The following is a 230686-nucleotide window of genomic DNA, read 5'->3' as shown; positions in this document are numbered from 1 at the left end:
AAAGTAGAAGAGCATATACACAAAGAAGGCGAAGCCCATTCGGAACACGCAGAAGGCGAAGAAGAAGGACACAATGAAATTCACTTTAAAGCCATTGAAGTAGTTCCTGGCACTACAGATTTAGGTTATACCGAAGTCAAATTGGTTGGGGAAATTCCTGCGGATGCAAAAATAGTAATCAAAGGGGCGTTCTATCTATTAGCAACTTCTAAAGGAGGTGGAGAACACGAACACTAACTAATACTTTAATGTTATGAAAATTAACACAATAATGCCAAGTATTCTAATTCCTTTTTATAAAAAAGAGTTAGAAGCATTCAAGGACAATTTACAGATAGATAACCTAAATATGGCTTGGTATCACTTAGAGCGGGCGCACATTATAGGGCAAAAGTATCCTTATGAGCATTCCTATGTGCATTGGAAAATGTTGCAATTTGGCTTTAAAATAAAAAGTACCAGAGAGGTAATCGGACAAATACCAAGATTACTCATTGGAGGCGTTAAGTCATTTGTAGGTCATATTCCGGTGGGTAATACAGGTGGTTCAAATGTGCCACCATTAAAATCGATGGAAATACCAAAAGACATTCAGGAAATTATCAATGCTAATTCTTAAAATAATCCAATATGGAACATCAGCATAAATACGATGCAACAGGTAAGCAGCTATGCTGCACACTTGAGGATAAAATAAATCACGAAAGCGAGAAGCATTCTGATGACGATGGTCATAATCACGAACATTCGCACGAAAGTACAAGTACTTTTAAAATGTTTGTCCCGGCGATTATAAGCTTTACATTGTTACTTGTGGCAATAGGTTTTGATAATTATTTTACTCAAACGTGGTTTAAGGGTTGGGTGCGAATTGGGTGGTATATTTTAGCTTATATTCCTGTCGGTTTACCGGTAGTAAAAGAAGCCGTAGGAAGTATGCGCAAAGGCGAAATATTTTCAGAGTTTCTATTAATGAGTATTGCAACTATTGGAGCATTTGCTATTGGTGAATACCCCGAAGGTGTTGCGGTAATGCTATTTTATGCCATTGGAGAAATATTCCAAACATTAGCCGTTACAAGAGCAAAATCCAATATTAAATCGTTACTTGACCAGCGACCGGATGAAGTAACCATTCTTGAAAATAAGATGGCTAAAATCATAAAAGCTTCGGAAGCTAAAATTGGAGATATTATTCAGCTTAAAGCAGGGGAGAAATTGGGTTTAGATGGTGAACTGCTTTCTGAAACGGCATCCTTCAACACAGCGGCTTTAACAGGAGAAAGTAAACCCGATACAAAAAGTAAAGGCGAAACAGTTTTAGCGGGAATGATAAATCTGAATACTGTTTCGCAAGTAAAAGTAACCACGGCATATACAGACAGTAAGCTAAGTAAAATTTTAGAATTAGTACAAAATGCCACCGCACAAAAAGCACATACAGAACTATTCATAAGGAAGTTTGCCAAAATTTATACGCCTATTGTAGTGTTTTTAGCTGTTGCTATTTGTGTTTTGCCAATGCTGTTTGTTGATAATTATGTTTTTAGTGAATGGCTATACAGAGCTCTAGTATTCTTGGTTATTTCGTGCCCTTGCGCTTTAGTAATCAGTATTCCGTTAGGATATTTTGGAGGAATTGGTGCAGCCAGTAAAAACGGAATCCTTTTCAAAGGAAGCAATTTTCTTGATGTAATGGCAACTATTCAGAACGTAGTAATGGACAAAACCGGAACAATGACCGAAGGCGTTTTTAATGTTCAGGAGGTTGTCATTAAGCCAGAATTCGATAAAAATGAAATTTTACGAATGGTCAATGCACTTGAAGGACAAAGTACCCATCCTGTTGCTACAGCTATTCATCAATTTGTTGGAACAATTGATACATCAATAGTTTTGCAAAATACAGAAGAGATATCAGGTCACGGATTAAAAGCCACTGTAAACGGCAAAGAATTATTGGTTGGTAATTTCAAACTGATGGACAAATTTTCTATTTCGTATGATATTGATCCAACAAGTATTGTTTATACTTTAATCGCTATTGCATACGATTCTAAATTTGCGGGATACATTACCATTGCCGATAGTATCAAAGAAGATGCTCAAATTACCATTGAAATGCTCAAATCGTTAGGTGTCAAAACAACAATGTTAAGTGGCGATAAAAATACAGTGGTACAATTTGTAGCTCAAAAACTCGGAATTGTCAATGCCTTTGGCGATTTACTTCCCGAAGACAAGGTAAACAAGGTAAAAGAAATTAAGTCTAAAAAGGAAACCGTCGCTTTTGTTGGTGATGGTGTAAACGATGCTCCGGTAGTAGCTTTAAGTGATGTAGGTATTGCTATGGGAGGATTAGGAAGCGATGCCACCATAGAAACGGCTGATGTAGTGATACAAGACGATAAACCAAGTAAAATTGCAATGGCAATCAATATTGGGAAACAAACTAAAAAAATTGTGTGGCAAAATATTGGATTAGCATTTACCGTAAAAGCGATTGTGCTTATACTCGGTGCAGGAGGTTTAGCCACGATGTGGGAAGCCGTTTTTGCCGATGTAGGTGTGGCTTTATTGGCAATCCTTAATGCGGTTCGGATTCAAAAAATGAAATTTTAAGTGTTAGTTATATTATTCAAATGAAAGAGATGTTTGCTGTAATAAGTAAGCATCTTTTTTTTTGCATAATAGTCATTATCTCATTCAGCTACACAAAAACTGTCTTTAGTCCAAGTATTCCTAAAGCAAGTTCTTTGTTTGCTTCATTTCGCTAATTTCCTTAAGTGTAATTATTAATCGTTTCATTTATTATGTGAGTAGCTCAGTAGAATTATTTGCCAACGCTCTAAAAAAAATACTGTCACAGTTTTTAGTACAAAAACACATATGCTTCGCAACTTGTGCCAGTAATTTTTTTCCCCAAGCTGTGTTACATAATGCAGTCTTATAGTTCATGCCAGACCTAGTTATTGTATTTTTGGAAAGCCAAGCACTATAAGATGTCATTATGTAAAACAGCCGCGCAGGGTAGTGGCTCCAGGGCAACATTTTTGGCAGCTTCCATCGCACCAACCAGCTACCAAAAACACCGCCCTTCGCCACTACCTTTAACAAGCGCAGTTTTTCAACAGAAATTTTTAGGCTAAATTCATTCCAGAAGAAGTTTCCGTTTCCTGTTTTTAGCTTCTTTGTGTTTAAAGCGGTAGTGTTTGCATTGCCTTTGTAAGCGCTGTAACAATTCCTAAGCAACTTTTCTCTTTAATTCAAGTTAATCCCACCGCAGAAACCAAACAGCACCCACAAAGCCAAATTTTGCCCGCATAAGTATTGTTTCTTTATTTGCCAGTAGCATTGCCATAATTGGTTTCACGCCAGCTCAATGCCTTACAATTCCATAATCACAATTTCTTGTAAACGAAGTTCGGAATATTGTACACCTATAAAGGCATCAAGCCGGCATAAAACCAATCAGAAGACCTTTAGTTGACAAATAAAGAAACAATACCCATGCTTCCGCTACTGCCACCGCACTAGGAGTGGTTTATAGTTATTTTTTGGAGATGCCTTCCATTTTCAGAACAAAAACCTCACTGCATACTGCTAACTGTTCACTGAACACTGCTTTTGGCATCCCCAAAAATCAAGTCCTAAGAAAGAGTTACAAATTTTTGGGCATTTTGAAACGCACTCTGGTTTTACTGACAAGTTTCTTTTATTCAAAATGCCCAAAAATTTCTAACCCTTTCAAGACGATTAGCTCTCAATTCATGAAGATCAGGATTTCAGAAGAAACAATTCGTAATCAAAACAAAAAAGAGAAAAAAAGAAGGCAAAGATTAGTTCCGGTCTTCAAAAAAGCAAGTTCAAACCCTACGGGTTTCTGTAAAAATCTCCACCCATCCGGGTAGTATTTTTCCAGAAAAACTTGCTTTTCTGAACCCCTCCACAGGGGTAGTAGGCTTTCTTTTTTACTCTTTTTTCTTTTGAAAAAAATGTTGTGTAAGGAAGGGACTGAGCATTAAACTAAAATCCGAAGCCATGATAAATTACATCGTTAAAACCCACAGAAAGGACACTATTTACAGCAAACCTCATTTATTTATCCTTAACAAAGGACTTAACAGCGGTAAACCGCAGAAGGAACCATTTACAAATAGCTTTGTACTCATTTTCCAAAACGAAGAAGATTGCGAAAATATCTACTGGGTAACTTTCAGTTTATGGAAATCAAAATTTTGGCATCAATTTTTAATAGGTTCTGTTATTCCTTTTATTCGATTGCAGGAATTTAAAAAAGAGTTATTTCCAAGAGTAACAGAAATTTATGAAGATTACGAACAGCACAAAAAAAACATTCAGGCATTACGCCTTTTGGAATTAAAGGAAAAGCAATTTCACGAAAATATCAATCTTATTAATGATTTGCGTAGAACTATCCTGTACAGGTACTGTAAGCGATAAAGTAAAAGCCAATAACATAACCAGCCTATGACACTATTTATTTTGTACCAAACAGATGTTTGGAAAACCAAATCATCGAGAATTTATTTTGGAATATTCGACAGCAGAATTAAAGCCGTCGATATTGCAAAGTATAACGGATTGTATACTTCAGATGCTGAGGTAGTAATTGAAGAAGTAACGTTAAATCAATTTCAGGAAGGATAGCATACAAAAAAGCCTGATCACGTGACCAGGCTTTCTAATTATCCGGAAAAGGTTACCAATCAAAACCGGATGGTTGCTGAGTACATCGAAGCACTATTTATTTTTGAATTTTGTCAGCCTCTTTAATAGTAACGAGACTGTAAAACTTACAATTGCTCCGACAATTGCCAAAACAATCGTTTTTAAAATATCTTCGGAACTGATATTAGGCACTATACTTAAAACGGTTCCGGCTGCAGTTCCCGCATGGATTGAATTATTTGATTCCATCACGAGGTAAATATTTGTTTTCTTCCTGCAGTCGTTTTACAATTTCCTGCTCACGCTTTGCATCATCATCAACCGTAACCTGACTTACAGCAGATAATACAGTACCAGCAACTGCAGCATAACCAGCTACTGTAACTACAATCGCAGGCAAAGCTACTGGAGCAGCAACAATGCTACCACTTACCGCCAATAATGCTAAACCTACGGTTCTCAAAACTCTGAAAAACTTTGGTGTTGGAGCCTTAGCTCTCTCTACAATGTTCATAAATTCTCTATTTTAAGATTAGACACTATTACAATCCACTTACAGAAACCAAAGCCAATGGGTTAAAAGCCCCATTTTTCAAAGGATACATTTGACCATTTACCTGTTGATAGAACTCAATCCCTAATGCTAAAAATAAAGGATGTGTACTATTCGCAGTTACCAAATTCGTTTGACTGATAGCGGCAGTTGCTGTAGTATCCCAAGGCAAAATAGCCGTTTCGGAATGAGCTTCAACAAAAGTTTCTGCTTCAAAATCGATTTCAGTACCCGCAGAAATAATTTTAAAGTGCGTTGTTCCAGTTGGTGCAGCAATCATATTCGATGGTATAAATGAAGCCAAATCAACTTTGATTTCCCCAGTTACTCTATCAATGGTTGCTACAAAAGGAGCAAATAAACTGGTTCCCAACTTTCCTCTAATGTTGAATTCAAAACCTGCCAGCAATTCAGCCTCACCATCGATAACATTTCTTAAACCACGCTCGCTGGTTGTGTCAGCCTGAATAACTTTTACCATTCGCTGCGTCAATCGGCTTACCATTCTACCATCGGCAGAATTTAAAAGCAAACCTCTTAATGATGTTCTCAAAACCTTACCGGCTTTTCCGGCTCTTCCAAACTCAGAACCGTTTTCTCTTGTTCTCTGAAAAGCTGGATCACTCGCAATTCTGCTCGCATCAATTCCGCCTTTTTCTCGAGCCAAATGCCCGTCTTGTGTTTTATAAAAAGTAATATCCCCGATAGTACCTTTTAGTTTAATTATGCCTTTCTGTCTAGCCATAATATTTTAAATAGATTAGATTAATAATTCGTGTTCAAATTCATAAATCTTCATCTTGTTGCAACAATTCCTGAAGGATTTGAGAACAAATATTATAATTAATAAAACACTTTAATTAATCATATTAAACCAAATGACATCAAATGATATAAATGTCCAAACAAAACATAAATGACCATCGAAAACGATTCTAATAATTATCTATTTTAGCTCTTCAAGACAACAAATAGAGTATAGCAAAGCCATATCAAAAGCATAGATAAAGTATGAAATCAGAGCCTAAAAGAGTATGTATTTACCCAAAGGACATACAACGTATTACAGGGAAAAGTTACCGTCAAAGTACAAGACTTCTCCAGAAGATAAAGGAGGGTTTAAATAAGTCCAAAGACAACTTTGTAAGTATTGAAGAGTTCTGTCAATATGCAGGCTTAAAGTATGAAGATATTGAACAGCATATTATTGGCTAAAAGGTATATTAAAGAAATATTCTAGGCGATAAATTTTTAGTAAATCGCCTAGAATATTAATTATGCTTGTTTGGTTTGAAGATTTTGTATTGATAATTTTTGCTTTAGTATAGCCATATCATCGCTCACTCTCTTGTCTACAATCTTAGCATAGTGCTGAGTAGTTCTAAGACTTTTATGACCAAGCATTTTACTTACACTTTCAATTGGCACGCCATTAGTAAGTGTTACAGAGGTTGCAAAAGAGTGTCTAGCCATATGGAAGGTTATTTCTTTTGGAATGCCGCAGACGTCTCCAATTTCTTTTAGATAGCTATTCATTTTCTGATTGCTCAATACTGGCAGAATTCTGTCCTCATTTATGCATTTCGGGTGGTCGGAATACTTCTCTATCAATTCTTCCGCAATAGGGAGTAAGGGTATTTTAGAGCGAGTATCTGTTTTTTGTCTGTTTTTGAATATCCATTTATTTCCATCGATGCCAATTCCCAAATGGTCTTTTCGTAATTGTTGCACATCGATATATGCCAAGCCGGTAAAACAACAGAAAATAAATATATCCTTTACTAATTCCAGACGAGTATTAGGGAACTTTTTAGTGTAGATTTTTTGTATCTCTTCTTCGGTCAGAAACTCTTTATCAACTTCAATAACTTTTCCTTCATATCTGCTAAAAGGATTCTTTTCTAACCAATCATTATTTAAACAGATTTTTATAATTTTTCTGAAATTACGAACATACTTCACGGATGTATTATTACTGCAGTTTTTTACGCTTCTTAAATAGAATTCAAGTTCAGTAATGAAGCAATGGTCTATTTTATCAATTCTAATATCCGTGGCATTGAATTTCCATTGAAGAAAGTTCTGAATATGATTTAAAGTAACCTCAAAGCGCTGTAATGTTCCTGGAGCATATTTCTTACCTAAAAGCTCTTTCATTTTATTATTATGATCTTGAAAGACCGGTATCAACATTCTATGATTCTTATTTTTCTCAAGTAGTATCGATTGAAAATTTTCGATGGATAATTCCTCTTCTTTATGTAGTAATTCCATTTCTGCACTCAAAACCTTAGATCTCATCATATCAAGGTAACTATTGATTGAACGAGCTTCTTCTGTATTACCTTTCATTTTAGCTAGTTCAGATGACCATTTCGTTTTTTCTATGAATTTTTTAGAACTAAATTCCAGTCGTTGGCCATTTACAGTTAGTCGAACATAAATTGGTAATTTGCCGTTAGCATTCACTTTTGTGCTTTTAGCATAAAAATGAAGAGTGATTTTTGTTTTCATAATGGTAACCTTTTAATTATTATTCAATTTAAATTTCTGAGTAATAACAAACAAGATGTACATCATTTGAACCGAATAGTGAACAGGCTGATAGTACAGTGTTTGTAAGGCTTAAGTGAATTTAGCGAGACCCTAAATCTGAGAATTTTTAAGGGTCTCGATTTTTCCCCTTAAGATTTAAGATTGAATGAATATTTTGAAAGTACCTAAAAAGCAAAAACCCAGTAAAATCATAAGATTTACTGGGTTTTGATACCGTTTGTTTTTTTATTTGTGGGGAGAGCAGGATTCGAACCTGCGAAGATGTAATCAGCGGATTTACAGTCCGCCCTCGTTGGCCGCTTGAGTATCTCCCCATGGCCTTAACAAGTGTTTGTGCTTGTTTGTTTCGGTTGCAAATATAGAACTGTTTTCTCAGTATCCAAACATATTTCAAAGATAATTTATAACTTTTTTTTAATGTATTGGGAGTGAATAAAATAAAAAAATCTCCCTGAGGAGATTTTTTAAATATTTTGGTTGAAGAGCGGTTTATTTAGCTAATAACTCTGCGATTTTTGCTTTTAATTCAGCACCTTTTAAGTCTTTTCCAACGATTTTACCCGAAGCATCAAGAATAAAAGTTGCCGGAATTGATTTTACGTTGTACTGCTTCGCGATCGGATCTTCCCAAAATTTCAAATTGGAAACCTGTGTCCAGGCTAATTTGTCTTTTGCGATAGCATCTTTCCATTTATCGGCATCTTTATCTAATGAAACGCCAATGATGTTTAATCCTTTTGCATGAAACTCATTGTATAATGCAACTACATTCGGGTTTTCAGCACGACAAGGTCCGCACCATGAAGCCCAAAAATCAATAATGGTTACTTTTCCTAATGATTCTTTTAACGAAACCATTTTTCCTTCCGGATTCGGCGCTGAAAAGTTTGGAGCAGTATTACCTGTATTCACTGCTTTCTGGCTGTTTACAAACTCACTTACGCGAATACCGCTTTTTGTTTTTTTGATATCTGATGATAAAGCATTGTATAATTTTACAATTTTATCAGCCTCTAAAGTTTGTCTTCCGATAAAGTTTTCCAATAAAAGTGAAGAAAGGAATATTGTTGGGTTTTTTTCAGCAAAAGTTTCGGAAAACTTATCCATGTCTTTCTGAAAAACCATGTTTTGTTTGGTAAGTGAATTCATTACCGCAGTGTCATTTGCTTTTCTTGCGTCAATAAATTTTTGTTGGTTACTTTTTTGGAAAGCAATCATTTTTTTGTAGATAACGCTTGAACCGTCGTTGTATTCCTGGAATTTATCGTTGTTGTTGGTGCCGCTGATTTTGGATTTCTGGATAGTATCTTTATCTACAGTGATGTTTATTTCCCCGTTTTCAAGGATGAAAGGTACCATGCCGTTGTTTATGCTTTCAACCATGATGAAGCCGATTTCAGGTCCTTCGGTAAATTCACCTTTGAATTCGAATTTTCCGTTTTCAATTTTTACAGTGTCTTTTGAAACAGGACCCATTTCATTCTGAACCTGTAATATTGCCATTTTTCCGTTTTCGATACCTTCAGCTTTACCGGTAATCAGGTATTCGTTGTCTCCAATTTTATTGCATGAGGCTAAGATGGATAATCCGGCTAATAAAAGAAGTTTTTTGGTCATAATCAGTTGTTTTTTATTTAGGAATCCGCAGATTCATTTTGCATTTATTTGTTAGCGGTGCAAAAGTATTTATTTTTTTCACCTGTTAATAATCTGCACTGCTAATTTTTTGTTAGTATTTAAATAATAAAAATCAGACAAGTGTCTGATTTTTACTTTGTGATAATTTATATTTCAAACCCGATGATCTTTTATTTCAGGGTGGAAGGACATACAAATTGCGTTAACGGTACTCCGGCATTACGAATTCCGCTGATTCCTTTTTCCACATTAATCATATTGTGAAAACCACGTGATTTCAGGATGGAAGCCATAATTACAGAACGGTATCCACCGGCACAGTGCAGATAGAATTCTTCTGTTTTAGGTACTTCGGAAAGATGACTGTTTACAAAATCCAATGGAATATTTACTGCATTCTCAACGTGTTCAGCCATGTATTCTCCCGGTTTTCTTGAATCGATAATCGGATGTTTTGTTTGATCTTTTTCCGTAGCGAATTGTTCGGGAGAAATCGAAGCAATGCTATCAGTTTCAAAACCTGCTGCTTTCCATGATTCCAGTCCACCTTTCAGGTATCCAAGACAATTATCGAAGCCTACACGTGCTAAACGGGTAATAGCTTCTTCTTCTTTCCCTTCCGGTGCAATTAATAAAATAGGTTGTTTAACGTCCATAATCAAAGCGCCAACCCATGGGGCAAAGTTTCCGTGTAACCCAATAAATATGGAATTAGGAACGTGTTCTTTAACGAAATCATTTTCGTGGCGCACATCCAGAATTAAAGCCTCCGATTGATTTGCTACTGTTTCAAATGCAGCGGGCTCTAAAGCGGTATTGGCTTTGGTCATGATGGTTTCTAAGCTGTCATATCCCTGAATATTCATTAAAACGTTTTGAGGGAAATAGGCTGGAGGTGCACTAAGGCCTTCCAGTAATTCCTTGGTAAACTCTTCTTTGGTCATGTCGGCACGCAAAGCATAGTTTACTTTTTTCTGGTTTCCTAAAGTATCTGTGGTTTCTTTACTCATGTTTTTTCCGCAGGCACTACCGGCACCGTGATTTGGATACACGATAAGATCGTCCGACAACGGCATGATTTTGTTGCGAAGCGAATCGAATAACATTCCGGCCAGTTTTTCCTGAGTTAAATCGGTTACGAGTTTCTGAGCCAAATCAGGTCTTCCCACATCACCTATAAATAAAGTGTCTCCGGTGATGATTCCGCGTTGGATATCGTTTTCGTCAATTAAAAGGTATGTGGTGCTTTCCAGTGTATGACCCGGTGTATGAAGGGCTTTGATCGTGTAATTTCCGATTTTAAATTCCTGGTTGTCTTCGGCTATGATGGCTTCGAAACTTGGTTTTGCGGTCGGACCGTATACAATCTGAGCACCTGTTTTATTTGCTAAATCTAAATGACCAGAGACGAAATCGGCGTGGAAATGCGTTTCAAAAATGTATTTGATTTTTGCATTGTCTTTTGCCGCTTTATCGATATATGATTGTACTTCACGAAGCGGATCAAAAATAGCGGCTTCACCATTATTTTCAATATAATACGCTGCATGAGCAATACATCCGGTATAAATTTGTTCTATTTTCATATCAGTATTCTAATTTTGTGTAAAGGTAATTCAATATTTAAAAATAAGAGTAACATTGGTTACAGTTTGAGAAATTCTTTAGATAAGATAAAGAGTGCCATCAGTAATACAAAGTAACCAAACCCTTTTTTAAGTTGCGCTTCATTTAAGAACTTATTAAGATATATTCCGATAAAAATACCGATAACGGATAATGAAGTGAAACTGATCAGAAAGCGCCAGTCAATTTCCAGTGTCTGTATGTCTCCGATAAATCCGATCAGGGAATTCAGGGCAATAATGAACAGGGAAGTGGCAACCGCATTTCGCATGGGTAGTTTTCCGAAAAACACCAATGAAGGAATGATTAGGAAGCCACCACCAGCCCCTACCAGTCCGATTAAAATTCCAACGCTGAACGTTTGTGCGATAAAAAGCAATTTTGATTCTTCTTTAGTGTTTTCAAAGTCATTTAATTTCTTTTTTCTCAGCATGGATAAGGATGCAAAAAACATGATGACGGCAAAAAACAGCATTAAAAAGGCTTCTTTGCTTAAGCTGAAATCTGAAAAAGAGAAAATGGTATCGGGCAGTTGCGGAACCAGAAAGCGTCGGGTTAAGTAAACTGCTGTAAAGGATGGGATGGCAAAAAGGAATCCTTTTTTGATATCCACAAAACCCTTAAAAAAATTTTGTGTGGCACCAAACGCCGAGGTTGTTCCTACGATAAACAATGAATAAGCTGTTGCTGTAATCGGGCTGTAGCTTAAAATGTAAACCAAAATCGGAACCGTGAGTATGGAGCCGCCTCCACCGGTGAGTCCGAGTATTAGTCCTATCAGTAAAGCACCGATGTAACCTATTATTTCCATTAAAATTGCAGTATTTCTATTTTATTGCGGTTCAGTTTTATTTTTCCTTCCAGTTCCAGGCTTTTTAACAAACGGGAAATTACTACGCGGGAAGTGTGCATGTCTGTTGCAATTTCCTGATGCGTGTTGGCAATTTCCGAAGTGCCTAAAACCTTTGCCTTGTCGGTAAGGTATTTGTACAGGCGCTCATCCATCTTCATGAAAGCCAAAGTATCAATAGCCTCCAGCATTTCAAGCAGGCGTACATTGTAACTTTCGAAGACAAAATTACGCCACGATTTGTATTTTACCAGCCATTCTTCCATTTTTTCAATTGGAATCATGATTAAATCGCCGTCGGTTTCGGAAATTGCCATTATTTTGCTCTTGTTTTTTCCGAGGCAACAGGTTAAAGTCATGGCACAAGTATCCCCGCGTTCCAAAAAGTACAGGAGCAATTCATCGCCGTTTTCATCTTCGCGCAGAATTTTTATGGCTCCGTTTAAGAGTATCGGCATAAATTTTATCTGTTCGCCAATCTCAATCAGAATTTCATCCTGACGAAATTTACGGTGAATACCCACAGAAGCGATTTCCTTTAGCAATTCATCTTCGAATAAATAGGAGTACGATTCTTTTAATAACTGATACATATCATGTTTTTTTACAAATATAAGATTTTGAAAAGCCTTGTTAAGTAACTTTTGTTACTAATGTTGCGATTACTTTATGAATTGCTTATCAGGTATTACCAATTTGTTAATTTGTATTGCATTTTATTGCCAAAAATGATTTTAGGTTTATTTAAAAACCATATATTTGCTTGCTTTTTTCAGAGCAAGAAATAAAACAAATAAAAAAGAATAAGTTGTAAATCATTAAAATTATGGCAACAACAGCTAAGCCCCAGCCGAGCATGTATGAAAACGTTAAGATTCAGTTTGACAAAGCTGCTAACGTTATGGGATTGGATGAAACGGTAAAAAAAATCCTTTCGTCTACAAATAATGAAATTATAGTTAACTTTCCTGTGAAAATGGATAACGGAACTGTAGAAGTGTTTACAGGATACCGTGTTCAACATAACAATGTATTAGGTCCTTACAAAGGAGGATTGCGTTACCACCCGACTGTTGATATTGATGCAGCAAGAGCATTGGCAACCTGGATGACATGGAAAACATCTTTAGCCGGACTTCCTTACGGAGGTGGAAAAGGAGGGATTCAATTAGATCCTAAAAAATATTCTCAGGGAGAATTAGAGCGTATTACGCGTCGTTTTACTTATGCATTAGGTGATAACATCGGTCCTGAGCACGATATTCCTGCGCCGGACGTGAATACAAACGCACAAATGATGGCTTGGATTGCAGATACTTACATGTCTACAAAATCTCCGGCTGAGCGTTCTAAAAACCAACACGTAGTTACAGGAAAACCTGTAGGTTCAGGAGGTTTGGAAGGTCGTGACCGTGCAACAGGATTCGGAGTAGTGGTTACTTTGGAATCATGGGCAAAATTAAGAAACACTTCTTTGGAAGGAAAAAGATATATCGTTCAGGGATTTGGTAACGTAGGATACTGGGCAGCACACTTTATGAACAAAAACGGAGCAATCCTAGTTGGTGTTCAGGATGCTACAGGAACTATCTACAATCCGGAAGGAATTGATCCTGAGGCGTTATTACGTTTCCAGGCGGATAACGGAACTATTTCAGGTTTCAAAAACACTCAGGATTATACATCATCTGAATTCTTCGGAATTGACTGTGACGTAATCATTCCTGCTGCTTTGGGTAATCAGATTACAGAAGCAAATGCCGATTCGGTAAAAGCTAAAGTAATCGCTGAAGGTGCAAACGGACCTACAGATACAGAAGGAGAAGCTATTTTATTAGCAAAAGGAGTTGAAATTATTCCGGACATCCTATGTAACTCAGGAGGTGTAATCGGTTCTTACTTTGAGTGGTTGCAAAACCGTAACGGAGAAATCTGGACTATGGATGATGTGATCATCAAATTAAGAAAGAAAATGGAAGACGCTTTCAACCGAGTTGTTATTACTGCAGGACAATACAAAACTGACTGGAGAACAGCGGCTTACATTCAGGCGTTAGTGCGTATTGAAATGGCATACAAACAAAGAGGTATCTTCCCATAATTGATACTCTTATCTGATAAAAAAAACCATCTTGTTACCCGTAACGAGATGGTTTTTTTATTTCCGATAAGTTGAATTTTTCTTTGCGTTCCTTGCGAAAAACCTAGCGCTCTTTGCGGTTAGATTTTAAATAACACTAAACAACAAAGTCATCCATCCGATAACAAGCAATAATCCGCCAAGCGGAGTAACCGGACCAAGGAAACGCCATTTGTTACCATTCATAGCAGTAAGGCATAATCCGTAGATGCTGAAAGAGAACAATAGTATTCCTATGATAAAACACCAGCCGATACTTTGCTCCAAAGCCGTTTCAAAAGTCAGCAATTGAGGAAGAATCAGTAATACTATTGCGTGATACATTTGGTATTTCACTCCGGTTTCAAAGCTTTTGAGTAAATCATCACTCATTCGTTTCTTTAGGGCATGTGCGCCAAAAGCACCGAAAATAACAGCTAATCCTGCATATAAAGCGCCAAAAGCCAAAACGGTTTCTTTCATAAGTATAGTTTTTTCAAAGATAAATAAATCTGGCATTTTTACTGTATAGAAGCATTTATAGTTAAATTCTAAAACTTTATCTTTGTCGCCATGCAAAAAACCTACAACAAAACCAATTTCCACAAACACACCTTCTGCATTTACAGGGAAGTTCCTCTAGCAGAAATCGATGGTTTAAAACTCGGTTACACCAGCAAATCGGGGAGCAGTTATTATTTCACGGAAAAAGGGCTGTTCAGAGTTTCCAACCATTGGGGTCGTGCAGCTAATTGTCGTTGGCGATTATTGCCTTTAGCCGAGGGAACTTCATCGAGAACGAAAGTCGGTTATGCTGATTGGACGGACTTTTATCCCAACAACGATCATGAAAAACTGTTTTATATCGAAGTAAATTGGGAGAAAACTGAAGTTAGTTTTCAGCATCAGGCAAATCCGGATTACAAAGGGAATGCCCAACTTCGAAATGCTGCTGAAACCGCTAAGGTAATCCGGCAAATTAACGAGGTAATTACCACCGAAAATTGGGCAAAATATCTTAAATTTGATAGTATAATTACGTTGCGAAAAGAAGTGATACAACAGTTGATAACCTCCAATGAGTCATTTCTTGATATAAAGCGAAAAATAGGAGAGCGGTATGGGACGACGCAATGAAACCAATCGTTTGGCACACAAAAAGAAAGTGGACCAAAAGAAAACCAGAGAACAAGAAGCGGCGCAGCTTCGAAAAGAAAAACTCAAAGCCATAGCGCAGCAGTTTAAAGAAAAAAACAGTTAATGCCAATACAATGCAAATCAATTACACCCCAATAAGAAGCACCATTCAACAAGCAATAGATTTAATTGTAGCCAAGAAAAACAAGAAAGCACAGGTTAAATTAACTGCTGCAGACGAAATTATTACCGAGTTGATAGATCATGCCAAATCGGATGAAGACATTATCGAAATCAGTCGTTATCAGGTATTGCTTAATCAATTGCATCAGAAGATTAATGAGTAGTTAAGTTATGAGTTATAATTGTTAACCATCAGTGTTAACCATCAGCGTTTTCTTGACTCTTGACTCTAGACTCTTGGCTCTTGACTCTATTATCTATTTTCTCCCATCTATTATCCCTTTATCCATGCAAAACTGTTACTGTGGTTCCGGAAAACCATTCGCCAATTGTTGTGAACTATATATCTCAGGTAAAGAAAAAGCACCTACTGCCGAAGCACTGATGCGTTCGCGTTATTCGGCGTATTGTACGCAACAGGCAGATTATCTTGTGGCTACCACGCACCAATCCACACGTCGCTATCACAATAAGAAAGACATTTTGGCTTGGTCTAAGGAAAACAGTTGGATTAAGCTGGAAATCATTGCAGCAACTGAAAATACGGTTGAGTTTAAGGCTTATTTTATGGATAACCGTTTGAAAAACCATATCCATCACGAGAAATCCACTTTCAGGAAAGAAGGTGACAGTTGGTTTTATGTGGATGGTGTTTTCAATGAGGCAATCCGATAATGGCATCAGCTGTTTCTTTTCGGCCTAAGATAAATTCTTTTAAGAATACGTTTTGTATTTTTAAGGAAGTGCCGCTGTCGGAAACAGAAAACCTTGAACAACAGTTTAAAAGCGAATCGGGGAGTGCTTATTTTTATACAGAAGAGGGGATGTATCGTCTTTCCAATCATTGGGGACGTCTTGCAAACAGTAAGTGGCGGTTATTACTCATGAATCCCGCTACAGAATCTAAAATCAAATTGGGCTTTGCAAAATGGGAGGATTTCTATCCCGATAATGCTTCGGAAAAACTATATTATATCGAAGCCGATTTTGAAAATCATACCGCGAACTATTATCACAAAAACGGTCCGGATTATAACGGAACGACACTTTTGCGTACTACCGCCGAAACCCGGAAACGCTTAAAAAACATCCGCAACATTCTGACTCTGACCCAATGGGCAAAGCATTACAATCAGGATATTGAAGTGCTTCGAAAAAGGATTGTGACCGAACTAATCAATACCGATAAACCTCTCGAAACGATAAAAAGGGAGATGCTATAATTGTTCTCGAAGTTAAAAAAGTGATCCCTGAATTCCTTCCTGCGGATTACCGTGAAACGGAAAAATATCGGTGACTCTATACTGTTTTATGCTTTCGTCGAACGTTCTGATTACCACACTGTCACACAAGAAATTTACATTTATGGATGTGAAAACGCTTTTGGCTATGCCAAGTTTTTCGGGAGATAATTGTCGGGCTATGGACAAGTGTGGATCGTCGCTTTTATGCAGATTTTTGATGATAAGCGAATCGTTAATCCTTTTCATAATCGGTTTCATCCGGTTTTTGGAAACTTCATCCGGAGCTATGAAAAAGGCACCGTTTGGGTAGGATCCAAAACCCGTCAGGTGTACTTCAACCGGATCAAAACCATCACACAGTCTGATTAATTGTTGTTTGACTTTGGCAATCCCCGCCTCCGAAGCTTTGAACTCGCAAACGGTAATGTGTCCCTCCGAATTCTTACTGTGAAACCACCCCACTTTAGCAGCAAGGTCTTCCTTCATCGTCTTAACCAAAGCGTTTATTTCTTCCGACGGATATATGGCAACCGAATAATGTCCTTCCATAGTTGTTTGTATCTGTATCAAAAGTAGTAATTAGTTGGTAATGTAGTGGTATCAAAACCTTTGTTACATGGTATTGAAACGCAGATTTTGCATATGGTCGCAGATTATTAATATTACTATGAGTTGATTTTTTTGGAAGTGGAACGCAAATGACAAGGATGCCAGCAACGCAGATTTAAACGGATTTAGAAATCTGTGGCTATCCGTAAAATCCGCGTCATCTGCGTTGCAAATTCATATCGTATAAATTCCAAAAAATTAAAAAACACCACATTAACTAATTTTTCTTAAATTTGAGAAAAGCACTACGCACTATGACCGTAAAACCAGAACAACGCAGTACCATATTCAGCCATTTAGACGGTCTTGTAACCGTACCGGTTGCCTACTCATTATACCAAAATAACGTGCTCGATACTTTGCTGACAACCAAAACCATCAGTTTAAAAGATCTGACGGAACAGTTCAAAGCAAACGAAGGCTATCTTAATGTTGCGCTGCGAACACTTGCTTCTCAAGGGTTTCTGGATTATTCGGTTAACAATGCTACTGGTGAAATAACTGTTAGTATCAATGACAGAAGCGAATATGCTTTTTCACTTTTTCCTTTGTACAAAGACGTTGTTGCGTTACTTCAAAACTCCAATTTGTTTACGAGTGTTCATATTGCTACGGCCTCGATTCCGCAATTGCAGACTGTTTTTTCGAAATACGAGCAACGCTTCGGAATTACTTTTTCAGATAATCCGAAAGAAAAAGCATTACAGGAACAGGTACTGAATCATATTGAAGGTTATTTGGTCGGACCGATTATCGTCAGTTTGGGGATGACCGGAATGTTTCATAAATACTTCATGGAAACGTCTTTCCGTCCTGAAGAATTCCACAAAGAACCCGAAGTTTTTAAAATCATCCTCGATTTCTTTACTCACTTAAATTGGTTTACCCTTAAGAACGGCAACTATCAGTTTACTGAAACCGGACTTTTTTTCGCCAAACGGGCTACTGCCTACGGGGTAACTGTTTCCTATTTGCCGATGTTTAAAGTGATGGACGAATTGCTGTTTGGTAACCCGTCTGTGTTGCGAAATATAGCCGTAAACGAAGACGAACTTCATGTGAACCGGGAAATGAACGTTTGGGGCAGTGGGGGAGCGCATACGACTTACTTTAAAATAGTTGATGAAATTATCATCGAAATCTTCAATAAACCCATACAGGAACAACCTAAAGGTATCTTAGACATGGGATGTGGCAACGGCGCTTTTCTGGAGCATATATTTGATGTGATTGAACGCCAGACACTGCGCGGTAAAATGCTCGATGAACATCCCTTATTTTTGGTAGGAGCCGATTATAACCAAGCCGCTTTAAAAGTTACGAGAGCGAATTTAATTAAAGCCGATATCTGGGCAAAAGTCATTTGGGGCGATATCGGAAGACCCGATTTACTGGCGCAGGATTTACAGGAAAACTATAACATCGATTTGAAAGACTTGCTGAATGTCAGAACATTTTTAGATCATAACCGCATTTGGGAAGAACCAACAACCAAGACTGAAAACAGAGTCAGCACTTCTACTGGAGCCTTTGCACATCGGGGTAAACGTATCAGTAATAATGATGTGGAAGATAATCTACTGGATCATTTTAACAAATGGGCTCCTTATGTGCACAAGTTTGGCTTGCTCATTATCGAATTGCATACCATTGCGCCAGAGCTTACGGCTGCCAATCTCGGTAAAACTGCTGCTACTGCCTATGATGCTACTCATGGTTTCTCAGATCAGTATATTGTTGAAATAGATGTTCTTCATAAAATAGCTGGTGAATCCGGCTTAAAACCCGATCCTCAATACTTCAGGAAATTCCCGAATACGGAGTACGCAACGGTTAGTATTAATTTGTTGAAGGGATGATTTTCTTATTTTCCCTTGGTTAATGTTTTGTCTTGTTCCGTAAGATGCCTCCGCTGGCTTCTTTAATGTATTGAATGTACATAAAGGCATTGGGATCAACTTCGCCGATTTCGTTTTTAATTCGAAGGAGTTCGAGTCGTGTGACTACCGTTACGACGATATCACAATTATGCCTTACTTCGAAAGTATCCGGCAAATAACCACGCTCGCCTTTGATGATGGTAATTCCTTTTCCAAACTTTTTTACAATCAATGATTTTATTTTATCGCTTTCAGAAGAAATGATGTGCAGGGAAGTATATTGTTCCAAGCCATGTACAATGTAATCCAGCGATTTAATTGCCGCGAAATAAGTTACAATCGAATACAAAGCCGTGGAAATGCCAAAGGCTATGGCGGCCGCCAGAAATATAAGGGTGTTCAGGCCAAAAATGACTTCCGAAACGTTAAGTCCGATTTTACGGGTGGTGAGCAAGGCAAGAATTTCGATGCCATCAGCTGTGGAACCACTTCGTATGCAAAGCCCCATCCCGATGCCAATCAAACAGCCACCAAATAAGGCAATCAATAATTTATCGGAAGTAACGGCTTCAATATGAACAAAATTAATACTGATGGCTATTAATAGTACGGTTAAAAAACTTTGTACAGCAAAGGTTTTACCTAGCATTCGACGACCTAAAAATATAAAAGGGATGTTTAAAAGCACCACCAATACACCAAAAGGGAAATACGTAATTTTATGGATTAGGATGGAAACACCGATGATACCGCCATCCAAAAACTTGTTGGGTATCATGAACCCTTTTAACGCCAAGGTTATAAAAGCCACCCCCATAAGGTTTAAAAAAATGTTTTTAAAATGCAGTATTTCTTTCCAGTTAATGGTATTGTGATAAGCATTCATAAACAGTATTTTTGGTTTGCTGATTTTAAATTTACTGATTATTAAGTTGTAAGAATTAATTATCTGTTAAATAACGATATAAGTGCTTTATTTGTCTGTTAATTGCATTGTTTTACACGCCTGTCCTTAGAATTCTTACTTTAAACGAGATTCTATTTAATACGTTTAGTAGTATTAAAAAAAGGCTTATATTTGATATTCTTTTGATTTAAGTCCCTTAATTACAACCTATTGTGCTTTTTGGTGAATTTCATACAACTTTTAGTAATTTAAAATCACAAAGCAATGGGCAAAAAAGTAGAAATTACGTTAACAGTAGATGCTGCAACGTTATTTGGATTGAGTAATCCAAGTCAGGATCAGGTAGATGCAGAATGTTCAATTTCCGACGACAACAGCGGAAATTCTCCTACCGGAAAAATTGAAGATTTTACCTCACAGGTTTACCTCGACAACGATGTGAAATGGAAAGGTTATACAAGTGACAACGGTTATTCGGTTGCCATAGACAGTATTGTTTACGAACCGGAGTCTTCAGATCCTAACGATGTTGATTTTTTTACCGTTACAACCATAAATGGTTCGGGGGGAAGATCGGGAAACGCAACAGCTAAGGTTAAAAACGACAGCCTACTGAACGGAAAAATAGACGAGTACACCATCAACTTCAGTGTATACAATCAGCAAGGGGATTCAAAACCGTTCCATATCGATCCTAAATTAGCCGCCAATCCGTAATGAATGCAAACGCCTTGAAATATTGCAGTAGAGGCTTTTTATTCTTCTTTTTTTTGGTGTGCCCGATTTTCAGTTTGTTCTCTCAAAATCAAAAAGTAGCCGATAGTCTTTTACTAATTTACAAGAGGAACAACCTGTCCACTCCCGAAAAATTAGAACTGCTCCGGAACCTGTCTTTCAACGAAGTGACTAATCTGGAGCAGTCTCTGAAATATGCGGATGAGCTTATCGCACTGGCTAAATCTGAAAAGAATTACCTGTATCTGAGCAGGGGTTATTATCAAAAAGGGAATAAAAACAGGGTAGCCGGAAATCTGAAACAGGCACTTGCCGCTTTTTTCAAAAGTAGGGAAGCCGCACAAAAAGCCCAACATCCCATTCTCGAAGGACTTTCGATTTCGGCCATTGCCGATGTCTACTCGGTTATGGGAAACTCCGCTAATGCGGAATCCTACTATAATCAAGCGGCCCAAATTTTACGTAAAACCGACGATACCATCTCATTAGCAACTACCTTGTTGAATGCCGGTGAGGAGTACACCAAAAACAACAAATTTAAAGCGGCTTTAGAGCGATTCAAAGAAGCCGGTATCCTCTTTAAAAAAGCAAAATACGCTTCCGGAGAAGCCTATACCTTAGGGAATATGGGAATGATTTTTGCCAAACAAGGAAAAGATAATCTGGCGCTGGAGTATATTAAGCAATCCATTGCAATGCTGGAGGAACAGGAAGATTATTATGCTATTTCGGACTATCTGACCTATATGTCGGATATTTATCTGAAAAAAAATGAAATACCCAAAGCACTGGAATTTGCAAAAAGAAGTCTGGAGTTGGCTCAAAAACATCAACTTAAAGATCAAATCAGTAATTCCAATTTAAAACTTTCGGAACTCTTTGAGAAATCAGGGAAGTTGTCGGCATCCTATCATCACTACAAAAACTACATTCTCTATAGGGACAGTGTAACCAACCTTAAAACGGTACAGCAAATGGCCGATTTGAGAACCAATTATGAAATCTCCCAAAAACAAACCGAAGTAGATTTGCTTCACGAGCAAAAAAGGAATCAGCAGCTAATTGCCGGTTCAACAACCCTGGCCACCTTTTTAATTGTATTATTGGCTATCGGTTTGTACAGACGCTACCGGTTTATTAAAAAAACCAATTTGATTATTGAAGCCGAGAAGCAACGTTCGGATACTTTATTGCTCAACATTCTTCCGGAAGAAACGGCTCATGAATTAAAACAAAACGGTAAAGTACAGGCTAAGAAATTCGATTCGGTTTCGGTATTGTTTACCGATTTTAAAGACTTTACGCAATATGCCGAGAATTTAACCCCCGAAAAACTCGTGGAAAGTGTCGATTACTATTTCTCCAAGTTTGATGAAATCATTGAAAAATACAACCTGGAAAAAATCAAAACGGTTGGTGACAGCTACATGTGTGCTGCAGGGCTTCCGTTTCCCACGTCAGATCATGCCAATAAGATGCTTTTAGCCGCTCAGGAAATAGCCGCTTTTGTAAAAAAAGCCCAGACTACCGAACTGTTTTTGCATACACCTTATCAAATACGAATAGGTATCCACTCGGGACCAGTCGTGGCTGGGGTAGTGGGTACCAAAAAATTTGCCTACGACATTTGGGGGGACACCGTAAACATTGCCTCTCGTATGGAATCGAATTCCGAGCCGGGCCGCATCAACATTTCGGAAAACACCTATCAGCTCATTAAAGAGCATTTTCACTGCACTTTTCGAGGCGAAATCGAGGTGAAAAATAAAGGCATGATGAAAATGTATTTCGTGGATGCCTGATCTGATTTTGATTGCTGCAAATTATACAGACGGGTTTGCTACAGACGGGTTTCAAACCCGTCTCTACGCGTAAACGCGAACAATATAATTTCCATTCAGAAATGCTGCAGGATCAATCTGGCTTTGCAGGATTGCTCCACTGAGGGAATTCTCCAACAAAAGTTGAGCGGCCTGTGCTAAAGGTGCTGCTGTGGTAGTTTGAATGGCTCTTAGCTGATGATTTCCGACTTTTTGGGGAAAGATTCGCTTCGAAATTTCCCTTCGGCGTAAGATTCCTGAGGCATCTTTGCCTTCTACTGCAGCATACAAAACAATCTGATCGTCTTCGATGTGCGGAATTATGGTTTCCATTTTTTCCTGTAAACCTTTAATGGCATCCTCTGAATTGTTTAAAGATTTCAATTGTTCTTCTACCCAAGCATAATGTCCCGGATGACGCAGGGTTTTGTAGTCAAGCGAACGCACTTTTCCGGATAAGGCATCGGGTAAATCGGCAGCACCTCCTGAAGTCAGGTCTTCTTCATAAGTGATTCCGTCAATGATAATGGTGGCTCTTTCCGATAAGGAAGGAAGAGTCGCTTTTTTGTAATCCCGAAGCGCAATGGCATCTTTCAGGTACTCGGTAGCCACACCCACGGGACTCCACGTAAAGCCGTAAAAATGAGGAGCGACAGCATGATTGGTAAGGGCCCCGACTTTAAATTCAAGTTTGTCGGCTTTTTCTACACGGAAGTCATTGCAAAATTGTTGGAACATCCCATGTGCAAGTAAATCAATGTAGCCGGGAGCCAGACCGGTTTGAAGTACAAAACCTGTTTTGGCATCTTTTGCCAGTTCCATAATCGCTTCGGTTTCTGCCACATATTCTGTTAAATTGGCATAATGCATATGGAAATCTTTGGCAAACTGTGCTATTCTGAGGCTCTGACTACCGGGTAGGCAGTCCAGGATAATATCACCTTCATCAAACAGGGCTTTCATTTCATCGGTAATGCCATTTTCAGGTAGGTAAAAACCCTGCACAGAACATGGTTTTGTGGCACCTTCGGTAATCCATTGGGCTACTTTTTCGGCTTTGCCCTGTATGCGGTCTCCGATGAAAATGGTGGGATGAACCTCACTCCATTCCATCAATAATAAACCTACCGCTTCGGCAATGCCACCGGCTCCTGCAATGATAATCGTGTGGTGTTTTTTCATGTGTTACTGTTTCTGGTATGATTAGCCGAACTAAAGATAACAATTTTTCCTTCAAAACGATTATGTAAGTATTGTTGTTTGCCAATGTTTACAGTTTCGATAATATTGGTATCACTTTCTTTGTAAAATGAAATGAGGATAATCAGTTTATCCTATTTTTTACATGAAGTTCTAATGTAAGGGAAGAGAAATCGTAAATGTGCTTCCTTGCCCTTCCTGACTCGATACACTTATCTTTCCGTTGTGTTTGTCAACGTATTCGTTTACCAGTAACAATCCGAGACCGGAACTGTATTCCGATTCCGTTCCCTTTCTGTTTGTTTTCTCAGACAGCGAGAACAGGTTTTGCAACATTTTTTCATTCATACCGATCCCACTGTCCTTTACGGTTATTTGAATGGTTTTTTCCGGACCAATCTCTGATGTAATTTCAATGCTTCCGCCACGGGGAGTGAATTTATATGCATTTGAAATCAGATTTCTGAAAATAGCATTCAGCATGTGTTTGTCGGCCATAATCTCCTTTATATCAGAAAGATTTGTACTTACATTGAGGTTTTTTGCCTTAAATGATTCTTCCATAGTATCGAGGATGAATGAAATTTGCTCATTGAGATTGATCTTTGCAGGATGGAATTTTACCGCGCCATTTTGCATTTGGGCCCATTCTAAAAGGTTTTCAAGCAATGAGAAGAGATTTCGTGCTGATGTATTCATCAGGGAGATAAAATGTTTAATTTCCTCAATACTCATTGACTGCATGTCGGTCAGAAGCAAGTCGGTTAATCCAAGAAAACCATTAAACGGACTGCGTAAATCGTGGGCAATGATGGAAAAGAACTTATCTTTTTCGGCATTGATCAGTTTCAGATTATTTTCATTTTCCTTCAATGCCTGTTGAACCCTGATAATTTCAGTGATGTCGCGGGAGTAACTTAAAACGGAGATTACCTTTCCTTCGTTGTCAAATTCGGGAATCAGACTCCAGTCAACATGGGTTTCACCTCCTTTAATTGCCACAACTTCTTTAAGTTCTTTACCGCTAGCGAAGACCTCTTCTATCTTTGCGTCCCAATAGGCGTATTCGGCTTCAGGAAATCCGAGATCCTCATGTGTTTTTCCAATGAAGGTTTCCGGCGGCATTCCAAAATATGGAATAGTTGCATGATTTGCGTATAAGTGCCTGTATTTCCTGTCAAAACGCATGATTAAATCATTAGAACTTTCTGTCAGCGTTCTATAGTTTTCTTCGCTTTGGTATAATTCTGATTCCAGTTGTTTTTCAATGGTAATGTCTCTCGCTATGGCGTAAATTCGGTTATCTGTCGGATTGATTTTTCCTTTCCATTCCAGCCATTTATAATCACCGTCAATTGTTTTATAGCGATAAACGAAATTAATTATTTCTTTACTTTTTAATTGTTTTTTAAATTGAATGAGTGTGGTTTCAATATCGTCAGGATGAACAAAATCGATGAATTTTTTTCCAATTAAATCCTTTTGTGGATATCCTAATGTGGTTTCCCAGGCCGGGTTTAGTTCTTCAATGATACCGTCGACGGATGCCACACAGAAAAGATCCGGACTGGTGTTGAAGAATATTTCCAGAGTGTCACGTGTTGGACGATTATGATTGCGGGATTCGTCAGACATTAGTGTTTGTGGTTTGGGTTAGGTCCTTACAAAAATAAATGTTTTTTTCAGAGCACAATGGTTGAATTAACTGCTGAGAGTTATTTCAACTCAGTCTGAATTGAATCGTTTGAGGAAGTGATTCGGATAAGGAAACCTGAACAATAATAAAAAAATCTTACAAGTTTTGTTCTTTTTGGAATTCGTTGAGAACTGTGTCTTTGAATAATGACTTAAAACGATTTGCGTAATGGAAAGGCTAATTTCCCTGTAGCCTGATAAATATTCTTTTCAGCAATGCCTTACCATCCATTTTGGATTTCGGAACTTCAACGGCTTTCAGTCCTTGCGGAGAATCGACAAACTGATAACTGAAGGCAAACTGTAAATCGTCCGGATTGTCGTTCAAAAGTCCGAAACGAAGGTCGTTAAAGTATACCTTTTCTTTGTTTTGAGTCACAAGGTACCAGCCTTCGCTGATGACCTGTAGCTTTTTAAAGTCGGCATTATCTTTTAAGGAAACCTCCAAAGCGGTGTTTTTAGGATAGTTGGTAAATGCTACAGGTTGTGTGTCGAAAAGTGAATAATCACCCAAAAGATATCCTTCTTTGGTGGCTACATTGGCGTTCCAAAGGATAAGGTTAAAAGCCGATGGTTTCACCATAATTTCATTATAAGTAATGTTTTGCGTTGCCAAAGCCTTTTCGAATTTGTGAAGCGCATACAATTTGATGCCGAATGCCAGCAACAAATATCCCGTGCTGAGAAACAAGCATCTGCGAGTATATTTAGTTCGAAGTTCATTGTTTTTGGTACGCCAAACCATGATTAAAAAAACCATGAACGGTATAGTATAGAGCGGGTCAATTACAAAGATGCTGTTCAGGGAATAGCGGTAGGGCAGCGGCCACAGTATTTGGGTGCCCCAGGTGGTGCACATATCCAGTAATGGGTGCGTGATCAGGCACCAAAAGGCCATCCGGGAAGCTGTTTTAAAGGATATCCGTCGCTTTTCGATCCGAGCGATCAGCCATCCCAATATTGGGGAAAGAAACAAAATAAACAGTAAGGAGTGACTCATTCCACGGTGAATCATCATGGCGTCTAAGGGATTGAGGAATTTACCCACGACCACATCCAAATCGGGGATAGTGCCCAATATGGCGCCATAAACAAATCCACGGTTTTGAAGTTTTTTTCCGGCACATACTTCGGCTACGGCAATACCTAATACTATTTGGGTGAGTGAATCCATGGTACAAAGGTAAAAGGAATTACAGAATAATTTTGACAAAAAGACTGTGTGTAAGGTGGGATTTAAAACGGGAAGTACTGAAACGGGTTCCGTTTTTCACAGCTTCATCCGGAACTTGTGTCAGGATGTCATATAAAAAGAAGAAGATGCTGAAAACGAGTTCAATATAAGAACGTTATTTCTTCGTATAGCCTTTTTGCGTTAGGGATAGAGGCAGCATCCTTTTGCGGAGTGTAACGGAGTAAAAGATAGAGCCGAAAGCCCGACCTCGTTGCTCAACAGAACTTCTTGTAAAAACAGAAAGACATTCTGCAACGAGGGAACGCCCTCAAAAAAAAAACCGTCACTTTGCGGGTAACGGATTTAAGATAATCTCATATCTATTCATTATTTCTTATGACCATTCATAGTAATAACATATTTGAGGATTAATTCCTGATTTTTTTCATCGATGGCATTAGGGTGTTTTTTGTTTACTTTTTTCACCATCCCCGGAACGATTTTTTGCCATTGCGTTTCGGTAAATTTAGTTGGGTTTTTCAGTTTGTGGCATTCGACACAGTGTTGTTCATACATTGCTTTGCCCTGATTCAGCTCTTCCAGGGTGTAATCAGGATATTTTGACTGCATTCTGTCGACATCAGGCTGAGTTGGAGTCACCAATTTTACAGCACAGCTTGTTATTATTAAAGCTGCAGATAAGGTAAGAATGATTTTTTTCATGGTTTTTGGCTGGTTTTGTTGTTAATCAAAATCTGTTGGTATTATAAAAATACTAAAAATTGTACAAACCAGTGATTTTCAGTTCATACTATTTAAAAAACTAATTGCATATCGTACGGAAAAACCGTATAACTTTAAAACCGTGTCGTTTATCGTAACACTTTGATTTAGAATATGTAAAGTTGTAAATTTATAAGTCAGATAAACAATTAGGTATATGGCTTATATTGACTATTATGCCGTTTTAGGTGTTCCGAAAACCGCTACTGCCGAAGAAATAAAAAAGGCTTATCGCAAACTCGCCAGGACGTATCATCCCGATGTGAACCCTAACAAAGAAGAAGCGGCCCATAAATTCAAGGAAGTTAATGAAGCCAATGAGGTGTTAAGTGATCCCGAAAAACGAAAAAAATTCGACCAATACGGTGAACATTGGGAACACGCCGAACAGTATGAGGAAGCCCGACGACAGCAACAAGGCGCTGGTGGCGGAGGATATCAGTACCATCAGGGTGCGGAAGGTTTTGATGATTATGAAGCCTTTTCGGATTTTTTCGGTTCCATGTTCGGTAAACAGGGAAGGACGAAGACTAAAGGGTTTAAAGGGCAGGATGTTTCGGCAACGCTGCATTTAAAGTTAACGGACATTCTTATCACTCAGAAACAGGTGCTGGAGGTAAACGATAAAAAGATACGCATTACCATTCCTGCTGGTGTGGCTAACGGACAAACGATAAAGATTTCAGGCCACGGCGGTAAAGGGTATAATAACGGACCTAATGGCGATTTGTACATTACGTTTGACATTGTAAACAACACTTCTTTTGAAGTGAAAGGCAACGACTTGTATACTTCTGTTTCGATCAGTCTTTACGATGCTCTTTTGGGTGGGGATGTAATTGTAGAAACCCTTAGCGGAAAAGTGAAAGTACCCATTGCTCCCGAAACAGAGAACAACAAAAAGGTAAAACTGCGGGGAAAAGGGCTGCCGGTTTATAGGAAAGAAGGGGAATTCGGGGATTTGTATGTTACTTATTCAGTAGTGCTTCCCAAGCATTTATCCGACAAAGAAAAAGAACTCTTCGAGCAATTACGTAACATAAGAAAACAAGAGTCATGAGTGAACAAATTATAAAAATATCCGTTATTACTTTTTGTGAATATCATCAGATAGAACCCGATTTTGTATATGCATTACAGGAAAGCGGCCTTTTGGAATTACAGAAAGAGGAGGAAGAATTATACCTTATGAACCAACAGATCGATGCTCTGGAAAGGTACATTCGCATGCATTATGAACTGGGAATTAATCTCGAAGGACTGGAAGTTATCACCCGTTTACTGGCTCAAATGGAGGAGATGCAGACGGAGTTGAATATTTTGAAGCGGAAGTTTGGGGAGTGAGGAGAGGCGAGAGGCGAGAGGCGAGAGGCAAGAGGCGAGAGGCAAGAGGCGAGAGGCAAGAGGCGAGAGAATAGAGGCGAGAGAATAGAGGCGAGAGAATAGAGGCAAGAGAGAAGAGACAAGAGACAAGAGACAAGAGACAAGAGACAAGAGAATAGAGAATAGAGCTTATTGCCTATAGCTTATGGCGTACAGCTTATAAAGTTTAACCAATCATTTATAAATTATGAAATTCAACAGAAGAGCGAGCGCCAACTGGAAAGGCAGTGGCATGGAAGGTAAAGGTACCCTTACCACGCAGAGTACTACTTTAAACAATACCCAATACTCGTTTAAATCCAGATTTGAGGAAGGTGTTGGAACAAACCCCGAAGAACTTGTGGCAGCGGCACATTGCGGTTGTTTTGCCATGAAATTAAGTTTTTTGCTGGGTGATGCGGGTTTCGTGCCGGAAGATTTAAGTGTTGATGCCAAAGTTACTTTTGAAGACGGAGTGATTACGCACAGCCATCTGGATTTGAAAGCAAAAGTACCGGGTATCAGTGATGAGGTGTTTCAGAAAATTGCTTCCGAAGCCAAGGAAACCTGTCCGATATCTAAATCGCTGAGGGCTGAGATTAGTCTGACTGCAGGCTTGTTTTAACAGGGGGAAATCAAACCCAAAACTATATAAAAGCAAAAAGCCGAGGTGGAGCCCCCGACTTTTAAGTTGAACGTGTAACCACATTTCTGTGCGTTCGGGTACAAAAGTAAGACAATCTTTTGGATATCCTACTATTTTTATTAAAAATTCGAAATATAATCTGATGGCATCTATTTTTAAATTTATTATGATAGGAAAGTAGAAATAGTTACTTTTGGTGCGATTAAAAATCAGAATTATACACTTTTGAATTATGGTTAAGGATTTATTTGAAAGAATACAAAACAATAAAGGTCCGTTAGGTAAATGGGCTTCACAGGCAGAAGGTTACTATGTGTTTCCTAAATTGGAAGGTGAATTAGGACCAAGAATGAATTTCCACGGAAAAGAAATTCTAAACTGGTCAATTAATGACTATTTAGGTTTGGCAAACCATCCTGAGGTGCGTAAAGCAGATACAGATGCAGCAATGCAATTCGGTGCGGCTTATCCGATGGGTGCGCGTATGATGTCCGGTCACACAAAATACCATGAGCAACTTGAAAATGAATTGGCAGCTTTCGTGATGAAAGAAGCGGCTTATTTATTGAATTTCGGTTATCAGGGAATGGTGTCTATTATTGATGCTTTGGTAACTAAAAATGACATCATTGTTTACGATGTGGATTCTCACGCTTGTATTATCGATGGTGTTCGTTTGCACATGGGTAAGCGTTTTACTTATAAACACAACGATTTGGAAAGCATGGAGAAAAATCTTCAGCGTGCTACCAAAATGGCTACAGAAACCGGAGGCGGAATCTTATTCATTACAGAAGGTGTTTTCGGAATGCGCGGTCAGCAAGGTAAGCTGAAAGAAATCGTTGCCATGAAAGAAAAATACAACTTCCGTTTGTTGGTAGACGATGCGCATGGTTTCGGAACGCTTGGTAAAACAGGTGCCGGAGCAGGTGAGGAGCAGGGTTGTCAGGACGGAATTGATGTTTACTTCTCAACATTCGCAAAATCAATGGCAAACATTGGGGCTTTCGTAGCTGCAGATCAGGATATCATCGATTATTTGAAATACAATTTACGTTCGCAAATGTTCGCAAAAGCACTGCCAATGATTCAGACCATCGGTTCTTTGAAGCGTTTGGAGTTGTTGCGTAACTCTTCTGAAATTAAAGACAAACTTTGGGTAAACGTAAATGCGTTGCAAAACGGATTGAAAGAAAGAGGATTCAATATCGGAGATACCAATACGTGTATCACTCCGGTTTATCTTGAAGGATCTATTCCGGAAGCAATGGTGATGGTGAATGACCTTCGTGAAAATTACGGTATTTTCCTTTCGATTGTAGTATATCCTGTAATTCCGAAAGGCATTATCTTATTGCGTATGATCCCTACAGCATCTCATACGTTAGAGGATATCGAAGAAACGCTTGCTGCTTTCGAGGCTATTCGTGAGAAATTGGTAAACGGAACTTATAAACAAATTGCGGAACAAACTACGGTAGACGTTTCGTAATTATCTGATATTTCAATGATTAAAAAAACCATCCGTTTTTTCGGATGGTTTTTTTATTTTATAACATTGAGTGATTTTTTTCGTAAACTGATTGAGAGGTTTCATAAACCAAAAGGGAGTGTTCGGAAGTTTGGCGGAACAGTAACGATGTTTTCGGTCTATATTTGAACAAAATTAATGATGATGAAGACCCTGTTTAAAAATGATCGCACCGAAACCATGTTACTTATAGTGTACGCAATTCTGATTGTGTTGGTGCTGATTTCATTTTTATAGCCTTCCCTAATTACCGCTTTCGCTGAACAGGCAGCTAAATATCCATTCTGTAGGTTTTTCGACGTTTATGAATTTTCGGGTCGAAATTTTTCCAAAGATTATGCATGGCGTTATTTTCCAGTAATTCAGGAGTTCGGATAAACTTTTTGATTTTTTTCTCTTTGAAGACTTTATAAAAATCATCAAAAATGATAGCGGTTACTCCTTTGTTTTGATACTCTGGGTGTACGCCGATTAAATAGAAAACCACTTCTCTGGAATTCTTTTTCGCATTTAATAAATGTAGAAACCCAAATGGGAACAATTTGCCTTTTGCTTTTTGTAAGGCTGTTTCATAGGATGGCATTACAATGGTAAAAGCAACCATTTTATTGTTGCTGTCGACAATGAATTTTATGTATTCCGGATTAATAAAGCTTACATATTTTTTCTTGAAGTATTCCTTGGTTTCATCATTTATGGCAACGAAAGATTGTAAACTGGCGTAGGCTTCATTGAATAAGTCGAACATCTGATCCACATAAGGAAAGATGTCTGCGTTTTTTTTGAAATGAAGTGTTTTTAGTCCGTAACGCTCTTTGATCATTTTACTGGCACGCTGAAAAGGTGCCGGGTTGATGGCATCCATGGTGAACCAGCTTTCGTAGAATTCTTTTTCGGTGACCATTCCCAGTTTTTCAAAATGTTCCTTATAATAAGGCATGCTGTACCAGGAAATCATAGTTCCCAATTCGTCAAAACCTTCGGTTAAAACACCCACTTTGTCCAGATTTGAAAAACCCATCGGACCTTCAATATGATCCATGTTGTGTTTATGGCCAAGTTCCTGTGCTTTTCCCAATAGGGCTTTGGTTACTTCGATGTCGTCTATAACATCAAACCATCCGAAGCGTACTTTCTTTTTGCCTAACAGATTTACTTCGTCCCAGTTGATGATTGTGGCAATTTTGCCGGCAATTTTATTGTCTTTGTAAGCCAGATAAAAATGAACTTCCGCATTTTTAAACGCCGGATTTTTGGTGCGGTCAAAACCTTCCAGTTCATCGGCAATTATTGGCGGAATCCAATAAGGATTGTTTTTAAAAATTTCAAAGGAAAATAATACAAACTCCTTTAGTTCTTTTTGGGAACTGACTTCTTTAATTGTAATCATGGTTATTTAACTTCGTCGGAACGTTTTTTCTTTTCTTCTTCTACTTTTTTGGCTTTCGAATCTCCCTTAACTTCTTTTCCGTCTTTAATTTCAATCGGTTTGTAACCTTTGTCAAAACGCCATGAGAATCCTATAGCTCCGGTGAAAATGGAAGGTGTGTTTTTAATACTGGTTCCCAGGGAAGCGTCAATCTGCATGTTTTTCTTTATCAGATAGGCCGCGCCTCCGCGAAAAATACAATCGGCATACCAATCACTTTTGTATCCTTGATTTTCAAAGAAAACAGACCAATTTTGATTTATACCACGACTCAATGTTAAAATATAACCGTAGCTCGGATAATCAGTGGTGAACTTGTCGGCGATAATATTTGTGGTTAACACGGTTCGGCTTCCAAAGTGATTTTGTAATAACAGCATTACTTTCGGACTGAATTTAGGATCAGTAGGAAAGGTATAAGGATTATCACCTACATTAAAATTGGCACCGACATACCCACCAATAGCGGGTAATAAGGTTCTCCATTTAAATTTTTTATTGGCTTTCCAGCTGTAGATGTTCACTTTTTCTTTATAATTTTTCCAAGGATCATAAAATAAGTATTTTGCTCCAACAGTAAGTTGTTTGAATCCGTTTCGGTTTTCGTCTATAACTGGAGAAGTATAATTGTCGGTTTGGTACTGCATTTCGGCAATAAGCTCCAACTGCTCAAAAAAAGCACCGTAACGCAAGGCTAAATCCAATCCGAAACCTTTTGCTTCCCATTCCTGTAGGTTGTGCTTTTCTTTAATGTAATAGATGCCAGATTCTGCCTGAATTACTTTTTTGCCTATTGAAAAGGCACCAAAAGATTCTCCGGGGCGGTTGGAATTAATTTCATCGGTATATTGAGCAAATGTAATTCCTGAGGTAAAGAGCAATAAACCAAGAAGTTTCGTTTTAAATTGGAGCATGATTGCGTATTTTGTTTAAATTACGATAGGTAACAGTTGACCAAAAATAGTTAATTTATTATTATTTTAAGAAACAGATTTTATTTTTAAATGTAGCTTTGCTTAAATTTGACAAAATTTAGATTTAGGATGGAAACAGCATCACTTACAGGTTTGATAAAAGCCTTATTCTGGATACTCTTTATATACTATGCGTTAAAATTCGTAATGCGATTGTTAGCACCTTACTTTTTACAACAAGTGGTTAAGAAAGCCGAAGAGAATTTTAAGCAGCAACAGCAAAATTACCAGCAGCAGCAGTCGCAATCAAATACGCAATCATCTTCTCACGCCGAAATGCCGAAAGAAAAGAAGAAAGTTGGCGAGTATATTGATTTTGAAGAAATTGAATAGTTTAAATTAAAACGAATAACGGCCGAGTTATTCGTTTTCTTTTTTTAAAGGGTTTTTATTGTTATTTTAGCCTGATTTTTAAGCGAACAGAAGCAGAATAATATGAAAAACCTGAACAAGATTTACCCTTATTTGTTAGTCGTAATCGGCTTTGCAGTAATTTCCATACTCTATTTTTATCCGGTAATGCAGGGTAAAAAAGTATATCAGAGTGATATTGCCCAATACACCGGAATGGCAAAGGAGCAAAACGATTTCAGAAAAGAAACCGGAGAAGAACCTTATTGGACCAACAGTGCTTTTGGTGGAATGCCTACCTATCAGTTGGGAGCGAATTATCCGCATAATTATATCAAACAACTTGATAATTTTATTCGTTTTTTACCGCGTCCTGCGGATTATCTGTTCCTTTATTTTATTGGATTTTTCATTTTGCTGAAGTCTTTAAAAGTAGACAATCTCAAGGCCTTTTTTGGGGCACTTGCTTTCGGTTTTTCCACTTATATGATAATTATTCTGGGCGTTGGACACAACGCCAAAGCCCATGCGATTGCCTATATGCCGATGGTAGTGGCGGGTGTAATCATGGTGTATCAGAAACGATATATTGCTGGTGGATTGCTAACAATGATAGCTGTTGCTTTTGAAATAAATGCAAATCATTTCCAGATGACATACTACTTGTTGTTTTTATTATTGATGATTGCAGCATTTTTCATTATCCAGTACATCAGAAACAAAGATTTCAAAAGTATCGGAATCACCTCGGGGATATTTGCTTTAGCCGCTGTTTTGGCTATAGGGGCCAATGCAACGAACTTAATGGCAACGACCGAATATGCCGATTTCAGTATGAGAGGCAAAAGCGAGCTGACTTTCAATCCGGATGGCTCTAAGAATCAGACAACGTCATCAATGCCATATTATTATATCACGGAATACAGTTACGGAATAGCAGAAAGTTTAAATTTAATTTCACCACGTTTATTTGGTGGTTCGAATAATGAAAATGTTGGGGAAGATTCACCAATGTATGAATTTGTATCAGGACAAGGCGCTTCTCCAACAGAAGCAAAAGAATTCGCTTCATCGGTGCCAACCTATTGGGGAGATCAGCCTATAGTTGCAGCTCCCGCTTATATCGGAGCCATTGTTTTCTTCTTGTTTGTACTTGGCATGTTCATCGACAAACGAAAAATTAAGTATGCCTTTTTAGGTGGTGCCATTTTATCGCTACTGCTTTCCTGGGGTAAAAATTTCCCGATGCTGACCGATTTCTTCATTGATTATGTACCTATGTACGATAAATTCCGTGCTGTTTCCTCTATTCAGGTAGTATTGGAATTATGTATGCCAGTGATGGCTATTTTAGGGCTGCAGGCCTTTTTTAAAGCGGAGGAAAAAGAACGATTTAGAGGTTTATGGATGTCGGCAGCAACGGCATTGGGTGTTTTTGTGTTGCTTTTCATTTGTAAAGGAATGTTCAGTTTCAGTGGTGGAAGCGACAGTATGTATCTGCAGGCCTATGGCGAAATGGGAGGTCCGTTCGTACAAGCGTTAAAAGAACAGCGTCAGGCAATGTACACGTCCGATTTAATGCGTTCGGGAATATTGATTCTGTTGGCTGCAGGAACGCTTTGGTTCTTCATCAAAAATAAGGTATCGGAACTTACAGCCATAATCATCGTTGGTGTTTTAATGGTGGGTGATTTGTTCTTCGTAGATAAAAATTATGTCAACAATGATAGTTTCATTTCTGCCCGTCAAGCGGATATTCCGTTCGAACCGACTCCGGCAGATCAACATATTTTACAGGATACGGCACACTTTCGTGTTTATGAAATAGAAGGCAGACTGCAGGCCAGAACATCCTATTTCCATAAATCATTATCAGGTTACAGTGCAGTAAGACCAAGACGTATTGAGCAGTTGTATGATTATCAGATAGAAAAGAATAATATCAATGTACTGAACATGCTGAATGTGAAATACATCATTCAGAAAGACGAGCAAAGACAAGACGTACCGATGGTTAATCCGAATGCCAACGGCAATGCTTGGTTTGTGAATGAAGTCAAGTTGGTGAATTCAGCCGATGAGGAAATGAAAGCACTGGATAAACTGGATACAAAGAAAACTGCAATTGTGAACCAGAAAGATTTTGCAGGGGCAGTGAAAACGACTTTGTTCGCAAAAGACAGTTTGGCAACCATTCAGTTAAACGTTTACAAGCCGAATTATTTAAAATATACGTCAAACAATACAAATGCTGGATTGGCTGTTTTCTCGGAAATCTATTATCCGAAAGGATGGATTGCAACAATAGACGGTAAAGAAACTGATATTTTCTGCGCCGATTACGTGTTGAGAGCGATTAACGTTCCAGCCGGAAAACACACGATCGAATTCAAATTCCAACCGCAAGTAGTTAAAACCGGAAGTATGATTTCACTATTCAGTTTTATCGGAATGTTGTTATTGCTTGGTTTTGGTGTTTTTGCTGAGATGAGAAAGAGAAAAGAGCAGAAGTAGGGGCGAGAAGTAAGAAGCAAGAGATAAGAAGCAAGAGACAAGAAAAAGCGAAAAAATATTGAGAACGATTCTGTTAATAGCATTGGGTGGAGGTTTAGGCAGCGTTTTTCGTTACCTGACTTCTCAATTTGTGAATCGTTTTTTTCAGTTGTATTTTCCGTATGCTACGTTTATTACCAATGTTTTAGGTTGTTTTCTGATCGGATTGTTTTTGGGATGGTTGGAGAAAAATGATGTTACGCATCCCGATCTGAAATTCTTTCTGGTAACAGGATTTTGTGGAGGTTACACGACTTTTTCAACTTTTTCAAACGAAAATGTCCAGTTGTTTCAGGCAAATCAATCGGGAACCGCTTTTTTATATATCGGTTTAAGCGTGGTTCTGGGATTGGCAGCTACCTGGGGCGGATTGATGATTTCTAAACTATAATATGAAAAAAGTACTCATTATAACATATTACTGGCCACCCGCAGGCGGTCCCGGCGTGCAGCGTTGGTTAAAATTTGTGAAGTACTTGCCGGATTTTGGTATCGAACCCATCGTTTACATTCCGGAGAATCCGACCTATCCTTTATTGGATGAAAACTTATCAGGTGAAGTTTCCGAAAAGGTGACCATCCTCAAAAAGAAAATCATTGAGCCGTATGCCTGGGCTTCGGTATTTTCAAAAAAGAGTACTGAAAAAATCAGTTCCGGAATTATTCCGAATAAGAAAAAGCAATCGTTCCTTCAGAAGATGCTACTTTGGGTTCGGGGAAATCTGTTTATCCCGGATGCCAGAGTTCTGTGGGTAAAACCATCGGTGAAATATCTGAAAAAGTACATTCAGGAAAACGGAATCGAAACCATAATCACGACCGGACCACCACACAGTTTGCATTTGATAGGATTGCAATTAAAGCAGCAATGCAATGTAAAATGGATCGCCGATTTCCGTGACCCGTGGACAACCATCGGTTATCATAAAGAACTGAAATTATCGGCTTCCTCTGAAAAAAAACATAAAAAATTAGAATCGGAAGTAATGAATTCAGCCGATTTTCTGTTGGTAACCAGTCCGACGACCAAAAAGGAATTCGAAGCCATCACCTCAAAACCGATTCATGTAATTACCAATGGCTATGATGTTGAGAATATTAGCCGACAACCGTTGGACGAAAAATTCACTGTAGCGCACATTGGTTCGTTTTTATCGGAACGAAACCCAAGGGTTTTATGGAAAGCTTTGAACGAGTTGATTCAAGAAAACGACAGTTTCCAGGCCCGCTTCGAATTGAAACTGATCGGTGCTGTCAGTCAGGAAGTTTTGGATACGATTTCCGAATTTAAATTATCAGAATATGTGAATAATCTCGGCTATGTTTCGCATCAGGAAGCATTGGAACACCAACGAAAATCACAGGTTTTACTGCTTATTGAAATTGATTCAGAAGCCACGAAAAGCATCATTCCGGGGAAATTATTTGAATATATGGTTTCCGAACGACCAATTCTGGCTATCGGACCTAAAGACGCCGATTTTTCTGTAATCCTCAAACAAACCAATACCGGTGTTTTTGCGTTGTACGATGAAAAAGAAAAAGTAAAAGAAATTCTTCTGAATTACTTTAATTTGTATTTAGAGAACAATTTAAAAGTGTATCCGGTAGGTTTACAGCAGTACAGTCGCAAGAACCTGACTAAAGAACTGGCCTCGTTATTGCAATAAAAAATCCCGCATCACATCTCTGCTCTGCGGGATTCTAACTAAACTTAACCAACCAAATTTATTAACTATGTTCTTTTGTTTTTCTCAATTAGAGATTGTTCGTCTTTTTTAACAGTCTCGATTTCTTCTTTGCTCATTTTGGCTTTTGTTCCATCAGCTTTATAGTAGTAGTAATCGTCTTCGTTATAGCCTGAACCACTATCGTATCCGTAATCCATGTTGTCATAACCTCCGTTTCCGTTGTATACATAGGGAGAGTACAAATATGCATGGCTCCATCCGTTTACATAACCGATCACATCGATGATATGACCTCTTCTATCGTACATGATTCGCAGACCGCCTACTTGAGATAGCGCAAAACTGTTGTATCGCATATACACTGAACCCACGCGTTTTACCCTGTTGTACCCGTCGTAGTTGATAAACACGTTGCCTACGCGTCTTACTCTGCCAAAGTTATCGTGTTCCACTCGAACGCCATAGTTTGCGGGACCGTAATGAGTACGTACACCTGGTGCACCGTAAGTGGCATTTGCACTTTCGCGTCTTGGACCTGATGGACGGGTGTTGAAATCAAATTGTCCGTCTGGAAAAACATAGAATTCGATTCCGCGTTCCATGAACATAATAGGTTCTGCATTTCTGTAATCTACAGTGTGGCGGGGACCTTTTCCGTTTGTATCAGAAAAAACAGGGTTTTCTGACGCATGAGCCATACTTCCTACCAGAAGTACACTGGCTACTAAAAGAGTAATTTTCTTCATAATACAAAAATTTAATAGTTTACCTACTCGTATCGTTTTTCGGCATTCACGCTTCTGATTTTATTCAGATTTTGATTTGATAGGTAGTATCCAATATGCGTGCCAAAAATTAGGAACATCTTTGCTGAATTAGTAGTTTTGTATGTATGTTGCTGAAAATCAGGTTTGAAAAATGATAAAAAGTTTCCCTTCCTTTTTTGAAATGAGATTGCTATTTGATTTTAAACATTGAAAATAGCACAATGAGAATTTAATTGCCGCAGATTCGCAGATTTTCACATTGGTTTTTAATCTACAGATTTACGGTTTATTGGTCTCCAACAAAAGTATAACACTACGCACTTTTAGAGTTTTACTTTTCAAGTTCTAAAAACTTAACCACGAATTACACAAATTTTCACAAATTAATTCGTGCTAATTTGTGTAATTCGTGGCAAATATAAGCATCGCATTCCTGCAAAATAGGAGTGGTTTATTTTATTTTTTCCGCGAAAGCGATAATATGCCCGTCCGGATCGGAAAAATAACAAACCCGGTCGCCCCAATCCCGATCTTTGATCTCACTGATGATTTTCGCACCTGCTTTGACCGCATTTTCAAATTCAAACTGAATATCCTCGATATGAAAATACAATTCACAGCGGGGGATACCGTTCCCTTTTTCCGGATGAGGCGTTTTATCGGTTAAGATTTTTGCAATTCCGGCATTGGGCATTAATCCGATTTTTAAGTTTCCAGAAAGTGTAAATTCAGTCATACCGGGAACTTCCAGTGAAGGTTTTGTTCTGAAAATCGTTTCATAAAACCGGGAGCTTACCTCCTGATTGTGCACGTAAACAATGAATTCTGATGATAGTATTTGCTTCATAAATGATTTTAACGAGATTGAATCGAAAAATATAAAAAAATATCATCAATTAGTTAAATTTTTATAAATTCGTGAACCAAAACTAACTGACTTAACTAAAACTTATTGTAAAATGAACTTTTTAAAACAGAAAACGATACTGTTTTTATTGGTGATATCCGGTCTGCAAATCACCACAGCGCAGACCTTTATCCAACGATACGCTGATGTGGCCAATCAGACATCACAAGCCAATATTACAAACAACCTGACAGAGTATGAGGCTCTCGGTGTGAAACGGAGAGGAACCCAAGCCTTACAAAATACATTGAATTGGTTAAAAAACAAATATTTGAGTTATGGCTATACCGCCGGTCAGATGACAGAAGATAGCTTCGCCAACTCCACCTACACCTGTAAAAATTTAGTCCTGACAAAGATAGGAACAGTTTATCCAAATACATATGTAATTGTTTGCGGACACTACGATTCTATTACCGGAACTGGAACAAATGACAATGGCAGTGGCGTGGTTACGATACTGGAAATTGCACGTTTGCTGCAGAACATCCCTACGGAATATTCCATTAAGTTCATTAATTTTAGTGGGGAAGAAGATGGTCTTATAGGTAGCCAGCACTATGTGTCCTCTGTTGTAAACGGAACGAATCCAAAGATGGATATTCGTTTGGTTTTTAACATTGATGAAGTGGGAGGAAGAGCTGGAATGACAAACAATAATATCACATGCGAGAGAGATACCGGAAGTCCAACGAGTAATAATGCGACTTCAAACACGATGACGAATGAGTTAATTACGTGCGTTGGATTATATTCCCCGCTAAGCACTACATTATCCTATGCTTATGCCTCCGATTATATGCCTTTTGAAAACAATAATGAAATCATTACCGGATTTTTCGAAACCAACGAAACACCTTACGCACACACAGTAAATGATTTGCTGATAAATATGGATCCCGTATATAATTTTAACGTTGCCAAAGCTGCAACGGGTGCCATGTTGCATTTTGCCCGAGCGAGTACAACGTTGGCAAGCGAGACATTTAATACCGATTTCCAAATCAGTTTCTTTCCCAATCCGACAAAAGGGAAGCTGAATATTAACCTGGGAACGCTAAAGGAGAATAATTACACTTTTTCACTCATCGACATTCAGGGGAAAGAGGTTTATAAAGACTCAATTTCCAATGCGAAACAAATAGAAACTATAGATGTTTCCAGTTTCAGCAAGGGTGTTTATATGGGTGTTTTAGAAACTGAAAAAAACAGAATCACGAAAAAGATTGTCATTGAATAATACGTTTCTGCCTTAAGAAAGATTTTTTTGAGGAATTTTGACTAACCTGTCAATAAATAAAACCCATATAAACCGTCTGATTTAAAAACGGTGCATATGGGTTTTTTTGTATGTTTTGGAATTGAAAATTAGAATCTGATTCCTAAACCGATTTGGAATACAGAGTTTTTAATATCATCTCCTTCTCCGGTATCACCTATTTGAGTTAAACCGGCCTGGTATCTTGCATTAGCAAAAACAATATCCGATAATTCATAGTTCATACCGAAACCTAATCCGAAATCGGTGGATTTTAATAAATCATCCATGTCTTCACTTCCTGAAACGATACTGGATTTGTATTTTATTTTAGAATTAGCTAAAAAGCCAACGTATGGTCCTGCTTCCAATGAAAATTTATCAGCTACTTTATATTTGAACATTACCGGTACATTAATGTAATTTAATTTCATAGTAAGATCAAAATTATACCCTTCAATATTTTCTTCAGCTTTAGAACCCTGAGTGGAATACAATAATTCCGGTTGGATTGATAATTTATCAGCTACCGGAATTTCAACAAACAAACCGGCATTAAATCCAACATACATATTGGCATCACCGGCATCATCACCAACTATGTTGGCTAAATTCAGACCTGCTTTGACCCCGTAACTCACATCAGAAGTGTTTTTTGCTTTTTCCTGTGCATTTGCAAAACCAATAGTTAATACTGCTGCAACAGACAATACAAATTTTTTCATTTTATTGTTTTTAAAAATTTTCGCAAACGTAAGAAAAAATACCAAAATCTTGTTTTTTTTATGATAAAATCTTGCAGATTGTTGCAAAAAACTCGTAAAAAATTGTCTTAATTTTCGGATTAGTATGAGGTGTTAATTGTAATAATTTGAAGTACAGTTAATTGCTGAACAGGGATAGTTCTTTCCTCTGAAGTTTGATTACTAATAATCTGTCTGTATGTTCCCGATAGTGATGAAATCGGACTTTCCAATCACCGAAACAGAATCGAAAATGAGCTGTCAGTTATAGGGAGTTACAACTTTTGAGAGAAAACAAAATATTAAAAACCGGATCCAATCTGAGTTGTATCCGGTTAATAGTTCATAATTAAATTTTTTCTACAGTTTTTCTTTCAGATATGTCCCTGTAACGGATTTGGCATTTTTGGCAACTTCCTCCGGTGTACCGAAAGCAATCAGGTTTCCGCCGTTTTCGCCGCCTTCCGGTCCAATATCGATGATGTAATCGGCACATTTAATCAAATCCAGGTTGTGTTCGATCACGATAATGGAATGTCCTTTTTCAAGCAAAGCATCAAACGAAGCTAATAATTTCTTGATATCGTGGAAATGCAGTCCGGTTGTAGGTTCATCAAATACAAATAAGGCTTTTTCCTTGGTGGTACCTTTCACTAAAAAGGAAGCCAGTTTAATACGCTGTGCCTCCCCACCGGAAAGGGTAGAAGAGGATTGTCCCAATTGAACATATCCCAAACCAACATCCTGAAGAGGTTGTAATTTCTGAGTAATTTTGGTCTGATTATTACTGTTGAAAAACGCTATGGCATCATCAATGGTCATCGTTAGGATGTCATCAATGTTTTTGTTTTCGTAATTGACTTCCAGAATTTCCTTTTTGAAGCGTTTCCCACCACAGGTTTCACATTCCAGATGCACATCGGCCATGAATTGCATTTCAATGGTTACTTCACCGTCGCCTTTACAGGTTTCACAACGGCCGCCTTCCACATTAAACGAAAAATGTTTCGGCTGATAACCACGCATTTTCGACAATTGTTGTTTCGAGAACAGATCACGGATATCGTCATACGCTTTGATGTACGTCACCGGATTGGAGCGCGAACTTCTTCCAATCGGATTCTGATCGACATATTCAATGTGTTTTACATGAGAATAACTTCCGGCTAGTTCGGTAAACTGACCCGCTTTTTCACCAACACCTTCCAGTTTTTTCTGAATGGCAGGGAATAATATTTTTTTTACCAAGGTACTTTTTCCGCTTCCCGAAACACCGGTAATCACCGTCAGGCATTCTAACGGGAACGTAACATCAATGTTTTTTAAGTTGTTTTCACGAGCACCAATAACATCAATGTGATTTTTGAACTTGCGGCGTTTTTTCGGAACCTCTATCTGCATTTTACCGTTGAGATATTGTGCTGTGAGGGTCTCTTCTTTCAGAATTTCAGCATAGGTTCCCTGAGCGACCAATTCACCACCCAACGTTCCTGCTTCGGGACCGATGTCGATAATCATATCGGCCGCTTTCATGATGTCTTCATCGTGTTCCACCACAATTACGGTATTCCCTAAATTGCGCAAATCTTCCAAAACTTTTATAAGTCGTTCGGTGTCTTTCGGATGCAATCCAATACTCGGTTCGTCCAGAATATACATGGATCCCACTAAACTGCTTCCCAAAGATGTGGCTAGATTGATTCGCTGTGATTCTCCCCCGGAAAGTGTAGCCGAATTTCGGTTTAACGTCAGATAATTTAATCCGACTTCCTCCAAAAAGCGCAAACGGTTATTGATTTCGATTAAAAGGCGTTTGGCTACTTTTTCATCGTATTCGGATAAGGTTAATCCTTTAAAAAACTCGATTAGGTTTTTGATCGGCAAATCCACCAGATCCGAAATGGTTTTTCCGCCCACTTGTATGTAATTGGCTTCCGGACGCAAACGTTTTCCTTTGCAGACATTACATTTTGTTTTTCCGCGGTAACGCGATAACATTACGCGGTTCTGAATTTTATAGTTTTTCTCTTCCAATTCCTGAAAGAAAGCGTCCAATCCTACAAAATAGCTGTTTCCGTTCCAGATCAAAGCTTTTTGTTCGTTTGATAATTCGAAATAAGGTTTGTGAATCGGGAAATCGAAATGATGGCTGTTGTTCACCAACTGATCTCGGTACCAGCCCATGCTTTCGCCACGCCAAGGGTAAATGGCATTTTCATAGACGGAAAGTGCGGTGTTCGGTACTACCAATTCCTCATCAATGCCGATTACATTTCCGTAGCCTTCACATTTTGGGCAAGCGCCATAAGGATTGTTAAAACTGAAGAGGTGTACGTTAGGTTCCAGGAATGTGATTCCGTCCAATTCAAAGTTATTACTGAAAACAAAACGCTTTTCCGAATTTAATTCCTGAAGATAGCATTCGCCTTTTCCTTCGTAAAAAGCGGTCTGAACAGCATCGGCCAATCGGTTGTAAAATTCCTCTTCCTCTTTTACCACAATTCGGTCAATGATTAAGAGCACGTCTTTGTTATCCAGTGAATGTTGGTCGATTTCATCAAGGCGAACCATTTCATTGTTAACCAAAATACGTGCAAAACCTTGCTGCAGCAGTACTTTAAGTTTGTCTTCCAGTGCTCTGCCTTCCTCTAAATGAATAGGGGAGAGTAGCAGCCATTTACTTTCCAAATCGAAATTTTTAACTTCGAAAATGACATCACTAACCGTATGTTTTCTGACTTCGTTACCTGAAACTGGTGAAAAAGTTTTCCCAATTCGGGCATATAATAATTTCAGATAATCATAAATTTCAGTAGAAGTCCCAACAGTAGAACGTGCATTGGTAGTGTTGACTTTCTGTTCAATGGCAATGGCAGGAGCAATCCCTTTGATGTAGTCCACTTTGGGTTTGTCCAGTCGTCCTAAAAACTGACGGGCATAGGAAGACAAACTTTCAACGTAGCGGCGTTGTCCTTCGGCATATAGGGTGTCGAAAGCTAAACTTGATTTTCCGGAACCCGAAAGCCCTGTGATGACCACAAGTTTATTTCTCGGAATCGCCACATCCACATTTTTAAGGTTGTGAAGTTGTGCTCCTTTAATGATAATATTTTTCTTTGGTTCTAATGTTGTGATGTCAGTCTTCATGGAAAAATGTCGGTGAATTGCAAAGATAACTAAAAACCGATTTTTAATGAATTTGTTTCGGGATTATTAATGTATGTGTTAAACTGTGTTTTTTTTAATAATAGTCACTTTAAAATAGCGATATGCTTTTTTTGAGGTCGTTTTAATGAGGATATTGCATTTTTAAATGTTAAAATTTAAGGTATTATTTGTAGGATTGAAATATTTATTGTTATATTTGGTTCAGATTAATTCATAAAATAACATTGCCTATCGTATAAAAATACTTTTTAGAGATTACCAGAATCTATTCCCAAACCAAAAACTAAAAGGTATTATTATGGCTAATGTTGTACTTCCGGACGCAGTCCTAGTGAAAAATTATGTAGGCGGAGATGAAAATGCTTTAGCTACATTGATCGAGAGACACCAATCGAAAATTTTCGGGTTTATTTATTCCAAGGTAATGGACAGAGACGTTACCGAGGATATTTTTCAGGACACTTTCATTAAAGTCATTAAAACTTTAAAGACGAAAAATTATAACGAAGAAGGTAAGTTTTTGCCGTGGGTAATGCGTATTTCCCATAATCTTATAGTGGATTATTTCAGAAAAACTAAAAAAATGCCTTTCAACCGGGATACAGAGGAGTATTCTGTTTTTTCCCTCATGACGGATAACAGTCCGAATGTAGAGAGCAGAATAATCACGGAACAGGTTGAGGTTGATTTGCAGCGTTTGATAAACGAATTGCCGGACGATCAGCGCGAAGTTTTAGTGATGCGAATTTATGACGATTTGAGTTTCAAAGAAATTGCGGATTTAACGGGTGTAAGCATCAATACAGCCTTAGGCAGAATGCGTTATGCTTTAATGAACCTGAGAAAAGTTATCGAAAAAAATCAAATTATTCTAACCAATTAAACAATATTTATATCAGGATTGCGTTATTGTTTTATAATCAAAATATAAAGGCAATGGCAAAACTCTACTCTAAAAAGAAAAAAGCAACTCCCGAAATGGCACCTAAAAAGGACACAGTAGACTTTTTGCTCAGCTATTCTAAAGCATTGAGCATAACTAAGATAGGTGATTTAACTTTTGAGAATATTGCTAATTAGGAAAATGTCCCGGGAAAGAGATTTCGGGACATTTTTTATGGTTAAAAAATTTAGCCACGAATTCATGAATTAAAATTTGATAATTCGTGACTAATTCATTTCTTTATTTTAGAGTTTTGAGTATCTGTTTTTGTTTATAATAATCATCCAAAACCGATTTTCTCCCAACGGTTTTTGTGATGATGTCCTTTTCCAAATCCCAACCACGTGCAGGCGAATATTCCCTTCCGTACCAGATAATCTGGAGATGTAAATCATTCCATAATTCGCGCGGGAAAATTCGTTTGGCATCCTTTTCTGTTTGCTGAACATTTTTTCCTGTGGTTAAATTCCATCGGTACATCAATCTATGAATATGGGTGTCAACCGGAAAAGCCGGTACGCCGAAAGCCTGGCTCATCACTACGCTTGCCGTTTTATGTCCCACAGCCGGTAATGCTTCAAGGTCTTCAAAACTCTGCGGAACTTCCCCGTTGTGTTTGTCGATTAATATTTGTGATAAACCGTAGATACCTTTAGATTTCATAGGTGAAAGTCCGCACGGTTTTATGATTTCCTTGATTTCTTCCACCGAAAGTTTTACCATATCATACGGATTATCGGCTTTTGCAAAAAGTAGAGGAGTAATCTGGTTCACGCGAACATCCGTACATTGTGCCGAAAGTAAAACTGCAATCAGTAGAGTGTAGGGATCTTTATGATCAAGAGGAATCGGAATTTCCGGATAGTATTGGTTTAAAGTATCAATTACAAATTGCACTTTTTCGTCTTTTGTCATAGCGGTTTTACAAATATCAATTACGAATTGCGAAAATAAGTTTTCTTAGTCGATAAAACGCAATGAATAAGGAAAACCGCTAAATTTAGCTTAGCACCATAGTACCTTAGTGCCTCGAAAAAACTTTGTAACTTAGCCACTCAGAAACTCAGAAACTATCAAAATGACAACATTACAAAAAGGAGATAAAGCACCCAATTTTTCAGGACTAGATCAAGATGGGAAATTGCATTCGTTAACGGATTATGCCGGAAAAAAACTGGTGGTTTTCTTTTACCCGAAAGCCAACACACCGGGATGTACCGCAGAAGCCTGTGATTTAAGGGATAATTTTGAACGTTTTCAGGTAAATAATTATGCGCTTTTGGGTGTTAGTGCTGACAGTCAGAAAGCACAAGGGAAGTTTAAAGATAAATTTGATTTCCCGTTTCCGCTTTTAGCTGATGAAGATAAAAAAGTGATTGAAGCCTTTGGGGTTTGGGGACCTAAGAAATTTATGGGAAGAGAATTCGACGGGATTCACAGAACCACCTTTGTAATTGATGAAAAAGGAATCATCGAAGAAGTGATTTCCGCAGTGAAAACCAAAGTACACGCAGCTCAGATTTTAGGGAAGTAGTTTAGTGGTAAGTAATCAGTATTGAGTAATCAGTGTTCAGTTTGCGTACTGCAGGCTGAACACTGATTGCTTAATGCTTCAAGCTAATTCTTCTGTTCTTCTATAAGTGTTTTTTCGTTGTATCCGAAAAGATGGTTTTTCTTGATCAATCCTGCAATACCTTCCGGAAGCATGTCTTCCCAGCCTTCTTTACCCTTACTGATCATTTTTAATACTTCACGGGAGAAGATTTTAAGGTGATCTTTGTCGAAATCGGTTATGTCCATCACTTTTCCGTTGTAGGCAAAGAATTTGTACAGTTCTTTCATACGCGGATGTACTTTCAGGTTTTGGGAAGTTATGATTTCTCCATTTTCGTCTTCCATCGGATATAAAAATACTTTTAAATCACGATAGAATAACTTACCGAAAGCTTCCAGAATTCCTCCACTTAAATGGCGGTAATATTTTTCGTCGAAAATATCAATCAGGTTGCTTACACCCATCGCCAATCCCATACGGGCCTTGGTATATTCGGAGAAATATTCCACTACTTTATAATATTCCTGGAAGTTGGAAATCATAACGGTCTGGCCTAAGGAACAAAGCAATTCAGCTCTGTCCATAAAGTCAAGTTCATCGATTTCGCCTTCAGAACGTAAATTGGATAGTGTAATTTCAAAAACCACCAGGGCATTTTCTTTTTCGACTTTCTTTTCCTGAAGGAACATTTCCAGTGATTTCTCATACATGTCCATGTTTACTTTCGTAACCGGTCGGAAACTTCCTCGTAAGGCCAAAATGTTTTTCTTGTATAAAACGGCAGCCGGAAGCACGTTTTTCCCGTCCGGGCCAAACATAACCGCATCTGTCATTCCGTTTTTAACCAATTGTAAACTCATCAATCGGTTATCCACGTCTTTAAAACGCGGGCCGGAGAAGTTAATGGTATCGATTTCCAATTGGTCTTTATCCAAATGGTCGTATAAATAACGCAGTATTTTTTTAGGATCGTTGTATTTGTAAAACGCGCCATAAATAAGGTTAACTCCTAAAATACCAAGTGTTTCCTGTTGTAATTTGGAGTCGTTTTCTTTAAAACGAATGTGTAAAATGATTTCGTTGTATTCTTCATTCGGTTCTACCTGAAAATTGATTCCCACCCAACCGTGACCTTTAAACTGTTTGGCAAAATCGATGGTTGCTACAGTATTCGCATAACTGAAAAACATTTTATCAGGATGCTTTTCACGATCCAAACGTTCTTCAATCAGGCGGGTTTCATGGGTAAGCATTTTGCGCAGACGACTTTCGGTAACATAACGGCCGTCATCTTCCACGCCATAAATGGCATCACTGAAGTCTTTGTCGTAGGCAGACATTGCTTTTGCAATGGTATTTGACGCGCCTCCGGCACGGAAAAAATGTCTTACGGTTTCCTGTCCCGCACCAATTTCGGCAAATGTACCGTAAATGTTTCTGTTGAGGTTTATTCGTAATGCTTTATCTGCAATAGCCGGTATAACTTCAATCTCGCGATCTCCTTTTAATACGATTTCGCTGCCTATGTTCTTCATAATTCCATTATATATTGACAAAGTTAACAAAATAGCTATTTTTACAAAAGATAAATAATCCTATTTTTGTAAAAATCATAACTATTTTGAAAGTATATTTTTTAGGAACCGGAACTTCACAGGGTATTCCCGTAATAGGAAGCCATCATTCGGTGTGTTTAAGCAGTGATTTTAAAGACAAAAGATTGCGGGTGTCGGTTTGGATCCATTGGGAGGGATATTCTTTTGTGATTGATTGCGGTCCTGATTTCCGCCAGCAGATGTTAACCTCCAATTGTCATGATCTGGACGGAATCCTCTTTACACACGAACATGCGGATCACACAGCGGGTCTGGATGATATACGGCCTTATAACTTCAAGAAAGGTCCTCTTCCCATATTTGCAGATAAAAGAGTGATAACGAGTCTTAAAAGACGTTTCGATTATATATTTGAGACAGAAAACAGATATCCAGGTGCTCCGTCGGTAATTGTAAATGAGATTGAAAACGATAAGCCTTTTGCAATCGGAAATAAAACAGCGGTACCGATTTTGGTATGGCATGGCGATTTGCAGGTTTTTGGTTTCAGGGTGGATGATTTTGCATATTTAACCGATGTGAAAACGATAGATGCACACGAAATTGAAAAATTAAACGGTGTTAAGGTATTGGTAGTCAATGCGCTCAGGGAAGAACCGCATGCCACACATTTTAATTTGCAGGAAGCGTTGGATTTTATAGCTTTGATACAGCCTGAACGCGCCTATCTGACACACATAAGTCACCTGATGGGTTTCCATGAAGAAGTCGCAAAAAAATTGCCGAAAAATGTATTTTTGGCCTATGATAATTTAGAAATTACTATTTAAAAATGAAAAAAGCAGTTTTATATTTATTTATTTTATCCTTGTTGTTTAACGTGTTTCAGTATATGAATTCCACAAAAATTCTGAAAACTCAAAGCAAGGAAATTGAAAACGCAAAAGCGAAAACCAAAATGGTAAGGGATTCTTCCGATATTATTTACAATCAGATGGTGGATGCCAATTATTTCTCACTGGAAATGGATGATGAATCCATAAATTATTTTGAAAATTACAGTATTCCTGAATTGACGGAGAAGATAAAAAACGAATTATTGTCATTAAATGAGAAACCTAACGGAAATCCGTTGATTCCGTATGATCCGATTGACGGCAATAAATTCATTATTAACAAAATTAAAATTTTAAATCACCGTTGGATTATTGCTGATGTGTATAGCGGACAGATTCGTGGTGAAATTTTAATTAAATATTTTGTCAACGATAATAAGCCGACCGATTTTGAAACCATGGAGACAATTTTGCATCCCAAAAATGTTCCGGTACAATAATTTTATAGTAAATTAGCTTCTAGTATCCTTCTTAAATAATGATGACATGAAATCAGTTTTATCAATAATCCTGACAGCTTTACTGCTTACCTCCTGCGATTTTATCTTTAAGGATCATTCCAAAGATGATGAAATCGTCTTGGAGCAAAAGCCTGTTGTTTTGGGTACTGATAAAGACGAAAAGGGTTGTGTCACCTCGGCCGGATATATGTGGTCGCAAACTAAAAACAGGTGTATACGTGTATTCGAAGAGGGTTTCCGACTGACACCTTACAACACCGTTTCGGATTCTACAGAGGTTGACGAGGAACAGGCGACTTTAAACGCCTATGTTGTTTTTAATGAAGATAAATCGATAGCCGAATTGTTTTTACCCGACGCTAAAAATTCCCTCTTATTAAAACGGGAAAGTGAAGGGAAACCATATGTAAAAGCCGATTGGATGCTGGAAGCCTGGAAAGGATATGTGCTTAAGAAAGGCAATCAGGTTCAATATGTTTCGGCTGTTGCGGTAGAAAAGAAAATAACCGGCAGCGATGTTGGTGAATAAAAAAAGCTCCATTTTTTTGGAGCTTTTTATTTATGTGAAAAAATAATTTAACCGCAGATTTAAGGATTATCCTGATTAATCTGTGTAAATCATTTAAATTTGTGGCAAAATAAATTTACATTTTGTTGATTAAGGTATGCAAAAGCATTGAGGTCAATAATAGTTTATTATTCCAGCCAGTTTTTAAAATCGAAGAAATTCTGTGGTGCCACACCATGACCAACCGGATATTCTTTATACACAACATCCAATCCTAAATCTTTTAAATACTCGGGTGCTTTTCGTGCCCAGTCCACAGGAATTACCTGATCCGCAGTTCCGTGGGAAATGAAAAATTTCAGTTTGCCAATGTTGTTGTTTTGGAAGTTCTCTTTCACGATATCCAAATTCAGATAACCACTTAAAGCCACCACACGCTGTACTTTTTCCGGATAGGAAAGTGCTACCGAATAACTTAAAATCGTACCCTGACTGAAACCAACCAATGTAACGTTATTCGCGTCAATCGGATAATTTTCCACCAATTCGTCGATGAATGCTGCAATCAAATCGCGGGAAGCCCTTGCTTCGTCATTATCGGAGAATTTGTTTTCATCCGTATCAAAGTGAATTGCATACCACGCATTGCCATAAGGCGGAAGCGGGTAGGGAGCACGGGCCGAAATCACAAAATAGTCCTCCGGTAATTCCTGTGCGAAGGAGAATAAATCTTCTTCGTTACTGCCATAACCGTGCAATAATAATAAAAGCGGATTTTTCTCTTTTTTTAGTTTTGGTTCTCTAACGAGATGATATAAGGATAAATTCATGTTATGATAAGTTTTTAAACCATTTCTGGAAATGCTCTCCTACTAGCGGAATAAGCCTCATTTCGCCCTGAACAGCTCCAATAAATCCATAAATAAAAAGAACTGCAAAAAAAACATAAAAAGGAATGGATACAAACCAACTGTCGAAATAACCAATAAAATAGCCTAATATGTAAAAGGTAATGTTTAATCCGAAGGCCTGGCGAATATGGAAACCCGCAAACGAATTTTTAGGTTCCAGATTCATGAAAATAGCTATGATACTTCCTAAAATTGTGAAGTAGCTAATTATGGCAGTTGTTTTTCCTTCTTGTACCGAATTGTTTTCCATGACGAATTAGTTTAAAATCAATTGTCCGTTATTGTAGATTCCATAGGCACGTCCTTTCATCGGCTGACCTAAAAAGGCTGAATTTTTCGATTTGGAAAGAATGTTTTCTTTTCCGAATTCCCAGTTGCCGCCCGGAGTGAATAAAGAAAGAGAAGCTTTGTTTCCTTCTTTAACAGCTGTTTTTTCAATACCGAAAACGTTTTTTCCGTTGGTTAATTTGTCAACAATAACTTCGATTGGTAACACCGTTTGTAAGGCTCCGAACGCACTCTCCAATCCGATGGTTCCGTTTTTGGCGTTGTCGAATTCCATTTTCTTGTGTTCGATATCCAACGGATTATGGTCGGAAGTGATCACGTCAATCGTTCCGTCCAAAACTCCTTCAATCAAGGCTTTTCTGTGGTTTTCATCACGTAAAGGCGGTGTTACTTTGTATCTTGTGTCAAATCCGGTTAAAACTTCGTCAGTCAAAACTAAATTGTGAACCGCTACGCTACAAGTCACATTTAATCCTTTGGCTTTCGCCGATTGAATCAATGCAACCGATTTTGCCGATGAAATCGTAGGAATGTGCATTTTTCCACCTGTGTATTCCAATAAAAACAAGTTTCTGGCGATTTCCAGTTCTTCAGCCAAAGCCGGAATTCCTTTTAATCCCATTCGTGTGCTTACCAAACCTTCATGTACCACGCCGCTTCCTTTGATGGTTTTGTCTTGACAATAGGCAAGTACCAATCCGTCAAAATCCTGAACGTACTGCAATCCGATTTTTAACAGGTTGGCGTTGTCGGAATTCTTATTATAGTCACCGAAAGCAATTGCTCCGGCGTTTTTCATATCAAACATTTCGGCTAAATCGTTGCCTTCGCTGTTTTTAGTGAAAGCACCGATCGGGTGTAATTGTGTGGCAAATCCGTTAGCCTTATTTAGTACGAAACTTACCTGTGACTGATTGTCGATAACAGGAAGTGAGTTGGGTTGTAAAGCCACGTTGGTAAAACCGCTTTTTGCTGCTGTTGAAAGTCCGTTTGCAATGGTTTCACGGTCTTCAAATCCCGGTTCGCCAAAGGAAACCGATGCGTCAAACCATCCTTGTGAAACGTGAAGATTGTCCAATTCTACAAGGTCAAGATTCTCATCATTGGATAGATTCTGACCAATTTTTGTTATGATGCCATCGATAATTTTGATGTCGGCTTTTTGGTTGTGAAAAGCACTTTCGGTATCGATAATAGTTGTGTTTTTTAAAATTACGTTCATTTTACGAATTTTTGAATCAGTAGTTCGAGTACTAAAAATAGTAGTGTTGCCAGTATAAAATAGTTCCACACTTCGTTGCCTGTTCGCGACGAATGGATATCGTTGAAAACAGCTTCCACCGAAGTTACGGAAGTATAATTATCAAATATGTTGTCGTTTATCAGACCAAGATCACTTTCGGTTCTGGGATGATTGAAACTGATGTTTTTCAGTACTTCTTTGTTTTTCATCACCGAGAAATTACCCGACAGTTCCGGATAATCGCCAAAAGCCAACTTGATTTTATTGTTCAGGATTTGTTGCATCGGAATGAAATCAGAGTTCTCATTCGCAATAGTAACCACTTCATCTTTAGAAAGTAATGCGTCTAAAATCAGATTTTGGTTGTCACCGATGGTAAATGCAGAAATTCCCGTTTTCTGATTGCTTTGTGCCATGTTAAAAAACGTTGGTACAATCAAAGGCGAATTCTGAAAATTACTGTTGGTTTTATTTATCGGAGCCGAGAAAACATATAGATTCCCAATTTTATTCGTCACCGAACCCAAAAAGAATGACTGATCGGCATAACTTAAAACCGGTGAAGCATTTCCCTTTACACTAAATGAAGTAGTGACCTTCGGATATTGGAAATTATCGGTTTTCTTCTCAAAAACGGTTTGGTATAACGGATGATTGAACGCAATTTTCGTAATCTGTTTTTCCTGATTTTGCAGCGCTCCGAATTGAATTCCACCGAAATTGCCTAAAAAAGTGTTCAGATTCTGGGAGGTGCTTTCGGCAGACGGAATCAGAACCACATTACCGCCTTTTTCATAAAACGCTTTAAGTGTGGTCGTTAACGCTTGTGGGATATCTTTAATTTCGTTCAGGACAATTGCATCTTGTTTTTCAATGGCGTTGTAATCCAGGCCATTAAGTTCTGTCGAGGCGAAATTGAACTCATCCGAAGTGTAAATTCGGGACAGGAAATTGTTTTTCAGGCTTTCGCCGATGACAATCACATTCGATTTTTCCGGTTTTGAGATGCTGAAATAATAGGTGTTATCGTAGTTCAGACTGTTGTCTTCAATGGAAACGTGTCCGTGAAAGTCTTTTTTTGGTAAATTGAATTGTACCGATTTCTTGTTGTCTTCGAGTTTCGCTACCGTTTTTGCTACCAGATTTTTTCCGTTGTAGACTGACATCGGAATATCATTTTCAAGATCACCAAATCCTTTTACGTCGACTTTAATTTCATAAAACGTTTCGGATTGTCCGGTTATGGAAACCGCATCAATACTAGCATTGTTTTTATTTTCGGCTTTCGGAATCCAATAGTAAATAGGGGAATTTTCATCTAGTTTTTCAATGCTTTTCGATTGCGCATTCACGGCATCAGTAATGATGAAAATATCTTTAGGTGTATTGTGTTTCTTGGTTTCGATTTTTGTCAGCAGAAAATCCAACTGAAAAGGAGTCGCACTGTACTGCAGGTTTTGGAGGTCTTTCTGAATCGATTTGATGTCGGTATCCCAAAAGGTTTCGGTATTGGTAACCAATGAAAAACGCTGGTTTGCCGGCGTATCTTCCAGTAATTCCTGTACGGATCGTTTTAATAATTCGCCACGACTGCCTTTGGCCTGCATCGAAAAGGAATTGTCAAGGATAATGATCATTTCGTTTCCGGCATTGGTACTGTCTTTGGCTTTGAAAAAAGGCTGTGCAAAGGCGATAATCAAGCATGCCAATAAAAGCAAACGTGTTGCTAATAATAACCATTTTTTGATTTTGGAACTCTTTCGGGTTTGAATGCTGAGTTCTTTCAGGAACCGGACATTGGTGAAATATTCGGTTTTAAAGCGTCGTAACTGAAACAAATGCACCAAAATTGGTATCACCAATAAGAAAAGGAAATACAGAATTTCGGGATGTTTGAATTGCATTTATTTTTAAAGATTTTTCAAAGATAATCATTTTTAGTATTCAGTCGCAGTCATATTTAAGTTTTCAGTCGCAGTCACGGTTTTCAGGTTTTTACTGCTTACGATAACTGTTTACTGAGACTGAAAACTGAGACTATTTCTTCTTTCTCTTCGCAGCACGTTTACGTTCCACTGCACGATTGGTTGGTTTTGTTTTTCTTGGTTTTACCTTTCCGGGACCGCCAAGATTGACCTGTTTATTTTTATCCGATTTTTCATGAAATGCAGCGCCACCTTCCAGTTTTACCTTTTTCATCAGGAATTTGACTTTCTTCTTGTCTTTTTCAAATTCCAATCGTTTTTCTTCGATTTTAACATCTTCCGGAAGTGGAAGGATTTCCAGCTCTTTTTCCATCAAAAGTTCGGCTTCCACCTGGAATTCTTCTTCTGATGGTGCTATCATACTGATCGCAATACCTTCCTTATCGGCACGACCTGTACGACCGATTCGGTGAATGTATTGTTCCGGAACTTCCGAAAACTGCATATTGATTACATGTGTAATATCGGAAATATCCAAACCACGAGCCATGATATCTGTCGTTACGATTCCGCGGATTTCTCCTGCCTGAAAGCTGGCCATCGTGTTTAAACGGTAATTTTGCGATTTATTGGAATGGATCACACCAAATTGTCCGGGAAAATCTTCTTCCAGATGCTCCATTAAAATATCAGCAACTCTTTTGTTATTGATGAAAAGAAGGATGCGTTCCAAGGATTCATCCTGCGTTAACAAATGTTTCAGTAAGTTGACTTTCGTAAGGAAATTGGGAACGTGATAGGCAAATTGTTGAATTTTCTCCAATGGAGTTCCTGATTGTGCCAATGAAACTTCTTCCGGAAAATCGAAATATTCATCCAAAAGTTCATCCACTTCATCGGTCATGGTTGCCGAAAACAATATGTTCTGGCGTTTTGGACGCATCATGGAAAGGATGGAGGTAATTTGGAAACGGAAACCTAAATTCAGGATTTCATCGAATTCGTCAATAACCAATTTCTGCATTTCATCAAAACGAACAACGTTGTCTAATGCCAAGTCCATCATTCGTCCAGGTGTTCCCACTAAGACGTCAACCCCTTGATATACGGATGTTTTTTGGGTGTTGATGTTTACGCCTCCATAAACCCCTAAAACACGAACCGACATGTATTTGGTCAGTTTTTCCACTTCTTCGGCTACCTGAACCACCAATTCACGGGTAGGAACGATAATAACCACTTTCGGAGTGTGTGTAGGCGTGAATTTCCATTGTTTCAGGATGGGAAGTAAATAAGCATAGGTTTTACCGGTACCGGTTTGTGCAATTCCCATTACATCGCGTCCTGACATAATAACCGGGAAAGATTTTACCTGAATAGGCGTAGGGGTTGTTAAGCCCAAGTCATCTATGGCTTTTTGTAAGGATTTTGGAAGATTGAATTGCTCAAAAGTACTCATAAAACGTATATTTTGTGCAAAGATACGATTTCTCAGCCAGTTATCGCTAATTGGTTGTCATCGTTGTAAGTATCAGACAATCATTCGCGGCACATGAGGGTAATAAACCTTTTATTTGAAAGTGGTTTTATTTCAAAACCGTTTCTAATAAAAGTTTTACTTTTTCTATCAGTTCCTTCGGATCAAAGGGTTTCGCTATGAAATCATCAACCCCTAATTTTGATACTTCAATTACGGTCTGATCTTCTTTTCCCAATGCGGAAATCATTATAATTGGGATTTCCGGATAATTGGTTTTAGCAAAGAGTGTGATTTCAAGACCGGATTTGTAAGGCATCATGATATCTGAAATAATCAAATCCGGACGAAGCGCGCTTATTTTTTCGATTCCTTCAATGCCGTCTTTGGCAATATGGGTTTCAAAACCTTCTTTTTTCAGGAGAAAATCCAATATGTTGATGATAATTTTATCATCTTCAATAATTACTATTTTTTTCATGCGTATGTGGTATTTAATTTTGTGTTTAAAATTTATACTGAATTGAAAAAAACATATCAAATTCGCTTTGATAATTATCCGGCTTGTATTCCTGTCTGTTGAGTACTCCCTGTAATCCCAGGCAATAGTGTTTCCATAAAAGTATGTAATAACCTGCTCCGACCCTGAAGGAATTCAGTGAAACCCTTTGTTCAAATTGTCCCAAAGTCACTCTTTCGTCCGGAGAGGTTCCGTAACCGGCAATCAGGGTTGCATAGTCGAATTTTGTATCGAAATAATATCGTGCAGTTGCGGTAAAAGCCGGATACATTGTATCATTGTCCCATTGCCAATAGGATTTCAGATTAAACCAATACGAACCAACGTATTTTCCTATTCCCAATACTCCGGCATATAAATCACTATCGGCAGTTCTTATGTAGCGGGCTCCCAAATCACCTTCCCAGCCTTTTCCGAGATTCCGGAAGTAGGAGTAGGAGAGACGCAGTTTAGGGAAAACTATTTCATCGCTGAAAGCAGCATTGATAAACGAATAGCTTTTTTTGCTGTTCGTAAAATACGTTTCGAATTCATATTGGAATCCGGAGTTGATGCTGTTGCCGTATGAACGTCGGTCGGCGTAATTAACGCGTCCGATCAGGGTCAGTTTTTTTCGTTCGCGGACGTATTGTAATCCGACCAAATGCCACGGACCCACACCGTCGCGGTTAAAAGTGGTATAGTTGTAGCCTAAACCTATACGGTCTGAAACCGATTTCATTTTTAATTCGGTCAACTGATTTTGGAAAATCTTATCGTCGGGAAATTTTTCGGATACGGAATGTAAATAGGCTATTGTTTTTTCATCATCACGTTCCAGAGCGATAGCATCCAGTTTCAACAGATAAAATTCTTTTTCTTCCGGATAAAAGGAGATGGCTTTGTCTAAAACCGCAACCGCACTAGTGCTGTTTTTCTCTTCTATTTCCAATCTTGAAAGATAGCCGAAAGCTTCTTTATAGGTAGGATTTCGGGTTATAACATGGTTAAAGTAATAACGGGCGCTGTCTTTTTGTTGTGTAAGCCAGTGGGCTCTTCCCAAAAGAAGGTGAAAATCAAGATAATCGGGCGCATTTTTAATTCCTAAATGTGCTAACGTGATGGTTTTTGCATAATCTTTCTGCGTATTTAATTCGGATGCCGTTTTTACCAAAAGGCTGTCCGTGTCAATTTTTTGGGCTTGTAAATTGACAACATACAACAGGTTTAAAATGATTATAAATACTATCTTTTTCACTGTATCTGATTTGAATTAGTAAATCCTTTTCGTGACATGAGTCCCCATTTTTGTTCCTTTCTTGTCACGAAATTCCAATACCCTTTTAATGAGGCATAAACATTTAACGGATGATATATTATGGGTTCCAAAAACACCATCACTATTAAAGTGATAATCTCTTTGATACTGGAATAATGTTTGTAAATTAACTGATCCAACAGTACTGATAACAACGTTATTATCGTATAGAATAAATAGATAAAAGCACTGACTATCAAAAGGAAATCGTAGTTAATGTCGAAGAAAAATATGTCCAAAAGCAAGACGGTGAGTCCCATGACTTCCAATATCGGAACTGCAAATTCAAAGAAGACAAAATAGGGAAAGGCAAGTAATCCTGTTTTTCCGTATTTTGGATTAAGAAATATTTTTTTGTGTAAAGATAAAGTCTGAATTAAACCTCGTGCCCATCTGGTACGCTGTTTCATAAATAAATCCATGGTGCCGGGAACTTCTGTCCAGCAAAGTGTTTCGGGAATGTATTTGATGAGGAACTTTTCTTTTTTCTCATGCATAAATTTACGCATACGAGTAATTAGTTCGATGTCTTCTCCTAATGATTTATGCCAGTAGCCACCTACTTTAATCACCGTTTCTTTATCAAACATTCCCAGTCCTCCGGATACTAACAATAAACTGTTCATTTTACTCCAGGCCATTCTTCCGAATACAAAAGCCCTGATGTATTCCAATTCCTGAAATCTTGCAAAAAAGTTATCAGGATAATGCGATTCATAGAGTTCCCCGTCTTTAAACCTGCAGGAATTTGATGTACGTATGGTGGCTCCGGTTGCGATTACCTTTTCGGTATTTTCAAGGAATGGTTTTGCCAGGATGGCTACGGTGTCTTTTCGTAAGATGCAATCCACATCCGTACACAGGAAAAGCGAGTATTTTGCCGAATTGATGCCTGCATTGGAAGCATCGGCTTTACTGTTGCCGTTGAATTTATCAACAATCAACAATTTGGAATATATCGGATTTGTCGATTTGTAATGTCCCTTTACCAGTTGTGTTGGAATCTTTTCCTGATAAAAAAAATCAACTTTCACCAAACTGAATTCAGATATGAGTAATTCCAGAGAATTATCCGTACTGCCGTCATTAATGATGATGACTTCAAATTTCGGATATTCCTGTGAAAGTAATGATTTAACGTTATAAACAAGGGTAGCAGCCTCATTAAAAGCCGGAGCGATTATGGAAACCCCTACAGTATGGTTCGATTTAACCAATACGCCTTTGTGCAAATAGTATTTTGAGTTGTAGTATTTTTTAATGGCCAGATACGACAATAATGCCAACACCGTATAAAATATCACATAACTTATGGAATAATATGCTGCAAAAGTTTCAAAATGTTTTATAAAAAATTCTAACGTTTTCAATTCAGATAGGGGTTAGTAACATGTAATATTATTTTGCTGATGATGTTGTTTTGCGATTCATCATCTGAAGTAAATTTTGTAAAGTATTTTGAGTCGATTTTATTAATACAGTTTATAATTTCAAACTTGATTTCCAGATCATTTTCCTCTAATAAAATTTTCGAAGCAAATTCCACTGTTTTTTCATTCCCGATGATGCCCAATGTTTTTAAGCACGAAATTTTATTCCGTTTATTAGTTTCTTCCGGATAGTGTGCAATCAGAATATCGTTAGCTTCATAAAGGTTTAATTCTCTGATAGCCAATAATGTTTCTTTTCGGACCAAATTATCCGGGTTCTGTAACAAATGGGTTATTTGCGAAACGCTTAACTTCTCTCTATAGCGAATCATTAACTTCAGAGCCAGAATTACGATTGAATTGTTCTCGTGGTGTATCCATTTCACTATGTTTTTAGGAAGTGTGGATTTTTTCTGATAGATTATATCCAAAATCTTAAGTTCGTCGGCTCTTGAAATTTTCTCTGTGTATTCGTCTAAAACACCAAATTTTTCATCGGATAAGGCTATTGTGGCAATCAGTGCGTTTGAACGCAGGTATTTGTTTTTGCTTTTTAAAAAATACTTTAGTTGTCCCTTTTTAATTTTGTAATCCAAAACCTGATAATGGTAAATACCAAGTGATTTGAAATACCATCTTCTGTCATTAATCAATTTCTTGCTGTAACTATCCAATCCGAAATATTTGTAAATCAGTAAAATCTGATTTTGGTCGAATCCGTGGATATTTTGTTTAAATTGAATCAGTTTATTCAGAATCATGTGGCGACACCACTTTTTTTCATAGGGAATTGTGGATTTAAAATCCGCAATTTTTTTCTTTAATTCTTTAGCACTATATGTTGAAAAAATGATTTCTGTTAAAAAATCATTCACCAAAGTGTCAATCTTTTTTTTCTTGGTTGATACTTGTTCAGATTTGTAGCGGTTGGCAACCAGAAAAAATATCAGAGTAATTAAGATTAGAATAAAAATAGGTATTATGAAGAATTTTAACAGGATGAAAATGAATTCAGTTGTAAGGTAATTGTCTGAATATGAAAGGTTAAGACTGTTAAAATATTCTTCAGAGGGAAGGATCTCTAAATCCCCAGTTTTAGGGAACGCGTTTCGATTTTCATCATTAGTTAAGAACAAAAATACAGGTTTCATACAAATATATCACAAAATCAAGGTTATTTAGGTTTTTATATAACAGACTTGGGGATTTGTTTGAATAAAAATCAAAATTTCGTCAAATATAGAGATAAAATTGCTTAATAATTTGTTAACATTTAAAATTTGTTAGAATCCTTCAAAAATACCAAGGCCAAATAAGGCAAAATCGTATTTTACGGGATCGGTTGGGTCAAGAAGGCGTAAACTTGTATCCAATTCGGATAATGCTTTGAAATCGTTTTGTTTTCGTGTAAGCAATTCCAGTTTTCGGGCTACGTTTCCGGAATGAACATCAAGCGGACAGGATAATTTTGAAGGAGAAATACTTTTCCAGATTCCCAAATCGACACCTTTGTTGTCCTGACGGCACATCCAACGTAAATACATGTTTATGCGCTTGGCTGCCGAACCGTTCATTGGATCCGAAATATGTTTTTTAGTACGTGGCAAATGATCGATTTCGAAAAAAACTTTCTTGAATTCTGAAATACTCTTCTGCATCGAATTCATTTCCTGATTTTTGGCAAAAACCGCTTCAAGGCCGTTGTGATTATTGTAAATGTGTTGCAGACTTTTAACGAATCCAATGAAATCCTGACCGTTAAAGGTTCGGTGTACAAATGTGGAAAGACGTTCCAGATTGGCTTCATTGTGGGACATAATGAAATCATAAGGCGCATTTCCCATCAACTGCATCATTTTATTGGAGTTGCTAATAATCATTTTGCGATTTCCCCAGGCAATGGTGGCAGCCAAAAAACCCGCAATTTCAATGTCCTCTTTTTGGGTATAGAGATGCGGAATCTGTACCGGATCACTTTCGATAAAATTCGGATTATTATAAAGTTCGACTTTTTCGTCGAGAAAGGATTTTAATTCGAATGGACTCAAAGTTCAGGGAATAGATGATAGAAAATAGAAGCAAGAGACAAGAAGCAAGATTTAGAATGATTGTAATCATATCTTCACTAATTATGAACAACTAATTACTAACTTCTAATTACTAACTTCTAATTACTCATAATTTACTTAACCACTTCGTTCCGGATATCGCCGTCCACCATAATCAGTTTTCGGTCGGCCATGTTTGCCAATTCTTCGTTGTGAGTTACAATTACGAAGGTTTGTCCGAATTCGTCTCTGAGTTTAAAAAACAACTGATGTAAATTTTCGGCGGAATGTGTATCGAGATTTCCGGAAGGTTCATCGGCAAAAATAACGGCAGGCTTGTTAATTAAAGCTCTGGCGACGGCTACACGTTGCTGTTCACCTCCGGAAAGTTCTCCGGGTTTGTGGTCATAACGTTGCGATAACCCTAGATAATCCAGCAGTTTTTTGGCTTCTTCTTCCGTTTCTTTTTTACCTTTTCCGGCTATGAAGGCGGGGATACAAACGTTTTCAAGAGCTGTAAATTCGGGTAATAACTGATGAAACTGAAAAATGAATCCCAATTGTAAATTTCTGAATTTCGAGAGCGCCTTGTCATTCATCTTTAAAAGATTTTCACCATAGATGATCAACTCAGTTCCTTTCTCAACAGTTGGCTTGTCAAGTGTGCCCATGATCTGCAGTAAAGTCGTTTTCCCTGCTCCCGAAGCTCCCACGATAGATACAACTTCTCCTTTTTTAATGTGAAGGTTTACGCCCTTAAGGACATGCAGTTTATCGAAATTTTTATGTATGTTTTTTACCTGAATCATTACTTTCAATTTGTACAAAGAAACAAAGATTTGGGCAACTATTAAATCCATCCGTCCATAAAAATCGTAACTGATGTTATAAAGTTTCGTTAATTCAGTATTGTCGTTCAGTTATTGGGTAAATTTGTTAAATAAAAAAACAGGCTATGAAAACGTTATTTTTTAGTTGTTTTGCCCTTGTCGTTTTGTCTTGTGAAGCCAAAGAGAAAGGAAAAAGTGTCAGTAAAGAAAAGGAGATTGCAGTTATGGGAAATCAAAAAAACGAAACAGCAACATTTGCAGGCGGTTGTTTCTGGTGTACGGAAGCACTGTTTTTAGAACTTAAAGGTGTGGAGAAAGTCGTTTCAGGATATACTGGAGGCGCGGTTACGAATCCAACCTACGCGCAAGTTTGTGAAGGAACCACCGGTCATGCCGAGGCAATAGAAATTAAGTTTAATCCGGATTTGATTTCTTATGAGGATTTGCTTGAGGTGTTCTTTGCAACGCATGATCCAACTACATTAAACCGTCAGGGTGCCGATGTGGGAACTCAATACAGAAGCGAGATTTTTTATCACTCAGAAGCACAGAAAAAAGCGGCTGAAAATTTTATTCAGTTATTGAACGATCAAAATATCTACGGTAAAAAGGTGGTGACAAAAATTTCTTCAGCCAAAGTATTTTATGAGGCGGAGGATTACCATCAGAATTATTACAACCGAAATAAGAATCAGGGCTATTGCATGGCGGTTATCAGTCCGAAATTGGACAAACTCAGGAAGAACTACAAATCGAAGTTGAAATAGTGTTCAGTAATCAGTAATCAGTGTTCCGTTTTTTTTGAATTAAATGAAAAATACTTTCGATAGAGTAGTGAAAACCACATGGTTGAAAAAAGATTTGGTATTGGATTTGCCTTAGTTTTTGCAAACAATTTATAAATGACAGAACAAGTTCAGATAAAAGCACAAGCTGATAATCGAAAACGAAATCTTATTCTGGGGATTATTTTCGATTTGGTTGGATATGCTTCTTACGGAGTTCCGCTTGTGGCTGAAATTACCGATGTGATTTGGGCGCCGATAGCCGGTTTCATACTTTCCAGAATGTACAAAGGGGCCGTGGGAAGAGTCGGCGGTGTTTTAGAATTTGTGGAAGAATTAATTCCGGGAACGGATTTTATTCCGACGTTTACACTTACGTGGATTTATACTTATCTGATTAAGAAAGAAAAATAGAGAATAGAGAATAGAAGCAAGAGAATAGAGGTTTTATCGACCTCTTTTTTTATTTCCGAAGGCGTCTGCGATAAAACCAAGTTTCATACTGCGTAACATTTTGAAAACAAAATTTTTAAAAAAAGTGTGTTGGCCAAAAATTGTTCCGATGGTAACCAATAAAACTTTATAAACAGGTAAAATAATCAGGATATAAAGTGTCCAATACAATACCGGATGCAAATTATCTCTGGTAATGCCCAACCAGGTCAAGATAGGTTTTGAAAGAAAGGAAGCGGTGGTTCCGGTAATAGCAAAGACGACAAAGATAACCGCCATCTGCCAATTACTTTTTATTCCCCAACGCTGTTTTAAATTCGACATTTTTCAGAAATATGTCCAAAAATACAAATTATGGTCGAGGCGGAAAACCTCCGAGGCGAATATTATTTTTTATCTGAAAATAAACCAAATAATTATAAAGCAGATAATTCACTTCGTAGCCATAATCAGTTCCGTTCTGATAATCTATTTGCATAAGGAATAACTCGGCATCTTCTTTAGATTTTGGTGAACGCGCTCTGTTGTTCCATTCGATTACCCAAGGGATATTTCTGCTTTCCAGGTGTTTTTGGGAATAAAAATCACGTGGTTTTGCGGTACTTTGCAGCCAGGGTCTAAAACCGGAATCGATAATTATTACTTCGTATTCAATATCGGGATTGGCAATCCGTATCGTATCGCTCTCGACTTTTTCTGGGACTTTTTCTGCTACAGGCGCCGTTTTTTCTGCCGAAGATTTCTTGGTCGGATTACATCCAAACACCATCAGAATTAAGGTCAGGGCAACTATGTGAAATATTCTTTTCATCTTCATGAATTTTCTTATAAAGTTACTAAAAATCAGGTAGATGAGGGGTATATTTAACAAAAAAGCCAAACACGAATGTCTGGCTTTAAAAATTATATGCATTGCTTTATTTTCCGAACAGTTTTCCTAAAATTCCGCTCAAAAATCCTCCACTTTTACCTGAAAGGGCTGCAGTGGCATCATTCATGTCAACTTTACCATCCTTGTTCTGGTCTAAACCAAATTGACCTCCATATTTGGAAACGGCTTCCATTAATCCGGAATTTCCTCCGAGTGAATTTACGATATCCGAAACATTAAATCCCGGCTGATTCGGATCGTTGGCTTTTCCGATTAATGACCCCAAAACTTTCGGAATCATGCTTCCTGCAACTCCTGAAGCGGTATCACTGCTCAAACCGAATTTCTGTCCCAAATTACCCGAAAGCTGATCGGTTAACTGTTTTACAACTGGATTGGAAGCATCCACAGTACCGCCTTTTAATAATCCGGCTATATCGTTTACATTTCCTTCAGCCACCATGTTTTTGAGTCCGGACAGAATACTGTTTCCGGTTTCGTTCATAACAGCCTCATTGTGTTCGTTTGGAACCGATTGATTGTTTACAATGGCATCACCGCCAAATTGTTTTACTAATTCTGATATCTGATCTAACATTGAAATTGGTTTTAATGGTTGGATATCAAATTTAGCAAAAAATATTTACAAATTTGGTTAATCGTTCTTTAACAGACTGACAATCTGTGCAGCCAATTCAGTTCCGATTCGGTCCTGAGCTTCCAATGTTGCAGCACCAATGTGTGGTGTCATGGAAACCTTCGGATGCATCAGTACCTGAATGGCCGGAGTTGGTTCTTCCTCAAAAACATCCAATCCTGCAAAAAGTACTTTTCCTTCATCTAAAGCATCAATCAAAGCCACTTCATCGATAACGCCGCCTCTTGCACAATTGATGATACCAACACCGTTTTTCATCATTGCAAATTCTTCACTTCCAATTAAATGGTCTCCCATTGCTGGCGTATGAATGGTAATGAAATCGGAATGTTTAAAAATATCTTCAAGCGGTTCTGTTTCGATGTTAACATTGATAAACTGACCGTTATAGAAATCAACCTTGATAACGGCTTCGTCCACGTGTTTGTCGGTCGCCAGTACTTTCATACCTAAACCAAGTGCCATTCGTGCCACTTCACGACCGATACGGCCAAAACCGATAATTCCGATGGTTTTTCCGCGAAGTTCGATTCCGTCAGCATACGCTTTTTTCAGATTGTTGAATTGGGAATCACCCTCCAAAGGCATATTTCTGTTGGCATCGTGTAAGAAACGGGCTCCGGAGAACAAATGCGCGAAAACCAATTCGGCTACCGATTCTGATGAGGCAGCAGGTGTGTTGATTACGTGAATTCCTTTTTCCACGGCATGAGTCACATCGATATTATCCATTCCGACACCACCACGACCGATGATTTTTAATGACGGACAATTGTCGATGATATCCTGACGTACTTTAGTGGCACTACGCACCAAAAGCACATCAATGTTATTTGTATTAATATAATTGGCAACCTGTTCCTGTGCCACTTTGGTTGTTATAACTTCAAATCCGGCTTTTTCAAGAGCGATAATTCCGCTTTCTGAGAGACCGTCGTTTGCTAATATTTTCATTGTGTTAATTTGTTGATTTGATAATTTGGTTATTTGTTTTATCGGATGATCGATTGCTCAAATAACCAAATCAACTATATTTTGTTTTCTAATTCTTTCATTACGTCCACTAAAACCTGAACGCTTTCAATTGGTAAGGCATTGTACATCGATGCGCGGTAACCGCCTACAGAACGGTGTCCGCTGATTCCGGAAATTCCGGCTGCTTTCCACATCGAATCGAAAAGCGCAGTGTGATTTTCATCGGCCAGTAAGAAAGTTGCATTCATGTTTGAACGATCTTCTTTTACGGTAGTCCCTTTAAATAAAGGATTTCTGTCGATTTCGTCGTATAATAATTTAGCTTTAGCCTCGTTTAGTTTTTCGATAGCGGCAATTCCACCAAGGTTTTTTAACCATTGTAAGGTTAGGAGTGAGGTATAAATTGCAAAAACAGCAGGTGTATTGTACATACTTTCCTTTTCAATATGCTGCTGATAGTTCATGATATTCGGAATCGCTCTTCCGGTTTTACCAAGAATTTCTTCTTTTACGACAATCAGTGTTGTTCCGGCAGGACCCATGTTTTTTTGAGCTCCGGCATAAATCAAATCGAATTTTGAAAAATCCAATGTTCTGGAGAAGATATCCGAACTCATGTCGCAAACCATTGGAACATTGGTTTCCGGGAAGCTTTTCATCTGTGTTCCGAAAATCGTATTGTTACTGGTACAGTGGAAATAATCCGCATCTGCAGGAATGGAATACTCTTTTGGAATATAAGTATAATTGTCTGGTTTAGAAGATGCAACCACTACAGTTTCGCCGAATGGTTTTGCTTCTTTGATCGCACCGCTTGCCCACGTTCCGGTATCAAGATAGGCTGCTTTGCCGTCCACTTTCATTAGGTTATACGGAACGCGTAAAAACTCCATACTGGCACCACCTTGTAAAAACAAAGCCTGATAGCCTTTACCTGTTAATCCTAAAAGTTCCAAAGCCAAAGCTCTGGCTTCTTCCATTACGGCAACAAATGCCTTGTCTCTGTGGGAAATTTCCAATATGGACAATCCCATACCGTTGAAATCTAAAACCGCCTGTGCCGCTTTTTCAAATACTTCCTGAGGCAGAATACATGGTCCTGCGCTGAAATTATGTTTCTTCATGATTTAATCGTTGAAAACCTGGATTACTACTTCTTTTTCCACCAATTGGGTAAATTTACCATTAAAACGGGTTGCTTTCACCAAATGATTGTCGATCCAATGGTAGTTTCCGCCTCTTGGCTTTCCGAATAAGATGCTGTGGAATTTGAATCCGTGTTTGTTAAGCCATACTGTGGTTACTTCACGGTGTTCTTCAGTTCTGGAAGTGAAGAAGCAAATCTGATGGCCTTCGTCGTACCATTTGTTGATGGTTTCCAAGGCATCCGGGAAGGGTTCGCAGGTTGCCATTCTTTCCGGTTGTTCGTTAGGAACATCTTCCGTAATTGTACCGTCAATGTCAATGAGGTAGTTTTTAATCCCGTCTTGTAAAACCGGACTAATGTTGTCTTTGTGTTGTAATTGCATTATCGTTGTGTGTTTAATGCAAGCAAATTTCTTAAAAAAAAACGACTTCAGGGATAAAAAACGACATTTAGTATAATTAATATCATTTTCGGGATTAAAAAGCTATATTTTTGATAAAAATGAAATGGTATCGACATTATCTGCATAATCACATAATTTTGGTTTTTGTGATTTTCCAAAAGAAATGCTGCGATTTATCAAATTATTTGACACGATACACTGGATTTTTTCCGAATCTTCCAATAATTTACTTTTTACCGTCTCTAAATCATCGTAATATTCATAAAAAACGGATGAAATTGGGGAGGCGTAACTTGAATCTTCTTTTAATGTCAGGAATTCGTTATCCAGTAACGGAAACAGACTCATTAAAAATACGGCTTTGTTATAATCGTAATTGTTGGCATATTTTTCATAGTGAATGATATCGCCATATTCGTATATCGCCTCAAAAAACTGTTTAAAATCGTAGCCTTTAGGAACAAAAAGTTTGGAAACATTGCGACATCCCAATCCGAAATAACGGAAAATATCTTCACCCAATGCCACTAAATCTTCTTTGGATTCTTTTCCGTCCAAAACGGCAACGGAATTTCTGTTTTTACGAATTATACTCGGAACGTCTTTGAAATAATACTCGAAATAACGTGCCGTGTTGTTGCTTCCGGTGGCAATTACCGCATCGAAATTTTCTAATTTTCCTTCGACAAACTCTATATTATCCGCCATTTCAGAAGCAACGGCAATCAGGTAGTCGGCTAGAAACGGAAGTAACTTCTGATCGTTGGACGATGTTTTAACCAACACTTTATGACCGGTTATCAGTACCGATAAAAAATCGTGAAAACCTACCAGCGGAATATTTCCGGCAAGGATTAATCCGACTGTTTTTGGCTGAACATTTGAAAGATCATAAGCAGATAACCATTCGTTCAGATTTTCTTCAGTCAAGGCCTCCGCCCAGGAATTGATGGCATAATGTACCTGTTCCGGCGTAAACCATCCGTTATGACTTTGTGATAATTCAATCAGATCGATAAACTTGTCAAAGAATAAATCATTGTGTAAAACACCTTCTTTTCTGGCAGAGTTATCCAATGAAAACTGGCTTAAAAACTGACCTAATGCGATGAAAGCTGATTTTTTCTGATTGAGGTTCATATAATTTGTTTATGAAAGGTTTTGATTGTAATTTTGTGCAAAATTAAGCTTTTTTAGCATTGGACAACGTGCTTCATCGAATAAGCTTTTTTAACATTTAGGTATAATAGCTTTTGGCTTATGGCTTAAAGCATAAAGCAAAAAATAATGGCAATTATAATAACAGACGAATGTATCAACTGCGGGGCATGTGAACCGGAGTGCCCGAATACAGCAATATATGAAGGCGCAGACGATTGGAGATACAAAGACGGAACCAGTTTAAAAGGAAAAATTGTGCTTCCGGACGGTACTGAAGTGGACGCAGAAGCCGCTCAAACTCCGATTTCAGATGATATCTATTATATCGTTCCGGGCAAATGTACGGAATGTAAAGGTTTCCACGAAGAGCCGCAATGTGCTGCCGTTTGTCCGGTAGACTGTTGTGTTCCTGATGATAATCATGTGGAAAGCGAAGAAACGTTGCTAAACCGACAAGCGTTTTTGCATAACGAATAAGTTTTTTAAAAATTACTTCAAAAGCCTGAGCAGTTTAACGACTTTCAGGCCTTTTTATTGGTTTTATCAAAAATGAGAAAACCGCTTTGTAAAATGACAGATTTACGCAGCGGTTACTATTTTATTGATGAGTAAAACTATTTCAGGGTGACAGTACTGACATCAACGGTTATTTCTTTTAATCGCTTTTCAACTTCCGGAGTCATGGTTGATTGGTACCGACCGTTTAAATGTTTAGCAAGGAATTTTTCTGCTTCGGCGTACATGGCCATATTATTAACAGGTCTTGCAAAACCATGTCCCTCATCGGGTGCTAAAATATAAGAGACAGGAAATCCTCTGTCACGCAGTGCAACAACTATTTGATCCGATTCAGCTTTGTTCACTCTTGGGTCATTTGCTCCCTGTACTACCATTAGAGGTGTTTTAATTTTATTGGCATGGGTCAAAGGTGATTGTCGTACTAACTGTTCTTTGCCTTCAGGGGTTGTTGGGTCCCCCATTCTCAAATAAAACACTTTTCGAATTGATTCCCAATAAGGAGGGATGGAGTTGAGTAGCGTGTTCAGATTTGAAGGCCCTACAATGGAAACGGCTGCGGCATAAGTGTCTGGCGTGAATGTAACTCCGGCTAATGTTGCATATCCCCCGTAAGAGCCACCCATTATGCCGACTCTTTTAGGATCGGCAATGCCTTGGTTAATCAGGTATTTGACACCCCAAGTAATGTCGTCCTGCATTTTTTGTCCCCATTCATTATTCCCGGCATCAATAAATTTTTTGCCGTAGCCGGTCGAACCTCTGAAATTAGGGAGTAATACGGCATAACCTCTATTGGCTAAAAATTGCGGAAGCCCACCATACCCCCAATAAATTCGCGACCATGGACCGCCGTGAGGAACCACAATTAAAGGGAGATTTTTATGATCAACACCATTAGGTAGAACCAAAAAGGAGGGGATTTCCATTCCATCTGAAGATTTATAGGAAATGGAAGTCATTTTCGCTAAGTCTTTCATTGGGATTTTTGGTCTGGGTGAATATTGAAAAGCTGTTTTTTTTGTTGTCCTGTCGAAGAGATACACACTGCCCGGATTGATATCGCTTGAAACACTGAAAAGCCAGAGATTTTCTTCAAGGTTGGAAGAAAAGAAGGAAATATCATCATTAGGAAATGATTTTTGAATCATTTTATAATCATTTTCAAAACTTTTGTCTTTCCAGTAGATTCTTCGTCTGCTGTCGTTGTAAATTGTTGAAACGATTGATTTTGTTTTTTCGGAAAAATTAAGGCTATTTAAATCAACTTTGTTTAAAGGATCTTTTTCTACAAACTCTTCTTTTTTGGTTGTGGGATCTAATAGGATTAATTGTGAGAAGTTCAAATCATCACCTTTGTTGGTTACGATATAAATTTTCTTGTTGTCTTTGTCAAAAATGTAGGGATCAGACGATTCAAATGAATTGGTACTGTATATTTTTTCGAAGCCATTCTTTTCAACCCTTAATATATCGTTACTTCCGTCCTGATTGGAACGCGTGGCTAATCGTAAGTTACCGTCCCAGTCAAAAAGCCAGCCGGTAATTCTGTCGGTTTCTAAGTTTTTATAAATTAATGTTTTTTCTCCTGTTGAAATTTTTAATTTATAAAGATCATGCCATGCTTTATCGCGGTCGTTTAATCCTATGTAAATTATATCGGGATCCTTTAACGGAAGTTCATAAATATAAACCCTGACACCTTTTAAGTTTGTTAAGTCCTTACTTTTTGGCACATCTTGTCCTTTTTTTAAGGCTTCATTCGGGTCGATCGCATAAAGGTTGAAATTTTCATCGCCGCCTTTATCTTGAGAATACAGGATATACTTCCCGTTTCTGGACCAGAAGTAATTGGAAATCGGACGCAGTGTATCAGCTGAGACCGGTTTGGCTTTTTTGAAATCCTCGTCAGTTTTTTTTACCCATATGTTCCTCGTTCCCTTATAGGTTTTGATGAAAGAAATGAATTTACCGTCGGGTGACAATTGCGCTCCTGTAATTTCAGGATCTCCAAAAAACAACTCTCTGTCAATAATGGGAGGCAATTGCTTTTTTTGCGCCAAATTGGTTAGACTCATAAGAGCAAAACCAATGAAAAGAATAATCTTAATTTGTTTCATAATCCTAATAGTTTAATGTTACTTATGGCCAAATGGCTGTTTGCTTATGCAGAAATTACTAATGATAATGAAAAATATTGGTAGGGGAATTCTGAATTATGACTTAAAGATACTGTTTTTTAGAGATTTACGTTCTTTTTTACGTTAAGATGTGTTTTTATTCCGTTGATTTTTAGGTGTTTGTTGTTCTAAGTGATTTTGTATAAGTATGATTTTGATTTAAAACTTGTTTTGATTAGTAAAAAACATAAAAAAACCGCCCTGCAAATGCAAAAGCGGCTTTTAAACAAACTAAACCAATTTTAAAGTCAATTAATCCTTACGATTAAAAGCAATAAGCGTTTTCAGCCACAACTTTAGCTGCGATAGTTTCACGCAATGCTACAATGTTAGGCATGTTTGTATATTTTGTAAAACGGCGTAATCCCATTAACATCATGCGTTGTTCATCACCTTCGGCAAAAGAGGCAATACCTTCTTTCCCTTTTTGTGCGATGGTATCCACAGCGTGATATAAATACAATTGTGCCATGGCGATTTGTTCTTTCACATTATCGGCACCTTTTGATTTTGCTAATTTTTCAGTTCTAAGGATAGCACTTTCCGCCATGTAGATTTCGATCAGCATATCGGCTGCAGCCATTAATAATTGTTGGTGTGCTTCCAAATCCGGACCGTATTTCTGAACCGCTGAACCAGCTACCATTAAGAATGCTTTTTTCAGTTTTCCGATAAGTTCTTTTTCTTCGGCAAATAATTCGGAGTAATCAGGTGTTTCGAAAGAAGGAATTCCCATTAGTTCTTCGGCAACTTTCATCGCCGGCCCTAATAAATCCACGTGACCTTTCATTGCTTTTTTGATTAACATCCCAACGGAAAGCATACGGTTGATTTCGTTCGTACCTTCGTAAATACGAGCGATACGAGCATCTCTCCAGGCGGATTCCATCGGAGTGTCTTCTGAGAATCCCATACCGCCAAAGATTTGGATACCTTCATCGGTACAATTCTGAATATCTTCTGAAACGGCTACTTTTAAAATGGAACATTCGATGGCAAACTCTTCAACGCCTTTCAATTCGGCTTCGCTGTGCGAACTTCCTTCGGCATCGCGTGCTGCAATTCTTTGCTCAATGGCACCGCCAGCACGATAAGTAGCACTTTCTCCGGCATAAGCAGAAGCTGCCATTTCAGCTAGTTTTGAACGCACCGCTCCAAAATTGGCAATAGGAGTGTTAAACTGCATTCTTTCGTTAGCATATTTTACGGCACCGGTGATGGTTCTTCTTTGAGCATCCAGGCAGGCTGCAGCCAATTTTACACGACCTACGTTCAGTGCATTCATTGCTATTTTGAAACCTTCACCACGCCCGGCCAGCATATTTTCAGCAGGAACTACCGTGTCGCTGAAGAAAACCTGACGGGTAGAAGAGGCGCGGATTCCCAATTTATGCTCTTCCTCCCCAAGTGTGATTCCGTTTGGATTGGCAGCATCATATTCTACGATGAAACCGGTAATGTTTTTATCATTTTCGATTCTTGCGAAAACAATCATCAGGTGGCAGAAACCGGCATTGGAAATCCACATTTTCTGTCCGTTGATTTTATATGATTTTCCGTCGGCAGAAAGTTCCGCTTTCGTTTTTCCTGAATTCGCATCCGAACCCGCTCCCGGCTCTGTCAGACAGTATGAACCGAACCATTCACCTGAAGCTAATTTCGGAACGTATTTTTGTTTTTGTTCTTCGGTTCCGTATAATGTAATAGGCATGGTTCCAATTCCGGTATGTGCCCCAAAAGCAGTTGAAAACGAACCTGTTGCACCCGAAATGTAATCACAAACCAACATCGTGTTTACGAATCCCATCCCTAATCCGCCGTATTCTTCCGGAACAGCTACACCAAGAAAACCAAGTTCTCCGGCTTTTTTCATGCTCGCTTCCGTATAAGCATAATCTTTTTTCTCAAATTTGTCTTTATGTGCCCAAAGTTCCTTATCAACAAACTCTTTTACAGAGTCACGCATCATAAGCTGATCTTCGGTGAAATCTTCCGGTGTGAAAACGCTTTCGCATTTTGTTTCTTTTACAAGGAATTGACCTCCTCTTGTGATATCTTCCATAGTTTATGTTTTTAGACTTTTTAGATGCAATAACCAAGAATCAAGAAGTAAAACGTTAATAGAATTTAGATGAAAATAAGATATGAAGGAGGTTTGAAAAATTATACTTCATATCTCTAAGTTCTATTTTCTATTTCAATTCTAACTTACTAATGAAACTAGTCATCATCTTTTGAAATTCGATTATTTTGTTTTCTATTTCCTCTGTTTTTTCTTTTGATAAATACTCATTTTGAAGAGCTATCAGTAATTGTGTCTGTAATTCAAAAGAAGAACCCAGACTAATATTTAAATAATGTTGAAAATGTTTATTTCCTCTATTTGAACCTTCAGCAATATTTGATGGCATCGAAACCGAACATTTGTTCATTTGACTAATCAAGGAGTAAGTCTCAGATTTTGGAAATGTCTTGCATAATTTAAAGATATCGGATGTAATCTCCATAGATAGAATCCAAATCTTCAGATTTTTGAAGTTGTGGCGCATAATATTTTATTTTTGGCATATAATTTTTTCAGACTCTTTTTTCGAATCTAATATCTTGTCTCTTGTCTCTTGCTTCTTGTTCCCCTGCCTTTCTTTCCTACAACAACTCGTAAATTCCCGCAGTTCCCTGCCCGGTTCCCACACACATGGTTACCATTCCGTATTTGCTACCGCGGCGTTTCATTTCGTCGAACAATTGAACCGAAAGTTTTGCACCGGTACAACCCAGTGGGTGACCTAAGGCAATGGCGCCTCCGTTTACGTTCACGATATCCGGATTCAATCCCAATTCACGGATGACTGCTAACGATTGCGATGCGAAAGCCTCGTTTAATTCGAATAATTCGATGTCTTTTAATTGTAAACCGGCTTGTTTTACCGCTTTCGGAATGGCTTTAACCGGTCCGATTCCCATGATTCTAGGCTCAACTCCCGAAGAAGCGAAGTTGACCAATCGCGCAATCGGTTCAAGGTTTAATTCTTTTACCATTTCTTCCGACATTACCAGTACGAAAGCGGCTCCGTCACTCATTTGCGATGAGTTTCCGGCAGTTACCGAACCGTCAGCTGCGAAAACGGGTTTTAATTTGCCTAATGCTTCTTTGTTGGTATCGGCTCTCGGACCTTCGTCTTTGGTTACAACATATGATTTTGTTGCTTTTTTGCCGTTTTCATCGATATACACCTGTTCAACAGTTATTGGAACAATTTGTTTATCGAATTTGCCTTCTGCCTGAGCTTTTAATGCTTTCATATGTGAATTGTACGCGAACTCATCCTGATCTTCACGGGAAACGTTGAATTGTTTCGCAACCGCTTCGGCAGTTAATCCCATGCCCCAGTAATAATCTTCGTGACCAGCTGCCGCTGCTTTATAATCCGGAGTGGGTTTGTAACCTCCCATCGGAATATAACTCATGCTTTCGGCACCACCGGCAATGATACAATGTGCCATTCCTGACTGGATTTTAGCCGTAGCCATACCAATAGTTTCAATTCCCGATGCGCAATATCGGTTTACGGTTACGCCCGGGACATCGTCGATTTTTAATCCCATTAAGGAAATTAAACGGGCCATGTTTAAGCCTTGTTCGGCTTCCGGCATGGCGTTTCCAACCATTACGTCGTCGATTCGGGTTTTATCGAAGTCCGGCAATTCATTCATCATGTATTCGATGGTTTCGGCTGCCAGTTCATCCGGTCTTTTAAAACGGAACACTCCTTTTGGTGCTTTACCAACGGCGGTTCTGTATGCTTTTACTATATAGGCTGTTTTCATTTTTTCTTTTTTTGAGTGAAAAGAGACAAGAGTCAAGAGTCAAGATTGATTTATAAGCGAATTTTTCTTGTTTCTGTTTTCTTGCTTCTATTTTCTAATTACGCAACGGTTTTCCTTTGGTTAACATAAACTGAATTCGTTCCAGTGTTTTTCTTTCGGTACATAGCGATAAGAAAGCTTCACGTTCCAGATCCAATAAGTATTGTTCACTGACTAAGGTTGGTTCGGATAAATCACCACCCGCCATTACATACGCTAATTTGTTGGCAATTTTTCTGTCGTGTTCCGAGATGTATTGTCCGGCTTTCATCTGATCGGTTCCTACTAAGAACATTCCCAAAGCCTGTTTCCCCAAAACTTTAATGTCATTGCGTTTTACCGGTTGTGTATAACCTGCTTCGGCCATTAAAAGTGCGTGTTTTTTAGCTTCGGCAATCTGACGGTCTTTGTTTACTACCACTATATCTCTGCCTTTTTGAAGCACGCCGATATTGAAACCTTCGTAAGCAGAAGTGGCTACTTTTGCCATACCAACGGTTAGAAAATATTCTTGTAAAACGTTCAATTCGACATCGTTTTTACGGAATGTGTCGGAAGCTCTCAAAGCCATTTCCTTAGAACCACCACCGCCTGGAATTACTCCAACTCCAAATTCTACTAATCCGATATAGGTTTCTGCAGCTGCCACGGCTTTGTCAGCGTGCATTGTGAGCTCGCAACCACCGCCTAATGTCATTCCGTGAGGCGCGGCAATTACAGGTATTCCCGAATAGCGTAAACGCATCATGGTGTCCTGGAACATTTTGATGGCCATGTTTAATTCGTCATATTCCTGCTCGACGGCCATCATGAAAATCATGGCTAAATTGGCTCCGACAGAAAAATTCGCAGCCTGATTTCCGATAACTAAGCCCTGAAAGTCTTTTTCAGCCAATTCGATGGCTTTGTTGATACCCTGAATTACGCCGCCACCAATCGAATTCATTTTAGATTGGAATTCTAAGTTCAAAATTCCGTCTCCCAAATCGTGAACAACGGCTTCGCTGTTGCTCCATACTTTTTTACTTTCGCGGATGTTGTTCAGGATGATAAATGCATCTTGTCCCGGCACTTTTACTTGAGATTTTGAAGCAAGTGTATAATAATGCGTAGCGCCTTCTTTTACCGTATAGAAAGATTTGTTTCCGGAAGCAAGCATTTCAGTTACCCAGGCAGCCGGAGCAAGTCCTTCCGCTGTCATTAATTCGATTCCTTTTTCCACACCGATGGCATCCCAAATTTCGAACGGACCATTTTCCCAACCAAACCCGGCTTTCATGGCATCGTCAATTTTGTAGAAATCATCAGTAATTTCAGGAACTCTGTTGGAAACATACGCAAACATTGCCGAGAAACTTTTTCTGTAGAATTCACCTGCCTTATCGGTTCCTTTTACCAATACTTTAAAACGGTCGATAGGTTTATCAATCGTTTTGGTCATTTCCAAGGTGGCGAAAGAGGCTTTTTTAGCCGTTCTGTATTCTAGCGTATCTAAATCTAAAGATAAAATGTCTTTGTCAACTTTTTTGTAGAAACCTTGTCCTGTTTTGCTTCCCAACCAGTTGTTTTCGATCATTTTACTGATGAAATCCGGAAGTTTGAACAATTCGTGTGCTTCGTCAGTTGGGCAGTTTTCGTAGATTCCGTTGGCTACGTGAACCAAGGTGTCTAATCCAACTACGTCAACAGTTCTGAAAGTCGCTGATTTCGGTCTGCCAATAACCGGCCCCGTTAATTTGTCTACTTCTTCAATGGTGAGTCCCATTCCTTTTACTAAGTGGAATAAACTCTGAATTCCGAAGATACCAATTCGGTTTCCGATAAATGCCGGGGTGTCTTTGGCAACAACCGAAGTTTTACCTAAGAATTTTTCACCGTATTCGTTTAAGAAATCCAATACTTCCGTTGCCGTTTGGGGACCCGGAATGATTTCGAATAATTTTAAGTAACGCGCAGGGTTAAAGAAGTGTGTTCCGCAGAAATGTTTCTGGAAATCCTCGCTTCTTCCTTCGCTCATGAATTTTATTGGAATACCGGATGTGTTGGAAGTGATCAGTGTTCCCGGTTTTCTGTATTTTTCAATCTGTTCAAAAACAGACTTCTTTATGTCCAAACGTTCCACAACCACTTCGATGATCCAATCGCAGTCTTTGATTTTTTCCAAATCATCGGTGGTGTTTCCCGTTGTGATTCTTCCTGCAAATTTCTGATCGTAAATTGGGGAGGGATTTGATTTGAGGGCATTAGCCAAATGATCGTTTACCAGTCGGTTGCGAACCGCTTTATTTTCCAAAGTCAGACCCTTCTTTTGTTCCGTTTCGGTTAATTCTCTGGGAACAATATCGAGAAGTAAAACTTCAACTCCGATATTGGCAAAGTGACAAGCAATTCCGGATCCCATAATCCCGGATCCTACCACCGCTACTTTTTTGATAAGTCGTTTCATCTGTTTCTGTTAGTTTTTTTTGAAGTCTGATGTTAAGGTACAAAAGCAATTTTACCCAATCATCTGACATCGTTTATTTTATTGTTATTTGTTATCGTCTGTACTGAATATGTTTTTGTCGGCAATTAATTCATTGATGATTTCTGCAACTTCCATGAAACTGTTCAGTTGTTCGTCTGTTACATGTTTTTTTACCGTTTCATTAAATTTTAGTACGGTCGTTTTTGATAATTCTCTTTTTTCCTTTCCTAATTTGGTCAGATGAATTATGACACCGCGGCCGTCGGTTGGATTTTTCTTTCGGATAATCAATCCCTTTTCTTCCATTGATTTTAATGTCCTTGTCAGACTTGTCGGTTCCATTCCCATCCGGGTTCCGATAGCTGTTGAAGGCGTTCCTTTTTCCCGGTCGATACTAAGCAAAGCAAATCCGGTAGCCATTGTAGCCCCGTATTTCGTGGCTTCTTCATTGTACATTCTTGCAACTGCCTGCCACGTTGCTCTTAAGACATAGTCTATTGTTTTATCTTTCATGATTTTTTAAAAGGAATTCAAATATACAAATAAATACTATGCATGCATAATAAAAATGTATTATTTTTAAGTTAATTTAAAAAAAAACTCCTCAATCGAGAGGAGTTAGTGTGTTTTTAATCATTATTATAGATTTTATCATAAAGATATTGATATTTTTCTTTTATGATTTTACGTTTTAATTTCATGGTTGGCGTTAAATGTCCTCCGTCAATGGACCAGATTTCCGGAGTAAGCTCGATTTTTTTCACTTGTTCCCAGTTTCCGAATTTTTTATTCAGTTCTTCCACTTCTTCTTCGATACGTTGTTTTACGTCAGGATTTGAAGAGATTTCACCTTCGGTTGAACCAATAGAGATGCCTTTTAATTTTGCCCATTCTTTTACGAAGTCAAAATTCGGTTGTATGAAAGCGGCCGGCATTTTTTCACCGTCACCAATTACCATAATCTGTTCGATGAAACGGGATTGTTTTAAGGTGTTTTCCAAAACCTGCGGAGCAACATATTTTCCGCCTGAGGTTTTAAACATTTCTTTTTTACGGTCGGTGATTTTCAGGAAGCCTTCGGAATCGATTTCACCAATATCTCCTGTATGGAAGTAGCCCCCATTAAGAGCTTCATTGGTTTGGGTTTCGTCTTTGTAGTAGCCTATCATTACGTTAGGCCCTTTGCATAAGATTTCACCATCTTCAGCGATTTTTACTTCAACACCGTCCAGAACGCGACCTACGGTTCCGATTTTAAATCCTTTGTTTTTTTCTTCGTTTACTGAAATTACGGGTGATGTTTCTGTTAAACCGTAACCTTCCATGATTGGGATTCCTGCTGCGGCAAACACTCTTGTCAGTCTCGGCTGCAGTGCTGCACTTCCGGATACCATAAGTTCCAATTGTCCGCCAAGGCCTTCTTTCCATTTGCTGAAAATTAACTTTCGGGCAATTTTTAACTGGAATTCATACCACCAGCCATTGGCTTCGTATGGTTCGTAAACCAATCCCAAATCAATGGCCCAGAAGAATAATTTCTTTTTAATTCCGGTCAGATCGGCGCCTTTAGCATAGATTTTATCGTACACTTTTTCCAAAAGACGCGGCACGGCTGTCATTACATTAGGTTTCACCTCTTTCAGATTGTCACTCATCTTTTCAATACTTTCTGCAAAGTAAATGGAGATACCATAATATTGGTAGAGATACAAAATCATTCTTTCAAAAATATGGCAAACAGGTAAAAAGCTTAATCCGCGGCAATCGCCTGCTCTGAGTGGTACTCTCGGTGCACTCATCAATACATCGGATACAATATTCTGATGGCTTAACATGACGCCTTTTGGGCGACCCGTAGTACCCGAAGTATAAATAAGGGTAGCCAAATCGGTTGTTACAATGCTGTTTTTTCGTTCTTCAACAGCGTTCTGGTTAGATGTGTCTTCACCTAATTGTAAAACTTCTTTCCAGCTTTTACATCCCGGAATATCATTATAGGAATAAATTTCCTTTAGTGTTGGGACATTGTGTTTGATGGAATTTATTTTTGCGAAAACCTCACTGTCTGAAACGAAACAATATATTGATTCCGAGTGGTTTAATATGTATTCGTAATCCTCTGCTGAAATGGTTGGGTAAATAGGAACTGTCTGTGCTCCGGTTTGTAAAACACCGATGTCGGTAATGTTCCATTCGGTTCTGTTGTTGGAGGAAATGATAGCGATTTTATCATTTTTCTGAACTCCCATCCGAAGCAAACCACGGGAAATGGTATTCGCTTTATCCAGATATTCCTTAGTGGAAGTTTTAATCCATTCTCCGTTTTGTTTGGTAACGAGAGCATCCGATAAATTATATTTTTCCAGTTGATAGTAAGGAAAATCAAAAAGACGTGTGATTTGATTCATTTTCTAGGATTTTATTCCTGCAAATTATGAAAAATTAAATTTTATTGCAAAAAAAAAGAAAAATAGATTGATGTTTATTCTTTTTTACTGGTTTTTTGCTAAAATTTAATTATAAAGTGTTGGTAATTATTACTTTGTATTTTGTTCTTGATGAAGTCTTTATTCTTTAATTCGGTGAATTTGGTCTGTTTTTAATGTGTTTTTCATCTCAGTTCCTCAACTTGAAGAATTAAAAATAGGGCTTTGGAGGTTAAAATACTATGTAAGCATACTATATTTTGGTATTATTCCTCTGAAAAAAGTTAGGTATCAATTGTAAAATTCAGTGCTGAGGCTTAAAAGTTTATTAATCTTTTCCCAATGAGGCAGCAATCACTGTCTTATTTTGTATTTTTGGACGCTAAAAAAACTGATTTTCATTAACTTAACATGAAGAACTTCTTTCGTATAAAAGAATATAAAGCACTATTTTACAGGTTGTTGCTGGTGTATTTGTTCTATTTTATTGCCCGAATCTTATTTTTTATCTACAATTTCAGTTTGTTGAAAGTGGATTCTGTGAGCGAATTTTTCAGACTGGCTTATCACGGATTAACCTTTGACACTACCGCAATTCTTTACATAAACGGATTATTTATATTGTTTTCGGTTTTACCGTTATGGATCAATACGAAACACGGTTATCAGAAATTCCTGTTTTATCTCTATTTTGTAGCCAATTTAATTGCGTATGCGACGAATTTCATTGACCTGATTTATTATAAGTTCATCTATGCCCGTACCACCATAACGGTTTGGGATTCGTTAGAACATGAAAAAGACAAGTCAGCAATGATGTTCCGTTTTTTAATCAGTTATTGGCATGTGTATTTGTTGTTCTTTGTCATGGCAGCGCTTTGGATTTATCTGTACAAAAAAGTCAGAGTCATTCATGAACCCGTTACACACAGCAAAGTAAAATATTTCCCTTTTTCCTTTATTGGATTACTGGTTGTTGCTTTTTTATCGATTGGAGGAATACGAGGCGATTTTAAAAAGAGCACACGTCCATTAAATTTAATCGATGCCAACCGATATGTGGAAAAACCGCAACATGCTGACATTATTTTAAATACTCCGTTTGCCATCATCAGAACCATAGGAAAAACAAGTTTCAAGAAAATAAATCTGGTCGATAAAAGTGTCGTGGAAGCGAATTTTCAACCGATTAAGCACTATGGAAACAATCCAAAATCTACTCCGAATGTGGTATTGATTATCACAGAAAGTTTCGGAAGGGAATATTGGGGATCATTCAATAAAGATATGAATATTCCGGATTATCAGGGATATACCCCCTTTCTGGATTCGTTGGCGCAACACAGTATGATTTATACGAACGGTTTCGCAAACGGAAGTAAGTCCATTCACGGAATGTCATCCATTTTAGCGGGTGTTCCATCGTTTAGGGATGCCTTTACATCATCACCGTTTCCGAAACAGAAAATTCAATCGTTGGTTTCCTGTCTGAAAGAAATGGGATATGATACATCTTTCTTCCATGGTGCTCCAAATGGTTCGATGGGATTCTTAGGCTTCGGAAATATTCTTGGTTTTGATCATTATTACGGGAAAACCGAATTCAACAACGATGCTGAATTTGACGGGGTTTGGGGGATCTGGGATGAGCCTTTCCTTCAGTTCATGAAGCAGACGCTGGATAAGAAACAAAAACCGTTTTTCAGTACGGTATTTACGGTTTCCTCCCACGAACCTTATATAGTACCTGAAAAATACAAAAATAAGTTTCCGAAAGGGAATGTACCAATGCACCAGTGTGTGGGATATACCGATTATTCGTTTAAAAAATTCTTTGAAGAAGCTAAAAAGCAACCTTGGTTTAAAAACACGATTTTCATCATAACTGCCGATCATGGAAATCAGACGTATTACGATGAATATGAAAAAGTGGTCAACAGAACGGCTACACCAATCCTTATTTATAAACCCGACGGAAGCCTGAAAGGGGTTAATAAAGAATTAGCACAGCAGATTGATATTTATCCGACCATTTTAGACATGGTTGGCTATGATAAACCATTTAGAAGTTGGGGAAGAAGTCTGATTGGGGATACGAAAGTAAAACCGTATACGATTAACTTCAACGGAAATCTGTACCAATTTCAGCGCGGGAATTATATTTGCACTTTCGACGGAAAGAATGTGGTTGGATATTATGATATTAAGGATAAGGCTTTAGAGCGTAATTTGATTGCCAAACTGAATAAAGAAATGCTGGAAAACGGAGAAGCCTGTAAAGCTATTATACAGGATTACTTCGAAAGAATTATTGATCAGAAATTATATTATAAAAAATAAAGATGAAGAAGAAAATAGGCTTATTGGTTCTTTTGATTGTTGTGGCTGGAGTAGGGAAGTATGTTTACGATATGAACATCAACCACAACTTCGAAACCATCACGGAAGGAAAAGTATACAAAAGCGGCGTGATTCCTCCCGACGAGATTGAAAGCTATGTTAAAAAGTACAATATTAAGTCGATAGTCGATTTGAGAATGCCCGGAACCAATGATTTGGTTCTGAATCCTGAGCAACCGGGTGAATTGCAGCAGGAAAAAGAAGCTGTCGCAAAAATAAAAGGGGTGAATTATTACAGTAATCCATCAGATCAGGTGCCAACACAAGATAAAGTAGATTCGTTCCTGAAAATTATGGATAATCCGGACAATTACCCGGTTTTGATTCATTGTTATCACGGAACCGGTCGCGCCGAAATGTATTCGGCTTTATACCGAATCGAATATGAAGATGCAGACAGGGATGATGCCCGAGAAAGAACCCGATTTTTAACCAAATGGAGTTCGTTTGATTTGGGCAAGCCTAAAGGGGATTACCTTCATGCTTACGAAAGCCGAAAAGAGAAAGCTAAACTTGCTACAAAATAAAAAAAAGCCCCGATTTGTACATGCCCTAAAAGTAAGATACTATTTGGGGCTTTTTTTATGAATGATAACTAAAACTTCCAGATTTCCAATCGGTTACATAGCCAAAAATGATTAGCATCAGCAAAATAAATTCGATTGCTAAGAATAACAGAAAAAGGAACATTCGTAAACTGAATCCAAATTTTGTATACGAGTCTGAAAATGTTGAATAATAGCTGCGAATCGTATACGCGATTATGACAAGCGGAGTGAGATATCCGTCTAAAATACTAATGAAATAAAGGTATTTGATGAAATTTAAAAAGCCCGATGCATTGGAAAATGTAACTAAAATCAAAATTCCTAAAAAAGTAATTCCGGCAATTATAAAGTGTTCGCTTAAATTAAATTTTTTTCTTCTGAAAAGAATAAGACTGTTTAGGGCGAAAAAGGGAACGAAAGAAAGAATTATGCTTTTTGCATTCGAGGATATAAATTTTTCAAAACCATTCTTAATATGAGTATCTGTATTGGAAATTGAATAATATTCAGCCGAGATTTGGTCATAATAATGATTTAAGAAAAAATTCAAACCGAGCAGCAGTAAAATAAAATAAAACACATTGTAATACCGAATCCGTTTTCCGCCGATATAATCCAGTGCCGCTTTTCCAGGTCGGAGAAGCGCTTCTTTGGCGGTAAAAAGCATGCCTTTTTCAAAATGCCAGACACCGTGTAAAACGTCATGCATAATGAAATGTTTGAATGTAATGCGATGTGTGTCTGATTTTTGTCCGCACTCAGAACAGAACTTCCCCGCTAACGGCGTCTCACAGTTTAAGCAATTGTCATGATTCATAGCCAAATGAAAGAATTTTCGGCAATGATACAAAAAAAGCATCTTTAAAAAAAGATGCTTTTGTAAATAAAAGTGTATATTTTTTATTTTCTTGCTTCAATCCATTTACGGGCATTCACAAAGGCTTCGTGCCACGGAGTCACTTCGTCTTTTTGTCCGTTATCGGTATAATGCGCCCAGTTCCAAGGGAAAGTCGAACGCTCAATGTGTGGCATTGTTACCAAATGACGTCCGGTTTTATCACACATCATGGCTGTATTGAAGTCAGATCCGTTTGGATTTGCCGGATAAGCGTCGTACCCGTATTTTCCAACGATATTGTATTTTTCTTCGGCATACGGTAATTGGAATTTACCTTCACCATGCGAAACCCAAACACCTAAAGTAGCTCCTTCCAAAGTAGAAAGCATTACCGAGTTGTTTTTCTGTACCGTTACTGAAGTAAAGATACTTTCGTGTTTGCGACTGTCGTTATGAAACATTTTTCCGTGTACTTCGTGCTCCGGATTTACCAATTCCAATTCCATGAACAACTGACAACCGTTACAGATTCCAACCGATAAAGTATCTTCACGTTTGAAGAAGTTTTTCAGTGCCGTATTGGCTTTTTCGTTGTACAAGAACGCTCCAGCCCAACCTTTGGCAGAACCTAATACGTCTGAGTTCGAGAATCCTCCAACAGCTCCGATGAATTGAATATCTTCCAAGGTTTCACGACCCGAAATCAAATCGGTCATGTGAACGTCTTTTACGTCAAAACCTGCCAGATACATTGAATTCGCCATTTCGCGCTCGGAATTACTTCCTTTTTCACGGATGATGGCTGCTTTTGGTCTTGGTTTTGTATTGTCGATAACCGGTGCTTTTCCGTCAAAATGCGATGGGAAAGTATAGGTAAGCGGTTGGTTTTTGTAGTTGTTGTAGCGTGCCAAAGCGGTTCCGTTTTTCGATTGTTTCGAATCTAAAAGGAAAGACGTTTTGAACCACGTATCTCTCAATTTGGCAACATCGAAAGTAAACGAATCGGTGTTGTTTTTAATGGTAACCGATTTACCTTCCACAACCGAACCGATGTTGAATATTTCGATATTATTCTGAGCAAAAACAGCCTCAACCGAAGCATCCGCCTGGAAAACCACAGCGATATTTTCGTTAAATAATGCTTTTACCGTGTCTTTTTCTCCAAGGGAAGTTAAATCAAATGAAGCGCCTAAATTCACATCTGCAAAACACATTTCCAATAACGTAGTGATTAAACCACCGCTTCCGATATCGTGTCCGGCATTGATTTTACGGTCTTTAATTAAATCCTGAAGTGTATTGAAAGCAGATTTAAAATAAGCGGCATTTTTAATCGTAGGTACTTCCGAACCGATTTTGTTTAAAATCTGCGCGAATGAACTTCCTCCTAATTTGAAGTTGTCCTGAGATAAGTTGATATAGTAGATGTTTCCGCCGTTTCTTTGAAGAACTGGTTCAACAACTTTAGTAATATTAGAACAGTTTCCGGCAGCCGAAATAATAACCGTTCCCGGTGCAATTACTTCGTCATTCGGATATTTTTGTTTCATGGAAAGCGAATCTTTTCCGGTTGGAATGTTGATTCCCAATTCGATAGCGAAATCCGAACAACCTTTTACCGCTTCGTATAAACGGGCGTCTTCACCTTCGTTTTTACAAGCCCACATCCAGTTAGCAGAAAGCGAAACCGATTGTAAGTTGTCTTTTAGCGGAGCCCAAACCAAGTTGGATAAGGCTTCAGCAATTGCAGTCCTTGAACCCGCTACAGGATCAACCAAAGCCGAAATAGGCGAGTGGCCGATTGTTGTTGCAATACCTTCTTTTCCTTTGAAATCCAAGGCCATAACCCCAACATTGTTCAACGGTAATTGTAATGGTCCGGCACATTGTTGTTTCGCAACGCGTCCGCCCACACAACGGTCTACTTTATTGGTTAACCAGTCTTTACAAGCTACGGCTTCCAATTGCAATACCTGGTGCAAGTAGGTTGGAATACTTTCAGTTGTATAGGCTAAATCGGAATAATTTGTAGCAACTGTTTTGTCGGTCATGATGGTTTTTGGCGAACTTCCGAAGAAATCTTCCAAAGCATAATCCATCGGTTTTGCACCTGTCGATTTTGATTCGAACGTAAAACGGTGATCAGCAGTCACATCACCAACTTGATACATTGGGGAACGCTCTCTGTCAGCGATTTTTTGTAAAATATCAATATTTTCTTTTCCGATAACCAATCCCATTCTTTCCTGAGATTCGTTTCCGATGATTTCTTTAGCCGAAAGGGTAGGGTCCCCAACAGGTAATTTATCCAAATCGATTAATCCACCAGTTTCTTCCACCAATTCCGAAAGACAGTTCAAATGTCCGCCGGCACCGTGATCGTGAATAGATACGATTGGGTTGTTATCACTTTCCACCAAACCACGAATGGCATTGGCAGCACGTTTTTGCATTTCCGGATTGGAACGTTGGATGGCATTCAATTCGATTCCCGAACCAAACGCACCTGTATCTGCAGAAGAAACCGCAGCTCCACCCATTCCGATTCTGTAATTTTCTCCACCAAGAATTACGATTTTATCACCTTCCTGTGGTTTCTTTTTAATGGCTTGATCTAATTTTCCGAATCCGATTCCACCCGCCTGCATGATTACTTTATCGTAACCGATTTTGCGGTTGTTTTCCTCGTGCTCAAAAGTTAAAACCGAACCTGTAATTAACGGTTGCCCGAATTTGTTTCCGAAATCCGAAGCTCCGTTAGATGCTTTAATCAGAATGTCCATTGGTGTTTGGTACAACCAAGGTCTTGCATTCATGGTGTCTTCCCAAGGACGATCGTCTTCCAGTCTTGAGTAGGAAGTCATGTAAACTGCAGTTCCTGCTAAAGGCAATGAACCTTGTCCACCAGCTAAACGGTCACGAATTTCTCCTCCCGAACCTGTAGCAGCTCCGTTGAACGGTTCCACGGTAGTAGGGAAGTTGTGTGTTTCTGCTTTTAGGGAAAGAACCGAATCAAATTCTTTTTCCTGATAGAAATCAGGTTTGTCAGCACTTTTTGGTGCGAACTGAGTTACTTTTGGTCCTTTTACAAAAGCTACGTTGTCTTTATAAGCGGAAACAATATCGTTTGGATTTGTTTCCGATGTTTTCTTGATTAATTTGAATAGGGAAGTCGGTTTTTCCACACCATCAATCACAAATGTTCCGTTGAAGATTTTGTGACGGCAGTGCTCCGAATTGGCTTGCGAGAAAGCGAAAATCTCAGAATCCGTCAGTTTTCTGCCTAATTTAATAGATAAATTATTCAGATATTCCACTTCTTCCGGACTTAAAGCCAATCCTTCCGATTTGTTATAAGCATCAATATCCTCAATGTCCAAAATAGGCTCGGGTTGGATGTTGATTGTGTAAATGTCTTGGTTTAACTCCGAATATTTTTGAGAAATCATCGGGTCGAAATCGGTAAAATCAGCAGCAACTTTTTCAAATTCTTCAATTCTGATGATACCTGAAATACCCATATTCTGAGTGATTTCAACAGCATTGGTACTCCATGGCGTTACCATAGCGGCACGAGGTCCAACAAAAAAATCCGCAAGTACGGATTTCTCTATTTTATGTGCGTTGCCAAAAAGCCAGTTTAGTTTTGAGATGTCTTCAGTCGATAATTCGTTTTGCGTTTGGACTGCAAAAACAGTGTTCGTTTGGTTTCCGAAGAAATGGATCATGTTATTTCGGTTTTTTAGAGACAAATCTTGGACTTGTCTGTACAGTTTGTGTTGTTGTTTTTAAAGTGCAAATTTATTCTAAAAAAGTCAGTTAACAAAGTTTGTATTCATAAAAAAAGCACAAGATTTACCTTGTGCTTTTTACAGTAAAAATCCTTCAAAGATTATTTCTTTTTGGTCGACACGATTTCCATGTTTTTGAATTCTTTACCATCGTAACCGGTGTCGTACATTTCCATTTTACGGGTATTTTCATCAACTATGGTAATCGTTTCTCTCATTTTTTTGGTTTTTTTCGTAACCGGATCTACGCAGTCGCCTTCAAAACTGAACATTTTTGTGGCAGGATCGTATTTTCCTTTCATAATCATGATTCCGGTTCCCATATTGTCAATCCATGTGGAAGTGTACTCTTGAGTAGCGTTGTCATAAGCTAAAGTGCTTTTCCCTTCAAACGGTGCTCCCATAAAATTCCCTTTGTAAGTTCCCTCCTGATAACGTCCTCCCAATGCCATTTTATATTCGGCGGTGGTAGTGTTTTTCATTGGTTCGGCTCCGGCAGACATCCACATGGTCATGTCTCCGTTCCATGTCCCGTTTTCTGCCATCATCATTTTGTGGGCTTCACCAGGGGTGGCATATTCTGTCCAGGCTTTGGTAATAGCTGCCGAATCCGGAATTGCAGTGGCTGTTTCAGGCTCTGCGACTGGAGTTTCTGTTGTGGAAGCCGGTGCATCCCCTTTTTTCTCTTCGTCTTTTTTGCAGGCAATTAAGCTTAAAGAAGCAATTGCTAAAGTTAAAATTGTTTTGTTCATAATTATTTTTGGTTTTGGTTAATAATTAATTTGGAAAAACAATAGAATTGTAAGCGCCCATATCGGAAGGATCCTGTCTCGGATCTTCTAAAATGTCGACAGTCCCATCAGAAAAAGAAAAATCTGCAGTTCCGTTGGCAGCAGAATCATCTCCGATAATCAATTGATTCTTAGATGGGTTTTTGAAATCAGGCTTATTGGACGTTGAATTTAATGCAATGATACAACCCGGGTAATTAGCGGTATTGGCAATCGGATATAAAGGATCGGTTTCAAATTGCCCGAAATCAAAGAACTTAATCAGACAGTTTCTGAAATTGTAATTAAAACTTCCTGAACTTTCTTTTTTCAATGAAATTCCGTAGCTGCCTGATCCGTAAATGATACAATTTGTAAAATTAGCATTGGTAAGATCATAAGGGGTTTCTACGTCTCCGTTATCGATGTAAACCGGAACCTGATTCGGTCGTGGCCAATAATTGGCAAATGTACAGTGTGTAAAATTATAGTTTCCGCCGTTAGTACAGGCTAATCCTGCCTGACCGCAATTGTTAATAACGACATTTTGTCCGTTAATGGTAGCAGTTCGGGCTAATATTCCAAAATCGGAACAATTATAAATCTGAACCTCATTCAAATTCACTGTGCCTGCATTATTATCAATCAGTAAACCTACAGCGGCATTTTTAATAGTGGTATTTTTGAATGTGCCGTTACTGCCCTCTGTCATATAAATGGCTAACCATTGTCCCGGAACATCAGCAAAATCAGGTTCAAGACGATCGCTTTCAAAGACGATTTCGTTGTCTACAGTCACGTTTCCTTCCGCATCATAATCGGAAAAATCTCCGACTGAATTTATAGTGGCATTGCTTCCTATAATCAGACCGGAATCAGCATGGAAATGAATTTTAGCGCCCGGATCAATCTCTAAAGTTTCTAAAGAAGGAACTGCTGCAAAGCCATATATCACGTAGGGTTTTGTATTGTTCCAATGGTATTCATCACCGTTTACCGGATCATTATGGTCCAAAAAGAATCCGTATTCCTGTTCTCCGTTTATTGGAATTGTCTCGTACATTCCCTCACTGTCTCGTTTGGGATATAAAAAATAAGCATCTCTTACTAAAGTAACCAAATCAACGGTTTGAGGAGTCCCACTGATATTGTGAAATTCAATCTTATCGGTATAAAGGTATTCCGAATCCGGATTGGCATATTCGGTATAATCAATAGTAGTTTCGATGAAGATAAACATGCTGTCTTTGGCCAGTAATTCCACGTTATTGAATACTTTTCCGGGAATTCCGTCTACCATTAAACGGTATTTTGAATTCTCACCTTCACCCAGTTTCAGCGTTGGAATTTCAATATCTTTGTCACTGTTATTATAAACTTTAAGGGTGTAGGTGCTTGAACCGATATTGGTGAAAACCGTGTCCAGATAAACGGTTTGTTTTGAGAATTCAAGGCCACCGGTGCTGGGTTCAAATTCAAAATCCTGACGGCATGAGGTAAGTGATAATACAAATCCGATAAAAAGGATATAAATGTAATGACGCATAAAAAAAGCTTATTTTGGTAAAAGTATTGAAAAATTTTAAATTTTAGTGCAGATTGTCCTATCGTTATTAACGTTTTTTAAAACAAATTAGTTTAAATGCAGGTAGTTAATTTGATATTACATTTCATAAATTTACACATCTAAAGAAGAAACTATGTCATTTGATAAAGATAAAGTACTGGAACGATGCAATAATTACTGTTATAATACTTTGATGGAAACACTGGAGATGAAATTTACCGATGCCGGCGAAGATTTTCTGGTAGCAACCATGCCTGTTAATCCGAGAGTACATCAACCAATGGGTCTGTTGCATGGCGGTGCTTCAGTTGCTTTGGCAGAAAGCGTGGGCAGTGCGGCATCCATGATGTTTGTCAACCCGGAAAAGCAGGAAGTTCGCGGTATTGAAATTTCAGCAAATCACCTGCGAAGCAAACGGGAAGGAATGGTGACCGCCACTGCTAAAATTATTCACAAAGGTGCCAGTATTCATTTATGGGAAATCAGAATCGTTGACGAACACGAAAAACTGGTTTCGCTTTGCAAACTAACCACTATGGTTTTACCAAGAAAAAGATAAATATGACCGATTTATTTCTGAAAGTAAAAACGCATCAGGAGCAACAGCTTCCTTTTGTTTTGTATTCCAAGCCAAATGCTAAAGAGATTGTTGGGCTGTTTCAGCGCAATGATCATTTGTATTTCGTGGAATCGTTCGAGGAAAACGGATTTGTATTCGCGCCCTTCGACAGTGAAAATTACGTACTTTTACCGGAGAACCATCTGGATGTTATTGTCGAGCATTTTGAAAGTAATCCGACAGTCACTACGCCATCGGTTTTTTATGAGATGGACGAAAAAGCCAAACACGATTTTGAGCAAATGGTCGAAAAGGCTGTAGCCGATATTCATTCCGGACATTTTAAAAAAGTCGTGCTTTCCAGAGAAGAAATCGTGAATCTGGATCATTTTGATGTAACCGATTTTTTTCAGAAGCTTTTACATAATTATCCGCAGGCCTTTAAATATTGCTTTTTTCATCCGAAAGTAGGGTTGTGGATGGGGGCAACTCCGGAACAATTACTAAAAGTGAAGGATTTTGAAATTCACACCGTTGCCTTAGCGGGAACCAAAGTCAATAAAGGAAAAGAGGACGTTGTGTGGAAACAGAAAGAGAAAGACGAACAACAACTCGTAACCGATTTCATTCTGGAAAACCTCAAAGATCATGTTTCGGAGCAGATAGTTTCTAGTCCGTACACGGCTTATGCGGGGAATCTGCTGCATATTAAAACCGATATTTCCGCCAAGATGAATGACGCTAACAGTCTGAAACAGGTTTTGAAAATTTTGCATCCAACACCCGCCGTTTGTGGGTATCCGAAATTATTGGCCAAAGATTTTATCCTGCAGAACGAAGGATACGACAGAGAATATTATGCCGGTTTTTTAGGCGAACTGAACATGAATTTTGCCACCGGAAGGAGTGAAAATTCCGATTTGTTTGTCAACCTACGATGTATGAAAATAAAAGATAAAAAAGCGCATTTGTTTGTTGGTTGCGGAATTACGAAGGACAGTGATCCGGAAAAGGAGTTCCTTGAGACGGTTAATAAATCGATGACCATGAAAAAAATTCTGAATTAATATATGAAACTGGATATACTTGCTTTCGGGGCGCATCCCGATGATGTTGAACTGGGTTGTGGCGCGACGATTGCCAAAGAAATTTCGCTTGGAAAGAAGGTCGGCATTGTCGATTTGACCCGGGGAGAACTCGGTACGCGTGGTTCTGCTGATATACGGGATACGGAAGCGGCTAATGCTGCAGAAATTTTGGGGGTTACGATCCGTGAAAATTTAAGATTTCGCGACGGTTTTTTTGTGAATGATGAAAAGCATCAATTGGAAATTATTAAAATGATTAGAAAGTATAAACCCGAAATCGTGTTATGCAATGCTGTAGACGACCGTCATATTGACCACGCAAAAGGCAGCAAACTGGTTTCCGACGCTTGTTTTCTTTCAGGCTTGCGCCGAATCGAAACTGAGGTAAACGGTGAACCGCAGGAAGCGTGGCGACCCAATTTAGTCTACCATTATATTCAGTGGAAAAACATCGAACCCGATTTTGTAGTGGACGTAACCGGATTTACAGATAAAAAAGTGGAAGCTATTATGGCGTACAGTTCCCAATTTTACGAACCCAATTCGACCGAACCGATCACGCCGATCGCTACAAAAAACTTTATGGAGAGCCTGGTTTACCGTTCTCAGGACCTTGGAAGGCTCATCGGGACGGATTTTGGTGAAGGATTTACGGTTGAAAGATATTTGGCTGTCAATAGTTTAGGAGATTTGATATAATTTTTTTAAAAAATTATTTGCGAAAATAGATAAATGCCCTATATTTGCACCCGTAAACAAATGGTGATTGTAGCTCAGTTGGTTAGAGCGTCGGATTGTGGTTCCGAAGGTCGCGGGTTCGAGACCCGTCTTTCACCCTTACTTTTGAGGTTTAAAAAACTCAACAACGAAGCGGCTTAAAGCGATTTTTAAGCCGCTTTTTTTATGCCAAAAATCACAAAACTAATTGCCAACGCATACGATTACGCATACGATTTGAACGGTAAGAAAAAATACTCAGAACCAAAGATTTACGACGCTAACGGCGATCTGTCCAGGCGGTGGTATGTCTATTTCTCCTACCGAAACCCCGAAACCGGAAAACTCGAAAGACAGCCGACCATCGACACGGGAATAATGTCGTATAAGACACTTCGCGGTAGAAATAAAGCAATTAAACGATTAAGAGAAACAGTTCAGCTTATTTTGGAAAACGGTTATAATCCTTATGATGAAACTGACGTAATCGAGGAAGCAAGGAAATATACGGCTCCGGATGCAATAGATTTTATACTGAAATTAAAAGAAGGGCAAATTTCCGATTCCTATTATCGCGATTTCAAAAGTCGCTTAACGCAATTCAAAGACTGGCTTATAAATAACGGTTGGGAATATCGTTTCATAACTTCTGTAAATGAAGATGTTGTTATCAGCTACCTAAATTCAGTTGCTAAAAAGTCGAGCGCATCAAACCGGAATAACACAAGGAGTATCATTTCTGTGTTTTACACGGCTTTAGTGGATAATAGAATTGTTCAAGCAAATTTTATTGATAAAATTAATGTCATGACTTCTACCCCTGTAAGAAACAGGACTTATACAGTAAAACAAGAAGCTGAAATTTTTGAATTATTGGAAAAAAGCTATCCAACCTTATTACTGTTCATTAAATTCATTTCGTACAACTTTCTGCGTCCGGTTGAAGTCTGCCGCCTTAAAGTTGGTGATATCGATTTTATAAGCAGGCAACTTCATGTTAAAACAAAAACCAAAGCGGTAAAAACAAAGATCATTCCCCGAATTCTTTTTGATGAAATTCCGGATTTGTCAAAATTCTCAAAGAATGATTATTTGTTCGCTATGGATCAGATAGGTGGGAATTGGGAGACGGAAGATGATAATAAAAGAAATTACTATTCGAAGCAATTTAATAAAGTAAAAAAGGAATTCGGATTAGATGAAAATTACGGAATGTATAGTTTCAGACATACGTTTATAACCAAATTATACAGGGAGTTTCGAAAGGATTTAACCATTTTTGAAGCGGAAAGCAAACTAATGATGATAACCGGCCATGCAACTCACGAAGCTTTAAAAAAGTACCTGCGTGATATTGATGCAGAACTGCCGGATGATTACTCGGAATCGATTAAAAAAGCGAATGCAAAAAAGAAATAATTTATTATATTTGACATGCAGCTTCCATCGAGAGGAACCCGGAAAGGGCTTAACTTTTTAAAGTTAGTGGATATATACCCCGTATAATTGCGGAAAGCAAAAAGAGCCACTGGCTCTTTCGTTGCATAAGGGAAATTAGTAAATTTTTAAAAACTATGAAATCTAAAAACATGAATATATTTTATCTTTTAGCAATGATTTGTACTGTAGCGGCAATGTATTTTAGCTATTTAGCTGCAAAGAAAGATGGTGATGAAACTGAACAAAAATTAAATAAGACAATTAAGGATCAGGGAGAGCAAATACAGTCACTTACCTCAAAAAATATTGAATTATCCGAAAAAATAATTAAGCATACTAATCAAATTACTAGTCAAGGGAGTTACCCTCTTGCATTTCTTGGCCCATCGCAAAACAATGGTGCGCAAACGCAAATTCTCATCGGGCTTCAAGGAGAATATGCAATAAAAAATTTAACTGCTAAATTTGTCGTAATACCAGATTATTTAAATGTTAGTGGGATGGACATTCGGGTACTTGGTTTGGGAGTCAATCCAATTGATTTAGGCACGTTAAGACCAACTGAAATGAAAACCTTTTTTGTTGATACAACAACGAACGAAACAGCAATTACAATCTTTTTTAATTCTGATAATAACTCTTGGACAGAATCAATTAGAATTATAAAAAACCAAAACGGCAGGCAATCATTTTCTATTATACAAAGTGGAGAAGGGAAGTACATTTTTAGTAAGATCGATCCTAGTTTTCCAAAAAGTGACAAAGGAGAAATAGCTTTATGGAGTAATGGTACTATAAATATTAACGAATTACCCAACGCTTTGTAATATTATTATTCAATAAAACATTGAAAAAGGACTGATAAATATAAAAAAATCCCGAACAAAATGCCCGGGATAATTTCAACTAACTAACCTAAATTTACTACTTCTAAAGACCGAGGAAACTCAAAAATGACTTGTGTCTTTTTTTACTAACGCTTTTTTTCTTTGCTGCCGGTTTCTTTTTTTCGGTTTCTTTTTTCGCCGTTGCTACTTTTACAATTCGTCCTCCAGGAGCGTATTTATATCCTTTTTTTAATGTTCCGTCGACTTTTAAGCCTTCAACTTTAATTACTTTTCTACATACCGTTCTTGCGGTCTGATTTTTTTTTCGAGTGGTTTTTTTCTCTGTTGCCATAATGTGTGGTTTTAAATGGTTATTTATAATTGTATTACTTCTGTTGGTTCGGTTTCCTCAGCTTCTTCTCTCATTAAAGACTGTGTGAAAATATTGTATCTTAACTGATCTAGTGGTGTACTGGTATATCGGTGTTTATCCGGATAAATATAACTTAGTCGGTAGTCTGGGAATTTTTCCACGAACAGGATAACATCACCATCAAATTGATTTTTAGCACCGCCATACATTTTACCGTCAGAGGTTTGTTGAAAAATGAAAATAAATAGTTTCCCATCATATTTTTTTCTGAAATCCTGATCTAAATTTAAACGGCTGTCAATTTCCAGCATTTTACTCCAACTATCCACAATAATAACATCAAAATCTTTAATTGCGCTGTGAATAGTTTCAATGCCGTTTGGTAATTCACTATCGGCTGAAATGTTATCAATGTTTTGCGGCGCAATGTAATCCCTAACTTTGCCTTTAAACAAAGAACTTTCTTTTTGTTCTTCCAATGAGAATATTTTCACCCGATAATTAACCGCTAAGGCATTTGCAAACTGCAAAACCGCTCTTGTTTTACCGCCACCTTGCGGAGATGAAAGGGTAACAACTACACTTCCTTTTGGTTTAATTTCAATATCCCCAAACAATTCACCCACATCACCAGGAATGTCAAACAATTGATTTACTTCATCATTATTTAATAAATCTCTCAAAGTTTGATGTTTTGGGCTTACTTCCCGAATGATTTGAGCCTGTTTGTTCTGTACCAAAGGAACATGACTAACAGTGTCTCGAACCGCACTATTAATCTTTTCTGTTTGAGTAGAATGAACCACAACCGGCGCATGATTAACAATAGATGTATTTTGTACTTGTTTAACCGGTTCCGGTGCATCCAAAATTATAACTTCTTGATTTTCATATGTAGTTACATTTTCGAAATTTGGCGAATTCAATCCTTTTTCCGTATCTTTGTTTTCAGGAAGCGGTTTTTCCCCCTCGACTTTAGGACTGGTTACGGCCACCTCGCGGGATTTGCCGCTTTTTTTTATTTTACCAACTTCGACACTTTTAAGCTTTGTTTTCCTGTCCCTGTCTATAATAATTGAAATACGAACGTGTCTTTTCTTTTCGTCAATAGACAACTTTGATTTAAAGTTTAAATAACCCAACACATCCGGACTGTCTTTTTCTTTTCGATTGCCCCAATTGTTATACGTCGATTTTTTTATTAGTTCTTCCAAATGTTCTACTACTGCCGCTTTTTCGGAATACATAGGCTTCAACATTTTACGACCGGTATCGGTTACAAAAACAACTTCTTTCAAAGCGTTTTTTATTGAAACTTTCTTTCCTTTTAAATGGGAGTTGTAATAGTCCAGGGTAAAACGGCGAAGTTCTGCAACTGACATATTTCGGAATTTATCCGTGTCAATTGCAACGCCTTTTAAGCCCTTAAAAAGGGAAAAATTGTGTTTTTGATTTCGTAAGCTTTCTAATCGGTCATTGACAGATTTTACAAATTCATACCCTTTAGCGGTTAAAAATAATTCTTCGTCAAAGTAGAAATCATGTAAACGGCTTTTGTTTTTCAACACGCCTTTTTCATAATCGGATTCAATTAACTGATATTCATCTTCGCTCAGGTTTTCCGTTCTGTTTTTGAAATGCTTATAGATTATACTTGCTTGTAATTCCTTAATACCTTTGAAATTTGGCAAACTTAAAACGTCTTTTATTGCTGTGGCCACTGAAACGCTTTTAGGTTTATCGGCAAAGCTTTCCGGTGCTGCGGTTTCCTTTTTAGGTTTCGCCGGGAGTTTTGCTTTTGTCTTTTTATTTAAACCTTTTGTAAATAGAAACACGCCATTACTATCGGGTTGCAAAATATAATCGGCTATTTTTTGAGCGGCAGCACTTGCTTTAATAAAAAATCGATTGTCGTTTTTCATTTGCGTTAAGGCCTCGTTCCAACCTTTTAAATAGGCGGCATGGTTTTTATTGGTGTAGAAAATTATTCCCGCTTGGGAAGATAAAAACACCGCACCAAACTCCGCTACCAATTCTTCGAAGGCGTATTCCTTACGGATGGAAATATCCGGATTCCTGTTTAATCTGTTGGGAAGTAGGGTACTATGTGATAACTCATGCAATGCGGTTCGGTAGTAATCCTGGGAACTTTCGAAACTCTGAAAATCGGGTAATTGAATTAAATCGTTTTCTAAGTCAAAATAGGCTTTATTCCCGCCGTGCTTAATAGTGGGCTGCGGTTTTGGATAGTTTTTAATAATCAGATCAGCAGCTTCGATCGGTTTGTTATTTCCGGTGGTAACGATTTCGTTTTCAAGTTTTCCACGTAAAGGAAAATTATCCAAATCAAAATCGATTCCTTCAATATCATTGCCATTAAACACATTGTAATATTTTATAGCAAAAAATGATTCCGTTACCTCTTTGGTTTCTCCAGTTTCCTTTCCGAATTCGTCTCGTACTTGTTTGGTAACTTCTTTATCGTATTTTGTGTAATAAATTACCTCGTGGCCGATACTTCCTTTTTTAATGGTTCCACCAAGTTCCTGAACCTGTTTGAATGTTAAATAATAAGGGTTGTCAATTGGTTCAAAAATACCTCCCAAAACAATCTGATTGATTCCTTTGTATGGTTTTTTACTTTCAAAATTATATGCGATCAGATACCCTTTGGTTTTCCATTTCCTCACATAGTCTTCCTTTTTTGCCTTCTTTATCAGCTTAATCATTTTATCAGTTAGCATCTGATAAATGTCATTCGGAGAAACGGCTTTATTTAATCCGGAAACCTCTTCATTTTCGGAAGCTTCTTCGTAGTCTAAAAATTGAAAATCAGAAATAGATAACCCTCCAAGCCCGGAAACTTCCTGCACGGGGTTATCCACCTCCAGTGTAAATTCTTCACCATCCGGATAGGCTTCTAACAACGTCGAAATTCGGGAAACGATTTCGTGGTTTCCTTCTTTTTCCGCCTGGTGTTTTAGTTCTTCTAAATAATTACGGGAAACGGCAGCAGCGCCCAATCCGTTAAATTTGGATATTGCGTTTGGCATGGTTGGTTTGGTTGGTTTTAAATGGCTATAATTGCAAAGGCTGTTCTAATACATAGACTTCACCTAATGCTTCTACAACAACTTCCAGTTTAATGTTTTTGAAGTCATTGAGATTTTCAAATGTAGTTAATTCAGATAAAACTTGCAACATTGGCGATGCAACTAATATTTTTTGAACTACAATTGAACTGTAAGCCGGAATGGAAATTTCCGTCATGTTACTGTTGGCCTCACCGATGTAGGTATTATTGATAAAAACCCTGATTTTTTTCAGCGAAATTACACCTGCAGTAAACACGTCAAAGTCGATGTCAGTTCGATTGGTAAAACGAACCGCCAAATCAAAAAGCACCTGCGGGCCATTCAATCTTACATTTGAAATGTTGTCCGGCTTAAAATCCATTTCATTAATGACTTTGGTGTAGTCGTTTTTCTTTTTGAAAGCGAATAGGGTAGTGGCCAATGCGGCAACACCTACGACTTTTAATACTGTTTTCATATTCTAAAATCTGAAATTTGGTTCAAATATTGTTTTTGCTAAACCATTCCTTACGCAATGAGTATAGTTGGTTCTACAAAAATCATCTTCATTTGCTCTTGCTTCGATTTCCATGGGCATGTTATCATAACCGTATGAATTATACTGATTGTAGTAGTCAAAATAAAACTTAAACAATCCTTTTTCCTGATATTGTTTCCAGTGTATCAACTCATGTTCTAATAGCGCCTTATTTTCCTTTTGGCTTTCTAAAATATAAATTCCAAAGGGAGGAATCGTTTTTGCATTATAACCACCTGTTAAATTTTTACGGTAATAAACAGGTGGCCGTTTTTTCTTTTGTGATTCGTTATACAACGCAAATCCCAAAGCAGCCAAGATGCCTAAAGCGATAACCGGTTTCATTATATTTTTTTTACGTTTGCTGCAGAAACAAAAACATATTCATTAGGAGCAAGGAAAAACTCAATTTCTACAACGTAGTAATTTTTGGAAGGTGTTTGAGAGACAATTTTACCTATCTCATCTCCATATTTGAATGTTTTGTAATAGTTCTTATCCGACATTGAAAAACTTCCGTCAGCCATTTTGGTAGCCCATTTAGGTATAAGTCCCTCCCTTATATTTACCATTACGCTGCTACCTACTGCGATAGGGGCCTGATTGATATTTGGCAATGTTCCATACTGGTTTAAGGTGGTTTGTGTAACCCCTTTTTTAGCTACCAAGGCCCCTTCGGTTTGCGCACCGAAAATACCATCGGCAGTAACGCCTAATAACTTTTGCAGTTCTTTGGATTCTGCACCGTTTACGCCTTTTTTCAATAATTTGTTTTTATTGATCGTTACTGTTGGTGTTGTGGTTCCGTTGCTTGGAGGTGTTCCTCCATTTGTCGCTACTGGTGTAGTTGTCCCTTGATTGGTCTGTTCGAAGGCCTGTTCTTCTTTTTTTGGTTTTGTCAAAAAATATATGCCTATTGCGGCTACGGCAATTCCCGCAGGAATTAAAATTGATTTATCTACTTTCATCTTAAAAAAGTGTTTCAGGATTAATTAATGCGCCGGTTTTGGCGTTTCTAACTTCAACATGTACGTGGTTGGTCATGGTGGATGAATATTTGGAAGCGATGTTTTGCGCGATCCCTATTACCTGACCTTGTTTAACTGCGGTATTTGCCGCTACGGAAGCACTCATGTAAAAAATCTTCACATGATACTGGCTGTTTTTGATCTCAATGCCGGTCCAACGCAAATCGTCACCATAAGGGTAGGGGAAACGTGTTACCGTACCGGAAATAGGAGACGTTATTTTTTGCCCTGGAACGGTTTTAATATCAAGACCTTGGTGTACGCGGCTTCCTCGGCTGTCACCGAAGCCACCACAGCCCCAATCTTTATCACAACCTCTGCGAATGTTGTCGGCGGTTACTTTTGCAAATGCTTTATTGCTATTCATAAACAAATAGATTATTGTTGCGACACTAAGTATCGCAATAGGTTTTTTATAGTTCGCTAAATCAATCGTTGTTGTTTTCAATGGTATCGATGATTTTTTTTGAAAGTGTGATCTTCCGGATATAAAATCTAAGTACTAAATAGGCGGCGATGATTAAGAGCCAAAACCACCATTTAAAATAAATCGGTATCGCAATAATTTTTTGGTACCAGGTCTTTTCTGTAATGTTTTCTTTTTCCCGGTTGTGGTTTTGCTTAATCCCCTTAAAATGCGTACTTTCTTTGTTTTCTACCGGAATGCTCTCGGTTGTAATCAGTAATCCTTTGTTGGTTGATGAAATTTTTACTTTCGTAGTCCCGTTGTCAATCTCGTTTTCAAAAATGGGATTGTCTTTTCGCGTAGAATCATACGGATAGAAATTTCCAGTATGTACCGGAACCGATTTGGTTATTATCACTTCCGATTTTTCAATATCGATCACACTATCCTTTACGATTTCTTTTGTTTCAACAGATGAAGTTTCCACCGTTGTTTTTTTCGCACGGCAGGAAGCCAATAAAAGGAAAATCAGAATAATGCTGAACCAAAACAGTAAGCCGTAGGCCAAATGCTTGTTTGAATGGTTTTTATCGTTATCATATAAACTCATAATCTTATTTTTTTGAACAGTTGTTACATTTGTCAACCTGCGTTTTAAGAGCCACCTTCAGGGAGTTGATCTCCTCCTGCATCTGATTCATTTTCACGTTCGTGTCAATAATCATCTGATGGTATATTTTTTGCACGGCTTCTGCGGCCGAAGCTTCTGTGATTTTTGATTGCGCAATGCGTTCTTTTCTCGCTCCTAAAAAAGCAAAAACGCCCGTTCCTCCGAAAAGAGTTGAAAAAATGGCTAAAATTGTTTCTAATGACATGGTTGGTAGGTTTAAAATGGTTACTCTTTAATTCTTAATTCATTAAAATTTCGTAATCGTGAAAAAACAAACGGCGTTGTTCTTTGGTTATCAATCCTCTTTTGAAAATCGCGTACAGACAGAAGGGTAATCCGGTTATTTTTAACAGAGAAAAACGCTTCCAGCTTGCTTCGCCTTTTCCTAAATGTTCCATTTGCTTTGCGTACAACTTGTCGCAATACCATTTGGTATATAAATTAGCCGCTGCATTGAAAATCAAATATTGGTAATCATGAAGCATCGCATTAATATCTAAGCCCGGAATGTGATACAAATCTTTTACAATGGTTGCACCGTCAAAATCTTGGGGGAAATCACAGAAGTATTCGTATGCTTTTTCGTAAATACCTATTTGCATATCTGAATAGTTCCACAATTTCAAATAAGTAATTAACTTTTTGTGGCCTTCCGCTAAAGTTTCGGGGGATTGGTGGAAATATTTTGATTTGCTGCCTGTCATATTACTAACTCCCAATCAGTATAAGACGTTCCGTAATTTGTACCGTCTTCCATTTGCAACTGAAACAATGTAAATTCCGTCAATCTTTGGATTATATTTTGTTTCAAATGCACCATTGAATTCATTTCAGGAAGAGTACCTAATTCTGCAAACTCGATATCTTCCCACAATTTTGGATTTTGCTTAATATCATCAAGTTTTTGAACCTGATCGTTTTCATCTATAAAATAGTAATAGCCTATCGGTGTGATATTCAGTGCATCAATATCTAATCTCTCTATGATTAAATGAATGAATTCACTTCTTACACCTCTTTCAAAAGGGACCGTAAATTTTGTTTTGGTTCTTAGTCTTATCATCGCTAATTTTTATTAAAATATTTATTGTAATCAGAAGTAGCTAACCCACTTAGAGGAACAGGGATTTGCCTAAAGGATGCAGTATAGTCAAGACCTATTACACCTGACAATTTACAAAGCTTCAAATGGTTGTTTGGTACTCCATACAACGCTCCATTAGAAGCTCCTACTGTACCTGTAAATTTATCTGAACCTGTAAAGCTCATACCCACCAACTTAGTGGTATTATTCACTGGGTCTATCTCCAATATACGTGTAGCATTCAACGGCATACAATATATTTTTCCATTAGGAGCTAACGCCGAAGAATACCATTTATGCACACTGGTACCAAAACTATTACCTATTAGTGTAGTAGTTCCTGTAGCTGGGTCAAACATTAAAACCCTATCGGCTTTAGAAGGAGTGAAATAAATTTTCCCATTTAGTGCTAAAGTACAAGAAGCGTATCTACCAGCTCCCCCACCAAGAACATCTCCTACATAAGCAGTTGTGTCAGTTGTTGGGTCTAATTCTAAGATTCGGGTTGCGCTATACGGACAGAAATAGACTTTTCCATTATTCGCCAGCACTCCATTAAAAAACAGAGCTTGGCCAGCACTAAAAGTTTGTCCCACTAAGGAAGTGGTCAAAGTGCTGGGGTCTAATCTCATAACTCTAGTACTGTAATAAGGAGCTGAATAAATTATCCCGTTAGGCGCAAGAACCCCTCCGAACCACTTATAGTTACCTACATAAGTACTGCCTACTAACGTGGTAACTCCTGTAGCTGGGTCTAATTCCAAATACTGCTGCGCCACACCCGGAGTGAAATACACTTTCCCATTAGGGGCTAAAACGCCACCAACCCACTTAAAAGTTCCTGTTCCATAATCAGAACCGACTACTTGCCAATTATCAGTGCTTGGGTCTATTTCTAGGACTTTAGCAGCCGAGGCTGGAGGGCAATAAATTTTTCCATTAGGCGCTTGTACTCCGCAGTAATATTTAGAGGTGGTTACAAAGTCATCACCGATAGTCTTGGCTACATAAGTAAAAGGGTGATTTAGTAATGGATTCATCGTTGATTTTAGTAATTAGTGATATATAGCCTACTCACGGTTCCGAAAGTTACAATGGTGGCTCTTGAACCGGGCGCGCCGTTAAGAACCGCTGTCCCGTCCATTAAATTTAACGTTCTAGTAGGCCACTCAATAAATGTTATAGCACCTGTCCCTTCCTTGATGATTGTACACGTAAATCCGTCAAAGGAGTCAACAATAAAGTTTGCGATATTAACACCATTATTGATTACCAAGTTTCTCCCATTTATCGATTTACCGGAAACGAATGATGAAGCAAAAAGCGAGGTTGGTTCCATTAAATCAACCTTTAACTGAGGCGTGTTTAAATCATCAACCAATACTGCCACATCCATTGATAACTGCATTACCCAGCTAAACAACTTTTCGAGCATCATACCTTGAAGTTGCAACTCTGCAGGATCAGAAATTGAACCGTTCGTCACCTTGAAAAAAGTAGCTAATAACGTGTTTTGCGGTACGGGTGGTGCAGCAGGTGATCCGTTGGTTTCGCCACCGGCAATACGAACAAATGTCCCGTCAGTCGTAAAAACAGCAATGTCAATCCTTTCCAAATCGGCAGCGGCCGTATAAGGAACGTTTAAAACAACTTGTTCATAGTTTGTGTATTGAACGTTGTTAATCGTTCCAACCCAAGAGGGATTGAAAGTAAGCGTATTGCCAACTAAGGAAAACCCCGTGGTAACGTTGAATTCGTTATCGAGGGCTGCGACTTGTGAACTTGGTTTTTTATTTACTCCTATGGTTATCATTCTGAGTATTTTTGGTATAGTTTATAGGCTAAAAAAGAAAGTGCTGATATCCCTATAAGCGTTATTGCGATGCCTTTTTTTTTTCTGAAAAAGAAAATTTATTTAATCGGGAAATCCATCCGTCAAGGAATGCGCCGCCGATAGAATAATAATAAGAGTGTCTTGCTTTTTTTATTTCGTCAAATAGAACTTGTGAATTCACGCTATTGATAGCCTGAATAGTAATGTTTCCTATAATACCGTCCTGTGCTAAGTTTTTATGAAACTTTTGATTCAATATCCTTTGAATCATTATACCTGCACTTTGAGGGCCAGCATTTACAGCATGGTCAACAATGATATTTGCAACACTTTGGGAATTTATGCTGTCCGCTTTTAATTTATTCCAATACCAAAATTTATAAATATCTAACGCAGTGTTTTTTAACATGTTTTTCATGTCGGTTACACTTGGAGGTCTTTTAATCCAGACCTCATACGTTTTGGCTGCTATTCCGAAGTTTGTTCCAACTAATTGACCTAAACTATTGTAATTACCTGAATCATTAGACATTGATTGATAGCCGCCTTCGGCCTCCAACAATAATGGTATGAAATATGAAAATGATGCCATAATTTGATTTTTAAGTTAATTGAACAATCGGGACCTAAATCCCGATTGCGCAATTACACACGCTAACAATAAATACTACTTGAGAAGCAGTTTCTTTATATTTTTGCTTTTACCGTTTTGGTAACGGAAGCTTTTTTTTGTGAGTTCGCATATAGGGTTGTTACTCCCGCCGCTAAAATTGCAGTTACAGTAACGACACCAAGCCAGTTTACCGTTTCTTTTTTTATAAAAAGGTTATCCAGGGTAGTGCCTGTTACCGGATCGAGATCTTCACTCTTTCTAATATCAAAAATGACTGCTTGTACCGTTTTATCTTTATGTTCCGGTGCTGAAATTTTTAGATAGGATAGTTCTGAGGCAACACCCATTGAGAAATTTCCCTTACTGTCAGTAATGGCTTTGGCTGTGCCTCCAATTTCCTGAATGGTGGCACCCGGCAATGGTTCTCCGGCTAGAGTACTGAATATGGTTCCGATTACTATTTTCATAATTATAGGTAGTATGAATATCTTAGACGTAGGGTTTCGTAACTCTTAGCGCTCAACTCACTTTTAAGCCATACCTGAAGCGGTTCCAAAGGCAATGATCCAAATAGAGGATTCCAGTTAATCTGATTTCCGTATAGTGAATTGTAACTTCTTTTTCCAAAAGCCTGTATAACCTGAGCGAATTGTGTTAAAGACAGCCCTTGTAATGAATTGAAAATCAAATCTTCATCCGTACCTGAGTCCTTCATGGCATTGTACAGTTTTTCGGCAATGTTTTTTGCGTTAAAAACTACCGTGCCTGGATTCAAAACCCCTCCGTTTCCGGTTGGATCGTTAGAACCGTAACTTCCGGAAGTAGTGGTGCTGGTTGGTTTAAAAATGAACCAAGCTGCAATTCCAACAGCTAAGGCTATTCCGCCATATAATGCGTATTGTTTTTGTATTGGTGTCATTATTGATCGGTATTTACTTGTTTAAAAACTCCTGCAACTAAAAAGCGTAACTCGGCTAATTCTCCAGGATCGAACTGATCGTACAACCATTCTATAAGATTTCCTTCCGACTTATTAACCAGTGGAACGTGATCGAATGATTTTCGAATTCCGAAAGCGTTATAAATTTTCGTAAATCCGTTATAGTTCACTCCGTTAAGTTGCTGTTTTACTGCTTCAAAACCGTTACCCGCACCGTACATGGCTGTATAAATTGCTTCCGCTCTCGATTGTGCCGAAGCATCGCTTATATTGGCCGGAGGATAATTCGGGTTTAAGGCTCTTTTGTCGAACTTGTGCGTTATTTTATAATAAATAAAGTAACCCACGCCGGCAATTACCAAACCTTTCAGTAAAAAAGGAATGATGTCGATTGATTTTTCGATTGCTTTTTGTCCGGCGGGAGTAGCCGCCGCTACAACAATAGGATTACCTAATTTTTTCATGTTTTATAAAAACTTTTTAAGCATCTCTAATTTTTTAGGATTGGTTAACAACCCAATTACTTTAGTTTTTGCTTTTTCATCTTTTGAGAATTCGGCAACTGCTACAAGTTCTTTTGTTGATGCGTTTTTTAATAATGTTTCGATTGCTGCTCTTTTCTCAATTAAGTCAATCGCACTGGTTCCGGTGATGTTAATGCTGTCCTGCATGGGAGTTGATTAAAGCGTTAAGATTATTTATAAAATCCTCGTTTTTCATGTAGTACACAATCGAGCCTAAATAGTTCACCTGTTCATCCGAACAGTTGTTTGCTACAATTTGCATGAAGGACTGCTTTACCTCAGAAACATTGGCTGATGCCAAACCTGTGGCCATTTCGGCAGCACCGCCGCCTTTCATGCCGGCAAATGCACCGATAAGTTCAGGCGCTTTATCCATTAGCTTGCTAATGGCCTCACTGTCGAAAAAAGATTTCGTTTCTTTCTGTACGATCATTACGGCCAATTCTTTTTGCGCTTCTGCTGTGGAAAGCTTTGTCTTTAATTCACGGTTCTCATTGTCCAGGTTGCGGTTCTCTTGTTTTAAGTCCTTGTAATCTTCTTTTAATTCCGCATGAGCGACTTTAAGGTCTTCCAATCGTTCTGCTTTAAGCATTACACCCATAAGTTGTGCGCCATGCAAACCATATTGTTCAGGACTTGCAGGTACAGGTTGTACCGCGTATTGTTGAACGGAAGGGGCGGGAGCAGGAACCGGAACCGGAACATGTGAAACTACTGTCTCAGATTCCGTTTTTGCTTTAGGAGCGATAACAGGAAGTTTATATCCTGCCCCAACTTTTACGTTGGTTGCACCTTTTGTGGTTCTGTGTTCAATCCATACTTCAATATCTTGCGTTAGATTCCCTAACAAAAGTTTTAAGTATGCAATTAAATCTTCATTTGGAATATCAGAAAGAAAGATGTTTTGTTTTGATCCGATAACATTATCGGTCGCCAAATCAGACATTCTGATAAAGTTTGATGAAGGATTTTGTTTTAGAAACTGGATTGTATTACTTGTATTACTCATGTTTTGCGTGTGTGAGTTAATTTTGTGTGCAACTGCCTGAAGCTGTGTTCTCAATTACAGATACCCAATGGCAGAAAAGCATTTTGGTTTTGGTATCATCCGTAAATTGGATGTCAATTTCGTTTTGAAGAATAACTCCCGGTGCATAAACAGAGAAGTTCTCACCCGGAGCCAAAAGGACACCGTCTACCATAACTGGACTTTCGCCTTTATTGGTAAATGAAGGCACGTTCATTCCTTTCAATGAAAAGTTTGATTGAGAAGCCGTAATTGTTTTTTTCGAGAGATTTCCTTTTACTAACATGCCACTTCCGGTTTAAGGATCATGAATAACACTTGTACCTTTACATCGGTAGCGCGTGAATTTGTTAGTGCATTTAATGAAGCGGTGATTGTTTTTCCACCGTCAAGATCAATAGGGCGTAAGGATTCAACAAAGTTTCCTCCATTGGTTTTTTCAGAAAAACGTACATCGGCAGGTTTTAAAACTACTGTGCTGTTTTCTGAACAAGAAAGATTGATGATTTCGTTATCGTCGTTACCGCTTGTAACTGCGCCAATTGCAACGCATTTCCCGTCCGGTAGTCTTACTTCTGCTTCACCGGATGATGCCGCAGCCAATAAGGTAATAACAACCGTTACATATTCGAATCGTCTGTTCATTGGATTGGTTTTTTTAGAAAAAAAAGCCTGCCTCTATTAAAGACAGGCTTTTTACATGGTTGGTTTTAAATGGCTTTTGTGGTATTAGTCAACCTTTTTGGTTGTCTGAACTCCGTTTAGTCTTAAATAAACGTAGTGTTTCTTGGTGTTGTCTAAAACAACTGTTGGCGGGAACTTGATTTTGATTTCAATTTGTCTTTCGTCAACCAAATAACGTAAGGACTTCAATTGTTTGTATTCGTCAATAGAAGTGCGTCCCGTTTGAATATTGTGTACATCACGCACCGGTAAACGTAAAACATCACGTCCGTCTTGAGAGATAATCAATAAGGCGTTTTGTAATTCTTTCGGTGCCTTGGTATTGTACTCAATACTTCCCTCTAATCCGCTGTCAGTTGCGTGAGTAGCGTAGTTCAGTGCGATTTGGTCAAAAATAAATCCTCGGCCCGACTGCAATCTGTTTTTGTCGAATGAACAGATACCGTCGATTCTTTCCGTTTGAGCATCCATAAGGTCTATGGTTGAACCGCCGGAGATTTCTTTTTTCAGTTCTAATGTGTGGTCGTCCAATACAACCTTGTTTGATCTAAGATCGTCTCTTAATTGAACGGAAAGCCTTGTTGCTACTAATGCAAGGAACTCTAAGGCCATTGTAAAAAATGGTAAATTTCTCATTTTGTTTGATGTGGTTTTAAATGGTGTTTTTTTAATTGTTTTTTTGGAGGTTATACTCCTGCTGCCATTGGTCTTTCAACTGGCATGGCCGGCGCCCATTCTACTGTTGGGTTGCCTAATCTTGCAGTTGGATTAGCAGAGATGATTGGTGTCGCTACAGGTTGAAATGTGGAATGTCCTACGACTGCGTTCACGAATCTTCCGCTCACGGTAGCGTTGTCTTTCGGGTCAACGGTGGTTGCTAACATTTCTGTAGCATAATCCGCCCCTTGTTTGATTGCGGCTCCTACAAGTGCAGCTTGTACAGCCTGTCCGGTTGTGGTTTTTCCATCAACTGCCGCCGCGACTATTACTGCTCCTGCAGCAACTAAAATCTTTTTGTATTTAGTTGTGCTTTCCGGCATAATGGCCACGATACCGTCAGATAATTTCGCACCCGCAACCCCCGCGCCAACCGCTAATGCTGCGCTTCCGATTGTTTTTGAGTTTGGTTTTTTTAACATGGTTTTCTGTGGTTTTAAAATGGTTTTACTAATTTATTTCTGGTCTTTTTTGTCTTTTTTCCTTGTCGCGAAAAACAATATTGCTGCGGCTATTCCTAATCCGAGTAATAAGCCTCCGCCACCGCCTGTTGATTTTGAGGTTTCAAAAACCATTGTTTCGCCATTGGTTCTCGGTGGTGCGGAAGTGGTTGTTGTTACTTCTTTTGGCGGAACCATATCCGGTATCGGTATGGCATTAACCGGAGGAATTACCGTTGCATTGCCTTCTGATTTGGCCATTCGGTAATTATCAGCCAAAGCAGACACATTGCCATACATTGCAATAGGATCGTATTTGAAATTTGCCGTACTGGTATTAACCGTGTATTTTTCAACTGCGTAGCCCAATCCGGATAAGTATTGGTAGAACCTGTCTTCAACAATTTTGAACGCTTCATTCACTTTGGCTACCTGAGCCAAATGGGCGTTTGGTTTGAACTTGTTCGGGTTTGTCTTTATATAGGCTTTGAAAGCTGCCATTTCCGACAAACTGTTGTTTACAACCAAGAAAGGATCGTGTGATGTAAAAACGTTTAACAGCGACCCCATCAAAGCGTTATACTTTTTGTAATACGGTTCGAACTGGTAGGCAAACCAATTGTCCACCACGTTCATTTCCTCAAATTCCAGCAGTACGTCCATATTACTTGTCTGATTTTTTATTTAGCATATACAAGGCCCCAAGACATGAGGATATAAGAAGTACTATAGCACCACCACTTAAACCCGATTTAGTATCCGTTGCAGCTTGGGAGGTATTTGTACCTAAGGTTAGAACTGCTTCCGTTTGAGCGGCAGTAGGCTGTAGAGTAACGTTTTGCGGAACAAAACTGCCGTTTGCCACTTTCCATAAATCGGCTGTTGTGCTGATTGCCGGAACCGCAAAAGGTGAGAAGTCCAAACCTGTTGAACTTACTTTTACAATTGTGGTGTCCAGTAAAACATCAGCTTCAAAAATGATGTCCTGGATAACTTTATCGGCGTATGCGAAAAATTCTTCAACACCGATCATTTGCTCTTTGTTGGCGTTAACTGTGAATCCATTTGGATTTGTTTTCACGTACTCCAAAAACAAAGTCATTTTTGTCAATGCCGCATTAATGATTTTTAACTGTTCGTCTAAAGGTTTTTGACCAACAAATATTTCATTGCACGAATTGATTATTTTTTCGTAAAAAGGGGAGAAATAATTAGTTGCCCAACTTTCCACCATTGCCAATTCGGATTCGGTTAAAGTGTAATCTCTGATCGTTGCCGTTTTTGATGTACCGCAACCACCGTTTTGCTGAAGCCATGTAGAGAATTTTCCATAACATGATCCGTCAATAGTTTCCATTACCTGACTTATGGCATAACCAATAGTACCTAATGCTGAAATGTTGTTTTTAACTTTTCTCCATGCCCAGGCGCCGGCTTCGCTCCAAAATCCACCAAGTCCCTGCGGTTGTTCCTGACAGGCGCATGAAAGCCCGTAGCTTTCTGAATTATATGTTGAATTATTTTGCATTTTTAGTCGCTTTTGAAGTCATAATTTTATATCCGGCGTAAGCCAAAACACATCCTACTACTAATCCTGTTCCGGCCATACTGGTTTTGGGTTTTTCTCCCGCAGGTATGTATTCTCCGGTTGTGCCGTCATAAGTGCCTCCGTCTGTTATTGGAGTATTTGGATTGTTGCTTCCTGATGTGTATTGCTGTGCCGCAACTATCACTGTTTGTAAACCTGACAATACCGTTTGAGGGGTTAAAGCAGTAATATTTGTATTGCTTTCATAAATAAATTTTGTTACCTCAAAAGCAGGTATGTTTTTCGATAGAATAGGGTAATATGTGACCAATGGAATATCGAAAACAATATCTTGACCAACCCAAGTGGCCCATTCTCCGAAATAAGCTTCCTCTACATTACCTGATATGGAAACACGTCCGTATCTTTTTGTTCCGGTAGGAATGGAAGTAAAGTATTCTTTAAGCCAAATATCTAAGGCTTTAGTTACTGTATATCTGTAAAAATTATAAGTTTCGTGTGTGATTTTAAGGTTTTCTGCAGTGCAAGCCGATTGCCATCCTTCCGAACGTTTAGTTCCTGCTACAGAAGCGTTCCAAGTGGCTGTCCCGATAAACTTATTAATGTATAGCGCAAAATTCTTTGTATCTCCTTGTTGTAGTGCTAAATTGAATTTATCAATGTAACTGTGCAATCTTGCCAAAAGTCCCTCAATATCCGATTTTGCCCTTGTGGCATCATAGGAAGTACCTCCGTAACATGATAAAGGCTGAGAAAATAACGACTTTATGTTATCCATATTAAATGAGCCATTCAGTCCAAATGGTTGTTCAGCATTAGGCAACGTGTACAAAGTGTTCATATCGAAGTCATAACCCCCATACGCAGAAGCCAAACCCTGACCGCAGGTACATTCGGTACCCGGACAGGCTAACCCTCCGTAAATTGCCGGACTTGCCAGTCCTACATGTTTTAGTTTCATAGTATAATCGTATTTTTCGATGAAACTGACTTCTTTGTTATTGTGCGTTGTGGCATCAATTATCAGATACTTATTGTTTTGGGTTGGAACAATGACATAAACATGTGTCCAGTCATTAGGCATCATTCCGGGTTGTTTTACCTTTCTAAATGCGTGTGGTATAGAAAGACATTGTAAAATGGTGGATGCCAGTAGGGAATAAGTTTTACAGTCAAATCCTGTAACTCGGTTTTCCCAGGCGGCCGACGGCGCATACAAATGCTGTAGCTGTCCGTCTATTTTATACTGAAAATGGTGATAAAGCCATTTATATACATTCTCAACCGTTTCACTGATCGTTGCACCTAATAAAAGCGGTGCCACTTTTTTCATTTGGTGAGCGTAGGCGTATGCCCAAAGCGCCATGTATGCAAGTGTCTCATACGTGTCGCTGTACTCATTATCTGCTTCAAAGTATTGCTGCGTGCCTTCGCTTTTTGGAATTAACCCTTCGAATTCTCTACCGGATTGTAATTGCCTGTGTAACAAAGTGTCAATGAAGCTGCTCATGTTTACATTTTTTTCATGGTTCGTATTTTTTGATGAACGTTTTTAACTTTAACGGAGTGCTTAATCGGGAGCCAGGAACGTAAATTGAATTGCTACGTTTGAAACTCCCCTGTGATTAAGCTTTTCAATGAAAGAACTCATTAAACTTTGTCCAGAAGTGAGTGTAAATTTAAGCCCGTAAAAAAGTGAGGTTGACGGATTCCGTTGGATTCCGGTGCTTTCCGGTGCTTTCCGTTGGATTCTGTCGGATTCCGTCGCTTTTCGTCGGATTCTGTCGGATTTTTATTTTGTAGTGATTTTCTTTTTTAATAGTTTTGACATTGCCATTTAAAACCACCAAAAACATGAATATCACTTCTTTACCTACGGATGATTTGTGCGCAATGACGAAATCAGAACTATATCAAGAGTTTAGGAAATTTGGACGCGATGTGGTTCGTTTGGAAATGAACACTGTTATCGCCAAAGTACGTGGGGTTCCTTTAAAAGAAGCGAAAGTTCAAAAGGTTTTGAAGGGTGGGGAAGTTGCGGAACTTAGAAAACGTTTTGCATAAAAAAAACCACGCTAATTACGTGGTTCGTGTTGGTTAGTTATCTGAAAATAGTTTTGCATTTTCTTCGGGGATTGCTATTCTCATATTAACAATTTTTTCAGAAAAAAAACTACTGCTTTCTTTCACTGAGAGTATTATTCCATTATATTTTTTTACTTTTTGATCTAATTTTAACCTTTTCATTCTTATTTGGGTAATTTCCAATTCAAAAAGTATGTATTTTTTTCCGTCTATTTCTTGTTCTATTGTCATAATTTCTTGATTAATAAGTTTATACCGTTATTTATTAAATCTTTTGCTTCAAGTACTAAGGTTTCCAGTTTATCAGCTTTCAATTGCAGTTCTGTCTGCTTTTTTTGCTTCATTTCGATAATCCTGTTTAGCCGGGCGATGTCCTTTTTTTGCTCGATAGATTGTTCCAAAGCGAAAAATAAAACATCGTTTGCGTTTTTAAAACCCTGTTCCTGGGCTACCTGTTCCAGTTGCTTTTTTTGGGTAGGCGTGAAGCTGCGTATGTAGGTGGAATTCTTTATCATAGTATTGAATTGTAGATTATTTATATACTTTGAAAAAACTAACGGTTTTGGCACCGTTAGTTTCTTTTGGTTATTGGTTTAGATTATCTACTTTTTTAATATTATTGATGATTTCTTCAAGTTGATTACAGGTATCATCATTATATTCTACTATACTTCCGAAAGTACAACAACTACAATCACCTTCATTTATGTTGATATGACCTACCAATTCTACCTCACCGTTATCTTTTTTTACTATCATTCCGGCTCTTAAATCCATTTTGCCGTCGTATTTTTTGAATTTTATGTCCATACTACAACGATTTTAATTGTTGATCCAGGACTAACTTGTATTTTTCAAGAACGTGATTTTCATACTCAGTTCTGTTTTGTCCGTATATTGGCATGCAGCACATTAGTAAAATTGCAGCTTCGGATGCTTTGAGTGATAAAGTTGATCCTTTAGTGTTAGTGGATTCAATTTTTGTACGAAACAGGTACCATAAACGAAAAGCTACGTCGATTTCAATGATCGCTTCTAAAAACTCCATCATGGATTGAGTAGTGTTTCTGTACTTCGATTCTGCTATTTGGTGAAACTTAAATAATTCTGCTTGTAATACTTGCATTTCTTTCTCCTGGACTTTTTTTAATGTGATTTTATTCATTTTGGTGGGTTTAAATGGTTAGTTTTTTTGTGGAAATATCTTAATTGTTGCAAATCCAACTACTACGCCAATTGTGATAGTCGAAATTGTAGAAAGGTCACCTGGTTTGGTTTTAAAAAAGAATTCCATTATCGCTACAATAATAATTGTGACGACGAATATGAAAATGTATGCTTTTATTAACTTCTTCATTTGGTGGGTTTTAAATGGTTATTTTTTGATTCCGTAGGCTCCCCAATTTGATTTTGAAAAACAGCCTGTTTGTATTCTAAAATCTAAATTTTCATTTAGTTTCTTTCTGTAAAATAGTTTAGGTTCGCATTTTACTGTAACTATTTCGCCTTTATTAGTTTTGACTGTTAGAAGGTATTTTTCCGATTCGTGATTTGATGTTACTACCACTCCCATTTTGCCATTGCTGGTCATACCTACGCCGGTTCCGGTGCTATTGCTTTCAGCTACATAATGCTTATCGATTATTATCCCTGAATCATATTTTGGATATGATAATGCGCCATCAATACCAATATAAATAACACTTAAAATAAGCAACAAGAAGAAAGTTGCTAAAATTGGTACTTCTCTAAACATATCTCGTATCATATTTTTACTTTGTTGAGTGAATTAATTGGTTATTCTCATAAAACTGGATTACGTTGTATTTCCCGATTTTATCTTTCAGTCTTCCAAGCATGCCCCCGATAATTTGCATCGAGGGTTTGCGGTTTTCCTGTATGGGGGAGTAGAACACTTTGTTTTCCTCTTTATGGCCGGTTAGGACCACCATACGGATTTTGCTTTTTTCTTTTTCGTAGAATGGCATTATCGGGAGGCTTTTTTAAGTTTGTGTTTCATGTCGTTGTACTGTGCTTTTGCCTGTTCCAAAGATTTTGCAAAAACTCTTACACGGCCTTTTTCGAAATGAAATTCTTGGTTTCCCTGATCGAGTAATTCCTGTTCTTTTTTGGAGTAAGCTTCATTTGCTTTTTTGTCGGTGTAGTCATTCCACCATTTCTTTAAGTAGGGTAGTGCAAATGTTCTGATAATCAATATTACAAATAGAATATTGAAAAAAAATGATACGTAAATTGAAAAGTTGTAAAACATGGTTTTTGTGGTTTTAAATGGTTAAAAAATTATGCGACTTTTGATTTTTTTGATTGTAAAATTGCTTCGTAATTTGCTCGTATTAATGCTTTTGCACAATTTACTTCTACCGCATTTCCGATATATTTTTTTTGTTCTGTTTGAGTTCCTTTTAATTTGTAATCTTTTGGGAACCCTTGTATTTGCAATAATTCAGGGATTTTAAGCATTCTCATTTTTATATCAATAATCTCATAAGCACCCATGAATTCCTTAATTTTCACCATAGTTTCATTATCATCATCATAAATTGGAATTTCAAAATCACCTGTAGTAGTATTTACTAAGTAAAGCGGGGCTTTATCTTGTCTTGCAACAACGGTACAGCAAGGTTTTTCTACGTCAGTATTATTTCCTCCCCAAGCGGGATTTAAAATGAAATTTTGAGCCTTTACCAATGAAAATTTAGGGACCGCTGTAATAGTATCAATTGGTTTTTCAATTGATGAAGCAACTCCGGTTCCATATTGCTTATCTAAAAAAATTGTGGATGCCTTCGCAATCCTATCTTTAGTCGTTACGGTTGGTGAAGGTAATTCCAATGAATGTATTCCACCATTTCCGTAATAGGTATTTAAATGTGATGCAGTAACTATAGCGTGAGTTCCATTTGTGCAGATGGTACCCATTGGCTTGTCCAATGAATTTACTTTTTGATGAGGGTTTATTTTACCACCATTATAACGCTTGGTAAATGCATAATCACCTTTTGCGACAAATTTTAGAAGTCCAGCATAAATTCGTTTCAATGTGTTTTCTGAAAGCTCTTTTTTTCTTTCAAAAATGCTTATTCCTTCATCTTCCAAGTCTAATATTTCACGAACTGGCTTCCATTTTTCCATTGGAAACAATGGACTATCGATTTTATCTTTTGTATGTGATTGTTCAGGCCATGCTATTGATAAATCATGTTTTACAAATTGGATGAATAATCTTTCTCTTGATTGATATGATCCAAAATCAGCAGAATTTAAAATTTTAGAGTCGTGTTTAAACCCGTAATTACATACTTCGGTTATCCATTTCATATAATCTCGGCCTGCATTTCTGCTAATTGGCTTTCCATTTTCACAGAGTGGTCCCCATGCCATGAACTCCCTAACATTTTCAACATAGAAATAATCCGGATTTAACTCTTTTAGATACATAAACATGTGTTCTGCTAATGTTCTGCTATCTGCATTTCGTGGTTGTCCTCCTTTAGCTTTGCTGAAATTCGTACATTCAAGTGATGCCCATAGATTAATGATGCAATCAGGAAACTCTACTCTAAGTCTATTACATAAATATCTTAGTTTAATAACTACTTCAAAATCACGAATATCTTCAATGAAATGAAGTGTATCAGGGTGATTTTCAGCATGTGAGTTTATTGCATTAAGATCATGATTTACACAAGCTGCAACAAAACTGTTTGTTCCTGAAAAATGAATCCCTGAACTGGTACCACCGGCTCCGGAAAAAAGGTCAATCCAAAAAATAAGAGAAGTAGTTTCCTTGGGATTTATTACTGAATACACCCATTTAGTAAAATGATCAGTCTTTAATTCGAGATTGTAATCCTGGACTTGTATTAATGAATTCATATTAGAATAATGTTAGTTGTTCAAAAGGTTCATACGTTGTAATTTCCACTAAATCAGGATATAATGACTGATATTTATTAAGATATTCAATACCGGTTACGGTGAGTTTTGGAATATCCGGGAACCATTGTTTTAAAGTGGCCACTTTCTCCATAGCTGCATTGTAGATCATGTTACCTTTGCGGCTGTATTGCTCGTTTGGGTTTAGAAATTCTGCCATTAACAAGTATATTTCGTTGCTGAAAACTGCAATAAACGCTCGGTTAATTTTCCTTCGTACTGCTTTGGCAGGTTGTTTTTTACGTAGTCAAGCAAATCGTTAAGAGAAATTCTGTTATTGAAAAATCGTTTGAATACCTGATCGAATTTTTTAGCGTAATTGATACGCTCTTTACGGTGTTTTGCCTTACGGTTAACTTCATTTTCCTTTTGTTTTGCCGCTTCCTGATACGCTTTGTGCTTCAAGTAGGCTTTTTTGGTGTATTGGAACCCTATTTCTTTAGCTTCGGTACGTGTGAAGTCGAAATAATCACCCGGATAAAGCGTTTTTACGTCATATTTTGTAAACCATTTGTGAGCGTGGTTAAGTCTCCAACGGTATTCCTGCAATTTATCCACCATCAAATCTTTACGGTACAGGTGATTGTTGCCAATGAACATTTTTTGCATCCAGGCGTTGATTGCTTTTTTCCATGATCCAACAAATGGGGAAGAAGTGCGATACAAACGCGCTGCCGATTTCATAAATTCCTGAATAATAAGGCTTTTAAATTCCTCGCGTGTCATGGTTCCGTTCAAAGCTTCATGATACAGGACCCGAATATCAATCGGTTGGTAGTAGTTGAATTCTCCGGCGGCAAGTCTCACGGCTAATTCCTGTTCGTGAAGTAGGGTTTCTTTGAGTTTTTCCGATGAATCGCGCAAAACTTTAACATTTTCGGCCGCGCCCCTTGGTGAAACTTCTTTACCCTGCGGGTCATGTTCTTGTAAAAAAGAAATTAAAAGATCAGGCGCTTGCGCCGTTCCTAAATCCAGAGAATTGTTTTCAACATTCTCTTTTATTTTAATATTTATTTTATTAGTTCTTGTACACTCATTATAATAAACAGGTAAAACTTTCTTTTTTTCATTCGTAACATGTTGATTTTCAGTAGTAGCATAAGTCGACGAATAAGCGTCAAAAACAACTAAAATTTGACTGTTAATTTCGTATTTAACGGCTCTTTTTATTCCGGCGAAGAAGTAGTTTGTCAAAACTCCGGCCTCCTCTAAACGGTCTCTATGATTGCGTATCGTCTTGTTGCAAACGTCGATACTTTGAACACCGTTTCTTTGTAATTCAGTTACGTAGTTTGATTTTAGTGATAATGGCTTTACCGATTGCTTTTCGGTAGTGCCAATCCCCATGTAAAATTTTGTTTTTGAAGCTATTTGTTTAGAATAAAGGTGTAAAATTTGACCAAAAACAACTTCAGTACCGTACTTAACAAGTAGTAGGTTCTTTTTTTCGACACAAAGTCCACGTTCTGCATTGAATTCGTCTGCCAATTCATTGAATTCTACAGGTCTTTTTTTGCCGTTTTTCTTTAAAAAAATAGCTTTAAAACCTATCTGCATTTCGTTTAATCCGGCTTCAATGTTTTTTTTAACTACTTCATTATGCCTTTTAATGTCTTCGTTTTTCTCACGAATCAATTCGTTGTATTCTGCAATGTGGATACGGTAATTATCCATTGTTGCTGCAAAGGCTTTTTGATCTATATAAGGGTAAATTGCACATACGGTACGTGAATTCTCCGTGAATTGCGGGAATATAGTACGTGAAATGGTACGTGATTTACGTTCACGTGGTACGTGAGTGGTATGTGAATTATCTTTTTGTGGTACGTGGCCGGTACGCGACGTACCCTTTACGTTCCCGAATAGATCGGCCGCCATTATTCCGGCGTGCTGTATGTCGTTGGTTCTTTTTTGCATGGTGGTTGGTTGGTTTTAAATGGCAATGTTTTTATGAAAACTCTAAATGTTCATCTACTTTTTTTATGGTGGTTTTAAAAGGAAAATGATCTTCTGATATTTTTTCTATGGTTTGGATCAGGTATTTTGCCGTTGTCCAAACAACCCGCATTTCATCTTTAAATTGTATTTGTAAATCCAGTCGCTTCCCTTCATAATTTGATGGTACTATCCTAAATTTTAAAACAATTATTTCCTGATTTAGTAACTTTTCAATTTTTATTTTATCTCCTGTGAAATTTTCAATTACCGGTTTAATTCCGAAGTCTTTGAAGTTGTTCATCTGAAAGTAGTTTTTTTATTAAATTATTTGAGTTGCAGTGTACCGCCCATCCTAAATAAGAATCAATTGTACTTTTAGGCTTCTTCTTTTTTACTGCCCTTGCAAATCTTTTTTTGATTGATTTTCGAAGCAAAGTATATTCGTGGTAATGTTTATACCCTACGAAATCTATACCGCGGTCTTCCACTGCAAAAACCTGATAATTCCCTTTCACGGTTAGCTTTAAATTTTCAGACAGATATTGTTTGATCTCGGCCAATATCTCATGTAGAAAATCCTTGCTGTCAGAAAGTATTACAATATCATCCGCATACCGGAAATAATATTTCACCCGTTTATCTTCTTTTATCCAGTGATCGAAGTAACTCAGATAGAAATTTGCAAAGTATTGACTTAAATAATTCCCGATCGGTAAACCCGGTGCGCTGTCAATTATTTCATCCAGTAGCCAAAGTAAATCCGTGTCCTTGAATTTTTTACGCAATAGCATTTTTAAAATATCGTGGTCTACATTTGGATAAAACTTCTTAATGTCAAGTTTTAAACAATAGGTGGTACCCGAAACATCTTTCAACGCCTTTTTAAGGTTGTTGGATGCCTTATGGATTCCACGTCCCTTTATGCAGCTGTATGTATCTGCCGTGAAATTTGCTACGAAAATGGATTCCAATACATTCATTATGGCGTGATGGGTAATTCTATCCGGAAAATAGGGCAACCGATATACTTCACGCTCTTTTTGTTCATGCACTTTGAAAATATCGTACTTTGATGTTTGATACGTTCGGTTCTGTAGCGTTACCCGTAATTTCAAGAGGTCTTCTTCACGGTTTTTGTTGTGAAGCTTTACACCATACTGCTGTTGTTTGCCTTTTTGAGCAATTGCATCGGCCAGTCGAAGGTTTTCGATACTCGTTATTTGATGATATAAATTTCCTATTCGTTTCATGCCTTTGTTTTAAAAGGTCGTTTTCGTTTTTCAACTACCAGCGCCCTGTTAAGAGTGTTGTTTTTTGCTATGCGAGCAAGGTCTGTGATGTTTTAATTTTTTACATAGGTGCGCGCTGACATTCGAATTCGTATTCCAGTTATCGTAGTCGTTGTACGAGAAACTGACACCTGAAGGAGAACTACAGCAACTAACACCACACAACCCTTTTGTTTATTTTATTTCTCTCTGATACACCATGAAAGCTTTGTACAAATCCGGGTAATTTTCAAATATCGCTTTGGCTTTTTCTCTTGATTCAGAAACAAGGCGCGCGCCGACAAGCGAATACGTATTCCAGAGAACGAAGTCGTAGTACGAGAAACCGACACCCGAAGGAGAACCCATGTCGGCTACAGGTGAATATTTTCTTTGTTCATACTTCGTAAAGTCCGGTTGAAAATCAGGGTTTTCATGATCTACCACTACAAATAATTTTGCAATGGCAATAACCGCTTCAACGTGTCTTTCAGGTATTCCTGTAACTGTAACTGCATTTGCATCTAAATTTTCAAGTGCAAAAATTTCTTCAACTGTTTTGTGATCCTTCATTTTCAAAATATTATTTGGTTTGAATTTTTCTTTGGTAAACCATCATTTCCTTATAATCTTCATGGCATATTTCTGCAACATGCTTACCGGCTTCGCGGGATTCAGAAACAAGGCGCGCGCCGACAAGCGAACCCGCATTCCAGCGATCGCAGCCGCTGCACGAGAAACCGACACCCGAAGGAGAACCAGGTTCGAATATGTTTTCGTACTTATCTTGACGGTAATCACTGTAATCCGGTTCGAATTCAGGATTAACGGCATCATGGGCAATGCAAAGGTTGATAAATGCGTGTGCCGCTTTTAGATGTCTTTCAGGAACACCTGTAATTTTTACATCATCCGGATTAAAATTTTGCGAGGCGAAAGCTTCTGATTTTGAGTTGAATTTTTTCATCGTATTTAGTAATTAGGTTGTTCTTGATTGTTGGTACTGAGGTAAGAATTTTTCAACGGCATCAATCATATTTTCATAAGCTTCTGGCCCATGAAAAACAAGGCGCGCGCCGACATACGAAAACGAATACCAGTAAACGAAGACGTCGTACGAGAAACCGACACCCGAAGGAGAACCCATGACAAAACGAGGGTAGTATTTACGCGTATCGTCTGTAAAGTCAGGCATTCCTCCTCCGCAATAAGCTGCTACGATAAGTATTTCAAAAGCATTGGCTTTTTCATGTAGTTCAAAACCGTTCCATTTTTCATTAAATGCTTCTTCCGTAGTGTTGTTTAATTCAAAAATGTCCTGAATGGTTTGGATTCGCTCCCTGATATTTTTGATAAATACGTTTTTGCCAAATAGATTAGATAATAACTTTTTCCCTTTGGCATTAGTTGCTTCAAAGGCTTTTACTGCATTTTCTTTGCTGATTTGTAGTGTTTCCATGTTTATTATTTTGTTCTTTCGTTAACTTCACTCATTAATTTATCGATTTGCTCTTTAGTGTATTTTTCCTCATAGGATTTTAAAAGATATGAGGAAAACAACCTTTTAATGCTGTCACTATCCGTGTTTAAAGAATCCAATTCTATCATATCTACTTTCTTGCAGTCAAGATTTATAAATACATATTCATTTGATCGCAACATTTTAAAACAATGCTTCACTTTTATGAAAAAATCTTCTATTCGGTTTTTTGATTCGATGGTGGTTTTCTCTATCATTGGTTTATGGTGATTTAATTCAACAAAGCTTTACTCGGAACTACGGAAATTTTTAAAAATCGTTGTGCCGGGTTGTGGTTTAAAAAGGATATGCGGAATTGAAAGGTGGCGAAAATTGCGAGTATGGCTTTAATTTCCATTTGCAAATATTCATCGAAATGAAAGGTAATGTAGTTTTTATTGGTATCTTCCTGATATTCTACTGCAGCAACGCAAAGATAATTCGTTACCTGATCTACAGGTTGTTGTAAAAGAATTGGAAGTCTGTGAAGCGTGGGACGTTTGCCCACCTCCTGAATAGGAATGGTTTTTAACATAGTCATGGTTTTGGTTTTAAATGGTTTTTTTATTTTTCGAAGCGGTCAACCTTCGCGGTTATGATATTCTGATTAGGTGAGGTTACACTTTCCTTAACTTCAACTATTTCCCGAATTACATAATACAGAAATGTAGTAGTTTTTTTCGATTTTGCAACTTGTAATTCTGTACCCGGTTCTACAACCGTTTTATTTGTGATCCTAAACCTTATTTCCGGTTTTCGGCTAAATTCTTTCTCACTGGTTGGCCAAATGATTAATGTAAAATCGGGACCGTTTACTAATGTTTTCATAATCTCATTTATTTTTTCATTGTTCACCTATCGGGAGAGGGCAGCGGCACGGTATCAATCGGCCGGCCCTCAACGTCCAGGAATAGTACAGGTAACACCTGCGGGATCATATTATCACTATTCTTTAGATCGTGTTAAAAACTTGCTGCTTCACCCGTATGGGAGGGCTATCGGCCGATAACCAGTCGGCCAGCCCTCACCTGGGGGACTATGCAATCTTTAACGTGGTCGTAATATTTTACAGCAATCTTTTATATTATGGCTCATTTTTTGCTACTTTTGTTTTGTCGGGGTGGTTCCTGACAAACTTCTCACCTCATGGTGGGTTTTAAATGGTGAGCGCTGGGGTGGTTCCTGGCGCTCTTTTTTATTGGTTGGCTTTAAATGGTGGCGTCGGGGCTGTTTTTCGTTTTTTTCTGTCCATCAGTAATTTGTAAACTTTCTCATAACACTCTGCATACGTCCAAACCACTTCTTCCTCCTGTTTTCTTTTCGTTTGCTTTGGCTCTTTTGGTTTTGCTTCCTTTTGCAGCATAGTCAATAACCTTTCCAACTCACCCGGAGGGAGGGACATGGCTACGTTATATGCTGTTTCTGCTTTCATTTCTTACAAAATAATGTTAATTGGCACGGTTTTTAGTATTGTTTCGGCGAACAATTGTATAAACCATTTCATTGCCCAAATCAAATTCAGCAGCAACAATTGCAATTGCTTCCTTTTGCTTCATTTCTTTTAATAAAGAATCGTAACGCACTTTCATTTTTGCGTTTCTTTCCGATAAGAATTGTTTTAAAGTTTGCATTTTTTTGTATTTTGATACGACAATGTTACGATAAAAAATCGCATAAACAATAAAAAATCGCATTAAAACGATAAAAAATCGCATGAAAAATTATATAGGACTGAATATCAAGTATTTGTATGAAAAGAATTTTTTGTCGCAAGATGAGTTTGGAGAATTGTTTGGATTAAAAAAGAGTGTTATTGGAACTTATGTGAGGGAAAATTCAGTTCCAAAAATTGAAACGATTCAGAGAATTTGTAAAAATTTTGAAATATCGATCGATGATTTTGTAAACCGTCCTTTATCGGAAGTTTCCAAAATGAATATTGCAAAAGAACCGGAAAGTCATTACGGTCTTGAAAATGAATTGATGGCAACTAAAGATAAGATCATTGCTTTATTGGAAGCGGAAAACGAGCGTTTAAAAGAAACTATTACCGATTTGAAAAGCAAGAAAAGTAACTCGGCCTAAATATCACCAATTTTGGTGATGCAATATACCGGATTTCGGTGATGCGCCATATAGGGGAAAGGTAGTAATATTGCATGCCCAAATGCAATATTAAAATAATGCCCGAGTCCGCTAATACCTACGATAAAACCATTTTTTTACTAAAGGAAACCATTCATTTAAAAAACAAACATATCTCGTTACTGGAAGCCGATAACGAACGATTAAAAAAAGAAAATGCCAAACTGAAAAGTACCAATAAAAGAAGATTCGCGGCCTAAATTAAAAATCGTTTGGAAAAGCGAAAATTTCTTATAAATTTGACACTACTATTAATATGGGTAATTATTGCCTTTTTTTAACTATACACTTATGAAGAAATTTATTTTACCTTTTTTCCTTGGGGTTGTTGTAACCTCCGGAGTTGCTTTTAAAGCTGTGACTGATATTAAAAGAAATAGTGCTGAAGTTTATGAATCAGCTAAATTTAAGAATCTTTGTGTGTTTACCGATAGTAAACCGCTTATGCAGTACGATACGATAGGAAAGGTTCATATTAATCCTTATACAAGATTATATTATAGTGAAATAAGAGACAGGTTGTTAGAAAAATGCAATGAAAATTATCCTAAAGCGGATGGCTTTATTTTATCGAGAGGAAAAGATGGTAATGGGTATGATGGTCATGTGATTCAGTTTAAAAAATAGATTATGAAGCAATACTACTATGAGATAAACGGAATCCAAACCGGACCGGTTACAATCGAAGAACTCAAGAATGTAAATATTTCAAGAAATACCCTGATTTGGTTTGAGGGATTGGACAACTGGATTAAAGCAGGAGAAGACGAGGAACTTAGAGAAATTTTCAAAAGCATTCCTCCACCATTAAATAATTCTGCAACGCCACCACCGATAGCACAAGTAAATATTCCTTCAAAGAATAAAACTACGTTATTAGATAGTACGAAGGCTAAAGTGTTAATTGTCTGCTTTGCTACTGTAGTTACAGTCATTCTTTTCTTTTCATTTAGCGATAATGAAAGAACAGTAATAGAAAGACAGACGATCGACAATACTCAGCAAATTTCGAATCAACAAAATTTGATTGACGAGCAAAACGCGAGAATTGCAGAACAGGAGAGAGTGGAGGCGGAAAGGAAAGCACGTGAAGAAGCGGAACAAAAGAATTTGAAAATACAAGCGTTAAGAGCAGAATTAGATCGCGCTTATAGTTCTCTTGAAGCTTCAAGAAGAGATTTTGTAAAAAACTCTGAATTTCAATTATTAAGGAGTAGAAGCGAAAAACAAGCGCAATTAAACTTTATAAAATCTACGATAAAAGAATGGGAGGATGAAATTTTCCGAATAAGAGGCGAACTTACCAACTTGGGGGTAGATACACCGAAAGAGGAAATAGTTACCGAAGAAGTAGCGCCACCAGCCTCCTCTTTTCAATAATTTCCAGCGTACATTTTGCGCATACGATTTATTAAAATATAGTATTAATTACATCGCTTAAAGCCTGTAAAACCGTTGATTTATTTTAAATTTCAAATTGTGGTTCCGAAGGTCGCGGGTTCGAGACCCGTCTTTCACCCTTACTACTTTAAAAGCTTCGAGGAAACTCGGAGCTTTTTTTATTTAATTTATTTAAAGCTTCCAGCCTTTTAAAGGCTGGAAGCTTTAGAATTATAACAACGATTCTTAGGATTTGTACATCCTCCAAAAGCCCCGGATTGCGGTATGTTTTTTCATTCAAATAAAACCATATGATAACTATTTGTTTACGATTTGTTTTCATCGACTATGGATGTTAATCGTAATATTGCGGAATGATTTTGAATAAAAAAAATTTTTCGGATACTCAAATACACCTCTCAGAAATATGTAAAGCACTTGCAAGTCCTGTGCGAATCGCAATTTTGGAGCAAATTGCAGTTAAGGACGACTGTATTCAAAAAGAATTGGTAGAAGTAATGGGTTTGGCTCCAACAACAGTTCTTTCCCATCTGCAGGCTTTAAAAAAAGCGGGTTTACTAAAAGGCAGCGTATCTTCAGGAAGCAAATTATGTTATTGCATTGATTGGCAAACGCTGAATGATTTCAAAATTAATTTAGGGAATCTTCATGAGAAAATCACGTTGCATCACACCAAAGTATTTGAGAATAAAGGGAAGTGTATGTAGGTATTAAACAAAAAAAAAGGCAGATTTGTGTCTGTGTTTTTATCTCGCTGTTTTGTAGAAACTTATTTGCCGTCATACAAAATTTGGAACTAAGGGAGCTCACAGCTTTAGTTGATTTTTCATAAATGAAGTATTTTAATTGTAAATAATTTCTTTTAATTCTTATTTTTGACATATTAAATCCGATTCGGGAACAGAACCCTAAAAGAAATTAAAATTGGAAAATCAAAAGGATAGTACATTTGTACTGAAACAAAACAAAACCGCAAAAATTCTGCTTTCTTTCATTGTACTGTTTCTGCTATACCATGCTGCAGAATATTATATTATGTTTGAAAATAATGTGATGGTATTCTTTTTATTTCAGTTTGCCTTCTTTATTTCAGCATATCTTCTAGGTAACTGGTATTCTAAAAACGGATTAACCGCATGGGGATTGCCACTCTCAGCCAAATTGTTTAAACCGCTTTTAATCGGAATTGCAGTAGGAATACTGCTGTACGGAAGTACTTATCTTATTTCATTGGCTTTGGGTGTGGAAACTATCGAAAGTGTTCCTGATTTTACAACCGCCGTAAAAACAGTTTTGCCTTTTGCTTTTGGGGTGTTTTTCACTTCTTTCTCCGAAGATATTTTAACGAGGGGGCTCGTTTTTGCTCATCTGAATACTAAAGTAAAACCGCTGTTTCTGATTGTAATTTCGGCAATCATTTATCTGCTGAATCATATTTATCGTTTAAATGACGGTCTGGAATCACTGCTTTATATTTTTCTTTTAGGGATTCTTTTTATTATACCGGTAATTTATACGAAAAAATTATGGCTTACCGGAGGAATCCATTGGGGCGGCAACGTATTTTTCTTTTTTTTACACAATGTCATACAGAATCAGACGAACAGTAACCTTATTTCTGCAAATTATTTATTTGCCATCTGTATCGCACTTTTTATACCGATAGTGTGGTTCTTGTTTAAATCCAATTGTAATTCAAAAGTGACATGCCCGAATGTTGTCAGTTAATAAAGGCTTATAGTGTCGGTGTTTTGGAATCGTGTGCAAATGAGCCTTTACGTTATATTGATAAAATCCGCCTCGAGAAGCTACCGTGAGGACACAAATATTAAAAAAATATTTTAGCCACGAATTCACTAATTTATACAAATTGATTAGTGAATTCGTGGCTAAGTTTTTTAATAAGAATATGAAATCAGTGTAAATCTTTTCAATCTGCATCATCTGTATACTATTTTTTTAGCGATGTGTCTAGACGGTAGTCTCGGGAAGTAGTTTCATGAAAAATGAGGTTTTAAGTCTTTAATTAACTATTTGAATATGAATTCTTTCGTGTGTTTGATTCGGAGATACAACAAATTTGAGTAACTTTAAACTCCCTGACTCCGTAAACCTGAACGAGAGGTTGTCATAATGCTTTGGTATCAGTGCCAATTCAGGCTTTTGTCCCTTCATTAAACCGTTTGCAGCATGAACAGATTTTATAAATTAATGGTGTTGTGTTTGATTTTCTCCAGTTGTGAATCGCAAACAACAATGAAGCAAACTATCGATTTTAAAATTCAGAAGAGTATCTCCGAAACAATTGAAGGTTCATCTTCTGGCATTCCGTACAATCTGAATCAGCCAAATAAAAAGTGTGTGTTGCCAGCCATTCTGAACGAAGTGTCAGGACTCACGGATATTGATCTGGCTCATGTTGCCTGTGTTCAGGACGAAATCGGAACCGTATTTATTTATAATTTTCAGATCGACTCGATTATTGCCACACATAAGTTTGACAGTGTAGGTGATTTTGAAGGGCTGACCTTCACCGGAAAATCGCTTTTTATTCTGCGCAGTGACGGTCGTCTGACCGAATGGGAAAATTTCAACCTTAAAACGGGTGGGGCAGGAAGGGTTTCTCATTCAGTACTTCAGCTTCAGACGGCTAATAACGAGGGACTTTGCTTCGACAGCAGAAAGAACCGCTTGCTGATTGCTGCGAAAAGTAAACCCATGAACCATGATTACAAATCGGAGCGGTTTATTTATGAATTTGATTTGGAAAAAAACAAGCTGAACAGTAATCCTGCTTTTAGTATAAATACGATTGATTTGGAGACAGCGGCCAAGGAATTCGGTATTGTAAAGCAAAATACAACAGTGGAAGGAAGGGTCAAATCGTTCAATTTTCGGCCTTCAACTTTGGCGGTGCACCCGAAAACATCGGATATTTATATCATATCGGCGGCCGACAGATTACTTCTTGTAATCAATGAGCAGGGAAAAATCAGTTACATGGAACGGCTCAGTGCGGATTTATTTGCAAAAGCGGAGGGAATAACGTTCCTCAGTGACGGTACCATGATAATCACTAATGAAGCCGTTGACAAAGTTCCGACATTATTGGTGTATAAGCCAATCAATTGAGGAACCCGGCACGAAATTGAAATAGGTGCAAAGTGCTTGATATCAGAGAGGAATTAAAAGAACAGGCTGACTTAAATAGGTATATTGTGAAAATGAAAAAAAATGCGGTTAACGCTTTACTTTCGGAATATAAAAAAGCGATTTTGGAGCTGCAAAATGTGATTCGGAATATTTCTGACGAAAACCTTGCTTTAATTGCAGATGCTGAAACCCGCGACGAGGATTGTAAATCGATTCAGACGGTACTTGCACATGTTGTGAATTCCGGATACGGGTATTGCGTTTACATCCGGAACTCGAAAAACGATACTGCGGAACGTCCCCAAAAATTAATTCGTAAATCGGCGGAAGATTACATAACCGACTTGAATACTGTGCTGCAGTTTACAGATGAAACCTTTAAGGAGATTTACGATGAAGACCTGGAACGATTCAGCGAGCCGGAAAAAATGAAAACTTCTTGGGGGCAGTTTTACGATATTGAGCAATTGTTTGAGCATGCCATCGTACACATTTTGCGGCACCGACGACAAATTGAAAATTTTAAAACCAAATTGGCGATTTAATTTAGGAAGCAATCTTTAGGATTATACCATGAGTGCTGTGATAATTAAACCGTTATGCTGATGAAAAGTTTCGGGTAAACCCAAAGCTTTATTATTTATCAGATTTATTTTGGTCATTTTTCAAATTATTGATTGACTTTCCAAGTTCCTCCAATTCATAATCTAACTCCGTTTTAAAGTCCTCCCAATCGCTTTCGGTACTAATGAGGTAACTGTTAAGTTTTGTGTTTAATTCGGCGTTTTTCTTTTCAATCCGATCCACATTTTTCAGATAGGCATCATCGTCTTTTTTAGTTGCTTTTTTTATTTCCGATTTCAAATTGCTGATGCGTTTTTCATAGGCTTTGATTTTCGTATCGGTTTCAGCTTTATAGGCGGCCCACGCTACCTTGTCATCTTCGATAATCTTTTTGTTCCGCATCTCTTCTAAGATGGAGTCTTCCTCAGCTATTTTTGCGGCTTCCTGTATTCCTTCTCGTGTTATTTCATCGACTTCTGTATCATAATCGGCAGAGTCCGATTTACAGTTTATTACTATCATTCCTGCCGTAAAAATTGTTATTACCGGAATGAATATTGATTTTTTCATTTCTTTTACTGTTTAGTTTTCTGTTCTGTAAACCAAAAGATAAAATAGGTTGTACAATTCAAATGAAGAGTTATGTTTTTCGTAAATAGTAGGTTATACTTTGTTTTGGATTCGTTATTAATTTCGATTTTCAATAAACAAAAAAAATTGCCTCAAGAACATAAACCACCAATGACAGAAAGAATCGCACTAAACGCTGTATTGGTTGTGATGACAATACCCGTTTGTAAAATGGTTTCTGTTATTCCGGTTAAATTGTGTTTGAGGCAATCTCTCCTAAAAATTAGAACGAAGATGTAATTTTCAGGTGTAAAGTTAGGAAATTAAAGCAGTAATTGCTGCTTATCTCTTTGTAAATGTGATATAATTATGATTCAATTGTATTACTTGTGAATTTTTTGCTTTAATTGTATGATTTTGGTAATCAGTGAGTTGTGTTTTTTATTGGTTTCCCCGATCAAAAATCCGTAGGGTTTTAGCGGCTCGATATGGTCGCACAGGATTTTAATTATGGCGGTAATCGGGATGGCGAGGATGATACCCGGAATTCCCCAGAGCAGCTGCCCAAGTACAAGGGCTATTATGGTAAAAAGTGAATTGATTTTTACTTGCGGCCCAACGATTAACGGTTCAAGCACAAAACCCTGAATGAACTGAATTACGGCATAAATAGCAATAATTCCGCCAAGCATGGGAAAACTGGCGCCGTGCAATGCAGAAACCAATACAGTAAGCGTGGTGCCGGTTATGTTTCCGATAAAGGGAATGATTTCCAGTAAGCCGCAGAGAATTGCAAAGAAGATTGCGTTTTTAACACCAATGGCACTGAAGCCTATACTGTACATGATCCACAAACACACAATCATTTTTGAAATTCCAATCAGGTATTGCTGTGATATGTGGGAAGCGCTGTAAATAACTTTTTCCAATTCACTTTGTTGCGAAGCAGGTGCAAGTTTGAGGATAAAATTTTTGATGTGAGCGCGGGAATATAATAAAAAAAGAAAATAGACCGATACCAGAACAAAGTTGGTCACAATATAGGCAAGTGAGCCCGCGATTAGCTGCACGATGCTTGTGAATGAAGGCTGTTCGCTTTTCAGTATTTTAAACTGTTCCTCAACAGTAATCCCCAAATGGTCAAAGATATACTGCTGAACATACACTATAGCTTCAATGATTTTATGTTTTATGACGGCGATGTCTGCAATTACTTCGGAAACCTTCAGGGATAAAAGTAGTACTATTCCGGAGATAACAGACAACAATAATAGCAGGCACAAAAAAACGGCCAGTCCTTTCGATATTTTCTTCTTTTCCATCCATTTGCAGACAGGCAAAAAAAGCGTTGCCAAAAGACCTGCTATCAATAAAGGCATCAAAAAGACTTTAGAGTAATACAAACCGGCGACCCCTAAAAAAAGAAGTACTATTTTTTGTATGACCGAAGTATTGTTGATCGTCATAAGAGGATGTTGTTATCTGTTAAAAAACGGTGTTTTATATAACATTGACCGAAAAAACAATCATATAAATTTAGTAATTTTCGGCAAGAATATCTGACAAAGCACAGAAAAAGTTAAGTTTTACTTACTACTGGGCAGTTTTTTGTTGTGAACAGACTTTTTTCTTGAATTTTAAATAAAATCTTACTACTTTAGATGTAATCAATTACTAATCAATAACATTAAATTCATGGGATCATTTTTAATTACAAAGAGAGCAAACGGTGAATTCCTGTTTGTTTTAAAAGCAGGTAACGGACAGGTTATTTTAACTAGTGAATGGTATACCACTAAAGCAGCCTGCGACAACGGAATCGAATCGGTTAGGAAAAATTCGCAGGATGATGCACGGTTTGACCGGTTAGAATCGAAAAACGGAAAACCATACTTTAACTTAAAAGCCACTAACGGGCAAACCATCGGAACCAGTGAGATGTATGAATCGGTTGCCGCCCGTGAAAACGGAATCGAATCGGTAAAGAAAAATGCACCTGATGCTGAGGTAAAAGAAGATTTATAAGTGTATCGATATAAAATGAAAAGCTCCAAAATTAAATTGGAGCTTTTTTATTATTTACCGTCTTTATCAACCACCGGACGATTTTCGCTGTTGGCCAGTTTCCAGGCTAAGGCAAATGCCAGTTTGGCGCGTTTGGCTAACAGATCATACTCTATTTTGTCCGGAGTGTCTGTTGGTTTATGATAATCATCGTGAATTCCGTTGAAAAAGAAAATAGACGGAATTCCTTTTTTAGCAAAGTTATAATGATCCGAACGGTAGTAAATCTGTTCCGGATCGTTTCTGTCGTTGTATTTGTAGTCTAAACGCAGGTTTACGGTTTCTTTGTTCGCTTCTTCGTTCATTCGGTGTAAATCAGAACTCAAGCGATCAGAACCAATAACATAAATATAATTGTTATCATTCGGGTTTAAGTTATCGCGACGACCAATCATATCGATATTGATATCCGCAATGGTATTGGCAAGCGGAAACAACGGATTCTCTGAATAATATCTTGAACCGTGAAGTCCGTGTTCTTCCCCTGTAACATGAAGGAATAAAATGGAACGTTTTGGTCCGTGTCCGGCTTTCTTGGCTTCCATAAACGCTTTCGCAATTTCCATCACACCAACCGTTCCTGATCCGTCGTCATCGGCACCATTGTACACTTCTCCGTTTTTCATCCCCACATGATCGTAATGTGCGGAAATCACTAAAATTTCATCGGGTTTTTCAGAACCTTCAATAAATGCCCAGATGTTTTCAGAATCATTTAATTTCGGACTGAAACCTTTTTTCATGTATTCAGACGGAACTCTCTGGTAGAAACTGTCGGCTCCTTTCGGAAAAGAGATACCCATTTTTTTGTACTGGTTGATAATGTATTCCCCAGCTCTTTTCTGACCTGGTTCTCCGGTATTTCGACCTTCCATTTCATCCGAAGCGATTACATAAAGGTTTTTCTTTAAGTTGTCCGGACTTATGGAATTAAGATAGGTGTCAGGTGAACTTTTTTTACTTTCAGCCAGTTTCTGTTGCGAAGTACAACTCGCAAAACTTAACGAAAGGGCTAAACTCAGAAGGATTATCTTTTTCATATAGACATTGTATTTTTTCATTAGTAGCTAAAACGCAGATTTTGTTTCAAAAAAAAATAGTTTATTTAATGAATGCTGATGAAAGTATATAAACTGTAAAGTATAAGAATGATTAAAAGGGTGATGCTATTGGTCATGAATAAACAGGAACTTTTTATAAAAGAAATTATTTTGCTTTCGCCATAGAGTCTTTTATGGGCTTTGTAAAAATAAATTATCGGCCAAAACATGTAAACTGTCATCAGTAGTCCCTGAATAATTCCGAATATGAGCCAATCACTCATACTTAAAAGCCATTCCAACAGCATAAAAATACTTGTCAGTAAAAGCAGAAATGAAAAATAGTGTAAGGTAAAAATGCCGTGATCAAAATAATACCAACGCTTTTTTCCATGGAGTAACCACAACCAAAAAGCAAAAAGAGGCATGTAGAGAAAAAGGACTTTGGGTAAATTCCGTATAAAAAGTTCTACTCCCTTTTTGAAGGCTTCCCGCATCGTATTGTGTTCGGCAATCGAAACCATTCTTTTGGTAAACCAATAGTGCAGTTTTGATAATCTGTCTTTTTCAGGAAGTGATTTCTGAACCGAATCGAGTTCGCGTACCGATTTAAAACCGGCCATCCAGCCATATTCATCAACTTTTACTATGTTTTTTTGTTTGGGCAGGCTGTCATTGGTAAAATTAATATTCAATCCTTCATTCCCAGGTGTTTCTTTTATTACGATAGGGGCATCATTATTGGTGTACTTAATATTTAATCCTTCTTTTTTGGGAGCTTCTTTTATTACAACAGGGGCTTTTTCATCACCAATATTCATTTTATTTACGGGTATCAGCAAACCAGAGATGAAGAAGGTTACAAAACTTATGAAAATATACAGTTTGATAGGCACGACAAAACTTTTTCTTCTTCCGGAAAGATATTCCCGTGTTAATCGGGCAGGATGGAAGAGCAGGTATTTAATGGTTTTCCAGAAACCGCTGTCATAATGCACAAGATCTTCAACAACATGGGTGAACAGGTAATGGAATGACTTGCGGGTTTCGGTGTTTTCCTGTCCACATTCCGGGCAAAATCGGGCTTCCACTATGGTGCCACAGTTTAAGCATGTTTTGTCTTCCCGAAGTTTTCCTTTACTCATGGTTCAAAAATTAGGTACCGTAAATAAAGTTATGAATTTTTTTTCAAAGAAGTACTTTTCTTATTTTTATAAACGGTTATTTTATAAAAAAAAGCCCTCAAAATGAGAGCTTTATACTTCTTAGAAGTTCGGACTAAGATTGTATTTTTTATAGAAAGTATCAAGAACTTCAAGAACTTCATCTTCAGTATCCACGACTTTTACCAAGTCAAGGTCTTCAATATTGGCATTTTGTTCTTTGTCAATCATCACGTTTTTAACCCATTCCAGTAATCCTGTCCAGAATTCTCTTCCGACCAATATAATCGGGAATTTTCCAATTTTTTTGGTTTGGATTAAGGTAACCGCTTCGAAAAACTCATCCAAGGTTCCGAAACCACCCGGCATAACCACAAACCCCTGAGAATATTTTACGAACATTACTTTGCGGACAAAGAAATAATCGAAATTCAGGTTCTTGTCTTTGTCGATATATGGATTATGATGCTGTTCAAAAGGTAAATCGATGTTTAAGCCCACTGAAGTTCCTTTTCCAAGATAAGCTCCCTTATTTCCGGCTTCCATGATTCCGGGACCACCGCCTGTAATTACTCCGTATCCGGCCTGACTGATTTTATAAGCAATTTTTTCTGCCAGTATATAGTATTTGTTATCCGGTTTTGTTCTTGCCGAACCAAATATGGTAACGCAAGGACCAATCCGCCCCATAGATTCATATCCGTTAACGAACTCCGACATGATTTTAAAAATAGCCCAGGAGTCGTTAGCGCGTATTTCGTTCCAGGTTTTTCTTTTGAATTTATCCTGGATTTTGTCTTCGTCACTTAAAAAGTCGTCTTTCATCATCTTCCCGTTAAATTAGAGTTATACTACTAATTTAATTCTTTTTTCAGAAACTGCGCAGTATAACTTTTCTTATTTTTCACGATTTCTTCAGGGGTTCCTTTAGCGATCAACTCACCGCCGCCTTTTCCGCCTTCGTAACCGATATCGATAATATAATCGGCAAGTTTAATCACGTCCATGTTGTGTTCGATGATCAAAACAGTATTTCCTTTGTCTACCAGCTTGTTAATCACGTCCATCAATACACGTATGTCTTCAAAATGCAGTCCGGTTGTAGGTTCGTCAAGGATATAGAACGTATTTCCGGTATCTTTTTTAGATAATTCGGTTGCCAGTTTGATACGTTGTGCTTCTCCGCCGGAAAGTGTTGTACTTTGTTGCCCCAGCGTAATATAGCCCAATCCTACGTCTTGTATGGTTTTGATTTTACGATAGATTTTCGGAATGTTTTCAAAAAACGGAACCGCTTCATCAACCGTCATTGCCAATACATCCGAAATCGATTTTCCTTTATAACGGATTTCCAGTGTTTCCCGGTTAAAACGTTTGCCCTGACAGGTTTCGCATTCTACATAAACATCCGGAAGGAAACTCATCTCAATGGTTCTCACCCCCGAACCTTCACAGGTTTCACAACGTCCGCCGGAAACATTAAAGCTGAAACGCCCCGGTTTATACCCACGAATCATGGCTTCGGGAGTTTGGGTGTACAAACTTCTGATTTCCGAAAATACATCTGTATAAGTGGCCGGATTGGAACGTGGTGTACGCCCAATCGGACTTTGGTCAATATCAATTACTTTGTCGATATGTTCCAAACCTTCAATTTTTTTATAAGGCTGAGGTTTCTTAACCGCATTGAAGAAATGAGTGTTAAGGATTGGATAAAGCGTTTCGTTAATCAATGTCGATTTTCCGCTGCCCGATACTCCGGTAACACAAATGAGTTTGCCCAGAGGAAGTTCCACCGAAACATTCTTCAGGTTATTACCTGTCGCACCTGTTAGTTTCAGCACATTTCCGTTACCTTCCCGACGTTTTTCCGGAACCGCAATTTCCATTTTTCCGTTCAGGAATTGTGCTGTAATCGTATTTTCTTTGAGTAATTCTGCGGGTGTTCCTATGCTTATGATTTCTCCGCCAAAACGTCCTGCTTTCGGACCGATGTCAATCACATAATCGGCTCTTTCAATCATGTCTTTATCGTGTTCCACCACAATGACCGAGTTGCCGATGTCACGTAATTGCTCCAGTGAATGAATCAGTTTTTCATTATCGCGTTGATGTAATCCGATACTTGGCTCGTCTAAAATATATAAAACACCAACCAATTGTGAACCGATTTGCGTAGCCAGTCGAATACGTTGTGCCTCTCCACCGGAAAGTGATTTAGAACTTCGGTGCAATGCCAGATAATTCAATCCCACATCCACCAGAAACTGTAAGCGGGCTTTGATTTCCTTAACAACTTCTACCGCAATTGCTTTTTGTTTTTCAGATAAATCAGCGTCTAAATTTTCAAACCACGCGCTGAGTTCATCAATATCCATCGCCGATAATTCGCCAATGTTTTTTTCGTTGATTTTAAAATATAAGGATTCTTTTCGCAAACGGGTTCCGTGACATTCCGGACAATCGGTTTCGTCCATGAATTCTTTTGCCCATCGCTTTATGGAAGCCGAACCACTTTCTTCATATTGGTTTTTGATGAAATTCGAAATCCCTTCAAAATCGATTTTATAGTCTTTCGTAATTCCCATTACCTTGGAAACCACCGAGAATTTTTCGTTTCCGCCGTTCAGAATCATGTCCATCGCCGTTTCCGGAATGGATTCTATGGGATCGGTTAATTTGAATCCGTATTTTTCTCCGATAAATTCCAATTGTTTGAAAATCCAAGTGCTTTTCTGTTCTCCCAACGGAGCAAATCCTCCTTGTTTGATGGATAACTTCGGATTTGGAATGATTTTATTCAGATTGATTTCGTTCACCGTTCCCAAGCCGTTGCAATGCGGGCAGGCGCCTTTGGGCGAGTTGAACGAGAAGTTATTCGGCTCCGGATTCGGATAGGAGATTCCGGTGGTCGGACACATTAAATTCCGACTGAAATAACGCACTTCCTGACTTTCCTGTTCGATAATCATCATGATTCCGTCACCATGATACATCGCAACTTTGATGCTTTCGGTCAGACGTTTGTCTAAATCTTCCGTTGTGTCTATCGCCATTCGGTCGATAACGGTTTCGATATCGTGGGTTTTATAACGGTCCACTTTCATGCCGTATTCCAAATCCCTGATTTCACCGTCTACTCGAACTTTTACAAATCCTTGTTTCGAAATCTGTTCAAATAATTCACGGTAATGTCCTTTACGTGAACGGATTATCGGTGCTAATATGTTGATGCGCTTTCCGTTGAAATTCTCGAAAATAAGTTCCTTAATCTGCTCATCCGAATAGGAAACCATCTTCTCGCCGGTGTTATAACTATACGCTTCTCCGGCACGAGCAAACAGTAATCTGAGGAAATCGTAAATCTCGGTAATGGTTCCAACGGTGGAACGCGGACTTTTACTGGTGGTTTTCTGTTCGATTGCAATTACTGGGGAAAGTCCGTCTATTTTATCCACATCAGGTCGCTCCAAACCACCCAAAAACTGACGCGCGTAGGCCGAAAACGTTTCGATGTAACGGCGTTGTCCTTCGGCATAAATTGTGTCAAAAGCCAATGACGATTTTCCCGAACCCGAAAGCCCGGTAATCACCACAAGTTTTTCACGCGGAATGACAACATCAATATTTTTAAGATTATGAACGCGGGCGCCCATAACTTCAATAGTATCCTCGGTATTTAGCATAATTTATTGTGTAGTAGTGCAAAACGCAAAGGTACGGTTTTACAGTGAAATTACAGTGAGGAATAGAAAAGGTTGTGTTTTTTTACGATGGAAATCCTGTTTGTTTTTTCAGAGGTGTTTAATGCTGCTGATTTTGTGTACTTCGCTTACCGTTTAGCCCCGATGGGAGCAGTCTCGTCTTTTGGGACGAGATGCGGACAGCGGGAACAGGGTTTTGGAAAATGCGCAGACCATTCGCTCCAAATAAAAAAAAGTAATTTCGGGTACCAATACTGATTTATTCGATTCTAAACAATTTCAGTTTCTCGCGATACGCATCAAGAATGGCAACTTTGGTAACATAACCCAGGCATTTGTTGTCTTTCAGTACAAACAACTGTGAAGCATTGGAAGATTCAAATTTCTCCATGACCGTTTCCATGATTTCGTCATAATTGACTGTTGCTGCGGGTCTTTCGATGATGTCGCTTAACAAGGTGTATTTCACCTGAAAAGCGTTAAAAATGATAGGGCGAATCGAATCAAAATGAATCACCCCAACAAAAGAATCCTGTTCGTTAACCACCGGAAATACCGATTGTTTTGTTTCCGATAATGATTTCACCACATCATCCAGTTTTGAAGAAGAAGTAATGGAGACAAAATCTGTCTGAATGAGTTTTGATAAATCGATGGAGGAAAGGATATTTTTATCTTTATCAGAGGTGAAAACGGTTCCGGTATTGGCCAGGTTTTTAATATCCATGGAATGTCCTTCCATATTTTTGGAAATAATAAAACTGATGGAAGAAACGATTAAAAGCGGCACCATTAAGCCGTAACCGCCCGTGATTTCTGCAATCAGGAAAATGGCAGTTAAAGGGGAATGGAACAAACCGCTTAAAACGCCAGCCATTCCCACAACAGAAAAATTACTGATTGGTAAATCTTTGTCGATTCCGGTGAGCTGGAAAAATTTGGCCACAAAAAAACCAAGATACGAACCCACAAAAAGAGCAGGTGCGAAGTTACCGCCATTCCCGCCACTACCTAATGTCAGTCCGGTTGCGATTGATTTTATCATCAGGGTCAAGCCGATGAAACCCAATAAAATCCACTGGTTGGATTTATGTCCGTCGAGAATCGTATTTTCGAGTAAGACTCCCGGATTTGCAGACGAAAGCACCTTAATACTTTCATAACCTTCTCCAAAGAGTGTCGGAAAAAAGAAGATCAGCACCGCTAAAATTGAAGCGCCAAACAATGCTTTTTTATAGGTAGCCGATTTGAATTTACTGAAGAAATGCTCCACTTTACGGAAGTTTCTTGCGTGATACACCGAAACCAATCCGGCTAAAATTCCTAAAACGATGTAATACGGAATGTTGTGATAATCAAAGGTAAGCTGACTTCGGAAGGACAGTAAGATATCTTCTTTCAAAACCACAGTCGAAACCAATGCACCCGTTGCTGCCGAAATCATTATCGGAATGAAAGCGGTGACACTCATATCGGCTAAAATCACTTCAATGGCAAATAAAACCCCGGCGATGGGCGCATTAAATGCCGCTGCAATTCCGGCAGCCACACCACAAGCCAATAATAAGGTTCTGTCTTTATAATTGAGTCGGTATTTCTGAGCGTAATTGGATCCGAAAGCCGCTCCGGTAATGGTGATTGGTGATTCCAGTCCAGCGGAACCTCCCATACCCACGGTTAGTGAACTGGTGATGATTTGCGCATACATTTGCTTTTTGGGCATAATTCCGGATTTATTGGCCACCGCAATCATGATTTGTGAAGTTCCTTTTTCGATGCTTCCGTCAAGGAATTTTTTAATGACAAAAGCGGTCAGTAAAATACCGATGATGGGAAGAATACTGTTCGAATACGGCAGATGAAGAATTCCGTCGATATAATTCGCAAAACGGAAAACAGAATGTGCAAATGTTTTTAAAACAATCACCGCCAAAGCGGAAGAAATCCCAACCAATACACAGGATAAGTATAAAAATTGACGGTTACTCAAAACCGATTTCAGTAAAAACAGAAAAGCTTCAAGACGCTTTAATTGTTTGCGCAGCAACAAAATGACTGGTGAAACTTTTTTATTGGGCATTGGTGTATTTTAGATTTTCAAACGAATGAAATGCTAAAATACGTCAATTTTATTTAATGAAATTACAAATTGCGGAGTGCTTCCCGCTTACTGAGGGGTTTTAAGTCGGTTTTAGAAACAAATTCCGTTACGCCTTGCGGGTTGAAACGACTGTAATCGCGCAATGCCCATCCAATGGCTTTCTGAATGAAAAACTCTTTGGAATCTTTGAATTTTTCGCAGATGAAAAACAGTAATTCAGCATCTGTGTTGGCTTTGTAATCCAACTGGAAAAGGATAGCCGAGCGGTTGAGCCACATGTTATCTGAAGTGGAAAAATTTGAAATAACGTTCTCTGTTTCTTCCGGAAACTGAACGAAATAATTCCCTAACAGGTATTTTGCAATCGTGTCCACACTGTCCCACCATGAATGGATGACAATCATTTTCTCGATGAGTTTTATATCTTCTTTAATGTAGAGTTTTTTGAGTTCTTTTATCAGAATCTCTATAGCACAATAATGGAATTCCCGTTCGTTTTTCGAAAATAATTCCCAGGCAATCGCTCTCGAATTTTGCTTGATTTCGTCTTTGTGAATTTTCCAGAGTTCTTTCAGAATTGCTCTGCGCGGCGTGGTTTTGATTCCGAAAAAAGAAAAATTATTTTTCATGTAAGCTTCCATTGGTCCGGCTAACTCAACAGAAGCATTTTGGCGGAAAGCGTTTTCCAGTTCGTTTATGAAATTCATTATAAAACAGCCAGTTTTTGTTGCACATGAGCGCGTAATTCTTCGAAAAAATCGGTGAATTCGGTTTCGAATTCGGTGTAGTATTGTTGCAGTTCGTTTACGGCGTTCTGCATGGAAACCCTGTTTTTTGTGCGATGATCCATCTGAAACAGAATCATCCCTATGCCTTCCACGGTGGCATAACTCGATAACCAGTTCCGACCAATCATAGACGGCATCATACTTTGTGTTTTTGAGTTGAGCCATTCATAATTATCCCTCAGCGAATTGTAAAAACGCTCAGCATAATCCTCTAGTTTTTCATCAGAATAAACAGCCCAGTTTTTCGCCAGAAAATGATCGTAGAAAATATCCATAATCACACCCGAATAATGCCCGTAAGGTTCGTGCAATCTGTGTTTGCTTTGACGGAAAATCGGATGCGCATCGGTAAACGTATCTATGGCACGGTGTAAAAGGATGCCTTTCTGCACATCAATCGGAAACTGCTCATAGTCATGACCGCGAATACCGTCCGCCATAAAATTCCCGATTTTAATCAGATCGTTGTCTCCGGAAAGATATATGTGTGCTAGGAAGTTCATTTAACAAGGTGCTAAGGTTCTAAGAGGCTAAGGCACTGAGGGCTTTTGTAAATATAAAGAAACTTATTTAATTATTTTGCTTTTTTTGCTAGGTACTAAGGTTCTGAGAGGCTAAGGCTCTGGGGTAGTTTTGTAAATATAAAGATAAGTATAAAGAAATGTACTTGTTTTGTTATTTTTTGAAAAAAAACTTAGCCCCTCAGTGCCTCAGTACCTCAGTACCTTTTATATTTGTACTTCCAAAAAAACGAATACATATGACTTTAATAAAATCGATTTCAGGAATCCGCGGAACCATTGGAGGTAAAGTGGGTGATAATCTTACTCCGGTTGATGCTGTGAAATTTGCATCGGCCTACGGAACTTTTTTAAAACAGAATATAGGTAAAGATAAACTAACTGTTGTAATTGGTCGTGATGCCCGTATTTCGGGACCGATGATTCACAATTTGGTGGTAAATACACTTGTCGGACTCGGAATTGATGTAATCGATTTAGGTTTGTCCACAACACCAACTGTGGAAGTGGCAGTCCCTTTGGAAAAAGCGGATGGCGGAATCATTTTAACTGCTTCCCACAATCCGAAACAATGGAATGCCCTGAAGTTGTTAAATGCTAAAGGCGAATTTTTAAACGGTGCCGATGGTGCTAAAATCCTTGAAATTGCCGAAGCGGAAGCTTTTGATTTTTCAGATGTGGATAGTTTAGGAACAATAACAGAAAACGATGCCTACATGGATATTCACATCGATGAGGTACTGAATTTACCATTGGTGGATGCCGATGCAGTTGCCAAGAGAAAGTTCAAAGTTGTTGTGGATGGCGTGAATTCTTCGGGCGGAATCATTATTCCGAAGTTATTGGAGCTAATGGGTGTGGAAGTGGTAAAGTTGTACTGCGAACCCAACGGCCATTTTCCGCACAACCCGGAACCTTTGAAAGAGCATTTGGGTGATATTTGTAAATTGGTGGTGGAAGAAAAAGCCGATTTCGGTGTTGTTGTGGATCCTGATGTGGATCGTCTGGCATTTATTTCCAACGATGGAGAAATGTTCGGAGAAGAATATACTTTGGTGGCTGTAGCCGATTATGTATTGAGCAAAACACCTGGAAATACGGTTTCGAATATGTCATCATCGAGAGCTTTACGAGATATTACTGAAAAACACAACGGAAGCTATCAGGCGAGTGCAGTAGGCGAGGTGAATGTGGTGGAACTGATGAAAGCGACCAACGCGATTATCGGAGGAGAAGGGAACGGCGGAATCATTTATCCGGAAAGTCATTACGGACGCGACAGTTTAGTGGGCGTGGCATTATTCCTTACGCATTTAGCAAATATGGAAATGACGGTAGCCGAGTTAAGAGCATCGTATCCGCAGTATTTCATGAGTAAAAATAAAATCGAACTGACCCCTCAAATTGATGTGGATGCTGTTTTGAAAACGATGACCGAAAAATACGCTTCTGAAAACATTTCAACGATAGACGGAGTAAAAATTGATTTCCCAACGGAATGGGTTCATTTAAGAAAATCCAACACCGAACCGATTATCCGTATTTATACCGAAGCACCAACACAAACCGAAGCTGATGTTTTAGCGGAACGTTTTGTGAGTGAATTGAAACAGATTGCCGGGATTTAATCTGAACTTATTTCATATTTACATATAATAAGAAACCCTGGGTGAGAGCTCAGGGTTTCTTAATTCCAAAATATGACTTACTCATTTTGATCAGTTGAAATCTCGGTCTTGTCTGAAGTTTCTTCACTTGGTAATGTAAAGTAAAAAGACGAGCCATTACCTTCGCTGCTCTCCACCCAGATTTTACCACCGTTTTTTTCCAGAAATCCTTTTACTAATAATAGCCCTATTCCGGCTCCTTTGTTCTCATCTCTTTCTCTGGAGAGTGAGTCCATTTGAGGGGTAAAAAGCTTTTTCTGAATCATTTTTGACATTCCGATTCCATTATCTTTGACTTCTACAACAATGTCTTTTTCCTTTCTTTGGGCAGAAACAGTTATTTCTCCATCAGGCAACGAATGTTTTATAGCGTTTGAAATCAAGTTCTGAAGTATGGAATGCAGCATTTTTACATCGGCAAAAACAGTAATATTCTCATCAATTTCGTTTTTTAGGTGAATTGATTTTGAATTTGTACTGTCACTTAAAAGATCAAAAACTTTATTCACATAAGGAACAAGGGTAATTTTTTTCGGGGAAAAAGCTTCCGAAGCATATTTTATCCTTGCCCATTCAACCAAATAGTCCAACATGTTTAATTCATCTTTCGAAGCTTCTTCAAGTAAGGCAAGCATTTCTTTAATTTCGCTTTGCTCCATTTCCTGAAAATTGGATTTCAGATATTCGGACATACCGATAATTCCGGCTAACGGACTTCTTAAATCGTGCGAGAGAATGGCAAGTATTGTTTCTTTATGGGCAACAAGTTCTTCCAGTTCTTTTACGTCGCTGGTGGCAGATTTCAATTCTGCTGCACGCTTAATTTTTTCTTCGCTTTGGAAAATAATTTCTTTATTGGCAATGATTAACTCTGCTGCTCGTTTTTCTTTCTCTTCGTTTTGAAGGGCAAGTTCCTGATTAGCCATTTCAAGTTCCGTGTTTTTTTGTTCCAGTTGTTGCGTTTGGTATTTTAATTCTGCTTCATATTTATTTCGGTGGGTAACATCGGTGAGAATAATGCTGAGGAGCACGGTATTATCCAGCTCGAAGGTGTTGGCAGATAAGAGTACTGGCATAACAATACGTTTGTTTCCGATAAGGTGAATTTCATCTCTTATATAGCCTTCCCATCCTTTGCTAAATAAGGTTTTTAGATTTTCTTTTGAAATTTCAGCAATAAAATTCTCAAATTTTCCGCCGATCACTTTTTGTAAAGGCTGGTCAAGCATATCGGCAAAACAGGAATTGCAGTATAGAATGATGCCTTCTTTATTAATAGTCACAGCTCCTTCATGCATGTTCTCAATTAAAACATGAAATATTTTATCCGATGTCTTTTCATCCTCAGTAGCGGTATGCTTGTCAGGAACCTCAGAAGCTCCTATGCCTGTTTTTTTTATTTGGTCAATAGTTCGCCTGGCATCAAGTAGCTGTTGCTGAAGTGCTTCGTTTTCTTGTTTTAATTCTTTGTTTTCTTCTGAAAATTTGTTGCTGTTTGCTTTCATTCGGTCATGTTAAATGAATTAAGGCTTAATGAAGTATTTTTAGCTAGTCTGTCGTTTTCTTTCTCGAAACAAGTTCTGTGAAGCTTTTGGCGGCACTTGTAAAATCGGATGGAACTAACACAATGGTGGTGGTGTTGTTGTCGATACCGATTTCAGAAAGCATTTGCATTCTTCGTAATTCAAGCGCTATCGGACTTTCTTCCATTTTCAAGGCACCTTGGGTTAATTTGATGGATGCTTCCAATTCTGCTTCTGCTTTTACGATTCTTGCTCTTTTTTCCCTGATGGCTTCCGCTTCACGCGCCATGGCTCGCTGCATTCCTTCCGGGATTTCAACGTCTTTCATTTCCACCATTTCAATTTTAATTCCCCAGGGTTCGGTGGCAGCGTCTACAATTTTCTGCAAAGTTCCGTTTATTTTTTCCCTTTCCCTTAAAACTTCGTCAAGGCTATGTTGACCGATAATGTTTCGTAGTGCCGTTACTGAGAACTGATACACCGCCTTGTTAAAATCGGCTACTTTTATGATGGCATCTTCCGGATTAGTGATTTTAAACCAAAGCACGGCGTTTACTTTTATGGTGACACTGTCTTTGGTGATGGTTTCCTGCTGTTCGAGATCCACGGTTTTGGTTCGGATGTCTACTTTCTGTTGCCAGTCTATTAATGGAATTATCCAGTACAGTCCGGGACCTTTTACTGCCAGAAACCGACCGAGTCTGAAAACTACTCCACGCTGGTACTCCTGTGCAATGCGAAACCCCGAGAGCAGAATCAAAACGATGATTCCGATGATTTGAATTGCTGTCATGTCTTTATATTATTAAAATTTATTTATCAATGTATTGTCAATTTTATTTTGGTTTACAAATCTTACATAAATTTAAGGCTAATGTTTCCAATAAAAAAATAGAATCGGGAATAATATTGATGAGTAGAGGAATGTAAGTATTTCTTTTTCAATGCTCTGTAAAATCGGCTCCTTCAGGGATAATTTTTATTAATTCCGAAATCTGCAGAATCAATACTGTCGGATATGGTTTTACAATCGGAATTTGTACTTTTGAAAACCATTAAAAAACACACAATGAAAATCGTTATTTCTCCTGCTAAGTCATTGGATTTTGAAAAAGAATTGCCTACGTCTCAATTTACGGAATCCTGCTTTTTGAAAGAAGCCAATTCGGTTCACAAGGTGCTGAAGAAGAAGAAACCAAAACAGTTGATGGAATTAATGGATATTTCGGATAAGTTAGCCGATCTGAACTGGCAGCGCAATCAGGAATGGGCAACCCCTTTTACACCGGAAAATGCGCGCCCTGCGGTTTATGCGTTTAACGGGGATGTTTATCATGGTTTGGATGTTTATAGCTTGCCAATCGAAAAATTAGACGTTTTGCAGGACAAACTCCGAATTCTTTCCGGATTGTACGGCCTTTTGAAACCATTGGATTTAATGCAGCCGTATCGCCTGGAAATGGGTACGTCGCTGCCGATAGGTAAAAACAAAAACCTGTATGAATTCTGGAAGACGAAAATCACCAAAGAACTGAATAAGGAGCTTAATAAAGGTGATTTGTTCCTGAATCTTGCCAGTAATGAATATTTCTCGGCTGTTGATGTAAAAGCGCTGAAAGTTCCTGTGATCACCCCCGAATTTAAAGACTACAAAGACGGGAAACTTAAAATGATAAGTTTCTTCGCAAAAAAAGCCAGAGGGATGATGGTGCGTTACATTATTGATACAAATGCAGAAACCCTTCAGGATCTGAAAGGTTTCAATTATGAGGGCTATAAATTTGACGAAAACCTAAGTAAAGGAAATACACTGGTTTTTACGCGCTAATTACCCCAAATGCAGATATTCTTCATAATCGCGGAATGTTTCGCGTGTCATTTTGCGCTGGTCTCGTGAAATTTCACGCAATGCTTCAACGCCTTTACGGGCACAACGCTTTACTCTTGCTAATCGTGAGGAGAATTCCATCAGTTTATTCGCATCAGATGGATGTAGTTTGTCTCGAAGTTCGTTTACAAACTCAGAAAATTCACTCATCACATAACTGTTTTCTTCATATTCCGATTGTAAGTCTATTAAAAACTCATCAATTTCCTTCTCGATGTCGTGACAATTATGTTCACTTTTCATTAAAAATTCCTTCAGAATTCTTCTGTCTCCGTTTGTAAAGATGCCCATGGTGAAGATGTTTTTTTGGTTAATATTATGTAACTATTTGTATGTCAGTCAAATGTATTTTAAATTTAGGTTAAATAATAGTCATTTTTTTTGGAAATCGATTAAATGGAAAAAAAGACGACCAACAGATTTTAATGAAAGAAATTAACTCCAATTCCTTGAATCAACTATTTCTAATGATGCTGTAAAAGAAAATTTAGTCTGAAAGACGAGCCAATTCATTTCTGTCTTATGAAGTAATTCAGATTGTTTTTTACAGACTTGTTTTTTTGAGATGATGATTTCGCTGTTCCGTAAAAGACGGTTAAGATTTTTTTAGGTTTTGAAATCGGTTTACAATTGAAACATTGTATTTCTTTTTTGACCGTTTTGGTGTTTAGACCGACCAGAATTTAAGATGGTGATAAAAACATTTTCCTCATGGATTTGGTTATCTTGGTTCGGTTGGAATTCCTACAATTTTTGTGTCTTGTTTTAGCTTTTTTAAAGATTGTTTTTTTACCACGAATTGACATAAATCGATTGGTGGGAATTTGTGCATTTGGTGACAGCTGTTCAGATTTTGTTTTATCAATTTCAGTCGGTGGAAGTAACTCTGTGGACCTTTATTTCGTGTGATTCAGATTTGTGATTTTGTGCAGACTGATGTTTAAAAAAAGAGGCAATCCGAATTAAAAATTTTTTCAGATTGCTCTTTTTTTTGAAATTTTTATTCACCTGCCGAAAAAGAATAGGGAGGGATTTCGGAAAAATAAATTCAGAAAAGTGGGTTTTTTAGAAAAGAAATTCCTTAGTTTTATTCCGCAGATGAATGATGGTATAATTCGTCTGAATTTTCAAAATATCCTTACTTAATCCCTTGTTTTTTAGTAATAGAAAAAATCTATACCATATATTTAATTTTTTAATTACCAGGTTATTACGTGTTTTGTATTAAACTAATTGTTTTACATAATTCTCAACTTCTTCTATTTTGTTGTTTTTTAGAAAATTCACAAAAGAACTGCCGATAATCGCTCCTTTCTGATGCTTTGTTGCTTCCGAAAAAGTTTCCTTATTTGAGATTCCGAAACCGACAATCTGAGGGTTTTTAAGGTTCATTTTGGCTATGTTTTCGAAATAATTTTGTTGGGTTGTTCCGAACGAATTCTGACTCCCCGTTGTACTCGAACTGCTCACCATGTAGATAAAACTATAGGACAAATCGTCAATTTTTCGTATACGTTCTTCCGAAGTTTGGGGTGTGATCAGGAAGATATTTTTGAGATTATGGCGGTCAAAAACCGACTTGAATTCCTGTTCGAAAACGGACAAAGGTAGGTCCGGAATGATTAATCCGTCGATGCCGCTTTCGATACATTTCTTACAAAATTTCTCCACGCCAAATTGTAAAATAGGATTAAAATAACCCATAATTAAGAGCGGAATTTTGACTGTTTTTCGGATGTTTTTGAGCTGTTCAAAAAGCAGTTTTGTGGTCATTCCGTTGGCCAAAGCTTGCGTGGAACTTTCCTGAATTGTGGGTCCGTCTGCTAACGGATCACTGAAAGGTAAGCCGATTTCTATCATGTCCACACCGCTTTTTTCGAGCTCTTGAATGACGGAAACCGTGTCGTTTAGGTTGGGAAAACCTGCCGTGAAATAGATGGAAAGCAGCTTTTTTTCCTCCTGTAATTTGCTGTTTATTCTGTTCATTTTATGTTTTTTTCGTTTGAATTGTGTTTAAAAAAAGGGTCGTTTTTACTGGTTTTTGTCTGCGTTAGGGATAGGAGTGACATCCTTTTTTGTGGCTTTTTCAGACACAAAAAAGATATAGCGGATAGCCCGACCCTTGTGGGAACGCCCAATTAAAGTCCGAAATAATCAATATAAGTGTTCAGATCTTTGTCGCCTCGACCGGATAAATTAATAACAACGACGTCGTTTTTATCGAATTTTTTCTGATCTAAAACGGCTAAAGCGTGCGAACTTTCAATGGCCGGAATAATACCTTCCGTCTTGCACAGATTCAGACCGGCTTGCATTGCTTCGTCGTCTGTAACGGCCATAAATTCAGCTCTTTTGGATTCGAAAAGATGGGCGTGAAGCGGTCCGATACCCGGGTAATCCAAACCTGCGGAAATGGAATAAGGTTCTGTAATTTGTCCGTCTTCCGACTGCATTAAAAGGGTCTTACTGCCGTGGATTATCCCGATTTTCCCCAAAACGGAAGTCGCGGCACTTTCTCCGGAATCAATGCCTTTTCCGGCTGCTTCCACGGCAATCAGTTTTACTTTTTCATTTAAAAAATGATAAAAAGCGCCCGCTGCATTGCTTCCTCCGCCTACGCAGGCAATCACGTAATCGGGGTTTTCACGGGCTTCCTTTTCCATTAACTGCTGCTTTATTTCGGCTGAAATCACACTCTGAAACCTTGCCACCATGTCCGGATAAGGGTGAGGTCCGACTACTGAACCAATAATATAGTAAGTATCAATCGGGTTGTTTATCCAATCTCTAATCGCTTCATTGGTAGCGTCTTTAAGGGTTTTGGAACCGGAAGTCGCTGAGCGTACTTCGGCACCGAGCATTTTCATTCTTGCTACATTGGGAGCTTGTCTTTTGATATCGATTTCGCCCATATACACGATGCATTCCAATCCCATCAAAGCGCAAACGGTTGCTGTGGCCACACCATGCTGACCCGCACCGGTTTCGGCAATGATGCGGGTTTTACCCAATCGTTTGGCCATCAAAATTTGTCCGATCGTATTGTTGATTTTGTGTGCGCCGGTGTGACACAAATCTTCTCTTTTTAAGTAGATTTTAGTGTTGTATTTAGCTGATAGATGCTCTGCAAAATACAATGGTGTTGGTCGTCCTACATAGTCTTTCAATAGTTGTTGGAATTCCGCCTGAAATCCCGGTTCATTGGTATAATTGAGATAGTTTTGACGTAATTCTTCCACGTTCGGGTAGAGCATTTCAGGGATGAAAGCGCCGCCAAAGTTGCCGTAGAAGCCGTTTTCTGTTATGTTGTATTTCATGGTTTTATTTTTTTTTAAGACGGGTCTGAGACTCATCTGTACTATTGCTGCTATTGTTGTTTTGAGTAGTTTTATGTTTTTTAATCCGGGTGCTGTTTCGAATTTGCTGTTTACGTCTATAGCATAAATGGGCAAATTCAGTTGTTTTATCATTTTAATTTCTTCTAAACCAATGCCTCCGCTGAGAAAAAATGGCTTTTGTGAAGGATAGTTTTTCAGGATTTCCCAATTGAAAGCCGTTCCGTTTCCGCCCGGATTTTGGCCTTTCGTGTCAAAAAGAAAGTAGTCACAGACGGTTTCGTAAGGCCGAATTACTTCAAAATCAAAATTTTCGTCTACCAAAAAAACTTTGATGATTTCTACATTGTGATGTTTCAGTAAAGCACAAAATTCGGGTGTTTCATTGCCATGTAATTGAACCAATTCTAAATCGTATTTCCTGATTTTATTCCGAATTTCATACAAGGAGGCACCGACAAAAACTCCGACTTTCTGTACTGATTTTGGTATCTCGGGTAATTCTCCGTTAAAAAAGCGTGGTGATTTTTCGTAAAAGATAAAACCCAGATAATCAGGAAGTAATTTTGCTGTTTCTTGTATATTTTCCGGATATTTCATGCCGCATATTTTAAGTTTCATAGCTTACGGCTTAAAGCATTAATAAATTCTTTAGCAGATTTTCCCGGATTTTCGGTTTTCATAAAGCTTTCTCCGATTAAAAACCCTTGATAGCCAAATGATTGTAAATCTTTTATAGCATCGACCGAACTAATACCGCTTTCGGAGACTTTTACAAATTCATCGGGGATATACTGTGCTAATTCCTTGCTGAAATCCAAACTTACCTCAAAGGTTTTAAGGTTACGGTTGTTAACGCCAATCATGTCTAGACTCGGCATAATTGCTTTTTCTAACTCTTCTTGGTTGTGAACTTCCAGCAAGACTTCCAACCCAAGTGAATGGGCGAATTCAGAAAGTTGTTGAATTTCTTTACGGGTTAAAACATCCGTAATCAGCAGAATAACATCGGCACCGTGGGCTTTGGCTTCGAGAATCTGGTATTCGTCGATAATGAATTCTTTTCGCAATAGCGGCACATTTACAGACGCTTTTGCTAACAATAAATCGTCTAATGATCCGCCAAAATACTTTCCGTCGGTTAGAACCGAGATTCCGGAAACGCCTGCATTTTGATAGCATATAGCAATTTCTTCCACAGAAAAATCATTGCTGATTACTGATTTTGAAGGGGAGCGACGCTTGTGTTCGGCGATGATTCCCGTGATGCTGTTTCTTAAATTTTTACTCAGGGAATAGGTTCTCATTCCGAAAAGTACCGAGTTTTCAAGTTGTGTTATTGGAATCAGCTGCTTTTTGAGTTCGACTTCTCGTTTTTTATCTGAAATTATTTTATCTAAGATGGTCATTTTTTTATTGTTTTTTCACGCAGATTTCGCGGATTTTCGCAGAATTCTTTATTTAGTATGATAGTTTATCTGCAAAGTCAGCTTAATCTGAGTGCATTATTATTTTATGTTGATTATTGACTTAATTGTTGTAGTTTTTTTAATTTTTCAAGTGCTTTTTCGCTTAATAAGCTTTCTTTGGCAAGTTGAAATCCGTCAGTTATGGAACAATTTCTCACCGTTGCAATTGCCATTCCTGCATTGGCGCAAACGACGTTGTTTTGGGCATCAGTTCCTTTTCCAGATAAGATGTTTAGGAAGATTTCGGCTGATTTTTTGACAGTAATTCCGCCCTGAATTTCGGTTTCATTGAGTTTCGATACGTTGAAATCTTCCGGTTTTATAATCTGTTCGAAGTTTTTGGAAATCAGTTTGGTATTTCCCGTCAGCGAAATTTCATCATAACCGTCCAGGCCGTGTAAAATGGTGAAAATCGTTTCGGTATTCTGATACAGATAAGCATACATTCGTGCCAATTCCAAACTGAAAACACCCACCAGCTGATGTTTCGGAAAACTCGGATTTACCATCGGTCCCAACATATTAAAGAAGGTTTTTACCGCCAGTTCTTTTCGGATTGGTGCTACGTTTTTCATTGCCGGATGGAAGAGCGGTGCGTGTAAAATACAGATTCCCGCTTCTTCCACACATTTTTTAAGAAAGTCATTGTTGTTACTGAATTTGACGCCCAGAGTTTCCATCACATTACTCGATCCGGAAATGGAGGAAACACCATAATTTCCGTGCTTGGCAACGTGTATTCCCGCTCCGGCCGTGACAAATGAAGCCAATGTCGATATGTTAAACGTGTCTTTTCCGTCGCCGCCGGTTCCGCATAAATCGATGGTTTCGTAGTCTTTCAGGTTAATGGGAATACAAAGTTCCAGCAAAGCTTCACGAAAGCCAGCCAATTCTTCAATGGTAATATTTCGCATCATAAATACGGTCAGAAAACTGGCAATCTGACTGGGATTGTACTGTCCGTGGGAAATGTTTTTCAACACCGATTTGGCTTCTTCTTTGGTAAGTGTTTCGTGTTGGATTAATCGGTTTAATATTGTTTTCATGATTTTTGATTTTATGTTTTTAGTTAAAAGGGAAAAGGGAAAAGGGAAAAGGGAAAAGGGAAAAGTTTTGACAATAGGAGTCTGGCACAAGGGGTAAGCCTCATGAATACTATTCAGATTTTATGTTTTGTTAGATTATTTTATATAAATACTCTTTTTGTTCGGGAGATTCTTTTCTCTTTTAACTTCTCCCTTTTCCCTTAATAATTCACCCAATTTTTAAGAATTTTTTTTCCGTCGGGAGTAAGAACGCTTTCCGGATGATATTGCACACCGCGTACATCGTAGGTTTTATGTCGGAGTGACATGATTTCGCCATTTTCATCTACGGAAGTAATTTCTAAAAGCTCAGGAAAATCATCGGAATTCACTACCCAGGAATGGTAGCGTCCAACTTCAATTTCATCGGCTAAATCTTTAAAGAGAACTTCATCGGGAACGGTGATTCTGACTTTAGTTGCCACACCGTGATAAACTTTTTCAAGATTGGTCAGGCTTCCGCCAAAAACTTCTCCAATTGCTTGTTGGCCAAGACAAACGCCGAGAATACTTTTAGTGGGAGCATAGGTTTTGATGACTTCTTTCAGTAATCCGGCCTCGTCAGGAATTCCCGGTCCGGGCGAAAGCAGGATCTTATCGAAGTTTTTAAGTTCATCAATATAGAATTCGTCGTTGCGGAAAACGGTTACTTCGCAATTCAAATCTTCCAGATAATGCACTAAATTATAAGTGAAACTATCGTAATTGTCGATGACTACTATCTTTTTCATGGTGTTGATTTTAAATTGTTTCGGCTAAATCTAGTGCTTTGTTTAACGCTCCTAATTTATTATAGACTTCCTGTAATTCGTTTTCTTCACTGGAATTGACTGTTATTCCGGCTCCTGCCTGATAATGCAATTGATGATTTTTGCTTAAAAAAGTACGAATCATAATCGCGTGGTTAAAATTACCATCAAAATCCATAAATCCAATGGCGCCTCCATAGAAATTTCGATTCGTGTTTTCGATGCTTTCAATCAGCTGCATTGCTTTATGTTTGGGGGCTCCCGATAAAGTTCCTGCCGGAAAAGTATCAGTAACTACTTGCATTGTCTCTGCTTTTTCATTTAATTCTCCGCTTACTTTCGAGACCAAATGAATTACATGCGAAAAAAACTGTATTTCACGGTATTTTTCAACTGCAACCTTGTTACCATTTCGGCTTAAATCGTTTCTTGCTAAATCTACGAGCATCACATGTTCACTGTTTTCTTTCGGATCTTCTGCCAATTTTTTGGCTAAAACAGCATCTTGTTCGTCGTTTCCGGTTCGCTTAAATGTTCCCGCAATCGGGTGAATTTCGGCTTTTCTGTTTTTGATAACCAGTTGCGCTTCCGGTGAGGAACCCATAATTTTAAAATTTCCGTAATCGAAAAAGAACAAATAAGGTGAAGGATTTATACTTCGTAAAGCACGATAAACATTGAATTCGTCGCCTTTGAAGCCTTGTGTAAATCTTCTGGATAAAACCAATTGGAACACATCACCACGATGACAGTGTTTTTTAGCTAAAGTTACATTGGTTTTGAAATCGTCATCAGATAAATTGGAAACTGAATCCCCTTCTTTCGTAAACGAATAGGAAGCAAAGTTTTTCGATTGGATTAATTGTTCAATTTCAGGAATATTATTTTGATTGTCAATGCTGTGACAAAATATGTACGCTTCGTTTTTGAAATGATTAATGGCAATAATGTTCTGATAAACAGCATAAAAAACATCGGGAATCTGTAAATCGGAAGATTTCTTTTCGACGCTGACTTTTTCAAAATAACGAACAGCATCATAAGCAATGTAACCGAATAATCCGCTAGTGATGAATTTAAAATCTTTGTTTTCCGATTCAAATTGTCCAGAAAAGTCCTGAATACTTTCGATAACATCCTTTGGATTTTCAACAGCTTTTTCAGTTGAAGTTCCATCAGGAAATGTAGTGATAATTGCCTCATTTTCAACCTTTATAGTTGTCATCGGATTGCAGCAGATATAAGAGAAACTATTGTCATTTCCACGATAATCACTGCTTTCCAATAAAAGACTGTTCGGAAATTTGTCGCGAATTTTCAGATAAACGCTTACCGGAGTGATGGTGTCGGCAAGAATTTGTTTGTGATGGGTATGTAATTTATATTTTTTCATCTCACTATGTTTTTATCTTTTTTAATGGGTTCGATGTTGTTCGACCTTTGGGCTCGGTCCATGATGTATTACTTCGGTTTGGACAATAAAAAAAGGCTTGTCGTGATTGACAAGCCTTTATATCTATTTTGGTTTTAAAAATACAGATAGGAGGATTCGCTCACGATTTTCGACGTAAGTTTTTCCACCACCAAGTATTGTTTAAAATGTTGTTCATTTCTTTGAATTGAGTTACAAATATAACAATGTTTTTTTATCAGCCAAATGTTTTTTTAATTTTTAGCATTTTTTTTAATTTTAAATTGATGCAAAATTTGGCGTTAAACCTTGAATTTGTTGAATATTCCGCATCATAAAATCGATTATTTGAATTTTTGTTGAATAAAAAATAATTCAAAATTTTATTTTTTGTTTGGAAGCTAATTAAAAAATGTTATAAGTTTGCAGAGTTCAAAAGAACCAACAAAAATGAAAAAGCAAGTTTTAAATATGATGATGTGTATGTGCTGCTCAGAAAATGAGGAGGGCTTTGCTGTTCGTTAATATTTAAAATCATAAATATTCGGCAAAAACTCCTCAAGCAATTGGGGAGTTTTTTTTTGCACAATATTTTAAAAATAGAAAATAGAATGAACACACTTACGACCATAACGACAATTTTAGCATCTACAGCTTGTGTGATGATGATGTGTTGTATGCGAAACTTCGCAAGAGGCCGTCTGTTGTATTATTTGCTGTAAAGAATAATATTTAAAAACGTAAGCCTCTTGATCTCAAGGGGCTTTTTTTATTTCCAATTATCAAATAACTCACCAATGAATATCGAAATTATAAACAAATTAACTCGAAATCAGGATGTCGCTGAAAACCTGAAATTTTTATCTGAAAGCACATCGGGAAGGATAGTCTTTTCTACCAGTTTCGGAATTGAAGACCAGTTGATTACCGACGCAATTTTCACTCAAAATTTAGGCAATATTGAAGTTTTTACGCTGGATACGGGACGATTATTTCAGGAAACCTATGCAACCTGGTACAAAACACAATTGTATTACAATCAGAAAATAAAAACATTTTATCCTGACAATGAAAGCCTTGAAACCTTTATCAATGAAAGAGGAATCAATCCTTTTTACGAGAGTCAGGAATTGCGAAAAAAGTGCTGTCATATCCGAAAAGTAGAACCTTTACAAAGAGCTTTGATAGGTGCAAGTGTTTGGATAACAGGTGTAAGAGCGGAACATTCACCCAACCGAAATTCACTCGAAATAGTGCAATGGGATGAACAAAACAAACTTTACAAATACAATCCTTTACTGCACTGGACAACTGAAGAAGTGAAAACGTATGTCACACGAAAAGGGATTCCATACAATGTTTTGCACGACAAAGGATTCATAAGTATCGGATGTGCACCTTGTACGAGAGCCATAAATGAAGGAGAAGATTTCAGGGCAGGACGATGGTGGTGGGAAGATGCTTCAAAAAAAGAGTGCGGATTGCATAGTTAGTATCACTGTTCTGAAAATAGAAAATAGAAAATAAAGAAAAAGATATGAGTAATTCAACAAATTATTTAAACCAATTGGAAGACGAAGCGATTTACATTCTTCGTGAAACCGCAGCACAATTCGAAAAACCAGCCTTGTTGTTTTCCGGTGGAAAAGATTCTATCGTATTGGTACACTTGGCTTTGAAAGCCTTCCGTCCGGGGAAATTTCCGTTTCCGTTAGTACATATTGACACCGGTCACAATTTTCCGGAGGCCCTTGCTTTCAGAGATTATCTGGTAAACAAAATCGGAGAAAAACTGATTGTAGGTTCGGTGGAAGACAGCATTAGAAAGTACAATCTCAAAGAAACCCAAGGCCGTTTTCCGTCGCGAAATGCGTTGCAAACCTATGCTTTATTGGATGTGATTCAGGAAAATGAATTCGACGCCTGCATAGGCGGAGCGCGCCGTGACGAGGAAAAAGCCAGAGCCAAGGAGCGCATATTTTCGGTTCGGGATGATTTCGGCCAGTGGGATCCAAAACTGCAACGCCCTGAATTATGGGATATCCTTAACGGAAAGGTGGAAAAAGGCCACAATGTTCGTGTATTTCCGATTAGTAATTGGACCGAATTGGATGTGTGGAATTACATCCAAAAGTACAATATCGAATTACCGAGTTTGTACTTTTCCCACGATAGGGAATGTATAGCGCATCAGGACAAACTGGTTGCGACTTCAGAGTTTATTCAGCCTTTACCAACCGATACGGTCGTGGCTGAAAAAGTACGCTACCGAACCGTAGGCGATATGACCTGTACTGCTGCTGTTCCTTCCAATGCAGCTACAATTCAGGATATTATCGATGACATCATCCAAACCCGAATCAGTGAAAGAGGACAAACCCGACTGGACGACCAGCTTTCGGAAGCCGCAATGGAGGACAGAAAGAAGCAAGGGTATTTTTAAAGAGTGAGTAGAACCAGGAACTAAGAGACAAGAACCGTATTAACGGATTTTAAAAACTAGAAGAAATGAACACATTAAAATTTATAACAGCAGGAAATGTAGACGACGGAAAAAGCACACTGATTGGCCGTTTATTATACGATTCCGACAGTATCCACACCGATCAATTGGGTGTTTTGCAAAAGCAAACCAAGCAGGAAGGTGTCGAAATCGATTTATCATTGATCACCGACGGATTGCGTGCCGAACGCGAACAGGGAATAACAATAGATGTAGCCTACAAATATTTCTCGACGAAAAAGAGAAAATTCATTATTGCCGATGCGCCGGGACACGAACAATACACCCGAAACATGATTACCGGAGCTTCGAATTCGGACTTGATTATTATTTTGGTTGATGCCAGAAAAGGGATTACAACCCAAACAAAAAGACATGCGAGTGTAGGTTCGCTGATGGGAATCAAAAAAGCCATTATCGCCGTGAACAAAATTGATTTGGTGAATTATTCCGAGAAAATTTTCAACACGATTCAACACGATTTTGAAACTATCAAAGGAAGTTTAAACTATGATGAAGTAGTTTATATTCCGGTAAGTGCGCTGGTTGGGGATAACATTGTGGACAAGTCGGATAAAACGCCATGGTTTGAAGGAGAGACATTGTTAAATACGTTGGAACACATTGAAATTTCAACCAAAGAAAATCTAGCTTCCCGTTTTCAGGTGCAGTGTGTTATTCGTCCGAAAGATGAAGAAAACCACGATTACCGAGGTTATGCCGGACAAGTTTTAAGCGGAAATTATCAAATTGGCGACAAGGTAAAAATCCTTCCAAGCGGAATTGAAACAACAATCGTAAAGATTGAAAAACATCAGCAAACGATCGAAAAAGCGGTAGCCGGAGAAAATGTAGTCTTGCATTTAGAGGATAATATCGACATCAGCCGCGGGGACAGTATTGTCAAAATTGATAACCTTCCGAGAGCTTCCAATGAACTGAAAACTTGGGTTTGTTGGTTGGATAACACGCCTTTGCAAATCGGAAAAACGTATTTGTTGCAGCATCGTTTCAGAACGGTGAGAGTAAAAATTCAGTCAATCGACCGGAAATGGGACATCAACGAATGGCAATTCAATGCTGCCAATGAAGTAAAACTCAACGATATCGGACAAATTTCATTGCGAACGAACCAGCCTTTGTTTTTTGATTCTTTTACGGAAAACTCAAAAAGCGGGAATGCCATTTTAATCGATGAGACGAATTTCAGTACCGTTGGAGCCCTAATGTTTTTATGAAATGAAACATTCCATTTACATAAAAAACAATCGGAGTGAAAAAAAACTGCCAGATAAAGTAAAAACCGAAGCATGGACAGAAGCCATTTTTCACTGGCTCTTTTCAATAGGAGAAGACTATACCGATTATGACCTCTTCCTGAAAAAAGAAGCACAGCTTTGGTCGGAACTGACCGAATTACTGGATAACGTCCTTACCGATAATGAAAGCAGATTCGAAATGGCAAACCTTTTTTTCGGCAAACTTGAAACGATTCACACACAATTGGAAGCCGATCTGGAAGCGGTTTTCAATTTCGATCCCGCGGCAAAATCGGTCAGCGAAGTATTGATTGCCTATCCCGGTTTTTTTGCGATAACCGTTTACCGATTAGCACATGAACTCTGGAAAAACAAGGTTCCGATACTTCCGAGGATAATGACCGAATTCGTTCACAGCAAAACCGGAATCGACATTCATCCGGGGGCGAAAATAGGCGAGCGATTTTTCATCGATCATGGCACCGGAATCGTAATTGGTGAAACTTCGGTAATTGGGAACGATGTGAAAATCTATCAGGGGGTTACCCTCGGAGCATTAACGGTGAGTAAGGACAAAGCGGCAGTAAAACGTCATCCAACCATCGGAAATAATGTAACGCTTTACGCAAACGCTACCATTTTGGGCGGAAATACAATAATCGGCGATAATGCCGTGATTGGAGGAAATGTGTGGATTACGCAATCTATTCCTGCAAAATCACTGGTGTATCATAAAAGTGAAATCATAATTAAGAGTAAAGCGGAATTTCCGGAGCCTTTGAATTTTGTGATATAGAGAGGTAAGAGGCAAGAGACAAGGGGGAAAAGGGAAAAGGGAAAAGGGAAAAGGGAGAAGCAAGAGACAAGAGACAAGAAAATAGAGAATAGAAAAAGCTTAGTGCCTTAGCGTCTTTGTGGCAAAAAAGGACTCAGTGGCAAATAAAAAACTTAAAAGTATGAAAGCAACAAACATTTTAGAAACCATCGGAAATACACCGGTAGTAAAAATCAATAAACTCTTCGGAGCGAATAAAAACATCTGGATTAAACTCGAAAGAACCAATCCGGGTAACAGTATCAAAGACCGAATTGCACTGGCGATGATTGAAGATGCCGAACGTAAAGGTTTGCTAAAACCGGACAGTGTAATCATCGAACCCACATCCGGAAACACCGGAATCGGTTTGGCTTTGGTAGCCGCTGTTAAAGGGTACAAAGTAATTCTGGTAATGCCGGAATCGATGAGTGTCGAACGCAGAAAGCTAATGGAAATTTACGGCGCCCAATTCGAATTGACACCGCGCGAAAAAGGAATGAAAGGCGCCATCGAAAAAGCAAACGAATTGGTTAGCCAAATTCCGAACGCCTGGTCACCGCAACAGTTTGATAATCCTGCCAATGTGGAAGTTCACGAAAGAACCACAGCTCAGGAAATCATTGCCGATTTTCCGGAAGGATTGGATTACTTAATCACCGGAGTTGGGACAGGCGGACACATTACCGGTGTGGCAAAAGTGTTAAAAGCGAAATTCCCAAAACTAAAGGTAATCGCCGTAGAACCCGAATTATCGCCGGTATTGAGCGGTGGTTCACCCGCACCACACCCGTTGCAAGGCATCGGAGCAGGTTTTGTACCGTCGATTTTCAATAACGAATTGATTGATGAAATCGTTCAGGTGGGAAGAGACGAGGCTTTCGAAAATACCCGAAACATTGCCAAACTGGAAGGTATTTTAGTCGGCATTTCAACTGGCGCTTCTCTATCGGCGGTAGCCAAAAAACTGGAAACCATTCCGGACGGCGCGAACGTTTTAACCTTCAATTACGATACCGGCGAACGCTACCTTTCCATAGAAGGACTCTTCTAAAAAACAACTAACAAAATATGTGGTTTTTCCTTGCTTTTTCAAGCGAGTAGGGAAATCTCATGCCTAAATTAAAGAAAAGATGAACATATTAAAAACAGGAAAAGTGATTTTAGCAGGCGCAGGTCCGGGAGATCCGGAATTAATCAGCCTGAAAGCACTCAAATACCTCCAAAAAGCAGATGTGGTTTTAACTGACCGCTTAGTTTCACCGGAACTGATTGAAGAATACGCGAATAAAAACGCGTTAGTGATTTACGTAGGCAAGCAATGTTCCATAGGAATACACACGCCACAACAGGATATAAACGAATTGATGGTGGAATTTGCGTTGCAGGGAAAACTCGTACTTCGATTAAAAGGCGGAGATTCGATGCTGTTTTCCAATATTTTGGACGAGTTGCAGGTATTGAAAGCCAATGCCATTGCTTATGAAATCATTCCGGGTATTTCGGCGGCTTTTGGTGCGGCTTCGTATACAGGAATTCCGCTAACGGCAAGGGACTATTCCCGAGGCGTCCGGTTTTTAACATTGTATGATCTGAAAACCGTAGCGCCAAGTCAGTGGAAAGATTGGGCAAATACTAGTGACACGTTGGTCTTTTACATGAGCGGACAGCGTTTGGATGCCTTGACGGAATCCCTTCTGGAAAACGGGATCAGCACGTCAAAAGGAATTGCAGTCGTGCAACAGGCGACTACGCCCAACCAAAAAACAACCGTATTTTCTTTTGAAGACCTGCAAACGAAATCACTGCCTGAATTTGAATATGTTCCGACGCTGATTATTGTGGGCTCGGTTGTGAATTTACATGAGCAATTCGCTTGGATAAAAGAGAAAAACACGGTGGAATCCTATTTCGATAACCATAAAAACACTTATCAAGATGCTATCTGAAACGAAATTAACATTATTACAGCAACTCGTACAGCAGGCTTCCAAGGAGGAAATCATCTGGACAAAAGGTTATCTGGCCGGTTTTCTTGACAGCAATCAACTTACGGTTCCAACTGTTGAAACACCAAATGCGGTAACAGTAAAACCATTGATTGTCTACGGTACCGAAACCGGAAATGCGAAGAAAATTGCGTCACAATTGCTAACGAACTTTAAGAAGAACAAAATCCAGGCAAAATCCACCGATATTTTTCAGTTGGACGTTTCGAAACTAGAGAAAGAAAACCTGGTGCTTTTCATCGTAAGTACGCAGGGCGAAGGAGAATTTCCGCAAAATGCCGTTGCTTTTTACGAAAAACTGAAAGCTTCGGAATCGAATTTAAGTACTCTGAATTTTGCAGTCTTGGGATTGGGAGACACTTCCTATCCGCTTTTCTGTAATGCCGGCTTATTGTTGGATGAAGTTTTGGAGCAGAAAGGCGCCAAACGTTTACTGTCCTTGGTGAAAGCCGATGTGGATTATGCAGAAACGGTGACGAATTGGGAAAATGAGTTACAACAGGTTTTTTCAAAAAGTACTTTGTCAGCTTCGGTTCCGACACAAAAAAGCACGGCAGCTTCGGTAAGTCACAAGAAGCATTACAAAGGAATCGTTTCGCATAAAATTGTGCTGAATGACAGAGGTTCAAACAAGGAAACCCATCATATAGAGATTATTTCCGATGAAGAAGTGATTTACGAACCGGGCGATGCGATTGGTTTTTATCCGAAAAATAGTGATGAAGAAACCAAGGCCATTGCCGATTATTTTGAAGCGCCAGAGCAATACGGACTTCTTTCGGATAAGAATATCAGAGGATTGTCTAAAAAATCATTGGAGGCTTTTGCAGCATTATTTGAAATTACGATTGAAGAAGATAAAGCGGATTTAATCGATATTCTGAAAAAATACAATCCGAAAAAAGTAAAAATAGAAGAAGTGATTGCTTTGCTTCACCCCATTGCACCGCGTTTGTACTCGATTTCTTCGGCAGTGAATGCTCATGATGGTGAAGTGCATGTGACGGTCAGCCTGAATACGTTTTCGGTTAACGGAATTTCTAAAACAGGCTTGTGTTCGCAGTTTTTAGCCGATTTTCCAAAGGATGCTGAAATCGAATTTTATATCCACAAAAACAACAATTTTAAATTGCCGTCAGACGATACCGATATCATCATGATTGGTCCGGGAACAGGGATTGCTCCGTTTCGAAGCTTCCTTGCCCATCGCGATGCAGAAGGAGCCGAAGGTAAAAACTGGTTGTTCTTTGGTGAACAGCATTTCGTATTGGATTTCTATTATCAGACGGAAATCCAGGAATGGTTGGCAACAGGCGCTTTGACCAAATTGGACACGGCGTTTTCAAGAGATCAGGAAAAGAAAATCTACGTTCAGGACCGTATTCGCGAAAAAGCAAAAGCCTTTAACGAATGGCTGGAAAACGGTGCGTCGATTTACATCTGCGGACAAAAAAATCCCATGAGTACTGACGTCGAAAATACCATAATCGAGGTAATTGCTTCCGAAAGAAACATCAGTACCGCCGAAGCCAAACAGGTTTTGGAAGATTTGGAAACCGCCGGAAAATACCAGAAAGATGTTTATTGATAGTGATACTTGACTATTAATAGTTCACACCTGACAGGTTTTTAAAACCTGTCAGGTGTGAAAAAGCCGTGTATTAAGTGGTTCGGAACGTATTAAAACACGTTGGCTGTAGATACCTGACAGGTTTTAAAACCTGTCAGGTATCTACAGCCAAAACTAACAACTAACGACTAACAATTAACGACTAACAATTAACGACTAACAATTAACGACTAACAATTAACGACTAACAACTAACAACTAATCACTAAAAACTAATTACTAAAATAAAATGAGCGATAAATTATCACCAATAGAAGCCATAAAAACCAAAAGTGACGGTTTAAGAGGCACCTTAAAAGAGAGTATTGATTTGGATAACCATACCGGAAACGTGCGTCCGGATGATGAAACCCTAGTAAAGTTTCACGGAATGTATGTACAGGACGACCGTGACCGAAGAGCCGAACGTGCAGCTAAAAAACTGGACAAATTGTATTCATTCATGATTCGGCTGAGGATTCCCGGCGGAGTTATCAATGCCGAGCAATGGTTGGCGACACATGATATTTCGGAAGAATTCGGAACCGGAACACTGAAAATCACAACACGCCAAACGGTACAATTGCATGGGTTGTTAAAGCACCAATTGCGTCCTACAATTCAGGCGTTTAACACGGCTAAACTGGATTCGATTGCGGCCTGTGGCGACGTGAACCGGAACGTAATCGTGAGTTCCCATCCGCAGCTATCGAATTTGCATCAGGAGATTTATGAATATGCCGATAAGATTTCCACCTTATTATTGCCGAAAACCCAATCGTATTATGAGGTTTTCATCGATGGAGAGAAAATTTACGAGCGTTCATCCGAAGCCGATCCGTTGTATGAAGACCGTTATCTGCCGCGGAAATTTAAGATTGCCATTGCGATTCCGCCTTCCAACGACGTGGATGTTTTTACCAATGACATCGGACTGATTGCCATTATCGAAGACAACAAATTAAAGGGATTCAATATTGCTGTTGGCGGCGGATTGGCAACCACACACGGGAATCCGAACACTTATGCGCGTTTGGGTTCCATCATCGGATTTACCGATACCGAAGAAAAAACACTGAAAGCTGTATATGAAATCCTGACAGTGCAAAGGGACTTTGGAAACCGTGTCGACAGAAAGCTTTCGCGTATGAAATATACTGTTGATAAATTAACGGTGGAAGGTTTCAAAAAAGAGCTGGAAAGCCGTATCGGGTTTGATTTATTGCCCGAACAACCGTTCACGTTTACCGAAAGAAGTGACCGTTTTGGCTGGGAACAAAATCACGAAGGAAAGTGGTTTTATACCTTATTTGTAGAACATGGTGTGGTGAAACCCTACCAAAAGCAGTTTTTATATGAAGTGGCGCAACTGAAAATTTCCAACTTCATTTTCTCGGGGAATCAGAACCTGATTTTAGGGGAGATTGCAGATGATGACAAGGCTAAAATAGAGGAGTTGTTGGTCAGACATGAAATTGATAAACACGACAGCGCACTTCGTAAAAACTCGATGGCCTGTGTGGCTTTGCCAACCTGTCCGCTTGCTTTGGCGGAAGCCCAACGCTATTTGCCGGAACTGGTTACTAAAATCGAACCGATCCTTGAGAAGTATAATCTTCAAAATGATGAAATATCAATTCGTATGACGGGCTGTCCCAACGGTTGTGGTCGTCCTTATGTAGCCGAATTGGGCTTTATCGGAACCGGACCGGGACAGTACAATTTCATGTTGGGCGGCGACCGATTTGGCGAAAGGCTGAATAAATTATACAAAGAGAAACAGACAGAAGCAGAAATTTTAACCGAAGTCGACCAACTTTTGGGACGCTATACAAAAGAGAAGAATGAAAACGAAACCTTTGGCGATTTTACGTTCAGGAAAATCATTTCACAAAATTAATAACAGAAGGGCAGCGGTACTTATCGTATTGCTATTCTGTCAATGGAATATTTGGGCGCAGAAAAAAGTAACGTATCAAGAACAGATTTGGTATGGTTATTACAATTCGTTGGCTATCAACGAGAAGTGGAGTCTGAAAAGTGAAATTCAGGAACGTCATTTTATTAATCCGACGGAGCAGCATCAGTTACTTTTCAGAGCCGATCTGGAATATAAACTGGAGGATAACTGGAATATTCTATTTGGAGGAGCCTTTTTTCTGCAAAGCCCGAATGATCCATATTCCGAAAGTGATCTGGTGGTTCCCGAATTGCGACCCAACATCGGTTTCAACAACAAACAGAAGTATTCTTTCATGACGGTTTGCCATCGGTATAAGGCCGAAGCGCGCTTTTTTCATGATGTGGAAAACAATGAACTGGTGGGAGGGTATCGCTTTTCAAATTTCCGGTTGCGGTACCAGCTGGGATTTGATATTCCGGTGTTGAAAAAGGATAATCAGGAGAAAATTATTGTAAAAGTTAAAGATGAGGTGATGTTTAATGTCGGAAACAAAATCGTAAAAAACACCTTCGATCAAAACCGTATTTATTTGGCGCTGAATTATGTGGTAAGCCCTGTAATTGCTGTCGAAGCAGGTTATATGAATTGGTTTCAGCAGCAGAAATCGGGAGTTGATTATTACAATCGCGACATTATCCGATTTTCAATATACCATAATCTGACCTTAAAAAAGAAAAACCATGAGTAGTACCTTATTTCCCGTGTTCCTGAAAACCGAAACGGCCCGATTTTTAATCGTTGGAGGCGGGAATGTGGGTTTGGAAAAAACGGAAACCCTATTAAAACAGAATCCGGATATCAGCATAAAATTAGTGGCAAGTGAGATTTCATCTGCTTTGAAAGCAGTTTTGGTGAAACATCCGCATATTGATTTTCACGAACGTCCGTTTGAAGAAACCGATTTAAATGAAACCGATTTTGTGATAACAGCCACCAACGATAAAACCGTAAGTTTAGAAATAAAGCGGAAAGCCAATGAACGAAAAATATTAGTCAACGCCGCGGATCAGCCTGATTTGTGTGATTTTTATTTAGGTTCGATTGTGAAGAAAGGTAACCTGAAAATCGCTATTTCCACCAACGGAAAATCGCCGGTTTTAGCTCGACGCCTGCGCGAACATTTAGAGGAAGCTATTCCGGATGATATTAATGAAAGCATTGAAAACCTGAACCAATTTAGAGAAAAGCACAAAGGCGATTTTCAGTCGAAATTAGCGTCATTAAACGAAGTTACTTCCTTTTTGGTTACGGATGAATCACCAAAGAAACAAGGGAAGAAATACAAAAAACTGACCTTTGAAATTGCGGTGGTTTTCCTGGCGTTATTTTTTGGTTATGGATTATCGACGGTGATTTCGGTTCAGGATTTAAATACTTTTGCGAGTGATATTCCGCCTGCTTTTTTTGCGATGATTGCCGTTGGATTCTTTGCGCAATTGGTGGATGGTGCGGTAGGGTTAGGCTATGGCGTTACCTGTGCGACGAGCATGATGTTATTCGGAATCAAATTGCCGGCCATCAGCGGAAGTATCCATACGGCTGAAATGTTTTCAAGTGGTATAAGCGGATTTTCGCATTATAAATTCGGAAACGTCAACAAGAAACTATTGTTATGGTTGGCGATTCCTGGAGTAATAGGCGCGGTGAGTGGCGCTTTGTTGCTGATTTACCTCGGCAATAAATATGAAACCATCACGTATGCGATATTGGCTTCTTATACGATGTTAATCGGAATTCGACTGATTATCATTGCCTTTCGAAAGAAAATTGAAAAGCAGAAGATTAAGAATACCGGAATTTTAGGATTTTCCGGCGGACTTTTCGATGCCTTTGGAGGAGGAGGCTGGGGGCCGATTGTGACATCGACACTTTTAGCCAAAGGAAGAAAGTCGAGTTATGTTGTGGGAACGGTGAGTCTGGCTGAGTTTTTTGTTACCCTTGCCGCTTCGTTAACGTTTTTTGCTTCGATAGGGGTAAGCCATTGGTACATTGTGGTGGGATTGATTCTTGGCGGTTCATTGGCAGCGCCTTTAGCAGCACGGTTGGCGGGAAAACTTCCGCAAAAAACAGCGATACTTGCGGTGGCGTTTCTGGTGATTGTTTTCAGTATCCGGATGTTGTTTAAGATAGTTTAGAAGACAAACAGTAATATAAACAAAAGAGGCTACCCATGATGGACAGCCTCTTTGTATTTTGTTTTTTGCTTTCTGAATTAGATTGCTAAAGTAACATTCAATTCGAATTCGTCATAGATTGCTTTGTCTCCGATACCTTCAAAGAACGATTTTGAACCGTATTTGATGTCGTATTTCGTTCTGTCAATCATTAATTTAGTTGTAGCGGCATTTTTAGCAACAACCATGTCAAAAGTAATAGGATTTGTGATTCCTTTGATTGTTAAATCTGCAGTTACAGTGTAAGTGTCTTTTCCTTTTGCAGCAATCGTTTTGAACACTAATTTTGAAGTTGCGAATTTTTCTGAACCGAAGAAATCATCAGCTTTTAAATGCCCTTCTAATTTTTCTTTTCCTTTTCCTGCTTCCATATCAGTTACATTGATGGAAGTCATATCCACGGTGAAGTTTCCACCTGCTAATTTTTTTCCTTTGAATACTAAAGCACCGTCTTTAAGAGCGATAGTTCCTTCATGGGATCCGGTAACTTTTTTACCAACCCACGCAATGTTACTTTTTGATACGTCTACTTTTTTTGTTGTTTGCGCTGTAGCTGTTAATGTTCCCAAAGCTACTACTAATGCTAAAGCAATTGATTTTAATTGTTTCATGATTTTAATTGTTTTAATTGATTTAAGTGTTTATAAATTGATAAATAATTCCTGTTTTGATTTGCGTACTTTTACATTGTGTTGTGTTGCGTCTTCTTCGTGACGGTAGCCAACAGTCGCTATTAGTGATGCATTTAAACCTAGTGCGTTAAGTCCGAGGATTTCGTTCACTTTATCCGCTTCGAAGCCTTCCATCGGCGTGGCATCTATCTGAAGTTCAGCCGCGGCATTAAGTAAATTTCCCAGCGCTAAATAGGTTTGTTTTGAAGTCCAGTTGTTTTTAACATCTTCCGGTAAAGAAGTGATTTTGGATTTCATGAAATCGCCGTAACCGGAAATGTTTTCAGCAGGGATTCCTCTTGTTTCCGCTATGTTGGCGATGTATTTGTTGATTTCTTTATCACCTAAATTAATAATGTTAGCAAAAACAAACAGGTGGGAAGCCTCTGTAATTTGGGTTTGACCCCAGGCAACCGGTTGTAATTGTGCTCTTAATTCCGGGTTTTCAACGATGATAACCTTATAAGGCTGTAAACCGTAAGAAGATGAACTTAATCGGATTGCTTCTTTCAAAATTTCCAGATCGTGATCGGAGATTTTTTTGGTAGCATCGAATTTTTTTGTGGCATAGCGCCAGTTCTGATGTTTTATGAAATTGCTCATACTTAAATTGTTCTGAATTTCTCCAGTAAATTGTTTAATTGTTCTAATTCGTCCTGCGTTAGGTTTTGAGAGAAAAGCTGTTCGTGATTCTCGACTTTCGGATCCAGTTCGGTTAATAACTCCATTCCTTTTGTAGTGATGGTTACTTCCATTTTTCTTCGGTTATCTGGACATACCTCTCGGGTTACCAAACCTTTTAATAAAAGTTTATCAACCAAACGGGTAGTGTTACTTGTCTTGGCTAACATTCGTTCCTGGATGTCACACATATTGGTGGCTTTTCCGTTTTGTCCTCTCAAAATACGCAGTACATTATATTGTTCTCCGGACAAATCGTAAGGTTTTAGTACTTCAGAGAATTTATCGGAAACAATATTCTGCGTATAAAAAATATTAAGCACCGTCTTCTTAGCCGTTGATAATACTTTTGTCGATTTTATGATTTCTTCTATTTTCATGCCTTAATTAATTTGTCGGTACAAATGTAGTAATGTTTTTAATTGTATATACAAATGTTATATTAATTTTTTGTTAATGTTGATTTAATTGATTTAAATAGGTAATTTTGTGGTTTCCATATAATTAGGATGCATTTTTTGATAAAAAATATGTGAAATTAAAAATAATGTTAAATTTTTATTAATATTGCGTACCAAAAAAACTGACTTAACTAAAACTGACTTAACTAATGAAAATTAATTACTTTTTTACAATCTGTCTGACAGCGTTGTTCTCAGGTGTTTCTTTTGCCCAGGAAGAAAACAAATACGATGAGGAAACGACGTATCAAAAGACACTTACTCTCGGAGCACCTTCTTCAAGAGAATATGCAATTGCCCAATTTGGTAAATTGTATAAACTGGACAAAGGGAATTCCTATCAGACTATCAGAACCACTTCTGATGTTACAGGAATGTCCCATGAAAGAATCCAACAATACTATAAAGGTATTAAAGTTGAATTTGGTACGTTGATTACACATTCCCGTGACGGAAAAGTAGTTTCTGTTAATGGTGAATTGTATAATGCCTCGGGTTTAGCTCTCGTTCCTGTTATTTCTTCTGAAACGGGATTCCAAAAAGCGATTGCTGCTACCGGAGCAAGAAAGTACTTGTGGGAAGATGCGGCACAGGCTGATTTAATGGAATATTCCAAGCCGATTGGAGAGCTGGTACTTTTTCCGATTGTAAAAACTGGAGTAGTGCGATTAGCTTATAAATTCGATGTATATGCTACCGAACCGATTTCCCGTGAAGAGGTTTTTGTAGATGCGGTTTCAGGTGCAATCCTTTTCAGAAATCCTATCATTAAGCACGCACATGGATTGATTTCACAGCGTCAGATTGAAACGTATTCGAAAAATCTTGAAGAAATAACTGTAGGCCGTAAGTCGGCGTTGGTAGCCGGAAGTGCTGATACCCGTTACTATTTGAACAGGTCAATTGAAACCACATTCGACGCAACACTAAATAAGTATGTTTTGAATGATTTGACCAGAGGTAATGGAATCGTAACGTATAATTGTGAAAGAACCGGTTCCATGCCGTCCACTCATTTTCAGGATGATGATAATAACTGGACAGCAGCGGAATATGACAATGCCAATAAAGATAATGCAGCTTTAGATGCACATTGGGGAGCCATTAAAACCTTTGATTTCTGGAAAAACATTTTTAACAGAAACAGTTTTGATGATAACAACGGACAGATAAGAAGTTATGTTCATTACAGTCCTTCCGGGGCAGGTTGGGATAACGCACAATGGACAGGATCTGTTATGAGGTATGGTGATGGAAGTTCTTTTAATGCATTAACTTCCGTCGATGTTATCGGACATGAAATCGGGCATGCCATCTGTCAGTATACTGCGAATTTAGCATACCAAAACCAATCTGGCGCCATGAATGAAGGTTTTTCGGATATTTGGGGAGTATGTATTGAACAATATGCGTTAAACGGAAACTTAAATGCTCCTCAGGATACTGCATCGCCGGGGACACAAGCGGTATGGAAAATCGGAGAAAAATTAGCTACAAATCCATTACGTTCAATAAGTTACCCACTTACAAGAGGAAATCCGGATACTTATAAAGGAACATATTATTCTACTACCGGTGATGATGGTAACTGTTCACCGGGCCCAAACAATGACAATTGCGGTGTACACAATAACAGCGGTGTTTTCAATCACTGGTTTTATATATTGACAGCCGGAAAAGCCGGGACAAATAATGCGCCTGTAATTCAGCGTGATACTTACAATGTAACCGGTATCGGTATGGCAAAATCTTCCCAGATTGCTTATTATGCGGAAAGGGATTATTTAACTCCGAATTCTACTTTTATGGATGCCCGTAATGCAACTCTTTCCGTGGCAAATTCATTATACTGTTCAAGCAGCCCGGAAGTTATCGCCGTAACAAACGCCTGGATGGCAGTAAATGTAGGAGCCGCTTATGTGGGGCAAACAAACGACGTGGTGCTTAAAACCATTACCGGATCTTCAAGTATTGCTTGTGGAACACCTTATTCAGCTTCCATTGTATTTGAAAATGCCGGATCTGCTCCGATTTCTTCAGTTACAGTTTCATACAATATTAATGGTGGGGCAGCTACAACAAGTACATGGACGGGATCTTTGCCAAACTGTTCATCTGTTAATTACCCGATTTCGGTAAGCGGATTAACGCGAGGAACACATTTGTTAAACGTAACTACTACATTTGCAGGAGACGGTAATGCGACTAATAACACAAAATCGGTTTTGTTAACGGTAAATGATAACGGAACTGTTGGCGTTGTTAATACTTTCAATGCAGCTACAGATGCTTTAGTGTCAATCGATGAATACGGAAAAACCAATACAGTTTGGGAAAGAGGAACTTCAGCTAAAACTAAATTGAGCAATGCGGTAGCGGGATCTCAGGTTTATGCTACCAAATTATCGGGGAATTATCCTGATAACACTACTTCTTATCTGATTTCACAATGTTATAACTTAGCAAATATGGCTAATCCGTCCGTTAGTTTTGATTTGGGATTTGATCTTGAGGCTAACTGGGATATCTTATATTTTGAATATTCTATCGACGGTGGATCAAACTGGAGTGTTTTAGGAACTTCTGCCGATCCAAACTGGTATAACAGCAGCAGAATGCCCGATGGTAACGATTGTTTCAATTGTATAGGTAAACAATGGACAGGTGATTACGCAACAGCTCCTTCGGGGAGTAATGGTATGAATGGTAATAAAAGAAACTACTCACATACGTTAGCTCAGTTTGGAAACGGAGGTGCCACTCCTGCGTCTAATATCATTTTCCGATTCAAGTTTGTGTCGGATGAAGCAGCAAATCAGGAAGGGGCGATTATTGATAATTTTGTGATTCAGGGAACGCTTTCAACCAACGAAATTAATTTTGAAACATTCAACGTATGGCCGAATCCGTCAAACGGAAATGTAAATATTCAATTGAATACTACAGACAAAGTGAATGTTACTTTATTCGATATCCGTGGAAGAAATGTTTATAATAAAGTATTCAATAGCTCCGGTGCGATGTTTAATCAGGAAATCAATTTCAATTCGTTGGAAAAAGGTATTTATCTGTTAAATGTGGAATCTGAAGGCAGAAAAGCAACGAAAAAGTTAATCATTAACTAATTCAGTGATAAGTTTAAAAAGCGGATAGAAGTAATTTTATCCGCTTTTTTTATTTCCTGATGCGATATAATTTTATGTTAATTAATAAGTTGAAAAAAGTAAGAATATTTACCTTTAAGCAAAATAAAAGCAATTCCATGAAAAGAAGCGTGATTTTGTTACTGCTTACCGGGTTTTTATCGTTTGCACAGGACAATAATAAGGAACTGAAACCAATAAAGACTTATGAGAGGGAAGGAGTAAAAATAGCTTCCTTCGATTTCAATTCCTTCGAACCCATACTGCATAAAAATGATGACACGACGTATGTGATTAACTTTTGGGCAACCTGGTGTTTGCCTTGCGTGAAAGAACTTCCTTATTTTGAGCAGCTTAATAAGAAATACGAAAATCAAAATGTCAAAGTTATCCTGGTAAGCATGGATATGCCGAAGAAAGTGGAAAACAGTCTGATTCCGTTTGTTAAGAAGAAAAAATTGCAGTCAGAAGTTATCCATCTGGATGATCCCGATGCCAATGCCTGGATAGAAAAAGTCGATAAAAACTGGAGTGGGTCGATTCCGGCTACCATTATTTATAACAGTAAAACCCGAAAGTTTTACGAGAGTTCCTTTACGTTTGAAGAACTTGAGAAAGAACTAATAACCATCATCAATAACTAAATTATGAAAACACTTAAAATCACAACAATGATCGTGCTTGTATGTATTATGAGCGCATTTACACTGATTAAAACAGATTCTGGCTACCAGATTGGTGATATTGCTACCGATTTCAGTCTGAAAAACGTAAACACTAAAAAAGTGTCGTTAGCCGATTTTAAAACTGCGAAGGGCTTTATCGTTATTTTTACCTGCAACCATTGTCCGTATGCAAAAGCCTATGAAGACCGAATTATAGCCTTAGATAAGAAATATCAAAAGTTAGGGTATCCGGTAATCGCTATCAATCCTAACAATCCTGCAATTCAGCCGGATGACAGTTTCGATTTAATGCAGAAAAGAGCCAAAGAGAAAGGTTATACCTTCCCGTATTTGTTCGATGAAGGACAGAAAATCTATCCGCAATTCGGCGCTACTAAAACACCTCATGTTTATATTTTGGAAAAAACTAAGGCAGGAAACGTTGTCAAATATATCGGAGCTATTGACGATAACTATTCCGATGAAAAGGCGGTTAAAACAAAATATGTTGAAAATGCTGTCGACGCTCTTTTAAAATGGGAAGAAGTTCCAGTAAAAACGACCAAGGCTATTGGATGTTCCATCAAAGCATAGTATTTTTGCCAAAAACACAACTATGAATATTTCACAGGAACAATGGTGGCAAGGTGCTCAGGATGATGCAAATGCGGTAATTCTTGATGTACGAACCGAAGGCGAATGGAATGAAGGGATTATTCCGGGAGCAATTAACATTGATATTTATAAAGGACAGGGGTTTATCTATAAATTAGATGAATTGGACAAGTCAAAAACATACTACGTGTATTGCCGTTCGGGAGCCCGAAGCGGTCAGGCTTGTAACATCATGCAGCAAATGGGTTTTGAAAACACATACAATCTTACCGGAGGTATAATGGAGTGGGACGGACCTGTTGTTTCACCGGAATAACTTCCGATTAAATACAAATCAAATAGGATGCATATAATTTTGGGCGGATTTAATCTGATAATTAAGGTTCTTATTAAATGATTAAACACAGATTCCACAAATTTGCACTGATTAATCTGTGTAAATTTGTGGAATCTGTGTTTTAAATATTCTGTTTAAATATTTTTTACAAGACGCTAAACTATATACTTCTTCTTTTTATTCAGCCAGCTTTCTAAGCTCTTTCTTGTTTTTCAATATGATTTTTTTTCCGCTAAGTTCAATCCAACCGCTCTTATTGAAGTCCGACAGTAATCGGATGCAACTTTCTGTAGCAGTACCGATTATGCTGGAGATTTCATCTCGTGATAACTGAATCTTTAAGGATTCATCTGCATTTACACCGAAAGTGTCATGTAGGTACAACAGGGTAATGGCAAGTCTTTCTTTTACGCTTTTCTGAGCCAGATTCACCAATACGTTATCGGCTTCTTTCAAATCGTGACAAACATTTTTCATCATGCTCAGTGAAAATTTGTTATTCACATTGAAAAACTCCATTACCTGACTCTTAGGTACAAAACATACCTGCATGTCTTCCAGTGCTGTGGCTCCCAAATTGGTAGGTTCTTCACTAATTAAGGAACGTTGTCCCAACAGTTCTCCCTTTGTTACCAGTTTTACTATCTGATCCTTACCGTTGGAACTTAATTTTGTAAGCTTGCAAACACCGTCCTTAACGCAGAATATTCCGTCCAGACTGTCGCCTTCCTCAAAAATAATATCTCCTTTTTTTACGGTAAAGGAAGTTTTGCAATCAGCAAGCTTTAGTAATTCATCTTTATTCAATGCTTTTAAAGCACTGAATTCTCTCACTATACATTGTTCACATTTACTCATGTTGACAGATTGTTTTTGCAAAGATACTAAAGGATGACAAATATCATGTTCTAAAAAAGCGTAAATTGTAAACTTTGCACCAGGTAAATGAGCAAATTATGAATGAACAAAATTGTTTCCATTGTGGTAACGATGTTGTAATGGCAGATGAAATTGTTTTTGATGAAAAATCATTTTGTTGTACAGGTTGTAAAACGGTATATGAAATTTTCAGTCTGAATGATTTAACCTGTTATTACGATTTTGAAAATGCTCCCGGAGCAACACCACAGGATATTAAGGGCAAATATGACTTTTTGGATAATGAAAGTATTGTTTCAAAACTTCTTGAATTTCAGGAGGATAAGACGTATATAGTTTCACTTTACATTCCGCATGTGCATTGTAGTTCGTGCATTTGGATTCTGGAAAATCTGCATAAACTTCAAAAAGGAATCACCACTTCTCAGGTGAACTTTCACGAGAAAAAAGTGAGAGTTACTTATAGTCCAAACGATACGAATCTGAAAGAAATCGTTCTCTTACTGAGTTCCATCGGTTACGAACCTTATATCAGTCTGGAAAATTATGATGCTAAAAAGGAAGCGGTCGACCGAAGTCTGCATTACAAAATCGGAGTAGCCTTCTTCTGTTTCGGAAATATCATGCTTTTATCGTTTCCCGAATATTTTGAAGTAGGCGAATTCTGGATCGAACAATACAAAGGGTTCTTCCGCTGGTTGATTTTCGGACTTTCATTACCTGCCTTTTTCTATTCCGCTTGGGGGTATTATGTATCGGCATGGAAAAGCATTAAATCCAAAATGCTTAACATTGATATTCCGATCGCATTGGGAATTGTGGTGATGTTTATCAGAAGTACGGTCGATATTGCATTCAATTACGGTCAGGGTTTTTTCGACAGTATGTGCGGATTGATTTTTTTTATGCTTCTCGGAAAACTGTTTCAGCAGAAAACTTATAATTTCCTTTCTTTTGAACGCGATTATAAATCATATTTTCCAATCGCGGTTACCAAAATACTCGCGAACGGAACCGAAGAAGCCATTCAGGTTTATGATGTGGATAAGGGCGACCGTTTATTAATCAGAAATCAGGAATTGATTCCGGTTGACGGGATATTAATGTCGGAAAGCACCTTAATCGATTACAGTTTCGTAACCGGAGAGGCCGAGCCGATAGAAAAAAAATCAGGTGATAAGCTGTTTGCCGGCGGAAAACAATTGGGTAAAGTAATCGAAATGGAAGTGTTGCATTCGGTTTCCCAAAGTTACCTGACGCAATTGTGGAGCAACGATGTTTTTCAGAAACGAGTCGATCAGAAATACAAAACCATTACCGATACACTCAGCCGTTATTTTACGCCCGCTTTATTGATTTTGGCGTTCGTTTCCTTCGGTTATTGGATTTTTATTGATACAGCAACGGCATTTAATGTTTTTACGGCCATCTTAATTGTGGCGTGCCCGTGTGCTTTGGCTTTAACCGCGCCTTTTACTCTCGGCAATGTCCTGCGCATTATCGGATACAAAAAGTTGTATTTGAAAAACGCTACAGTAATCGAACAACTGGCAAAAGTGGATACTGTTGTCTTTGATAAAACCGGTACAATTACGACCAACAAAAAGACTTCTATCACTTATGAAGGTGCAGCGTTAACGGATGCCGAACTGTTATTGTTAAAAAATACTTTGAGAGGTTCCAATCATCCTTTAAGCAGAAGATTATACGATTACATTCCTAATCAGAAAAAAGTGAATACTACCTGTTTTGAGGAAATTATCGGGAAAGGAATTTTTGCTCAAATCGATGGGTATGCGGTTAAAATAGGCTCGTCCCAATTTTTGCAACATATGAGCGAGAACACACATAAGAAAACCAAAGTGCACATTGAAATAAACAGCGTTTACAAAGGGAGTTATGTTTTTAATAATCAATATAGAGAGGGGCTGGAACAATTATTTGAGAATTTATCCAAGAATTACAATTTAGTTGTGTTGTCGGGAGATAATGATGGCGAGCAAAAAATTCTGGAAAAAATGTTACCAAAAAATACCACCCTGGTTTTCAATCAGAAACCCGAGCAAAAATTAGCGTTTATCGAAAACCTTCAAAAACAAGGAAAAAACGTGCTGATGATTGGCGACGGACTTAACGATGCCGGCGCTTTGGCGCAAAGTAATGTGGGGATTTCTATTTCGGAAAACGTAAATGTATTTTCTCCAGCCTGTGACGGAATTCTTGATGCATCGCAGTTCTCGAAAATAGGATTTTTTCTTAAGTATTCCAAGAATGCCATGAGAACTATTATGATGAGCTTTGGACTTTCGCTTTTATATAATGTAGTAGGACTTAGTTTTGCCGTTACAGGGAATCTTTCCCCCATAGTTGCGGCGATTATTATGCCGTTGAGTACAGTGACAATTATAAGTTTTGTAACGGTTATGAGCAACCTGTTTGCGAAAAAGAAGGTGTAATATTTTGTTGTTCAGAAAATTATGATTAATTTTTACATAAATTTCTGATATGACAATTGTCATATTTTATACCATATCACTAAAGTAACTTTGTTAAATAAATTTAAGGTATGAGTGTTATTTATCTGTTAATCTCCATCAGTATCGTCGTGGCCGCGGTGTTCCTGTACATCTTCATAAGGGCAGTAAGGAGTGGCCAGTTTGACGACGATTACACCCCCTCCGTCAGAATGCTTTTTGACGACGAATTAAAAAAAAATCCTAATAAATCAGAAAAACTAAACTAAATTATGGAAGTGCAGCAATTTTACTATGACAACAAAATTGTAAAGAAATTCCTATATGCTACAATCCTTTTCGGAGTAGTGGGGATGTTGGTTGGACTATTGGTGGCAGTATTGTACCTTTTTCCCAACCTTACCGATGGAATTTCCTGGTTAAGCTATGGTCGTTTGAGACCGTTACATACTAATGCGGTAATCTTTGCATTTGTGGGAAATGCCATATTTGCAGGGATTTATTATTCTTTACAACGCCTCTTAAAAGCAAGGATGTACAGCGATGTTTTGAGTAACATCAATTTTTGGGGATGGCAGTTAATCATTGTGGCCGCCGCAATTTCTTTGCCGTTGGGTTATACAACGTCAAAAGAATATGCCGAATTGGAATGGCCGATTGATATCGCTATTGCTATTGTATGGGTGGTTTTTGGTATCAATATGATTATGACCATTTTAAGACGTAGAGAGCGTCATTTGTATGTGGCCATCTGGTTTTATATAGCCACTTTCGTAACAGTAGCTGTTTTGCACATCTTCAATAGTTTGGAATTACCGGTAAGCGGAATGAAGAGTTATTCGGTTTATGCCGGGGTTCAGGATGCGTTGGTACAATGGTGGTACGGGCATAATGCGGTGGCATTCTTCCTTACGACACCTTTCCTGGGACTAATGTATTATTTTATTCCCAAAGCGGCTAACCGTCCGGTATATTCGTACCGATTGTCAATTATTCACTTTTGGTCTTTGATTTTCTTATATATCTGGGCTGGTCCGCACCATTTACTTTATACTGCGTTACCGGATTGGGCACAAAATCTTGGAGTGGTTTTCTCTGTAATGCTGATCGCTCCATCTTGGGGTGGTATGATCAATGGACTACTGACCCTGAGAGGTGTTTGGGACAAAGTGCGTACAGAGCCGATATTAAAATTCTTCGTGGTAGCGATTACCGGTTACGGTATGGCCACTTTTGAAGGTCCGATGTTGTCACTGAAAAATGTAAACGCCATTGCACACTTTACCGACTGGATCGTAGCTCACGTTCACGTAGGAGCGCTTGCCTGGAACGGATTCATGGCCTTTGGTATGATTTACTGGTTGATTCCGAGAATGACAAAAACAAATTTATATTCTATTAAGTTGGCCAATTTCCATTTCTGGGCCGGAACTTTAGGAATCATTTTATATGCACTTCCATTGTATGTTGCCGGATTTGCACAGGCACAAATGTGGAAACAATTCAACCCGGACGGTTCTTTAGTGTACGGTAACTTCCTGGAAACAGTTACTGCAATTATGCCGATGTATGCCATGCGTGCGGTAGGAGGAACTTTATATATTACCGGTTTGTTTGTTTTGGTTTATAACATCATTATGACGGTAAGACAAGGGCAAGCTATCGAAGATGAATTGGCGGAAGCACCTGAATTACAAAGAATTTCGGCTAACCGATTAAAAGGTGAAAAATTCCACACCTGGTTGGAAAGAAAACCAATCCAACTTACAATTTTAGCTACGATTGCAATTCTGATTGGAGGAATTATTCAGATCGTACCAACATTGGTCGTAAAATCCAATATTCCTACTATTTCAAGTGTGAAACCTTATACTCCGCTGGAATTGGAAGGTCGCGATTTGTATATAAGAGAAGGTTGCGTGGGATGTCACTCACAGATGGTACGTCCTTTCCGTTCTGAAGTGGAGCGTTACGGTGAGTATTCAAAATCAGGGGAATATGTGTATGATCACCCGTTCCTTTGGGGATCAAAACGTACCGGTCCCGACTTAATGCGTGTGGGTGGAAAATATTCAGATAACTGGCATTTCAATCACATGTGGGATCCGCAGAGCACTTCTTCAGGTTCAATCATGCCGGGCTATAAATGGCTGTACGACAATGAACCGATGGACTATTCCAAAACAGAAGACAAAATGCGTGTAATGGTAAAATTAGGTGTTCCGTATTCAGATCAGGATATTGCTAATGCTAAACAAAGTGTTGCCAAACAGTCGGAGCAGATTGAAAAGAACCTGACTAACGATCCTGATTTCGTAAAAAGTTATGAGGAAAGCAAGAAAAACGCAATAGCTAAAGGGGAACGTTTTGTTCCAATGAAAGATCGCGAAATCGTTGCGTTGATTGCTTACTTACAACGATTGGGAACAGATATTAAAGTAAAAGATGTAGCACAACTTCAAAAATAAAAGTCATGCTGAAGTTTATCAAACACAATATGGAAACGATCTCAGGGATTGAGATTTATCCGATTATTTCACTCTTGATTTTCTTTCTTTTCTTCGTAGGATTGTACGTTTGGGTATTTACCTATAAGAAAGAAAAAATAGCCGAAATGAGTAACATTCCTTTTACGGAAGAAAACAACAACGATATCTTAAACAGTTAACAGATGAAAAAGTATTTTCCAATATACGTTCGAATCCCGGTATTATTTGCCTTATTTCTTATGGCGATGGAGTTCTTTATTGATTCCGGAGACAAACCGGCCTTCATAAAATATCCTATTGTTTCGATATTGCTTATGCTGTTTCTGTTTGTACTGATAACAATGGAAATTGTTGTGAAAGCCTCCAACAATGTTTTAAACAGTTTGCTTACCGAAGAGCAGCGTAAAGCTAAGGAAGCGGAGGATAATCTTCCGTTTACCGAATCGGCTTTCTATAAAAATTGGATGCAGAAATTAACGCGCTCCAACAAAATTGAAGAGGAAGGCGACTTATTGCTGCATCATGATTACGATGGCATCAAGGAATTAGACAACGTATTGCCGCCATGGTGGGTGTATCTGTTCTATGCTTGTATCGCTTTTGCCTTCATTTATCTGGTTCGTTTCCATATTTTGGGTCACGACGATCAGACAGCAGAATTTGAAAAAGAAATGGCAGCGGCTAAAATTGCGGTCGAAGAGTATAAAAAAACTGCTCCGGATGTAATGGATAAAGAAAAAGTTACATTGTTAACCGAAGCTGCTGATTTGGCTGCAGGAAAAACAATTTATGAAACCAATTGTGTTGCATGTCACCGTGCTGATGGCGGAGGAGCAATCGGTCCGAATCTGACAGACAACCAATGGATATTGGGCGGCGGAATCAAAAACGTATTCAATACCATTATGGAAGGCGGTCGTGACGGAAAAGGTATGGTGTCCTGGAAGGCAACAATCAAACCGTCAGATATTCAGAAAGTAGCGAGTTATGTATTGAGTTTACAGGGAACTAATCCGAAAGATCCGAAAGCACCGGAAGGGGATGTTTGGGCCGAAGACGGAGCTGCTCCAAGTGAAACTGCTGCACCAGCATCCGATTCAACAAAAACCGCTGCATCCGATATGACAGCCCAATAAAATAGAATAAGTTATGTCCAATTTACCCGGCGATAGTTTTAGAGATACCATTGGAACCATCAATGAGGAAGGCAAACGTGCCTGGGTTTTTCCTAAAATCCCGAAAGGGAAATGGTACGAAAGAAGAAAATGGGTGAGTTATTTATTACTGCTCTTTTTGTTCGCGGCTCCGTTTATCAAAATCAAAGGAAACCAGTTCTTATTATTTAATGTGATAGACAGGAAGTTCAATATTTTCGGATTTCCGTTCTGGCCACAGGATTTTTATCTCTTCGTGATTACGATGATTATCGGAGTGGTTGGGTTAGCATTATTTACAGTGGCTTTCGGTCGCATATTCTGTGGGTGGATTTGTCCGCAGACTATTTTCATGGAAATGGTTTTCAGAAGAATCGAATTCTGGATTGATGGCGACAGAGGTGCTCAGATGAGATTGAATAAACAGAAGTGGGACGGTGAGAAAATAAGGAAGAGGGGTTCTAAATGGACTATCTTTTTTATCATTTCGTTCCTGATTGCCAATATCTTTCTGGCTTACATTATCGGAAGTGATGAACTTTTGAAAATGGTAACCGAAGGTCCGACACATAACACCAAAACGCTCATTGCCTTATTGATTTTCACGGCGGTATTCTATTTTATATATGCCTGGTTTCGTGAGCAGGTTTGTATTATCGCCTGTCCGTACGGACGTTTACAAGGTGTGTTACTGGACAATAAAAGCATAGTTGTTGCTTACGATCATAAGAGGGGTGAAGCTGAAAAAGGCCGAGCCAAATTCAAAAAAGAGGAAGACAGAACCGTATTGGGGAAAGGAGATTGTATCGATGATCGTCTATGCGTAAATGTTTGTCCGACCGGAATCGATATCCGAAACGGAACGCAGTTGGAGTGTGTAAACTGTACCGCTTGTATTGACGCTTGCGACTTCATAATGGAAAGCGTGAATTTGCCGAAAGGGTTGATTCGCTACGCTTCCGAAGACGAAATTGTTAAGAAAAGAAAATTTGCTTTCACAACACGAATGAAAGGGTATGTGGCGGTTTTAACCATTCTGACAGGTATTTTTATTGGAATGTTATTTCTCAGAAATGATGTGCAGGCTACGGTTTTGCGCTTACCCGGACAATTGTTCGAACACAAAGGAGATAAAATCAGTAATGTGTTTACCTATAAAATCGTAAACAAAACGGTTAAGGATTTTGATCATGTTCATTTTAAATTGGCCAATATTAAAGGTGAAATTAAAGTTGTGGGAAAACCAATGTTTGCAATTAAAAAGGAAGGAATGGCGCAGGGAACGCTCTTTGTGGAAATTCATCCGGCACTGCTAAAAGGCGATAAGACCAAACTGAAAATTGAAGTATATGACGGCGAATTACTGCTGGAAACCACTACCACCAATTTCATGGGGCCTAGGAGTTTTAATTAGGAGAAGAGAATAGAGAATAGAGAATAGAGAATAGAGAATAGAGAATAGAGAATAGTGTGACATTAATTGAAGAGCGTCTATTTTCTATATTCTTTTCTCTCAAAAGATAAGAATTATGAAAATCAATTGGGGAACAGGAATCGTAATTGCGTTTGCTTTGTTTATGACGTTTATCTTATACTTCGTTTTCAAAGTGCAATCTGATTCACAGTACGACCACGAAATGGTCACCGAAGAATATTATAAGAAAGAACTGAATTTTCAGCACCAGATTGACAAGCAGCAAAATGCCAATAGTCTGTCGGAAAGAGTCAGAATTGAATCCAACAATGAAGGTTTGCTGATTGTTTTTCCAAAAGACTTTGATATTACTAAAATAAAGGGAAAAGTGTCCTTGTACCGACCGTCTAATCAGAAATTAGATTTCGAAGTTCCGATTTCGTTGTCTACTTCAAATTTGCTCATACCTAAAACAGATTTGGTTGGCGGTCGCTGGGACATTGCTGTGGAATGGGAGTATGAAGGGAAGGAGTATCTGAATAAAAAAGAGGTTAGTTTGTAGAAGCAAGAAGCAAGAGACAAGAAGCAGGAGACAAGAAGCAAGAGACAAGAAGCAAGAGAAATGAAAATAGAAAATTAAAAATTGAAGTTTCTTTAATCTATCATCTTTGTGCTATCATCTTTATTTTTTTCTCCCATCTTAGTCTTTGTTCTTGTCTCTTGGATCTATTCTCTAAAAAAATAAAATATGTTGTTTTCAGGATTCATATTGGGTTTAATCAGCAGTTTGCATTGCATCGGGATGTGTGGTCCCATTGCGATGATGTTGCCGGTGGACCATAAGAATCAGGCTAAAAAAACAACGCAACTTCTTACGTATCATTTGGGCAGGATAACTGCTTATATGACGTTGGGTTTGGTTTTTGGTTTGTTGGGCAAAGGACTTTTTCTGGCCGGAATGCAACAACAATTGTCTATTGTCATTGGCATTTTGATGATTGCATTCGTTTTGATTCCTGAAAAAGTCTTCGCCCGATATAACTTTTCAAAACCGGTTTATAAAGTAATTTCTCAAGTGAAAACCAAACTGGGCAGTCAGTTCAAAAAGAGAACGTTTAAGGCGCTTTTTACGATTGGATTGCTAAACGGTTTTTTACCATGCGGATTGGTTTATGTTGCGCTTTTCGGTGCCATAGCGATGCAAAATGAAACTTTGGGTATTGCCTATATGTTTTTGTACGGATTGGGAACGATTCCGATGATGAGTATGGTGGTGTATGTTTCAAATTTCCTGACTGTTCCGGTTCGGAATAAAATTCAGAAAGTCATCCCGATTGTAACGGTCTGCATCGGAATGTTGTTCATTATGCGCGGATTGGGACTGGATATTCCGTTTATTTCTCCGGGTAACACAAGTCTTTTTGTGCAGAGTGAAGTGATATGTAAAACGGATTAACTAACTTTATAACAAGATATTAACCTGATATTGTACTATTATGGAAAGACACGATTTATTGCACGAGTTTCCTGAGCATCACGACAAAATTCACGAATTAAAAACGTCTGATCCTCACTTCAGAGAAATGTTTGACGAATACCACAAACTGGAACATCAGATTCACCGGATTAATATGGGTGAAGAAGTTGTTATTGATGAAGCAATGCACGAGATGAAAGCAAGGCTGCTTTTCATTAAGGATGAGATTTTTTCGATGTTGAAAAACTAAAAGACCAAGGGGAGTTATATCTTAACCTAAATTTCAACAGACATTCTAAAACACGAATTTCTCAGATTTACACAGATTTATTTGCGTAAATCTGAGAGATTGGTGTTTTTTTGGTTCTGCTTGATTTACTACTCTTGGCTTTCAGCAAAATTTTTAAAAGCGGTGAGGAATTTCATGGACTGCTTTTTAAATGCACCCGGCATAAGAAACGCAACAATTTTCATGATTCCTTTTGCCTGAAATTCATGTTCGGTAATGTATTTTGTTTTAGAATCGGAAATCTTAATAAATGAGTTTTTCACTGTAGTAGACGCTCCTTGTGCTTCATAAGTTCCCGTAAATTCATCGGGCAAATTCCGCACCGTAACGGTCTCGATCATTTCCATTTCGCGGTTACCCATTTTGAACTTTAACCTTGATTTTGCACCGGGTTCTCCGGGTGTGCCGCTTATGGGTTCGAAACTTTGCAGTCCTTCCATCCATTCTTTCATATTGTCCGGATTGTCGAAAAGCGCTATCACCCTGTCTATGGGCTTGTTAATTTCTATTTCTGTTGTATATTTCATGTGTTTTTGGTTTTTTTTGATGGAGTTAAATATACAAAAGAAGCTTAATAATTTTGAAATTCTACTTCCAGAAAGTCTGATAGAATAGAATAGGTTGTTTTCTAATAATTTTTAGAAAATTTAAATAACTGCTGCAGATTTTCACCTTTTTCTTTGAAATCTACCGGAACTTTGATTTTACCCAGTCTAAATTCTATAATTTCCGTTTGGGATAATTTATTATATAATTCGGGAGTTAATATAAAACTTCCGATCAGGTTGTGTTTTTTAGTTTCCGATTCGGAACAAATTACTTTAGCATTTTCGAAATTAAGTACTTCTCCGTTGGCAAGAGTTAAAGATATTCCTTTAGTTTCATTACAAATTTCTGTTTCGGTTTTAAGTATCAACTTATTTTCATTGATTGTAGCCGACTTATATTTAGAAATTCTAATGGAACTATTATTCCATTTAAGCATGGATTCATAATCGTTCTGATTAACAGGATCTCTTTTTTCTGTATCGGATTGACAATAAGAGAAAAAACTGATCAGGAGAATGAAAAAGGTGAATTTGGTTTTCATTTTTCAAATTATTTAATAGTTAGTTTCTGAAAGCAAGTTCATGCCATTAGTCAGTTGTTTTAAACTGTTTCATTTCTTCCAAAGGTTCAATGGAAACGAAATCTTTCCAAACCTTAGGATCATAGCGGTTTAGTTTTATGAAGTTAAACTCCACTTCTTTAATTTTATCGAAACCATTCTCATCGATTTCAGATTTGGAAATATTCAGGAATTCTGTCTTGTCGCCTATATTTCCCTCAACTTTAAGGTCAAAAGCGACTACATCTCTTTCGCTGTCCGTTAGTTCAATGAATTTAAGCGGTCTGTTAATGTAGATATACTGACCGGTTTCCATCGAAGCATATTGTAAATAATAGCCTTTCCCGGATTCATTTTTCTTATAAATGATGGTTCCTTTGCTCAAGTTATCGGATGCTTTTATACCCAAAAGTAATTTCACATTAAATCCGCCCAATGTTTTTCCTTCAGATAAGTTATAATCGCATCTTAGAACAGCATAATCTGTTTCCGAAACGTACAACTTACCGGTGTATTTTGCCTTGCTTTTTCTGGGTTTGAATCTTAGTACGTACAGAAGTTCATCTTTATCATTAAATGTTTTTCCTTCATAAACATACTCATACAGTTCGGGATTGGTTACAAAATTCAGTTTGGTGTTTTGTGCAAAGTTGTTTTGGTATAAAAATGATGATATACTCGTTTTTGAGGAATTCAGTTTCGGTGTCTCGGTTTTGTTTTTATTTTTTTTCGCATTGTAACTTTTTCTGAGAGAAATGGTGTCCCGTGAACCGAAAATCCCGCTTTTAACTCTGTAATATTTGGTGGTATCAAGGTGTTTGAGGAAAATGTTTTCCGCCATATGTTGCATGTCTTCAAGCGAAACCGAGCGATCACCGTTTTTGAGAAGAGTTGCTTTAATCACTTCAAGTTTCGGATAGGCTATCTGTTTGTTATCTTTTGTTTTTGAACAGGTATAGAAATTGCAAAGTATATCCGTAAATTCCTGTGGAGGCTGAGCGATGAGTTTGGAAGTAAAGGCGTTGACGTCGGCATTTGTTGATTTTAGTCCTTCTTTTGAGTAGCCTGTTGATTTTGTAATTTCAAGATCAATTTTTTTGGGTTTAAAATATTCGCCATTGCGGTAAAACAGCATACTCTTTGAAGATTCCCCATTATTTTTATAGTGAACCGGAAGATTTTTTTTAACCTCGGCCATGATAGCATACGGATCGGGCTTTACATTGGAAATTGTCATGTTTTCGAGTTCAAATACTCCGGGTTCCAGACTAATGGTGTATTGCAGGTTTTTCATTTCGGCAACGGTCAGCTGGCGTTTCACATAACCAAGATAGGAAACGGACAGCACGGTAGTATCATTATTGTCGCTTTCGGTTAAGGTGAAGTAACCTTCCGCATTGGAAACGAGGTTAGTTGTTTCGTTAACTTTAATGGTGGCGTAGGGAAGGCTTTCACCACTTTTGGAATCGACAATCTTTGCAGTTATGTTTTGTGCATTGACTGTTAGGAGCCCAAGCAGGAAAAGGAGAAGATGAATTAAAGTCCGGATCATGGATTTTTGTGTTTTTTGATTATGATGTTGCTAACTTCAGATAAATACTACTTTCCAATAAACGGAGTTAGTTCGGAAATAGTATGTTAAATAAAAAAATTCCTTCAAATATAATAAAATGAAGGAATTTCGTGCAAAAAAAGTTATGAAGAAAATAATCACACAGTCATAGAGAATAACTGTGTTTGGGGTGCGTTGCGTTTCAGACGTAAATCGAACGCCATGCATATATTTCGGACAAAAGGTTTGCCTTTTTCGGTAACGGTGATTGCATTGTTCTGAATAACCAGTAAACCGTCGTTTTCCATTTCGCTAAGCTGCGCAATCACTTCGGGAAGTTCTTTGAAATACAGATGCGATTCATCCCAGGAAGTGGTAAACTGGCACATCAGATTCAGTATGTGTCTGCGGATAATTAAATCTTCATCGGATAATAAATGACCTTTAAATACCGGTATCTCGTTTTTTTCCAGTAGGGCATAATAATCCTCTATCGATTTTTCATTCTGGGCAAAACCATACCAACTGTCACTTATGGAAGAAGCGCCCAATCCAATCATTAATTGTGTTTTGGAAGAAGTGTATCCCATAAAATTACGATGCAGTTTTCCTTCCTGAAAAGAGGTGAACATGTTGTCTTTTTTCAGGGCAAAATGATCCATACCTATTTCATGATACCCTTTTTTAGCCAATAACTGTTTGCCTACTTCGTAAAGTCTTCTTTTTTCATCGTCTTTCGGTACGTCCTCATCCTTAAAACCGCGTTGTCCGTTGCCTTTTATCCAGGGCACGTGTGCGTAGCTATAAAATGCCAGACGATCGGGAGAAAGCGATTTCGTTTTTTCAATAGTGTCCACAACATTTTCCAGGCTCTGAAATGGTAATCCGAAAATCAAATCGTGGGAAACGGAGGTGTATCCGATTTCTCTCGCCCAAAACGTCACTTTGGCAACATTGTGGAACGGCTGAATCCGGTGAATGGCCTTTTGTACCGTTTCACTATAATCCTGAACCCCGAAACTCACGCGACGGAATCCCAAATCGTAAAGTTGTTTCAAGTGTTCCCTTGAAGTATTGTTCGGATGGCCTTCAAAGCTGAATTCGTGTTCAACAGCTCTTTCAGCTCTTTTGAATATTCCGTTTATCAGCGTTTCCAGATTTTCAGGTGAGAAAAAAGTAGGTGTTCCTCCGCCCAAATGAATTTCCTTAATGATGGGTTTTTCCGGAAAAACATCACAATACAGATTCCACTCCTTCAGAACCGCTTCGATATAAGGATTCTCAACTTCGTGACGCTTGGTAATTCGTTTGTGACAACCGCAAAACGTACATAGGCTTTCACAAAACGGCAGGTGAATGTAAAGACTTATCCCTTCTGTGGAATTACTTTCCGTGAAGGATTGTATAAAAGTATTCTTCCATTGTTCTCCCGAAAAATTTTCCTCTTCCCAATAGGGAACGGTGGGATAGCTCGTATACCTCGGACCCGGGACATTATATTTTTGCACTAATGAAGCTGACATACCTAAATTATTTTACTAAACCAAAATTAATCAGGAACGGGCTATGAATAAATGATAATTGTCATATTTTTAGGGTATAAGAAAAATTGTTTGGCCTTATTTTTTTCATTTTTTATTCCTAATATTGGTGTCCGTAAGCGAAAGGCAAAAAAACGCTTGGTTTTAGTATGAAAAAATTTAAAAACAGCTTTTTTTATATCGGAATTGTTGGTGTCACAACCGCAATTATGTATTGGACCATCCAAAACGGAAAAGTTCTGGAAGCCGGTCGAAAAGTTATCGTTCCCAATAACGGAAAAAGCCAGTGGGAAGAGTTCATAATTTCGCTTACGCACAATCTTACGCATCCCTTGGCCATTTTATTAGCTCAAATTGTTACGATAGTTTTCGTGGCAAGATTATTTGGAGCTATTTTTAAGAAAATCGGCCAACCATCCGTAATCGGGGAAATTCTTGCCGGAATTGCGTTGGGGCCTTCCTTGTTGGGGAACTATTTTCCTGAATTTTCTAATGCTTTATTTCCGGTGGCATCACTTGGAAACTTGCAGTTTTTAAGCCAGATCGGTTTGATCCTTTTTATGTTTGTGGTAGGAATGGAGCTAGATTTAAAGGTACTTCAGAATAAAGCAAAAGAAGCTGTGGTTATCAGCCACGCCAGTATTGTGATTCCGTTTACTTTGGGGCTTGTCCTTGCTTATTTTATATTCCAGCAATTTGCTCCGGACGGGGTCGAATTCATTTCTTTCGCCCTCTTTACGGGGATTGCCATGAGTATTACGGCCTTCCCGGTTTTGGCCCGAATAGTGCAGGAGAGGGGTTTGCACAAAACCCGACTTGGCGCCATGGTGATTACCTGTGCCGCCGCCGATGATATCACCGCTTGGTGTATTTTGGCTGCTGTTATTGCAATTGTTAAAGCAGGATCATTTTTAAGTTCGCTTTACATTATGGCGCTTGCTATAATATATGTTTTACTGATGCTTAAAGTGGTAAAACCGTTCTTAAAACGAATTGGCGAATTGTATGATAATACCGAAACGATTACAAAACCGGTAGTGGCGATATTTTTCCTTACGTTACTGATTTCTTCTTATGCTACGGAGATTATTGGTATTCACGCGTTGTTTGGAGCGTTTATGGCGGGTGTAATCATGCCGGAAAGTATGCGTTTCCGTAATGTCTTTATCGAAAAAGTCGAAGACGTTTCGCAGGTGATGCTTTTGCCGCTGTTCTTTGTGTTTACTGGACTTCGTACGCAAATCGGCTTGTTGGATGACGCCTATTTATGGGAGGTTTGCGGATACATTGTTTTAGTAGCCGTTGTCGGAAAATTTGTGGGAAGTGCTCTTACGGCAAGGTTTGTGGGTCAGAGCTGGAAAGACAGTTTAACGATTGGAGCCTTGATGAATACCCGCGGTCTGATGGAACTTGTGGTTTTAAATATCGGATATGATTTGGGCGTTTTAAAACCGGAAATCTTTGCGATGATGGTGATTATGGCTTTGGCAACCACTTTTATGACGGGTCCGGCCTTGGATTTAATCGAATATGTATTCAAATCTAAAACCGAAATTGTTCCGAAAGAAATTATTCAGAATACCAAATTCAAGATATTATTTTCATTTCAAAATGCAGAAGAGGGTAGGTCTTTGCTGCGATTGGCTAATAATTTTGTTAAGAAAACACACAATAACTCTGTAGTTACCGCTTTACATATTCTGCCGATTAATGAGTTGAACCCGTATGACATTGATGGATATGAAGAGGAAAGTTTCAAACCGGTTTTGCAGACTTCAGAAGAGTTACACCAAAAGGTAGCTACCTTATTTAAAAGTTCGATAGACACCGAAGGCGATCTTATTGAGGTATCTAATCACGGTGATTTTGATTTGGTCCTGATGGGGTTAAGTCAGTCCATTTTTGACGGAACCCTTTTGGGGAAAGTCCTTGGATTTACTACCAGAATCATCAATCCGGAAAGCTTGCTTAACAAATTCACCGGTAAAGAAAAATTATTCGAAAATTCACCTTTTGACGAACGTACGGGCCACATTTTATCAAAAACGGACGTGCCTGTCGGAATATTGGTGGATAAGAATTTTACCGATGCCAAACGTGTTTTCGTGTTGCTTCTGGAAGAATCGGATTTGTTTCTGATGGATTACGCCAAACAACTGATTCATAATGTAAATTCTAATGTAACGATTTTGGATAAGGCCGGAAATTTTAAAGATAACGCCGAACTCGCCAATTGTATCCATAAAATCGAGCAAAAACATCCTAAAAACATCAAACTTGCCACAGAAAGAAAGATCGAAAAGGCATTGTTGGACGAACAGGACTTAATGATTATAAGCGTTGAAAGCTGGAAAAAATTGTTGGATTCTCAAAGTTCCTGGTTGAATAAAACGCCTTCTTTACTGATAATTAAGAAGTAGTAAAATATTTCGGCGTCTTGAAGTGTTTGCTTAGGAAGACAAAATTTTAGTGATTAGAAGTAAAGATAATAAAGACGGAAGGTAGATTCATGCCCTGAAACGGTCTTCCGAGTGCTTGAAACAAGCTTCCGGGTCCTTGAAACGAGCTTCCGAGTGCTTCGAATTGCCTTCCGAGTGCTTGAAATGAGCTTCCGAGTGCTTGAAATGAGCTTCCGAGTGCTTGAAATGATCTTCCGGGTGCTTCGAATAGCCTTTCGGGTGATTCAAATAGTCTTGCAGATCCTAGATTTACGCTCCATCCTCTTGGTTCTTGCTTCTTGACGCTATATAATCCAAATACAGACTATGCTGACATTCAATAAAAACTACTTCGGCCTGACCATTTTGATTTTTTTCATTGAAGTTTTAATCGCGCTTTTTGTCCATGACAGTTTTGTAAGACCCTATCTAGGTGATGTTTTGGTTGTTATTCTGATCTATTGTTTTTTAAAATCGTTTCTCAATTTGCCGGTTTTAACTGCCGCGGTATCTGTATTGGTTTTCGCTTTCACTATAGAGTTTCTTCAATTCTTAAATATTGTGGAAAAGCTAAGTCTTGAAAAATCTAAATTAGCCCGAACAGTTATCGGAACTTCATTCTCCTGGATCGATTTGCTGACCTATATTGCAGGGATTGCTATCGTGATTGCTGTCGAAAAGTATTGGCTCAAAAAAGAAATAAAGGCGGTTTGATTAAGCAGTTTTGAGCAAAAAAGACTGTAGTCTTCCTGATAGATTTTGTGTTGATTGATAGTCTTTTAGATGCGATTCAATTAAGAATATTTCGTTAATTAGTTTTTTGTTACGTATATATTTTTTATTTTTACACGTAAATTAATTGTTATGAATACGAAACTAACATTGAATATCGATCAAAATGTAATTGAAGAAGCAAAATCCTATGCTAAAAGCAATAGTGTAAGTCTTTCAAAACTTATTGAAAATTATCTTTTGTCTTTAACTAAAAAAAATACGGAGCAAACTAAAGTGAGTCCACTTGTGGAAAGTCTTACCGGCGTTATTTCTCTTGAAAGTAAAGATTATAAAAAAGAATATTCTGAATACTTATCAAAAAAATATTCTTAATGGACAAAATATTAGTCGATACAAATATCGTTTTAGACTTACTTTCCAAACGGGAAGAATTTTACAAAGAAGCACAAGAGTTATTTACTTTGTCGGATCACAATAAAATTAAACTTTACATTTCATCTTTAACGCTTGCCAATACTCATTATTTATTAACGAGAAACCATAAGTTAGATGAAGCAAGAAAGATTTTAATCAAATTTAAAGTTTTGGTTGAAGTTTTACCTATGGATGACAAAATTCTAGAATTAGCGTTGGTTTCAGATTTTAAAGATTTTGAGGATGCTATTCAATATCATACAGCATTGGAAAATGAGTTGGATTTAATTATAACACGAAATAAAAAAGATTTCAAAAGTTCGATTCTTCCGGTTCTGACAGCAAAAGAGTATTTAAAAAAGTAAGCCAGCGGTTTAGTCGGTTTCTTTTAGAGAATTCCGATAATTATCCAACGGAACCTTTTTTATATTTGGCATAATAATAAAAAAAAACCACTGATTTATGTGTGTAAATCAGTGGTTTTTGTATGTAATAGTATCTGAATTAGTACAAACTCGGATATTTCACCGGATTCACTTCATGCATCATCGCGTAAACTTTCTCGAAAATATCTTCCACGGAAGGTTTGGAGAAGTAATCACCGTCTGTTCCGTAAGCCGGACGGTGTGCTTTAGAAGCTAACGTTTCCGGATTGCTGTCCAAATGCTTGTATCCTTTTTGTTCGTCGATGATCTGTTGTAAAATGAAAGCCGAAGCCCCACCCGGCACATCTTCATCAATTACTAATAAACGATTGGTTTTGGCAACTGATTTTACAATATCATGATTGATATCAAACGGAAGTAATGATTGGATATCAATGATTTCCGCATCGATACCAACCTCTAGTAATTCTTTTGCAGCTTGTTCTACCAAACGAAGCGTTGAACCGTAAGAAACTAACGTAATATCATTTCCTTGCTTAATCGTTTCCACAACTCCGATAGGTGTTTTGAATTCGCCTAAGTTTGTTGGCATTTTTTCTTTTAAACGGTAACCGTTCAGACATTCCACCAATAGAGCCGGTTCGTCAGTTTCCAATAACGTATTGTAAAAACCTGCCGCTTTGGTCATGTTTCTAGGAACCAAAACGTGAATACCGCGAACCGCGTTGATAATCATTCCCATTGGCGAACCCGAATGCCAGATTCCTTCCAAACGGTGACCACGTGTTCTTATGATTAGCGGTGCTTTTTGGCGACCTGATGTTCTGTATTGTAACGTAGCTAAATCGTCACTCATAATCTGGATCGCATACAAAAGGTAATCCAAATACTGAATTTCAGCAATAGGACGTAAACCTCGCATCGCCATACCGATTCCCTGACCCAAAATGGTCGCTTCACGGATACCGGCATCGGCCACACGGAACTCTCCGTATTTTTCCTGCATGCCTTCCAAACCTTGATTTACGTCACCAATGTTTCCGGAATCTTCTCCGAAAATTAAGGTTTCAGGATGTTTATCGAAAATAACATCAAAGTTATTACGCAATACCAAACGTGCATCCACTTCTTCTGAAGTTTCGTCGTATGTTGGTAAAACCTCTTTAGTTGAAAATACGTTTTTATCCGATTGTGAAAATAAGTGTGAACTGAATTTCGGTTGGATTTTTTCAGTGTATGCAGTAATCCACGCTGAAAGTTGCGCTCTTCCGTTTTCTTTTACGATTAAACGTAAAACTTTACGGGCTGTTGTAATGATATCTTTTCGGATTGGCTCTTTTATTGAAGCCAGATCGTTAGTGTATTTTTCGATGAAGACTTTGTTTTCGCTTGCCGCAGCAATGGAATTCAGTAAAGCCACTAATTCCTGTTGTTCCGCTTTGGTTGGTTCAACAAACGCTGCCCAAGCTGCTTTTTTGCCTTCTAAAACGTCTTTTTTAGCTTGTGTGTCAATGGCTTCCAATTCTTCGGCTGTAGCCAAATTGTTGCTGATTAACCAATTGCGCATCTGTGCCAGACAGTCGTATTCAGCTTCCCAAGCCAAACGATCTGCATTTTTGTAGCGTTCGTGAGAGCCCGAAGTGGAGTGGCCTTGTGGTTGTGTTAATTCATATACGTGAATTAAAACCGGTACATGCTCTTCTCGGGCAATTTGTGATGCTTTCTGATACGTCTCTACTAAAGCAGGATAATCCCAACCTTTAACGGTCATGATTTCGTACCCTTTCGCGTTTTCATCACGTTGGAAACCTTTTAAGATTTCCGAAATATTTTCTTTTGTTGTCTGGTATCTGGCGTGAACCGAGATTCCGTATTCGTCATCCCAAACGCTCATTACCATCGGCACCTGAAGTACACCGGCTGCGTTTATGGTTTCGAAAAATAAACCTTCTGAAGTAGAAGCATTTCCGATGGTCCCCCAAGCTACTTCATTTCCTTTTTCGGAGAAATTAGTCTGATTGATACCGCCAACGTTTCTGTATATTTTAGATGCCTGAGCCAATCCTAATAAACGAGGCATTTGACCTGCGGTAGGAGAGATGTCGGCACTTGAATTTTTCTGTTGCGTTAAGTTTTTCCAGTTTCCGTTTTCGTCAAGCGAATGGGTTGCAAAGTGACCACCCATTTGACGTCCTGCACTCATCGGATCATGAGCCAAATCGGTATGACCGTATAAACCTGCGAAAAACTGTTGGATTGTCATTTGACCAATAGCCATCATAAAGGTTTGGTCACGATAGTATCCGGAACGGAAGTCACCATTTCGGAATGCTTTCGCCAAAGCCAATTGCGGTACTTCTTTTCCGTCACCGAAAATTCCGAATTTTGCTTTACCGGTTAAGACCTCACGTCTTCCTAATAAGCTGCACTCTCGGCTTATGGTTGCAACTTTATAATCGTTAAGCACTTCTGTTTTGAAATCTTCAAATGACAATGCTTCTTTAGTGGCAGTTTGGTTCATATAGCTCATTATATGTTAAGTGACAAATTTAATTATTTCTGCAATATAAAACAATGGAATGGTAAAATAATAATTTCACTTTTGCTAATAATATTGTTGAATACTGTGTTTTTTGTAAATTATTCGCATTCAAATGTCGTTTTTAATGATGTTTTTTTAATAAATAACAATAAAAATAACGACTGTTTTTCTGATTTACAGCATTATAACCACTTTCTTGTAAATAAGGATATCAGTGTTTTCGGACTCAGTGTAATTACAAAACGTATCTTTTCGGCATACTTGGGTTGTGCAATTTCCCATCCGTTATTGGAACTGACCGGAAAATACAATTCGAAATAATCCGGAACAAAGTTTAATCGTATACCATTGTCGTACACAAACTTAGTGTTGATTCCTTCGTTTTTCACCAAACCCACATCACCATAAACTTCAATCCAGTTCCAGATATTGAAACTGGCATTTATGGTTGTTATCCACTGGTTGGCCAAACGCGTGTCCAGTTTGGATTTGAATCCTCCTTCGGCCATAATGTATTGCTGACTGAAGATACCGGTGGTTTCAGACCGGCCAAGTAAGGGGTAATCGTACAAATAATCAGTTGGGAAGTCTAAACCGAAGCTGAAAAACTCCGATTTGGTATCACGATACATAAACGCACCTCCAAAAAAGCGAAGATTAATTTGTCTGTTATTGTCAAAAAGTTTACGGTATTGGACTTCGCCGGCAAGTTTTCCGAAGTTTTTATCGATCTGAACATCCGTCATAAAATTGTACACTTTGGTAATTTCCGAGGCGCCTTTGGAATAGCGTAAATTAAAAACTGAATAATTTTCGTCTTTACTGGTTACAATTTCAGAGTGTTCCCTTTCAACAAAAACGTGGCGCAGGGTAACATTTTCTCTCTCATTTGATCTGTAGTCTAAATCACGAAAACGGAATGAAATGGAAGGAGTGACTTTGGTGTAGGCGGCATCGGGTGCATAGTGGTAGGTAGAACCTCCAAGGCTGTATCGGATGTTGTATAGTCGGTCTTCGCGAACGTTTTGATTGACTGTAAAATAAGCGCCTCCAATAAGTGAATTTGTTTTAGTAGAATAAATTGGGGTAACATCAAAAATGAATGGTTTGTCCAATAAGGCTTTGTTGTGAAAGCTTAATCCTGGAGAAATTCCGTCATAATAATTATACGAGAATTCCGGAACGTAAAAAATTTGATTTACAGAGGGGTCTTCGAGGTCTTTTATAAATGTGAATTTTACAGGACGGTTGTTTCCCAGAAAACCATTTATTCTTTTCCAGTTGTTTCGGGCGTTGTATTCCGGAATTTTATTTTCGTAATTCAGCACAAGTTTGTCAATATCCTTGGCTGGAAAAGTAACGATACTGTCGCTGACGATGTTTTCAACCCATGTTTTAAAAACAACGGTATCATCTTTAATTCCGTAAACCGATACCGGAACATTAGTTTCGGTTCTGTTTTTAATTACGGCTTCAATGGTACTGTTGTTCTTTTTTGTCTTTCCGAACTTGTAATCGATTAAATCTCTTGAATGCACCATGGTTTTGAAAAACCAGTCTGTTTTTTTATCGGTTTTTTGATCTAAAAGGGTTTTGAAATCGGTCTCTTCGGTTTGTTTTGTCTGATTCAATTTTACGAAATCGGCAATGGTTTCAGTTACTGCATCATCTCCCAAATAGTCATTCAGATAATTCAAACTCATCCCGGCTTTGTATCTTCCGGATATCTGTTCGTTGAATTTGATAAATGAATTCTTAGAATCTCCGATGGGTTGATCAAGGTTTTTTCTCGCCATTAAAAGATGGAGATAGCTGTATTGGCTGTTAAAATCGGATGTGAAAAGATTGAAGCCTTTCAGAAGTTTGAATTCGGATAATCTGCCCATCATTTTCATGTCCGGATGATTTTCTTCAATGTATTTCATCATGATATAGCTCTGAATTCCGTCAATTATCCAGGTTTCCTTTCTGGGATTGATATGCAACGCGGCTTTGAGATAGCTGTTTACATAGGTTTTCAGAAATTTTAATTCATACAGAAATTCGTCGGGAAACGGACTCAGAAAGGAGGGAAGTTGGTTCAGTCCATAAAAAGGATTTCGTTCGTAATCCACCTGGGAAACCAGTATTTTTTCTTGAGGTAATTTGCCCAATTTTTCAGAAACAAAAGTTACGATCCTGTCAATTACAATTGCTTTCTGAAAGTTGTTCAGTCTTTTGTCTTTCAGGTTGGTGACAATTTCCTGATCTTTATTTTTATAATTAGTAAACGAGGGTTCGCTTTCCAGTACAAGGTTGAAATCAGTTATGTTTTTTCCTGTCAGCTGATATGTTACCTCATTTTCTTCTTCAGATAGTTTGGTACTCTCTAAATCAGTGAACAGTTTAATATCGGAAGGGACATTTATTTTGATATCATAATCGGAAAGTGCGTTGGCAATATCATCCAGATTTTCGTTACTGTTTTTTACAAAGACAGCGTTATCAATTCGGGCAGGTGTTAAAAACCAGTTTTTCAGGTACATACTCCCGGTGTTGTTATCGTATCCAAATCGGGTAAAGCGTTGATTGGGTATTTTAACGGTGTATTTTATTTTTAGTTTAAATTCCTGGTTAGGAAGGATGGGAGCGGGCAGATGGATATTCAGTAAATCGATTTGTTTTTCCGGTCTTGAAAATTCCAGAGCAATATCGTTTTGATCGGTAACTGAAATGATGGTTGTTTTACCTCGTTCCGAATCGTCAGCCAAATGAAAACTCCTTATGAATTCATCTGAAAACCGTTTTCCTAATGGAGTGTTTTTGTCGGAATAGGCATTGTTCCAGTCGTTCAGCACATATTCTTTTATAGTGTCGTTAGTAGCGTTAACATAGATTATCTCCTGATTAACGGTAAGGGTTTGGTTGGAGGGATTTACATCAACGACAATTTTATTACTGTTTTGTGCAAACACGAAGCTTACATTTAAAAGGAAAAACAGGGTAAGGAAAAATTTAAATATGACTTTCAAAAGGTCCGGGAATTAAGCGCCTATAATTATTAATTCGTAAATTTAGGAAAAACATCGGATTGCCCTAATTTTATGATAAAAAAATAAAAAACAATTACTTTTCTTACAAATGATTATTTGATGTAAACTTTTCAATTTCAACATGTTATTAATCGGCAATTCCTTAATTTTATCCCCCCAAAAAAATACGGAAATGATAAAAAAAATACTGTTGTTGTTTGTTGTTCTTGTTTCTGATGTGAGTTTCGGACAAATTGTTATCAATGAACTTGATTGCGACACACCTTCTACCGATGTATTGGAATTTATCGAATTAAAATCGGCCACACCAAATTTTTCTTTAGATGGATATGTTATTGTGTTCTTTAACGCCGGCAGTACAAGTCCTTATGCGGGTTCGTTAAGTTATTATGCTGTTGATCTGGACGGTTTGGTAACTGACGGAAACGGAAATGTTTTATTAGGAAATTTGCAGGTTTCTCCGTCACCGTCTTCTATCATTCCTCAGGCGATGATTCAAAACGGACCGGATGCTGTTGCTATTTACTTGGGCAATGCAGATGATTTTCCCTTGAACACACCCGCGACGGCTACGAATCTTGTTGACGCTTTAGTTTACAGTACCAATACATCAACTGCAGCCAATCTGATGGGTATTCTGGGAGAAACAGTAAGCTATAATGAAAATGTAAATGGGTTAAAAGATTCTCAATCTATCCAGAGAAAAACCGATGGTACTTACGAAGTAAAACCGCCAACACCAAGAGCGAATAACGACGGTTCCGGAATTATTTATAACGGAATTACCACGACGTATGCTCCAATAGCTCCTTTGACAGAAGGGCAAAGCATGACAGTTTCGTTCACGACGGATGCTAATGTTTCATCCGATTTGAATTTTTCATTTACGTTATCAAACGGCTCATTTACTGCTTCAGATTATACGGGAACTACTTCGGTTACAATTCCGACGGGAACAAATACGGTTTCGACTGTAATTCAGCTTCTGAATGACGGTGTTAATGACGGCGATGAAAACCTTCGGATTACAATAGGTTCAGTCCCTGCCGGATACATCGTGTTAAGAAATAATATATCGGTTAGGGTTACTGATGCCAATTATCTGACTTCGTCTTGGGGTACACCCCTAAATCCTACTTATGGGCAGATTGCCAGTACTGTTCCTGTGGGTTATTACACTTCACTTGAAGGGTTGTCGGGTGTTGCTTTAAAACAGGCGCTTCAGAATATCATTGCTAATCCAGCTGTAGTGCGTGCTCATAACTATGGTGATATATGGGAGATTTTGAAAACAGCCGATCAGAACCCGTTAAACAACAATCAGGTTTGGCTGATGTATACGGAGCGTGCACAGACTAAAATTGATTACCAGTCGGGAAACAGCATTGTGGGATTCTGGAACAGGGAACATATTTACTGTCAGTCCCGAGGTGGTTTTTCCGATGGGACGTCTTCTTTTGCGGATGGTATCAATGTTTGGTTGCCGACAGGTCCCAATGATATTTTGGCCGGTCATGCTGATGCGCATCATATTCGTGCTGAAGACGGTCAGGAAAACAGTTCCAGAAACGAAAGAAATTATGGGGTGGATTATAGTGGTCCGGCGGGAAATTCAGGGAGTTGGCACGGCGATGTTGCGAGAGCTGTTTTTTACATGTGTGTACGATATAGCGGTTTGAATGTGGTAAATGGAAATCCGGCGCAAAATCCGGACGGTTTTATAGGTAATCTGACTACGTTGTTGACCTGGAACCATTCCGATCCTTCTGATGATTTTGAAATGAACCGCAATAATTATATTTACACCTGGCAGATGAACCGAAATCCGTTTATTGATTATCCGAATCTGGCGGATTATATATGGGGAACCCATGCAGGTGAGCCTTGGTATTCCACTTTAAGTACCAACGAAGCAGCTGATTTGAAATTTCTGATGTACCCTAATCCGGCAAACGATAATCTTACTATTTCGGGTATTAGGGGAGGAGCAGTTGTTGAAATTTATTCCTGTACAGGACAGAAGGTGTTAAATGAATATTTTTCAGATAGCATCAAATTGCAATTGGATCTGTCTTCCGGGGTGTATTTTGTAAAAGTAACTTCCGATGGTAAATCGACTACACAGAAATTGATACTGCGATAATGGAATAAATGAAATAATATTTAATAAAAAAAGCAAGCTGATGTAGCTTGCTTTTTTTGCGGAGAAAGAGGGATTCGAACCCCCGGACCTGTTACAGTCAACAGTTTTCAAGACTGCCGCAATCGACCACTCTGCCATTTCTCCAGTATGTAAATCTCTTTCAGGTTTGCGAGTGCATAAACTTTGAAAATTTAATCTACAATGCACTTTTGTAAATTAACTTTAAAAATAAAAACTTAGTTTTTATTTTGCGGAGAAAGAGGGATTCGAACCCCCGGACCTGTTACAGTCAACAGTTTTCAAGACTGCCGCAATCGACCACTCTGCCATTTCTCCAATAAACCGCAATCGTAATCCGATTGCGAGTGCAAATCTAAGAACCTTTTTTGTTTCTGCAAGCCTTTTTCAAATAAAAAATAAAATAATTAAGCCTCTGTTTTTTAACTATTTCATTTCGTTTGGTTTACAAAATAAAAAAAATGTTTTTTTAAAAACCAACGTATTCCGTTATCTCAAGTCCGTATCCAATCATTCCGACACGTTTTGTTTGTGCCGAATTGGATAATAATCTGATTTTTGAAATGTCCAGATCGTGTAAAATCTGTGCGCCGATACCAAAATCTTTAATGTCAATCTTAATTTGAGGTGCTTTGTGTACGCCTTTTTCCTGTAATCCTTTCAATTCTGATAAACGACTTAATAAATCAGAAGCCTGACTTTGGTGGTTTATGAACAAAATGGCGCCTTTTCCTTCCTCGTTGATACGTTTGAACATATCATCCAGTTTTTTATCGGCATCATCGTTTGTAAGCGTCCCTAAAATGTCGTTATTAATATGAGTTGAATTGATTCGGGTTAAAATAGGTTCCCCGGTACTCCAGCTTCCTTTGGTTAATGCGATATGAACCTGTTTATTGGTAATCTGCAGATAGGCACGGAGGCGGAATTCTCCGAAACGGGTCTGAATCTCAAAATCCTCCTTCTTATGAATCAGACTGTCGTGCTGCATTCTGTAAGCAACCAAGTCCTCAATAGAAACCAGTTTCAGGTCTAATTTTTTGGCTACTTCCACCAATTGCGGTAAACGTGCCATAGTACCGTCATCATTCATAATTTCGCAAATAACACCGGCAGGGCGGAACCCGGCCAATCGAGCAAAATCAATGGCGGCTTCGGTGTGACCTGTTCGTCTTAAAACGCCACCTTCTTTTGCTATCAACGGAAAAATATGTCCGGGACGACCTAATTCAAAAGGTTTTGTATTCGGATCTACCAATGCTTCAACGGTTTTGGATCTGTCTGCCGCGGAAATACCGGTTGTTACTCCATTTCCTCTTAAATCAACCGAAACGGTAAAAGCGGTTTGCATCGGATCGGTGTTATTACCAACCATAGCGTGAAGGTCGAGTTCTTTACAGCGTTTTTCGGTTAAAGGCGTACAGATAAGCCCTTTTCCGTAGGTAGCCATAAAGTTGATCATTTCAGGCGTAACTTTATCAGCAGCGGCTAAAAAATCACCTTCATTTTCGCGGTCCTCATCATCCACAACAATAATTACTTTTCCTTGACGGATGTCTTCTATCGCTTCTTCAATGGTGTTGAGTTGTATTTTTTCTGTAGTCAGCATTTTAGTTGTCGTTATCGTTGTCTTTTATAGTATCTCTGTCTTCCTCGAGATCAATTTTTTCAGTATTGCTCAGCGCTTTGTTTATTAATTTCTGGAAAGGTTCTACTATCCAGTCAAAATTCACCATTACACCAATGTCGTTTGTAGCCCTGTAGGTGAGCGATATCGCTAACGGTGCTAAAACCATTGAGGATAACCAAGAACCTAAAAAGGGCGGAATACCGTTTTCCTGAGCCACTTTTCTTCCGAAGGTGTTGATGAAATGGAAGATGATGAATATTAATACGGCAAAAACGATAGGTAATCCCAATCCTCCTTTTCTGATGATTGCTCCCAGCGGTGCTCCGATGAAAAACATCAGCAGACAGGAGAAAGCAACCACGAATTTCTCGTGTAATGCAAGCCAGTGTTTGTTTATGTTCTTTTTCTTTTCATACAAATCGTTTTTATTGTTCTGAATTGAAAAATCGGTGCTCGAAAGGCTGTTTAGCGCGGACTCAAAAATTTTACTTTTATCTTCTGCTGAAAATGAGGCCAGAATATCATCTGTATTCTTAAATTTTGCGGAAGACGTAATGGGTTTTGGTTTTAATGTGAATTCAATTCCCTGTGAAATGTTTTCCGTAAAAGAAACAACGTCTTTTTTGTAGCTTTTCTGAAGGGAATCAATGGTGAAATTCAATTCACTCACATTAAGCATGGTATTGGTGTTTACGATTTCACCGGCCGTCTCGCTTTTGTTCAGGTTGGTAAGATCGATGTTTATTCTGTATTTTTTGAAATTTGCTTTTGCAAAAGGAACCTTATTCTGTTCTTCAAATTTTTTAGGATAAATGTCTTCGTAATAATAACCGTCGATTAGGTCCAGTTTAAGGATGTTTGAACCTTCTTCGCTTTTAAGAACGCCGCTTTTGGCTTTTATGACGGTTTTATTGCCAAATCCCTGATTTGATTTTACGTGCATTGTAACACCTTCAAGGAATTCTCCGTTTTCACCTGTTTTCTTATCGACCTTGATGTTTGAATTTCCGATGGTATTAAACTGACCTTCAGCAATAGCCATAGCGGGCTTTGTTTGAAGGATGTCTTTTCTGAGGTTTATGAATTTGTATTCGGCTTTTGGAATTACGGTATTTGCGAAAAAGAAAGCGGCAAAACTTAATAAAAAGATGAAGATAGTCAATCCTTTCATAGCTCTCCCAAGGGAAATTCCGGCCGATTTCATGGCAGCAAACTCATAGTTTTCGGCAAAACTTCCGAAAGTCATGATGGAAGCCAGCAATATGGAAAGCGGTAAAACTAAAGGAACAATTTTTGGAGAATAAAAAACAAGGAATTTTACAACTACCATGTAATCCAGGTTTTTACCTGCAAGCTCAGAAATGAAAAGCCAGATTCCCTGTAAAATGAATATAAAAAAAAGGATTACAAATACCGAAGTAAATGTAATCAGGAAGGATTTAAGAATGTAACGATCTAAAATTTTCACCCGAAATCTAGTCTAAATTATTGATGTAGTAATTAGGATATTTACTCTGGGTAAAGGTAAAATGATTTTTCGAAATAGGTTGATTTGTTTTAAAAGAATTAACAACGATAGTGGTTTTAGAGCCGTTTTTGTTCATTTCAATCAGATTGTAGATGTTTTTTGTCTGTGCATCTATTCCTAACAAAATTTCTTTTCGGTTATCTTTTGTGTTTGTAGGGATCAATTTTACATATTGAATTTGTCTTCCTTTGATGTTTTGCAGGATATCCCACGAATATTTGAACCCCGAATTAAAAAAGGTCAGCATTTTTGCAGGTGTCAAGGCATTGGCATCATTATCATCATGTTTAGAAATGGTGATTTCCTGATCTTCGGGCACGATGGTATAATTTTTCTTACCGTCAAAAATTTTGGTTACTCCCATGAAATTCAGTACATACTGGTTTCCTTTCAGGGTAACATTGCCTTTGCTGTCCTGATCGATGTTTTGTTTTAAATTCTGCACCGAGTAACTGAAGTTGATAACGATATTGTCATAGCTTTTTACTTTGGCCGTAACATCATCCAATAACTCTTTTGCTTTTTGTGAATTCTGAGCACTTCCCGGAAGGTACAGAAATAAGGCAAACAGAAGAGCGATCAGGTTTTTACCTGGAAATGGGAAACTATTGTTGTGTGTAATCGATTTCATCTTACATGTTGTTTTGTTCGTTAGCGAAAAAATGCTCCAAAGCAACCAGGTCAGGAATATTAACGCTTCTTGCTTTACTGCCTTCGAATGGGCCAACAATACCTGCGGCTTCCAACTGATCGATTAATCGACCTGCCCGGTTGTAACCCAATTTCAGTTTACGTTGCAATAACGAAGCGGAACCTTGCTGTGCCGTAACAATAATTTCGGCAGCATCCCTGAACATGGAATCTCTTTCGGAGATATCTATATCAAGACTTATGCCACTTTCTTCGCCAACGTACTCTGGTAGGAAGTAAGCGTTAGGGTATGCTTTTTGCGAACCGATATAATCCGTAATTTTTTCCACTTCAGGTGTATCCACGAACGCACATTGTACACGAACGATATCGTTACCTTGTGTATATAGTAAATCTCCACGTCCAATTAACTGATCGGCGCCACCAGTATCCAAAATGGTTCTGGAATCGATTTTCGAAGTTACACGGAAGGCAATTCGGGCAGGGAAGTTGGCTTTAATCATCCCCGTAATAACGTTAACGGAAGGTCTTTGTGTCGCAATGATAAGGTGAATTCCGATAGCACGGGCTAATTGAGCCAGACGGGCAATAGGGGTTTCTACTTCTTTACCGGCAGTCATGATTAAATCGGCGAACTCGTCAACAACCAGTACGATATAAGGCAAAAATCGATGTCCGTTTTCCGGATTCAGTTTTCGTTGTTTGAACTTTTCGTTATATTCTTTGATGTTACGAACCATCGCATCTTTCAATAAAGAATAACGATTATCCATTTCAATACAAAGTGAATTTAATGTGTTGATTACCTTGGTGTTATCTGTGATGATAGCATCACCGTCATCCGGAAGTTTTGCCAGATAATGTCTTTCTATTTTGTTGAAAAGGGTCAGTTCTACTTTTTTCGGATCCACCAAAACGAATTTCACTTCGGCAGGGTGTTTTTTGTATAATAACGAGGTCAGAACCGCATTCAATCCCACCGATTTTCCTTGTCCGGTAGCACCTGCCATCAGTAAGTGTGGCATTTTAGCTAAATCGACAACAAAAGTTTCGTTTGAGATTGTTTTACCCAATGCAATCGGCAATTCCATCTCGGCAGTCTGGAATTTCGGAGAAGCGATTACGCTCTTCATCGAAACCATGGTAGGATTGTTGTTCGGAACCTCAATACCGATAGTTCCTTTCCCCGGAATAGGAGCGATGATACGAATACCCAAAGCAGCTAAGGAAAGCGCAATATCGTCTTCCAGATTTTTGATTTTTGAAATACGGATACCGGCTTCCGGAACGATTTCATATAAGGTAACTGTCGGACCAACCGTCGCTTTAATTTGGGAAATTCCGATGTTGTAGTTTTTCAGCGTATCTACAATCCGGTTTTTATTTTCTTCTAATTCCGCCTGATTGATAGTGATACCGCCCGACGAATATTCTTTTAAAAGTTCAATCGACGGAAACTGATAATTCGACAATTCCAAAGTAGGGTCAAATTCACCGAAATCCTGAACCAGTCGTGCCGCTAAATTTTCTTCAACCGTAGCTTCTTCCTCGATTTTTTCGATGGTAAAGCTATCGTCATTGGTTTGGATAATTTCTGATTTCGGAGCTTCCGGTACAATTGGAGTTACAGGCTCAATAATATGAGGAACGGCAACGGGAGGAACGGGTTTCAGATGGATTTCCGACGGATGTTCGATGGTTGGTTTCAGTGCTTCCTTGTTTATTTCGAAAACAGAAGGAGCGGTTTTTAATTCGATGTTGGACAGAATTTCATCGTCTTCCGCATCGTTAAAATCCAGACTCGGATTCGTATTGACGATTTCCTCATCAACAATAGTATCGTTAACTGCCGTCGGTGCCATTGCTGTTGGGATGTTTGAACTGTTTTGAATGATTTCATTCCCTTCGTTCAATTCCTCTTCGAAAGATTTACTTCTGCTTTCAAAGAAATTTTTAATGCCTTCTGTGGAAACTTTTATTTTTAATATCAGATAAACTATAATTCCGAAAAATAATACTAAAAAGGTTCCGGTTTTACCGATGTAATCCTGGGTAAACAGGTTCATTTCATAACCGATAACGCCGCCCAATTGCGGAATATAATCCCAGAAAAAACCAAAAATTACGGATATGATTACCATGGCAAACATGTCCCAGAAAATTGAGTTTTTCAGTTTTGTCAACGAAATGTCCACCAAAAGATAGGCTCCGGCTAAAAAGAACAATCGAACAAGTAAAAAAGAAGCCGCTCCGAATCCTCTGTATAAAAAGAAATCAGACAGATAGGCCCCAAATTTCCCCAACCAGTTATAGGTTTTCTCACTTCTGTCGGCAAACGAACCCAATGCGCTTTGATCGTAATCCCCGTAGATATAATAGGAAACAAAGGAAAGTAGTAATGCCACCGAAAATAAAACGAGCAAAGCCCCGATAAGGACTTTGTTTCGGCGATTTAGCACCCAAGCTTTTTTTGGAGTTTCGTCGTTAGTTTTTGCTTCAGCAGTTTCTTTTTTTGATGTCTTCGCCATTTAGAATACTAAAATTTGATAAATAAACAGGTAATCGTTTCTAAATTAGATTATCCTGGGTAAATATATAATTAATCCGATTGCGATTGCAGACATGGCTGCGAAAAAAACCGCACCGGCAGCAATATCTTTGATGAAACCGATGCGTTCGTGGTAATCGGGATGAATAAAATCGGCAATTTTTTCAACAGCGGTATTCAAACCTTCTATGCTCAGTACCAATCCGAAAATCAGAATCTGAAACATCCATTCGGTTTGGGAAATATTGAAATAAAATCCGGCTGCAATCATTAGTACGGCAATCGAAGACTGTACCATGACACTATGCTCGGTTGTAATTAATTTTATGGCACCCTTTACGGCGAAACCAACACTTTTCAGCCTTCCGGTAAAGAAGGTGTTGTCTTTTTTTAATTCCATTAAAGTGCCGCTATAGCTTTTTCGTAATTAGGTTCGTCAACGATATCCTCTACTTGCTCGGTATGTTTTACCATGCCGTTTTCATCCAAAACAATCACAGCACGCGAATGCAATCCTGCTAACGGGCCGTCAGTAATGGTTAAACCGTAAGTGTTTCCGAAAGATCCGTCTTTAAAATCGGATAAGTTAACCACATTTTCCAAACCTTCCGCACCACAAAAACGAGTTTGTGCAAACGGTAAATCACGGGAAATGCACAATACTTTCGTGTTTGTTAAGTTACTTGCCGTTTCATTGAATTTACGAACCGAAGTGGCACAAGTGCTTGTGTCGATACTAGGAAAAATATTTAAAACCAGTTTGCTTCCTTTGAAATCGCTTAAAGAAACTGTTGATAAATCGGTTTTTACTAAAGTGAAATCAGATGCCTGAGAACCTACCTGAGGTAATGTACCTGTAGTGTTTACAGGGTTTCCTTTTAATTTTATTAGTGCCATTTTTGTTGCTTTTTTAAGATTTTCAAAAGTAATGAATTTATTTGAGAATTGATTTTTTACCGAATTGCTTTTTTATTTAATTTGTTTATCGTAATATTGCAATATAAAAATAAACAAAATGGGCGCATCAAAATCAGAATTCTTTTCGGAACAACAAAACGAACTAGCTTCCTTATTCAAAGCGATTTCGCATCCGGCAAGAGTGGCTATAATCGAGTATCTGCTAAAGGTGGATTCCTGTATTTGCGGTGATATCGTAAATGAATTGCCCTTGGCACAACCAACTGTTTCCCAGCACTTGAAAGAACTGAAAAATGTTGGAATCATCAAAGGAAATATCGAGGGTACGGCAATCTGTTATTGTTTAAACCCGGATACCATGAAAAAACTGGAAAGCTATTTTTCAGGCATATCAAGCGAATTAAAATCAAAATGTTGTTAATTAAAATATCAGTATTATGAAATTATCAGAAATTAAAGAAGTATTGAAAACAGTGGAAACCGTGAATTTTCAATTGCCAAACGGAACTTTTGTACCGGAACACTTTCATGTTACCGAAGTAGGTATGATTACCAAAAACTTCATCGATTGCGGCGGAACGGTTCGAAATGAAAAAGTCGTGAATTTTCAACTTTGGGAAGCGAATGATTATGATCATCGTTTGCACCCGGAAAAATTGGTAGGCATTATTAAACTTTCAGAAGAAAAGTTGCAAATCCCCGATTTAGAAATTGAAGTTGAATATCAAATGAAAGAAACTATTGGTAAGTTTAGTTTAGATTTTGACGGAACAAATTTTCAATTGAAATCGAAATTAACCGATTGTTTAGCGAAAGATAATTGTGGTATTCCAGCAGAAAAACTGAAAGTTTCCTTAAAAGATTTACAGGAACAAACGTCATGTTGCACACCAAATTCAGGATGTTGCTAAAAGTGGATTTTATGAGCATATTGTTTACCGATTTAGAAAATCAGATCATAGGTTTTTCAGAAAATACGATTTCATCCGAAAGGAAAGAAATGCTTCAGCCGCTGATTGATTATATTCAGTCAAAAATTGATGTAAATCAGGATGTTAAGCTGAATTTCATCTGTACACACAATTCCAGAAGAAGTCATTTGTCGCAAATTTGGGCACAAACGATGGCTTTTTATTTCGGAATTAAAAATGTACAGTGTTTTTCGGGCGGAACCGAAGCTACAGCTATGTTTCCGAAAGTAGCCGAAACATTGACGAACCAAGGATTTTCAGTTGCTGAGTTGAGCGCTGATGCCAATCCGGTTTACAGTATTAAGTTTTCGGATAACGAGCATCCTGTGATTGGGTTTTCAAAGGTTTTTGATGCCGAATTCAATCCGAAATCGGGTTTTGCCGCAATCATGACCTGTTCTCAGGCAGATGAAGGCTGTCCGTTTATTGCAGGTGCCGAAAAGCGTTTCCCGATTCGTTACGACGATCCGAAAGTATACGACAACACCGATTTACAAACCGAAAAATATTCAGAACGAAGCATTGAAATCGCTACCGAAATGAAATACGTGTTTTCACAAATAAAAAAATAATATGTCAGCTAATAATTGTACCCCGGCTCTGGAACGAAAAAGATTAAGTTTTCTTGATAACTATTTGACTTTATGGATATTTTTGGCCATGCTTCTCGGAGTCACAATCGGTTATTTCATACCGTCAAGCAGTGGTTTCATTAATTCGTTTTCAAACGGAACTACCAACATCCCACTGGCCATTGGTTTAATCCTGATGATGTATCCACCCTTAGCGAAAGTTAACTATTCTAAAATGGGGGAGGTTTTCAAAAACTTCAAAGTACTGGGGGCTTCGCTGTTTCTTAATTGGATTGTTGGTCCCATACTTATGTTTTTCCTGGCTGTCTTGTTTTTGAACGGATATCCTGAATACATGATAGGTGTTATTCTTATCGGATTGGCAAGATGTATTGCCATGGTGGTGGTCTGGAACGATTTAGCCGAAGGGAACAGAGAATATGGTGCCGGTCTGATTGCTCTAAACAGTATTTTTCAGGTGTTTCTTTACAGTGTTTATGCTTATTTGTTCATAACGGTATTGCCACCGGTTTTCGGATTCAGCGGATTTGAAGTTAATATCAGCATTGGACAGATTGCTGAAAGTGTTGGAATTTATCTCGGAATACCATTTGCTTTAGGTGTCATCAGTCGCTATGCATTAATTCATTTTAAAGGAGAAGAGTGGTTTCAAACGAAATATGTCCCTGTCATTTCACCAATAACTTTAATCGCTTTATTGTTCACAATTGTTCTGATGTTCAGTCTGAAAGGTGAATTAATCGTTCAGATTCCGATGGATGTCGTTAGGATAGCAATTCCTCTAATGATTTATTTTGCTGTTATGTTTGTTATCAGCTTCTTTATCGGAAAGTATTTTGGTGCCGATTATTCGAAATCCACTGCAATAGCTTTTACGGCAACCGGTAATAATTTTGAATTAGCAATCGCTGTAGCAATCGGGGTTTTCGGGATTAACAGCGGACAGGCATTTGCCGGCGTAATCGGTCCGTTAGTGGAAGTTCCCGCTTTAATTGCTTTGGTAAATCTTGCTTTTTGGTTCAGAAAAAAATATTTCAAATAAAAAGTACATCTCGTCTGAATATAAAATTAAGACAGACCATTTAAAACACAGATTTCACAAATTTTCACAGATTAATCCGTGGAAATCTATGAAATCTGTGTTTGATTATTTATACGGTAATCCGTGAGTAATCAGGTTGAAATCGCTATTCATATAATAAAAAAAAGCCTTTCTTTTTAACAGAAAAGCTTTGGTAATACTGGGAAAAACAGGTTATTTGTCAATAGAACCAAGAACGCGTTGCATAAAGGCATTCAGCGCTTCTTTTTTATCGGTTCCGTTTTTGACCATTTTGTTTACTTCAAGTGCGCCATACATGTTGGAAATCAATTCACCGATTACATCCAGCTCCTCATCTTTTAACGACGGAACTTCGGTTAATGCTTCCAGTACTTCGATGGTTTCTACGATATAATCCTGATCGTTTTCTTCAATAAACTGCGTCAGATGTTTTATTACGGGTAGTTTCATTTTTTAGATCATTTAGATTGTTAGATAGTTAGACTTCTTCGAATTTTAGACTTTCTTAGACTTCTTAGACTTTCTTAGACTTCTTGGATTTTTAGACTTCTTGGATTTTTTGAACTATTCTATAGTTGTTAGAATTCAGGGTAGTTGTAAAATCAAAGCCGTCAAATCATCAAAATTCTAACTTTCTAATATTTAAATAATCTAGAAAGTCTAAAGATCTAACTATCTAACCAGTCTAATAATCTATCCATCTAAACAGTCTAAGAAGTCTAAAAATCTAAGCAGTCTAAGTAGTCTGACTAAACTATTTCGTTAACCAATTCCGTTAAAACTTCCGCTTTATTGGTTTGGGTTTCGTTAACCAGTTTTCCGTTTACGAAAGTGGCAAACGTTGGTAAATTGGAAACATTCGCCAGTTTTCTTGATTCCGGAGAGTTTTCAGCATCCACTAAAACAAACGCAAGGTTTTCATTTTCAGTAGCCAGTTTTTTGAACTTCGGTTTCATGATTCGGCAGTTCCCGCACCATGAAGCAGAAAATTGTACCACTACTTTTTCGTTGGAATCAACTATATTCTGAAGGGTGTCTTCGTTTAATTCTATTAACATAGCTTGTTTAATTTAGTGATTAAAAAGAAATTCCAAACTTCAGGCTCATTTTTGCAAACGAAATCCTGTTGTTTGGAATTTATATTTGTTTACAAATTAGTTTTTGCTCAGGTAAGCAGCAGTGCTTAAACGGTCAGCTGTCATAGCTTCTTTTCCGTTTTCCCAGTTTGCAGGACAAACTTCACCTTTAGTCTGAACGTGAGTATAAGCATCGATTAAACGTAAATACTCAGCAACATTTCTTCCTAACGGCATATCGTTTACACTTTCGTGGAAAATTTTTCCAGTTTCGTCAATCAGGTAAGTTGCTCTGTAAGTCACGTTTGAACCAGCGATTAAATAATCTCCTGTTTCTTCGTTGAACTCTTCTTCAGCATCTAAAATTCCTAAAGCAGTTGATAAGTTTCTTGTAGTGTCAGCCAATAAAGGGTAAGTAACACCTTCGATACCACCATTGTCTTTTGCAGTGTTTAACCAAGCAAAGTGTACTTCGTTAGTATCACAAGAAGCACCGATTACGATAGTGTTTTTTGCGTTGAATTCCGGTAAAGCAGCCTGGAAAGCGTGTAATTCTGTCGGACAAACGAAAGTAAAGTCTTTCGGGTACCAGAATAATAATACTTTTTTGTTGTTTTTTACAGCTTCTTCAAGAACGTTGATTCTTAAGTTATCACCCATTTCTGAAATGGCATCTACGGTAATGTTTGGGAATTTTTTTCCTACTAATGACATAATGTATCGGTTTTTAAAATTATTGTTTTTTGAACAGCACAAAAATAGCGATTACTGAATTGCTTTAGCATTACCTTTTATTATAATTTCTTATTTAATGATAGTAAATAGTTATGGCAACGTTATTTTTAAATTTTTGGACCCAAAATGTTATTTATTCATTTGGTTTTATATATTTGTTTCCCTCAAAAAAAGCAGGGATAATCTGCGATTTTACAGGTTATTTAACAATAGACTAACCAATTACAGTAAGAATACTTATGTCTTTTACCGATTTATTCAGAAGAAAATCTACCACAACAATAGTAAAACAAGGCAGTGATGTTGATCATGCCAGCTTACATAAAGTATTAACGGTTCGCGATTTAACCTTTTTCGGGATTGCTGCGATTATAGGGGGAGGAACGTTCTCTGCCATCGGAAACGCTTGTTTTTCAGGAGGTCCCGGCGTAACGCTTTTGTATATCATTTGTGCTATTGCGTGCGGATTTACAGCCATGTGTTATGCCGAATTCGCTTCACGTGTGCCTGTTTCCGGTAGTGCTTATACCTATGCCTATGTTTCTTTCGGGGAATTGTTCGCCTGGATCATCGGATGGGCTTTGATTATGGAGTATTCCATCGGAAATATTTATATCGCTTTCTCATGGAGTGGCTATTTCACTAATTTATTAGAAAGTTTCCACATTCATTTACCGGAATGGCTGACGATCAATTACCAATCGGCACATTCTGCTTTCCTTGAAAATAAAGCGGGTGAAGGTTTTAACGCCTGGCAAAACGCACCCATGTTGGGAAGTCTGAAAGTAATTTTCGATTTACCGGCTGTGGTGATTAACCTATTGATCACGTACCTGGTTTACAAAGGAACTAAAGAATCGAAAAACTTCAGTAATATAATGGTAATCATTAAGTTGGTGATTATTGCTCTGGTTATTGCAGTTGGTGCTTTTTATGTGGATATCGATAACTGGACACCGTTTATGCCGAATGGTTTCGGAGGTGTAATGGCCGGTGTATCAGCGGTTTTCTTTGCTTATATTGGTTTTGATGCGGTTTCCACTTTGGCAGAAGAAAGTAAAAACCCGCAACGCGATTTACCGAAAGGAATGATTTATTCTTTGGTAATCTGTACGGTGATTTACATCATTTTGGCTTTGATTTTAACCGGAATGGTTAAATACGATTTGTTAGGCGTAACCGATCCTTTAGCGGAAATCTTCGCTTTAAAAGGAGTGAAGTGGATGTTATTCATCGTGTCGATTGCAGCTGTAGTGGCGATGACCAGTGTAATGTTGGTGTTCCAGATGGGACAACCGCGTATCTGGATGACAATGAGCCGTGACGGATTAATGCCGAAGAAATTCGCAGAAATCCACCCGAAACACAAAACACCAGGTTTTGCAACCATAGTAACAGGATGTGTGGTAGGTTTGCCGATTTTCTTTACGGATGAAAACTTCGTGTTGGACTTTACGAGTATCGGAACGTTGTTCGCCTTCGTATTGGTGTGTGGCGGTGTATTGATGTTATCACCGCAAAGTGAAGCGGAAATTGCCGAGAGACAAACCAAAAGTAAATTCAGAATTCCGTATATCAATTCCAAATTCATTTTCCCTGCCATTGTGGTGGGAACCATCTTTATCGTAAGCTATGCTTTCCCAACGTTCTTTGCTGATACGTTTGATTTCTCCGGAGATAAATTCGCAACGAATATTTCCATGGTGGTTTTCTTTGTGTTATGTGGTGTAATGGCGGTATTAGCGTTCCTTAAAAACCTTTCGTTAATTCCGTTATTAGGATTGATTTCCTGCTGTTACCTGTTAACCGGAATGGCAGTGTCCAACTGGAAATGGTTTGGCGTTTGGTTACTGATCGGATTAGTGTTTTATTTCTGCTACGGTTATAAAAACAGTAAACTGAATTTCAATAGAATTAAACCTGCAATAGAAGATTAAATAACGAATCCCGAGTTAATGCTCGGGATTTTTTTTTATCATGAACGCTCAGCGGCTTAACCCGCTACGCAAAGTCTCCTGACTTTGCGATTTACACATAAATGCACAATTAAAATTATTCAGATGTATTTATGGTTGTGGCTCAAAGTCGGGAGACTTTGCGCAGCGTGGGAAATGAAAAACCCTAAGTTTCACTCAGGGTTTTATTGATTATAAGAAGACAATAATCTTTAATTCGGTAAAATTGACCTTGACATTTCTTCAAGTGCATTTTTATTTAAATACTGATTGTTAAAGTAAATGCCTTCAATTTTTTCCAAAGCATCTAATCTTTTCAATGGGTTTTTTGAAACAATAAGGAAATCTGCATTTTTTCCGACTTCAATTGTTCCGTAATTTTCATTAAACAAATTGGCGAAATTTACTGTTCCTGTTTTTAAAATTGCATAATTTGTTAAACCGGCTTTTTGGTATGATTTCATTTCTTCGTGCATTGCAAAGCCCGGCACGATGAATTTTGAACTGCTGTCCGGACCCAATATTAACGGAACACCTTCATCATTTAAGCGTTTGATAACAGTACGACGTTCCTGCAATTCTTTTGCATACAGGGCTACTTCTTCTTCAAACTCCTTTTTGCCCGTTTTTTCCCGATACAAAGTTGTTTTCTCGGTCCATTCTTTAACGGTTTCAGGATTGATGAATTGCATTCCTTTTTGTTTTATCATATCCTCAACAGAAAATTGTCCGTAACCGATTATATACCATTGTAAGGTAGGACAAGCATACAATCCTTTTTCTTTTATTGATTTTACTCTTGACTCAAAAGAATTTGGCTCACCGATAAGTCCGCCCAAATGCTCGAAAGAAGTATAGTTCGATCCAAAAAAGCTTTCATCACTAATTACAACACCTTTTGGATTGCTCGGAAAATGACCGCCGATTTTTACATCATATTCCTTACAAACTGTGTTTAATTCATCGAATAGTTCCTGATTTTTAATGCTCAGCACTTTTATGAAATCAAATCCGTTTTCTTTAGTTTCTTTTACGAATGCAGCAATTTCTTCTTTTGTAAAGCTCAGATTTCGTGTGATAGGATTAGAAGAGAGGTATAATTTCGGATAATATGAATTCTCGGTATTATATTTTTTTTTCATTTCAATATGCTTCGAATCGCCCCGCATTGAACGAAGTTTTGTAACGCCGTTAATAAGGTTGAGTTTGAAATATTTCTCTAACTCTGTATCATTTTCCGGAAGATGGGCGTGTGCATCGGCTAACGAAGGAACTAAAAATTTACCTTTACCATCGATGGTTTGTTTCGCTTTTGTTTTTAATTTCCTGGCATCGGCAATCTCAATGATTTTTCCGTCAGTAATAACAACCGACTGGTTTTTCAGAACGATTTCACTATTCATCGGAACTACAGAAACATTAGTTATGATAAAATCAGCTTCTTTATTTTGGCAAAAAGCGATTTGAAAACTAAGAACTATCAGAAAGCAAAGAAATTTTTTCATTTTTAGTGTTATAAGTTGTACTTGAAAGCGATTCAAATTTATAAAACTTTTCTGTATAAAAATAAAAAAAAATCCGTCCTGTTTTCACAAGACGGATTCTCTAAATATCTAACAATCTAAGAAGTCTAAAAATCTAAGAAATATAAGAAGTCTATTTCTTCAAATGTACGTTAAAGTAATCAGCGATTTTAGCATACATATGAATTCGGTCTTTACCACCCACGTTGTGCTCGTGGTTAGGGTATAAGAAGTAATCCACCTGTTTGCCGGCTTTAATACAAGCTTCGATAAAATTCATGCTTTGCTGTTGTACCACTACCGGATCCTGAGCACCGTGAATTACCAACAAACGTCCTTTAAGATCTTTTGCTTTATCCAATAAAGAAGCTTTTGCATAACCTTCAGGGTTTTCCTGAGGCGTGTCCATATAGCGCTCTCCGTACATCACTTCGTAGTATTTCCAGTCGATTACCGGACCACCGGCAACACCCACTTTAAACACATCGCTGTGGCTGGTCATTAATGAAGTCGTCATGAATCCACCGAAACTCCATCCGAAAACACCAATTTTATCGGCATCCACAAACGCTTTCGATTTAAGGAAATCAATACCTTTCATCTGATCGGCCATTTCGTTCACACCTAAATTTCTGTGTGTTACATCGCAGAATTTCTTTCCGCGGGAATCACTTCCACGACTGTCCAATGTAAATACCACGTAGCCTTGTTGTGCCATGTAATAGTCGAAGTAACCTCCGCCTCCCATCCAACGGTTGTTTACCAATTGCGCGTGAGAACCTCCGTAAACATAAAGCATTACAGGGTATTTTTTGTTTGCGTCGAAGTTAGCTGGGTAGATGATTCTTCCGTTTAACGGCGTTTTACCGTCTGCGGAAGTTATCGTAACCAATTCCATTTTCGGCATATCTACTTTTCCGGTGAACGGATTATCGGCTTTTACCAAAGTGGTTGCTTTTTTCGATTTTACGTCGATAACCGAAATTTCGTTCGGGGTAGTAACATTGCTGTACTGATCCAAAATCATTGTTCCGTCTGAAGAAACAGAAGCCATATGCATTCCTGAAGCGGTAGTCAGTTGAACCGTTTTTCCGGATTTGATATCTACCTGATACAGTTGTTTGTCTAAGCCATTATTCGCAGTTCCTAAGTAGTTTATTTTGGTGTTTTTAGCATCAAAACCTAACAATTCTTTTACGACAACATCTTTATAACCTAGGTTTTTCAATAATTTCCCGTCGGTATTGTACAAATACATTTGGTTGAAACCGTAAAAATCCGTCTGATAAATGAATTGGTTCGGGTTATTTGGAACGAAAGTCAGTGCGTGTTGCGGTTCTACCCAAGTCGATGCTTTTTCTTCGAATAATGTTTTTACGAAAGCTCCTGTTTTTGCATCGTATTTGTTGAATTTCAGATGATTCTGTTCGCGGTTTAATATTCCGATGAAAATGTGTTTTCCTGTCGGCTCCCATGAAACCATCGTTAAATACTGTTCTTTTGGTTCTCCGGTTTGAATCGTAACTTTATTTCCTGAAACAACATCATAAATTACAAGGCTAACTTCTTCACTTTTCATACCCGCCATCGGATATTTGATGTCTTTGTTTACGGCTTCACGCTCATTCCAGTTGATGATAGGGTAGTTGCCCACCATGGTTTCATCTTTTCTGTAATACGCCAGTTGTGTTCCGGCTTCGTTCCACCACATTCCGCGGTCGATACCGAATTCCTGACGGTGTACATAATCGGATCCGTTTACAATAGCTGCATTTGCATCATTGGTTACTTCGATTACTTTTCCTGAAGCATCCGTAATCTGTATATTGTTCCCTTTTAACCAGGCAACGTTATTGTTGGAAGCGATTGTGGCATGAGCAGCCTCGATCGCATAAGAAACCGTGCTTACGATTTGTTTCGCAGCCACGTCATAAATCACTTTGTAACTGTTTTTTTTACCGGTTACTTCGGTTTCAAAAGTGTTTGCCGATTTCCAGTTGATGGCAGTAGGGAAGGTTCTTAGTGTAAACTCATCATTTGAGAATTTTGCTTTTAAAGCGATTTCAAATTCGGCTTTCGTTGCCAAAGTTGTTTCCTTCCATGAAGTTGCGGCACTTTTTTCGAATAAAGTTGAAAAATCAGCACTTAAATAGGTAATCGCTTTGGAGTCTTTGCGCCATTGTTGGGCAGTTTGGGTTGTTGGAGCATATTTTCTTCCGCCCATTACAGTTTCTTCTATGGTAAGGGTTCGTTGGGCAAATACCGCTGAACCTGAAAGAAGAAATAATAAAGTAAATTTTTTCATTTCGTGATTAAATAATTTGGTTGCTAATTTATATAAAGTTGCATTCTCATTGTGTTAATGAATGCTAAAAATTGTTTGACACATCAATTAGTTACATTTTTCACAAAATTGTTATAAAGCAATAGTAAAAACACAAGTTTTAAATACGTAATATTCAATAAATTAAGTTAATTTTAACATTGCTAACATATTAATCCAAAGAATATGAAGAAAAATTACTCTCTAATGGTGTTTCTTTTGTTTGCTTTTATTCTAACCCTACCAGGTAGATTGATTGCGCAAACAAATTGTATTACACCAGCCAATTTAACGGCAACGAATATTAGTCCCACAGGAGCGGTGCTTTATGCAGGAACTACCGGAACTACCGGAGTATATAATATTCGTTATCACGGTCCGAATTCTACAACGTGGGTTACGCTGAACAATGTTACGATGCCATTCCAATTAGGAAATCTGACGTGTCATACAGCGTATGAGTGGCAGGCACAACAAGTTTGCGGTACAAATCCAAATAATGTTACTGTTTTAAGCGCCTGGTCTGCAGGATCGGCTTTTACCACTGCCAATTGTCCTGAACCGACTTGCCCTGTTCCGACTTATTTGTCAACCACAAACATTAGTCAAACGGGGGCAGTTCTTAATTTAGGTACTATTGCCAATACGGGAATTCATAATATCCGTTATCGCGTTCCGAATTCCACAACATGGATTACGGTGAATAACGTTACGATGCCTTTCCAATTGGGGAATCTTACATGTCATACCGGTTATGAATGGCAAGCGCAAAAGGTTTGCACTACACCAGCCGGTACAGCACCTGTTTTAAGTGCCTGGTCTGCTTCGGTAACTTTCATGACGACTGCCTGTCCTGAACCGACTTGTCCTGTACCAACCAATTTGGCTGCAACGGGTATTAGCGCTAACGGAGCAGTGCTTTATATTGGTACTGCTACGAATTCGGGAAGATATAACATCCGTTATCACGGTCCGAATTCTTCCGACTGGATTACTTTGAACAATGTTACTATGCCGTTCCAGTTAGGTAATCTGACGTGTAATACGACTTATGAGTGGCAGGCACAACAGGTTTGTGCAACGTCTTCAACTCCGAATGCTGTTTTAAGCGCTTGGTCAGCCGGAGTAGCTTTCACAACTGCCACTTGTCCGGCACCGACTTGTCCGGTACCAACGTATTTAACCACTACGAGCATTACTGCTAACGGTGCGGTTCTTTATATAAGTCCTGCGTCTAATACAGTTGTTTACAACGTCCGTTATCATGGTCCGAATTCTACCGACTGGATCACTTTGAATAATGTAACCATGCCGTTCCAGTTAGGAAATCTGACTTGTCACACGACTTATGAGTGGCAAGCGCAACAGGTTTGTGCCGGGGCAGCAGGAACTACCGCTTATTTGAGCCCATGGTCAGCAGGAGTGGCTTTCACTACAGCGACCTGTCCTGAACCGACTTGTCCGGTACCAGCCAATTTGGCTACAACGAACATTAGTGCTAGCGGCGCAGTTCTTACTTTAGGTACCACCGCAAATGCGGGAAGATACAATATTCGTTACCACGGTCCGAATGCGACTTGGATTACGGTGAATAACGTGACATTGCCGTTCCAATTAGGGAATCTGGTGTGTAATACAATATATGAGTGGCAAGCACAACAAATTTGCGGTTCAACGCCAAACAATGCAGCTGTTTTAAGTCCATGGTCAACAGCAACGGCTTTTACAACTGCTAATTGTCCTGCACCAACTTGTCCGACACCAACATATTTAACCACTACAAATATTAGTACTAATGGAGCGGTTCTTTATATAAGTCCTGCGTCTAATACTGTGGTTTACAATATCCGTTATCATGGTCCCAATGCGTCTTGGATTACGTTGAATAACGTGACAATGCCGTTCCAATTAGGAAATCTGACTTGTCATACGACTTATGAGTGGCAGGCGCAACAAGTTTGCTCCGGAGCATCTGGTACAACCGGAAATTTAAGTGCTTGGTCAGCAGGAGTGAGTTTTACAACAGCCAATTGCCCTGCGCCAGACTGTCCTGCACCTGTTAATTTAACAGCAACGAATATCAGTGCCAATGGAGCAGTACTTTATTTGGGTATTACTACAAATACAGGAATTTACAATATCCGTTACCATGGTCCGAATTCCACAACGTGGATTACATTGAATAATGTTACTATTCCGTTCCAATTAGGAAATCTGACTTGTAACACGGCGTATGAATGGCAGGCGCAAAAAATGTGTGGTACTGCAGCGGACGGAACTCATATTTTAAGTCCTTGGTCAGTTGGAGCTGCTTTTACTACGGCTAATTGTCCGGTGGATACGTGTCCTGTTCCGACTTATTTATCGACTACTAATATTAGTCAGACAGGAGCGGTTCTTAATTTGGGAAGTATTGCCAATACGGGAATTCATAATATCCGTTATCGCATTCCCAATTCAACAACTTGGGTTAATGTGAATAACGTTACTATGCCTTTCCAATTAGGTAATCTTACGTGTCATACCGCATACGAATGGCAAGCGCAAAAGGTTTGTACTACAACAGCCGGTACAGCTCCGGTTTTAAGTACCTGGTCTGCTTCAGTAACTTTCATAACGACCAATTGTCCTACACCGACTTGTCCTGTACCAACCAATTTGGCTGCAACGGGTATTAGTGCTAACGGAGCAGTGCTCTATATAGGTACCACTACGAATGCGGGAAGATATAATATCCGTTACCATGGTCCGAATGCGACTTGGATAACGGTGAATAATGTGACAATGCCGTTCCAGTTAGGGAATCTGACTTGTAGTACTGCATATGAATGGCAGGCACAACAGATTTGTCCAACATCATCGAATACAAACGCAGTCTTAAGTGCATGGTCAACAGCAATGGCTTTCACCACTGCCAATTGTCCTGTGCCGACTTGTCCGGTACCGACGTATTTGTCTACAACGAACATCAGTGCCAACGGAGCAGTTCTTACTATAGGAACCACTACGAATGCGGGAAGATATAATATCCGTTACCATGGCCCGAATGCGACTTGGATTACGCTGAATAACGTGACAATGCCGTTCCAGTTAAGGAATCTGGTATGTAATACGGTGTACGAATGGCAGGCGCAAAAAGTGTGTGGTACTGCAGCGGACGGAATGGTTACTTTAAGTCCTTGGTCTGCAGGGATTAGATTTACCACTGCAAGTTGTCATGTGAATGCTTGTCCGGTACCATCTAATCTATCGGCAACGAATATCAGTGCTAACGGAGCGGTTCTTCGTTGGAACGGAATTCCGGGTGCTGTTGCTTATACTGTACGTTACAAACCTGTAAACAGTACTTTGCCTTACAGAATGTTAACATCAACTACTAACATGATGCAAATTGGCGGGTTAACTGCGGGTACAGCTTATGTTTGGCAGGTAGCAACAGTTTGTCCTAACGGAACTACGATCGCTACATGGTCTCCGCAATCTGTATTTACAACTTCATCATCTTTACATGTGTATCCTAATCCGGCTAATCAAAACACATCTGTTTCCTTTTGGTCTGACAGGGTAGCAACAGTAGATGTTAAGTTGCTGGATCTTTACGGTAAAGAGATTGTAACTCAAAAAAGAGAAGCTGTTGAGGGTGTCAATGTATTTGGTGTAGATACTTCCGGAGTGGCTGATGGTTTGTATATGATCGGTATTTATTCTGATGCCGGTTTAACCACCACTAAAGTGATCATCAAACATTAAAATAGTTTTAATGGATTTATAAAAGTCAGCCGGATGAATTTTCGGCTGATTTTTTTTGATATGGCAAAGTACTGGAAGTTATAGTACAAAAAAATCCGCTAATGATTGCTCAAAAGCGGATTTTACATATAAACCAAAAAATGTAATTAATTATTTAATCGAAGGTTCTGAGTTTAAAATAGAAAGTTCCTTCATGCAATCTTTCATCATAGTGTAAGTTCTTTCAATATCGTTATCCAAACCGATTGAGAAACGAATTAGTCCATCGGTAAGACCCATTTCGGCTTGTTCGTCCAATGGAATTTCTGAAGAAGTTGAAGTTCCCGGCGCACTGAACAATGTTTTGTAGAACCCTAAACTCACTGCCAAATAACCAAGGTTTCTTTGCTGCATTAATTCCATCAGCTCATTTGCTTTGTCTAATGACCCTACGTCGATGGTCATCATACCTCCAAAACCATACTCCGGATTAATCATGGTTTTGTAAATTTCATGACTTGGATGTGATTTTAATCCCGGATAAACCGTTTTGATGCCGTCTGCTTCAAATTTTTCTGCTAAATACTGAGCATTATGACTGTGTTGTTTCATACGGATATGAAGCGTACGAAGGTTTTTCATCACAGAAGCCGAACGTAAACTGTCCATCGTCGGACCTAATAACATGCTTGCGCCGTCATTTACATTTTTCAATGCATTGATGAATTCCTGTGAAGCACAAACCACACCACCTACAGTGTCACTGCTTCCGTTGATGTATTTTGTTAAACTGTGAATCACGATATCAGCACCCAATTTCGCAGGGGCAACCGATAAAGGAGAGAAAGTATTGTCGACAACTAATTTAAGATTGTGTTTTTTTGCTATCTTCGCCAGTGAAGCGATATCGGCAACTTCCAATAGAGGGTTGCTTACTGTTTCGCAATATAATACCTTTGTGTTTGGCGTAATTGCCGCTTCCACAACATCTAATTTTGTGATGTCGACGAAAGTAGTTTTTACACCCATACGCGGAGCAAAGTTCTTAAGAAAAGCATAGGTTCCTCCGTAAATAGTACGACTGGAAACAATATGATCTCCGTTTCCGCACAATTGTAATAAGGTAGGAGTGATGGCACCCATTCCTGAAGCGGCTACATTAGCACTTTCGGTTCCTTCCATTGCAGCCAAAGCTTTGTCTAAGTATAAGTTACTTGGAGAAGAATGACGGGAATACAAGTAGCATCCTTCCGCATTACCTTCAAAAGTATCGAACATTGTTTTTGCTGAGAGGAAAGTGTAAGTTGAACTATCGGAAATAGAAGGGTTTACGCCTCCGAATTCACCAAAATATTGTAAATCCTGAATTCTGTCTGCCGGATTAAATTTGTCCATAAAATTCTCTTTTAAGAAGATTGTTAGTAGTTGTTTCGAAATCAAAATAAGGTTATTTAGGAAAAATAATCAACATATTTACTGATATTTGGAAAATAAATCTATAAAAAATCATTTTAACAGATTAGATATGAGTTTGATTTGTTAAATTTGATTCGTAAACCAAAAAATAATCTTCTGATGACATTTGACGCTATAGATAAAAAATTGTTAGAGCTGCTGCAATCCGACAGCAAACAGACTACAAAAGAGCTTTCCCTGAAACTGAATCTCTCTGTAACCGCAGTGTATGAACGTATTAAAAAACTTGAAAAAGAAGGTGTAATAGAAAAATACGTGGCATTAGTAAATCGAAACAAAATTGACAAAGGGTTTGTGGTTTTCTGTCATTTAAAATTATTGCAGCACACCAAGGAATTTATCAATCGGTTTGAGAAAGAAGTGGTGCAGCTCGATGAAGTACTGGAGTGTTTCCATGTTAGCGGTGATTACGATTATATCCTGAAAGTCTGCGTAAAAGACATGGAAGCATACCGCGAATTTATGGTGACAAAACTGACTACCTTGCAGCATATCGGAAGTACTCACAGTACCTTTATGATTGGTGAAGTAAAAAGGACTACAGCTTTCCATGTGTAAAAGATTACAATTTTTTAAAATTTCACTTGTATTTTGTAAATAATAGATTACTTTAGTGTTTTATTAATCAAAAAAAGTAATTTTTATGAAAACAAGACTTTTAAGCATTTCAGGTGTTGAAGTATTATCAAATGAAAGCCAAAAAATGATTCAAGGATCCGGAAAAGGTGGTAACCCCGATTTATCACTTTGCGGCTGTTCATGCAGCGGAGCCGTTACAGGACCGGCATATTGTGTGCAGTATATCGCTTGTCCGCAAGTGTATACCTGTAATGATTCAATCTAATCGTCGCTTAAAAAATGGGAAGCTCCGGAAGTAATTTCGGGGCTTTTTTTATTTGTTTTTTCGAATATCCAGTTATCTCACTAAAATATTCTTTCAGAAATCAAAGAACTACTTTATTTTCACGAATAAACCAATTCCGTATAAACAAAATTCCTTAATTTTGTCACTCGAAATTTTTTAAAAACACATCATAAAATAAATACTATGAGTTCATTTGACGTAGTTGTTATTGGTTCAGGACCCGGTGGATATGTAGCGGCAATCCGTTGCGCACAGTTGGGAATGAAAACCGCTATTATCGAAAAATATTCAACCCTTGGAGGTACTTGCCTAAATGTGGGATGTATTCCTTCTAAAGCTATGTTGGCTTCTTCACACCATTATGAAGAATTACAGCACTTTGCAGATCACGGAATTGAAGTTTCCGGAGATGTTAAGGTGAACCTTGAGAAAATGGTTGCCCGTAAGCAGGCAGTTGTGGACCAAACTTCAGGCGGAGTAAAATATTTGATGGACAAAAATAACATCACTGTTTACAATGGTGTAGGTTCATTCGAAAATGCAACTACTGTTAATGTTACCAAAGCGGACGGTTCTGTAGAAAAAGTGGAAGCTAAAAACGTTATCATTGCTACAGGTTCAAAACCATCATCTTTGCCGTTCATCAAAATTGATAAAGAAAGAATCATCACTTCTACTGAAGCTTTAAAATTGCCGAAAGTACCGGAACACCTTGTAATTATTGGTGGTGGCGTTATTGGATTAGAGTTAGGTCAGGTGTATTTACGTTTAGGTGCTAAAGTTTCTGTGGTTGAGTTCATGGACCGAATCATTCCGGGTATGGACGGAGGTTTGTCAAAAGAACTGACAAAAGTGCTGAAAAAACAAGGCATGAAATTCTATACTTCCCACAAAGTACAAGCAGTTGACAGAGCAGGTGAAGGAGTAGTTGTTAAAGCTGAAAACGCTAAAGGAGAAATCATCACTTTAGAAGGAGATTATGCTTTGGTTTCTGTTGGTCGTCGTCCTTATACTGATGGTTTAAATGCAGATAAAGCAGGTGTTAAAGTTACAGAAAGAGGCCAGATTGAAGTAAACGATCATTTACAAACAACGGCTTCAAATATTTATGCGATCGGTGACGTAGTTCGCGGAGCTATGTTAGCACACAAAGCAGAAGAAGAAGGAGTTATGGTTGCTGAATTTTTAGCAGGCCAAAAACCGCATATCGATTATAACTTAATTCCGGGTGTTGTTTACACTTGGCCTGAAGTTGCTGCTGTTGGTAAAACCGAAGAGCAGTTAAAAGAAGCCGGAGTAGCTTACAAATCTGGAAGTTTCCCTTTCAAAGCTTTAGGTCGTGCGCGTGCAAGTGCGGATATCGAAGGTTTTGTAAAAATCCTTGCCGATGCTAAAACGGACGAAGTATTGGGTATTCACATGATTGGTGCAAGAGCGGCTGATTTAATCGCTGAAGCGGTTACTGCGATGGAATTCCGTGCGTCTGCAGAGGATATTTCAAGAATGTCCCACGCACACCCAACATTCGCAGAAGCTATCAAAGAAGCGGCATTAGCGGCTACGGAGAACAGAGCGTTACACGTGTAATTCGAAATATGATTGAAATATAAACCTGTCTCGTTGTTCCCAACGAGACGGGTTTTCTTTTTATAGGCATAGCCCATCTTTTGTACTAAGTTTTACGAAAATGCAAATTCAGCTATAAAAATCACCGAAATTGGTGATACAATATCACCAATTTCGGTGATGGATAAAGTGGAATATTATGTTTTAATTTGCGTCGCATGATCAATGTTAGCAGTAATTAAGGGTTGATTTTTTAATAGTAATAAAAGTCAGTTTTAAAATTTAAATTGTAACTATACCTGTACATTTAGTTGTAATTCTCCGAATTTCAATTCCGTTTCAACCCTTAATTTACTTTTTCTATTGTTTGTAATACTTCTTGTAAACAAAATATCCACCCGCAAGAATCAGAATAAAGCCCCAAAGTTGAACAATAAACGCTATGATATTTTCAAGGAAATACCAGCCTGTTTTTACGGAGTCCCAAAGCATTAATCCGATGTGAGGACGGTAAGCGTTAATACTTTTTTCGTTGGCCAGCATTTCATGTTTTACGGCTTCGTTTTGGTAAATCTGCAAGGTTAGCGTACTGAAATTCACCTGATCCTTCAAAGACAAGTTTTGCAGCTTGCTGTTGTCGTTCTGTTCTTTTTTAGCGTCCAGATTTTCTTCGGCATCAATGATAGTATTTAACTTTTTGCCTTTAGTGTCAATGGCATTTTCAACTCTTTTCTCATGATTGCCGCTTCGGTTTTGCGCCATCTGATTGGCTAATAATTGCAACGAAACATCGTCGGCTTTAATTACGCGGTAATCCAGGTAATTGATTTGTTTGGCTATAGATTTAATAACCGTATCCAGTTTTGTATTCGGAACACGTATCGTAATATCGTTTTTGACCTGATATTTTATGGATTCCAAAGTACTGTCCTGGCTGACTTTAGTCTCATTTCGTTCCAGAATTTCACTCTGCAGATTGGTGTAAGTAACAAAACCTCCAAATTTAGTCGTAGCATTTTCAATCACGTACGTTGATTGCGCCACATTTTTCACCTTGAATTTTATGTCGGCGGTCCTTATGAATTTCCTATTGGAATCTTTGTTTTCGACAGCTGCCGATGATGAGACGACATTAGAAGAAACGGTTTCGGAGGTTTCTCCAACCATAATTTCTTCTTTTGCTCCTTGTTTACAGGAAACGGCCAAGCTAATTACAAGCAAAGCCAAGCCAACGCGAGGGACTGTTTTCATAAAATTACTATTTAAAGATTAATGTTACTTGATAAAGTTGCAATAGTAATTTTCAGTCAATAGCGAATTGTTTTAGTGGATTTTTACATGATCAATCCAACTAAAAACCGTGCCAGAAATTTCGGAATTTCAACGAACGTTGTATTTTCTTTTTTTGAAGGTTATTTTATTCTGGAAGTAGTTATCTTAATATCAGCAGTCGCCCAGCTTTTTGCAATCAGTTGTTCCATTTCTTTCACCTTAGCTTTGTTATTGAGTTTTTCGTAAGCCAATTTCAGTCCGTGATGTGCCCAGCCGTTTTTCGGTAGTCTTTTTAAGTCTTCTTCATAGGTTTTAATGGCATCATCATACCTTCCGGCTTCAATCTGAATGGCGCCCAAATGGTGTCTTACCGAGAAAAACCAATCCGGCGGCTCGTTGTAATTCAATCCGTCTTCGATAACAATGGCTTTCTGCAGCAAGTTAATGCTTTGCGTATAATTTCTTTCGGATGCTAAAATTTCGGCTTTCAGTACTTTAGTGGCAATTTCAACAATGGAATGCATCGAATTGATTTCCCAAATAGTCATTTTTTCTAATGACTTATCATAGGATAATACTTCAAGCTTTACAAATTCGCCTTTGGCTTTTGTGAAATTTTTTTTACCCAGATATGCCATTCCACGGGCATAATGTTCTACGGCTTTGGGGTATTTTAAAGTATCGGAAACCAGTTTCATTTTCAGGATATCATCCCATTTGCCGAATTTCACCGCTACATAATACGGAATGACATAATAATGCTGCAGTGTTGACCAACCCGGTTCGATCATGGTTTGCGGATGTACGTGATTCGCTGTTTCATTTGCTCCGATTATCGCCCATTTTGAGTTGCCTTCCAAAGTAGCTGTTCCCGCCATAAAATGGTAATTGTGTGGGTAATAGGCTAGAGGATAAGCACCTTGCGCGTGACACATGGTAACATAATTACTGTCGACTTTAACGGCATTAATGTTTGCCAAAGTTCCTTTATGATATTCTCCGGTTCGGATGTAAATATGAGAAGGCATATGAACCAAGTGTCCGAAAGCAGCTGCATACCCGTCATCAAAGAATTTAGCAGCAGCATTTCCCCGTTCAGGAGTATTGGACGCTTCCACGGCATGAATGTAAAAATGATTGGCGCCGATATGTTTCGGGTCTTTTTTTAAAATTTTTTCAAATAAGGCAACGATTTCCGGAGTCCATTTTTTCGGAGTTCCGTTTTTCTCATATAAATCCCACGGATGCAAATCCATAACCGATTCCGCATACAACGCATTAATATTGATGTCGTCAGGATATTTATTATTGACTTCCTTCATCGCATCCGAATACGCAATATCCAATTTACTTCGGTCGTCCAGAGGTTTTTCGACGTATCTTTTTGATAAGGCATTGATTAACGCTTTTTCACTTTCCGAAGCTTTATCGCTGAACTTTATTGCTGTTTGAATGGCTTTGTAGGCTCTTTCATAATTGTCCGGTTCCATTCCGGCATTGTAATTCGGACCTAAAACATAGGCAAATCCCCAAAAACACATCGCACATTCAGGATCCAGTTTTGTGGCATAATAAAAAGATCGGGCAGCTTCGGCGTGATTAAAACCGTACGCCAATGCCAATCCCTGATTGAAATACTTCTGTGCTTCAGGATTTTTAGTGGTTATCGGATAATTAATAACATCCATTCCTTTAAATAACGGCGCTTTGTTATCTGAAGTATACCATTTGGCATCGACGGTTTGCGGCGCACAACTCATACTGTTTTTGCCAGCTGCTGCTGCCTCTTTTTGAGAAGTTTCTTTTTTGCACGAAAAAAACGAGGTAAGTACAATCACCAAAAGTAAAACGATATTTTTCATAATGCTGATGTATTTGGTTGAAAATCAGTATAAAGTTACTTAAAATCATCGATTTAATTATTTCTTAGGGCGTAATTTGGAGCGAATGTCCCGATAGCTATCGGGATGGGATTTATCGGCAATCCATGTTCCCGTTTTACGCTATATTTTTATACCTGACAGGTTTCAAAAACCTGTCAGGTATAAAAGATGCCGCTCCTACCGATAGCTATCGGGACGGGGCTAGAGGAAAAACCATAACATCTTTGTGATCTTGGTGAAAATCTTTGCGAACTTTGGAGTTAAACTGTACTTTTACCTTTTAAAGAACATTATTTGAGAACTTCAGTTTTTAAGCATATTTCAGACTCCGATTCTTTCAAAGCACAATTATTAGGTTGGGCACAACAATTTCGGGAGGTCGTTTTTCTAGACAGCAATACGTATCCGCAACGTTACGGCAGTTATGATGTGGTTTTAGCTGCGGATGCCTTCACTTTAATTAAAACCGATGACCACAATGCTTTTGAAGATTTAAAACAATACCAGCAGCAATCGAAAGACTGGTTGTTTGGCTATTTGTCGTATGATTTGAAAAACGATACCGAAGAGCTAAAATCTAATAATTTTGATGGCCTGCATTTTCCAGATTTGTTTTTCTTTCAGCCCAAGAAATTATTTCTGTTAAAAGGAAATCAACTGGAAATCTGCTATCTGAACATGTGCGATGATGAATTGGAAGATGATTTTACAGAGATAATTGAAAGGGAAAAGGGAAAAGGGAAAAGTAGTTCCGCCATAAATATTCAGCAGCGCATTTCAAAAGAAAGTTATCTTGAAAAAGTAAGTGAAATGCTCACGCACATTCATCGCGGGGATATTTACGAAGCCAATTTCTGCATGGAATTTTTTGCTGAAAACGCCCAAATCAACCCGCTTGATATTTACGAAAAATTAAACGCCATTTCCGAACCGCCGTTTGCCGTATTTTTTAAAAACAATACTGATTATTTATTATCTGCTTCGCCGGAACGCTATCTTCGAAAAGAAGGTCTGAAAGTCATTTCTCAACCCATAAAAGGGACTTCCAAGCGTTTTTCCGATGCAACATCCGATGAACAATCCAAAACAGAATTGTCCCTAAATCCGAAAGAACGCTCGGAAAATATTATGATTGTCGATTTGGTCCGTAATGATTTATCACATACCGCCACGAAAGGATCAGTTCAGGTTGAAGAATTGTGCGGGATTTATACCTTCAAACAGGTGCATCAGATGATTTCAACCGTGGTTTCCGAAGTTGCCGAATCGACTTCACCTCTGGAAATTATCAAAACCACTTTTCCTATGGGTAGCATGACCGGAGCGCCAAAAATTTCGGCGATGAAAATCATCGAGGAACTGGAAGAAACCAAACGCGGTTTGTACAGTGGGGCAGTGGGTTATTTCACTCCGGATAATGATTTCGATTTCAACGTGGTCATTCGCAGTATTCTGTACAATTCGAAAGAAAAGTATGTTTCATTTTCCGTGGGAAGCGCCATTACTGCAGAATCCAAACCGGAAAGCGAATATGAAGAATGTTTGTTGAAGGCTAGGGCAATGCGGGAAGTGTTGAGTTGAGATAAGGGAAAAGGGAGAAGAAGAGGGAAGAGAAAAATAGAAATAAAATATAAATTATATACGCCATGAACAGTTATAAGAGATTTGATAGTTTGGAAAAAATCGATGTTGATAGTGACTTCAATTTATAAATTGACAAGTCAATTTCCCGATGATGAAAAATTTGGGTTAACATCACAAATTAAAAGAAGTGCGGTTTCAATTCCGTCAAATATTGCAGAAGGATATGGAAGAAATTACAGGAAAGATTATTCAAGGTTTCTTCAAATTTCAAGAGGGTCGCTTTATGAAAATCAGACACAAATGGAAATTGCAGTAAATCTTTCATTTCTTAATGTAGAAGATTTAAAAGAAATAAGTTAACTCTCCTTAGAAATAGAAAAAATGCTAAATTCGTTAATTAAAAAACTGGAGTAAGTTTATCCCTTTTCTCTTATCCCTTATCCCTTTTAACTTATTACTGATTAAAAAAATGCTTCAAAAATTTCAAAATCATCTAAATAAAAACCTTCCTTTCTTAAAAGGGAAAAAACTCCTTTTGGCAGTAAGCGGAGGCATTGATAGTATGGTTTTAGTTGAATTGTTACATCATTTGAAATTTGATATTTCTGTCGCGCATTGCAATTTTAATCTGCGTGGAGATGAAAGTGATGGTGATACAGAATTTGTAAAGTCAACATGTGAAAAATACAGTATTAAATTTTATGTAAAGCATTTTGAAACAAAAGAATACGCAAACTTACATAAACTATCCATTCAGGTAGCTGCACGCCAACTTCGCTACGATTGGTTTAACGAATTACTAGAAAAAAAAGGGTTCGATTATTTGCTAACCGCGCATCATTTAGACGATTCCGTTGAAACTTTTTTAATCAATTTTACTAGGGGAACCGGATTGGAAGGGTTAACCGGAATTCCACAACAGAATGAAAAAATCGTGCGTCCGCTTTTGATTTTCACCCGTGAGGATATTGAAGAGTACTCCAAGGAAAATAATATTGAATGGCGGGAAGATAGTAGCAACGCATCTGACAAATATCTACGCAATAAACTCCGCCATAAAGTCATTCCGATTCTAAAAGAACTGAATCCCGGTTTTTCCGATTCATTTCTGCAAACGCTCGAAAATCTTCAGCAGTCGGAATCCATGGTCGATGACGCTTCCCGAATTGTCTACCATGAAGTAGTGCAGGACTCGGATAACGAGAAGCGAATAAATCTTTCGGAACTGATGATGTTACCTAATTATCAGGCGTATTTGTACCAATGGTTGAAACCTTTCCGATTTACGGCGTGGAAAGACATTTACGATCTGGTTTCAGCACAATCAGGAAGGCAGGTTTTTTCAGAAGAGTACCGACTCCTGAAAGACCGGGATACCCTTATTTTAGCTAAAAAAAATGAGTTGAAACTGGAAGTTTATCCTGTTTATGAAGATGTTGAGAATCTTAATGTTCCATTAAAAATATCGGTTTGTAACAAAAGTGACTTTCGTTTAGACGATAAACGGTGTATATTTGCTGATAAAGATACGTTAAAGTTTCCGCTGGAATTTCGAAAATGGGAAGAAGGTGATTATTTTTACCCCTTCGGAATGACCGGTAAAAAAAAGCTCAGCAAATATTTTAAAGACGAGAAATTCTCGCTGATTGATAAAGAGAATACGTGGTTGTTGTGTTCTGATAATGAGGTTGTTTGGGTGGTTGGAAAACGTGCCGACAGACGATTTTCAGTAAATGAAACAACACGAAATATTATAAAAATTGAATTAAAATAATGAAGAAATTAAGCGCCCTGCTCGTATTGTTTTTTGTTTTTTTTGGTGCTCAGGCACAAATCCTGAACCCGGTTTCATGGAAAACTTCCGTTGAGAAAAAATCGGATACCGAAGTAGTTTTGGTTTTTGATGCCGTTATCGATCACGAATGGCATATGTTTTCGCAATTTACACCCGAAGGAGGTTCATTGCCAACTGTTTTTCAGTTCAAAAATGCGAAAGGAAACTATGAATTAGTCGGAAAAACAAAGGAAAGTCCGTACAAAAAAGTATACAGTGATGTTTTCGAAGTTGACGAATAC

General features: G+C 38.2%; 231 protein-coding genes, 4 tRNA genes and 1 pseudogene (2 of these 236 only partly in view). 93 read left to right on the top strand and 143 right to left on the bottom strand.

The features are described 5' to 3' along the window. The 5 genes from FLJC2902T_RS08950 to FLJC2902T_RS08920 form a co-directional block, all read left to right on the top strand. Positions 1-237: the 3' portion of an efflux RND transporter periplasmic adaptor subunit gene (locus FLJC2902T_RS08950; RefSeq protein WP_023571592.1), read on the top strand. Its footprint begins 1032 nt before the window's first position; only the last 237 of its 1269 coding nucleotides appear in the window; its start codon lies off the left edge, out of view; it ends in the stop codon at positions 235-237. A 16-nt stretch (positions 238-253) separates the two neighbouring features. Next, the gene (locus tag FLJC2902T_RS08945) at positions 254-619 is read left to right on the top strand and encodes a DUF3703 domain-containing protein (protein WP_035118369.1); all 366 of its coding nucleotides are present in this window, start codon (positions 254-256) and stop codon (positions 617-619) included. A gap of 11 nt (positions 620-630) precedes the next feature. Then, a complete protein-coding gene (locus FLJC2902T_RS08940) occupies positions 631-2622 on the top strand; it encodes a heavy metal translocating P-type ATPase (protein ID WP_023579472.1) in 1992 nt (663 codons plus the stop codon). Between the two features lie 1419 nt (positions 2623-4041). Then, on the top strand, positions 4042-4464 hold the full coding sequence (locus FLJC2902T_RS08925; RefSeq protein ID WP_023571588.1) for a DUF6943 family protein: 423 nt from the start codon (positions 4042-4044) through the stop codon (positions 4462-4464). Positions 4465-4491: 27 nt separating this feature from the next. Continuing rightward, complete coding sequence (locus tag FLJC2902T_RS08920) at positions 4492-4671, top strand: hypothetical protein (RefSeq protein ID WP_023579470.1); 180 nt, start codon at positions 4492-4494, stop codon at positions 4669-4671. Positions 4672-4764: 93 nt separating this feature from the next. Here the strand turns inward: FLJC2902T_RS08920 and FLJC2902T_RS16395 are convergent, their stop codons facing one another. The 9 genes from FLJC2902T_RS16395 to FLJC2902T_RS08875 form a co-directional block, all read right to left on the bottom strand. After that, positions 4765-4941, bottom strand: coding sequence for a hypothetical protein (locus FLJC2902T_RS16395; protein ID WP_165569388.1), 177 nt, complete (start codon positions 4939-4941; stop codon positions 4765-4767). Beyond that, positions 4928-5206: a hypothetical protein gene (locus FLJC2902T_RS08915; RefSeq protein WP_023571586.1), complete on the bottom strand. Its 279-nt coding sequence runs from the start codon at positions 5204-5206 to the stop codon at positions 4928-4930. The genes FLJC2902T_RS16395 and FLJC2902T_RS08915 overlap by 14 nt, the downstream gene beginning before the upstream one ends. Positions 5207-5234: 28 nt before the next feature. After that, positions 5235-5990, bottom strand: a complete 756-nt coding sequence (locus FLJC2902T_RS08910; protein WP_023571585.1) for a hypothetical protein — start codon at positions 5988-5990, stop codon at positions 5235-5237. 530 nt (positions 5991-6520) lie between these two features. Beyond that, entirely contained in the window at positions 6521-7759 is a 1239-nt protein-coding gene (locus tag FLJC2902T_RS08900) for a site-specific integrase (protein ID WP_023579469.1), read from the bottom strand. 274 nt (positions 7760-8033) lie between these two features. Beyond that, a tRNA-Tyr gene (locus FLJC2902T_RS08895) sits at positions 8034-8115 on the bottom strand. Between the two features lie 175 nt (positions 8116-8290). After that, positions 8291-9418 carry a TlpA disulfide reductase family protein gene (locus FLJC2902T_RS08890; RefSeq protein ID WP_023579468.1) on the bottom strand — a complete coding sequence of 376 codons (1128 nt, stop codon included), beginning with the start codon at positions 9416-9418 and terminating at the stop codon, positions 8291-8293. Between the two features lie 191 nt (positions 9419-9609). Then, entirely contained in the window at positions 9610-11025 is a 1416-nt protein-coding gene (locus FLJC2902T_RS08885; protein WP_023579467.1) for an MBL fold metallo-hydrolase, read from the bottom strand. A gap of 59 nt (positions 11026-11084) precedes the next feature. Next, positions 11085-11876 carry a sulfite exporter TauE/SafE family protein gene (locus FLJC2902T_RS08880; RefSeq protein WP_035677961.1) on the bottom strand — a complete coding sequence of 264 codons (792 nt, stop codon included), beginning with the start codon at positions 11874-11876 and terminating at the stop codon, positions 11085-11087. Continuing rightward, the gene (locus FLJC2902T_RS08875) at positions 11876-12508 is read right to left on the bottom strand and encodes a Crp/Fnr family transcriptional regulator (protein WP_023579465.1); all 633 of its coding nucleotides are present in this window, start codon (positions 12506-12508) and stop codon (positions 11876-11878) included. Before FLJC2902T_RS08875 ends, FLJC2902T_RS08880 begins: the two co-directional genes overlap by 1 nt. 233 nt (positions 12509-12741) lie before the next feature. On the opposite strand from FLJC2902T_RS08875, the gene FLJC2902T_RS08870 reads away from it, so the two are divergent. Further along, a complete protein-coding gene (locus tag FLJC2902T_RS08870; RefSeq protein WP_035677958.1) occupies positions 12742-14016 on the top strand; it encodes a Glu/Leu/Phe/Val family dehydrogenase in 1275 nt (424 codons plus the stop codon). A 126-nt stretch (positions 14017-14142) separates the two neighbouring features. Here the strand turns inward: FLJC2902T_RS08870 and FLJC2902T_RS08865 are convergent, their stop codons facing one another. Next, complete coding sequence (locus FLJC2902T_RS08865; protein ID WP_023579462.1) at positions 14143-14517, bottom strand: DUF423 domain-containing protein; 375 nt, start codon at positions 14515-14517, stop codon at positions 14143-14145. A gap of 90 nt (positions 14518-14607) precedes the next feature. Here FLJC2902T_RS08865 and FLJC2902T_RS08860 point away from each other — a divergent pair, with 90 nt between their 5' ends. The 5 genes from FLJC2902T_RS08860 to FLJC2902T_RS08845 all read left to right on the top strand — a co-directional run bounded on the left by FLJC2902T_RS08860 (position 14608) and on the right by FLJC2902T_RS08845 (position 16577). After that, the gene (locus tag FLJC2902T_RS08860) at positions 14608-15171 is read left to right on the top strand and encodes a hypothetical protein (protein WP_023579461.1); all 564 of its coding nucleotides are present in this window, start codon (positions 14608-14610) and stop codon (positions 15169-15171) included. Beyond that, positions 15155-15295, top strand: coding sequence for a hypothetical protein (locus tag FLJC2902T_RS16390; RefSeq protein ID WP_169727953.1), 141 nt, complete (start codon positions 15155-15157; stop codon positions 15293-15295). The genes FLJC2902T_RS08860 and FLJC2902T_RS16390 overlap by 17 nt, the downstream gene beginning before the upstream one ends. A 10-nt stretch (positions 15296-15305) precedes the next feature. Further along, positions 15306-15518: a hypothetical protein gene (locus FLJC2902T_RS08855; protein ID WP_023579460.1), complete on the top strand. Its 213-nt coding sequence runs from the start codon at positions 15306-15308 to the stop codon at positions 15516-15518. 124 nt (positions 15519-15642) lie between these two features. Next, entirely contained in the window at positions 15643-16029 is a 387-nt protein-coding gene (locus FLJC2902T_RS08850) for a YchJ family protein (RefSeq protein ID WP_023579459.1), read from the top strand. Further along, complete coding sequence (locus FLJC2902T_RS08845) at positions 16029-16577, top strand: hypothetical protein (RefSeq protein ID WP_035677956.1); 549 nt, start codon at positions 16029-16031, stop codon at positions 16575-16577. Before FLJC2902T_RS08850 ends, FLJC2902T_RS08845 begins: the two co-directional genes overlap by 1 nt. Positions 16578-16589: 12 nt before the next feature. Here FLJC2902T_RS08845 and FLJC2902T_RS08840 read toward each other — a convergent pair whose 3' ends face one another. Further along, positions 16590-17147 (bottom strand): 2'-5' RNA ligase family protein, encoded by a 558-nt coding sequence (locus FLJC2902T_RS08840; RefSeq protein WP_023579458.1) that lies wholly within the window; start codon positions 17145-17147, stop codon positions 16590-16592. Positions 17148-17461: 314 nt separating this feature from the next. Here FLJC2902T_RS08840 and FLJC2902T_RS08835 point away from each other — a divergent pair, with 314 nt between their 5' ends. Next, positions 17462-19066: a class I SAM-dependent methyltransferase gene (locus FLJC2902T_RS08835; protein ID WP_023579457.1), complete on the top strand. Its 1605-nt coding sequence runs from the start codon at positions 17462-17464 to the stop codon at positions 19064-19066. A gap of 19 nt (positions 19067-19085) precedes the next feature. On the opposite strand, the gene FLJC2902T_RS08830 is transcribed toward FLJC2902T_RS08835, so the two are convergent. Further along, positions 19086-19973 carry a YitT family protein gene (locus tag FLJC2902T_RS08830; RefSeq protein ID WP_023579456.1) on the bottom strand — a complete coding sequence of 296 codons (888 nt, stop codon included), beginning with the start codon at positions 19971-19973 and terminating at the stop codon, positions 19086-19088. A 285-nt stretch (positions 19974-20258) separates the two neighbouring features. Between FLJC2902T_RS08830 and FLJC2902T_RS08825 the strand changes: the two genes are divergently transcribed. After that, entirely contained in the window at positions 20259-20711 is a 453-nt protein-coding gene (locus tag FLJC2902T_RS08825; RefSeq protein WP_035677952.1) for a hypothetical protein, read from the top strand. After that, the gene (locus FLJC2902T_RS08820) at positions 20711-22531 is read left to right on the top strand and encodes an adenylate/guanylate cyclase domain-containing protein (RefSeq protein WP_023579455.1); all 1821 of its coding nucleotides are present in this window, start codon (positions 20711-20713) and stop codon (positions 22529-22531) included. Before FLJC2902T_RS08825 ends, FLJC2902T_RS08820 begins: the two co-directional genes overlap by 1 nt. 63 nt (positions 22532-22594) lie before the next feature. Here FLJC2902T_RS08820 and FLJC2902T_RS08815 read toward each other — a convergent pair whose 3' ends face one another. The 4 genes from FLJC2902T_RS08815 to FLJC2902T_RS15815 all read right to left on the bottom strand — a co-directional run bounded on the left by FLJC2902T_RS08815 (position 22595) and on the right by FLJC2902T_RS15815 (position 27341). Beyond that, positions 22595-23731 (bottom strand): saccharopine dehydrogenase family protein, encoded by a 1137-nt coding sequence (locus tag FLJC2902T_RS08815; protein ID WP_023579454.1) that lies wholly within the window; start codon positions 23729-23731, stop codon positions 22595-22597. A 171-nt stretch (positions 23732-23902) separates the two neighbouring features. Then, on the bottom strand, positions 23903-25384 hold the full coding sequence (locus tag FLJC2902T_RS15820; protein ID WP_023579453.1) for a PAS domain-containing sensor histidine kinase: 1482 nt from the start codon (positions 25382-25384) through the stop codon (positions 23903-23905). Between the two features lie 238 nt (positions 25385-25622). Then, a complete protein-coding gene (locus tag FLJC2902T_RS08805; RefSeq protein WP_023579452.1) occupies positions 25623-26618 on the bottom strand; it encodes a metal-dependent hydrolase in 996 nt (331 codons plus the stop codon). A gap of 387 nt (positions 26619-27005) precedes the next feature. Continuing rightward, positions 27006-27341, bottom strand: coding sequence for a cytochrome c class I (locus tag FLJC2902T_RS15815; protein ID WP_023579451.1), 336 nt, complete (start codon positions 27339-27341; stop codon positions 27006-27008). Positions 27342-27558: 217 nt separating this feature from the next. Between FLJC2902T_RS15815 and FLJC2902T_RS08795 the strand changes: the two genes are divergently transcribed. The 4 genes from FLJC2902T_RS08795 (at position 27559) to FLJC2902T_RS08780 (ending at position 30901) form a co-directional block, all read left to right on the top strand. Next, positions 27559-28461: a DnaJ C-terminal domain-containing protein gene (locus FLJC2902T_RS08795; RefSeq protein WP_023579450.1), complete on the top strand. Its 903-nt coding sequence runs from the start codon at positions 27559-27561 to the stop codon at positions 28459-28461. Further along, the gene (locus FLJC2902T_RS08790; protein WP_035677950.1) at positions 28458-28745 is read left to right on the top strand and encodes a chaperone modulator CbpM; all 288 of its coding nucleotides are present in this window, start codon (positions 28458-28460) and stop codon (positions 28743-28745) included. Before FLJC2902T_RS08795 ends, FLJC2902T_RS08790 begins: the two co-directional genes overlap by 4 nt. A gap of 226 nt (positions 28746-28971) precedes the next feature. Next, the gene (locus tag FLJC2902T_RS08785; protein ID WP_023579449.1) at positions 28972-29388 is read left to right on the top strand and encodes an OsmC family protein; all 417 of its coding nucleotides are present in this window, start codon (positions 28972-28974) and stop codon (positions 29386-29388) included. A 253-nt stretch (positions 29389-29641) separates the two neighbouring features. Then, positions 29642-30901 (top strand): aminotransferase class I/II-fold pyridoxal phosphate-dependent enzyme, encoded by a 1260-nt coding sequence (locus FLJC2902T_RS08780; protein ID WP_023579448.1) that lies wholly within the window; start codon positions 29642-29644, stop codon positions 30899-30901. Positions 30902-31211: 310 nt separating this feature from the next. Here FLJC2902T_RS08780 and FLJC2902T_RS08775 read toward each other — a convergent pair whose 3' ends face one another. Together FLJC2902T_RS08775 and FLJC2902T_RS08770 are read right to left on the bottom strand one after the other, a co-directional pair. After that, positions 31212-32330, bottom strand: coding sequence for a hypothetical protein (locus FLJC2902T_RS08775; protein ID WP_023579446.1), 1119 nt, complete (start codon positions 32328-32330; stop codon positions 31212-31214). Between the two features lie 2 nt (positions 32331-32332). Further along, a complete protein-coding gene (locus FLJC2902T_RS08770) occupies positions 32333-33283 on the bottom strand; it encodes a transporter (RefSeq protein ID WP_023579445.1) in 951 nt (316 codons plus the stop codon). Positions 33284-33412: 129 nt separating this feature from the next. Here FLJC2902T_RS08770 and FLJC2902T_RS08765 point away from each other — a divergent pair, with 129 nt between their 5' ends. From FLJC2902T_RS08765 to FLJC2902T_RS08750, 4 genes are all read left to right on the top strand, one after another. Next, positions 33413-33676, top strand: a complete 264-nt coding sequence (locus FLJC2902T_RS08765) for a DUF4834 family protein (RefSeq protein ID WP_035677945.1) — start codon at positions 33413-33415, stop codon at positions 33674-33676. Positions 33677-33778: 102 nt separating this feature from the next. Further along, positions 33779-36208: a YfhO family protein gene (locus FLJC2902T_RS08760; RefSeq protein WP_023579443.1), complete on the top strand. Its 2430-nt coding sequence runs from the start codon at positions 33779-33781 to the stop codon at positions 36206-36208. A gap of 58 nt (positions 36209-36266) precedes the next feature. Beyond that, entirely contained in the window at positions 36267-36638 is a 372-nt protein-coding gene (gene crcB / locus FLJC2902T_RS08755) for a fluoride efflux transporter CrcB (RefSeq protein ID WP_023579442.1), read from the top strand. Between the two features lies 1 nt (position 36639). After that, positions 36640-37917 carry a glycosyltransferase family 4 protein gene (locus FLJC2902T_RS08750; protein ID WP_023579441.1) on the top strand — a complete coding sequence of 426 codons (1278 nt, stop codon included), beginning with the start codon at positions 36640-36642 and terminating at the stop codon, positions 37915-37917. Between the two features lie 65 nt (positions 37918-37982). Here FLJC2902T_RS08750 and FLJC2902T_RS08745 read toward each other — a convergent pair whose 3' ends face one another. Both FLJC2902T_RS08745 and FLJC2902T_RS08740 read right to left on the bottom strand, forming a co-directional pair. Beyond that, positions 37983-38684, bottom strand: coding sequence for a hypothetical protein (locus tag FLJC2902T_RS08745; RefSeq protein ID WP_023579440.1), 702 nt, complete (start codon positions 38682-38684; stop codon positions 37983-37985). Between the two features lie 472 nt (positions 38685-39156). Then, positions 39157-39552, bottom strand: a complete 396-nt coding sequence (locus FLJC2902T_RS08740) for a VOC family protein (protein WP_023579439.1) — start codon at positions 39550-39552, stop codon at positions 39157-39159. 112 nt (positions 39553-39664) lie between these two features. On the opposite strand from FLJC2902T_RS08740, the gene FLJC2902T_RS08735 reads away from it, so the two are divergent. Then, on the top strand, positions 39665-40852 hold the full coding sequence (locus FLJC2902T_RS08735) for a M28 family peptidase (protein ID WP_023579438.1): 1188 nt from the start codon (positions 39665-39667) through the stop codon (positions 40850-40852). A gap of 128 nt (positions 40853-40980) precedes the next feature. On the opposite strand, the gene FLJC2902T_RS08730 is transcribed toward FLJC2902T_RS08735, so the two are convergent. Both FLJC2902T_RS08730 and uvrA (FLJC2902T_RS08725) read right to left on the bottom strand, forming a co-directional pair. After that, entirely contained in the window at positions 40981-41595 is a 615-nt protein-coding gene (locus tag FLJC2902T_RS08730) for a porin family protein (protein ID WP_035678093.1), read from the bottom strand. 378 nt (positions 41596-41973) lie between these two features. Further along, complete coding sequence (gene uvrA / locus FLJC2902T_RS08725; protein ID WP_023579436.1) at positions 41974-44760, bottom strand: excinuclease ABC subunit UvrA; 2787 nt, start codon at positions 44758-44760, stop codon at positions 41974-41976. A gap of 319 nt (positions 44761-45079) precedes the next feature. Here uvrA (FLJC2902T_RS08725) and FLJC2902T_RS08720 point away from each other — a divergent pair, with 319 nt between their 5' ends. Beyond that, entirely contained in the window at positions 45080-45664 is a 585-nt protein-coding gene (locus tag FLJC2902T_RS08720) for an RNA polymerase sigma factor (protein ID WP_023579435.1), read from the top strand. A gap of 53 nt (positions 45665-45717) precedes the next feature. Next, positions 45718-45861, top strand: coding sequence for a hypothetical protein (locus FLJC2902T_RS16385; protein ID WP_023579434.1), 144 nt, complete (start codon positions 45718-45720; stop codon positions 45859-45861). A 103-nt stretch (positions 45862-45964) separates the two neighbouring features. Here the strand turns inward: FLJC2902T_RS16385 and FLJC2902T_RS08715 are convergent, their stop codons facing one another. After that, a complete protein-coding gene (locus FLJC2902T_RS08715) occupies positions 45965-46639 on the bottom strand; it encodes an endonuclease III domain-containing protein (protein WP_023579433.1) in 675 nt (224 codons plus the stop codon). A gap of 163 nt (positions 46640-46802) precedes the next feature. Between FLJC2902T_RS08715 and bcp the strand changes: the two genes are divergently transcribed. Beyond that, positions 46803-47258 (top strand): thioredoxin-dependent thiol peroxidase, encoded by a 456-nt coding sequence (gene bcp, locus FLJC2902T_RS08710; protein WP_023579432.1) that lies wholly within the window; start codon positions 46803-46805, stop codon positions 47256-47258. An 83-nt stretch (positions 47259-47341) separates the two neighbouring features. Here bcp and FLJC2902T_RS08705 read toward each other — a convergent pair whose 3' ends face one another. Beyond that, entirely contained in the window at positions 47342-48805 is a 1464-nt protein-coding gene (locus FLJC2902T_RS08705) for a hypothetical protein (RefSeq protein ID WP_035678091.1), read from the bottom strand. 95 nt (positions 48806-48900) lie between these two features. Between FLJC2902T_RS08705 and FLJC2902T_RS08700 the strand changes: the two genes are divergently transcribed. Genes FLJC2902T_RS08700 through FLJC2902T_RS08690 form a run of 3 tightly spaced genes read left to right on the top strand, consistent with a single transcriptional unit; the run spans position 48901 to position 50721 of the window. After that, a complete protein-coding gene (locus FLJC2902T_RS08700) occupies positions 48901-49665 on the top strand; it encodes an MBL fold metallo-hydrolase (protein WP_023579430.1) in 765 nt (254 codons plus the stop codon). Positions 49666-49667: 2 nt separating this feature from the next. Further along, a complete protein-coding gene (locus tag FLJC2902T_RS08695; protein WP_023579429.1) occupies positions 49668-50171 on the top strand; it encodes a hypothetical protein in 504 nt (167 codons plus the stop codon). Between the two features lie 46 nt (positions 50172-50217). Further along, positions 50218-50721, top strand: a complete 504-nt coding sequence (locus FLJC2902T_RS08690) for a hypothetical protein (protein WP_023579428.1) — start codon at positions 50218-50220, stop codon at positions 50719-50721. A gap of 167 nt (positions 50722-50888) precedes the next feature. Here FLJC2902T_RS08690 and FLJC2902T_RS08685 read toward each other — a convergent pair whose 3' ends face one another. The 11 genes from FLJC2902T_RS08685 to FLJC2902T_RS08635 all read right to left on the bottom strand — a co-directional run bounded on the left by FLJC2902T_RS08685 (position 50889) and on the right by FLJC2902T_RS08635 (position 62648). Beyond that, on the bottom strand, positions 50889-51530 hold the full coding sequence (locus FLJC2902T_RS08685; protein ID WP_023579427.1) for an alpha/beta hydrolase: 642 nt from the start codon (positions 51528-51530) through the stop codon (positions 50889-50891). A 1-nt stretch (position 51531) separates the two neighbouring features. Then, the gene (locus FLJC2902T_RS08680) at positions 51532-51861 is read right to left on the bottom strand and encodes a hypothetical protein (protein ID WP_023579426.1); all 330 of its coding nucleotides are present in this window, start codon (positions 51859-51861) and stop codon (positions 51532-51534) included. 6 nt (positions 51862-51867) lie between these two features. Continuing rightward, a complete protein-coding gene (locus FLJC2902T_RS08675; protein WP_023579425.1) occupies positions 51868-53121 on the bottom strand; it encodes a dihydroorotase in 1254 nt (417 codons plus the stop codon). After that, complete coding sequence (locus tag FLJC2902T_RS08670; protein ID WP_035677940.1) at positions 53118-55046, bottom strand: vWA domain-containing protein; 1929 nt, start codon at positions 55044-55046, stop codon at positions 53118-53120. Before FLJC2902T_RS08670 ends, FLJC2902T_RS08675 begins: the two co-directional genes overlap by 4 nt. 133 nt (positions 55047-55179) lie before the next feature. Beyond that, complete coding sequence (locus FLJC2902T_RS08665; RefSeq protein ID WP_023579424.1) at positions 55180-56526, bottom strand: DEAD/DEAH box helicase; 1347 nt, start codon at positions 56524-56526, stop codon at positions 55180-55182. A 127-nt stretch (positions 56527-56653) separates the two neighbouring features. Beyond that, a complete protein-coding gene (locus tag FLJC2902T_RS08660; RefSeq protein WP_023579423.1) occupies positions 56654-57025 on the bottom strand; it encodes a response regulator transcription factor in 372 nt (123 codons plus the stop codon). Positions 57026-57050: 25 nt separating this feature from the next. Continuing rightward, a complete protein-coding gene (locus FLJC2902T_RS08655; protein ID WP_035677936.1) occupies positions 57051-58301 on the bottom strand; it encodes a YaiO family outer membrane beta-barrel protein in 1251 nt (416 codons plus the stop codon). Continuing rightward, positions 58298-59731: a glycosyltransferase family 2 protein gene (locus tag FLJC2902T_RS08650; RefSeq protein WP_051364344.1), complete on the bottom strand. Its 1434-nt coding sequence runs from the start codon at positions 59729-59731 to the stop codon at positions 58298-58300. Before FLJC2902T_RS08650 ends, FLJC2902T_RS08655 begins: the two co-directional genes overlap by 4 nt. After that, a complete protein-coding gene (locus FLJC2902T_RS08645) occupies positions 59728-60942 on the bottom strand; it encodes a HEAT repeat domain-containing protein (RefSeq protein ID WP_023579421.1) in 1215 nt (404 codons plus the stop codon). Before FLJC2902T_RS08645 ends, FLJC2902T_RS08650 begins: the two co-directional genes overlap by 4 nt. A gap of 132 nt (positions 60943-61074) precedes the next feature. After that, on the bottom strand, positions 61075-61839 hold the full coding sequence (locus tag FLJC2902T_RS08640; RefSeq protein WP_023579420.1) for a TIGR02757 family protein: 765 nt from the start codon (positions 61837-61839) through the stop codon (positions 61075-61077). A gap of 134 nt (positions 61840-61973) precedes the next feature. Then, positions 61974-62648, bottom strand: a complete 675-nt coding sequence (locus FLJC2902T_RS08635) for an ABC transporter ATP-binding protein (protein ID WP_023579419.1) — start codon at positions 62646-62648, stop codon at positions 61974-61976. 245 nt (positions 62649-62893) lie between these two features. Between FLJC2902T_RS08635 and msrA the strand changes: the two genes are divergently transcribed. Then, the gene (msrA, locus tag FLJC2902T_RS08630; RefSeq protein ID WP_035678086.1) at positions 62894-63436 is read left to right on the top strand and encodes a peptide-methionine (S)-S-oxide reductase MsrA; all 543 of its coding nucleotides are present in this window, start codon (positions 62894-62896) and stop codon (positions 63434-63436) included. A 135-nt stretch (positions 63437-63571) separates the two neighbouring features. Then, a complete protein-coding gene (locus FLJC2902T_RS08625) occupies positions 63572-63868 on the top strand; it encodes a hypothetical protein (protein ID WP_023579417.1) in 297 nt (98 codons plus the stop codon). A 33-nt stretch (positions 63869-63901) separates the two neighbouring features. Here the strand turns inward: FLJC2902T_RS08625 and FLJC2902T_RS08620 are convergent, their stop codons facing one another. The 7 genes from FLJC2902T_RS08620 to FLJC2902T_RS08590 all read right to left on the bottom strand — a co-directional run bounded on the left by FLJC2902T_RS08620 (position 63902) and on the right by FLJC2902T_RS08590 (position 69101). Then, the gene (locus tag FLJC2902T_RS08620; protein WP_051364342.1) at positions 63902-64231 is read right to left on the bottom strand and encodes a DUF6787 family protein; all 330 of its coding nucleotides are present in this window, start codon (positions 64229-64231) and stop codon (positions 63902-63904) included. A 28-nt stretch (positions 64232-64259) separates the two neighbouring features. Continuing rightward, a complete protein-coding gene (locus FLJC2902T_RS08615; protein ID WP_035677932.1) occupies positions 64260-64718 on the bottom strand; it encodes a DUF6146 family protein in 459 nt (152 codons plus the stop codon). A 106-nt stretch (positions 64719-64824) separates the two neighbouring features. Then, positions 64825-65376 carry a hypothetical protein gene (locus tag FLJC2902T_RS08610; RefSeq protein ID WP_023579414.1) on the bottom strand — a complete coding sequence of 184 codons (552 nt, stop codon included), beginning with the start codon at positions 65374-65376 and terminating at the stop codon, positions 64825-64827. Between the two features lie 57 nt (positions 65377-65433). Next, a complete protein-coding gene (locus FLJC2902T_RS08605; protein ID WP_023579413.1) occupies positions 65434-66390 on the bottom strand; it encodes a D-2-hydroxyacid dehydrogenase in 957 nt (318 codons plus the stop codon). Between the two features lie 74 nt (positions 66391-66464). Continuing rightward, positions 66465-67535, bottom strand: coding sequence for a 3-phosphoserine/phosphohydroxythreonine transaminase (gene serC, locus FLJC2902T_RS08600; protein ID WP_023579412.1), 1071 nt, complete (start codon positions 67533-67535; stop codon positions 66465-66467). A gap of 3 nt (positions 67536-67538) precedes the next feature. After that, positions 67539-67940: an LNS2 domain-containing protein gene (locus FLJC2902T_RS08595; protein ID WP_023579411.1), complete on the bottom strand. Its 402-nt coding sequence runs from the start codon at positions 67938-67940 to the stop codon at positions 67539-67541. A gap of 102 nt (positions 67941-68042) precedes the next feature. Beyond that, entirely contained in the window at positions 68043-69101 is a 1059-nt protein-coding gene (locus FLJC2902T_RS08590) for an acyl-CoA reductase (RefSeq protein WP_023579410.1), read from the bottom strand. A gap of 147 nt (positions 69102-69248) precedes the next feature. Between FLJC2902T_RS08590 and FLJC2902T_RS08585 the strand changes: the two genes are divergently transcribed. Continuing rightward, a complete protein-coding gene (locus FLJC2902T_RS08585; protein ID WP_023579409.1) occupies positions 69249-69599 on the top strand; it encodes a 4Fe-4S dicluster domain-containing protein in 351 nt (116 codons plus the stop codon). Between the two features lie 137 nt (positions 69600-69736). Here the strand turns inward: FLJC2902T_RS08585 and FLJC2902T_RS08580 are convergent, their stop codons facing one another. From FLJC2902T_RS08580 to FLJC2902T_RS08550, 7 genes are all read right to left on the bottom strand, one after another. Then, positions 69737-71758 (bottom strand): S9 family peptidase, encoded by a 2022-nt coding sequence (locus tag FLJC2902T_RS08580; RefSeq protein ID WP_023579408.1) that lies wholly within the window; start codon positions 71756-71758, stop codon positions 69737-69739. 325 nt (positions 71759-72083) lie between these two features. Beyond that, positions 72084-73880: an acyl-CoA dehydrogenase family protein gene (locus FLJC2902T_RS08575; protein ID WP_023579406.1), complete on the bottom strand. Its 1797-nt coding sequence runs from the start codon at positions 73878-73880 to the stop codon at positions 72084-72086. A gap of 130 nt (positions 73881-74010) precedes the next feature. After that, on the bottom strand, positions 74011-74367 hold the full coding sequence (locus FLJC2902T_RS08570; protein ID WP_035677928.1) for a four helix bundle protein: 357 nt from the start codon (positions 74365-74367) through the stop codon (positions 74011-74013). Between the two features lie 97 nt (positions 74368-74464). Continuing rightward, positions 74465-75646, bottom strand: coding sequence for an acetyl-CoA C-acyltransferase (locus FLJC2902T_RS08565; RefSeq protein WP_023579404.1), 1182 nt, complete (start codon positions 75644-75646; stop codon positions 74465-74467). 94 nt (positions 75647-75740) lie between these two features. Next, positions 75741-78131, bottom strand: a complete 2391-nt coding sequence (locus FLJC2902T_RS08560) for a 3-hydroxyacyl-CoA dehydrogenase/enoyl-CoA hydratase family protein (protein WP_023579403.1) — start codon at positions 78129-78131, stop codon at positions 75741-75743. Between the two features lie 84 nt (positions 78132-78215). Next, positions 78216-78665 (bottom strand): MarR family winged helix-turn-helix transcriptional regulator, encoded by a 450-nt coding sequence (locus tag FLJC2902T_RS08555; protein WP_023579402.1) that lies wholly within the window; start codon positions 78663-78665, stop codon positions 78216-78218. 116 nt (positions 78666-78781) lie between these two features. Then, positions 78782-80560, bottom strand: a complete 1779-nt coding sequence (locus FLJC2902T_RS08550) for an AMP-dependent synthetase/ligase (RefSeq protein ID WP_023579401.1) — start codon at positions 80558-80560, stop codon at positions 78782-78784. A gap of 429 nt (positions 80561-80989) precedes the next feature. On the opposite strand from FLJC2902T_RS08550, the gene FLJC2902T_RS08545 reads away from it, so the two are divergent. Together FLJC2902T_RS08545 and FLJC2902T_RS08540 are read left to right on the top strand one after the other, a co-directional pair. Next, entirely contained in the window at positions 80990-82918 is a 1929-nt protein-coding gene (locus FLJC2902T_RS08545) for an LTA synthase family protein (protein ID WP_023579400.1), read from the top strand. Between the two features lie 2 nt (positions 82919-82920). Beyond that, positions 82921-83505 carry a dual specificity protein phosphatase family protein gene (locus FLJC2902T_RS08540; protein ID WP_023579399.1) on the top strand — a complete coding sequence of 195 codons (585 nt, stop codon included), beginning with the start codon at positions 82921-82923 and terminating at the stop codon, positions 83503-83505. 55 nt (positions 83506-83560) lie between these two features. Here the strand turns inward: FLJC2902T_RS08540 and FLJC2902T_RS15810 are convergent, their stop codons facing one another. From FLJC2902T_RS15810 to FLJC2902T_RS08520, 4 genes are all read right to left on the bottom strand, one after another. Beyond that, entirely contained in the window at positions 83561-84235 is a 675-nt protein-coding gene (locus tag FLJC2902T_RS15810; RefSeq protein WP_023579398.1) for a DUF3667 domain-containing protein, read from the bottom strand. 191 nt (positions 84236-84426) lie between these two features. Continuing rightward, a complete protein-coding gene (gene purL / locus FLJC2902T_RS08530; protein WP_023579397.1) occupies positions 84427-88092 on the bottom strand; it encodes a phosphoribosylformylglycinamidine synthase in 3666 nt (1221 codons plus the stop codon). 164 nt (positions 88093-88256) lie between these two features. Continuing rightward, positions 88257-88907: a DUF1579 domain-containing protein gene (locus tag FLJC2902T_RS08525; RefSeq protein WP_023579396.1), complete on the bottom strand. Its 651-nt coding sequence runs from the start codon at positions 88905-88907 to the stop codon at positions 88257-88259. A 25-nt stretch (positions 88908-88932) separates the two neighbouring features. Next, positions 88933-90471 (bottom strand): right-handed parallel beta-helix repeat-containing protein, encoded by a 1539-nt coding sequence (locus FLJC2902T_RS08520; RefSeq protein WP_023579395.1) that lies wholly within the window; start codon positions 90469-90471, stop codon positions 88933-88935. Between the two features lie 154 nt (positions 90472-90625). Here FLJC2902T_RS08520 and FLJC2902T_RS08515 point away from each other — a divergent pair, with 154 nt between their 5' ends. The 6 genes from FLJC2902T_RS08515 to FLJC2902T_RS08490 all read left to right on the top strand — a co-directional run bounded on the left by FLJC2902T_RS08515 (position 90626) and on the right by FLJC2902T_RS08490 (position 95123). Continuing rightward, a complete protein-coding gene (locus FLJC2902T_RS08515) occupies positions 90626-91051 on the top strand; it encodes a hotdog fold thioesterase (RefSeq protein WP_023579394.1) in 426 nt (141 codons plus the stop codon). Between the two features lie 2 nt (positions 91052-91053). Continuing rightward, positions 91054-92118, top strand: a complete 1065-nt coding sequence (locus FLJC2902T_RS08510) for an isochorismate synthase (RefSeq protein ID WP_023579393.1) — start codon at positions 91054-91056, stop codon at positions 92116-92118. A gap of 3 nt (positions 92119-92121) precedes the next feature. Then, a complete protein-coding gene (gene bshB1, locus FLJC2902T_RS08505; RefSeq protein ID WP_023579392.1) occupies positions 92122-92838 on the top strand; it encodes a bacillithiol biosynthesis deacetylase BshB1 in 717 nt (238 codons plus the stop codon). A 62-nt stretch (positions 92839-92900) separates the two neighbouring features. Further along, positions 92901-92976, top strand: a tRNA-His gene (locus FLJC2902T_RS08500). Positions 92977-93042: 66 nt separating this feature from the next. After that, complete coding sequence (locus FLJC2902T_RS08495) at positions 93043-94275, top strand: tyrosine-type recombinase/integrase (protein WP_023579391.1); 1233 nt, start codon at positions 93043-93045, stop codon at positions 94273-94275. A gap of 155 nt (positions 94276-94430) precedes the next feature. Then, positions 94431-95123 (top strand): hypothetical protein, encoded by a 693-nt coding sequence (locus FLJC2902T_RS08490; protein WP_023579390.1) that lies wholly within the window; start codon positions 94431-94433, stop codon positions 95121-95123. 103 nt (positions 95124-95226) lie between these two features. Here the strand turns inward: FLJC2902T_RS08490 and FLJC2902T_RS08485 are convergent, their stop codons facing one another. The 25 genes from FLJC2902T_RS08485 to FLJC2902T_RS08365 form a co-directional block, all read right to left on the bottom strand. Next, positions 95227-95475 (bottom strand): hypothetical protein, encoded by a 249-nt coding sequence (locus tag FLJC2902T_RS08485; protein WP_023579389.1) that lies wholly within the window; start codon positions 95473-95475, stop codon positions 95227-95229. Positions 95476-95498: 23 nt separating this feature from the next. Next, complete coding sequence (locus FLJC2902T_RS15805; protein ID WP_023579388.1) at positions 95499-98549, bottom strand: zincin-like metallopeptidase domain-containing protein; 3051 nt, start codon at positions 98547-98549, stop codon at positions 95499-95501. A gap of 25 nt (positions 98550-98574) precedes the next feature. Then, on the bottom strand, positions 98575-99048 hold the full coding sequence (locus FLJC2902T_RS08475; RefSeq protein WP_023579387.1) for a hypothetical protein: 474 nt from the start codon (positions 99046-99048) through the stop codon (positions 98575-98577). A 3-nt stretch (positions 99049-99051) separates the two neighbouring features. After that, positions 99052-99453, bottom strand: a complete 402-nt coding sequence (locus tag FLJC2902T_RS15800; RefSeq protein ID WP_051364337.1) for a hypothetical protein — start codon at positions 99451-99453, stop codon at positions 99052-99054. Continuing rightward, positions 99453-100076 (bottom strand): peptidoglycan-binding domain-containing protein, encoded by a 624-nt coding sequence (locus FLJC2902T_RS08465; protein WP_023579386.1) that lies wholly within the window; start codon positions 100074-100076, stop codon positions 99453-99455. Before FLJC2902T_RS08465 ends, FLJC2902T_RS15800 begins: the two co-directional genes overlap by 1 nt. A 1-nt stretch (position 100077) precedes the next feature. Next, positions 100078-100503 carry a M23 family metallopeptidase gene (locus tag FLJC2902T_RS08460; RefSeq protein WP_035677923.1) on the bottom strand — a complete coding sequence of 142 codons (426 nt, stop codon included), beginning with the start codon at positions 100501-100503 and terminating at the stop codon, positions 100078-100080. A 61-nt stretch (positions 100504-100564) separates the two neighbouring features. Further along, positions 100565-101152: a hypothetical protein gene (locus FLJC2902T_RS08455; protein ID WP_023579384.1), complete on the bottom strand. Its 588-nt coding sequence runs from the start codon at positions 101150-101152 to the stop codon at positions 100565-100567. Between the two features lie 4 nt (positions 101153-101156). Next, positions 101157-101417, bottom strand: a complete 261-nt coding sequence (locus FLJC2902T_RS08450) for a hypothetical protein (RefSeq protein WP_023579383.1) — start codon at positions 101415-101417, stop codon at positions 101157-101159. A gap of 34 nt (positions 101418-101451) precedes the next feature. Beyond that, complete coding sequence (locus FLJC2902T_RS08445; RefSeq protein WP_155958881.1) at positions 101452-101814, bottom strand: hypothetical protein; 363 nt, start codon at positions 101812-101814, stop codon at positions 101452-101454. 98 nt (positions 101815-101912) lie between these two features. Continuing rightward, entirely contained in the window at positions 101913-102275 is a 363-nt protein-coding gene (locus FLJC2902T_RS08440) for a hypothetical protein (RefSeq protein WP_035677920.1), read from the bottom strand. Between the two features lie 2 nt (positions 102276-102277). After that, positions 102278-103336 (bottom strand): NHL repeat-containing protein, encoded by a 1059-nt coding sequence (locus tag FLJC2902T_RS08435; protein ID WP_023579381.1) that lies wholly within the window; start codon positions 103334-103336, stop codon positions 102278-102280. An 8-nt stretch (positions 103337-103344) separates the two neighbouring features. Continuing rightward, positions 103345-104109, bottom strand: a complete 765-nt coding sequence (locus FLJC2902T_RS08430; protein ID WP_023579380.1) for a hypothetical protein — start codon at positions 104107-104109, stop codon at positions 103345-103347. 61 nt (positions 104110-104170) lie between these two features. Continuing rightward, positions 104171-104722: a glycoside hydrolase family 108 protein gene (locus FLJC2902T_RS08425; protein ID WP_023579379.1), complete on the bottom strand. Its 552-nt coding sequence runs from the start codon at positions 104720-104722 to the stop codon at positions 104171-104173. Between the two features lie 95 nt (positions 104723-104817). After that, positions 104818-105210 (bottom strand): hypothetical protein, encoded by a 393-nt coding sequence (locus tag FLJC2902T_RS08420; protein WP_023579378.1) that lies wholly within the window; start codon positions 105208-105210, stop codon positions 104818-104820. 2 nt (positions 105211-105212) lie between these two features. Then, a complete protein-coding gene (locus FLJC2902T_RS08415; protein ID WP_035677916.1) occupies positions 105213-105662 on the bottom strand; it encodes a hypothetical protein in 450 nt (149 codons plus the stop codon). Further along, positions 105662-106147, bottom strand: coding sequence for a hypothetical protein (locus FLJC2902T_RS08410; RefSeq protein ID WP_023579377.1), 486 nt, complete (start codon positions 106145-106147; stop codon positions 105662-105664). The genes FLJC2902T_RS08415 and FLJC2902T_RS08410 overlap by 1 nt, the downstream gene beginning before the upstream one ends. A 3-nt stretch (positions 106148-106150) precedes the next feature. Next, on the bottom strand, positions 106151-106354 hold the full coding sequence (locus FLJC2902T_RS08405) for a hypothetical protein (protein WP_035677912.1): 204 nt from the start codon (positions 106352-106354) through the stop codon (positions 106151-106153). After that, entirely contained in the window at positions 106338-107216 is an 879-nt protein-coding gene (locus FLJC2902T_RS08400; RefSeq protein WP_035677910.1) for a hypothetical protein, read from the bottom strand. The genes FLJC2902T_RS08405 and FLJC2902T_RS08400 overlap by 17 nt, the downstream gene beginning before the upstream one ends. Before the next feature lie 16 nt (positions 107217-107232). Then, complete coding sequence (locus tag FLJC2902T_RS08395; RefSeq protein WP_035677907.1) at positions 107233-107520, bottom strand: hypothetical protein; 288 nt, start codon at positions 107518-107520, stop codon at positions 107233-107235. Then, positions 107514-107879 carry a hypothetical protein gene (locus FLJC2902T_RS08390; RefSeq protein WP_023579375.1) on the bottom strand — a complete coding sequence of 122 codons (366 nt, stop codon included), beginning with the start codon at positions 107877-107879 and terminating at the stop codon, positions 107514-107516. Before FLJC2902T_RS08390 ends, FLJC2902T_RS08395 begins: the two co-directional genes overlap by 7 nt. 84 nt (positions 107880-107963) lie before the next feature. After that, positions 107964-108554, bottom strand: a complete 591-nt coding sequence (locus FLJC2902T_RS08385) for a hypothetical protein (protein WP_155958880.1) — start codon at positions 108552-108554, stop codon at positions 107964-107966. Between the two features lie 50 nt (positions 108555-108604). Further along, the gene (locus FLJC2902T_RS08380) at positions 108605-109057 is read right to left on the bottom strand and encodes a hypothetical protein (protein WP_023579373.1); all 453 of its coding nucleotides are present in this window, start codon (positions 109055-109057) and stop codon (positions 108605-108607) included. Positions 109058-109090: 33 nt separating this feature from the next. Continuing rightward, a complete protein-coding gene (locus tag FLJC2902T_RS08375) occupies positions 109091-109738 on the bottom strand; it encodes a hypothetical protein (RefSeq protein WP_023579372.1) in 648 nt (215 codons plus the stop codon). A gap of 1 nt (position 109739) precedes the next feature. Beyond that, on the bottom strand, positions 109740-110603 hold the full coding sequence (locus FLJC2902T_RS08370; RefSeq protein ID WP_035677901.1) for a hypothetical protein: 864 nt from the start codon (positions 110601-110603) through the stop codon (positions 109740-109742). Continuing rightward, positions 110593-112134: a hypothetical protein gene (locus FLJC2902T_RS08365; protein ID WP_023579371.1), complete on the bottom strand. Its 1542-nt coding sequence runs from the start codon at positions 112132-112134 to the stop codon at positions 110593-110595. The genes FLJC2902T_RS08370 and FLJC2902T_RS08365 overlap by 11 nt, the downstream gene beginning before the upstream one ends. A 320-nt stretch (positions 112135-112454) precedes the next feature. On the opposite strand from FLJC2902T_RS08365, the gene FLJC2902T_RS08360 reads away from it, so the two are divergent. Then, positions 112455-112688 carry a hypothetical protein gene (locus FLJC2902T_RS08360; RefSeq protein WP_155958879.1) on the top strand — a complete coding sequence of 78 codons (234 nt, stop codon included), beginning with the start codon at positions 112455-112457 and terminating at the stop codon, positions 112686-112688. Positions 112689-112721: 33 nt separating this feature from the next. Here FLJC2902T_RS08360 and FLJC2902T_RS08355 read toward each other — a convergent pair whose 3' ends face one another. The 20 genes from FLJC2902T_RS08355 to FLJC2902T_RS08260 all read right to left on the bottom strand — a co-directional run bounded on the left by FLJC2902T_RS08355 (position 112722) and on the right by FLJC2902T_RS08260 (position 123022). Then, positions 112722-112940: a hypothetical protein gene (locus FLJC2902T_RS08355; RefSeq protein ID WP_035677898.1), complete on the bottom strand. Its 219-nt coding sequence runs from the start codon at positions 112938-112940 to the stop codon at positions 112722-112724. After that, positions 112937-113224 carry a hypothetical protein gene (locus tag FLJC2902T_RS08350; RefSeq protein WP_023579368.1) on the bottom strand — a complete coding sequence of 96 codons (288 nt, stop codon included), beginning with the start codon at positions 113222-113224 and terminating at the stop codon, positions 112937-112939. Before FLJC2902T_RS08350 ends, FLJC2902T_RS08355 begins: the two co-directional genes overlap by 4 nt. A 70-nt stretch (positions 113225-113294) precedes the next feature. Beyond that, complete coding sequence (locus FLJC2902T_RS08345) at positions 113295-113519, bottom strand: single stranded DNA-binding domain-containing protein (protein WP_023579367.1); 225 nt, start codon at positions 113517-113519, stop codon at positions 113295-113297. A gap of 1 nt (position 113520) precedes the next feature. Continuing rightward, complete coding sequence (locus FLJC2902T_RS08340) at positions 113521-113874, bottom strand: hypothetical protein (RefSeq protein WP_023579366.1); 354 nt, start codon at positions 113872-113874, stop codon at positions 113521-113523. Between the two features lie 210 nt (positions 113875-114084). After that, on the bottom strand, positions 114085-114465 hold the full coding sequence (locus tag FLJC2902T_RS08335; RefSeq protein ID WP_023579364.1) for a hypothetical protein: 381 nt from the start codon (positions 114463-114465) through the stop codon (positions 114085-114087). A gap of 16 nt (positions 114466-114481) precedes the next feature. Next, entirely contained in the window at positions 114482-114697 is a 216-nt protein-coding gene (locus tag FLJC2902T_RS08330) for a hypothetical protein (protein ID WP_035677894.1), read from the bottom strand. Next, positions 114697-114924 carry a hypothetical protein gene (locus FLJC2902T_RS08325; protein ID WP_162147681.1) on the bottom strand — a complete coding sequence of 76 codons (228 nt, stop codon included), beginning with the start codon at positions 114922-114924 and terminating at the stop codon, positions 114697-114699. The genes FLJC2902T_RS08330 and FLJC2902T_RS08325 overlap by 1 nt, the downstream gene beginning before the upstream one ends. Positions 114925-115010: 86 nt before the next feature. Beyond that, positions 115011-116606, bottom strand: a complete 1596-nt coding sequence (locus FLJC2902T_RS08320) for a DNA cytosine methyltransferase (RefSeq protein WP_081712545.1) — start codon at positions 116604-116606, stop codon at positions 115011-115013. A gap of 1 nt (position 116607) precedes the next feature. Next, entirely contained in the window at positions 116608-116826 is a 219-nt protein-coding gene (locus tag FLJC2902T_RS08315) for a hypothetical protein (RefSeq protein ID WP_035677892.1), read from the bottom strand. Continuing rightward, positions 116826-118583: a hypothetical protein gene (locus FLJC2902T_RS08310; protein ID WP_035677889.1), complete on the bottom strand. Its 1758-nt coding sequence runs from the start codon at positions 118581-118583 to the stop codon at positions 116826-116828. The genes FLJC2902T_RS08315 and FLJC2902T_RS08310 overlap by 1 nt, the downstream gene beginning before the upstream one ends. 31 nt (positions 118584-118614) lie before the next feature. Next, a complete protein-coding gene (locus tag FLJC2902T_RS08305) occupies positions 118615-118905 on the bottom strand; it encodes a hypothetical protein (protein ID WP_035677885.1) in 291 nt (96 codons plus the stop codon). After that, complete coding sequence (locus FLJC2902T_RS08300; RefSeq protein WP_023579359.1) at positions 118877-119854, bottom strand: RNA-directed DNA polymerase; 978 nt, start codon at positions 119852-119854, stop codon at positions 118877-118879. The genes FLJC2902T_RS08305 and FLJC2902T_RS08300 overlap by 29 nt, the downstream gene beginning before the upstream one ends. 213 nt (positions 119855-120067) lie before the next feature. Beyond that, positions 120068-120445, bottom strand: a complete 378-nt coding sequence (locus FLJC2902T_RS08295; RefSeq protein WP_035677883.1) for a hypothetical protein — start codon at positions 120443-120445, stop codon at positions 120068-120070. Between the two features lie 10 nt (positions 120446-120455). Further along, on the bottom strand, positions 120456-120839 hold the full coding sequence (locus tag FLJC2902T_RS08290) for a hypothetical protein (protein ID WP_023579357.1): 384 nt from the start codon (positions 120837-120839) through the stop codon (positions 120456-120458). A 12-nt stretch (positions 120840-120851) separates the two neighbouring features. Next, positions 120852-121331 carry a hypothetical protein gene (locus tag FLJC2902T_RS08285; RefSeq protein ID WP_023579356.1) on the bottom strand — a complete coding sequence of 160 codons (480 nt, stop codon included), beginning with the start codon at positions 121329-121331 and terminating at the stop codon, positions 120852-120854. A gap of 5 nt (positions 121332-121336) precedes the next feature. Continuing rightward, positions 121337-121609 carry a hypothetical protein gene (locus FLJC2902T_RS08280; protein ID WP_023579355.1) on the bottom strand — a complete coding sequence of 91 codons (273 nt, stop codon included), beginning with the start codon at positions 121607-121609 and terminating at the stop codon, positions 121337-121339. Positions 121610-121623: 14 nt separating this feature from the next. Continuing rightward, positions 121624-121932: a hypothetical protein gene (locus FLJC2902T_RS08275; protein ID WP_023579354.1), complete on the bottom strand. Its 309-nt coding sequence runs from the start codon at positions 121930-121932 to the stop codon at positions 121624-121626. Positions 121933-121955: 23 nt separating this feature from the next. Further along, positions 121956-122219, bottom strand: coding sequence for a hypothetical protein (locus FLJC2902T_RS08270; protein WP_023579353.1), 264 nt, complete (start codon positions 122217-122219; stop codon positions 121956-121958). 367 nt (positions 122220-122586) lie between these two features. Next, positions 122587-122823 carry a hypothetical protein gene (locus tag FLJC2902T_RS08265; RefSeq protein ID WP_023579352.1) on the bottom strand — a complete coding sequence of 79 codons (237 nt, stop codon included), beginning with the start codon at positions 122821-122823 and terminating at the stop codon, positions 122587-122589. Between the two features lie 16 nt (positions 122824-122839). Next, a complete protein-coding gene (locus tag FLJC2902T_RS08260) occupies positions 122840-123022 on the bottom strand; it encodes a hypothetical protein (RefSeq protein ID WP_023579351.1) in 183 nt (60 codons plus the stop codon). An 82-nt stretch (positions 123023-123104) separates the two neighbouring features. Between FLJC2902T_RS08260 and FLJC2902T_RS08255 the strand changes: the two genes are divergently transcribed. From FLJC2902T_RS08255 to FLJC2902T_RS08220, 8 genes are all read left to right on the top strand, one after another. After that, positions 123105-123476, top strand: a complete 372-nt coding sequence (locus FLJC2902T_RS08255) for a helix-turn-helix domain-containing protein (protein ID WP_023579350.1) — start codon at positions 123105-123107, stop codon at positions 123474-123476. 98 nt (positions 123477-123574) lie between these two features. Next, positions 123575-123736 (top strand): hypothetical protein, encoded by a 162-nt coding sequence (locus FLJC2902T_RS16235; RefSeq protein ID WP_023579349.1) that lies wholly within the window; start codon positions 123575-123577, stop codon positions 123734-123736. A 91-nt stretch (positions 123737-123827) separates the two neighbouring features. Beyond that, positions 123828-124163 carry a hypothetical protein gene (locus tag FLJC2902T_RS08250; protein ID WP_023579348.1) on the top strand — a complete coding sequence of 112 codons (336 nt, stop codon included), beginning with the start codon at positions 123828-123830 and terminating at the stop codon, positions 124161-124163. A gap of 3 nt (positions 124164-124166) precedes the next feature. Further along, a complete protein-coding gene (locus FLJC2902T_RS08245; RefSeq protein WP_023579347.1) occupies positions 124167-124916 on the top strand; it encodes a DUF4339 domain-containing protein in 750 nt (249 codons plus the stop codon). A 449-nt stretch (positions 124917-125365) separates the two neighbouring features. After that, positions 125366-125644 (top strand): winged helix-turn-helix domain-containing protein, encoded by a 279-nt coding sequence (locus FLJC2902T_RS08235; RefSeq protein WP_162147680.1) that lies wholly within the window; start codon positions 125366-125368, stop codon positions 125642-125644. A gap of 217 nt (positions 125645-125861) precedes the next feature. After that, entirely contained in the window at positions 125862-126665 is an 804-nt protein-coding gene (locus FLJC2902T_RS08230; protein ID WP_035677862.1) for a CPBP family intramembrane glutamic endopeptidase, read from the top strand. Positions 126666-127127: 462 nt separating this feature from the next. Beyond that, positions 127128-128069 (top strand): SdiA-regulated domain-containing protein, encoded by a 942-nt coding sequence (locus FLJC2902T_RS08225; RefSeq protein WP_023579344.1) that lies wholly within the window; start codon positions 127128-127130, stop codon positions 128067-128069. A 92-nt stretch (positions 128070-128161) separates the two neighbouring features. After that, a complete protein-coding gene (locus FLJC2902T_RS08220) occupies positions 128162-128635 on the top strand; it encodes a DinB family protein (RefSeq protein WP_035677860.1) in 474 nt (157 codons plus the stop codon). A 91-nt stretch (positions 128636-128726) separates the two neighbouring features. Here the strand turns inward: FLJC2902T_RS08220 and FLJC2902T_RS08215 are convergent, their stop codons facing one another. Both FLJC2902T_RS08215 and FLJC2902T_RS08210 read right to left on the bottom strand, forming a co-directional pair. Further along, complete coding sequence (locus FLJC2902T_RS08215; protein ID WP_023579342.1) at positions 128727-129224, bottom strand: sll1863 family stress response protein; 498 nt, start codon at positions 129222-129224, stop codon at positions 128727-128729. Positions 129225-129607: 383 nt separating this feature from the next. After that, a complete protein-coding gene (locus FLJC2902T_RS08210; RefSeq protein WP_035677858.1) occupies positions 129608-130690 on the bottom strand; it encodes an AI-2E family transporter in 1083 nt (360 codons plus the stop codon). 229 nt (positions 130691-130919) lie between these two features. Here FLJC2902T_RS08210 and FLJC2902T_RS08205 point away from each other — a divergent pair, with 229 nt between their 5' ends. Beyond that, positions 130920-131249 carry a YegP family protein gene (locus FLJC2902T_RS08205; protein ID WP_023579339.1) on the top strand — a complete coding sequence of 110 codons (330 nt, stop codon included), beginning with the start codon at positions 130920-130922 and terminating at the stop codon, positions 131247-131249. Positions 131250-131299: 50 nt separating this feature from the next. Here the strand turns inward: FLJC2902T_RS08205 and FLJC2902T_RS08200 are convergent, their stop codons facing one another. The 7 genes from FLJC2902T_RS08200 to FLJC2902T_RS08165 all read right to left on the bottom strand — a co-directional run bounded on the left by FLJC2902T_RS08200 (position 131300) and on the right by FLJC2902T_RS08165 (position 140587). Further along, on the bottom strand, positions 131300-132328 hold the full coding sequence (locus FLJC2902T_RS08200) for a M28 family metallopeptidase (RefSeq protein WP_035678064.1): 1029 nt from the start codon (positions 132326-132328) through the stop codon (positions 131300-131302). Between the two features lie 65 nt (positions 132329-132393). After that, positions 132394-133473 (bottom strand): DUF3667 domain-containing protein, encoded by a 1080-nt coding sequence (locus tag FLJC2902T_RS08195; RefSeq protein ID WP_023579337.1) that lies wholly within the window; start codon positions 133471-133473, stop codon positions 132394-132396. Between the two features lie 120 nt (positions 133474-133593). Then, positions 133594-134316 carry an LOG family protein gene (locus tag FLJC2902T_RS08190; protein WP_394331695.1) on the bottom strand — a complete coding sequence of 241 codons (723 nt, stop codon included), beginning with the start codon at positions 134314-134316 and terminating at the stop codon, positions 133594-133596. A gap of 29 nt (positions 134317-134345) precedes the next feature. Beyond that, positions 134346-137177, bottom strand: a complete 2832-nt coding sequence (gene uvrA, locus FLJC2902T_RS08185; RefSeq protein ID WP_035677855.1) for an excinuclease ABC subunit UvrA — start codon at positions 137175-137177, stop codon at positions 134346-134348. Between the two features lie 277 nt (positions 137178-137454). Continuing rightward, on the bottom strand, positions 137455-139275 hold the full coding sequence (locus FLJC2902T_RS08175) for a chloride channel protein (RefSeq protein ID WP_023579333.1): 1821 nt from the start codon (positions 139273-139275) through the stop codon (positions 137455-137457). Between the two features lie 62 nt (positions 139276-139337). Further along, positions 139338-140003 (bottom strand): DNA alkylation repair protein, encoded by a 666-nt coding sequence (locus FLJC2902T_RS08170; protein WP_035677851.1) that lies wholly within the window; start codon positions 140001-140003, stop codon positions 139338-139340. Next, positions 140003-140587 carry an acyl carrier protein phosphodiesterase gene (locus FLJC2902T_RS08165; RefSeq protein ID WP_023579331.1) on the bottom strand — a complete coding sequence of 195 codons (585 nt, stop codon included), beginning with the start codon at positions 140585-140587 and terminating at the stop codon, positions 140003-140005. Before FLJC2902T_RS08165 ends, FLJC2902T_RS08170 begins: the two co-directional genes overlap by 1 nt. Before the next feature lie 257 nt (positions 140588-140844). On the opposite strand from FLJC2902T_RS08165, the gene glmM reads away from it, so the two are divergent. Then, positions 140845-142233, top strand: a complete 1389-nt coding sequence (gene glmM / locus FLJC2902T_RS08160) for a phosphoglucosamine mutase (protein ID WP_023579330.1) — start codon at positions 140845-140847, stop codon at positions 142231-142233. 77 nt (positions 142234-142310) lie between these two features. On the opposite strand, the gene FLJC2902T_RS08155 is transcribed toward glmM, so the two are convergent. Beyond that, positions 142311-143777: a sensor histidine kinase gene (locus FLJC2902T_RS08155; protein ID WP_023579329.1), complete on the bottom strand. Its 1467-nt coding sequence runs from the start codon at positions 143775-143777 to the stop codon at positions 142311-142313. A gap of 43 nt (positions 143778-143820) precedes the next feature. Beyond that, positions 143821-144588 (bottom strand): slipin family protein, encoded by a 768-nt coding sequence (locus FLJC2902T_RS08150; RefSeq protein ID WP_023579328.1) that lies wholly within the window; start codon positions 144586-144588, stop codon positions 143821-143823. 276 nt (positions 144589-144864) lie between these two features. Between FLJC2902T_RS08150 and yaaA the strand changes: the two genes are divergently transcribed. Beyond that, positions 144865-145623 carry a peroxide stress protein YaaA gene (gene yaaA, locus FLJC2902T_RS08145; RefSeq protein ID WP_023579327.1) on the top strand — a complete coding sequence of 253 codons (759 nt, stop codon included), beginning with the start codon at positions 144865-144867 and terminating at the stop codon, positions 145621-145623. Here the strand turns inward: yaaA and FLJC2902T_RS08140 are convergent, their stop codons facing one another. The 8 genes and pseudogenes from FLJC2902T_RS08140 to FLJC2902T_RS08105 form a co-directional block, all read right to left on the bottom strand. Further along, positions 145624-145974, bottom strand: a complete 351-nt coding sequence (locus tag FLJC2902T_RS08140; RefSeq protein WP_023579326.1) for a hypothetical protein — start codon at positions 145972-145974, stop codon at positions 145624-145626. 933 nt (positions 145975-146907) lie between these two features. Then, entirely contained in the window at positions 146908-147669 is a 762-nt protein-coding gene (trpA, locus tag FLJC2902T_RS08130) for a tryptophan synthase subunit alpha (RefSeq protein ID WP_023579323.1), read from the bottom strand. Between the two features lie 152 nt (positions 147670-147821). Then, positions 147822-149000 carry a tryptophan synthase subunit beta gene (gene trpB / locus FLJC2902T_RS16595; RefSeq protein WP_035678060.1) on the bottom strand — a complete coding sequence of 393 codons (1179 nt, stop codon included), beginning with the start codon at positions 148998-149000 and terminating at the stop codon, positions 147822-147824. A 63-nt stretch (positions 149001-149063) separates the two neighbouring features. Continuing rightward, positions 149064-149618, bottom strand: a pseudogene (locus FLJC2902T_RS16590) (phosphoribosylanthranilate isomerase); the annotation flags it as partial. 17 nt (positions 149619-149635) lie between these two features. After that, positions 149636-150427 (bottom strand): indole-3-glycerol phosphate synthase TrpC, encoded by a 792-nt coding sequence (gene trpC / locus FLJC2902T_RS08120; protein WP_023579321.1) that lies wholly within the window; start codon positions 150425-150427, stop codon positions 149636-149638. A gap of 113 nt (positions 150428-150540) precedes the next feature. Continuing rightward, positions 150541-151533 carry an anthranilate phosphoribosyltransferase gene (trpD, locus tag FLJC2902T_RS08115; protein ID WP_023579320.1) on the bottom strand — a complete coding sequence of 331 codons (993 nt, stop codon included), beginning with the start codon at positions 151531-151533 and terminating at the stop codon, positions 150541-150543. Between the two features lie 200 nt (positions 151534-151733). Then, complete coding sequence (locus tag FLJC2902T_RS08110) at positions 151734-152303, bottom strand: anthranilate synthase component II (RefSeq protein WP_023579319.1); 570 nt, start codon at positions 152301-152303, stop codon at positions 151734-151736. A 10-nt stretch (positions 152304-152313) separates the two neighbouring features. Then, positions 152314-153714, bottom strand: a complete 1401-nt coding sequence (locus FLJC2902T_RS08105; RefSeq protein ID WP_023579318.1) for an anthranilate synthase component I family protein — start codon at positions 153712-153714, stop codon at positions 152314-152316. Positions 153715-154529: 815 nt separating this feature from the next. Between FLJC2902T_RS08105 and FLJC2902T_RS08100 the strand changes: the two genes are divergently transcribed. From FLJC2902T_RS08100 to FLJC2902T_RS08055, 10 genes are all read left to right on the top strand, one after another. Further along, the gene (locus tag FLJC2902T_RS08100; protein WP_023579315.1) at positions 154530-155225 is read left to right on the top strand and encodes a phosphoadenylyl-sulfate reductase; all 696 of its coding nucleotides are present in this window, start codon (positions 154530-154532) and stop codon (positions 155223-155225) included. 44 nt (positions 155226-155269) lie between these two features. After that, positions 155270-156175 carry a sulfate adenylyltransferase subunit CysD gene (cysD, locus tag FLJC2902T_RS08095; protein WP_023579314.1) on the top strand — a complete coding sequence of 302 codons (906 nt, stop codon included), beginning with the start codon at positions 155270-155272 and terminating at the stop codon, positions 156173-156175. A 65-nt stretch (positions 156176-156240) separates the two neighbouring features. Next, entirely contained in the window at positions 156241-157473 is a 1233-nt protein-coding gene (locus FLJC2902T_RS08090) for a sulfate adenylyltransferase subunit 1 (RefSeq protein ID WP_023579313.1), read from the top strand. Position 157474: 1 nt separating this feature from the next. Further along, positions 157475-158290, top strand: coding sequence for a serine O-acetyltransferase EpsC (epsC, locus tag FLJC2902T_RS08085; protein ID WP_023579312.1), 816 nt, complete (start codon positions 157475-157477; stop codon positions 158288-158290). A 160-nt stretch (positions 158291-158450) separates the two neighbouring features. Continuing rightward, a complete protein-coding gene (cysK, locus tag FLJC2902T_RS08080; RefSeq protein ID WP_035678056.1) occupies positions 158451-159362 on the top strand; it encodes a cysteine synthase A in 912 nt (303 codons plus the stop codon). Positions 159363-159441: 79 nt separating this feature from the next. Further along, positions 159442-160257, top strand: coding sequence for a uroporphyrinogen-III C-methyltransferase (gene cobA, locus FLJC2902T_RS08075; RefSeq protein ID WP_023579310.1), 816 nt, complete (start codon positions 159442-159444; stop codon positions 160255-160257). Then, entirely contained in the window at positions 160247-161905 is a 1659-nt protein-coding gene (locus FLJC2902T_RS08070; protein ID WP_035677845.1) for a diflavin oxidoreductase, read from the top strand. The genes cobA and FLJC2902T_RS08070 overlap by 11 nt, the downstream gene beginning before the upstream one ends. 271 nt (positions 161906-162176) lie before the next feature. Further along, a complete protein-coding gene (locus tag FLJC2902T_RS08065) occupies positions 162177-163826 on the top strand; it encodes an NADPH-dependent assimilatory sulfite reductase hemoprotein subunit (protein WP_023579308.1) in 1650 nt (549 codons plus the stop codon). Further along, positions 163771-164577: a DUF2490 domain-containing protein gene (locus FLJC2902T_RS08060; RefSeq protein ID WP_035677843.1), complete on the top strand. Its 807-nt coding sequence runs from the start codon at positions 163771-163773 to the stop codon at positions 164575-164577. The genes FLJC2902T_RS08065 and FLJC2902T_RS08060 overlap by 56 nt, the downstream gene beginning before the upstream one ends. Beyond that, complete coding sequence (locus tag FLJC2902T_RS08055) at positions 164570-166024, top strand: TSUP family transporter (protein ID WP_023579307.1); 1455 nt, start codon at positions 164570-164572, stop codon at positions 166022-166024. The genes FLJC2902T_RS08060 and FLJC2902T_RS08055 overlap by 8 nt, the downstream gene beginning before the upstream one ends. A gap of 77 nt (positions 166025-166101) precedes the next feature. Here FLJC2902T_RS08055 and FLJC2902T_RS08050 read toward each other — a convergent pair whose 3' ends face one another. The 3 genes from FLJC2902T_RS08050 to FLJC2902T_RS08040 are packed head-to-tail and all read right to left on the bottom strand — an operon-like array spanning position 166102 to position 167795. Then, on the bottom strand, positions 166102-166674 hold the full coding sequence (locus FLJC2902T_RS08050) for a YceI family protein (protein ID WP_023579306.1): 573 nt from the start codon (positions 166672-166674) through the stop codon (positions 166102-166104). A gap of 30 nt (positions 166675-166704) precedes the next feature. Beyond that, positions 166705-167337 (bottom strand): NAD(P)H-dependent oxidoreductase, encoded by a 633-nt coding sequence (locus tag FLJC2902T_RS08045; RefSeq protein ID WP_023579305.1) that lies wholly within the window; start codon positions 167335-167337, stop codon positions 166705-166707. Between the two features lie 2 nt (positions 167338-167339). Further along, positions 167340-167795 (bottom strand): MarR family winged helix-turn-helix transcriptional regulator, encoded by a 456-nt coding sequence (locus FLJC2902T_RS08040; protein ID WP_023579304.1) that lies wholly within the window; start codon positions 167793-167795, stop codon positions 167340-167342. Between the two features lie 230 nt (positions 167796-168025). Between FLJC2902T_RS08040 and FLJC2902T_RS15795 the strand changes: the two genes are divergently transcribed. From FLJC2902T_RS15795 to FLJC2902T_RS08020, 4 genes are all read left to right on the top strand, one after another. Continuing rightward, positions 168026-171001, top strand: a complete 2976-nt coding sequence (locus FLJC2902T_RS15795) for a M4 family metallopeptidase (RefSeq protein ID WP_023579303.1) — start codon at positions 168026-168028, stop codon at positions 170999-171001. A 137-nt stretch (positions 171002-171138) separates the two neighbouring features. Beyond that, positions 171139-171663, top strand: a complete 525-nt coding sequence (locus FLJC2902T_RS08030) for a TlpA family protein disulfide reductase (RefSeq protein ID WP_035678051.1) — start codon at positions 171139-171141, stop codon at positions 171661-171663. A gap of 3 nt (positions 171664-171666) precedes the next feature. Further along, positions 171667-172278, top strand: a complete 612-nt coding sequence (locus tag FLJC2902T_RS08025) for a thioredoxin family protein (RefSeq protein ID WP_035677840.1) — start codon at positions 171667-171669, stop codon at positions 172276-172278. A gap of 22 nt (positions 172279-172300) precedes the next feature. After that, positions 172301-172615, top strand: a complete 315-nt coding sequence (locus FLJC2902T_RS08020; RefSeq protein ID WP_023579300.1) for a rhodanese-like domain-containing protein — start codon at positions 172301-172303, stop codon at positions 172613-172615. A 198-nt stretch (positions 172616-172813) separates the two neighbouring features. On the opposite strand, the gene FLJC2902T_RS08015 is transcribed toward FLJC2902T_RS08020, so the two are convergent. Further along, positions 172814-173494: a Crp/Fnr family transcriptional regulator gene (locus FLJC2902T_RS08015; protein ID WP_035677837.1), complete on the bottom strand. Its 681-nt coding sequence runs from the start codon at positions 173492-173494 to the stop codon at positions 172814-172816. A gap of 98 nt (positions 173495-173592) precedes the next feature. Between FLJC2902T_RS08015 and FLJC2902T_RS08010 the strand changes: the two genes are divergently transcribed. The 9 genes from FLJC2902T_RS08010 (at position 173593) to FLJC2902T_RS07970 (ending at position 182773) form a co-directional block, all read left to right on the top strand. Beyond that, positions 173593-175971: a heavy metal translocating P-type ATPase metal-binding domain-containing protein gene (locus FLJC2902T_RS08010; RefSeq protein ID WP_023579298.1), complete on the top strand. Its 2379-nt coding sequence runs from the start codon at positions 173593-173595 to the stop codon at positions 175969-175971. Between the two features lie 110 nt (positions 175972-176081). Continuing rightward, on the top strand, positions 176082-176258 hold the full coding sequence (ccoS, locus tag FLJC2902T_RS08005) for a cbb3-type cytochrome oxidase assembly protein CcoS (protein WP_023579297.1): 177 nt from the start codon (positions 176082-176084) through the stop codon (positions 176256-176258). Between the two features lie 3 nt (positions 176259-176261). Then, complete coding sequence (gene ccoN / locus FLJC2902T_RS08000; RefSeq protein ID WP_023579296.1) at positions 176262-178457, top strand: cytochrome-c oxidase, cbb3-type subunit I; 2196 nt, start codon at positions 176262-176264, stop codon at positions 178455-178457. Between the two features lie 5 nt (positions 178458-178462). After that, complete coding sequence (locus FLJC2902T_RS07995; protein WP_023579295.1) at positions 178463-178657, top strand: CcoQ/FixQ family Cbb3-type cytochrome c oxidase assembly chaperone; 195 nt, start codon at positions 178463-178465, stop codon at positions 178655-178657. Positions 178658-178660: 3 nt separating this feature from the next. Further along, positions 178661-179614, top strand: a complete 954-nt coding sequence (locus FLJC2902T_RS07990; RefSeq protein WP_023579294.1) for a cbb3-type cytochrome c oxidase N-terminal domain-containing protein — start codon at positions 178661-178663, stop codon at positions 179612-179614. Positions 179615-179627: 13 nt separating this feature from the next. After that, positions 179628-181046: a cytochrome c oxidase accessory protein CcoG gene (gene ccoG / locus FLJC2902T_RS07985; protein WP_023579293.1), complete on the top strand. Its 1419-nt coding sequence runs from the start codon at positions 179628-179630 to the stop codon at positions 181044-181046. A 115-nt stretch (positions 181047-181161) separates the two neighbouring features. Beyond that, positions 181162-181608: a FixH family protein gene (locus FLJC2902T_RS07980; protein WP_023579292.1), complete on the top strand. Its 447-nt coding sequence runs from the start codon at positions 181162-181164 to the stop codon at positions 181606-181608. A gap of 186 nt (positions 181609-181794) precedes the next feature. Further along, positions 181795-182502, top strand: a complete 708-nt coding sequence (locus FLJC2902T_RS07975) for a sulfite exporter TauE/SafE family protein (RefSeq protein ID WP_023579291.1) — start codon at positions 181795-181797, stop codon at positions 182500-182502. A gap of 40 nt (positions 182503-182542) precedes the next feature. Beyond that, the gene (locus tag FLJC2902T_RS07970; RefSeq protein WP_023579290.1) at positions 182543-182773 is read left to right on the top strand and encodes a YdcH family protein; all 231 of its coding nucleotides are present in this window, start codon (positions 182543-182545) and stop codon (positions 182771-182773) included. A 128-nt stretch (positions 182774-182901) separates the two neighbouring features. Here FLJC2902T_RS07970 and FLJC2902T_RS07965 read toward each other — a convergent pair whose 3' ends face one another. From FLJC2902T_RS07965 to hemN, 4 genes are all read right to left on the bottom strand, one after another. Further along, positions 182902-183339: an SRPBCC family protein gene (locus FLJC2902T_RS07965; protein WP_023579289.1), complete on the bottom strand. Its 438-nt coding sequence runs from the start codon at positions 183337-183339 to the stop codon at positions 182902-182904. Positions 183340-183440: 101 nt separating this feature from the next. Further along, entirely contained in the window at positions 183441-183902 is a 462-nt protein-coding gene (locus FLJC2902T_RS07960) for a hypothetical protein (RefSeq protein ID WP_023579288.1), read from the bottom strand. Positions 183903-183948: 46 nt separating this feature from the next. Next, complete coding sequence (locus FLJC2902T_RS07955) at positions 183949-185472, bottom strand: carboxypeptidase-like regulatory domain-containing protein (RefSeq protein WP_023579287.1); 1524 nt, start codon at positions 185470-185472, stop codon at positions 183949-183951. A gap of 158 nt (positions 185473-185630) precedes the next feature. Next, complete coding sequence (hemN, locus tag FLJC2902T_RS07950; protein ID WP_023579286.1) at positions 185631-186995, bottom strand: oxygen-independent coproporphyrinogen III oxidase; 1365 nt, start codon at positions 186993-186995, stop codon at positions 185631-185633. Positions 186996-187162: 167 nt separating this feature from the next. On the opposite strand from hemN, the gene FLJC2902T_RS07945 reads away from it, so the two are divergent. The 4 genes from FLJC2902T_RS07945 (at position 187163) to FLJC2902T_RS07930 (ending at position 190965) form a co-directional block, all read left to right on the top strand. Beyond that, positions 187163-189433, top strand: a complete 2271-nt coding sequence (locus FLJC2902T_RS07945) for a cation:proton antiporter (protein WP_023579285.1) — start codon at positions 187163-187165, stop codon at positions 189431-189433. Between the two features lie 345 nt (positions 189434-189778). Next, positions 189779-190165: a ribosomal maturation YjgA family protein gene (locus FLJC2902T_RS07940; RefSeq protein ID WP_023579284.1), complete on the top strand. Its 387-nt coding sequence runs from the start codon at positions 189779-189781 to the stop codon at positions 190163-190165. A gap of 150 nt (positions 190166-190315) precedes the next feature. Beyond that, complete coding sequence (locus FLJC2902T_RS07935; RefSeq protein WP_035677834.1) at positions 190316-190558, top strand: DUF6364 family protein; 243 nt, start codon at positions 190316-190318, stop codon at positions 190556-190558. After that, positions 190558-190965 carry a type II toxin-antitoxin system VapC family toxin gene (locus FLJC2902T_RS07930; protein ID WP_023579283.1) on the top strand — a complete coding sequence of 136 codons (408 nt, stop codon included), beginning with the start codon at positions 190558-190560 and terminating at the stop codon, positions 190963-190965. The genes FLJC2902T_RS07935 and FLJC2902T_RS07930 overlap by 1 nt, the downstream gene beginning before the upstream one ends. Positions 190966-191104: 139 nt before the next feature. On the opposite strand, the gene FLJC2902T_RS07925 is transcribed toward FLJC2902T_RS07930, so the two are convergent. Next, on the bottom strand, positions 191105-193507 hold the full coding sequence (locus FLJC2902T_RS07925; RefSeq protein ID WP_035677831.1) for an alpha-ketoacid dehydrogenase subunit alpha/beta: 2403 nt from the start codon (positions 193505-193507) through the stop codon (positions 191105-191107). 203 nt (positions 193508-193710) lie between these two features. After that, entirely contained in the window at positions 193711-196482 is a 2772-nt protein-coding gene (locus FLJC2902T_RS07920) for a gluzincin family metallopeptidase (RefSeq protein ID WP_023579281.1), read from the bottom strand. Between the two features lie 250 nt (positions 196483-196732). On the opposite strand from FLJC2902T_RS07920, the gene FLJC2902T_RS07915 reads away from it, so the two are divergent. Further along, positions 196733-198703, top strand: coding sequence for an endonuclease (locus tag FLJC2902T_RS07915; RefSeq protein ID WP_023579280.1), 1971 nt, complete (start codon positions 196733-196735; stop codon positions 198701-198703). A gap of 59 nt (positions 198704-198762) precedes the next feature. Here FLJC2902T_RS07915 and FLJC2902T_RS07910 read toward each other — a convergent pair. From FLJC2902T_RS07910 to tpx, 8 genes are all read right to left on the bottom strand, one after another. Next, a tRNA-Ser gene (locus tag FLJC2902T_RS07910) sits at positions 198763-198847 on the bottom strand. Between the two features lie 107 nt (positions 198848-198954). Beyond that, positions 198955-199039, bottom strand: a tRNA-Ser gene (locus FLJC2902T_RS07905). Positions 199040-199190: 151 nt separating this feature from the next. After that, entirely contained in the window at positions 199191-200330 is a 1140-nt protein-coding gene (ribB, locus tag FLJC2902T_RS07900) for a 3,4-dihydroxy-2-butanone-4-phosphate synthase (RefSeq protein ID WP_023579279.1), read from the bottom strand. 1 nt (position 200331) lies between these two features. Beyond that, positions 200332-201819: an LptF/LptG family permease gene (locus tag FLJC2902T_RS07895; protein WP_023579278.1), complete on the bottom strand. Its 1488-nt coding sequence runs from the start codon at positions 201817-201819 to the stop codon at positions 200332-200334. Positions 201820-201826: 7 nt separating this feature from the next. Further along, positions 201827-202510, bottom strand: a complete 684-nt coding sequence (locus tag FLJC2902T_RS07890) for a LolA family protein (protein WP_023579277.1) — start codon at positions 202508-202510, stop codon at positions 201827-201829. Position 202511: 1 nt separating this feature from the next. Then, complete coding sequence (locus FLJC2902T_RS07885; protein WP_023579276.1) at positions 202512-205058, bottom strand: DNA translocase FtsK; 2547 nt, start codon at positions 205056-205058, stop codon at positions 202512-202514. A gap of 45 nt (positions 205059-205103) precedes the next feature. After that, positions 205104-205478, bottom strand: a complete 375-nt coding sequence (locus FLJC2902T_RS07880) for a diacylglycerol kinase family protein (protein ID WP_035677827.1) — start codon at positions 205476-205478, stop codon at positions 205104-205106. Beyond that, a complete protein-coding gene (gene tpx, locus FLJC2902T_RS07875) occupies positions 205478-205975 on the bottom strand; it encodes a thiol peroxidase (RefSeq protein WP_023579274.1) in 498 nt (165 codons plus the stop codon). The genes FLJC2902T_RS07880 and tpx overlap by 1 nt, the downstream gene beginning before the upstream one ends. Positions 205976-206093: 118 nt before the next feature. Between tpx and FLJC2902T_RS07870 the strand changes: the two genes are divergently transcribed. From FLJC2902T_RS07870 to arsB, 4 genes are read left to right on the top strand one after another with little or no spacing between them, the layout of a single operon-like run. Further along, positions 206094-206417: an ArsR/SmtB family transcription factor gene (locus tag FLJC2902T_RS07870; RefSeq protein ID WP_023579273.1), complete on the top strand. Its 324-nt coding sequence runs from the start codon at positions 206094-206096 to the stop codon at positions 206415-206417. 16 nt (positions 206418-206433) lie between these two features. Continuing rightward, positions 206434-206907 carry a DUF6428 family protein gene (locus FLJC2902T_RS07865; RefSeq protein ID WP_023579272.1) on the top strand — a complete coding sequence of 158 codons (474 nt, stop codon included), beginning with the start codon at positions 206434-206436 and terminating at the stop codon, positions 206905-206907. Between the two features lie 11 nt (positions 206908-206918). Continuing rightward, on the top strand, positions 206919-207539 hold the full coding sequence (locus FLJC2902T_RS07860) for an arsenate-mycothiol transferase ArsC (protein ID WP_023579271.1): 621 nt from the start codon (positions 206919-206921) through the stop codon (positions 207537-207539). Between the two features lies 1 nt (position 207540). Next, on the top strand, positions 207541-208602 hold the full coding sequence (arsB, locus tag FLJC2902T_RS07855; RefSeq protein ID WP_023579270.1) for an ACR3 family arsenite efflux transporter: 1062 nt from the start codon (positions 207541-207543) through the stop codon (positions 208600-208602). A gap of 213 nt (positions 208603-208815) precedes the next feature. On the opposite strand, the gene FLJC2902T_RS07850 is transcribed toward arsB, so the two are convergent. The 3 genes from FLJC2902T_RS07850 to FLJC2902T_RS07840 all read right to left on the bottom strand — a co-directional run bounded on the left by FLJC2902T_RS07850 (position 208816) and on the right by FLJC2902T_RS07840 (position 210413). Further along, positions 208816-209073 carry a DUF6952 family protein gene (locus tag FLJC2902T_RS07850; RefSeq protein WP_023579269.1) on the bottom strand — a complete coding sequence of 86 codons (258 nt, stop codon included), beginning with the start codon at positions 209071-209073 and terminating at the stop codon, positions 208816-208818. Positions 209074-209372: 299 nt separating this feature from the next. Then, positions 209373-209681 (bottom strand): thioredoxin family protein, encoded by a 309-nt coding sequence (locus FLJC2902T_RS07845; protein ID WP_023579268.1) that lies wholly within the window; start codon positions 209679-209681, stop codon positions 209373-209375. Positions 209682-209777: 96 nt separating this feature from the next. Then, positions 209778-210413: a peroxiredoxin gene (locus tag FLJC2902T_RS07840; protein ID WP_023579267.1), complete on the bottom strand. Its 636-nt coding sequence runs from the start codon at positions 210411-210413 to the stop codon at positions 209778-209780. A 260-nt stretch (positions 210414-210673) separates the two neighbouring features. On the opposite strand from FLJC2902T_RS07840, the gene FLJC2902T_RS07835 reads away from it, so the two are divergent. Next, positions 210674-212371: an amino acid permease gene (locus FLJC2902T_RS07835; RefSeq protein ID WP_023579265.1), complete on the top strand. Its 1698-nt coding sequence runs from the start codon at positions 210674-210676 to the stop codon at positions 212369-212371. A gap of 230 nt (positions 212372-212601) precedes the next feature. Here FLJC2902T_RS07835 and FLJC2902T_RS07830 read toward each other — a convergent pair whose 3' ends face one another. Both FLJC2902T_RS07830 and FLJC2902T_RS07825 read right to left on the bottom strand, forming a co-directional pair. Then, positions 212602-213894: an amidohydrolase family protein gene (locus FLJC2902T_RS07830; protein WP_023579264.1), complete on the bottom strand. Its 1293-nt coding sequence runs from the start codon at positions 213892-213894 to the stop codon at positions 212602-212604. Positions 213895-214045: 151 nt separating this feature from the next. Continuing rightward, positions 214046-216217, bottom strand: coding sequence for a S9 family peptidase (locus tag FLJC2902T_RS07825; protein ID WP_023579263.1), 2172 nt, complete (start codon positions 216215-216217; stop codon positions 214046-214048). Between the two features lie 204 nt (positions 216218-216421). Between FLJC2902T_RS07825 and FLJC2902T_RS07820 the strand changes: the two genes are divergently transcribed. Beyond that, positions 216422-219985 carry a T9SS type A sorting domain-containing protein gene (locus FLJC2902T_RS07820; RefSeq protein WP_081712543.1) on the top strand — a complete coding sequence of 1188 codons (3564 nt, stop codon included), beginning with the start codon at positions 216422-216424 and terminating at the stop codon, positions 219983-219985. Positions 219986-220135: 150 nt separating this feature from the next. On the opposite strand, the gene FLJC2902T_RS07815 is transcribed toward FLJC2902T_RS07820, so the two are convergent. Further along, entirely contained in the window at positions 220136-221359 is a 1224-nt protein-coding gene (locus tag FLJC2902T_RS07815; RefSeq protein ID WP_023579261.1) for an aminotransferase class I/II-fold pyridoxal phosphate-dependent enzyme, read from the bottom strand. 180 nt (positions 221360-221539) lie between these two features. Between FLJC2902T_RS07815 and FLJC2902T_RS07810 the strand changes: the two genes are divergently transcribed. The 3 genes from FLJC2902T_RS07810 to lpdA all read left to right on the top strand — a co-directional run bounded on the left by FLJC2902T_RS07810 (position 221540) and on the right by lpdA (position 223892). Then, positions 221540-221998 (top strand): Lrp/AsnC family transcriptional regulator, encoded by a 459-nt coding sequence (locus FLJC2902T_RS07810; protein WP_023579260.1) that lies wholly within the window; start codon positions 221540-221542, stop codon positions 221996-221998. An 85-nt stretch (positions 221999-222083) separates the two neighbouring features. Beyond that, entirely contained in the window at positions 222084-222284 is a 201-nt protein-coding gene (locus FLJC2902T_RS07805) for a hypothetical protein (RefSeq protein WP_023579259.1), read from the top strand. A gap of 204 nt (positions 222285-222488) precedes the next feature. Next, positions 222489-223892 (top strand): dihydrolipoyl dehydrogenase, encoded by a 1404-nt coding sequence (gene lpdA / locus FLJC2902T_RS07800; RefSeq protein WP_023579258.1) that lies wholly within the window; start codon positions 222489-222491, stop codon positions 223890-223892. Between the two features lie 339 nt (positions 223893-224231). Here lpdA and FLJC2902T_RS07795 read toward each other — a convergent pair whose 3' ends face one another. Both FLJC2902T_RS07795 and FLJC2902T_RS07790 read right to left on the bottom strand, forming a co-directional pair. Continuing rightward, positions 224232-225122: a DUF4349 domain-containing protein gene (locus tag FLJC2902T_RS07795; RefSeq protein WP_023579257.1), complete on the bottom strand. Its 891-nt coding sequence runs from the start codon at positions 225120-225122 to the stop codon at positions 224232-224234. Between the two features lie 161 nt (positions 225123-225283). Continuing rightward, complete coding sequence (locus tag FLJC2902T_RS07790; protein WP_023579256.1) at positions 225284-227005, bottom strand: tetratricopeptide repeat protein; 1722 nt, start codon at positions 227003-227005, stop codon at positions 225284-225286. Between the two features lie 315 nt (positions 227006-227320). Between FLJC2902T_RS07790 and FLJC2902T_RS07785 the strand changes: the two genes are divergently transcribed. The 4 genes from FLJC2902T_RS07785 to FLJC2902T_RS07770 all read left to right on the top strand — a co-directional run. Beyond that, entirely contained in the window at positions 227321-228607 is a 1287-nt protein-coding gene (locus tag FLJC2902T_RS07785; RefSeq protein ID WP_023579254.1) for an anthranilate synthase component I family protein, read from the top strand. A gap of 84 nt (positions 228608-228691) precedes the next feature. After that, positions 228692-228970: a four helix bundle protein gene (locus FLJC2902T_RS07780; protein WP_316929379.1), complete on the top strand. Its 279-nt coding sequence runs from the start codon at positions 228692-228694 to the stop codon at positions 228968-228970. 109 nt (positions 228971-229079) lie between these two features. Next, positions 229080-230384, top strand: a complete 1305-nt coding sequence (gene tilS / locus FLJC2902T_RS07775; RefSeq protein ID WP_023579252.1) for a tRNA lysidine(34) synthetase TilS — start codon at positions 229080-229082, stop codon at positions 230382-230384. Beyond that, a protein-coding gene (locus tag FLJC2902T_RS07770; protein ID WP_035677820.1) for a protein-disulfide reductase DsbD family protein crosses the window boundary here: on the top strand, positions 230384-230686 show its 5' portion. Its footprint extends 1728 nt past the window's final position; the window shows 303 of its 2031 coding nt (coding positions 1-303); its start codon is at positions 230384-230386; the stop codon falls past the right edge of the window. The genes tilS and FLJC2902T_RS07770 overlap by 1 nt, the downstream gene beginning before the upstream one ends.

It is taken from the genome of Flavobacterium limnosediminis JC2902, assembly GCF_000498535.1.
Classification (GTDB): Bacteria; Bacteroidota; Bacteroidia; order Flavobacteriales; family Flavobacteriaceae; genus Flavobacterium; species Flavobacterium limnosediminis.
The sequence above is the reverse complement of the archived record's forward strand: the minus strand, read 5'-3'. Positions and strand labels throughout refer to the sequence as shown.

What these genes read in the sequence shown, in the direction of transcription:
- FLJC2902T_RS08945 (WP_035118369.1), top strand. Translation starts at nt 254, where the DNA reads ATGAAAATTAACACAATAATGCCAAGTATTCTAATTCCTTTTTATAAA.
- FLJC2902T_RS08940 (WP_023579472.1), top strand. Translation starts at nt 631, where the DNA reads ATGGAACATCAGCATAAATACGATGCAACAGGTAAGCAGCTATGCTGC.
- FLJC2902T_RS08925 (WP_023571588.1), top strand. Translation starts at nt 4,042, where the DNA reads ATGATAAATTACATCGTTAAAACCCACAGAAAGGACACTATTTACAGC.
- FLJC2902T_RS08920 (WP_023579470.1), top strand. Translation starts at nt 4,492, where the DNA reads ATGACACTATTTATTTTGTACCAAACAGATGTTTGGAAAACCAAATCA.
- FLJC2902T_RS16395 (WP_165569388.1), bottom strand. Translation starts at nt 4,941, where the DNA reads ATGGAATCAAATAATTCAATCCATGCGGGAACTGCAGCCGGAACCGTT.
- FLJC2902T_RS08915 (WP_023571586.1), bottom strand. Translation starts at nt 5,206, where the DNA reads ATGAACATTGTAGAGAGAGCTAAGGCTCCAACACCAAAGTTTTTCAGA.
- FLJC2902T_RS08910 (WP_023571585.1), bottom strand. Translation starts at nt 5,990, where the DNA reads ATGGCTAGACAGAAAGGCATAATTAAACTAAAAGGTACTATCGGGGAT.
- FLJC2902T_RS08900 (WP_023579469.1), bottom strand. Translation starts at nt 7,759, where the DNA reads ATGAAAACAAAAATCACTCTTCATTTTTATGCTAAAAGCACAAAAGTG.
- FLJC2902T_RS08890 (WP_023579468.1), bottom strand. Translation starts at nt 9,418, where the DNA reads ATGACCAAAAAACTTCTTTTATTAGCCGGATTATCCATCTTAGCCTCA.
- FLJC2902T_RS08885 (WP_023579467.1), bottom strand. Translation starts at nt 11,025, where the DNA reads ATGAAAATAGAACAAATTTATACCGGATGTATTGCTCATGCAGCGTAT.
- FLJC2902T_RS08880 (WP_035677961.1), bottom strand. Translation starts at nt 11,876, where the DNA reads ATGGAAATAATAGGTTACATCGGTGCTTTACTGATAGGACTAATACTC.
- FLJC2902T_RS08875 (WP_023579465.1), bottom strand. Translation starts at nt 12,508, where the DNA reads ATGTATCAGTTATTAAAAGAATCGTACTCCTATTTATTCGAAGATGAA.
- FLJC2902T_RS08870 (WP_035677958.1), top strand. Translation starts at nt 12,742, where the DNA reads ATGGCAACAACAGCTAAGCCCCAGCCGAGCATGTATGAAAACGTTAAG.
- FLJC2902T_RS08865 (WP_023579462.1), bottom strand. Translation starts at nt 14,517, where the DNA reads ATGAAAGAAACCGTTTTGGCTTTTGGCGCTTTATATGCAGGATTAGCT.
- FLJC2902T_RS08860 (WP_023579461.1), top strand. Translation starts at nt 14,608, where the DNA reads ATGCAAAAAACCTACAACAAAACCAATTTCCACAAACACACCTTCTGC.
- FLJC2902T_RS16390 (WP_169727953.1), top strand. Translation starts at nt 15,155, where the DNA reads ATGGGACGACGCAATGAAACCAATCGTTTGGCACACAAAAAGAAAGTG.
- FLJC2902T_RS08855 (WP_023579460.1), top strand. Translation starts at nt 15,306, where the DNA reads ATGCAAATCAATTACACCCCAATAAGAAGCACCATTCAACAAGCAATA.
- FLJC2902T_RS08850 (WP_023579459.1), top strand. Translation starts at nt 15,643, where the DNA reads ATGCAAAACTGTTACTGTGGTTCCGGAAAACCATTCGCCAATTGTTGT.
- FLJC2902T_RS08845 (WP_035677956.1), top strand. Translation starts at nt 16,029, where the DNA reads ATGGCATCAGCTGTTTCTTTTCGGCCTAAGATAAATTCTTTTAAGAAT.
- FLJC2902T_RS08840 (WP_023579458.1), bottom strand. Translation starts at nt 17,147, where the DNA reads ATGGAAGGACATTATTCGGTTGCCATATATCCGTCGGAAGAAATAAAC.
- FLJC2902T_RS08835 (WP_023579457.1), top strand. Translation starts at nt 17,462, where the DNA reads ATGACCGTAAAACCAGAACAACGCAGTACCATATTCAGCCATTTAGAC.
- FLJC2902T_RS08830 (WP_023579456.1), bottom strand. Translation starts at nt 19,973, where the DNA reads ATGAATGCTTATCACAATACCATTAACTGGAAAGAAATACTGCATTTT.
- FLJC2902T_RS08825 (WP_035677952.1), top strand. Translation starts at nt 20,259, where the DNA reads ATGGGCAAAAAAGTAGAAATTACGTTAACAGTAGATGCTGCAACGTTA.
- FLJC2902T_RS08820 (WP_023579455.1), top strand. Translation starts at nt 20,711, where the DNA reads ATGAATGCAAACGCCTTGAAATATTGCAGTAGAGGCTTTTTATTCTTC.
- FLJC2902T_RS08815 (WP_023579454.1), bottom strand. Translation starts at nt 23,731, where the DNA reads ATGAAAAAACACCACACGATTATCATTGCAGGAGCCGGTGGCATTGCC.
- FLJC2902T_RS15820 (WP_023579453.1), bottom strand. Translation starts at nt 25,384, where the DNA reads ATGTCTGACGAATCCCGCAATCATAATCGTCCAACACGTGACACTCTG.
- FLJC2902T_RS08805 (WP_023579452.1), bottom strand. Translation starts at nt 26,618, where the DNA reads ATGGATTCACTCACCCAAATAGTATTAGGTATTGCCGTAGCCGAAGTA.
- FLJC2902T_RS15815 (WP_023579451.1), bottom strand. Translation starts at nt 27,341, where the DNA reads ATGAAAAAAATCATTCTTACCTTATCTGCAGCTTTAATAATAACAAGC.
- FLJC2902T_RS08795 (WP_023579450.1), top strand. Translation starts at nt 27,559, where the DNA reads ATGGCTTATATTGACTATTATGCCGTTTTAGGTGTTCCGAAAACCGCT.
- FLJC2902T_RS08790 (WP_035677950.1), top strand. Translation starts at nt 28,458, where the DNA reads ATGAGTGAACAAATTATAAAAATATCCGTTATTACTTTTTGTGAATAT.
- FLJC2902T_RS08785 (WP_023579449.1), top strand. Translation starts at nt 28,972, where the DNA reads ATGAAATTCAACAGAAGAGCGAGCGCCAACTGGAAAGGCAGTGGCATG.
- FLJC2902T_RS08780 (WP_023579448.1), top strand. Translation starts at nt 29,642, where the DNA reads ATGGTTAAGGATTTATTTGAAAGAATACAAAACAATAAAGGTCCGTTA.
- FLJC2902T_RS08775 (WP_023579446.1), bottom strand. Translation starts at nt 32,330, where the DNA reads ATGATTACAATTAAAGAAGTCAGTTCCCAAAAAGAACTAAAGGAGTTT.
- FLJC2902T_RS08770 (WP_023579445.1), bottom strand. Translation starts at nt 33,283, where the DNA reads ATGCTCCAATTTAAAACGAAACTTCTTGGTTTATTGCTCTTTACCTCA.
- FLJC2902T_RS08765 (WP_035677945.1), top strand. Translation starts at nt 33,413, where the DNA reads ATGGAAACAGCATCACTTACAGGTTTGATAAAAGCCTTATTCTGGATA.
- FLJC2902T_RS08760 (WP_023579443.1), top strand. Translation starts at nt 33,779, where the DNA reads ATGAAAAACCTGAACAAGATTTACCCTTATTTGTTAGTCGTAATCGGC.
- FLJC2902T_RS08750 (WP_023579441.1), top strand. Translation starts at nt 36,640, where the DNA reads ATGAAAAAAGTACTCATTATAACATATTACTGGCCACCCGCAGGCGGT.
- FLJC2902T_RS08745 (WP_023579440.1), bottom strand. Translation starts at nt 38,684, where the DNA reads ATGAAGAAAATTACTCTTTTAGTAGCCAGTGTACTTCTGGTAGGAAGT.
- FLJC2902T_RS08740 (WP_023579439.1), bottom strand. Translation starts at nt 39,552, where the DNA reads ATGAAGCAAATACTATCATCAGAATTCATTGTTTACGTGCACAATCAG.
- FLJC2902T_RS08735 (WP_023579438.1), top strand. Translation starts at nt 39,665, where the DNA reads ATGAACTTTTTAAAACAGAAAACGATACTGTTTTTATTGGTGATATCC.
- FLJC2902T_RS08730 (WP_035678093.1), bottom strand. Translation starts at nt 41,595, where the DNA reads ATGAAAAAATTTGTATTGTCTGTTGCAGCAGTATTAACTATTGGTTTT.
- uvrA (WP_023579436.1), bottom strand. Translation starts at nt 44,760, where the DNA reads ATGAAGACTGACATCACAACATTAGAACCAAAGAAAAATATTATCATT.
- FLJC2902T_RS08720 (WP_023579435.1), top strand. Translation starts at nt 45,080, where the DNA reads ATGGCTAATGTTGTACTTCCGGACGCAGTCCTAGTGAAAAATTATGTA.
- FLJC2902T_RS16385 (WP_023579434.1), top strand. Translation starts at nt 45,718, where the DNA reads ATGGCAAAACTCTACTCTAAAAAGAAAAAAGCAACTCCCGAAATGGCA.
- FLJC2902T_RS08715 (WP_023579433.1), bottom strand. Translation starts at nt 46,639, where the DNA reads ATGACAAAAGACGAAAAAGTGCAATTTGTAATTGATACTTTAAACCAA.
- bcp (WP_023579432.1), top strand. Translation starts at nt 46,803, where the DNA reads ATGACAACATTACAAAAAGGAGATAAAGCACCCAATTTTTCAGGACTA.
- FLJC2902T_RS08695 (WP_023579429.1), top strand. Translation starts at nt 49,668, where the DNA reads ATGAAAAAAGCAGTTTTATATTTATTTATTTTATCCTTGTTGTTTAAC.
- FLJC2902T_RS08690 (WP_023579428.1), top strand. Translation starts at nt 50,218, where the DNA reads ATGAAATCAGTTTTATCAATAATCCTGACAGCTTTACTGCTTACCTCC.
- FLJC2902T_RS08685 (WP_023579427.1), bottom strand. Translation starts at nt 51,530, where the DNA reads ATGAATTTATCCTTATATCATCTCGTTAGAGAACCAAAACTAAAAAAA.
- FLJC2902T_RS08680 (WP_023579426.1), bottom strand. Translation starts at nt 51,861, where the DNA reads ATGGAAAACAATTCGGTACAAGAAGGAAAAACAACTGCCATAATTAGC.
- FLJC2902T_RS08675 (WP_023579425.1), bottom strand. Translation starts at nt 53,121, where the DNA reads ATGAACGTAATTTTAAAAAACACAACTATTATCGATACCGAAAGTGCT.
- FLJC2902T_RS08670 (WP_035677940.1), bottom strand. Translation starts at nt 55,046, where the DNA reads ATGCAATTCAAACATCCCGAAATTCTGTATTTCCTTTTCTTATTGGTG.
- FLJC2902T_RS08665 (WP_023579424.1), bottom strand. Translation starts at nt 56,526, where the DNA reads ATGAGTACTTTTGAGCAATTCAATCTTCCAAAATCCTTACAAAAAGCC.
- FLJC2902T_RS08660 (WP_023579423.1), bottom strand. Translation starts at nt 57,025, where the DNA reads ATGAAAAAAATAGTAATTATTGAAGATGATAAAATTATCATCAACATA.
- FLJC2902T_RS08645 (WP_023579421.1), bottom strand. Translation starts at nt 60,942, where the DNA reads ATGAAACCTGTATTTTTGTTCTTAACTAATGATGAAAATCGAAACGCG.
- FLJC2902T_RS08635 (WP_023579419.1), bottom strand. Translation starts at nt 62,648, where the DNA reads ATGATTCAGGTAAAAAACATACATAAAAATTTCGATAAACTGCATGTC.
- msrA (WP_035678086.1), top strand. Translation starts at nt 62,894, where the DNA reads ATGGGAAATCAAAAAAACGAAACAGCAACATTTGCAGGCGGTTGTTTC.
- FLJC2902T_RS08625 (WP_023579417.1), top strand. Translation starts at nt 63,572, where the DNA reads ATGACAGAACAAGTTCAGATAAAAGCACAAGCTGATAATCGAAAACGA.
- FLJC2902T_RS08620 (WP_051364342.1), bottom strand. Translation starts at nt 64,231, where the DNA reads ATGTCGAATTTAAAACAGCGTTGGGGAATAAAAAGTAATTGGCAGATG.
- FLJC2902T_RS08615 (WP_035677932.1), bottom strand. Translation starts at nt 64,718, where the DNA reads ATGAAAAGAATATTTCACATAGTTGCCCTGACCTTAATTCTGATGGTG.
- FLJC2902T_RS08610 (WP_023579414.1), bottom strand. Translation starts at nt 65,376, where the DNA reads ATGTTAGATCAGATATCAGAATTAGTAAAACAATTTGGCGGTGATGCC.
- FLJC2902T_RS08605 (WP_023579413.1), bottom strand. Translation starts at nt 66,390, where the DNA reads ATGAAAATATTAGCAAACGACGGTCTCTCAGAAAGCGGAATTATCGCT.
- serC (WP_023579412.1), bottom strand. Translation starts at nt 67,535, where the DNA reads ATGAAGAAACATAATTTCAGCGCAGGACCATGTATTCTGCCTCAGGAA.
- FLJC2902T_RS08595 (WP_023579411.1), bottom strand. Translation starts at nt 67,940, where the DNA reads ATGCAATTACAACACAAAGACAACATTAGTCCGGTTTTACAAGACGGG.
- FLJC2902T_RS08590 (WP_023579410.1), bottom strand. Translation starts at nt 69,101, where the DNA reads ATGAACCTCAATCAGAAAAAATCAGCTTTCATCGCATTAGGTCAGTTT.
- FLJC2902T_RS08585 (WP_023579409.1), top strand. Translation starts at nt 69,249, where the DNA reads ATGGCAATTATAATAACAGACGAATGTATCAACTGCGGGGCATGTGAA.
- FLJC2902T_RS08580 (WP_023579408.1), bottom strand. Translation starts at nt 71,758, where the DNA reads ATGAAACAAATTAAGATTATTCTTTTCATTGGTTTTGCTCTTATGAGT.
- FLJC2902T_RS08575 (WP_023579406.1), bottom strand. Translation starts at nt 73,880, where the DNA reads ATGGAAGATATCACAAGAGGAGGTCAATTCCTTGTAAAAGAAACAAAA.
- FLJC2902T_RS08570 (WP_035677928.1), bottom strand. Translation starts at nt 74,367, where the DNA reads ATGCGCCACAACTTCAAAAATCTGAAGATTTGGATTCTATCTATGGAG.
- FLJC2902T_RS08565 (WP_023579404.1), bottom strand. Translation starts at nt 75,646, where the DNA reads ATGAAAACAGCCTATATAGTAAAAGCATACAGAACCGCCGTTGGTAAA.
- FLJC2902T_RS08560 (WP_023579403.1), bottom strand. Translation starts at nt 78,131, where the DNA reads ATGAAACGACTTATCAAAAAAGTAGCGGTGGTAGGATCCGGGATTATG.
- FLJC2902T_RS08555 (WP_023579402.1), bottom strand. Translation starts at nt 78,665, where the DNA reads ATGAAAGATAAAACAATAGACTATGTCTTAAGAGCAACGTGGCAGGCA.
- FLJC2902T_RS08550 (WP_023579401.1), bottom strand. Translation starts at nt 80,560, where the DNA reads ATGAATCAAATCACACGTCTTTTTGATTTTCCTTACTATCAACTGGAA.
- FLJC2902T_RS08545 (WP_023579400.1), top strand. Translation starts at nt 80,990, where the DNA reads ATGAAGAACTTCTTTCGTATAAAAGAATATAAAGCACTATTTTACAGG.
- FLJC2902T_RS08540 (WP_023579399.1), top strand. Translation starts at nt 82,921, where the DNA reads ATGAAGAAGAAAATAGGCTTATTGGTTCTTTTGATTGTTGTGGCTGGA.
- FLJC2902T_RS15810 (WP_023579398.1), bottom strand. Translation starts at nt 84,235, where the DNA reads ATGCATGACGTTTTACACGGTGTCTGGCATTTTGAAAAAGGCATGCTT.
- purL (WP_023579397.1), bottom strand. Translation starts at nt 88,092, where the DNA reads ATGATCCATTTCTTCGGAAACCAAACGAACACTGTTTTTGCAGTCCAA.
- FLJC2902T_RS08525 (WP_023579396.1), bottom strand. Translation starts at nt 88,907, where the DNA reads ATGAACAAAACAATTTTAACTTTAGCAATTGCTTCTTTAAGCTTAATT.
- FLJC2902T_RS08520 (WP_023579395.1), bottom strand. Translation starts at nt 90,471, where the DNA reads ATGCGTCATTACATTTATATCCTTTTTATCGGATTTGTATTATCACTT.
- FLJC2902T_RS08515 (WP_023579394.1), top strand. Translation starts at nt 90,626, where the DNA reads ATGTCATTTGATAAAGATAAAGTACTGGAACGATGCAATAATTACTGT.
- FLJC2902T_RS08510 (WP_023579393.1), top strand. Translation starts at nt 91,054, where the DNA reads ATGACCGATTTATTTCTGAAAGTAAAAACGCATCAGGAGCAACAGCTT.
- bshB1 (WP_023579392.1), top strand. Translation starts at nt 92,122, where the DNA reads ATGAAACTGGATATACTTGCTTTCGGGGCGCATCCCGATGATGTTGAA.
- FLJC2902T_RS08495 (WP_023579391.1), top strand. Translation starts at nt 93,043, where the DNA reads ATGCCAAAAATCACAAAACTAATTGCCAACGCATACGATTACGCATAC.
- FLJC2902T_RS08490 (WP_023579390.1), top strand. Translation starts at nt 94,431, where the DNA reads ATGAAATCTAAAAACATGAATATATTTTATCTTTTAGCAATGATTTGT.
- FLJC2902T_RS08485 (WP_023579389.1), bottom strand. Translation starts at nt 95,475, where the DNA reads ATGGCAACAGAGAAAAAAACCACTCGAAAAAAAAATCAGACCGCAAGA.
- FLJC2902T_RS15805 (WP_023579388.1), bottom strand. Translation starts at nt 98,549, where the DNA reads ATGCCAAACGCAATATCCAAATTTAACGGATTGGGCGCTGCTGCCGTT.
- FLJC2902T_RS08475 (WP_023579387.1), bottom strand. Translation starts at nt 99,048, where the DNA reads ATGAAAACAGTATTAAAAGTCGTAGGTGTTGCCGCATTGGCCACTACC.
- FLJC2902T_RS15800 (WP_051364337.1), bottom strand. Translation starts at nt 99,453, where the DNA reads ATGAAACCGGTTATCGCTTTAGGCATCTTGGCTGCTTTGGGATTTGCG.
- FLJC2902T_RS08465 (WP_023579386.1), bottom strand. Translation starts at nt 100,076, where the DNA reads ATGAAAGTAGATAAATCAATTTTAATTCCTGCGGGAATTGCCGTAGCC.
- FLJC2902T_RS08460 (WP_035677923.1), bottom strand. Translation starts at nt 100,503, where the DNA reads ATGAATAGCAATAAAGCATTTGCAAAAGTAACCGCCGACAACATTCGC.
- FLJC2902T_RS08455 (WP_023579384.1), bottom strand. Translation starts at nt 101,152, where the DNA reads ATGAGTTTATATGATAACGATAAAAACCATTCAAACAAGCATTTGGCC.
- FLJC2902T_RS08450 (WP_023579383.1), bottom strand. Translation starts at nt 101,417, where the DNA reads ATGTCATTAGAAACAATTTTAGCCATTTTTTCAACTCTTTTCGGAGGA.
- FLJC2902T_RS08445 (WP_155958881.1), bottom strand. Translation starts at nt 101,814, where the DNA reads ATGCAAATAGGTATTTACGAAAAAGCATACGAATACTTCTGTGATTTC.
- FLJC2902T_RS08440 (WP_035677920.1), bottom strand. Translation starts at nt 102,275, where the DNA reads ATGATAAGACTAAGAACCAAAACAAAATTTACGGTCCCTTTTGAAAGA.
- FLJC2902T_RS08435 (WP_023579381.1), bottom strand. Translation starts at nt 103,336, where the DNA reads ATGAATCCATTACTAAATCACCCTTTTACTTATGTAGCCAAGACTATC.
- FLJC2902T_RS08430 (WP_023579380.1), bottom strand. Translation starts at nt 104,109, where the DNA reads ATGATAACCATAGGAGTAAATAAAAAACCAAGTTCACAAGTCGCAGCC.
- FLJC2902T_RS08425 (WP_023579379.1), bottom strand. Translation starts at nt 104,722, where the DNA reads ATGGCATCATTTTCATATTTCATACCATTATTGTTGGAGGCCGAAGGC.
- FLJC2902T_RS08420 (WP_023579378.1), bottom strand. Translation starts at nt 105,210, where the DNA reads ATGAAAATAGTAATCGGAACCATATTCAGTACTCTAGCCGGAGAACCA.
- FLJC2902T_RS08415 (WP_035677916.1), bottom strand. Translation starts at nt 105,662, where the DNA reads ATGACACCAATACAAAAACAATACGCATTATATGGCGGAATAGCCTTA.
- FLJC2902T_RS08410 (WP_023579377.1), bottom strand. Translation starts at nt 106,147, where the DNA reads ATGAAAAAATTAGGTAATCCTATTGTTGTAGCGGCGGCTACTCCCGCC.
- FLJC2902T_RS08405 (WP_035677912.1), bottom strand. Translation starts at nt 106,354, where the DNA reads ATGCAGGACAGCATTAACATCACCGGAACCAGTGCGATTGACTTAATT.
- FLJC2902T_RS08400 (WP_035677910.1), bottom strand. Translation starts at nt 107,216, where the DNA reads ATGAGTAATACAAGTAATACAATCCAGTTTCTAAAACAAAATCCTTCA.
- FLJC2902T_RS08395 (WP_035677907.1), bottom strand. Translation starts at nt 107,520, where the DNA reads ATGTTAGTAAAAGGAAATCTCTCGAAAAAAACAATTACGGCTTCTCAA.
- FLJC2902T_RS08390 (WP_023579375.1), bottom strand. Translation starts at nt 107,879, where the DNA reads ATGAACAGACGATTCGAATATGTAACGGTTGTTATTACCTTATTGGCT.
- FLJC2902T_RS08385 (WP_155958880.1), bottom strand. Translation starts at nt 108,554, where the DNA reads ATGAGAAATTTACCATTTTTTACAATGGCCTTAGAGTTCCTTGCATTA.
- FLJC2902T_RS08380 (WP_023579373.1), bottom strand. Translation starts at nt 109,057, where the DNA reads ATGTTAAAAAAACCAAACTCAAAAACAATCGGAAGCGCAGCATTAGCG.
- FLJC2902T_RS08375 (WP_023579372.1), bottom strand. Translation starts at nt 109,738, where the DNA reads ATGGACGTACTGCTGGAATTTGAGGAAATGAACGTGGTGGACAATTGG.
- FLJC2902T_RS08370 (WP_035677901.1), bottom strand. Translation starts at nt 110,603, where the DNA reads ATGCAAAATAATTCAACATATAATTCAGAAAGCTACGGGCTTTCATGC.
- FLJC2902T_RS08365 (WP_023579371.1), bottom strand. Translation starts at nt 112,134, where the DNA reads ATGAGCAGCTTCATTGACACTTTGTTACACAGGCAATTACAATCCGGT.
- FLJC2902T_RS08355 (WP_035677898.1), bottom strand. Translation starts at nt 112,940, where the DNA reads ATGACAATAGAACAAGAAATAGACGGAAAAAAATACATACTTTTTGAA.
- FLJC2902T_RS08350 (WP_023579368.1), bottom strand. Translation starts at nt 113,224, where the DNA reads ATGATAAAGAATTCCACCTACATACGCAGCTTCACGCCTACCCAAAAA.
- FLJC2902T_RS08345 (WP_023579367.1), bottom strand. Translation starts at nt 113,519, where the DNA reads ATGGACATAAAATTCAAAAAATACGACGGCAAAATGGATTTAAGAGCC.
- FLJC2902T_RS08340 (WP_023579366.1), bottom strand. Translation starts at nt 113,874, where the DNA reads ATGAATAAAATCACATTAAAAAAAGTCCAGGAGAAAGAAATGCAAGTA.
- FLJC2902T_RS08335 (WP_023579364.1), bottom strand. Translation starts at nt 114,465, where the DNA reads ATGTTTAGAGAAGTACCAATTTTAGCAACTTTCTTCTTGTTGCTTATT.
- FLJC2902T_RS08330 (WP_035677894.1), bottom strand. Translation starts at nt 114,697, where the DNA reads ATGCCATTCTACGAAAAAGAAAAAAGCAAAATCCGTATGGTGGTCCTA.
- FLJC2902T_RS08320 (WP_081712545.1), bottom strand. Translation starts at nt 116,606, where the DNA reads ATGAATTCATTAATACAAGTCCAGGATTACAATCTCGAATTAAAGACT.
- FLJC2902T_RS08315 (WP_035677892.1), bottom strand. Translation starts at nt 116,826, where the DNA reads ATGGCAGAATTTCTAAACCCAAACGAGCAATACAGCCGCAAAGGTAAC.
- FLJC2902T_RS08310 (WP_035677889.1), bottom strand. Translation starts at nt 118,583, where the DNA reads ATGCAAAAAAGAACCAACGACATACAGCACGCCGGAATAATGGCGGCC.
- FLJC2902T_RS08305 (WP_035677885.1), bottom strand. Translation starts at nt 118,905, where the DNA reads ATGAACAACTTCAAAGACTTCGGAATTAAACCGGTAATTGAAAATTTC.
- FLJC2902T_RS08300 (WP_023579359.1), bottom strand. Translation starts at nt 119,854, where the DNA reads ATGAAACGAATAGGAAATTTATATCATCAAATAACGAGTATCGAAAAC.
- FLJC2902T_RS08295 (WP_035677883.1), bottom strand. Translation starts at nt 120,445, where the DNA reads ATGAAGGATCACAAAACAGTTGAAGAAATTTTTGCACTTGAAAATTTA.
- FLJC2902T_RS08290 (WP_023579357.1), bottom strand. Translation starts at nt 120,839, where the DNA reads ATGAAAAAATTCAACTCAAAATCAGAAGCTTTCGCCTCGCAAAATTTT.
- FLJC2902T_RS08285 (WP_023579356.1), bottom strand. Translation starts at nt 121,331, where the DNA reads ATGGAAACACTACAAATCAGCAAAGAAAATGCAGTAAAAGCCTTTGAA.
- FLJC2902T_RS08280 (WP_023579355.1), bottom strand. Translation starts at nt 121,609, where the DNA reads ATGATAGAGAAAACCACCATCGAATCAAAAAACCGAATAGAAGATTTT.
- FLJC2902T_RS08275 (WP_023579354.1), bottom strand. Translation starts at nt 121,932, where the DNA reads ATGACTATGTTAAAAACCATTCCTATTCAGGAGGTGGGCAAACGTCCC.
- FLJC2902T_RS08270 (WP_023579353.1), bottom strand. Translation starts at nt 122,219, where the DNA reads ATGAAAACATTAGTAAACGGTCCCGATTTTACATTAATCATTTGGCCA.
- FLJC2902T_RS08265 (WP_023579352.1), bottom strand. Translation starts at nt 122,823, where the DNA reads ATGAAAGCAGAAACAGCATATAACGTAGCCATGTCCCTCCCTCCGGGT.
- FLJC2902T_RS08260 (WP_023579351.1), bottom strand. Translation starts at nt 123,022, where the DNA reads ATGCAAACTTTAAAACAATTCTTATCGGAAAGAAACGCAAAAATGAAA.
- FLJC2902T_RS08255 (WP_023579350.1), top strand. Translation starts at nt 123,105, where the DNA reads ATGAAAAATTATATAGGACTGAATATCAAGTATTTGTATGAAAAGAAT.
- FLJC2902T_RS16235 (WP_023579349.1), top strand. Translation starts at nt 123,575, where the DNA reads ATGCCCGAGTCCGCTAATACCTACGATAAAACCATTTTTTTACTAAAG.
- FLJC2902T_RS08250 (WP_023579348.1), top strand. Translation starts at nt 123,828, where the DNA reads ATGAAGAAATTTATTTTACCTTTTTTCCTTGGGGTTGTTGTAACCTCC.
- FLJC2902T_RS08245 (WP_023579347.1), top strand. Translation starts at nt 124,167, where the DNA reads ATGAAGCAATACTACTATGAGATAAACGGAATCCAAACCGGACCGGTT.
- FLJC2902T_RS08225 (WP_023579344.1), top strand. Translation starts at nt 127,128, where the DNA reads ATGAACAGATTTTATAAATTAATGGTGTTGTGTTTGATTTTCTCCAGT.
- FLJC2902T_RS08220 (WP_035677860.1), top strand. Translation starts at nt 128,162, where the DNA reads ATGAAAAAAAATGCGGTTAACGCTTTACTTTCGGAATATAAAAAAGCG.
- FLJC2902T_RS08215 (WP_023579342.1), bottom strand. Translation starts at nt 129,224, where the DNA reads ATGAAAAAATCAATATTCATTCCGGTAATAACAATTTTTACGGCAGGA.
- FLJC2902T_RS08210 (WP_035677858.1), bottom strand. Translation starts at nt 130,690, where the DNA reads ATGACGATCAACAATACTTCGGTCATACAAAAAATAGTACTTCTTTTT.
- FLJC2902T_RS08205 (WP_023579339.1), top strand. Translation starts at nt 130,920, where the DNA reads ATGGGATCATTTTTAATTACAAAGAGAGCAAACGGTGAATTCCTGTTT.
- FLJC2902T_RS08200 (WP_035678064.1), bottom strand. Translation starts at nt 132,328, where the DNA reads ATGAAAAAGATAATCCTTCTGAGTTTAGCCCTTTCGTTAAGTTTTGCG.
- FLJC2902T_RS08195 (WP_023579337.1), bottom strand. Translation starts at nt 133,473, where the DNA reads ATGAGTAAAGGAAAACTTCGGGAAGACAAAACATGCTTAAACTGTGGC.
- FLJC2902T_RS08190 (WP_394331695.1), bottom strand. Translation starts at nt 134,316, where the DNA reads ATGAAAGACGACTTTTTAAGTGACGAAGACAAAATCCAGGATAAATTC.
- uvrA (WP_035677855.1), bottom strand. Translation starts at nt 137,177, where the DNA reads ATGCTAAATACCGAGGATACTATTGAAGTTATGGGCGCCCGCGTTCAT.
- FLJC2902T_RS08175 (WP_023579333.1), bottom strand. Translation starts at nt 139,275, where the DNA reads ATGCCCAATAAAAAAGTTTCACCAGTCATTTTGTTGCTGCGCAAACAA.
- FLJC2902T_RS08170 (WP_035677851.1), bottom strand. Translation starts at nt 140,003, where the DNA reads ATGAATTTCATAAACGAACTGGAAAACGCTTTCCGCCAAAATGCTTCT.
- FLJC2902T_RS08165 (WP_023579331.1), bottom strand. Translation starts at nt 140,587, where the DNA reads ATGAACTTCCTAGCACACATATATCTTTCCGGAGACAACGATCTGATT.
- glmM (WP_023579330.1), top strand. Translation starts at nt 140,845, where the DNA reads ATGACTTTAATAAAATCGATTTCAGGAATCCGCGGAACCATTGGAGGT.
- FLJC2902T_RS08155 (WP_023579329.1), bottom strand. Translation starts at nt 143,777, where the DNA reads ATGAAAGCAAACAGCAACAAATTTTCAGAAGAAAACAAAGAATTAAAA.
- FLJC2902T_RS08150 (WP_023579328.1), bottom strand. Translation starts at nt 144,588, where the DNA reads ATGACAGCAATTCAAATCATCGGAATCATCGTTTTGATTCTGCTCTCG.
- yaaA (WP_023579327.1), top strand. Translation starts at nt 144,865, where the DNA reads ATGAAAATCGTTATTTCTCCTGCTAAGTCATTGGATTTTGAAAAAGAA.
- FLJC2902T_RS08140 (WP_023579326.1), bottom strand. Translation starts at nt 145,974, where the DNA reads ATGGGCATCTTTACAAACGGAGACAGAAGAATTCTGAAGGAATTTTTA.
- trpA (WP_023579323.1), bottom strand. Translation starts at nt 147,669, where the DNA reads ATGAACAGAATAAACAGCAAATTACAGGAGGAAAAAAAGCTGCTTTCC.
- trpB (WP_035678060.1), bottom strand. Translation starts at nt 149,000, where the DNA reads ATGAAATACAACATAACAGAAAACGGCTTCTACGGCAACTTTGGCGGC.
- trpC (WP_023579321.1), bottom strand. Translation starts at nt 150,427, where the DNA reads ATGACCATCTTAGATAAAATAATTTCAGATAAAAAACGAGAAGTCGAA.
- trpD (WP_023579320.1), bottom strand. Translation starts at nt 151,533, where the DNA reads ATGAAAACAATATTAAACCGATTAATCCAACACGAAACACTTACCAAA.
- FLJC2902T_RS08110 (WP_023579319.1), bottom strand. Translation starts at nt 152,303, where the DNA reads ATGAAAAAGATAGTAGTCATCGACAATTACGATAGTTTCACTTATAAT.
- FLJC2902T_RS08105 (WP_023579318.1), bottom strand. Translation starts at nt 153,714, where the DNA reads ATGAAAAAATATAAATTACATACCCATCACAAACAAATTCTTGCCGAC.
- FLJC2902T_RS08100 (WP_023579315.1), top strand. Translation starts at nt 154,530, where the DNA reads ATGAATATCGAAATTATAAACAAATTAACTCGAAATCAGGATGTCGCT.
- cysD (WP_023579314.1), top strand. Translation starts at nt 155,270, where the DNA reads ATGAGTAATTCAACAAATTATTTAAACCAATTGGAAGACGAAGCGATT.
- FLJC2902T_RS08090 (WP_023579313.1), top strand. Translation starts at nt 156,241, where the DNA reads ATGAACACATTAAAATTTATAACAGCAGGAAATGTAGACGACGGAAAA.
- epsC (WP_023579312.1), top strand. Translation starts at nt 157,475, where the DNA reads ATGAAACATTCCATTTACATAAAAAACAATCGGAGTGAAAAAAAACTG.
- cysK (WP_035678056.1), top strand. Translation starts at nt 158,451, where the DNA reads ATGAAAGCAACAAACATTTTAGAAACCATCGGAAATACACCGGTAGTA.
- cobA (WP_023579310.1), top strand. Translation starts at nt 159,442, where the DNA reads ATGAACATATTAAAAACAGGAAAAGTGATTTTAGCAGGCGCAGGTCCG.
- FLJC2902T_RS08070 (WP_035677845.1), top strand. Translation starts at nt 160,247, where the DNA reads ATGCTATCTGAAACGAAATTAACATTATTACAGCAACTCGTACAGCAG.
- FLJC2902T_RS08065 (WP_023579308.1), top strand. Translation starts at nt 162,177, where the DNA reads ATGAGCGATAAATTATCACCAATAGAAGCCATAAAAACCAAAAGTGAC.
- FLJC2902T_RS08060 (WP_035677843.1), top strand. Translation starts at nt 163,771, where the DNA reads ATGAAAACGAAACCTTTGGCGATTTTACGTTCAGGAAAATCATTTCAC.
- FLJC2902T_RS08055 (WP_023579307.1), top strand. Translation starts at nt 164,570, where the DNA reads ATGAGTAGTACCTTATTTCCCGTGTTCCTGAAAACCGAAACGGCCCGA.
- FLJC2902T_RS08050 (WP_023579306.1), bottom strand. Translation starts at nt 166,674, where the DNA reads ATGAAACAATTAAAATCAATTGCTTTAGCATTAGTAGTAGCTTTGGGA.
- FLJC2902T_RS08045 (WP_023579305.1), bottom strand. Translation starts at nt 167,337, where the DNA reads ATGAGCAATTTCATAAAACATCAGAACTGGCGCTATGCCACAAAAAAA.
- FLJC2902T_RS08040 (WP_023579304.1), bottom strand. Translation starts at nt 167,795, where the DNA reads ATGAAAATAGAAGAAATCATAAAATCGACAAAAGTATTATCAACGGCT.
- FLJC2902T_RS15795 (WP_023579303.1), top strand. Translation starts at nt 168,026, where the DNA reads ATGAAAATTAATTACTTTTTTACAATCTGTCTGACAGCGTTGTTCTCA.
- FLJC2902T_RS08030 (WP_035678051.1), top strand. Translation starts at nt 171,139, where the DNA reads ATGAAAAGAAGCGTGATTTTGTTACTGCTTACCGGGTTTTTATCGTTT.
- FLJC2902T_RS08025 (WP_035677840.1), top strand. Translation starts at nt 171,667, where the DNA reads ATGAAAACACTTAAAATCACAACAATGATCGTGCTTGTATGTATTATG.
- FLJC2902T_RS08020 (WP_023579300.1), top strand. Translation starts at nt 172,301, where the DNA reads ATGAATATTTCACAGGAACAATGGTGGCAAGGTGCTCAGGATGATGCA.
- FLJC2902T_RS08015 (WP_035677837.1), bottom strand. Translation starts at nt 173,494, where the DNA reads ATGAGTAAATGTGAACAATGTATAGTGAGAGAATTCAGTGCTTTAAAA.
- FLJC2902T_RS08010 (WP_023579298.1), top strand. Translation starts at nt 173,593, where the DNA reads ATGAATGAACAAAATTGTTTCCATTGTGGTAACGATGTTGTAATGGCA.
- ccoS (WP_023579297.1), top strand. Translation starts at nt 176,082, where the DNA reads ATGAGTGTTATTTATCTGTTAATCTCCATCAGTATCGTCGTGGCCGCG.
- ccoN (WP_023579296.1), top strand. Translation starts at nt 176,262, where the DNA reads ATGGAAGTGCAGCAATTTTACTATGACAACAAAATTGTAAAGAAATTC.
- FLJC2902T_RS07995 (WP_023579295.1), top strand. Translation starts at nt 178,463, where the DNA reads ATGCTGAAGTTTATCAAACACAATATGGAAACGATCTCAGGGATTGAG.
- FLJC2902T_RS07990 (WP_023579294.1), top strand. Translation starts at nt 178,661, where the DNA reads ATGAAAAAGTATTTTCCAATATACGTTCGAATCCCGGTATTATTTGCC.
- ccoG (WP_023579293.1), top strand. Translation starts at nt 179,628, where the DNA reads ATGTCCAATTTACCCGGCGATAGTTTTAGAGATACCATTGGAACCATC.
- FLJC2902T_RS07980 (WP_023579292.1), top strand. Translation starts at nt 181,162, where the DNA reads ATGAAAATCAATTGGGGAACAGGAATCGTAATTGCGTTTGCTTTGTTT.
- FLJC2902T_RS07975 (WP_023579291.1), top strand. Translation starts at nt 181,795, where the DNA reads ATGTTGTTTTCAGGATTCATATTGGGTTTAATCAGCAGTTTGCATTGC.
- FLJC2902T_RS07970 (WP_023579290.1), top strand. Translation starts at nt 182,543, where the DNA reads ATGGAAAGACACGATTTATTGCACGAGTTTCCTGAGCATCACGACAAA.
- FLJC2902T_RS07965 (WP_023579289.1), bottom strand. Translation starts at nt 183,339, where the DNA reads ATGAAATATACAACAGAAATAGAAATTAACAAGCCCATAGACAGGGTG.
- FLJC2902T_RS07960 (WP_023579288.1), bottom strand. Translation starts at nt 183,902, where the DNA reads ATGAAAACCAAATTCACCTTTTTCATTCTCCTGATCAGTTTTTTCTCT.
- FLJC2902T_RS07955 (WP_023579287.1), bottom strand. Translation starts at nt 185,472, where the DNA reads ATGATCCGGACTTTAATTCATCTTCTCCTTTTCCTGCTTGGGCTCCTA.
- hemN (WP_023579286.1), bottom strand. Translation starts at nt 186,995, where the DNA reads ATGTCAGCTTCATTAGTGCAAAAATATAATGTCCCGGGTCCGAGGTAT.
- FLJC2902T_RS07945 (WP_023579285.1), top strand. Translation starts at nt 187,163, where the DNA reads ATGAAAAAATTTAAAAACAGCTTTTTTTATATCGGAATTGTTGGTGTC.
- FLJC2902T_RS07940 (WP_023579284.1), top strand. Translation starts at nt 189,779, where the DNA reads ATGCTGACATTCAATAAAAACTACTTCGGCCTGACCATTTTGATTTTT.
- FLJC2902T_RS07935 (WP_035677834.1), top strand. Translation starts at nt 190,316, where the DNA reads ATGAATACGAAACTAACATTGAATATCGATCAAAATGTAATTGAAGAA.
- FLJC2902T_RS07930 (WP_023579283.1), top strand. Translation starts at nt 190,558, where the DNA reads ATGGACAAAATATTAGTCGATACAAATATCGTTTTAGACTTACTTTCC.
- FLJC2902T_RS07925 (WP_035677831.1), bottom strand. Translation starts at nt 193,507, where the DNA reads ATGAACCAAACTGCCACTAAAGAAGCATTGTCATTTGAAGATTTCAAA.
- FLJC2902T_RS07915 (WP_023579280.1), top strand. Translation starts at nt 196,733, where the DNA reads ATGATAAAAAAAATACTGTTGTTGTTTGTTGTTCTTGTTTCTGATGTG.
- ribB (WP_023579279.1), bottom strand. Translation starts at nt 200,330, where the DNA reads ATGCTGACTACAGAAAAAATACAACTCAACACCATTGAAGAAGCGATA.
- FLJC2902T_RS07890 (WP_023579277.1), bottom strand. Translation starts at nt 202,510, where the DNA reads ATGAAATCGATTACACACAACAATAGTTTCCCATTTCCAGGTAAAAAC.
- FLJC2902T_RS07885 (WP_023579276.1), bottom strand. Translation starts at nt 205,058, where the DNA reads ATGGCGAAGACATCAAAAAAAGAAACTGCTGAAGCAAAAACTAACGAC.
- FLJC2902T_RS07880 (WP_035677827.1), bottom strand. Translation starts at nt 205,478, where the DNA reads ATGGAATTAAAAAAAGACAACACCTTCTTTACCGGAAGGCTGAAAAGT.
- tpx (WP_023579274.1), bottom strand. Translation starts at nt 205,975, where the DNA reads ATGGCACTAATAAAATTAAAAGGAAACCCTGTAAACACTACAGGTACA.
- FLJC2902T_RS07870 (WP_023579273.1), top strand. Translation starts at nt 206,094, where the DNA reads ATGGGCGCATCAAAATCAGAATTCTTTTCGGAACAACAAAACGAACTA.
- FLJC2902T_RS07865 (WP_023579272.1), top strand. Translation starts at nt 206,434, where the DNA reads ATGAAATTATCAGAAATTAAAGAAGTATTGAAAACAGTGGAAACCGTG.
- FLJC2902T_RS07860 (WP_023579271.1), top strand. Translation starts at nt 206,919, where the DNA reads ATGAGCATATTGTTTACCGATTTAGAAAATCAGATCATAGGTTTTTCA.
- arsB (WP_023579270.1), top strand. Translation starts at nt 207,541, where the DNA reads ATGTCAGCTAATAATTGTACCCCGGCTCTGGAACGAAAAAGATTAAGT.
- FLJC2902T_RS07850 (WP_023579269.1), bottom strand. Translation starts at nt 209,073, where the DNA reads ATGAAACTACCCGTAATAAAACATCTGACGCAGTTTATTGAAGAAAAC.
- FLJC2902T_RS07845 (WP_023579268.1), bottom strand. Translation starts at nt 209,681, where the DNA reads ATGTTAATAGAATTAAACGAAGACACCCTTCAGAATATAGTTGATTCC.
- FLJC2902T_RS07840 (WP_023579267.1), bottom strand. Translation starts at nt 210,413, where the DNA reads ATGTCATTAGTAGGAAAAAAATTCCCAAACATTACCGTAGATGCCATT.
- FLJC2902T_RS07835 (WP_023579265.1), top strand. Translation starts at nt 210,674, where the DNA reads ATGTCTTTTACCGATTTATTCAGAAGAAAATCTACCACAACAATAGTA.
- FLJC2902T_RS07830 (WP_023579264.1), bottom strand. Translation starts at nt 213,894, where the DNA reads ATGAAAAAATTTCTTTGCTTTCTGATAGTTCTTAGTTTTCAAATCGCT.
- FLJC2902T_RS07825 (WP_023579263.1), bottom strand. Translation starts at nt 216,217, where the DNA reads ATGAAAAAATTTACTTTATTATTTCTTCTTTCAGGTTCAGCGGTATTT.
- FLJC2902T_RS07820 (WP_081712543.1), top strand. Translation starts at nt 216,422, where the DNA reads ATGAAGAAAAATTACTCTCTAATGGTGTTTCTTTTGTTTGCTTTTATT.
- FLJC2902T_RS07815 (WP_023579261.1), bottom strand. Translation starts at nt 221,359, where the DNA reads ATGGACAAATTTAATCCGGCAGACAGAATTCAGGATTTACAATATTTT.
- FLJC2902T_RS07810 (WP_023579260.1), top strand. Translation starts at nt 221,540, where the DNA reads ATGACATTTGACGCTATAGATAAAAAATTGTTAGAGCTGCTGCAATCC.
- FLJC2902T_RS07805 (WP_023579259.1), top strand. Translation starts at nt 222,084, where the DNA reads ATGAAAACAAGACTTTTAAGCATTTCAGGTGTTGAAGTATTATCAAAT.
- lpdA (WP_023579258.1), top strand. Translation starts at nt 222,489, where the DNA reads ATGAGTTCATTTGACGTAGTTGTTATTGGTTCAGGACCCGGTGGATAT.
- FLJC2902T_RS07795 (WP_023579257.1), bottom strand. Translation starts at nt 225,122, where the DNA reads ATGAAAACAGTCCCTCGCGTTGGCTTGGCTTTGCTTGTAATTAGCTTG.
- FLJC2902T_RS07790 (WP_023579256.1), bottom strand. Translation starts at nt 227,005, where the DNA reads ATGAAAAATATCGTTTTACTTTTGGTGATTGTACTTACCTCGTTTTTT.
- tilS (WP_023579252.1), top strand. Translation starts at nt 229,080, where the DNA reads ATGCTTCAAAAATTTCAAAATCATCTAAATAAAAACCTTCCTTTCTTA.